A 226050-nucleotide genomic window follows, 5' to 3' on the forward strand; every position below is an offset into this window, starting at 1 on the left:
CCCCGTGCGGCGGCCTCCGTCTCGGCGCTGGCCCCGTGCGGCGGCCTCCGTCTCGGCGCTGGCCCCGTGCGGCGGCCACCGTCTCGGCGCTGGCCCCGTGCGGCGGCGGCTGTCTCGGCGCCGGGCCCGCGGGCCGGCCGCTGTCTCGGCGCCGGGCCGCGGCGCGGTGACCACCGTCTCGGCGCCGGGCCCGTGGGGCGGCCGCTGGTCGGGCGGCGGTGAACGCGTCGTGCGGCTCGAGTCAGGAGCGGACGAGGCGCGCGATGGCGTCGGTGGCCTCCTTGAGCTTCTGCTCGGCGACCGGGCCGCCCTCGGCGACGGCCTCGACGACGCAGTGGTTCAGGTGGTCGTTCAGGAGGCCGAGGGCGACCGACTCGAGCGCGCTCGTCATCGCGGAGATCTGGGTGAGGATGTCGATGCAGTACTTCTCGTCGTCGACCATGTTCTGCAGACCGCGCGCCTGGCCCTCGATGCGCTTGAGGCGCTTGAGGTAGGCGGTCTTGTCGGCGATGTAGCCGTGGTGCTCGTGGATCAGGTCGACCGGGCCGGGGCCCGGGCGGCGGCCGGGCGTGGCAGGCGTCGTGGTCGGCGGTTCAGTCGGTGCGAGGGCGGCCCCGGTCGTGGTCTCGATCTCGGTGGAGTGCGGGGATGCGGGCGACGTGCTCATGCGTCGATTCTCGTCGATGGGGCGCCGGTGGTGTCGGCCGCGGGCGCGCCGGTGGGGCCGGTCGTCGATGCATTCGCCGCCGGGAGCGGCGCGGGGCGGAGGTCGAGGCGGCGGAGGAGCTGCGCGTTGAGGGCCACGATGATCGTCGAGAGCGACATCAGGATCGCGCCCACCGACATCGGCAGGATGAAGCCGATCGGGGCCAGCACCCCGGCCGCGAGCGGCACCGACAGCAGGTTGTAGCCCGCGGCCCACCAGAGGTTCTGGGTCATCTTGCGGTAGCCCGCCTTCGAGAGGCGGATGACCGACAGCACCGAGCGCGGGTCGTCGCTCGCCAGGATGACGCCCGCGGACGCGATGGCGACGTCGGTTCCGGCACCGATCGCGATGCCGACGTCGGCGCGGGCCAGCGCCGGGGCGTCGTTCACGCCGTCGCCGACCATGGCGACCGTGCGGCCCTCGGACTGGAGCTCGGCGACCTTGGCCGCCTTGTCCTCGGGGCGCACGCCGGCGAACACGCGGGTGATGCCGAGCTCGGCGGCGACCGCCTGGGCCACCGGCTCGGCGTCGCCGGTGATCATGACGACCTCGACGCCCTGACGGTGCAGACCGTCGACCGCGGTGCGCGACTCGGGACGGATCTCGTCGGCGAGGGTGATCCGCCCGATCACCTCGTGGTCGCGCAGCACGTGAAGCACGGTGTCGCTCGTGGCCGTCGCGACCGCGGTGGCGTCGTGAGCGGTGGTGCCGTGAGCGGTGGCGTTGTGAGCGGTGGCGTCGTGGGCGGTGGCGCCGTGAGCAGTGGTGTCGTGAGCGGTGGCGTTGTGAGCGGTGGCGTCGCGGGCGGTCGCCTCGCGCGCAGGTGCGGCGAGCGGATGCGCGGCGTGCTGCTCGAGCAGGCGGGGGCCGCCCACGTGCACGGTCGCGGTGCGGCCCCTGGCGTCGGCGATGCGGGCCGAGACGCCGACCGCGGGGGATGAGGTGAAGGCGGTGGCGGCCGGGAGGGTGAGGCCGCGCATCCGGGCGGCCTCGACGATCGCTCGGGCGAGCGGGTGCTCGCTGTCGGATTCGGCGGCGGCCGCCAGGGCGAGCAGTTCGGACTCGTCGATGCCGGCGGCCGGGGTGATCGAGGTGACGACCGGGGCGCCCTTGGTGAGGGTGCCGGTCTTGTCGAAGAGCGCGGTGTCGACGGTGCGCATGGTCTCGAGGGCGAGGCGGTCTTTGACCAGGATGCCCGCCTTCGCGGCGCGTTCGGTGGCGATCGAGACGACCAGCGGGATGGCGAGGCCGAGGGCGTGCGGGCAGGCGATGACGAGCACGGTGATGGTACGGATGACGGCGTCGTCGGGGCTGCCGACGAGCGTCCACACGACGGCCGTGATGATCGCGGAGCCGAGGGCGAACCAGAACAGCCAGCCGGCGGCGACGTCGGCGATGCGCTGGGCGCGGGAGCTCGAGTTCTGCGCCTCGGTGACCAGGCGCTGGATGCCCGCGAGGGCGGTGTCGTCGCCGACGGCGGTGATGCGGATGCGCAGGGCGGTGTCGGTGGCGACGGTTCCGGCGACGACGTGGGCGCCGGGGCCGCGGGTGACGGGCTTGGACTCTCCGGTGATCATGGACTCGTCGAGGTCGGCGGTGCCCTCGGCGATCTCGCCGTCGGCAGGGACGCGGCCGCCGGGGCGCACGATCACGAGGTCGCCGACGACGAGGTCGGCGGGGGCGACGGTGGTGGTGCCGGTGCCGTCGGCGTCGATGCGCTCGGACTCGTCGGGGAGGAGGGCCGCGAGGGAGTCGAGGGCGGAGGTGGTCTGGGCGAGGGAGCGCATCTCGATCCAGTGGCCGAGGAGCATGATCACGATCAGGAGTGCGAGCTCCCACCAGAAGTCGAGCTGGTGGTCGAGGAGGCCGAGCGTGGCGCCCCAGCTGGCGACGAAGGCGACCGTGATCGCGAGTGCGATCAGGAGCATCATGCCGGGCTGCTTGGCGCGAAGCTCGTCGACGCCGCCGGTGAGGAAGGGGCGGCCGCCGATGACGAACATGACGGTGCCGAGGATGGGGGAGATGAAGGTCGTGGGGCCGTCGGCGGGCAGCTCGTAGCCGAGGATCTCGGCGAACATGCTGCTGAACGCGACCACCGGCACGGCGACCACGAGCATCACCCAGAACAGGCGCCGGAACATGGCGACGTGGCCGGAGTGGTCGTGCCCGTCGTGCCCCCCGTGGCCACCGTGACCCGCATGGGCGGAGTGGTCGTGCGCGTCGTGCCCGCCGTGATCGTGCCCGGCGTGCGCGTCGTGCCCGCCGTGACCGTCCTCGTGTTCGGAGTGGGCGTCGGCGTGCTCGTGCGCGTCGTGCTGGGGTGCAGGGGAGTGCTGGTGCTCGGGCATGGCGTCCACGCTATACCCCTGGGGGGTACCGCGCAACGTCCGCGCGGAGCGGGCGGCCGCGATGCTACCGTGAGCGCGTGACTGAGGCTCGAGCATCCGGAACCCCCGTGGGCGACCGCCGCGACCACGGCGACGGCAAGGCCGCGCGCATCGCCGGGGTGATCGTCGTGGGCATGTGCGCCGCCGTCTGGTGGCCCGCCTTCACGCTCGGTGCCTGGGGCGACTTCTTCTTCGACCAGCTGCTCACGATCTGGGCGGCGGCGACCGGCGCGTTCTTCGTGGTGGTGCTGTTCGGCCGCAGCCGACGGCGCTGGTGGCGCGCCGCGGCGCTGCTCGCCCCGAGCCTCTACCTGGCCGCGAACTTCGTGGTGCAGCCCGACGCCGAGGACGCCGCGACCCTCGCCGTCGCCGTGCTGGGCGCCCTGGTGGCGGTGCTCGCGGTGCCGACGACCGTGTGGGTGCTCGCCCGCATCATCTGGCCCGAGTTCGGGGAGGAGGTGTCGCGGCGGCGACGCTTCGTGGTGATCGGCGTCGTCGCCTTCGTCGCGGTGACGTCGTTCCTGCTCGGCGCGAACCAGGCGCGGTTCATGACCTGCGGCGAGTTCACCCTCAGCGGCAACTCCGAGCCACCCGGATGCACGCCCGACTCGGTCTACGAGGAGTGAACTGCGAGCGCCGACCTGAGCGCCGCCGCGAACCCGTCGACGTCGGCCTCGGTGGTGTCGAAGGCGCACATCCAGCGCACCTCGCCGGCCGCGGCGTTCCAGTCGTAGAACCGATAGGACGAGCGCACCGCGTCGGCCACCCCGGGCGGCACGATCGCGAACACGGCGTTCGCCTGCGTCTCCTGCGTGAGGGTGACGCCGGGCAGGTCGACGACGGCGGCCCGCAGCCGCGCCGCCATCGCGTTGGCGTGCGAGGCCGAGCGCAGCCAGAGGTCGGAGCCGTACAGCGCGATCAGCTGCGCCGACACGAAGCGCATCTTCGAGGTGAGCTGCATGTCGAGCTTGCGGAGGAAGGGGATGCCGGCCACCGCATCCGGATTCAGCACCACGACCGCCTCGCCGTACAGCAGCCCGTTCTTGGTGCCGCCGAGCGACAGCACGTCGACCCCGGCATCGGTCGTGAACTCGCGGAGCGGCACGCCGAGCGACGCGGCCGCGTTCGAGATGCGCGAGCCGTCGAGGTGCACGGTCATGCCCAGCGAATGAGCGTGCGAACTGATCGCGGCGATCTCGTCGGGCGTGTAGGCCGTGCCGAGCTCGGTGGTCTGCGTGATCGACACGGTCAGCGGCTGCGCGCGGTGCTCGTCGCCCCAGCCCCAGGCCTCGACGTCGATCAGCTCGGGCGTGAGCTTGCCGTCGGGCGTCGGCACGGTGAGCAGCTTCAGGCCGGCGACGCGCTCGGGGGCGGCGTTCTCGTCGGTGTGGATGTGCGCGGTCGTCGAGCACACCACCGCACCCCAGCGGGGCAGCATCGACTGCAGGCCCACGACGTTCGCGCCGGTGCCGTTGAACACGGGGAAGGCCTCGGCCCGGTCGCCGAAGTGGCCCTTGATGACCTTCTGCAGCTCGGCGGTGTAGACGTCCTCGCCGTAGGCCACCTGGTGCCCGCCGTTCGCCCGGCCGATCGCCTCGAGCACCTCGGGGTGCGCCCCGGCGTAGTTGTCGGATGCGAAGCCGCGGTAGTCCAGGTCGTGCAGTGTCTCGGTCACCCATCGATTCTGCCATCCGCCGACGGGCGGTCGACGCAGAGACGGGCGGTCGACGCAGGAACGGGCGGTCGACGCAGGAACGGGCGGTCGACGCAGGAGGGTGAGCGCAAGGGGGTGTGCGCCGGGCGGCGCAGGCGTAGGTTCGCGACCATGATGATGACCGAGACGGAGCCGGACCCGTACTTCTGGCTCGAGATGTTCTACATCGGCCTGCTGGGCCTCGCCACGCTCGCGATCGTGTGGGTCTCGGTGATCGTGCTGCTGCGCCTGTACCGCGGGCAGCGCTAGCGCTTCCCCACCGACAGCGCCGGCCGAGGAATCAGCGGGCGGCGGTGGGCACGGCCGAGATCATGCCGAGACCGACGCTGATGCGGTCGGCCGTCTCGATCAGCTGCTCGGCCAGTTCGTCGTGGTCGAGTTCGCGCACCACCGACAGCCGGCCCGAGACCGAGATGCCCGCGACGACCCGCCCGTCGGCGTCTCGCACCGGGGCCGCGACCGACAGGCGCCCCAGGGCCAGTTCCTGATTCTCGGTGCAGTAGCCGCGTTCGGCCGATTCGGCCAGAGCGGCGGTCAAGGCGGCGTGGTCGGTCAGAGTGTGCACGGTGTACCGCTCGAGGTCGTCGCCGAGCAGGGCCCGTCGTCCGGCCTCGTCGAGATCGAGCAGCAGGCACTTCCCGAGCCCCGAGGCGTGCAGCGGCTGGCGCATGCCCACCATGGTGTGCGACTTGGGCGCGAGGGCTCCCTCGAAGTGGCACAGGTAGACCAGGCTCGTCCCGTCGAGAACCCCGACGTTCACACCGAGGCCCGTGCGCTGGGCGAGCGCTTCGGCCGCCGCTCTCGACTCACGGTGCACCGGGTTGTGGTTCAGAGCCTGCGACCCCAGCGACAGGATGGCCGTGCCGATCGCATAGAGCTGGGAATCCCGTTCGCGCCTCACGTAGCCGAGCTCCTCGAGCGAGGCCAGCAGCCGTGCTGTGGTCGACGCCCCGAGGCCGATCGCGCGAGCGATGTCGCTCGCCCGCAGCGCGCCCGACTTCGCGTCGCCGAGGGCGGTCAGCACGGCGGCGGCCCGTCCGATCCCCTGCTGCACCTCTCCGGCCATGTCGGGAACTCTATCGCTCCCTGCCGACGGCGACCGGGTAGGCCTTGACCGCGCTCACGGAGGCGTACGGCGCTCCGCCCGTCGCGAGGCAGACGAGGCGCAGCGCATCCGTCAGAACGGGGCCGACATGGTGCACCCGGTGACGCTGCCGATTGCCCGCCACCTCGGCGATCGCCTGCCAGGCGCCGTCGATGAAGGCTTCGAGCCGGTAGTCGGTGACCAGCTCGGGGACCACGTCGTAGTCGGTGCGGTGGTGGTGCAGGTTGATCAGGTCCTCGTCGACGTCGTCGTTGAACACGAGCCGTACCGAGGCGATGGTCACCGGATGCGCCCACGAGAGCTGCACGTGCTCCGGCGACGCCAGTCCGGGCGCCGTCGACGGCGTCGCCCAGAGGTGGGGCCCGCCGTACGGGCGCTGCAGGCCGTCCGTGATCCGCTCCGGCCGGTACGCCCGAGTGGCCGGAGTCGCCGAGAACGCGAAGGCGCGGCGGCGGAGCCCGCGGGCGACCCAGTCGAGCACCGGATCGCCCGCGGCCTCGGGGATGTGCTCGTCGAAGGGTCGGTCGCCGTCGATCCGGCGCTCGAGGGCGAGCACGCCGTAGGGGCGCTCGCCGACCAGGCGGGCCGAGACTCCGGGTGCGGCACGGAGCACGACCACCGCGTTCTGCGCTGTCGCGGGGTGCCAGTCGAATCGGGCGGTGGCCGTGCCCGGCCCTGCGACGACCGGCACCGTACGGGTGAGCACGTGGTCGAGGGGGACGTAGTTCTGCGGGCGCCCGGTGCCCCAGAGCTCCACGGTCACCTCGGTGTCGTGCTCGCTGTCCAGCTCGAAGGTCACCGAGTCGAGGGCGGGGTCGACGGGCAGCAGCAGTCCGACGTCGCGCGTGAGCGGGTAGGGCTCGAAGCCGGAGTCGGACGTGACGGCGAGGGTGGTCAGAGCGCTCGAGGCCGTGACCGCCGCCGACGGTGCCAGATCGTCGGGATCGTCGGCCCGGAGTCCGACGACCGGGGCGTCCTCGCGGGCCAGGGTCTGCCGCAGGCGCTCGAGGTGATGCGTGCCGAGCTCGCGGGGTGTCACGCCGAGGGACACCGCGAGTGCCGCCGCGGTGCCGGCCGCCTGGCCGAGCGTGGAGCAGGTCGCCATCACCCGGGTCGACCCGAAGGCGATGTGCGAGGCCGAGATGTCGCGGCCGGCGAACAGGAGGTTCGGCACGGTGGCGGAGTAGAGCGAGCGGTACGGGATGCCGTAGGTGCCGGCGGGGTGGCGCTGCTCGGCACCTGCCGTCTCGGAGTACACGCCCTGCACCGGGTGCAGGTCGATCGACCAGCCGCCGAACGCGACCGCGTCGTCGAACTCCCGCTGCTCGACGATGTCGTTCTGGGTGAGGGTGTAGTCACCCACGAACCGTCGGTACTCGCGCTTCCCGGGCACCGAGCCCACCCATTCCAGGCTCAACGTGTCGGCATCGAAGTCGCCCGAGTTCTTCACGTGGTCCCAGATGCCGAAGACCACCGACCACAGCTCGTCGCGGATCCGTTCGTTGTCGGTGACCGTGTCGAGCTCACCGCCCCACTCGATCCACCAGTAGTCGCAGCCGTTGTCACCCGTGCGGATGACCCTGTTGCGCAGGATCGGTGTGGCCGCGATGTCCTTCGCGATGCTGGGCGCCACGTACTTCGACGGCCGCCCGGTGTCCTTCGTGTAGAAGAAGATCGAGTTGCCGAGAAGCTCCCCGTCGGCCTGCTCGGGCGCCCAGCTCTCGCCGTGTTCGCTCCGAGCCTCACGGCCGATGCGGTACGGGGCTCCGGCGAGGTGTCCCACGAGCCCGTCGCCCGTGCAGTCGAGGAACATCGGGGCCGTGAAGGTGGTCTCGATCTCGCTGCCCATCGTCCAGCCGGTGACGGAGGCGATGGCGGCGGCCTCGCCGGTGCGGGCGGTCTCGTGCATCCGGAGCTGACGCACGTCGGTGTTCAGGTGCAGGGTGAGGTTCGGTTCGGCGCGCACGAGATCGAGCACCACCTGATCCCAGTAGTAGGGATTGCCTTCGGCGTTGCGGTACTGGTTCTCGAGGAACAGCTCGCCCATGATGCCGGTCTCCCGCGCGAAGCGCTGGTGTCCGTGAGCGGTGGCGCCCACCACCCACACGCGCACCTCGCTCGAGGAGTTGCCGCCGAGGACGGGCCTGTTGGTGATCAGTGAGACGGATGCGCCCAGCCGCGCCGCGGCGACGGCGGCCGATACCCCGGCCAGTCCTCCGCCCACGACCACGATGTCGCTCGCAATGGTTCGCTTCTGCATGATGCGTCCGACTGTATCACCCAGTGGTGCTTAAGTACCGCTCAGTGGTAACGTGCTCGCAACCAGTGGTGAACAGCCGCTCCAACCCCGACAATGACGTGGGAGACACGCATGACAGATTCCTCAAGCCCGGTCGCGGTCGCCGAAGCGGCACCGCTCGACGACGCCTCACGGGCGCGGCGTGTCCGGAAGGTCATCCTGGCCGCCGGCACCGGCCACTTCGTCGAGTGGTTCGACTTCGGCCTGTACGGCACGCTCGCGACGGTGATCAGCCTCAACTTCTTCCAGCAGGGCGATCCGCAGGCGGCGCTCCTCTCCGCCTTCGCCGTGTTCGGCGCCGGCTTCGTGATGCGGCCGCTGGGAGGGCTGTTCTGGGGCTCGCTGGGCGACCGTGTCGGACGGAAGTCCACGCTGGCGACGGTCATCCTCGTCACCTCGGGAGCGACCGTGGTGATGGGCATCCTGCCGACCTACGGCATGATCGGCATCTGGGCGCCGCTCCTGCTGGTGCTCGTGCGCCTCGTGCAGGGCTTCGCCGCCGGCGGCGAGAGCTCGGGCGCCACCACCCTGCTGGCCGAGTACGCCCCATCGAACCGGCGCGGCTTCGTGACGAGCTTCGTCGACGTGTTCGGCTTCGCCGCGTTCGTGGTCGGGGCGGGGCTCGTGCTGCTCTTCACCGCCACGCTCGGATCCGACGCGCTGAACGATTGGGGCTGGCGTGTCCTGTTCCTGCTCGCCCTGCCGCTCGGCCTGGTGGGGGTCTACCTGCGGCTGAAGCTCGAGGACACCCCGGAGTTCCAGGCCGTGAAGCAGAAGGGCGAGGTGGCCAAGGCGCCGCTGCGCACATCGTTGCGGACGTCGTGGCGCGCGCTGCTGTTCTGCGTGGGCTTCGTCGTGATCAAGGCGGTGGGCCACTGGATCCTCCAGACGTTCATGCCGTCGTACCTGCAGACCACGCTCGGATTCTCCCAGCCGCTCAGCTACGCGGCGACCGTGATCGGGCTGCTCGTGATCGCCGTGCTCGTGCCCTTCATGGGCCTGCTCAGCGACCGCATCGGACGGAAGCCCGTGATGATCGCGGGCTGCGCGGGCTTCATCCTGCTCACCTATCCGGCGCTCATGCTGATGAGCGGGGGCAACTTCCTCGGCGCGACGGTCGCGATGATCCTCCTCGGCATCTTCATGGCCGCTTACGACGGGGCGTCGAGCGCGGCCATGGCCGAGCTGTTCCCCACGAACATCCGCTACGGCTCGATGGCGATCGCCTACAACCTCTCGGTGGCGGTGTTCGGCGGCATCACGCCGCTGCTGGCCACCTTCCTGATCGGGGCCACGGGCAACTCGTTCGCACCGGCGTTCTACGTGATGGCCGCTGCGGCCATCAGCCTCGTGGTGGTGCTGCGCGCCCGTGAGACCGCCAAGCTGCCGCTGCGATCGGAGGCGTGATGAGCAGGATCGCCGTGACCGGCGCCTCGGGTCGGGTCGGACGGGCGGTGGCAGCGCTGCTCGTCGAACGCGGGCATCACGTGCTCGGCCTCGACCTCGTGGCACCCGCGGCCCCCGTGCCCGGGGTCGACTACCTCGTCGGCGACCTCGCCGAGCTGCCGCCCCAGGACCCACGTCTGGCCGACGTCGAGGCGGTCGCCCATCTGGGGGCGTTCATGTCATGGCGACCGGAGGACGCGTCGCGCGTGTACGACGCGAACGCCACCGCCACGCAGCGTCTCGTGCGGGCGCTGGACGGGTCGGCGCTCCGGCGATTCGTGCTGGCGAGTACGGGGGAGGTGTATCCCGAGAACGCGCCGGTGTACCAGCCGCTGGACGAGCAGCATCCGCGGCTCCCCGTCACCTGGTACGGCTTGAGCAAGGTGCTGGCCGAGGAGATCACGGCGTTCGCCGGCCGGGCGAACGGCTGGGCGACCGTGGTGCTGCGCTTCTCGCACACGCAGGATCCGGCGGAGCTGCTCGACCCCGACTCCTTCTTCTCGGGCCCGCGGTTCTTCGCCGGTCGGCGCCTCCCGCGCGAGCGGGCCGCCGGACACGACGAGGTCGCCGACGTGCTCGAGCCGTACGCCGACGACGACTCGACACTGCTGGTCGCATCGCGGGCCGACGGCGAACCGGTGCAGATGGGCATCCTCGCCACGGCCGACCTCGCACGGGGAGTGGTCCTGGCGCTCGAGGCGTCGACGACCGGTCACGAGGTGATCGGCTTGGGACCGGACGAGCCGACCGACCTCGGCGCGTTCGCGCGGCGCCTGGCGGCGGCAGCGGGACTCGGGACCGTCGACGTGATGCTCCCCGTCAGTGCGCCGAGCTACCGCACCTCGAACGCCCGGGCGCGCGAGCTGCTCGGCTTCGTCCCGCTCCTCGGCGAGGAGGACCTGGTGCGGGCGGCCGTCGCGGCGAGGGAGGCCCGCCTGGCGTGACCCCTTTCGGGCTGGGCGTCAGCCCTTGAGGGCGTCGGCCAGCTTCACGCGGGGGCCCGTGCGGAGCAGCGAGTTCGCGTAGATGCGCGAGCCGATCACCACGACGACCGCGGTGGTCGCGAGCAGGATGACGAGCGAGACGAGCGGCTCCCACCACTCGGCGTCGCCGAGGAACAGTCGCAGCGGCATGCCGATCGGCGCCGAGAACGGGATGTAGGACATCACGGCCATCACCGTCTCATTCGAGTTGAAGAAGATCACCAGGAAGTAGGGCAGCATCACGAGGGTGGTGACCGGCGAGGTGACCGAGCCGACGTCCTCCTGACGCGAGACCAGGGCGGCGCTCGCCGAGTACAGTGCGGCGATCAGCACGAAGCCGAAGACGAAGAACACCACGAACCAGGCGATGGCCGGGCCGAGGAGGCCGAGCAGGCCGGACTGTCCGGTGGTGGCGAGGCCGAGCACCGCCGCCAGGCCGATCAGGGCCGTCTGCCCGAAGGCGAGCACGCTGTTGCCGAGCACCTTGCCCGCCAGCAGTTCACGGGCGTTGATCGTCGACAGCAGGATCTCGACGACCCGCGTCTGCTTCTCCTCCACCACGCTCTGCGCGATCGTGGAGCCGAAGGTGACGGCGGCCATGAAGAACACGATGCCGAAGGCGATGCCGACGATGTAGGCGAGGAACCCGTCGGAGTCGCCCGGCTCGAGCAGCTGCACGGGCGGGGCGAGGCTGAGCAGCGAGACCACGGTGGTGGGGGTGTCGCTCAGGGCGAGCACCTCGTAGGCGGCCTCGGGGCCTCCGGGTGTGCCGGTGGTGCCGGTGGTGCCGGTGGTCCCGGTGCTGCCGGTTCCGGCCGCCGGGGTCGCGCCCTCGACCGTGCCGGGCAGCACGATGGCCGCCTCGACGTCGCCGTCGCGCACGAGCTGCTCGGCATCCGCGACCGTGGCGGCCTGGGTGATATCGAGGCGGTCGCCGAGGCCGGTGACGAGCGGCGCCGTCTGCGGCACCACGGCGACCTTCGGCGCCCCCGCGTTCGCCGCGAAGATGCCGCTGGCGACGATCGAGCCGAGCACGACGACGAGCAGGATGCCCGTGGAGATCAGGAAGGCCTTGCTGCGCAGTCGCATCGAGATCTCGCGGGACGCCACGAGGCGGGTGCCCTGCACCGCCGAGAGGGCGGCGGGGCGGGCGGGGCGCGTGGTGCGGGTGTCGGCGCTCATCGCACGACCTCCTTGAAGATCTGGGACAGGGTGGGCAGGACGGGGGCGAAGCGGCGCACGGGGCCGGTCTCGAGGGCGCGGCGCAGCACGGCCTGGGCGGCATCCTGGCCCTGCTGGCTCGACTGGCCCTGCTGGCTCGACTGGCCCGGCTGGCTCGACTCGCCCGGCGCGCCTCGGTCGACCTCGAACACGGCGTAGTCGCCGTCGAGCTCGACCACGCGCACCCCGGGCATCTCGCGCACCCACCCGGCGTCGTGCGCCAGGTCGATCTCGTAGCGGGCCTCGGAGTGCTGCTCCCGCAGCTCCTCGCGCGAGCCCTGCGCGCGGATCGTGCCGCCCGCGATCACCACGAGGTCGTCGCAGATGCGCTCCACGATGTCGAGCTGGTGCGACGAGAACAGCACGGGCACCCCGGTCGCCGCGTGCTCGGTGAGCACGGTCTGCACGGTCTCGACGGCCATCGGGTCGAGGCCCGAGAAGGGCTCGTCGAGCACCAGCACGCTCGGGTCGTGCACGAGGGCCGCGGCGATCTGGGCACGCTGCTGGTTGCCGAGCGAGAGGCTCTCGACGGTGGCGTTCGCGCGCTCGCCGAGGCCGAGGCGCTCGAGCAGGTCGTCGGTGCTCGCCTTCGCGGCGGAGGCCGACATGCCGTGCAGGCGCCCGAGGTAGACGATCTGCTCGGCGACCTTCATCTTCGGGTACAGCCCGCGCTCCTCGGGCATGTAGCCGAAGAGGGCACGATCGGCGGGCGTCAGCCGCGTGCCGTCGAGGGTCACGGTGCCCGTGTCGCTCGCGAGCACCCCGAGGATGATCCGCATCGTCGTGGTCTTGCCGGCCCCGTTGCCGCCGACGAACCCGGTCATCCGCCCGTCGCCGACCGTAAAGCTCACGCCGTCGAGCACCCGGTTCTTGCCGAACGACCGGCTCACGTTCTCGATCTCGAGCATGCTGCCCTCCGCTCCCGCGCCGCGAGGTGCCGCGCTGCCTTCACGCTAACGAGCGGATGCGCGGCGGCGGATCAGCCGCGAGACGGGTCTCGGCGCGAAAGGGTCCGCCGCGCGGCGGAGGGCGGGGCGGGCATCCTGAACCCACCCCGCCCTCAGCCGTGAGGACTACTTGCGTGCCGCGCGCTCGCGGGTGGTGCGCTCGCCCTCGACCTTCACCTTGCCGGGGTTGACGGCGGAGAGCGGACTCGTGATCGCCTCGAGCGGTTTGCGTTCGGCGTTGACCCCGAAGATGAAGGCCACGATCCCACCGATCAGCATCACGATGCCGGCGCCGATGTAGCCGATCGAGATCGGGCCGCGGTCGGAGCCGTCGCCGATCAGGGTGCCGAACAGCACGGGGGCGATGGCGCCGACGATCTGGCCGATCGAGAAGAAGTACGAGATGACCTGCGAGCGCATCTCGAGCGGGAACAGCTCGCTCACGGTCAGGTAGGCCGACGAGGCCCCGGCGCTGGCGAAGAAGAACGACACGCACCAGAAGATCGTCTGCGTGGTCGCGTTCAGCACGTCGGCCTGGAACAGGAAGCCCGAGATCGTCAGGATGATGCCGGCCAGCCCGTAGGTGAGCAGGATCATCTTGCGCCGGCCCCAGGTGTCGAACAGGTGCCCGAGTACGAGCGGCCCGAGCAGGTTGCCGATGGCGAACGGGAAGAAGAAGTACTGCACCGCGTCGTTCTCGACACCGTAGAAGTTCTGCAGCGCCAGCGCGTAGGTGAAGAAGATCGCGTTGTAGAGGAACGACTGCGTGATCATCATCGTCAGGCCCACGACCGTGCGGTTGGGGTAGTCGCGGATGAGCACGCTGGCGATCTTCTTGAACGGGATGCGGTCGAGCGGCGTGACCTCGATCGACTGGTCGTCGGGCACCGGATCGAGCTTCTTGCCCGTCGACTTCTCGACCTGGGCCTCGATGTCGTCTACGGTCTTCTCGGCGATCTCCTCCTTGCCGTGCGTCATCAGCCAGCGCGGGCTCTCGGGGATGTGCCGGCGCATGTAGATCATGATCAGACCGACCACCGGGCCGATGAAGAACGCCAGCCGCCAGCCGATGTTCTCGGCGAAGTTGTCGGGGTTCAGGAAGAACAGGTTCGCCACCGAGCCGAGGGCGGCGCCGCCCCAGTAGGTGCCGTTGATCGCGATGTCGACGCGGCCGCGGTAGTGGCTCGGGATGAGCTCGTCGATCGCCGAGTTGATCGCGGCGTACTCGCCGCCGATGCCGAGACCGGCGACGAAGCGCATCGCGAACAGGAACTCCATGTTCGGGCTGAGGCCGGCGAGGGCGGATCCGACCAGGTAGATCGCGAGGGTGATGATGAAGAGCTTCTTGCGGCCCCACTTGTCACTCAGGCGCCCGAAGACGAGGGCTCCGACCACCTGACCGACGAGGTAGATGGTTCCGGCGAGGCCCACCTGGGACGAGTCCATGCCGAGCGACTCCTGGAAGCCGTTCGAGGCGATGATCTGGATCTCGAGGCCGTCGAGGATCCAGGAGACCCCCAGTCCGAACACGACCATCCAGTGGAACCTCGTCCACGGCAGCCTGTCCATCCTGGCCGGGACCAGGCTCCGGACGGCCTTGGACGCGGGCGATCCCCCCGCAGCATCTGTCTTCGCAGCCACAGCGCACCTCCGTCTCGCCGGACGGTCAGCGGGCGGTTGCGGATGCGGATGCTAGCGACGCCGGCGGCGAGACAGAACGTACGCCGAAGTTGCAGTTTGCGCACTGTTTTCGATTCCGGGCGATTATCCTCAGGGGCGGCCGGGCACGGCGACCCCCGTCTCGTAGGCGAAGACGACGGCCTGGATGCGGTCGCGGAGGCCGAGTTTCTGCAGGATCTTGGAGACGTGGGTCTTCACGGTGGCCTCGCCCAGGTAGAGCTCGCGGGCGATCTCGGCGTTGGAGCGGCCGGCGGCCAGGAGCTCGAGCACCTCGCGCTCGCGATCGGTGAGGGCGTCGAGCTCGGGGGCGGGAGTGAGGGTCGGGGTGGGCTCTCCGGCGGGCGCCTTGACTCCGGCGGGTGCCTTGATTCCGGCGGGAGCGGTCGCGGGCGCTGCCGGGCGGCGGGCGAAGCTCTCGATCACGCGCCGGGTGACGTCGGGCGAGAGCAGCGCGTCACCACGGGCCACCACCTGCACCGCGTCGACGAGGCTCTCGGGCGAGGAGTTCTTCAGCACGAAGCCGCTCGCGCCGGCCTCGAGGGCGGCGAACAGGTAGTCGTCACGATCGAAGGTCGTGAGGATCAGGATGCCCGCGGCCGTGCCCTCTCGCAGCAGCTGCCGCGTGGCCTCGAGCCCGTCGAGCTCGGGCATCTGCACGTCCATGCAGATGACATCGGGGGCGAGCTCGCGGCCGAGCGTCACGGCCTCGCGGCCGTTGCGGGCCTCGCCGACAACCTCGATGCCGTCCTCGGACTCGAGGATGATGCGGAGGCCGACCCGCACCAGGTCTTGGTCGTCGGCCAGCAGCACACGGATCGGGGTGCTCATGCGGTCTCCTTCGGAGCGAGGGGGAGCCGGGCTCGCACCCTGTAGCCCCCACGGGGCTTGGGGCCGAGTTCGAGCTCTCCGCCGGCGGCGGCCACGCGCTCGCGCATGCCGATCTGGCCGAGGTGCGCGCCGCCGGCGCCGCCCCCACCCCCGCCACCGCCTCCGGCAGGCCCGCCGGGCGACGCCGCTCCCGCACCGGCGCCCGTATCGCTCACCTCGAGCTCGACCGCGTCGGCGAGGAAGCGCAGCCGCACGTCGGCCGTCGCGCGCGGGCCGGCGTGCTTCCGCACGTTGGTGAGCGACTCCTGAGCCAGGCGGTACACGGTGAGACCGACGGCGGTGGGCACGGGGCGCTCGGCTCCGACGGTGGAGAAGCTCACGGGCAGGCCCGACGCGCGGGCCTCGTCGACGAGTTCGTCGAGCTGCGCGACGCCTCGGGTCGAGGTGGTGGTCGAGGGGTCGTCGTTTCGCTCGCGGAGGGCCCCGAGCATCCGCTGCAGTTCGTCGACCGCCTCGCGGCCGTTCTCCTCGATCACCGACAGCGCCTGCACCGCCCGCGGGTCGACGCCGGACCCCGCCTGGCCGCGCTCGAGCACGCGCCGTGCGGCACCCGCCTGCAGCCCCATCACCGAGACGTGGTGCGCCACGACGTCGTGCAGCTCGCGGGCGATGCGCGAGCGCTCGAGCTCGACGGCCTGGCGGCTGCTCACCTCGCGCTCCCGCTCGAGCTCGAGGGTGCGCTGCTCGAGCGCCTCGCGCTGCCGGGCCGAGGCCCAGGCGGCGTTGCCGAAGACGTAGGAACCGCCGAAGTAGAGCAGGTTCGTGATGATCTGGATCAGCCCGATCGCGGCGAACTGCGACAGCGGCCCGTCGCGCGAGACGTCGGGGGTGGTGTCGGGGTTGAGCGCCTGGAAGATCAGCACGCCGGCCAGCCAGAGCAGCATGCCGACACTGATCAGGATGCGCAGCGCCGTCGCCAGCGTTCGGTTGCGGCCCCACGCGCCCACCGTGTAGAGCGCGATGAACAGGCAGATGTTGTTGAACAGCTGCTCCCAGATGCCCGAGTACTGCGCCACCACGAAGGTGACGGCGACCACGAGCGCCACGATCTCGGGCCACCGCCGCCGGAACGCCAGCGACCCCGCGACCAGCACCGAGAAGACGGCCGCGCCCCACCAGGGCGCGTGGGTCTGACCGGTCATGGCGCTCGAGAACAGCAGCCAGCTGAGGAACGTCGCGACGGCGAGCCCGGCGGCCGCGACGGCGTCGCGCCGGTAGCCGGCGGCGCCGGGGCGGGGCCGCTGCCAGTCGTCGGGGGCTGTGCTCATGCCTCCACGCTAGCGACCGGCCGCCCCGCGCCCATCCCTCGCTCGGCGGATGTGGAGAGCCGGGCGCGACCGGCGGGCGGTGCAGGAGCGGCCACGCGCACCGGCGTGCGTCAGTGGGGCGCGAGCGGGAACCAGGAGGGGACGAGCCGCCGGTAGCTCCGAAGGAAGGCCTCCGGGTCGCGCGGCTCGGGCTGCTCGAGCCAGGCCGCGATCGCCCCGACGCTGCCGTTCGCGACGAAGGGCCCGACCATGGCGGCGAGGAGGGGGTCGGCCGCCTCGTCCTCGTCGCTCGGGAAGAGCGCGTGCTGGGCGAGCAGCTGCCGGCTCGACTCCTCGAAGTGCGCCGCGAGCATCGGGCGCAGGCTGGTCTCTCCGCGATGACCGCCGTCGGCGCGCCCGTCGGCGCGTCCATCGGCGAGCAGCCCGCGCTCGTAGATCGCGGCGTGCGACTCGATGTTCGACAGCACCGCCAGCGTCACGGCGGTCACCGCCTCCGCCGCTCCGGCCCGTGGAACGGAGGCGAGGTGCCGGTCCCGCAGGGTATCGAGCTCCTCGCGCAGCACGCTCTCCAGGAGTGCCAGCGGCGAGGCGGCATGGGCGTAGAACGTCGACCGGTTCACCCCGGCCGCCGCCGCGATCTCGGACGCCGTGACCTCGTCGATCGGGCGCTCCGAGGCCAGGCGCAGCACCGCCTCCGCGAGCTTGGCGCGGCTGCGCCTGTGACGTGCATCCATGGATCCTCCGCAGGAAGCCTAAGGGGAATACAATTATCCGACAAACGTTGGATATATCGACACCACAGAACACCACTGACAAGAGAGAGAAGAGAATCATGGCTGCATACGACGTCGCCGGACGATCCGCGATCGTGACGGGAGCCGGCTCGGGCATCGGGCGCGCCGTCGCGCTCGAACTGGCCGCGAACGGGGCCGCCGTGCTCGTCAGCGACGTGCGCGAGGAGCCGGCCCAGGCGGTCGTCGACGAGATCCGCGCCGCCGGCGGCACCGCCGAGGTGCTCGTGGGTGACGTGAGCGACCCCGAGTTCGCCGAGGCGAGCGTCGTGGCCGCCGAGAAGCTCGCCCCGCTCGGCATCGCGGTGAACAACGCCGGCATCGGCGGAGAGGCCGCCACGATCGGCGACTACTCGCTCGACGGCTGGCGCAAGGTCATCGAGATCAACCTCAACGCGGTGTTCTACGGCCTCAAGGCGCAGCTGCCCGCGATGGCGAAGAACGGCGGCGGCGCGATCGTCAACATGGCGTCGGTGCTCGGCTCGGTGGGCATCCCGATGTCGTCGGCCTACGTCACCGCGAAGCACGGCCTGGTCGGCCTGACCAAGAACGCCGCCCTCGAGTACGGCGCCCAGAACGTGCGCGTCAACGCGGTGGGCCCCGGCTTCATCCACACCCCGCTCGTCGACGCGAACCTCTCCGCCGAGGCGCAGCAGGCGCTCGCCGCGAAGCACGCGCTCGGCCGCCTCGGCACCGCGGAGGAGGTCGCTGCCCTCGTCGCCTTCCTCTCCAGCGACGCCGCGTCGTTCATCTCGGGCAGCTACCACCTCGTCGACGGCGGCTACGCGGCCCAGTAGCGCGAGAGCCCGGCCCCGGTCCGGCCCGTCCCGTCCCGTCCCGGCCACCCTGGCAATCCGCCTGGGCGGCCGGCGGGCGCGCTCGCAGGCCATACCCTTCGGGTACCGAGCCGTCCGTGGCCCGCGATGGAGGTAACGATCATGGCCGAGAAGACCCAGCGCAAGGCGGTGGCCAAGCCGGCCGCCCGATCGCTCAAAGAGAAGCGCGCCGACAAGAAGGCCAAGAGCGACAAGGCCGACCACTCGGCCGACGCCGTGACGAACGTCAAGAAGAAGTAGCCCCACCCGAAGAACCTGCCGAGCGGATGCGCGGCTGCTGCTACTCCAGCACCAGCCGCCGTCCGTTCAGCTCGCCCGCGGGGGCGTTCCAGAGCCCGACGACCGCCTCGGCGAGGGTGCCGACGTCGGTGGCCCCGGCGAAGGTCTTCTCGGGCGCCGCAGCGCGCATCCGCTCGTCGACCAGCGATCGCACGGCGAAGATCACGGCTGCCGCATCGGGGGCGCTCTTCGCGAAGCCCTGGGCGACCGAGCGCAGCCATGACTCGGAGGCGGCCTTCGCCGCGGTGTAGTCGGCCCCCGACGCGGTGGGCGCGTCGACCGAGACCGACGACACGAAGGCGGCGCGGCCGGCCGGCGACGTCACGAGCGCCGGGTAGAACGAGCGCAGGGCGTTGCGCAGCGTGCGGAACGACCGCTCCATCGCCGCCCAGCCCTCGTCGCTCTGCCCCGGGATGCCCGCACCGCCGACCCAGCCGCCCACGAGGTGGATCAGCCCGTCGACCTCCGTTCCTGCGGCCAGCAGGCGGAGGGCGAGCGCGTCGACGGCGGCACTGTCGCTGAGGTCGCAGACCTCGGTGGCCACGCCCGGCACGCGCGCCGCGACCGCCGCCACCCGCTCGGCGTTCGAGCCCACGGCCACCACGTGGGCGCCGGCGGCGACGAGCGCGGCGCAGACCGCGACGCCCGACTCGCTCGTCGCACCCGTCACGAGCACGTGCCGCCCGGCCACCCCGGGCCCGCCCGCCGCAGTCATCAGCCGCGGCCCGTGATGCCGGCCGTCGAGGAGATGACGTCGCGCATCTTCTTCTCGAGGGCCTCGTAGAACATCGAGAGGGGGAACTCGTCGTCGAGCACGGCGTCGGTGAGGCCGCGCGGCGGACCGTCGAGGGGCAGCGCCTTCGGCCCCTCGGCCCAGACCGAGGCCGGGTTCGGGGTGACGGTCGCGGTGATCAGCTCGTAGGCGGCCAGCCAGTGGGCCGTCTTCGGCCGGTCGATCGAACGCCAGTAGAGCTCGTCGATCGCGTCGCCGAGCGCGGTCACGGCGTCGGCCACCTCGGGCCAGTCGATGGTGAGGCGGGTGTCGGTCCAGTGCAGCACACCGCGCTGGTGCAGCCAGGCGAACAGCAGCTGCCCGCCGAGCCCGTCGTAGTTGCGCACCCGCGAACCGGTGATGGCGAAGCGGAAGATGCGGTCGAACAGCACCGCGTACTGCACGAGCTTCGCGTGCTCGAGCAGCGTCGCGTCCTCGTCGGACAGTGCGGCGGTCGAGGCGGCCAGCCTCCGCTCGATCTTCACGGCCTCGCGGAACGCGGTGAGGTCGCACCGCAGCTCCTCCAGGGAGTACAGGAAGAAGGGCATCCGCTGCTTGATCATGAACGGGTCGAAGGGCAGGTCGCCGCGCATGTGGGTGCGGTCGTGGATGAGGTCCCACATCACGAAGGTGCGCTCGGTGAGCTCCTGGTCGTCGAGCAGGCGCGCCGCGTCGGCCGGCAGCTCGAGCCGGGTGACCTCGGCCGCCGCCCGCACCACGCGGCGGAAACGCGCGGCCTCCCGGTCGGCGAAGATGCCGCCCCAGGTGTACGCCGGGATGCTCGACGTCGCCACCGACTCGGGGAAGAGCACGGCCGAGTTGGTGTCGTAGCCCGCCGTGAAGTCGAGGAAGCGGATGGGCAGGAACAGCGCGTTCGAGTAGTCGCCGGCCTCGAGCTCGGCGATGAACGACGGCCAGAGCACCTCGATCAGCACCGCCTCGACGTGCCGGTCGGTGCTGCCGTTCTGCGTGTACATCGGGAAGACCACGAGGTGGCGCACCCCGTCGGCACGGTGCGAGGCGGGCGCGAAGGCGACCAGCGAGGCCAGGAAGTCGGGCACCGTGAAGCCCGAGGAGACCCAGCGCGCGAAGTCCTCGCGCACGGCCTCGAGGTAGGCGGCGTCGTGCGGGAAGTGGGGGGCGAGCTCGGCGACGGCGTCGACGATGGTCTCGACATGGGCGCGCGCGGCGGGGTGGTCGACGGGATCGGGCACCGAGCCGTCCTTCACCTGCAGCGGCTGCAGGGCGGCGACGGCGGCCTTGAGGCTCAGCCAGGCCGGCAGCTGGGCGAGGTCCTCCACGACCTCGGGTTCTCCGATGATGGACTCGGCGCTGACGGCGGAGACGGGGCGTGCGGACATGGTGGAACCTCCAATCGGTCGTTCTCCCGAGCCTAGGCGCAGGGCATCCGCTCTTCTTTGACAGCGGCGGCGATTAGCTGCGCCAGAGCCACGGATGAGCGCAAGGAACCACCGAACGCACGAAACGACGCCGTCTCGCCCCACCCGCGGCGCGCTCAGGAACGCCACCGGCCCCCGGGTACCATGAGACCCGATGGAGAAGCACACGGCCGCGCCCCCGGCGAGACACCGCGCCGCGGCCGAGCGACCCGACCACTTCCTCCCGCACATCCAGGGCCTGCGCGCCATCGCCGTGCTGCTCGTGGTGGTCTATCACTTCTGGCCCGGCCGCCTCACCGGCGGGTACATCGGCGTCGACGTCTTCTTCGTGATCTCGGGCTTCCTCATCACGCAGCAGCTCGCCCGCCAGCTCGAGCGCACCGATCGCATCGCCCTGCCGTCGTTCTACGCCAAGCGGGCCCGTCGCCTCCTTCCGGCCGCCGTCACGGTGCTCGTCTTCGCGAGCCTCGCGACGCTGTTCATCATGCCGCTGTCGAGTCTGACCGAGAACGTGCGCGAGATCCTCGCCTCGACGTTCTATGTGGAGAACTGGGTCCTAGCCCTCAACTCTGTGGATTACTTGGCGGCGGCCAACGAGGCGAGCCTCGTGCAGCACTACTGGTCGCTCTCGCTGGAGGAGCAGTTCTACCTGTTCTGGCCCGTGGTGATGCTGGCCGCCTCGGTGTTCGCGGTGAAGGTGCTGAAGCGCCGCAAGTGGGTCGGCCTGATGGCCGTGCTCGCGATCGTCGGGATCGGCAGCTTCGCGCTGTCCGTGTTCGTCACCGCGACCGACCCGGCGGCCGCCTACTTCGTCACCTACACCCGGGTGTGGGAGTTCGCGGTGGGCGGCGCCCTCGCCCTGCTGCCGAGGCTGCGGCCGACGCGGGCGTGGCAGTCGAACATCCTGGGCTGGGGCGGCATCGCCGTGGTGCTCGGCTGCGGCTACTTCTTCACGGCCGCGACGCCCTTCCCGGGCTACATGGCGGCGCTGCCCGTGCTCGGCACCGCGGCGATCATCGTGGCGCACCACCGGGAGAAGCCGTGGGACGCGGGCCGCGTGCTGAGCTGGCGCCCCGTCAGCTTCATCGGCGACATCTCGTACTCGCTCTACCTCTGGCACTGGCCGCTGATCGTGATCGCCCCGTACATCCCGGGCTGGGGCCTCAGCATCTACAACCGCATCGCGCTGTTCCTGTTCTGCTTCGTGCTGGCCTGGCTCACCAAGCGCTTCATCGAGGATCCGGCCCGCGGCTGGCGCTTCTTCACCACCCGGCGCCCGCGCACGACGCTGATCGGCGTGCTGGCCGCGATGGCCGTGTCGACGCTCTTCGTCACCGGCGCCTGGGCCGTGCAGCAGCCGAAGTACGACGCCGAGGCGACACAGCTCGCGCAGACCCTCGCGGATCCGCCGGAGTGCTTCGGCGCCGCCTCCGGCCCCACCGACGGTCTCGCGCCGATCGACCCGGCCTGCACGAACCCCGAGCTCGACGGCCTGATCATCCCGAGCCCCGGCTTCGGCAACGCCGACCGCCCCGAGCACCCCGACTGCCTCTCCACCCTCAACGACGCCACCGTGCGCGACTGCCAGTTCGGCAGCGACGATGCCGACGCGCCCCAGATCGCCCTGATCGGCGACAGCCATGCCTACGCCCTGATGGACCCGTTCATCCAGATGGCCGAGACCAACGGCTGGCACCTCACGACGTACCTGAAGGGCGGATGCCCGTGGACCACGACCCCGCTGGCCGCGCGTGACGCCTTCGCCGCCTCGTGCGACTCGTGGCGCTCATCGCTCACCTCGGCCCTGACGTCGCACGAGCCCTTCGACGCGGTGTTCACGGCCGCGCTGACCGACCGCAACGTGCCGGGCACCTCCGACGACGAGACCGTCGCGGCCGCCGGCTACGGCGAGGCCTGGACCACCGTGCTCGACGCCGGCACCCCGATCGTGACCGTCGTCGACAACCCGGCCTGGGACGACGACCCGAACAAGTGCCTGCGCACCGAGGACGCCTCGCTCTGCACCACCCCCCGGGAGGACGGTCTCGCGACCTTCGACCCGATCGCGATGGCCGCCTCGGCCGCCGTCGCCGAAGGCCGGGACGTCACGCTGCTCGACTTCAGCGACACCTACTGCACCGCCGACGAGTGCCCCGCCGTCGTGGGCGGCGCCAACGTCTACCGCGACGTCGACCACCTCACCCGCACCTTCGCGTTCACGCTCGAGCCGTTCCTCGGCCGCGCGATGGCCGACGCGATCGGGCGCTGAGGCCGGTCGGCATGCTGGGGGTCCTGACCGGGTTCGGCATCATCGGGTTCGTCATCGCGGTGGGCTACGGGGTGCAGCGGCTGGGCATCCTGCCCCCGGATGCCCGGCTCGTGCTCAACCGGATCGCCTTCTTCGTCGCGACCCCCGCCCTGCTGTTCACCGTGCTGTCGCGCTCGCATCCGGCCACCGTGTTCTCGGCGCCGCTGCTCGTGACGCTGATCAGCGTGGTCGTGTCGGCCTCGGTGTACCTGCTGGCCTCGCGGATCTGGTTCCGCCAGCCGGTCGCCGAGACCGCCGTGGGGATGGCCTCGTCGGGGTACGTCAACGCGAACAACATCGGGCTGCCGGTCGCCATCTACGTGCTCGGCAGCGCCCAGCTCGTGGCGCCGCTGCTGCTGCTGCAGCTGATCGTGCTGGCGCCCGTGACGCTGACGGTGCTCGACATCGCGACGCGCGGGAAAGCGTCGGTGGGGGCGATCCTGTCGCAGCCGGTGCGGAACCCGATGATCATCGCCTCGCTGATCGGACTGCTGCTCGCGCTGCTCGGGGTGGAGCTGCCCGCACCGGTGCTGGCGCCCTTCGAGCTGATCGGCGGGGCGGCGGTGCCGCTGGTGCTGATCGCCTTCGGCATGTCGCTCGTGGGGCAGAAACCGCTCGCGCCGGGCTCGGGTCGGGCGGCGATCATCGTCGCCAGCGCGGTGAAACTCGTGGTCATGCCGCTGACGGCATATCTCCTGGCGCAGTTCGCGTTCCACCTGCCGGCGCACCAGGTGTTCGAGGTCGTGGTGCTGGCGTCGCTGCCGACGGCGCAGAACATCTACAACTTCGCGGCGCGGTACCAGCGCGGGGTCACACTGGCGCGGGACACCGTGCTCGTCACGACGATCGGGTCGGTGCCGCTGCTCGTGGCGGTGGCGGCGCTGCTGGCCTGATCCGGCCTGAACCGGCCTGAACCGGCCTGATCCGCTAGTCGTCGAGTCGGTCGAGCCGCGTGCGGGCGCGGGCGGCGAGACGCTCGGCCGCTTCGGCGGAGCGCACGGAGGCGGCTCGCTCCTTGCGCAGGCGGGCGGCCGTGACGTTCGTGTCGGTGAGCTCGCCCTGCAGTTCGTCGAGGCGTTCGCGCAGTTCCTGCTGCTCGTCGGCCAGCTGTTCGTGCCGCGCGCGGTTCTCGCGGATGCGCAGGTCGAGCGTCGCCAGCTCGGCCTGGGCGTCCTCTGCGTCCTGGCGCGCCTCCTCCGCCTCGCGCTTGGCGACGGCCAGCGCTCGCTCGGCGCGTTCGTCGGAGGCGCGCTCGCGGGCTTCCTCGCGCGACTCCCCCGTGGCGTTCGGGGTCGTCGCCGTCTTCCCTGGTGCCTTCGTCCCCGCGGCGCGGGGACGGGAGCCGGGTGATGACGTGGCGACCGGCTCCACGGCGCCGGCCCCGGCCAGCGCCACCGCGCCGTCGAGGTCGACCGGGTCGACCCCGGTGCTCGAGAACGTCCGCACGAGCAGCCCGGTGCGCACCGCGGCCGCGGCGGCGCGGTCGACCACCGCCGCCTGCAGCGTCTGCTGCACCTCGACGGCTGCCGCGTGCGAGACCGGTACGCCGAGCTCGGCGCCGAGCGCGCGCGCCGCGGACGCGGCCGTCGCGAGCAGCTGCTGCCGTTCGCGGCCGAGCTGCCGCACGGCGTCGCGGTCGCCGGAGTCGGTGGCGTCGCGCATCCGCTCGCCCAGGTCGAGCAGGGGCTGCACGTCGCCGTGCCGGTGCCGCACCAGCGCGTTCACGGCCCAGGCCGCGACCGAGGGCTTCGCCAGAGAACGGATGCCCGCCGCCAACTCGCGCTCACCCGCCGCCTTGGCCTCGGCGGCTCGGGCGTTGCGCGCCGCGATGAACCCGGAGGGGGCCTCCCCGTAGAGCTGCCCCGCCGCCTGCTCGAGCGGATCCACCCGACCTCCCGCCGTCGAACCTGCCCCGAGCCTACGGGGAGCGCCCGGACGGGGCCACGATGGAGGCATGCCCACGCGACTGCTGCTGCTCGCCGACACCCATCTGCCCAAGCGGGCCAAGGTGCTGCCGGACGAGGTGTGGCGGGCGGTCGACTCCGCCGACGTCGTGTTCCACGCGGGGGACTGGGTCGACGAGGCGACGCTCGACGCGCTCTCGGAGCGGGCTGCGCGGCTCGTCGGGGTGTGGGGCAACAACGACGGCGCGGGGCTGAGGGCGCGGCTGCCCGAGATCGCGCGGGTGGAGCTCGAGGGGCTGCGGTTCGCGATGATCCACGAGACCGGGGCGCGCGAGCGGCGGGAGCTGCGGATGGAGCAGGCGTTCCCCGAGACCGACGTGCTGGTGTTCGGGCACAGCCACATCCCGTGGGACAGCACCGCACCCGGCGGGCTGCGCCTGCTCAACCCTGGGTCGCCGACCGACCGGCGCCGTCAGCCCGTCTGCACGATGATGACGGCGGTCGCCGACGACGGGGTGCTGCGCGACGTCTCACTCGTGCCACTGCCGCCACGGGCATGACGGCGCGGGCGGGCCGTGGTAGATACATTCCATGAGTGATGTCGACGCCAGCCCGGGCGACGGGCGCGACGAGAGCGAGAACGAGCGCCTCGACCGCAACTGGAACGAGATGCTGCAGGAGCTGCGGGTCATCCAGACGGGCACGCAGATCCTCACGGGCTTCCTGCTCGCGGCCGCCTTCCAGTCGCGCTTCGAGGACCTCGACGACTACCAGCGGGCGGTCTACCTGTGCCTCGTGGTCGCCTCGATCCTCACGACGGTCTTCGGGCTCGCCCCGGTGAGTCTGCACCGGGCCCTGTTCCGGATGCGCGCGAAGGATCGCATCGTGCACCTGACCGACCGCATCCTGCAGTTCACGATGATCGGGGTGGCGATCACGCTCGCGGGCACGGCGCTGCTGATCTTCGACTTCGTGCTCGGGCGCGTGGCGGGGATCGTCGTGGGGGCGGTGGTGCTCGTGATCGTGCTGGCGCTGTGGGTCGTGCTGCCGCGGGTCTCGCGTCGCAGCCTGCCTCTCGAATCGCCCTAGCCACTCTCCGACCCAGCCATACCCATCTCGGGCAAGCGCGTCAGCGCGCGGCAGCCGGGTGTGCTGCCGCGCGCTTCGCGCTTGCCCTCGGGATGCGGTGGTCGGCTAAGCGGCGGGTCGGTGGATGGTGCGTCGGCGGGTGGTCGGGATCGGCTTCTGTTCCGTGTCCACCCATCTCGGCGGAATCAGGTGGGGCACCCCGCCTTGCATGGTCAGTCTCCATGGTGATTTGTGCAGGTGGGAATGGTGGAAGTGGCAGAGAAGCACGCCGTTGTCGATGTCGGTTCTGCCGGGCGGATGATCGTCCGAGACCCACTCGTTCGCGTGATGTGTCTCGCAGAACGAGGGTGGCCGGTCGCAACTGGGCCACACGCACCCGCCGTCGCGGGCGGCGAGGGCCCGGTTTTGCGCTGCGGTGAAGAGCCGCTTGGCCTTGCCGTGGTAGAGGATCTCGCCCTTGTCGCCGAACAGTGTCGCCGCGACCGGTGACGAGCACCGCAACTGCGCCACGGTCGAGGCGGGAACGGGCTGGTCGATGCCATCGATCCACCCGACGCCCCGGCCCTTCTCGAGATCGTCGAGCGTCATGTGCACATTCACGGTGGTAGCGCCGTTGATGCGAGGCATGTCATCCGCGGCAGCGGCGCGGGCGATGAGTTCGGTCACCGTGTCGGCGTTCTTCTGCGCCTGAGTGCGGCCATCGGCAGTCACGTACTCGTCCCCATCGACGAACCGCGGCCTCGTCACTCGTGGGCTCTGCATCGCCCGGATGCTCGAGAACCACACTCCGCCCTGCTCGGGGGTGAGCGCGAACTTCCCCCGATACATCCCATCCGCCGATTGCGTGATCGTGAGTGATCGCTGCATCTGCAGCACTTCGTCGCGCGGTTCGGCGCCGTCGGGGTCGAGCACCTCGCGCAGGTGGATGGCGAGCTTGGCGGTCTCGTCGGCCGACAGCCGGCACGCGATGGTCTCGTCGACGAGGGTCTGCTCGGCCGTCGCCACGACATCGGCCGAGCAGCCGAGATCGGCCAGTTCGGTGCACCGCCCGACGATGCTCGCCGCGGCTTCGACGCCGAGCACGCCCTCATCCAACCCGCGGGCGACCACCGGGAACGGCGCCGGGCCCTCGCCCCCACCCAGCAGCACCGACCCGCGAAGCTTCCGCCCCAGCTCGAGCCGCGCCTTGCACGCCCGCGCCGACGCACCGGTGACCTTCGCAACGAGCGCGACCGGGGTGGTGAAGTTCTGCGACCGGCTCAACCCTTCGTCGCCGAGCTCGGTGCGCGACCGCACCCCGACCTCACCCGCACACCGCACCTGCTGCGCCGACACCGCCCGGCCGATGGCCTCGTAGGCGGCCATCGTTTCGAGCAGCTCATCGTCGCCCAGACCAGCCAGACCCGCGCCGGAACGGCCGCAGACCTCGGCGGCGATCTCCAGGAGGCGGGCGACTGAACTCATGCTGAGATTCTATCAGAAACAGCTGATGAATGCTCGTTTATCTACGTCAGGGTGAGACCCGAGATGATCTCGGCGACGACCGTCTCCGGCCCCGCCGAGACGACGACGGCGAGGCCCGCCTCGTCGGCGCCGAGCGGCTCGAGCGTCGCCAGCTGCGAGCCGAGCAGCGTCGCGGGCATGAAGTGATGCTGCCGGGCGCGCAGTCGGTCGCCGATCAGCTCGGCCGATCCGACGAGCTGCACGAACACTGCCCCCGGATCGGCCTCGCGCAGCACGTCGCGGTAGACGCGGCGCAGGGCCGAGCACGCGACGACGACGCCGGCGGGCTCGCCGGAGGTGCCTGCGGTGCCGGCCGCATCCGCCTGCTCGACACCCGAGGCGGCGGCCGCCCCGACCGCGCGCAGCCACGGCCAGCGGTCGTCGTCGGTCAGCGGGATGCCCGCCGCCATCTTCTCGACGTTCGCCTCCGGGTGCAGGTCGTCGGCGTCGACGAAGGCCCAGCCGAGCCGGTCGGCGAGCAGAACGCCGATCGTCGACTTGCCCGATCCCGAGACCCCGGTGGTGAACACGACCCGATTGCGCATGCGTCAAGTCCACCATGCCCGCGCGGCGTCGACTACGTCAGCTGCTCGCGCAGGAAGCGCACCACGCGCTCCCGGGCCACGAGCGCCGGGTGCCCGGACACGTCGCGCACCTCGCTCGTCAGCACCGAGTGGGCCGTCTTCGAGAAGCCGCCGGCGTTGCCGGGCGAGGAGTCGAGCTCGATCACCTCGAAGCGGTCGCCGAGTGCCGCGGCGAGGGTGTCGAAGCGGGCGCGAGGAGCGTTGCGGTCCTCGGAGAAGCGCAGGCCGATCGCGCAGAACGGGGTCTCGCGCGAGCGCTCGGCCACGCGGGCCAGCTCGTTTCGCGACATCGAGGGGTCGGCCTGCCGCGCCCGCCCGAGCGGGAACGGCGCAGCCGGCTGGCTGACCACCGAGGCGAGCACGCTGTCGTCGACCGCCGTGGCAAGGGCGAAGCCGCCGGTGAAGCACATGCCGATCACGCCGACTCCGGATGCGGGGGTGCGGCCGGCGAGGTCCGCCGCGACCGCGCGCAGCCAGGCCGTGATCGGGCGTTTCGCGTCGACCGCGAAGGCCCGGAGCTCTGCGCTGACGCACAGCCGCGCCACGGTGCCGAGCACGTAGCCGGGCGAGGATGCCCGTTCCGGCACCCCGAACGGAGACGGCACCACCACGGTGAAACCCTCGTCGACGAGGTGCTGGGCGAGTCCGAGCACTTCGGGCGTCATGCCGGGGAGCTCCAGGATGAGCACGACGCCCGGGCCCGCGCCCTTCTCGTAGCAGTCGTGGGTGATTCCGACCGCGCTGAAGGGGCTGCGCGCCCAGCCGGCGAGGGTGGCGGTGGGGGCGGAAGAGGCCATGGGCCCAGTCTGCACCCGGGCGCTCGGTGCTCGTGCCGCCGCTCAGGCCAGGCGGCGCACGATGTGCTCCCACGAGTCCGCGATCCGCGGGAGCATGAGCGTCAGGTCCTCGTCGGGCAGCCAGACCACCGCGTCGAGGATCGCGAGCAGGTCGAACGACAGCGCCGGCAGGTCGCCCTCGACCGCGGCCTGCGTGAGCAGCCCGCGGATGTGCGTCGCCGCCAGGCGGCGGGCCGGCACGGCGTAGCGCTCGGCCGCCGGGCGCTCGGCGGCGCGCAGCAGCGGCACCTGGCCCGCGGCGGTGGCGAGCCGTTCCCGCCCGAACGCCACGAGGCGCTCGATCGGCGGTGCGCCGGGGCCGAGGGGCGGCGGTCCGCTCAGGAAGCCCGCCTGGAAGGTGCGCTCCGACTCGTCGACCAGTGCCTGGAACAGTCCGGCCCGGGAGCCGAAGCGGCGGAAGATCGTGCCCTTGCCGACGCCGCAGGCCGCGGCGAGACCGTCCATCGTGAGCGAGCCGACGCCCTCGGCGTCGATCAGGCGCCGGGCCGTCGAGAGCAGCAGCTCGCGGTTGCGCGCCGCGTCCGACCGCTCGGGGGCGAGGGGCCCGATCGTGGGGGTCAGCGCGCCGGGTGGGGCGCCGATCGGATCCATGCCCGGACTGTAGCACGGGGCATCCGGGAATAAACGGACCAGAGTCCGGTTGTACCCCGTGACCGCGGGCATCAGCCTGCCCTATCCACTCCAGGAGACATCATGACCCAGAAGTCCGTCCTCGTCCTCGTCGGCAGCCTTCGTGCCGCCTCCACCAACCGTCAGCTGGCCGAGGCCGCCGTCGATCTCGCCCCCGAGGGCATCGAGCTCGCCATCTCCGACCAGCACCGCGAGCTGCCCCTCTACAACGAGGACATCGACGTCGAGGGCACCCTGCCCGCCTCCGTCGTCGCCTTCCGCGAGGCCGTGGCCGCCGCCGACGCCGTGCTCGTCGTCACCCCCGAGCACAACGGCACCATGCCCGCCAACCTCAAGAACGCCATCGACTGGTCGTCGCGCCCCTTCGGCACCGGCGCCATCGTCGGCAAGCCCGTCGCCGTGATCGGCACCGCGTTCGGCCAGTACGGCGGCGTCTGGGCCCAGGACGAGGCCCGCAAGGCCCTCGGCATCGCGGGCGCGAAGGTCATCGAGCCCACCCTCTCGGTGCCCAACTCGGTCGTGCGCTTCGCCGAGACCCACCCGAAGGACGACGCCGAGATCGTCGCCCAGCTCGAGGAGTTCATCAACGCCTTCGCCGCCTCGCTCGACGCCGTCGAGGCCGAGCAGCAGGCCGCGTAGAGCCGGCACCGATAACACGAAGGGCCCCCACCGCGAGGTAGGGGCCCTTCGTCGTTCCAGCGGTGCGGCTACTCGCCGACCGGCTGCTCGCCGGCCTGCTGCTTAGCCACGGCCTCGGCGTAGTCCTTCTTCACGGCCTCCATGTCGAGCGCGCGCACCTGGGCGATCACGTCGTCGAGCACCTGGCCGGGCAGGGCTCCGGGCTGCGCGAAGATCGGGATGCCGTCGCGGTAGCCGACCAGCGTCGGGATCGAGGTGATGCCGTAGCTCGCGGCCAGCTGCTGCTGGTCTTCCGTGTCGACCTTCGCGAAGGTGATGTCGCTGTTCGCCTCGGACGCCTTCTCGAAGACGGGCGCGAACTGCTTGCACGGGCCGCACCAGTCGGCCCAGAAGTCGATCAGGACGATGCCGTCGGCGACCGTCTCGTCGTGGTTGTCAATGGTCAGAGTCTTCGTGGACATGCTCCATTCAACACCCGGCGTGCCTTAAAGCTTCCGGATGCGCGAGCCGCCCCCCGAGCATCCGGAACCCCCACCCGGCCTCAGCTGACATGCACCTCGGGCCGATGGCGCCGGTCGTGCTCGGCCCGGCGCAGCACCTCACGGGTCACCGGAGCGACCTCGCCCGTGCCCGTGACGAGGTACTTGAACATGTTGGAGATGGGGCTGCCCTCGGTCCACTCGAAGTAGATGCCGGGCACGACGCCCGTCAGGTCGCGGATCTCGAGCAGCACCGTGGCGATCGTGTTCGGGATGTTGCCGCTGGTCACACGCAGCACCCGGTAGCCGTGCACGGCCTCGCCGCGCACCAGCAGGTCCTCCTCGAAGTCGGAGGAGTCGGAGGGGTAGACCTCGAGGAAGATCACGGGCGAGCGCATCGGGATGCCGCTGTCGCGCCGCTCCTCGCTGATCTTCTGGCGGTACTCCTCGGCCGAGCCGTCGTCGGGCTCGTTCGCGATGATGCGGATGGAGTCGTACTCGTCGGCGTCGCTCAGCACGAAGTCGAGCGCCATGGCGTCGAGGGTCACCGAGGTGGCCCGCAGCTGGAACGAGCGATGCACGCGCGACACGATCGAGACCACGATGATGCCGAGGATGAACAGCCCCGCGATGCGCACACCGTCGGGCCGTTCGATGATGTTCGCGACGGTCGTGTAGAGGAAGACGACCGCGATGGCGCCGAAGCCGATGGCCGCCGCCCGCTGCTTCTTGCGCGCGGCCGAGAGCGTGACGGCCACCGAGGCCGAGGTGATCAGCACCAGCACGCCCGTGGCGTAGGCGCCGGCCTGGGCGTCGACGTCGGCCTGGAAGACGAGGGTGATGACCACGGCGATCGCCGCGAACACGAGCACCAGGGGGCGAACGGCCGCGGCCCAGTGCGGGGCCATGCCGTAGCGCGGCAGGTAGCGCGGCACCAGGTTCAGCAGCCCGGCCAGGGCCGAGGCGCCGGCGAACCAGAGGATCGCGATCGTGGCGATGTCGTACGCCGTGCCGAAGCCGTCGCCGAGGAACTGGTGCGCCAGGTACGCCAGCGCCCGCCCGTTGGCCGGCCCGCCCGACTCGAAGTCCTTCTGCGGGATCAGCAGGGTCGTCACGATCGACGAGGTGATGAGGAACGCCGACATGGTGATGGCCGCCGTCGTGAGCAGCCGCTTCGCCCCGCGGATGCGCGCCACGGGCTTCTGGGGCGTGTCACCCGGGGCGCCGTCGATCTGCGGCATCACGGCCACACCGGTCTCGAAGCCCGAGAGCCCGAGCGCGAGCTTCGGGAAGGCGATCAGCGCGATGCCCACCATGACGAGCGGGTTGCCGTGCTGGGCGGTCAGCGCCGTCCACCAGTTGCCGATCACGACCGTGTTCTCGGCGACGTGCACGAGCGAGACGACGATCACCACGGCGTTCAGCAGCAGGAAGACCGCGACCAGCACGACGGCGATGTTGATGGCCTCCTTGAAGCCGCGGAGGAACACCACGGCCAGGGCGAGCACCAGCACGAGCGTGAGCAGCACCTCGTTGCCCTCGAACCACGAGGGGGCGAACGGATTCTCGATGGCGTGCGCCGAGGCGTCGGCCGCCGAGAGGGTGATGGTGATCATGAAGTCGGTGGCGGCGAAGCCGAGCAGCACCAGAACCACGAGCTTGCCGCCCCACCAGGGCAGCAGCCGCTCGAGCATGGCGATCGAACCCTCGCCCTTGAAGCTCTCGCGGGCCACCCGCCGGTAGACCGGCAGGGCGCCGAGCAGGGTGACCAGCACCAGCACGATCGTCGCGATCGGGCTGAGCAGCCCGGCGGCGAGCGCGGCGATCGCGGGCTGGTAGCCGAGGGTCGAGAAGTAGTCGACGCCGGTCAGGCACATCACGCGCCACCACGAGTGGGTCTTCTCGGGCTTGGACGCCCCGGGCCCCGGATGCCGGCCCGCGGTGTCCTGCAGCCCGTCGGTCAGCCACCGCCGCAGGCGGCTCGGGGGCGGTGGCGCATCGGGCCACGGCTGCCCGGGCACCAGCGGCGAACCGGCGCCGACCGTGGGTGAACTCATGCGCTCACTCTATGTCTCCGGATCGGCCGGGGATCGCGGCTCTCAGCCGAAGATCATGGGGCGGTCGTCGTCGTCGATCGCGAGCTCCGACGAGAGGTCGAGATCGAGGTCGACCACGACCGGCACGTGGTCGGAGGGGGCATCGCCCTTCCGCTCGTTGCGGTCGATCCGCGCATCCGTCACCAGGTCGGCGAAGGGCTGCGAGCCCATCACGAAGTCGATGCGCATGCCCTCGTTGCGCGGGAAGCGCAGCTGCTTGTAGTCCCAGTAGGTGTAGCCGGTGGGCACGAGGGGGCGCACGACGTCGGCCAGGCCGATGCGCTCGAACTCGGCGAAGGCCGCGCGCTCGGGGGCCGAGACGTGGGTCGACTCGGCGAAGACGCCGATGTCCCAGACGTCGCTGTCGAGCGGCGCGATGTTCCAGTCACCCATCAGGGCGAGCGGCTGCGTCGGGTGCGCCGACATCCAGGAGGCCGTCTGCGTGGCCAGCTCGCGGAGCCAGGTCAGCTTGTACTCGTAGTGCGGGTCGCCGAGGGCGCGGCCGTTGGGCACGTAGAGACTCCACAGGCGCACGCCGTCGACCGTCACCCCGAGGGCGCGGGCCTCCAGCGGCAGCGAGCCGTCGTCGAGGGCCTTGCCGAAGCCGGGCATGCCCGTGAAGGTGTTCGCCACGTCCTCCATCGGCAGCCGGCTCGCGAAGGCGACGCCGTTCCACTGGTTCAGGCCGTGCAGCACCACGTCGTAGCCCGCCTCCTGGAAGGCCTCGAACGGGAACTGCGACTCCTTGCACTTGATCTCCTGCATGGCGAGCACGTCGACGTCCTCCCGCACCAGCCAGTCGACGACACGGCCCACTCGGGCTCGGATCGAGTTCACGTTCCAGGTCGCAACACGCATGCCTCCACGCTACCGCCCGGCGATGCCGAGCCCGGCGGCGCGTAGGCTGACGGCATGGCGGGCCGGGACGACGACGAGACCCTGCGTGCCCGTCTCGAGCAGCGCTTCGAGCTGCCCCTCGAGCGCGTGACGAACGTCACCCAGCAGACCCTCGCCCTCTTCCCCACCCGCGTCTGGCGCCGCTTCCTCGCGGGCAACGGCTTCCTGCTCTCCTCTGGCATGAGCTACCAGGCCCTGTTCGCGGTGTTCGCCGCGGTCTACCTCGTCTTCGCGGGGGCGGGCATCTGGCTGGTGCAGTCACCCGAGACGATGGATGCGCTGGTCGTCCTGATCAACACCTACGTGCCCCGGCTGATCGGCGAGAAGGGCATCATCTCGCCCGCCGACCTCTCGATGATCGCCACGTCGAGCACCTCGCTCCTCACCATCACCGGCGTCGTCGCCCTCCCCGTGCTGATCTGGACCGCCATCGGCTGGATCACCTACTCCCGCATCGCCGTGCGCACCATCTTCGGCATGCCCCGCGACTCCCGCTCCTACCTCCTGCTGAAGGCGCGCGACCTCGTGGTCTCGCTCGTGATCGGGCTGGTGCTGTTCGCGGCGGCGTTCCTCAGCGTGGCGAGCACCTCGGCGGTGGACTGGTTCACCTCCTTCCTCGGCGGCGGCTTCCGCGACTGGTCGCGCCCGCTGGTCACCGCGGTCAGCCTGCTGGTCGTCTACCTCATCGACGCGGCGGCCCTCGGCGTGCTGTTCCGCTTCCTGGCCGACGCCCGACTGACACTGCGACGGATGCTCGGCGGCACCCTCCTCGGCGGGGCCGCCCTGCTCGGCCTGCAGCTGCTCGGCAGCACCCTGCTCGGCGGGGCGAGCCGCAACCCGCTGCTGTCGACCTTCGTGGTCTTCATCGCCCTGCTGCTCTGGTTCCGGCTGACCAGCGTCGTCACCCTCGTGGCCGCCGCCTGGATCGCGGTCGCCACCGAGGACCACGGCGGCAGCCTCTACGAGCCGAGCGCCGCGGAGAAGGCGGCGCTCGAGCACGAGGCGCTGCTGATCGCGGCCGAGGTGCGGCTGCGTGACGCGCAGCGCGAGCTCGACGCGGCGGGCTGGTGGCGCCGGGCGGCCGCGCGCTGGCGGCGGGACGCCGCGCTCGAGGAGCTGCGCTCGCTCGAGTCGGCGCGCCCGACGGCCGCGCTGCCGGCCTCCCGGGCGTCGGGGGCGGAGGATTAGCGCATGACCTCTCCCACTCCCGTCGCCGTCACGGGCGCGACCGGCGCCGTCGGCGGCCGCGTCGCGCAGCAGCTGCACGCGGCCGGCATCCCGCTGCGCCTCGTGGTGCGCGACGCATCCCGGGCACCGGACTTCGCGGGCGTGGCCCCGGTGGAGGTCGCCGAGGCGTCCTACGGCGACACGGGCGCGGTGCGGCGTGCGCTCGAGGGGGTCGAGCTGGTCTTCATGGTCTCGGCGGCGGAGAGTGCGGACCGGGTCGCGGAGCACGCCGCGTTCATCGAGGCGGCACGGGCATCCGGAGTTCGTCATCTCGTCTACACCTCGTTCTTCGGGGCGGCGCCCGACGCGGTCTTCACACTGGGGCGAGACCACTTCGCGACGGAGGAGCTGCTGCGCGCATCGGGCCTGGGCTTCACCGCGCTGCGGGACAACTTCTACGCCGACTTCCTGCCGCTGCTGGCGGGGGAGGACGGCGTCATCCGCGGGCCGGCGCGGGACGGGCGGGTCGCCGCAGTGGCGCGGGCCGACGTGGCCGACTCGGCGGTGGCGGTGCTGCGCGAGCTGCACGCGGGCGGGGCGGGCGCGACCTCGCCGCACGCGGGGGCGGTCTACGAGCTGACGGGGCCCGAGGCGCTGACGCTCGCAGAGGTCGCCGGCCTGGTCTCGGAGCTCGGCGGCCGCGGGCCCGTCGTCTTCCACGACGAGACGATCGACGAGGCCTACGCCTCCCGCGCCTCCTACGGGGCGCCGCCGTGGCAGCTCGACGCCTGGGTCAGCACCTACACGGCGATCGCGACCGGAGAGCTCGCGCGCACCACCGCCGACGTCGAACGCCTCACCGGGCACCCGCCGCTGTCCCTCCGCACCTTGCTCGAGGCCGCCCGCGCACCCCAGCCGGCCGCCGACCCCGTCTAGCGGTCGGCACCTACCCCGCGTGCGCGAAGCCTCGGCGGCACGCGCACGGGCCGGCCGACGGGCGCGTGGCCGGCGGCCCGGTCGGTAGGCTGGGCGGGTGACCGACGCGCGCAGCAGACTCATCGAGTACATCAAGGCCGATGCCGTGTTCCACGGCGACTTCACCCTCACCAGCGGCAAGAAGGCGAGCTACTACGTCGACCTGCGCAAGGTGTCGCTCGACCACCGGGTCGCGCCGCTGATCGGGCAGGTCATGCTCGACCTGATCGCGCCGATCCACGACGTGGCCGCGGTCGGCGGGCTCACCATGGGCGCCGACCCGATCGCCTCGGCCGTGCTGCACCAGGGCGCCGCCCGCGGGCTCGAGTACGACGCCTTCGTGGTGCGCAAGGAGCCGAAGGACCACGGCCGCGGCCGCCAGGTCGAGGGACCCGACGTCGCCGGCAAGCGCGTGATCGTGCTCGAGGACACCTCCACCACCGGCGGATCTCCCCTCGCCGCCATCGCCGCCCTCGAGAAGGCCGGCGCGATCATCGCGGGTGTCGCCGTGGTCGTCGACCGCAACACCGGTGCCGGTGAGCGCATCGAGGAGGCCGGCTACCCCTACCACTACGCGATCGGCCTGAGCGACCTCGGGCTGGAGTAGCCGATGGCGCCGACGAGCCGCCGCCGCACCCGCCTGATGGTGGGGGGCGGGGTGCTGCTCGCGGCGGTGCTGGTCGTGGGGCTGTTCGTGCTCGGGCTGCGGGTCGGGCAGGGTGGGCCGGGCGGCGGGGCGGGCGACGGGGGCGCAGACACGACGAGCGGCGCCGGCGTGGGAGCGGGCGAAGCCGCGACGGCCGTGCCGAGCGAGACGGCGGTCGCGAGCGAGACGGCTGCGCCGGGTGCGAGCGGTGCGCCGGATGCTCAGCCCGACCCGGGCGTCGGTGCGCTGCCGCCCGCGCCCACCGCTCCGGCGGCGGCCGGCGAGCATCCGTTCACCGAGCTGTTCGGCGGCGAGTGCCTCGGCGCCTTCGCCTCGCCCTGGGCCGAGACGTTCACCGTGGTCGACTGCGCCGCCGAGCATCCGGCGCAGCTCACTCAGCGGGGGCTCTTCCCCGAGGCCGCCGGAACGGCGTACCCCGGTGAGGCGGCCCTGGCGTCGCGCCTGAACCTGCTCTGCACCGCCCCGACCGCGCTGAACACGGCAGCCGTGCCCGACGTGGCCGACCTGCGCTGGCAGGCATCCTTCCCCGCGACGGCGGAGGCCTGGGACGCCGGCGACCGCGTCTTCCAGTGCTTCTTCAGCACGGCCTCGGGCGCGCCGCTGACCGGCTCGCTGGTGCCCTGATCGGCTCCACCCCCGCAGAACCCACCCGCTGAGGATTGCTCGCCGCGGGTAGGCTGGGCGCATGCGCACGCTCGCCCGGTTCCGGATGCTCGCCGCCCTCCTGCTCGTCGCCGCCCCCGCCCTGGCGGCCACCGAGGCGGCCGCCGCCGCCCCCGCTTTTGCCGCCGAGGCGCCCGCGCTCGCAGCGGCCCCCGTCGCCGTGCCGGCCGCGCCCGCCGCCGAGGCACTCGCCGCCGTGCCCCGCGACGTCAACGACTTCAGCTTCGACTCGTTCGACGCCCGCTACGACCTCGGCATCGATGACGACGGCCACTCGACGCTGCGCACCACCGAGACCTTCGTGGCGCGGTTCCCCGAGAGCGATCAGAACCGCGGCATCCAGCGGGCGATCCCCCGGGTCTACCAGGGGCATCCGACCGATCTCGAGCTGGTCTCGGTGACCGATGGCGACGGAACCCCGCGCGACTACGAGACCGAGACCGACGACGAGAACCTCGTCGTCACGATCGCGGCCGACGACTACGTGCACGGCGAGCAGACGTACGTGCTCACCTACACCCAGCGCGACGTCACGGCCTACTTCGCGAACACCGACGACGACGAGTTCTACTGGGACACCAACGGCACCCTCTGGAAGCAGCCCTTCACCGAGCACCGCACCACGACCGTCGTCGCCCCCGAGCTCGTCGACGCGCTGACCGGTGACACCGGCTGCTTCGTGGGCGAGGAGGGCTCGACCGCCCAATGCGAGATCGTCGAGGCGCAGGGTGACCCGACCGCCGAGTTCGGCACCGACACGGGCAGCGGCGCCGGCAGCGGCAGCGCGAACGACGGCACCGTCGAGATCGACGAGGCCATCGCCGACGGCGCGGCCGTCTTCACCACCGACAACCAGAACCTGGCCGCCGGCGAGAACGTCACGATCGGCATCGCCTTCGCCCCCGGCACCTTCACCGAGCGCGAGACCGGCTACCTCTCGGCGCCGTCGGGCTGGATCCAGCTCGTCGCGGTGGTGCTCGCGATCGCCACGGCGATCGCCGCCCTGGTCCACCGGCTCACGCGTCTCCGCGACGCGAAGGGCCGGCCGGTGATCGTGCCGGAGTACACGCCGCCGCGCGGCGAGGACCTGCTGATCGCCTCCGTGGTCACCAAGCGCACCAACCGGGCCGCGGCCGCGTCGTTCGTCGACTACGCCGTGCGCCGGGTGCTGCAGATCGTCGAGCAGACCGAGCCCGGCCTGTTCGGCCCCTCCACCCAGTACTGGCTGCAGCTGAAGTCGGCCGACACGCTGAACCCGAACGAACGCGAACTGGCGGCGGCCCTGTTCGGTCCGGGTCTCGCTCCCGGCAGCTGGCGCGAGCTGAAGAAGAAGGACGCGCAGCTCGCCAAGGAGATCTACGCCCTGCTGCAGAAGACCCGCAAGCGGGCCCGCACCGAGGGCTACCTCGGTCGCAGCGTCACCGGCATCGGTTCACTGCTGCTGATCGCGGCCATCGTGCTCGCGGCCGTGGGATTCGTGACCGGCATCGTCACGGGCGAGGCGGGGCTCGGCGGTGGCCTTCCGGTCCTCATGGTCGTGCTGCTGTTCGTGCTGATGGTGTTCACCGGCATCGTCGCGTTCCGCACGCCGCTCACGCAGAAGGGCGCCGAGCTGCGCGACTACATCGCCGGCATCGAGATGTACGTGAAGTGGGCCGAGGAGGAGCGCTTCCGGGTGCTGCAGAGCCCCGAGGGGGCACTCCGCACGGGCGTCGACGCACCCGACTGGGGCCAGGTGGTGAAGCTCTACGAGAAGCTGCTGCCCTACGCGGTGCTGCTGAACCTCGAGACCGAGTGGGCGAAGGTGCTCGGCACCTACTACGAGAGCCTCGGCAGCCAGCCCGACTGGTACGGCGGCAGCGGCGCCTTTAACGCGGCACTGTTCGCGTCGAGCATGTCGTCGCTCAGCTCCACGTCGGCCTCGGCCTACTCGGGCAGCTCGTCGAGCAGCTCGAGCGGATTCTCGGGCGGCGGCGGTTCGTCGGGTGGCGGCGGAGGAGGAGGTGGGGGCGGAGGAGTCTGACCCGACTCAGCTCCCCCGCCCCGGTCGAAAGGGGCGCGGGCTCGGCCCGCGCCTGACGGCCTAGTAGCCGTAGCCGGCGCCGGCGGCCGCACCGATCACGGCGAGGCCGGCGACCGCGACCCAGAAGAACGCCACGATGAGCCAGCCGGCCAGCGTCACGTAGCCCAGGATGAGGCCGGCGAGCGTGAGCCCGCGCCCGTCCTCGCCGGTGCGCTTGATCTGGTTCAGCGCGATGTGGCCGGTGATCACGGGCACGAGGCCGAAGCCGAGCACGCCGAGCACGAGGGTGATGATGCCCAGCACGTTGGTGCGGGGCTGGGCGGGCAGAACGGATGCCGGCTGCGCCGCGACGGGCTGGCCGGGGAAGGCGGGCGCGCCGCTCCCGGTGGCCGGCCCGGCGCCGGCGTAGCCGCCGGTGCCCGAGGTGCCGGGGCCCGAGGTAGGCGCACCGGCGCCGCCGGTGGTCTCCGCCTCGTCGAGGGGGATGACCGCGGTGGTCTGGGTGGAGGTGGTCTGGTCGGGGGTGGGGGTCGAAGTCGTCATGCTTCGACGCTACGCAGGGCCGGGCATCCGCTCATCGGACCACGGGCTCATCGCGGTGGTACCCGGGTCTGAGATCGACGGTGCCGCGTATCGCACCCGGGCACCACCACCCGGCCGGACGCCGCCGGCCTCAGTTGTCGTTCGGGTTCGCGCAGGTCTGCTGCGCGGCCGTCTGACCCTTCAGCCCCTCGATGACCTCGGGCGCCGCCTCGGTGGCCGGTGTGGCGGGCGCGGCGGTCGCGTCGGGAGCCGGAGTGGCGTCGGGCGCCGGCTCGACGGGAGCCGCCGGGTCCTCCACCACGGTCGAGCCCGTCGTGGTCGCGTCGGCCCCGAGCGTGAACGGCTGGTCGGCGACGATCTTCGCGAACATGGCGTCGGCCAGGTACTGGGCCGGCACCACCTTGTTCACGTCGTCCGGGTCCTCCTCGGAGGGGTACTGCACGAACACGATGTTGTTGAGGTCGACGTCCTTCAGGGTGAGCGCCAGCGACACCATGGCGTCGGGGCTCGCGAGCGACTGCGACGGCTTGATGTTCGACGCGGCCGCCCGGGCGAGGCCGTAGAGCTTGCCGAGGTCGCTCAGCGTGTCGGCGCTCTTCATGGTGCGCATGAGCGACGAGAGGTACTGCTGCTGCGAGCCGATGCGGGAGAGGTCGCTGCCGTCGCCGACGCCGTGCCGGTTGCGCAGGAACGCGAGCGCCATCTGGCCCTCGATCACGCTGGTGCCGGCGGGCAGGTCGAGGCCGGAGTCCGAGTCGAAGATGGGGGCCGTCAGGCAGACCGGCACGCCGCCGACGGCGTTGGTCATCTCGATCACGCCGTCGAAGGAGGTGGCGGCCGCGTACTGGATCGAGAGCCCGGTGAGGTTCGAGACCGTGTTCGCGACGCAGGCGATGCCGCCGCGCGCGTAGGCGTCGTTCAGCGGCTGGGCGCTCATGGCGTCGAAGGTCTCGCCCGTCTCCGGGTCCTGGCAGTCGGGGTGCGAGATCACCAGGTCGCGCGGGAAGCTGACGACCACGGCGTTCTTGTGGTCGGCCGAGACGTGCAGCAGGATGTTGACGTCGTTCAGCGTGGCGTCGCGCTCGCCGAAGCTGTCGCCCTGGTTCGGGTCGTTGTCGGTGCCGATGACGAGCATGTTGAAGCCGCCCTCGAACGCCGAGAGCAGGGGCGGCGGGGCCGGGGCCGCCTCGCCGTTGCTGATGTCGACGGCGTTCGCGGTGAACTGCGTGGTGACGCTGCTGACCGCGTAGGCGGTGATGGTGCCGACGCTCACGAGGGCGACGGCGGCGACCACCGCCAGGCCCTTCAGGGCCGTCGCGACAGGGGAGGAGCTGCGCAGCCGGCCGTGCCGCACGGGGCCTGAACTCGGGCGCCGGGGGCGTCGGTCGGTCTCGTTCACGCAGCTGTCCTTCGGTGTGGTGCGGGGGTCAGCGGTCGATCATATCCGAGCCTCCTATCACGTCATCGGGGATTCTCCCAGCCTCCCCGAGCCGTGTCGGGCGGCAGGATTCACCCGGTGACCCTCTTGCGGGGGTCACTAAACCGGTATAGTTTTGACCTAAACCGGTTCAACCGCGCTCGACGTGGAACCGGTCGAGGCGACCACGAGGAGGTGGACGATGAAGCGCAAGGCCACGATCACCGACGTCGCCCGGGCGGCGGGCGTCAGCAAGGGCCTCGTCTCGTTCGCCCTGAACGACCGCCCCGGCGTCTCGCCCGACACCCGCGACCGCATCCTCGACGTCGCCCGCGAGCTCGACTACCGGCCGAGCCTCAGCGCCCGGTCGCTCTCGACCCGAACCTCCTACGCGCTCGGGCTCGTCATCGCCCGCGACCCCGAGATCCTCGGGGCCGACCCCTTCTTCCCCTCCTTCATCGCGGGCGTCGAGCGCGTGCTCTCGACCGAGGGCCGCGCCCTGGTGCTGAGCGTGGTCGGTGACGACGCGCACGAGGAGACCGTGTACCGCACGTTCACCTCCGACTCCCGCGTCGACGGCATGTTCCTCACCGACCTGCGGCATGACGATCCCCGCATCCCGCTGCTGCAGTCGCTCGGCATGCCGGCCGTGACGCTGGGTGATCCGGATGCGCGGGCGGACGCCCCGGCGTCGGCCGACGGGTCGGGGCGCCCCGCGCATCCGTTCCCCTCCGTCGTGCTCGACGACACCCCGGGCGTGGTCGAGCTCGCCCGCCACCTCGCGGAGCTCGGCCACCGCCGCATCGCCCACGTCATCGGCCCGCGCCGCATGATGCACGCGACCCGCCGCGACGCCGCCTTCGCCGGCACGCTCGCCCAGGCCGGCTGCCCGGCTCCGATCGTCGTCGAGACCGATTTCACCGCGGCCGAGGGCGCCGCCGCCACCGAGCGGCTGCTCGACCTCGCCGACCCGCCGACCGCGATCGTGTTCGGCAATGACCCGATGGCCATCGCCGGCATCGGCATCGCCCACGAGCGCGGGCTGCGGGTGCCGCGCGACCTCTCGGTCGCCGGCTTCGACGACTCCGAGCTCGCCCGCTACGTCTTCCCCTCCGTCACCTCGGTGCGCTCCGACCCGCTCGTCTGGGGCGAGCAGGCGGCGCGCACGCTGCTGCAGCTCGTCGCCACCGGCTCGGCCGACGACGTCGCCCTGCCGCCGGCGCGGCTCGTCGTGCGCGCCTCCACCGGCCCTGTGCCAACGTCCACTGGCCCCGTGCCGACCCCCTCCGGCCCCGTGCCGTCCCCCTCCGGCCGCCCCGGCGGCGCCCACTGAACCGCCCTCCGGGGCCCACCGAATCGCGGCGACGACGCCGCCACCGAAAGGAGCACATCGTGAAGAACCCCTCAGTGCCGAGGAGGCTCACCCCTCGCCGCACCATCGCCCTCGCCGCCACCGTGGCGGCCGGCCTCGCCCTCACCGCCTGCTCGGGCGGCGGAGGCGGCGCGGCCTCCGACGACCTGACCGCGACCGGCCCGATCACCATCTGGTACTCCAACAACGAGGCCGAGGTCGGCTGGGGCAAGCAGATGGTCGAGGCCTGGAACGCCGAGCATCCCGACGAGGAGGTCACCGCTCAGGAGATCCCCGCCGGAAAGTCGAGCGAAGAGGTCATCGGCGCCGCGATTACCGCCGGCAACGCCCCCTGCCTGGTGCTCAACACCGCGCCGAGCGCGGTCGGCCAGTTCGAGAAGCAGGGCGGGCTGGTGAACCTCTCCGACTTCCCCGACGGCGCCTCCTACATCGAGGAGCGCTCCGGCGACCTCGCGAAGCAGTACCAGAACGCCGACGGCGACTACTTCCAGTTCCCCTGGAAGTCGAACCCCGTGGTCATCTTCTACAACAAGGACCTGTTCGCGAAGGCCGGCATCGACGCCGAGAACCCGCCGCTGTCGACCTACGACGACTTCCTGGCGACCTCGAAGAAGCTGGTGGATGCGGGGGTCGCCCCGTACGCGATCCAGCCGGCTCCCACGAGCGAGTTCTTCCAGATGCAGTTCGACTTCTACCCGCTCTACGCGGCGGCGACCGGCGGCACCCAGCTCGTCGAGGACGGCAAGGCCACCTTCGCCGACGACGCGGGCTACGAGGTGGCCCAGTTCTGGCGCGACCTCTACGACCAGGGCCTCTCGGGCCAGGAGCAGTACCAGGGCGACTCCTTCGCCGACGCGCAGGCCGCGATGGCCATCGTCGGACCGTGGGCGATCTCGGTCTACGAGGGCGTGAACTTCGGTTCCGTTCCGGTGCCGACCCCCGAGGGCACCCCGGCGGATGAGACCTGGACCTTCAGCGACGCGAAGAACATCGGCCTGTTCTCGGCCTGCGAGAACAAGGGCACCGCCTGGGAGGTGCTGAAGTTCGCGACCAGCCAGGAGCAGGACGGCCAGTTCCTCGAGGCCACCGGCCAGATGCCGCTCCGCCAGGACCTGCCGACCGTCTACGCCGACTACTTCGCCGCCAACCCGGCCTACGTGGCCTTCGGCGACCAGGCCAGCCGCACCGTCGAGGTGCCGGCCGGACCGAACACGGTGCAGATGATGCAGACCTTCCGCGACGCGTGGAGCAAGTCGGTCATCTTCGGCGAGGGCGACGTGAAGACCGCCCTCGACGACGCGGCCTCCAGCATCGATACTCTCGCCACCCAGCCGTAGGAGGCGCTGATGAAGCGCATCCTCGGCCGGCAGCCGCTCGGACTGCTGTTCAGCTCGCCGTACCTGGCGTTCGTGATGGTCGTGTTCGCCTTCCCCATCGTCTACGCGGTGTGGATCTCGTTCCACGACTTCTTCTTCGCCGCCCCCGGCGCGGAACCTGCCCGGCCCTTCGTGGGGCTGGACAACTACGTCGCCGCCTTCTCGAACCCCGCGGTCATCCGCTCGTTCGGCAACGTCGGCGTCTTCCTGATCATCAACGTGCCGCTCACCGTGGTACTGGCGCTGCTGCTCGCGACGGCGCTGAACAAGGTGGTGCACGCCCGTACCTTCCTGCGGGTGAGCTACTACGTGCCCTACGTCACGGCGAGCGTCGCGGTGGTGGCGGTGTGGCTGTTCCTGTTCAACGGCAACGGGCTGGTGAACAGCATGCTCGGGCCGCTGGCGCCCGACCCGTCGTGGCTGATCAACGACAAGCTGGCGATGCCGATCATCGCCCTGTACGTGACGTGGAAGCAGCTGGGGTTCTACATCCTGCTGTACCTCGCCGCGCTGCAGAACGTGCCGAAGGAGCTCTACGAGTCGGCGGAGATGGACGGCGGCGGCAAGGTGCGGCAGTTCTTCTCGGTCACCGTGCCGGGCGTGCGGCCGGCGACCCTGCTGGTGCTGCTGATCTCCACGGTCACCGGCGCCAACCTGTTCACCGAGCCGTACCTGCTCACGGCGGGCGGCGGACCGAACGGCGCCTCGGCGTCGCCGGTGCTGATGATGTACCAGCTGGGCATCCAGCAGGGGCAGCCCGACGTGGCCTCGGCCATCGGCATCGTGCTGGTGCTCGGGGTGCTCGTGATCGCGTTCATCCAGAACCGCTTCGTCGGGGAGAGGGAGTCATGACGACCGTCCAGAAAGCGCCCGCCACCCGTCGGGCGAGGGTCGGCGGCATGAGCCGCTTCCAGACGGTGCTGCGCGGGGTCGTGCTCGCGCTCGGCGCCGTGGTGTTCCTGTTCCCCTTCTACTACATGGTGGTCGGGGCGCTGCAGACGAAGCCCGACCCGACGCTCGCCGGAGCGTTCCCGAACCCGTCGAACCTCTCGTTCGACAACTTCGTGAACGTCAACGAGCGCATCGACCTCGTCAGCGGGCTGGTCAACTCGGGCATCTTCACCGGCGGGGTGCTGCTGTGCACCGTCGTGTTCGGAGTGCTCGTGGGCTACGCCCTCGCGATGCTGGAGTGGCGGGGCCGCAAGGCCACGTTCGCGCTGGTGCTGCTGGTGCAGGTCATCCCGTTCCAGCTGCTGCAGATCCCGCTGTACGTGCTGATCGCCCGGGACTACGGTCTCGCCGACACGCACCTCGGCATGATCCTGCCGTTCGCCATCAACTCCACCGCGGTGATCATCTTCCGGCAGTACTTCCTGCAGCTTCCGAAGGAGCTCTTCGAGGCGGCCCGGATCGACGGGGCGGGCGAGCTGCGCCTGCTCTGGAGCGTGGCGCTGCCACTCGTGCGGCCGGCGCTCGTCACCGCCGTGCTGCTCACCTTCATCGGCCCCTGGAACGAGTTCCTCTGGCCGTTCCTGATCACCAAGGACGCGTCGCTGCAGCCGCTCGCCGTGTCGCTCGCCAACTACATCTCCACGGTCGCAGCGTCGACCGACAACCCCTTCGGCGCGATCCTCGCCGGCGCGGTGGTGCTCGCGGCCCCGGTGGTCGTGCTGTTCATCGTGTTCCAGCGCTACTTCGTGTCGAACGAACTCGGATCCGGAGTGAAAGGATGACCATGCCCACCACCACCTCGACGAACGTCCCCTACCGCCTCGAGCGCGCCGGCATCGTGATGGAGCCGGAGCCCGGCAACGAGCTGGAGGCCGAGGGGGTGCTGAACCCCGGCTCCGGCCACGACGCCTCGGGTGCGCTGTACCTGCTGCCCCGGCTCGTCGCCACCGGCAACGTCTCCCGGGTCGGCCTCGCCCGCGTCCTCGTCTCCGACGAGGGCGTGCCGGTCGGCGTCGAGCGCGAGGGGGTCGTGCTGGCCCCCGACCGCGGCTTCGAGCGCGGCGCGAACAACGCCGGTGTCGAGGACCCGCGCGTGACGTTCATCCCGGCCCTCGGCCTGCACGTCATGACCTACGTCGCGTACGGGCCGCTCGGCCCGCGCACCGCGATCGCCGTCTCGGACGACCTGCGGGAGTGGCGCCGCCTCGGCCCCGTCACCTTCACCTACGACGACGCCCTCGACATCGACCTCGGCCTGTTCCACAACAAGGACACGGTGTTCTTCCCCGAGCCCGTCACCGCCCCCGACGGAACCCCGTCGTACGCGGTGCTGCACCGCCCCATGTGGGACCTCGGCGAGACGCGCCCCGGCGAGGGCGTTCGCCTCCCGGCGGGGGTGACGGATGCCCGGCAGAGCATCTGGATCAGCTACGTGCCCGTGGAGGCCGTCGAGCGCGACCTCGCCGAGCTCACGCGCTGGACGCGGCACCGCTTCCTCGCGGGCCCCGAGTTCGACTTCGAGGAGGTGAAGATCGGCGGCGGGCCGGCACCCCTCCGGGTGCCCGAGGGCTGGCTGCTCATCCACCACGGCGTCACCGGCGTGATCGACAACGCCTTCGCGCAGCAGCAGAGGGTGAACTACGCGGCCGGCGCCATCCTGCTCGACGGCGACGACCCCTCGAAGGTCATCGCCCGCACGGCCGTGCCGCTGCTGGCGCCCGAGACCGAGGAGGAGCGCAGCGGCATCGTGCCGAACGTCGTCTTCCCCACCGCGATCGAGGAGATCGACGGGCAGCACTTCGTCTTCTACGGCATGGCCGACTCGAAGATCGGCGTCGCCCGGCTGCTGCACACCTAGACCGACCCACCCCCCTCACTGGAAGGCGCATTCGATGACGAGCACGCTGAGAACGAGACGAACGACGGCCGCCCTGGCGGCCCTGGCGCTGGTGGCGGGGGGTGCGGCCGTCGCGGCCCCGGCGTCGGCGGCTCCCGGCACCCCGGCCGCCGGGAGCCCACCGGGTGCGCTGACCAATACGGCGCACCTCGACTTCCTGCTCGACGAGGTGAGCCCGGCCGCGGTCGAGGGTCACTCGAGCTACCGGCTCGACGCCGACCCGTCGCTCACGCTGCCCTGGACCTATGCCGACGCCCGCGACGCCGGCACCTTCGAGCGCGTCGGCGGTGGGCCCCTCGACCCCGCCACGGGCGACTACGGCCAGGGTGCCTTCAACAGCGACGACGTCTCCCGTGCCGCCGTGGTCTACCTGCGGCACTGGCAGCAGACGGGCGACGAGGCCAGCCGCGAGAAGGCCTACGAGGTGCTGCGCGCGCTCGCCTACTTCCAGACGACGACCGGAGCCGACACCGGCAACGTGGTGCTCTGGATGCAGCCCGACGGCGAGCTGAACCCGAGCGCCGAGCCGGTCGAGCTGCCCGACCCGAGCGACTCCGAGGAGAGCTACTGGCTGGCCCGCTCGCTCTGGGCCCTCGGCGAGGGCTACGCGGCGTTCCGCGACAGCGACCCCGCGTTCGCGGCGTTCCTGCAGCAGCGCCTGCAGCTCGGCGTCGCCGCGGTCGACCGCGAGGTGCTCGACCGCTACGGCGAGTACGAGCAGGCCGACGGCGTCGAGGTGCCGGCCTGGCTGATCGTGAACGGGGCGGATGCCACGGCCGAGGCCGTGCTCGGCCTTTCCGCCTACGTCGAGGCCGCACCCGGCGACGAGGCCGTGCGCGACAGCACGGCGAAGCTCGCCGAGGGCGTCGCGGCGTACGCCGGCATCACCGCAGGTGCCTCGGGGGAGGCGGCACGCGGCTCCGGCGGGGCGGGTTCGAGCGGGGACGCCGCCCAGTCGTGGCCCTACGGTGCGGCACTGCCCTGGGCGGAGTCGCGGTCGATGTGGCACGCCTGGTCGTCGCAGATGGCGGGAGCCCTGGCGCGCGCATCCGTCGCCCTGGACGATGAGAGCCTTCGGGCGCCCGCGATCGTCGAGAGCGCCCAGTTCGCGCCGACCCTGCTCACCGCGGGCGGGCCCGACAACGGCTGGTACCCCTCGCCGACCGAGCGGGTGCAGATCGCCTACGGCGCCGACTCGCGCGTGCAGAACCTGCTCGCCACGGCCGACGCCGCCGGCCTGCCGGGTCTCGCCGACCTCGCGGGCGTGCAGGCGGCCTGGTTCTTCGGGCTCAACCCGGCGGCCGAGCCCATGTACGACCCGGCCACAGGGGTGACCTACGACGGCATCCAGCCCGACGGGTCGATCAACCGCAACTCGGGCGCCGAGTCGACGATCCACGGGCTGCTGTCGATGCTGGCGCTGGATGCCCATCCCGACGTCGCGGCGCTGGCGACGTCGCTCACCACGCTCGAGGCCCGCGACGGGCTCACCGTCGTCGAGGCCGAGACCGCCGGATCGGGCGGCACGGTCGGGACCCCGGAGTCGAGCTGGACGGGCGAGTCGTCGTGGAGCGGCTCGTACCTCGCGGTGGCGAAGGGGCAGACGGCGAGCCTCGCGCTGCCCGCGCCGGCCTCGGGGCAGGCGGCGGACCGCATCGTCGAGCCGGTGCTGTGGCAGGTGGAGAAGGGCGGCACGACCCCGACGCCCAAGTCGCAGTGGAAGGCGGGGAACAAGCCGCTCGGCACGGTGAAGGCCGAGGTGGGGCCGCAGGGCATCACCGCGGTTCCGGGCGCGCTGCTGCCGGTGGCGCTCGACCGGCTCGTGCCGGCGGGTACCTCGGCGCTGACCGTGCGCGGCATCGGCGGCGAGACGAAGATCGACGCACTGCTCGTGCGGCCGACGGTGTCGAGCCTCCGCGCATCGGGCGCGAACGGCGGCTCGGCGGCGCTGGTGCAGAACTCGCTCGCCTCGGCCCAGGACGCGGTGGTCGGCTCGGCCGGCAGCGCGCAGACCCTCAGTGTCTACGACGGCAGCGGGGCGCTGGTCGCCACGCAGTCGATCGACGGGCCCACCACGGTGCGGCTGCCGGCGGCCGGGTTCGCGCTGGCGCTGGCGACCGACTGAGTGTTTGGCAGTAAATGAGCGGACTGGGGCAGTCCTGCCACTCGTGGCGGGATTGCCCCTTCCGTAGCGTTGCTGCCATGACCTTCTTCTTCGTGCTCCTCGTCCTGGCGGCCGTCGCGGTCGTCGCCTCGGTGGTCGTCGTGCTGCGTGACGGCTACCGCCGCGTGCCGGTCCGTGCCGGCTGCGCCACGGCACCCGCCCTCGGCCCCGACGAGAAGTGGACGGCCGGGTGACGTCGACCCGGGCGTAGACTTCTCAGCGTGCATCCGCTCGTCTCGCGCCCCTCAGGGGCACCCCTCACGGCCTCGGGCCGGCAGGAGGTCGTCGGCCGCTCGGCCGGCGGCAGGTAGAGCCGTTCCCTCTCGCGCACCTTCGGCACCCCGGTGCCGCCTGGCGCGGCCTGTCGCCGCGCCCTGAACGAGACCAGCCCGCGGCCGCGTGCCCGGGCGACCGGAACAGGATGACCATGACCCCCTTCACCGACGCGCAGCTGCGTGCCTCCTTCGTCAACACCTCCCAGCGCGAGCGGGCCGGCATCGTGCTGCCCGGCGCGGCCGGCGGCCCCGGTGCCCTCGCCGAGCTCCGCTGGGACGATCTCGACTACCTCGGCTGGCGCGACCGCCGCCAGCCCCAGCTCGGCTACGTCGTGGCCGATGTCGACGGCGAGCCCGTCGGCGTGCTGCTGCGCCAGGCCGAGGCCTCGACCCGCAGCCGGCCGCAGTGCTCGTGGTGCGACGACGTCACGCTGCCGAACGACGTCGTGTTCTTCGGCGCCAAGCGCGGCGGGCGGGCCGGGCGCAACGGCGACACGGTCGGGGCACTCGTCTGCGACGAGTTCCAGTGCTCGGCGAACGTGCGGAAGCTTCCGCCGCTCGCCTATCCGGGCTTCGATCGCGACGCGGCGCGGCTGCAGCGCATCGAGGGGCTCCGGATGCACGTGCGGGCGTTCGCGCTCGGCATCCGCGACAGCGCCTGACGCCGCTCAGCGCACCGAGCGGCGCTCGTACAGGATGCGCGACCACACGTACCCGCCCACCGCGAGCACGAGGCACCAGCCGACCGCGAGCACCGGGCTCCAGCCGAGCGGCGTGCCGAGCAGCAGCCCGCGCAGGGTCTCGATGATCGGCGTGAACGGCTGGTAGGCGGCGAAGCCCTGCAGCCAGCCGGGCATCGAGTCGGCGGGCACGAAGCCGCTGCCGAGGAAGGGCAGGAAGGTCAGCACGAGGGGGAGATTGCTCGCCGTCTCGACCGACTTCGCCTGCATGCCCATGGCGACGCCGAGCCAGGTGATCGCGAAGGCGGTCAGGGCGAGCACCCCCGCGACGGCGACCCACTCCAGCGGCCCGGCGGTCGGGCGGAAGCCGATCGCGAGGCCGACGCCGAGCACGAGCGCCACGGCGATCAGCGCCTGCAGCGTGTTGCCGAGCACGTGCCCCGCGAGCACCGCCGACCGGGCGACCGCCATGGTGCGGAAGCGGGCGGTGATGCCCTGGGTCATGTCCATCGAGACGGTGGTGGCGGTGCCGCCGGCCGTGCCCGCGATGGTGATGGCCAGGATGCCCGGCAGCACGTAGGCGAGATAGGCCTCCCGCCCGCCCGCCGGGTCGACCCCCGGCAGACCTGCGCCGAGGGTGCCGCCGAGCACGAACACGAACAGCAGCAGGATGACGACCGGGCCGATGATCGTGAAGATCGACAGGCCGGGGTAGCGCACCATGTGCAGCATCGTGCGGTCGAGCATGGTGACCGCGTCGGCGATCACGTGGGACGGCCGCTGCGGAGTGATCGTCGTCATGATGCCGATCCCTTCGTCGTGCCGGCCCCGGTCAGCGCGAAGAACACGTCGTCGAGGTCGGGGGTGCGTATGCTCAGGTCCTCGATCGCGACGCCGGCCGCGTCGAGGCGGTCGAGCACGGTGCGGAGGGTGCCCGTGCCGCCGTCGCTCGGGACGGTCAGCACGAGGGAGGAGTCGTCGCGGGCGGCGCCGGGGAACAGGGTGGCGGCGGAGTCGTAGGCGGGAGCATCCGCGAATCTCAGGCGCAGGTGGCCACCGGGCACGAGCCGTTTCAGCTCCTCGGGGGTGCCCTCGGCGACGATGCGGCCGCCGTCGAGCACCGCGATGCGGTCGGCCAGGGCGTCGGCCTCGTCGAGGTACTGCGTGGTGAGCAGCACGGTCGTGCCCTCGGCGACGAGCTCGCGCACGATGCCCCAGAGGGTGCGGCGGCTGCGCGGGTCGAGGCCGGTGGTGGGCTCGTCGAGGAAGATCACGGCGGGCCGCTCGACGAGGGTCATCGCGAGGTCGAGGCGGCGCTGCATGCCGCCCGAGTAGGTGGCGAGCGGCTTGCGAGCGGCCTCGACGAGGTCGAACTGCTCGAGCAGCTCGGTCGCGCGGGCCTTCGCGGCGCGGCGGCCGAGGTGGCGCAGGCGGCCCATCAGCAGCAGGTTCTCCTCGCCCGTGAGCAGGGTGTCGACGGCCGAGAACTGTCCGGTCAGGCCGATGGATGCGCGCACCGCGGCCGTGGCCCGCACGACGTCGTGGCCCGCGACCGTGACGGAACCGGCATCCGGTCGCACGAGGGTCGAGAGGATGTGCACCGCGGTCGTCTTGCCGGCGCCGTTCGGGCCGAGCAGGGCGGTGACCGTGCCGGGTGCCACCGTGAGGTCGACGTCGTCGAGCACGACCTTGTCGCCGTAGGACTTGCGGAGGCCGCGCACCTCGATGGCGGGGGTGATGGCGGTGCCCCCTGCCGTGGCTGCACCTCGCGCGGCGGCTGCGGAGGCGGCCGGGCGGGTCATCGGGCCCTCCGGATGGTGATGTCGCCGAACTGGGTGCGGGCGCGCACCGCGACGGTCTGCTCGCCGGCGGCCGGGGCGTGGTCGCCCTCGAGTCCGTTGCGCACGTGGCCCTCCTTCGACGCGAGGTCGAGCCAGGCCGGGATGCCCGCCCGCACCCCGATCGTGAGCTGGCCGTAGCCGCTGTCGACCTGGATCGAGCCGCTCGACACCTCGTGCAGCTGCACGCTGCCGTAGGCGGTGCGGCCGGTCACCGAGGCGAGCGCCCGGGTGATCTCGAGGTCGCCGTAGGAGAGCTTCGCATCGACGTCGCCGCCGGACTCGCCGATCGTGACCGTGCCGTGAGAGGCCTTGAGCAGGGTGTCGCCGCTCACCGCCCCGAGCCGGATCTGGCCGTGGTCGGCGGTGATCTCGGCCGAGCCCTGCGCGGCGGCGACCGTGACGTTGCCGTGGCCGGCCCGCACCCAGAGGTCGCCGGTGGAGTCGAGCTCGACCCAGCCGGTGGAGCTCTTGACCCGGGTGGCGCCGAGTGGGCCCGAGCTGCGCACGCCGCCGACGGCGATCTCGGCCGTCAGCCGCGACCCCGCCGGGAGCTCGACGCGGAGGTCGACGGATTCGGTGGGGCCGATCCAGCTGAGGCGCGGCTTCGGGCCGGTGACCGTGAGGCGGGTGCCGTCGAAGTCGACCCGCGTCTCGTCGGCGCCGCGCCGGTCGACGGCCTTGGCGGGATTGGTGGGGGTGACCGTCACGACGGTGTCGGCGCGGTCGGAGGCGACGACGTCGATCGCGCCGACGGGCAGGTCGATCGCGAGGTCGATGGGGGAGGGGGTGTCGAAGACAGGCATGCTGAAGCGACCCTTTCTGGGCGTGGAGGAGTGGAGGAGGGCGCGACCGATCGACCCCGCGGCGGGCGGGGCTCGGCGATGTGGTGGGGCGGTTGTGGGGTGGGTGCGGTGAGCTATCGCGCCCAGCCGGCGAAGTTGTCGCCGGTGCGGAGGCTGCGCTGCGCCGAGCGGCGCTGCTTGGGCTGGAGGGCCGAGGCGACCGCGCGCACCAGCCAGGTGTTGACCGACAGGCCGTCGGCCGCGGCGGCGTCGTCGACCTGGGACTTCAAGGCGTCGGGCAGGCGGAGCGTGGTGCGGGAGGTGCTCGCGTCGTTCAGGTCGACGGTCGCACCGGGCTGCTCGTCGGGCTCGGCCTCGGCACCGGGTGCCGTGACCACGAACTCGACCTCGCGGCCGCGCAGGCGGAGGTCGACCGATCCGGGGGCGAGGTCGCGCGTGATCTCGCCGGCGGCGGCCGACAGGGCGTCGAGCAGCACGATCCGCGTCGCCGCGTCGAGCCCGGCCGCGATCCGCTCCGCGACGGCCCGGGTCTCGCCCGTGCCGTTCTCGGCGGTGTCGGTGAGCTGACGCTGCAGCTCGGTGACGTACTGTCCGATGTCCATGTCACCACTATGACACCACAGTGGTGTCACGTCAACACCGTTGTGGTGTCAGGTGGTGTCAGGCCGGCGTCGACTCCACGATCGCGATGCCGCGGCCGCGCATCCGTCGCCGCTCGTCGGTGAGGTGCGCGAGGATGCGGTCGCGCGTGCCGCGGCCGTGCGCCACCACCAGGTCGCGGGCGCGCTCGCCGTCGCGGGCGGCCAGCGCCTGGACGATCGCGAGGTGCTCCCGGCGGGCGGAGGCGCGCGACTCGGCGGTGCGCACGTCGAGCCAGCGGGTGCGGCTGAGCCGCGTGAGCACGTCGCGCATCGCCTGCACGAGGAACGGGTTGCCGCCGAGCCCGGCGAGCGCGAGGTGGAAGGCGTCGCCGGCCCGCACCCCCGCCTCCTCGTCGTCGCCGCCCGGTGCTTCCGCGCGGGCGAGCTCGGCCAGGGCCTCGAGCTCGTCGTCGGTGGCGCGGGTCGCGGCGAGCAGCGCGATGGCGCCCTCCACGGCCTCGCGGTACTCGGCGACCGCCCGCACCTCGGTGAGGTCGATCGGCGTCACCTGCCAGCCCCGGCCCTCCCGCCGCACGAGCCCCTCGGCCTCCAGCCGCATCAGCGCCGCCCGGATCGGCGTGCGCGACGCCCCGAGCAGCCCCTCGAGCCCGCGTTCGCTCAGACGCTCCCCGGGCACCTGGTCGAGGTTCAGGATGCCCGCCCGCAGCACCGCGTAAGGGCTCCGCCCCGCCTCCGCCATCATCATCCCCGTTTCCCGTCAACTGGTATACCATCACGGTACCCCATCAGAACGGAGCCGTCCATGTCCGCGCCCCACTCACTCCGAACCTCCCGAACCACGGTTCCCGCCGGTGCCTGGCGGATGCTCGGGCTCGGGGTCGCCGGGCAGTCGGCGGGCACCTTCCTCGTCAGCACCCCGGCCTTCCTGATCCCGTACCTGCACGTCGAGCAGGGCGTCGCCCTGACCACCGCCGGCTGGCTCGCGGCGGCGCCGACGATCGGCATGGTGCTCACGCTGGTGGCCTGGGGTGCGCTCGCCGACCGACTCGGGGAGCGCGGGGTGATCGCCGGCGGGCTGGCCCTCACGGCCGTCTTCGCCGGGCTGGCGGCATGGGCGGCGTCCGCGCCGGGAGCCCTGGCCGCACCGGGGCTGCTCGTGCTCTTCCTCGTGCTGGGTGGAGCGGCGTCGGCCAGCACGAACTCGGCCAGCGGCCGGGTGGTCGTCGGCTGGTTCCCGCGCGAGCGGCGCGGGCTGGCGATGGGCATCCGGCAGATGGCGCAGCCGCTCGGCACCGCCGTCGCCGCCCTCGTGGTGCCGCCGCTCGCCGCGAGCGCCGGCTTCGGGGCGCCGCTCGCCGTGGCGGCGGTCGCCGCGGCGCTCCTGGCGGTGGGGTGCGCCCTGGGCATCCGCAACCCGCCCCGCCCGGCCACCGCCGCCGCGCCCGCCCCTGCCAGCGGCACTGCCGCCGCGTCGGCCGCGGGCCCGGAGCGGTCGGCGAACCCCTACCGGCGCGATCGGTTCCTGGTGCGCATCCACGCGGTGTCGGTGCTGCTCGTGCTGCCGCAGTTCACGCTTTCGACGTTCGGGCTGCTCTGGCTGGTGGCCGGGCTCGGGGTCGAGCCGCTCGTCGCCGGGCTCGTGGTGTCGGTCTCGCAGTTCGTGGGCGCCGGCGGGCGCATCGCGATCGGCGCGCTGAGCGACCGGGTCGGCAGCCGGGTGCGAGTGCTCCGCGCCGTGTGCGTCGCCGGCATCGCGCTGCTGGCCGCGATGGCGGTGCTCGGCGGGTTGCAGCTCACGGTCGCCGCGGCCATCGTCTTCGTGCTGGCCACCACCGTCAGCGTGGCCGACAACGGACTGGCCTTCACCTCGGTCGCCGAGGCCGCCGGCCCCGCGTGGGCCGGCCGGGCGCTCGGCGTGCAGAACACCGGCCAGTTCCTCGCGGCCTCGGCCGTCGGCCCGGGAGTCGGCGCTCTCATCGCGCTCGTCGGCTACCCGTTCGCGTTCGCGCTGGTCGCGCTCGCGCCCCTCGCGGCGCTGCCCCTCGTGCCCCGCCGAGACGCCGACCGCACGGCGGCCTGACCGCGGCTGCCCGTCGCCCGGCCAGCCACACCGCCGCCCACACCGCCGCCCGCACCGCCGCCCGCACCGCCGCCCGCGAGAGCGAGCAGCATCACCCCACCTGCGACGACGCCGCCCACAGGTCGATGTCCCGGTCGCCCGCGAACTCGTCGATCGCCGCCAGCTCCTCCGCCGAGAACGCCAGGTTCTGCACGGCTGCCAGGTTGTCGTCGAGCTGCCGAACCGACGACGCCCCGATCAGCACGCTCGTCACCCGCTCGTCCCGCAGCGCCCACGACAGCGCCAGCTGCGCCAGTGTCTGCCCGCGCCCCGACGCGATCTCGTTCAGCCCGCGCACGCGGGCCAGGGTGTCGTCGCTGAGCATCCGCGTCGACATCGAGCCCTCGCGGGCCGCCCGCGAGTCGTCGGGCACGCCGTTCAGGTAGCGGTCGGTGAGCAGCCCCTGTGCGAGCGGCGAGAAGGCGATGCAGCCCACGCCGAGCTCGCCGAGGGTGTCGATCAGCCCGTCCTCGATCCAGCGGTTGAACATCGAGTACGAGGGCTGGTGGATCAGCAGCGGCGTGCCGAGATCGCTCAGGATGCGCGCCGCCTCCCGCGTGCGCTCGGGCGAGTAGCTCGAGATGCCCGCGTACAGCGCGCGGCCCGACTGCACCGCCGTGTGCAGCGCGCCCATCGTCTCCTCGAGCGGGGTCTCGGGGTCGGCGCGGTGGGAGTAGAAGACGTCCACGTAGTCCACGCCCATCCGCACGAGCGACTGGTCGAGCGAGGCGAGCAGGTACTTGCGCGAGCCCCAGTTGCCGTACGGCCCCGGCCACATGTCGTAGCCGGCCTTCGTCGAGAGCACGATCTCGTCGCGGTGCGCGGCGAAGTCCTCGGCGAAGATGCGCCCGAAGTTCGTCTCGGCGCTGCCGTAGGGCGGGCCGTAGTTGTTCGCGAGGTCGAAGTGCGTCACCCCGGTGTCGAACGCCCGCCGCAGGATCGCCCGCTGCGTCTCGATCGGCTTGTCGTCGCCGAAGTTCTGCCACAGCCCCAGCGACACCGCGGGCAGCTTCAGCCCGCTCCGCCCCACGCGGCGATAGGGGAAAGACTCGTACCGGTCAGGGTCGGCGACATAGCTCATCCCCCCATCCTGCCCCGACGCGCCGTCAGGCGGGGGCGCCTCCGACGTAGGTGGCGGTGACGCGGGCCTCGCCGAGCGCGTCGGAGGGCAGCTCGAAGAGGTCGCGGTCGACGACCGCGAGGTCGGCGAGGTAGCCCGGCGCCAGGCGGCCCGTCGTGCTGCCGCGGCCGTTCGCGTGCGCGCTGCCGGCCGTGAAGCCCGCGAGCGCGGTCGCCAGGTCGAGGGCGTCGACCATTCCACCGAGCGGTTCGGGCGCCGCGTCGAAGCCGGTGCGGTTCACCGCCACGTGGACGGCCGCCAGCGGGTCGGCCGTCGACACCGGCCAGTCGCTGCCGAACGCGAGCGCCGCTCCCGCCCGCGCCAGCCGCCCGAACGGATAGGTGCGCGACAGCGCGTGCGCCGGCAGGAACGGCAGGCACAGCTCGAGCAGTTGCTCGTCGGTGCGCGCCCAGAACGCCTGCAGGTTCGCGATCGCCCCGACGGCGGCGAAGCGCGGGATGTCGGCCGGGTCGACGAGCTGCAGGTGCGCCAGCTGGTGACGGCGAGCGGATGCGCGGCCGCCGCCCGCCCTCAGCCCCTGCAGCGCATCCAGAGCCTGCGTCACCGCACGGTCGCCGAGCGCATGGAAGTGCACCGACAGCCCCCGCGCGTCGAGCGCCGCGACGTACCCGCCGAGCGCCGCCGGATCGATGAAGTCGATGCCCGACGACGGCGGGTGCACCCCGTAGTGCCCGTGGATCGAGGCGGTCCGGTTCTCGACGATGCCGTCGAGCATCATCTTCACCGTGTCGGCGAGGAACAGGGCGGGCTGCCCGAGCGCCTCCGCCTCGTCGCGCCGCGCGACCAGGCGGTCGATCTGCGACGCGCCCTCCGACCGCTCCCACCAGAGCGCGGCGGTGACCCGGGCGCGCAGCTCGCCCGACTCGACGGCCGAGCGGTAGACGGGGAAGGCGTCGACGAAGCCCAGCCCCGAGCCCACCAGCGCGTCCTGCCAGCCGGTGATGCCGAGCGAGAGGAGGTGCTCCTGAGCGGCGAGCAGCCCGGCCCGCGCGAGCGCCGCATCCGGAACCGGCTTCACGCCGTCGAGCAGGGTCATCGCGCCCTCGTGCAGGGTGCCCGACGGGGTTCCGTCGGCGGAGCGCTCGAGCAGCCCGTCGGCCGGGTCGGGCGTCGAGGCGGTGATGCCGGCCAGGGCGAGCGCGGTCGAGTTCGCCCAGGCGCTGTGGTGGTCGCGGCTGAGCAGCACGGCGGGCCGGCCGCCGGTCACGGCGTCGAGCGCCTCCCGGGTCGGTGCGCCGCCGGCGAAGTGGTCCATCGTCCAGCCGCCGCCGAGGATCCAGCTACCGGGCCCGTCCGTCGCCGGGTGCGCCGCCGCGTAGGCTCCGACGAGCTCCAGCGCGTGCGCCGCCGACACCGCTTCCGACAGGTCGCACTGCAGCATCTCGATCCCCGCGGGCAGCGGATGCACGTGCGCGTCCTGGAACCCCGGCAGCACGAGTCCCCCGCCCACGTCGACCCGCGTCACGGCCCGGCCGCCCTCGCCGGCCCGCGACCGCAGCTCCCCGGCCTCGCCGACCGCCACGATCACCCCGTCGCGCACGAGCACCGAAGCGGCCCGACTGCGCTGCATCCCCGCGGTGAAGACCGACCCGTTCTCGAACAGGAGCTCCATCATCTGCCTTTCACCCCCGTCGGCTATCGTTTTCCACGGTCGGGTGCCACCATGGTTACTGATTCGTCATTCTGACACCACAAACACTGCGGAAAGAGTCGTGATGCTCCACCTGAACCGAGACGTCGTCGTCGTGGGGGCGGGCGCCACCGGCCTGACCGCTGCCACCGAGCTCAAGGCGGCGGGCCTCGACGTCATCGTGCTCGAGGCCCGCGACCGTGTCGGCGGGCGCCTGCACACCGACGAGATCGACGGCCAGATGTACGAGCTCGGCGGCCAGTGGGTCTCGCCCGACCAGACCGCCCTGATCGACACGCTCGAGACCCTGGGCCTGCCCACCTACGAGCGCTTCCGCGACGGCGAGAGCGTCTACGTCGGCCCCGGCGGGGTCGCCGCGCGCTTCACCGGCGACATCTTCCCCGCCTCCGACGCCACCCAGGCCGAGCTCGAGCGCCTGATCGCGCTGCTCGACGAGCTCGTCGCCCAGACCGACCCGGCCGCCCCCTGGGAGCACCCCCGCGCCGCCGAGTTCGACCGCATCACCTTCCGGGCCTGGCTCGAGGCCGAGAGCGACGACTCCGAGGCCGTCGAGAACATCGCCCTGTTCATCGCCGACGCGATGCTCACCAAGCCCGCGCACTCGTTCTCCCTGCTCCAGGCGCTCCTGATGGCGGCCTCCGCGGGCAGCTTCAGCCACCTGGTCGACGCCGACTTCATCCTCGACAAGCGGGTCGTCGGCGGGCTGCAGCAGGTGCCGCTGCGCCTCGCGGAGGGCCTCGGCGACGACGTGCGGCTCGGGCATCCGGTGCGCACCATCGAGTGGGCCGACGGCGGTGTCACCGTGTCGACGGATGCGCTGACCGTCGCCGCCCGCCACGTGATCGTCGCCGTTCCGCCGAACCTCTACGACCGCATCACCTACGTGCCGCCGCTGCCGCGCCTGCGTCAGCAGCTGCAGCAGCACCAGTCGCTCGGCCTCGTGATCAAGGTGCACGCCACCTACGAGACGCCCTTCTGGCGCGAGGACGGGCTCTCGGGCACCGCCTTCAGCCCCTACCAGCTGGTGCACGAGGCCTACGACAACTCCAACCACGGCGAGACACGAGGCACCCTGGTGGGCTTCGTCAGCGACCAGAAGGCGGATGCGCTGCTGCAGCTCTCGGCCGTCGACCGCCGCCGCGCCATCCTCGACTCCCTCGCCGCGTACTACGGCCCGAAGGCCCTCGAGCCGGTCGTCTACTACGAGAGCGACTGGGCCGCCGAGGAGTGGACGCAGGGCGCCTACGCCGCGAGCTTCGACCTCGGCGGGCTGACCCGCTACGGGGCGCTGCAGCTCGAGCCGGTGGGCCCGATCCGGTTCGGGTCGAGCGACCTCGCCGCCGAGGGGTACCAGCACGTCGACGGCGCCATCCGGGTGGGCCGCCGGCTCGCCCGCGAGATCCTCGAAGAAGCATCCGTCCAGACCGAAGGAGCATCAGCATGAGCCAGTACGCCGTCGTCAACCCCGCCACCGGGGAGACCCTGAGCGAGTACCCGACCATCACCGATGCCGAGCTGACCGAGGCGATCGGCGCCGCGTCGTCGGCGTTCGAGGACTGGTCGCGCCGCGCATCCGTCGCCGACCGGGCCGCCCTGATCGCCCGGGTCGCCGCGCTGCACGAGGAGCGCAAGGACGCGCTCGCCGAGATCATCGTGCGCGAGATGGGCAAGCCGCTCGACCAGGCCGTGGGCGAGGTGGAGTTCGCCGCGGCGATCTACCAGTACTACGCCGACCACGCCGAGGAGTTCCTGGCCGACGAGAGGATCGAGCTGAGCGACGGCACGGGGCAGGCCTTCATCCGCCGCGCGGGCCTCGGGGTGCTGCTCGGCATCATGCCGTGGAACTTCCCGTACTACCAGGTGGCGCGCTTCGCCGGCCCGAACATCGTGGCGGGCAACACCATCCTGCTCAAGCACGCGCCGCAGTGCCCCGAGTCGGCCGCGGCGATCGCGCAGATCTTCGACGACGCCGAGGCCGAGCTGGGCGCGCACGACAGCGTCTACGTGAACATCTACGCCACGAACGAGCAGATCGCGACCGTGATCGCCGATCCGCGGGTGCAGGGTGTCTCGGTCACCGGCTCCGAGCGGGCGGGCGCCGCGGTGGCGCAGCTGGCCGGGCAGAACCTGAAGAAGGTCGTGCTCGAGCTCGGTGGCTCCGACCCGTTCATCCTGCTCTCGACCGCCGACCTCGACGCCGCCGTGCAGGACGCGGTGAACGCGCGCCTCGACAACAACGGCCAGTCCTGCAACGCCGCCAAGCGCTTCATCGTCATCGACGACCTCTACGAGGAGTTCGCGGCGAAGTTCACCTCGGTGTTCACGGATGCCCAGCCCGCCGATCCCTTCGCCGAGGGCACCCTGCTCGGCCCGCTCTCCTCGGCGGCCGCCGCCGACCGTCTCGAGGAGCAGCTCGACCGCGCGATCTCGCAGGGAGCCACCGTGCTGGCGAAGGGCGAGCGCATAGGCAACTACTTCCCGCCCGCCGTGCTCGCCGACGTCAGCCCCACCATGGACGCGTACCGCGAGGAGTTCTTCGGCCCCGTCGCCGCGCTCTACCGCGTCTCGTCGGAGGACGAGGCGATCGCGATCGCGAACGACACCCCGTTCGGCCTCGGCTCCTACGTCTACACGACCGACGAGGAGCAGGCGCTGCGGGTCGCCGACCGCATCGACGCCGGCATGGTCTGGGTGAACCTGGTGCTGGGCGACGCGGCCGAGCTGCCGTTCGGCGGCGTCAAGCGCTCGGGCTCGGGCCGTGAGATGGGGCGCTTCGCGGTCGAGGAGTTCGTCAACAAGAAGCTCATCCGCATCGCCTAGCGGCGGCATGCACACTCGACGCCCGTAGGACAGTCCCTGCGGGATCGGCTTTGCGGGCGCAGGGTAGGGGTATGGACAGAATTCACTACGTGGGCGATTCCGTCCTGACGGGCAGCGCGATCGCCGAGGCGCTGCTCGATCTCGCCCGGGCCCTGGCCCAGGCGCAGACGGCGGAGACCGTCGAGATCCCGACCCGGCTCGACGACGGAGCGGTGGGCCGGTCGACGCTGCTGCTCGGGCCGGCGAGCCAGATGGTCGCCGACACCGAGGAGAGCCCGTACGACGAGATCGTCGACGACGCGCTGGTGCAGCGGCTGCACGAGCAGGCCGACGAGCTCGTCGCGGGCAGCCGGGTCGTGGTGGCCGCGCCGATCCCGGCGGGCGACGAGCAGACCGTCGACATCGACGGGCTGTCGCTGCGCTGACGGGCCGACGCGCGGCTGAATCGGCTCGGGCTCGGGCTCGGGCGCCCGGCCGCGCCTACGGCAGGGCGATGACGAGGCCGCGGCGCTCGGCCGCGATCTCGGAGGCGCCGACCGTGACCGCCTGCGCCACCCGGGCGGCGAGGTCGGGCGCGACGGGCTGGGCGTCGGAGCCCGGCCAGACGACCGCCGTGATGTTCGGCGCCGGGGCGAGCGGCTGGGCGCCCACCACGAGGAACTGCCGCTCGGGGGCGGACGCGGCCACCTGCTGCAGTGCATCGAGCCCGGTCGGACCCACCGTGACGACCACGTCGGGGTCGGAGTCGAGCGCCCGCTCGTAGATCGTGCCCGCGTTCGAGGACACCGCGAGGTCGAGCAGGGTGACGGAGGCCGCGTTGGCGGTCGCCAGCCCGGTGACCTCCTGGCGCACGGCGTCGGCCTGCTCGGCGCCGGCCGATCCGAGCCCCGGCAGCACGACGACGAGCGCCAGCCCGGAGGGGACCGCCGGCGACTCCGGGGCGGCCACCGTCGGCGCCGGCTCGGGCGGTGTGGTCGCGGCTGCCGCGCTCGGGGTCGGGCTGGGGGTCTTGGTGAAGACGATGTCGCCGCCGGGCGCGCATCCGCTCATCGACGCCAGCAGCGCCCCGGCCACGAGCGCCGCGCCCAGGAGCTGGGCGGATCGGTTCGCCACCGCCTAGAGCTCGGTCTCGAAGGGCTCGGTCACGAGCAGGTCGGCGACCGAGTCGAGCACCTCGTCGGGGCGGAACGGGTACTTCGCGATCTCGCTCTCGTCGCTGATGCCCGTCATCACGAGGATGGTGTGCAGGCCGGCCTCGATGCCGGCGACCACGTCGGTGTCCATGCGGTCGCCGATCATGCCCGTGTTCTCGGAGTGCGCGCCGATGCGGTTCATGGCCGAGCGGAACATCATCGGGTTCGGCTTGCCCACGATGTAGGGCTCCTTGCCGGTGGCCTTGGTGATCAGGGCGGCGATCGCACCCGTCGCCGGCAGCGGGCCCTCGGTGCTCGGGCCGGTGGCGTCGGGGTTCGTGACGATGAAGCGCGAGCCGTTGCCGATCAGGCGGATGGCCTTGGTGATCGCCTCGAAGGAGTAGTTGCGGGTCTCGCCGACCACCACGTAGTCGGGGGCGGTCTCGGTCATGATGAAGCCGGCCTCGTGCAGGGCGGTGGTGATGCCGGCCTCGCCGATGACGAAGGCGCTGCCGCCCGGCATCTGGTCGGCGAGGAAGGTGGCGGTCGCCAGGGCGCTCGTCCAGATGAACTCCTCGGGCACCTCGAGGCCGCTCGAACGCAGGCGGGCGCTCAGGTCGCGGGGCGTGAAGATGGAGTTGTTCGTGAGCACCAGGTAGGGCTTGCCCTGGTCGCGCCACTGCTGCAGCAGCTCGGCGGCCCCCGGGATGGGATGGTTTTCGTGCACGAGCACGCCGTCCATGTCGGTGAGCCAGCATTCGATCTCGTCGCGGCGGGGCATGCTCGTCCTTCCTTCGTCGTCACGCCCAGGCTAGCGGCCCCGCCTGAGCATCGGGGCCGGTCGGGCCTACCATGAGCTGTGCCTCGCCTCCCTTCCGCCGTCGCGGTCGCCCTGCTGTCGGTCGCGCTGCTCGGTGGGGTGAGCGGATGCGCGCCCGCCGCTCCCGTCGCCGCCCCGGTCTCCTCCCCGTCGTCCTCCCCCTCCCCGCGGCCCATCGAGCAGGTGGTGCCCCTCGACCCCGAGGCGCCGCAGCTCGTGCAGGCGGCCCGCGACCTCGTGGCCGGCACGGACGGCTTCGCCCCCGGAGACGCGCGCACCGCCCTGCTCGCGGCCGCCGATCGGCTCGACGCCGACATCCAGGTCGTTCAGCTGTCGATGGCCGGCGGCCCGGCCGCCTCGCAGGCCACCCCTCCGGTCGACGAGGCGCTGCTCGCGACCCACACGGCCGAACTGCTCGCGGCGGTCGGCGCGGTGCGCGACGGTGTCGTCACCACTGCCGGCCAGGTCGTGAACGTCGACGCGGCCCAGGCCGAGCAGCCGCTCCGCGACGCGGTCTTCGCGGCGATCCAACCCGTGCAGACGGCGGCCCCCACCGCCGACACCCCGCGGCTCCTGCTCGAGCTCGTGCAGCAGGCCCGCGCGGCGCAGACCTCTCAGGCCGCCTACCTCGAGGAGCAGGCGCGCCTCGCGGCCGAGGCGGCTGCCGCTGCCGAATCCTCCGGCTCGTCGGACTACACGGGCTCGCTCGATCCCTCCGCGCCCCTCGCCCCGCCAACCCCGCCCGCGTGGTTCTACGACCCTCCGGTCATCCACCTCCCCTGTCCGTTCGGCATCTGTCCCGAACCGACGCCCTGAGGGGAGACCATCTGGCAGGGTGGGGGGATGGATGACCGCCGGGCCGCCGAGGTGTACGACGTCGTGATGGTCGATCGGGAGGGCGGGCCGCTCAGGCGGGCCGCGCGGTGGGGCGGCACACTCGTGGCCGGGCTGCTCGACGGCGGCACGATGGCGCCGGCCGTGTCCGAGCTGGTCATCCGGCGTGAGGGCGTCGAGCTCCGACGGATCACCCCGTCGGACGTGGGGGAGCTGAGCAACCTGCACGAGCGCATCCTGCTGGAGCTCGAGACGAGCTCGCCCGAGGAGTTCGCAGCGTCGTGGGACCTCGCGGGGCGCTGACGCGCCGGCGCGCGGCAGACGGGGCCGCTCAGGCCTCCGCGATCTCCATGTCGAACATCTCGGGCCGCTCCACGTCGGGGTCGGGCCCGCTGCGGCGGCCGGTGTCGAGAGCATCGATCCGGGCCAGCTCCTCCGCACTCAACTCGAAGTCGAACACGTCGAAGTTCGACGCGATCCGGGCGGGGTTCGTCGACTTCGGGATCGCTGATCGCCCCTCCTGCACGTGCCACCGCAGCATCACCTGCGCCGGGCTCTTCCCGTGGTCGGCAGCGATCGCGGCGATCGTCTCGTCCTCCATCACGCTGACGCGCTTCTCGCCCCAGCCGGGGTAGAAGGTGATGCCGCCGATCGGGGACCAGGCCTGCGTCAGGATGCCCAGCCGCGCATCCGCCTCTTGAAGCGCGGGCTGGGCGAAGTACGGGTGCAGCTCGACCTGGTTCACCGCGGGCACCACCGCGGTCTCGGCGAGCAGCCGCTCGAGGTGCGCCGGCGTGAAGTTGCTGACGCCGATCGAGCGCACGCGCCCGTCGCCGAGCAACGTCTCGAGAGCCTTGTAGGCCCCGACCGTGCGAGCGAACCGACCCGGCGCGGGCTGGTGCAGGATGAGCAGGTCGAGCGTGTCGAAGCCCAGCTTGCCGGTCGCCTTCTCGAACGCGTGCAGGGTCTCGTCGTAGCCGAAGTCGCTCACCCAGACCTTCGTCTCGATGAAGACCTCGTCGCGATCGACCTCTGAACGACGGATGCCCTCGCCCACCTCGCGCTCGTTGCGGTACGCCGCCGCGGTGTCGATGTGCCGGTACCCGGTGCGCAGCGCGGTCTCGACGGCCGCGGCGGTCTCCTCGGGGGCGCTCTGGTAGACGCCGAGCCCGATCGCGGGGATCTCGACGCCGTTGTTCAGGGTGAAGTTCGGAATGCTCATGCCGCCGACGCTACGCCGCCCCCGCCCGCCGAGGGAGGCCCTGCGACCACCCCTCAGACGCCCCGGCGAGACCCCGGTTTGGGTTGCGGTGACCTTAAGGGTTATAGTCGGGGCTACCTTTAGGGCGGCCGGTGGTGGTCGCAGGGCGGAGAGTCGAGATGGGCGAGCAACCGGGAGCCATCGCGCTGGCCGTGTCGACCGTGATCTTCGCGCTCAGGCCCGACCGGCCCGACGCGCCCCCGGGGCTGTGGCTGCCGCTGGTGCGGCGCATCCGCCTACCGTACGAGGGCGACTGGGCCCTGCCCGGCGGCCCGCTGACGATCGACGAGGACCTCGAGGACGCCGCGGCCCGCACCCTCGGCGACACCACCGCGCTCGAGCCCGGCTACCTCGAGCAGCTCTACGCCTTCGGCACCCTCGACCGCTCGCCCGAGGGCGCCGAGGACCGCGTGGTCTCGATCGTCTACTGGGCCCTGGTGAGCTCCGACGAGGTGGCGACGAGCGTCGGCGCCAACCCCGAGAACGTCAGCTGGTTCTCGGTCGACGACCTGCCCGACCTGGCCTTCGACCACGACGTGATCATTGAGTACGCGCTCTGGCGCCTGCGCAACAAGGTCGAGTACAGCCGCATCGCCCACGCCTTCCTCGGCGACACCTTCACCCTCGCCGAGCTGCGCGAGGTGCACGAGGCGGTGCTCGGGCGCTCGCTCGACCCGGCGAACTTCCGCCGCCAGATCGAGTCGTCGAACTCCGTCGTGCCCACCGGCAAGCGCGTGCTCGGCACGAGCTACCGGCCGCCGCGCCTCTACCGCTACAACACCTCGATCGCGCCCGTCGACCGCGGGCCGCTCGACCGCCTCCCGAGAAAGCCGCGACCATGACCGCACGCCTCCTGTCCGTCGACGAAGAGATCCAGCTGATCGCAGCGAACACGGCCGCTGCGCCGGGCTCGACCGGGAGCACGTGCGCCCCCGAGCTCGCCGAGGGCCCCTGGGTCTTCGACCTGCAAACGCCCTCCTACGGCCCCGGCGCCTCGATGGCCGACCCGCTCCCCGCCGAGGCGCGCCGGCAGGGTGTGCTCCCGGAGGAGTACACGACGGCCTCGAAGAGCGAGCTCGACACGCGCATCCGTCGTGCCAAGGAGACGCTCGGCGACAGCGTCGTGGTGCTCGGCCACTTCTACCAGCGCGACGAGGTGGTGCAGTACGCCGACTTCGTGGGCGACTCGTTCCAGCTGGCGAACGCTGCGAAGACTAGGCCGGATGCCCGCGCCATCGTCTTCTGCGGCGTGCACTTCATGGCCGAGACCGCCGACATCCTGGCGCAGCCGTCGCAGGCGGTGATCCTGCCGAACCTCGCCGCGGGCTGCTCGATGGCCGACATGGCCGACATCGACTCGGTCGAGGAGGCCTGGGAGCAGCTGACGTCCGTGTACGGATCCGAGCCCGACGCCGAGGGGCGGGTGCCGGTCATCCCGGTCACCTACATGAACTCCTCCGCCGAGCTGAAGGGCTTCTGCGGCCGGAACGGCGGCATCGTCTGCACCTCGTCGAACGCGGCGACGGTGCTCGAGTGGGCCTTCGAGCGCGGGCAGCGCGTGCTGTTCTTCCCCGACCAGCACCTCGGGCGCAACACCGCCAAGGCGATGGGCGTGCCCGTCGAGCGGATGCCGCTGTGGAACCCGCGGAAGACCCTCGGCGGCTCGACCGCGTCCGAGCTGACGGACGCACGGGTCATCCTCTGGAACGGGTTCTGCTCGGTGCACAAGCGCTTCACGGTCGCGCAGATCGAGCGGGCCCGGGCCGCACACCCCGACGTTCGGGTGATCGTGCACCCCGAGTGCCCGATGCCGGTGGTCGACGCGGCCGACGGCGCCGGCTCGACCGACTACATCGTCAAGGCCATCGCCGCCGCCCCCGCCGGCTCGACCTTCGCGATCGGCACCGAGATCAACCTCGTGCAGCGCCTCGCGAACGAGTACCCGCAGCACACGATCTTCTGCCTCGACGACGTGATCTGCCCGTGCTCGACGATGTACCGCATCCACCCGGGCTACCTCGCCTGGGTGCTCGAGTCGCTCGTCGACGGGGTGGTGCTGAACCAGATCTCGGTGCCGGCGTCGGTGGCCGAGCCGGCGCGGGTCGCCCTCGAGCGGATGCTCGCGGCCCGGCCATGACGACGGCCTCCCCTTCGGCGCAGCGCTCCCGGCGGCCGCGGGTGATCGTGGTGGGCAGCGGCATCGCCGGCCTGGTCGCCGCACTCGGGCTCGTGGACGAGGCCGACGTCGTCGTCGTCACGAAGGCCGCCGTCGACGACGGCAGCACGCGGTACGCCCAGGGCGGCATCGCGGCGGCCGTGATGCCGGGCGACTCCGTCGCCGCGCACGTCGCCGACACGCTCGCGGCCGGCGCGGGGCTCGGCGACCCCGAGGCCGTGCGGGTGCTCTGCTCGGAGGGGCCGGCGCGCATCCGGGAGCTCATCGAGCGGGGTGTCGCCTTCGACCGCGCCGAGGGCGACCCGGGCGGCGGTTTCGACGCGGGGCTCGAGGGGGCGCACTCGCGGCGGCGCATCCTGCACGCGGGCGGCGACGCGACGGGGCTGGCGGTAGAGACGGCGCTGGTGCGGGCGGTACGGGCTTCCGCGGTGCGGGTGCTCGAGCACACCATGCTCGTCGATCTGCTGACCGACGGTGCTCCGGGCGCGGGCGCGGGCGCGGGCTCGGGCGCCGACGGGCGGGGCCGGGTGGTCGGCGTGCGGGTGCTGCGCGCGGGACGGATCGAGGACCTCACGGCCGACGCCGTCGTGCTCGCCACCGGCGGCGCCGGCCAGCTGTACCCGTTCACCACGAACCCCTCCGTCGCGACTGGCGACGGGGCGGCCGCCGCGCTGCGGGCCGGGGCGCGCCTCGCCGATCTGGAGTTCGTGCAGTTCCACCCGACGGCGCTCGCCGTGCCGGGTTCCCCGCTGGTATCCGAGGCCGTGCGCGGCGACGGGGCGGTGCTGAGGAACTCGGCCGGGACGCGATTCATGGTCGACGTGCATCCGCTCGCCGAGCTCGCCCCGCGGGACGTCGTCGCGCGGGCCATCGCCACCGAGATGCTCGCGACCGGCGCCCCGGTGCTGCTCGACGCCACCGCGGTCGACGACCTCGAGGCCCGGTTCCCGACGGTCACGGCGGCCTGCCGGGCGGCCGGGTACGACTGGGCGCGGGAACCCGTGCCGGTCGCGCCCGCCGCCCACTACTGGATGGGCGGCGTCGCCACCGACCTCGACGGCCGCACCTCGGTGCCCGGCCTCGTGGCCGTCGGCGAGGTCGCCTGCACCGGGGTGCACGGGGCCAACCGCCTGGCCTCGAACTCCCTGCTCGAGGGTCTCGTCTTCGCCCACCGGGCGGCTGCCGCCCTCTGCGCCGAGTTGCATTCCCCGAGCGGCATGATCGCCCCGAGCCAGCCGTCGGCATCGGATGCGCGGCCCACCGCACCCTCCCACGAACCCACCCGGGCCGAGCTCCAGGCCCTGATGTGGCAGCACGCCGGTCTCCTCCGAACGGCGCACGGCCTGCTCGAGGCGCAGCGCACGCTCGACTCGTGGAGCGTCGACACGTCCCGCAGCACCGACGTCGAGCGGCTCGAGACCGCCAATCTGCTGCAGCTCGCGCGGGCGCTGGTGAGCGCCGCACTCGCACGCGAGGAGTCGCGCGGGGCGCACGCACGAGCCGACTTCCCGCTGCCCTCGCCCGACTTCGCGACCCGACCCCGCCGAACCAGAGAAGAGGTCAGCGTCTGATGCTCACCACCCACATCATCGACGACGTCGTCGCCAGGGCTCTCGCCGAGGACGCGCCCTGGGGCGACCTGACCTCCGAGCTGCTCATTCCCGAAGAGGCATGGGCGTCGGCGCGCCTCGAGGCCCGGGAGCCCGGGGTGTTCAGCGGGGGCGCCGTGTGGGAGGCGACGATGCGACGGGTCGACCCGCGCATCCGCTCGGCTCTGCTCGTCGACGACGGGGAGCGCTTCGAGGCGGGCGCCGTGCTGGCGACGGTCGAGGGGCCGGCCCGCGGCATCCTGCGGGCCGAGCGGGTCGCGCTCAATCTCGTGCAGCGGATGAGCGCCATCGCGACCGAGACCGCCCGCTACGTCGCCGCGGTCGCGGGCACCGGTGCGCGCATCGTCGACACGCGCAAGACCACGCCAGGCCTGCGGGCCCTGGAGCGCGCGGCGGTACGGGCGGGCGGTGGGCACAACCACCGCTTCTCGCTGTCGGACGCCGTGCTCGCCAAGGACAACCACCTTGCCGTGCTCGCGCAGCAGCACGGGGGCGACGTGACCGAGGCCATCCGCGCGGTGCGGGCGCAGCTCTCGCACACCACCCACCTCGAGGTCGAGGTCGACCGCCTCGACCAGATCGAGCCGGTGCTCGCGGGCGGCGTCGACACGATCCTGCTCGACAACTTCACCCTCGACGAGCTGCGCGCGGGCGTCGCTCTCGTCGCCGGCCGCGCCCTCGTCGACGCGAGCGGCGGCGTGACCCTCGACAGCGTCGGCGCGATCGCCCGCACCGGCGTCGACCTCATCTCGGTCGGCGCGCTCACGCACTCGGTGCGCGCCCTCGACCTCGGTCTCGACATCGGGCTCCCGGAGGCGCGTCCGGCCGCCCCGCCGGCGCGACCGTGATCCACCTCGACGCGGCCGCCACCACGCCCGTGCGGCGTGAGGTGCTCGAGGCGATGTGGCCGTTCCTCACCGGGGAGTTCGGCAACCCGTCGAGCCACCACGCGCTCGGCGACGCCGCCTCCCGCGCGTTGGCGGGGGCGCGGCGCACGGTGGCCGAGTGGCTGGGCTGCCGTCCGGCGGAGCTCGTCTTCACCTCGGGCGGCACCGAGGGCGCCAACCTCGCGGTGAAGGGGCTGGCGCTCGGCAGCCCGCGGGGGCGGCACGTCGTGCTGAGCGCGGTCGAGCATCCGGCGGTCGTCGAGTCGGTCGACCACCTGCGGAGGCTGCACGGCTTCGACGTCACCGTCGTGCCCGTCGACGGCACGGGCCTCGTCGACCCGTCCGCGTTCGCCGATGCCCTGCGCGACGACACCACGCTCGCCAGCGTGATGCTCGCGAACAACGAGATCGGCACGGTGCAGCCCGTGACCGAGCTCGCGGCGATCGCCCACGCCCGGGGCGTGCCGGTGCACACGGATGCCGTGCAGGCCGCCGGCTGGCTCGACCTGCGCCTCGACACGCTCGGCGTCGACGCGGTGAGCATCTCGGGTCACAAGCTCGGCGCGCCCAAGGGCATCGGCGCGGTGGCGGTGCGCGGCCGCCATCCGCTCGAGCCGGTGCTGCACGGCGGCGGCCAGGAGCGGGGCCGCCGCTCCGGCACCGAGAACGTGGCCTTCGCGGTGGGCCTCGCCCGCGCGGTCGAGCTCGCGGAGCCGGGCCGGGCCGCCGCCGTCACGCGCACGACCGCCCTGCGCGACGGCTTCGTCGCTGAGGTGCTGCGCCGGGTCGACGGGGCCGTGCCGACCGGGCATCCGGATGCCCGCCTGCCCTCGATCGCCTCGTTCTGCTTCCCGGGCACGAGCGGCGAGGCGGTGCTGCTCGGCCTCGAGGAGCGCGGGGTGATCGTCTCGAGCGGATCGGCCTGCGCCGCCGGCAGCGACGAGCCCTCGCCGGTGCTGCTCGCGATCGGACTCGACCCCGCCGTCGCCCGGACCGCCGTGCGCTTCACCTTCACCGCGGCGACGACGGCCGACGATCTCGCGGCCGCCGCGGCCTCGCTCGAGGCGACGATCGCATCGCTGGCGACCCTGCGCTGACCGGGCCCCGTGCTCGCCCGCTCAGCCGACGCGCGAGATCAGCACGCTCACGAACAGCGCCACGATCACCGTGTTGAACGCGAACGAGATGACGCTGTTGCCGATGACGACGCGGCGCATGGCCGAGGTCGTGATGGTCACGTCCGACGACGAGAACGTGGTGCCGAGCTGCACCGCGAGGTAGACGTACTCGGTGAACGTCGGCCGCGCTCCGCCGGGGAAGTCGGCGCCGCCCTGCGCGACGTTCTCGCGCGCGAACCGCACGGCGTAGGCCGTGCTGGTGACGGCCCACGACGCGGCGATCGCCGCGACCGCGCTCCACGACACGAACGGCGACGACGCGATCGCCGGGTTCAGCGCCAGGTAGACGACCGCGATCACCGCGATGATCGACCCCGTCAGCGCCCACGACACCGCCCCGCCGCCGAACCAGGCCCACAGCGCGCGTCGCGCCCGCCCCTCGGGCGGGGCGGTCGCCCGGATGCGCCGCTCGAGCTCCTCGGCCGGCACTCGACCGAAGGCGTGCCAGGTGAGCACCATCGCGCTCACCCCGTAGAGCGCCCAGAACAGCAGGATCGACGTCGCCCACAGCTCGGCCTGGGTGATCTCGGTCGTGAAGATCACGACGACCTCGGCGACCATCGTGAGAACGAAGGCGGGCACCATCGCGAGGGTGCCCCGCACCACGTCGCTCGCCGACCGCGGAACCCGCGCCCCGTCGGCCCCGGTCGTCCTCGCGCGTCGGCCCATCCTCCGACCCTATAAGGCGGGCCGCCTCGGCGCCGTGTCCGGAGCCGCCCGGGTGCTGCCTGCTCGCCGGGAAAGGTGACGGGAGGTGCGCGGAGGGCGGAGGATGGAGGGGTGAAGATCCTCTCGATTCAGTCGGCCGTGGCCTACGGGCACGTCGGCAACTCCGCGGCCGTGTTCCCCCTGCAGCGCATCGGGGTGGAGGTGCTGCCCGTCTACACGGTGAACTTCTCCAACCACACCGGGTACGGCGCGTGGCGCGGTCCGCTGATCTCGCCCGAGGACGTGCACGACGTCATCCTCGGCATCGAGGAGCGCGGTGTGCTGCCGGAGATCGACGTGGTGCTCTCGGGCTACCAGGGCGGCGTCGGCATCGGCGACGTGATCGTCGACGCGGTGCAGCGCGTGAAGGCCGCCAACCCGTCGGCGGTCTACGCCTGCGACCCCGTGATGGGCAACGCGAAGTCGGGCTGCTTCGTGGCCCCCGAGATCCCCGAGCTGCTGCGCGACCGGGTCGTGCCCGTGGCCGACATCATCACCCCGAACCAGTTCGAGCTGGGCTACCTCACCGGCACCGAGCCGGGTTCGCTCGAGTCGACCCTGGCCTCGGCCGATCTCGCTCGCGCGATGGGCCCGTCGACCGTGCTCGTCACCAGTGTCGAGCGCCCCGACCGCGCCCCCGACACCATCGAGATGCTCGTGGTCGACGACGCCGGTGCCTGGATCGTGCAGACCCCCCTCCTGCCGTTCAAGGCGAACGGGTCGGGCGATGTCACGGCGGCGCTCTTCACGGCGCACTACCGCTCGACCGGCTCGGCCGCGACGGCCCTCGAGCGCACCGTGTCGAGCGTCTTCGACCTGATCGAGGCGACGCACCGTTCGGGTCGGCGCGAGCTGCAGCTGGTCGAGGCGCAGGAGGCGTACGCGCATCCGCAGCTGCAGTTCACGGCGGTGCAGGTGCGCTGACGGGCGGGGCAGGTGCGCTGACGGGCGGTGCCGGTGCGCTGACGGGCGGGGCCGGAAGGTGTCCCTGGTGGGGATCTGCTCCGGCGCCGCCCGCTGAGGTACCGTGAGCGGATCCCCTCTCCGATCGGAGTGATCCCGACATGAATGCCCGATCCTCGGTTCTCGCGGAGTACCTGCGTGCCCGCCGGTCGCAGCTGGATCCGGCGTCGTTCGGGCTCGTCGACGACGGCCGGCGCGTGCCGGGGCTGCGGCGGGAGGAGCTGGCCACTCTGGCCGGGATCAGCCGCGACTACTACATCCGCCTCGAGCAGGGCCAGAACCATCAGATCTCGCACCAGGTGCTGAACAGCCTGGCGGAGGCCCTCTGCCTCGATCCCCTCGAGCGGAGCTACTTCTACCGGATCGCCCGGCCGGGCTTCTCGCCGTCGGCTCCGCGCGAGGAGCCGACGCCCGTGAGCGACGCGGTGCTGTCGCTGCTCGACACCTGGTCGGACGTGCCGGCGTTCGTCGAGGACAGCAATCTCGACGTCGTCGCCATCAACGAGATGGCCGACGTCCTGATCCCGAGCGTCGAGCTGTTCGACGGCAATCTCGCCCTGGCGGCGTTCGCCAAGGTCGACGAGGAGCGCATCCACGACATCGCCCGCCGCGCGGTGGCGGCGCTGAGGTACCACGGCGACCCCGACAACAAGCGGTTCCAGGAGATCGTGGGCGAGCTGTCGATCACCAGCGCGGTGTTCCGGCGGCTGTGGGCCCGGCACGACGCCCGGCCGATGTCCCAGGGGACGATCCTCCTCGTGGTCGGCGACGACGAGCTGGTCGAGTTCCCGTGGCAGGTGCTGGAGGTGCCCGGCGGGTTCTTCATGACCGTCTGGCCGGTGGCGCAGGGCACGCGTGCCTTCGAGGTGCTCTCGTGCATCCGGGAGAACGCGCTCACCGGGCGGCCGGTGCGAGGGCCGCTCCGGGGCTGGCCGGCGCGCTAGCGCGTGCGCTCGAGCCGCTCCAGCGCCTGACGGGAGTCCTCGTCGGCGGGGGCCCACACGATGAGCGAGTCGTCGGTGTTCTCGGGAACCCGCAGCACCTGGTAGTACAGCCGGACGGGCCCGACCGGCGTCTTGTCGAAGACGATCAGGTCGCGGCTCTTCGCGGCGAGCGTGTCGTCGGCCCACGCCACCGAGAAGCCCAGGCTCTTCGCCGAGAGCTCGCCCACGATCTCGCGGAACTCCCGGTCGCCCTTGTGCTGGTCGAGCGACTCCCGCAGCAGGGTCACCACCTGGTCGGCGGCGACGCCGTACATGGCGTGCTCCCGGTCGACGGCCGGTTCGAGGAACGTGAACCGGGCGAGGTTCATGCCCACGGCGAAGCCCGGCGAGAGGGCCCGGGCCATCGCGTTCGACTCGAGCACCGTGAAGTGACGGTCGCAGAGCAGGGCGGGGACGCCGTGCCAGCTCGACAGCATCGCCCGGATCACCGTGCGGGACTCGGCCAGCGTCTGCTCCAGATTCATGGGCACACCTTAACCGCTCGATCGCGACGTCAGCTAGTGCCTGGTGCAGGAATCGCAGTGGCCGGAGGGAGGAGGGCGGCGGCCATGCTCGCGAAGACCGCGGCCGTGAGGCTCTGGGGCGGTGCGGAGAGCACCGTGAGCAGGTAGCCCGGCATGCTGCGCACGGCGAAGTTCTGCACGTCGATCTCGAGCGTTCCGACGCCCTCGATGAGCATGTGGAAGTGGGCCTCCTCGGGGCCCGAGACGTCGTAGCGCGACCACAGCCGCACGAAGTCCTCGTCGACCGAGAGCTGTTCGACGAGCTCCTTCAGGCGGGGGGAGAACGGGTCGGCGTCGCGCCGCAGGCCCGCCACGGTGGACGGCACCATCTGCTCCCACTCGACGAGGGTGCGCTTCATCCGCTCGTTGAACAGGTCGACCACGACGTTCGACCCGGTCGCGAGGCCTCCGTGGCCGAGGTTCGTCGCCAGGATGTTCGAGGCGACGATGTCGCGGTTGCTGTCGGAGACGTAGGCCGGGGTGTGGGTCCACTGGCTCAGCACGCGGGCGACGCGGTCGGCCGAGTCCGCCGCGGGAGGCTCGGGGTGACGGTGCTCGCCGCTGGCCACGCGGAACAGGTACTGGCGGGAGTCGGCGTCCAGCACCAGTGCCCGGGCGAGCGTGTTGAGCACCTGGTCGGAGGGCCGGGTGTTGCGGCCCTGCTCCAGCCGCAGGTAGTACTGCTCGCTGATGCCCGCGAGCCGCGCGACCTCGTCGCGCCGCAGCCCCGGAACCCGCCGTCTCGGCGCCCGCTCGAGCCCCACGTCCTCGGGCTGGGTGACGTTGCGCCGTGCACGGAGGAACTCGCCCAAGGCGAGAAGCTCCGCTGACACTCGCGCGACTCCCTCGTTCGGACGGACCACCCCGTCTTCTGGAGCCGGGTCTCCAGATAAGGATGCTCGGTGCCGCGCCGCTCGTCAATCAGCTCTCCGCGGCACCCGACCCGGCCACGCGGTGCCCGGCCCCGGTCATCCGTTCGATCACGTAGATCGCGGCGTCGGCGCGCGAGCGCTGTGTCAGTCGTTGCCGTTCGCCGGCGGCGGCCCGAGCGCCTCGACCGCCGCGAAGAACCCGTCGGGCACGGGCGAGGCCAGAAGGCGGGGCAGGTCGGCGAGCCGCTCGGGCGTCGGCACGCCCACGACGGTCGTCGTGACCAGCGGGCTGCGCAGCGAGAACTGCAGGGCGGCGGCCGCGAGGTCGACCTCCGCGTCGTCCGCCAGCGCCCGCACCGCGGCCAGGTGCGCCGCGAACTCCGGGGGCATCGGCCGGTAGCCGTAGTCCGCCGAGGACCCGTTGGCGAGCGCGCCCCCGCCGAAGGGCGCCGCGTTGAAGACCGTCATCCCGAGCTCCCGGGCGAGGCGGAAGGTGGGCTCGGCCGAGCGGTCCACCAGGGTCAAGCGGTTGTGCGAGAGCACGGCGTCGAACACGCCGGTCGCCACGTACTCGTGCACCTGGCCGATCGTGCCCGCGGCGATGCCGACGGCGCCGATCACGCCCTCGTCGCGCAGGGCGAGCAGGGCATCCACCGGCCCACCGGGCGCCATCGCCTCGGCGAAGGTGATCGTGTCGGGGTCGTGCAGGTGGTAGAGCGGCAGGCTCGAGACGCCCAGCCGGCTCAGCGATTCCTCGAGCGAGCGGCGCACCCGGTCGCCGTCGAAGACGCCCGTCGCGACGTCGCGGTCGGCCTTGGAGTAGATGAGCTTCTCCGGCGGCAGCCCGCCGGCCCTCGCCAGCGCCCGGCCGAGCAGCGCCTCGCTGCGACCCTCGGCGTACATGTTGCTCGTGTCGACGTGGCCGAGCGGCGAGGCGATCAAGGCGTCGGCCAGGTCCTCGGCGTCGGGCCGCTCGCCGAGCCGCGAGGCTCCGAGGGTGATCGGGGTGGTGGTGACGGGGTTCATGCTCGCTCCTCGATGGTGGTGACGGATGCTCGGGACGACGGCTCCGGCCCGAGCCGGATGCCCCACCGGGCGCTCCAGGCCTCTCCGGGCCCGATCCAGTGCAGCCCGCGGCCGGTGCGCAGCGCGTTCGGCGGCGCCGACATGGGTTCGACGGCGAGGGCGCTCCTGGTGCCGCGGTCGGTCGCGAACTGCGGAGCCCGGTAGACCTGCACCCAGCCGAACACGGCATCGGCCCACAGCTCCACCGCGGTGCCGTCGGGGGCCTCCAGCCGGTGCACCACCTGTCCGCCCCGACGGCGCAGCGCCGTGTAGCCCGAGTGCGGGTCGATCTCCGTCAGCCGACGACCGCCCCGCAGGTCCCACCGGGTGCCCTCGACCGGCCGCTCGCCCCGCGGGATCCATCCTTCGTCGAGCACCAGCGCGCGGTCGGCCTCGATGGTGAGCGTCAGCTCGTCTCCCGGGCGGTCGCCGATGCAGAGGTACGGATGCGCGCCCAGCGCGAACGGCGCCGCCTCCGCCGAGCGGTTGACCACGTCGTGCTGCACGGAGACGCCGGCACCGGTGCCGCCGGGGTTCGCGGCGTCGCCTGCGTTCCCGGTGCTCCCGGGGTCCAGGGCGTAGCGGGTCGTCAGCTCCAGCCGGAAGGGATACCCCGGGCTCGGCTCGAGCACCGTGCGCAGCGTCAGGGCGTCGTCGTCGTGCCCGGCGACGTCCCAGTCGCGGTCGAGCAGGAGCCCGTGGTTGGCGTGCCCGTTCTCGGGATCGCCGACCGGGAGCCGCCGCTCGACGCCGTCGAGCGTCCAGCGGGCGCCTTCCACCCGGTTGGGCCACGGGGCGAGCACGGCGCCGGCCGCCCCGGGGGCGGGCTCCGTCGACGCGGTCGGCTCCACGAGGTGCAGTCCGTCCACCGTGAGCAGCCGCAGCGCCGCGGCCCGGCGCGAGACGACGGCCTCGATCAGCCGCCCGTCGCGCATCCCGCGCAGGTGCAGACGAGCGCCTGTGCTCGGGGTCATCCCGGTGATCATCGCGGTCGTCCACCTCGTCGCAGTCGCACCTCGACGGGTGGTGCTCCAGCCTCACCCGGGAGGCTGCCCGCCTCCATGGGCGATCCGGCGGAACCCCTGGACGTTCCGCTGATCGCGCCGGGGCGTCGAATCATCCAGGCGGTCCCGCGCAGGAGGCATTCCGTCGGCGGCGCCGGCACGGAAGGATCGGGAGGTGGCCCAGCTCAGCACGTCCGGAGCGCCGCGGCGCATCCGGCTCACCTCCGCCCCCGCCGATCCCTCGGTCTCCGCCCTGCGACTCGGCGACTCCGTCCCGGGCGACGCCGTCGTCGTGCGCCGCACCCACCTCGAACGGGGCGGGAGGCCGTGGTTCCCGGTCGCCGGCGAGTACCACTATTCGCGCACCGACCCGGCGCGCTGGCGCGAGGACCTCGCCGCCCTTCGGAGCAACGGCGTCACCCTGGTCTCGACCTATGCGATCTGGATCCTGCACCAGCCGACCCCGGGGGCCATCGACTGGTCGGGCGCCCTCGACCTGCGCCGCTTCGTCGAGACCGCCCGGGAGGTCGGGCTGGAGGTCGTGCTCCGGATCGGCCCGTGGGTGCACGGTGAGACCCGCAACGGCGGCTTCCCCGACTGGGTGCAGTCGGCCGACGTCGAGCTGCGCACCGACGATCCCGCCTACCTCGAGCTCGTCACCCCGTGGATTGGGGCGATGGCCGACGAGCTGCGCGGACTGTTCCGGAGCGCCGAGACCCCCGACGCCCCGATCATCGCCATCCAGGTCGAGAACGAGCTCTACGACCAGCCCGGGCATCTGAGCACGCTCCGGCGCGTGGCCGAGGAGGCCGGGATGAGCGCCCCGCTCTGGACCGCGACCGGCTGGGGCGGCGCGGAGCTTCCGCCCGACGAGTTCCTGCCGGTCTACGCCGGGTACGTCGACGGCTTCTGGGAGGACAGCGACGCGGGCTGGCCCGCGAACTACGCGATGCACTTCCGCTTCAGCGACGAGCGCGACGACCTCGGGGTGGGGGCCGACGTGCGGGCCGCGAGCGCCGCCGGCGCGGCCGGCGAGACCGACGCCGACGCCGACGCCGACGCGAACGCAGTCGCAGACCCCGGCACCGGCATCGACCCCGGCACCGGCGCCGTCCCCTACGCGACCTGCGAGCTCGGCGGCGGCATGCCCGTCGCCTACCACCGCCGCCCCCACGTCGACCCCGAGGACGTCGCGGCGGTCGCGCTCGCGAAGCTCGCCAGCGGCTCCGTGTTCCAGGGTTACTACATGTACCACGGAGGGGTGCAGGTGCCGGGCACGCAGGAGTCGCAGGCGACCGGCTACCCGAACGACCTCCCCCTCCGCGACTACGACTTTGCCGCGCCCCTCGGCTCGTTCGGCCAGCGCCGGCGCCACGCCGACCTGCTCCGGCTGCAGCACCTGTTCGCGCAGACGGCGGCCGACGTCCTGGCGCCGGCCGTGCCGTCGTTCGCCGAGGGCGAGCCGCGGGCGTCCCTCCGCGCCGACGAGGAGCAGGGCTTCCTGTTCTTCTCGACCTACCAGCCCGCCGTCGCCCCGCTCCCCGCGGAGACCGTGCAGTTCGAGCTCACCCTCGGTGAGCACACGGTCGTCGTGCCGTCGGAGGCGGCCGAGGTGCCCTCGGGCGCCTCCTTCGTCTGGCCGGTGCGCCGCCTGCTCCCCGACGGCAGCCGCTTCTCGGCGACCGCGCAGCTCGTGACCGAGCTCGAGCTCGACGGCGTGCCCACGGTCGTGCTCGTCCAGACGGCTGGGCTGCCGGTGGAGGTCGTCCACGAGACGGTCGCCGGCCGCACCGACCACCACCCCGTGCATCCGGTGGCCGTGCCGACCGTCGGGAACGGCCTCGAGCTCGGGGGCGCGCGGATGATCGTGCTCGACGCCGCCACCGCCGAGACGCTCTGGCGCGGCGAGGTCGACGGTGTCGAGCACCTGGTGTTCAGCGCGGCCGACGTCGGCTTCGACGGCGGCCTGTCGATCCGCGTCGCGGACGGCCCCCAGACCCTCACGACGATCCCGGCCCTCTCCCGCCTCGGCGCCGGGGTGCAGCAGCTCGAGGGCCCCGACGGCCTCGGCGGCGTGTACCGGGTCGGACTCGACGGCGCCGACGGCACGGCCGACGAGGTGGTGGTCGAGCTGGTGAGCGAGGCGCGCGGCACGGCACCGGTGCGGCACGGCGGCAGCGGCGGCCGGCTCTCGGCGCCCCTCGACGAGGACTTCGCACTCGCCGCGCGCTACCGCCTGCGGTTGCCCGAGGCCCCGGAAACGGCCGAGACGCCCGAGACGCCCGAGGCGGCCGAGGGCGCCGGGCCGCGCGACCGCGTCATCCTCGACCTCGACTGGGTCGGCGACGTCGGTCGCGCCCACCACGACGGGCTGCTCGTGTCCGACCAGTTCTGGAGCGGCCGCTCGTGGGAGATCGACGTCACGGGCCTGTCGGGCGAGCTCGAGCTGGCGCTGCTCCCGTGGAGCCCCGACAGCGCCGTGCACCTCGACGCCCGGGTGCGCCCGCTCGCCGACCGCGAGCGCCTCGCCGTGCACGGAGCGCGGCTTCACCGCTCCCGGCTCGTGCGCGTCACCGCCTGAGCGACGACGACGAAGACGACGCGCACGAAAGAACGGCCCGGCTCTCGCGAGCCGGGCCGTTCTTGCGTGCGAGATGCCGGGTGCTACTTGCCCGTCACCGTGAAGCCCTGCTCGTTGCCGTAGCTGACGAGCGACTCCTGCCACTTCATGAGGCCGGGGTTCAGATCGGAGTTGCTCGCGTACGCCTGTCCGACCGAGTCGGCGAAGATCGTCTGCGCGTAGGTCTGGAAGGGCAGGTACTGCCATCCCTCCGGCACCGTGTCCGCGGCAGCCAGGAGCACCTTGTTGACCTGCTGGCCGCCGAAGTAGTCCGAGGTGGCCTCGGCGAACTCCGGGGCGGTCAGCGCGGCCACCGTCGACGGGAAGCTGCCCGAGTCCTGCAGGATCTGCACACCCTCGGGGGTGTCGTTGATCCACTGCACGAAGGCTGCGGCGAGGGCCGGGTTCTTCGTCTGCGAGATGACGCCCTGCGCGCTGCCGCCGAAGTTCGCGGACGCGGCGGTGCCGTCGTACGTCGGCATCGGGGCGGCCTGCCAGTCACCGGAGCCCTCGGGCGCCGCGGACTCGAGCAGGCTCGGCATCCAGGCGCCGCTGATCAGCGCCGCGATCTGGCCGTTGCCCAGCTGCTTGTACCAGTCGTCGGTGTAGCTCGGCGTCGGCGAGAGCAGCTTCTTCTCGACGAGGTCGTTCCAGACGCCCGTCCACTTGGCGGTCCCCTCGTCCTGGAGGTCGATGGTCACGTCGGTGCCGTCGACCTGGAACGGGTGGCCGCCCGCCTGCCAGATCATGCTGCTGGCGAAGTAGCCGTCGCCGCCGTCTGAGGTGAGGTACTGGTTCGGGTCGGCCGCATGCAGCTTCTCGGCGGCGGCGCTGAACTCGTCCCAGGTGGTCGGCACGCTGATGCCGTACTGGTCGAAGACGCGCTTGTTGTAGAACATCGCCATGGGGCCCGAGTCCTCCGGCAGCCCGAAGACCTTGTCGCCCGACGCGACGGCGCTCCACGAGCCGGGGATGTAGTCGTCCTCGAGGTCGCCGAAGCCGTAGCCCGAGAGGTCGACGAGGTTGTCGGCGAGGTAGAACTGGGGCATCGCCGTGTACTCGATCTGGGCGACGTCGGGAGCGCCGGTGCCGGCCTTGATCGCGTTGGTGATCTTGGTGTACTCGTCGACGCCGCTGCCGGCGTTGACGTAGTTCACGGTGACGTTGGGGTACTTCTCCTCGAAGGCCTTGGCCTTCGCCTCGGAGGCGGGGGCCCACGCCCAGTAGGTGATCTCGCCGCCCTTCTCGAGGGCTGCCTCGAGGTCGGCGGGCGAGCCGGAGCCGGCTGCGGCTCCGCCTCCGGCGCCTCCTCCGGGCGAGCACGCGGCGAGGCCGGTGCCGATGAGCGCTGCGGTCAGCACTGCTGCTGCGATCCTGGTGCGTTTCACGGGTGTCACTTCCTTGTGTAGGGGTTCTCGGGTGGTGCGAGGTGAAGAGTGCGGGTGCGGGTGCGAGTGCGGAGCCGGTGCGGTTGCGCGGTCAGGCCTTGACGCTCCCGGCGGCCAGTCCCGACTGCCAGTAGCGCTGGAGGAGCAGGAACACGACCACCAGCGGGATGATCGCGAGCAGCGACCCGGTGATGATGAGGTTCTGGATCGGGTCGGCGTTCGTTCCGGTGGACTGCGCGTTCCACTGGGCGAGGCCGAGCGTCAGCGGGTACCACTTCGGATCGCTCAGCATGATCAGCGGCAGGAAGTAGTTGTTCCACGTGGTCACGATCGAGAACAGCAGCACCGTCACGAGGCCGGGCGCCAGCAGGCGGATCGACACGGTGAAGAAGGTGCGGAACTCCCCGGCCCCGTCGATGCGCGCCGCCTCGAGGATCTCGCTCGGCACCGCCTCGCTGGCGTAGGTCCACATCAGGTAGAGGCCGAACGGGCTCACGAGCGACGGGATGATGATCGCCCAGGGCGTGTTCACCAGGCCGATCGAGCTGAACAGCAGGAAGGTCGGCAGCGCCAGGGCGGTGCCGGGGATGGCGACTGCTCCGAGCACCACGGCGAAGACGGCGCTGCGACCGCGGAAGCGGAACTTCGCGATGCCGTACCCGCCGAGTGCCGCGAGGATCGTGGCGCCGCCCGCCGACACGACGACGTAGAGCACCGTGTTGAGGAACCAGCGGGAGTAGATGCCGTCGTTGTAGCTGAAGACCTCGCCGATGTTCTGGAAGAGGTTGAAGCTGGAGCCGAACGCCAGCCCGAACGAGGTGAAGAAGTCGTCCTGCGACTTGGTCGAGTTGATCAGCAGGTAGGCCAGCGGCACCAGCGTGTAGAGCACCAGCACGACCATGACGATCGTCAGGGCGATGGAGGAGCGGGGGGCCAGCCGGGAGCGCCGGCGCTCGATCGGGGCGGCGTTCATCGGAGTTCCTTCCGGGTGCCCCGGAGCTGCACGACGTAGGCGATGACGGCGGTGATGAGTCCCATCACGATCGCGATCGTCGCCGAGTAGTTGTACTGCTGACCGGTGAAGGCGAGGTTGTAGGCGTAGAGGTTGGGGGTGAACGTGCTGGTGATCGCGTTGGGGGCGATCGGCTTCAGCAGGTTCGGCTCGTTGAAGAGCTGGAAGCTGCCGATGATGGAGAAGATCGTGGTGATCACGAGGGCGCCGCGCAGCGCGGGCAGCTTGATCGACAGGATCGTGCGGAACGCCCCCGCGCCGTCGAGCGACGCCGCCTCGTAGAGCTCGTTCGGCACGGTGCGGAGCGCGGCGTAGAAGATCACCATGTTGTACCCGGCGAACTCCCACACGGCGATGTTCGCGATCGAGCCGAGCACCCACTCGGGGGTGAGGGGCGTGAAGATCTGGGCGCCGAGGAACGAGTTGATCGAGCCCACCAGCCCGAATCGCGGGCCGTAGATGAAGCCCCAGATGAGCACCGCGACGACGCCCGGCACCGCGTAGGGCAGGAAGAGCAGGATGCGGTAGAAGCCCGGCGCCCGCAGCCGGCCGCTGTCGATCGCGAGGGCCGCGATCAGCGAGAACACCAGCATGATCGGCACCTGGATGATCATGAAGCCGAAGACCCGGCCGACACCGAACCAGAAGTCGGGGTCGGTGAGCGCCTGGGCGTAGTTGGCGAGGCCCACGAAGCTCGAGCCGCCGACCAGCTGGTCGCGGAACAGGCTCAGGTAGATCGCGTAGACGACGGGCGCGAGGATGGCGATCGCGAAGAAGATCAGGAACGGGATCACGAAGGCCCATCCGCTGGAGATCACCGGCCGGCGACGGGGTCGCGCCGGGGCCTTGGATCCGCTGGCGACGGTGACAGCCATGAGATGAACACTCCCTCGGGTCGGATAGCCCGCGGGCTACAACGAGCGATCCTACGGAGCGGCGACGGCGCGTCACGATAGACAGAACGGATGATCGGCCTGGACATATCGACGAACGGGCGATCGACTCCCGGGCGCTCAGGCGCAATCACACGGCGACCGCGGTGCGATCGCCTGGACGGATCACCTCAGGGCTGCGGGTGCGCGCGGTCGCGGGCCGCGAGGCGGTAGCTGCTGGGGCTGGTGCCGTTGATCGCGCGGAACTGGCGCGAGAAGTAGAACGGGTCGTCGTAGCCGACCGCGCGGGCGATGTCGGCCACGGTGGCCTCGGTGGTGATCAGCAGCTCGCGGGCCCGGGCGCTGCGGAGGCGCTTGTGGTACTCCACCACGCCCATCCCGGAGGCCAGGCGGAACCGGGCCGAGAAGTGCGAGATGCTGAGCCCCGCGATGGTCGCGAGCTCCGCCACGCTCGTGGTGGTCTCGAGATGCTCCCGCAGGTAGTCCTGCGCGGCGAGGATCGGATCGCCCGTCTCCTTCGCGCCCCGCGCCCGGTCGGCGGCGAGCTGGGCGAGCAGCCCCCAGGCGGCGCCCGCGGCGGCGAACAGGCTCGCGACCGTCTCGTCCCGCTCGAGGGAGACGAGGGCGTGCTCGAGGGCCGCCTTCGCCGCGTAGGGGTCGTGCACCTGCATCACGGGGATGAAGTCACCCGCGGCCTGCGTGATGGCGGTCGCGAGGTCGTCGGCGTCGGCGCCGGTCACGTGCATCCACCAGATCGTCCATGGGTCGCGCGGGTCGGCGCGGTAGCGGTGGGGTTCGCCCCGCGGGATGACGGCGACCTCGCCGGGTGACATCGGATGCTCCTCCCCGCGCACCTCGAGGTGACCGGCCCCTCCGGTGCAGAGGATGACCACCACCTCCTCCGCGCCCCGAGGCCGATCACGGCCGTGCGCCGCGGCGTGGGGGAAGTGGCCGGCGTCGGTCACGAGCATCCGCCCCGTGATGGGCGACGACAGCGCCTCGGCGACCCGCGGCCTCGGAAGCACCCGCAGGCGCTGCCCGGGGAATCCGTCTCGAATCAGCACGGGCGACAGTCTAGACAACCTCATCAGCGATTTGTCCAGGTTCATCGGGAAGGCCACTATGGCGCGCACCGGCCCGCGCTCCCTAACCTCGACGCTGTGACGAAAGCCGACGACGCCCTCAGTCTGATCGACCTGCCCGCTGCGCCGCCCGAGCAGCAGGCCCTCATCGACCAGGGCGGGGTCGCCTGCTGGACGAGCGAGATCGAGATCGACAGCTACGAGCCGGGCGAGCCCGACCGCTATCCGCTCTTCCTCGACCGGCGGGTCTACCAGGGGTCCAGCGGCAAGGTCTACCCGATCCCGTTCGTCGACAGCGTCGCCGCGCAGAAGACGCCCCGTCGGTGGCGGGCGATCCACCTCGAGAACCGCTGGGTGCGGCTGATGCTCCTGCCCGAGATCGGCGGGCGCATCCACATCGGCTACGACAAGACCCGCGGCTACGACTTCTTCTACCGCAACAACGTCATCAAGCCCGCTCTCGTGGGCCTCGCGGGCCCGTGGATCTCGGGCGGCGTCGAGTTCAACTGGCCGCAGCACCACCGCCCGGCCACCTTCCTCCCGGTCGAGACGAGCATCGAGCGCGCCTGCCCCGGCGACGTGACGGTGTGGCACAGCGACCTCGATCCCCTGCAGCGGATGCGCGGCGACCACGGTGTGCGGCTGCGGGGCGACAGCGCCGCCATCGAGGTCGCGGCACGACTGCACAACCGCACCGACGAGCCCCAGACCTTCCTCTGGTGGGCCAACGTCGCGGCCCGCTCGCACGACGACTACCAGTCGTTCTTCCCGACCGACGTGCGCTTTGTGGCCGACCACGCCCGGCGCGCCATCACGGCGTTCCCGCGGGCCGATCGGCCCTACTACGGGGTCGACTACCCCGCGCTGGCGGACGCCGAGCAGCCTGATGCCGACCGGATCGACTTCTACGGCAACATCCCGGTGCCGACCTCGTACATGGTCACCGACACCGAGCAGGGCTTCTTCGGCGGCTACGACCACCGCGAGCGCGCCGGCTTCGTGCACTGGGCCGACCGCTCGATCTCGCCGGGCAAGAAGCAGTGGACCTGGGGCGACGGGCCGATCGGTCACGCATGGGACGCCCAGCTGACCGACTCCGACGGGCCGTACGTCGAGCTGATGGCCGGGGTGTTCACCGACAACCAGCCCGACTTCAGCTACCTCGCGCCCGGGGAGACCCGCACGTTCAGCCAGTACTGGTTCCCGATCCAGGAGATCGGCCCGGCGCACCAGGCGACGAAGGAGCTCGCCGTGCGGCTCGACGTCGACGGCCCCGAGGTGCGGGTGGGCGTGGCGAGCGCGGTGCGGCTCGTCGACGCGCGGCTGGTGCTCGAGCGCGCGGCGGAGGGCGCCGAGGGAAGCGCGCCCGCGGTCGTCGCCGAGTGGACGATCACGGTGGGGCCGGGGGAGCCCTTCCTCGCCGTGCACCCGGTCGCAGCCCAGGGAGGGGCCCTGACCCTGCGCGTGCTGCGCGGCGACGAGGAGCTGATCGCGTTCGCGTCCGGTGCGGCCGACGCCGAGGGTGCCGACGACGACCGGCCCGAGCCGTGGGCGGCCACCGAGCCGCCGCAGCCCGGCGAGATCGAGAGCGTCGACGAGCTCTACCTCACCGGCGTGCACCTTCAGCAGAACCGCCACCCGACCCGCTCGGCGGTGCCGTACTTCGAGGAGGTGCTGCGGCGTGATCCCGGCGACTCCCGGGCGTCCGTCGCCCTCGGCGCCGTCGCCTACCGTCGCGGCGAGTACGACGCCGCGCGATCGCACCTCGAGCGCGCCCTCGAGCGCCTCACCCGCCGCAACCTCAACCCCGCGAGCGGCGAGGCGAGCTACCGGCTGGGGCTCGTGCTCGAGCGTCAGGGCGAGCTCGGGGCCGCCGCCGTGCACGTCGGCAAGGCCGGATGGGATGCGGCGTGGGCGCTGCCCTCCGAGCTCGCGCTGTCCCGCATCGCGCTCCGCGAGGGGCGGGGTGAGGATGCTCTGCGGCACGCCCGCGCGGCAGAGGCGCACGACGCCTCGAACCCCGACGCGGCGCACCTGGCGATCCTGGCCCTGCGCGCGCTCGGCCGTGACACCGAAGCCGCCTCCGCGCTCGCCGCCCGCCGGGAGTCGGATCCTCTGGACGCGGTCGCCGCGGTGCTCGCCGGCCTGGAGCAGGGCGAGGTCGCCGGGTTCGCCGACCCGAAGACCGTCCTGACGGTCGCCGTCGACCTGGCCCGCCGCGGGCAGTGGCGCGCGGCGCTCGCCGCGACCGAGGCGCTCGCCGCATCAGCCGGGGGCGCGGGAGGTTCTCGCGGCCACGCCTTCGGCAACCCCGTCCCCGTCGCGCACTACCTCCGGGCGACCTGGTGGGAGGCCCTCGGGGAGCCGGAGCGCGCCGCCGCCGAGCGCCGTGCCGCGCGCGCCGCCGACTCCGCCCTCGCGTTCCCCTTCGGTCTCGACGAGCACGACGCCCTCCGCGCGGCGATCGCCGCCGACGCGACCGACCCCGTCGCCCCGGCCCTGCTCGGGTCGTGGCTGCTCGACGCCGGACGCACCGAGGACGCCCTCGCAGCCCTGCGCGACGCCCTCGCGCTCGGCAGCACCGATCCGGTGGCCTGGCGGAACGCGGCGATCGCGACCGTGAACACCGGCGGCTCCGGCGACGCGGCCGACGAGCTGCTCGCGCGGGCCCTCGAGCTGAGCCCCGCCGACCCGCGCCTGGTCTTCGAACGGGACGTGCTGGCGCGCATCCGGGGCATCGGGCCCGCGGAACGACTGCAGGAACTCGACCGGCACGGCCTCCCGGTCGTGCTGCGCCGCGACGACCTCACGGTCAACCACCTCGAACTGCTCGTCGCCACCGGCAGCCCCGACGACGCGCTCGTCGTGCTCGCCACGCGCACCTTCCGGCCGTTCGAGGGCGGCGAGGGCCGGGTGATCGCCGTGTACGACGCCGCCACGATGGAGGTGGCGAGGCGGATGCTCGAGCAGCAGCCGCGCGAGGCGGCCGAGCTCCTGCGCTCCGGCGTCGCCGTCCCCGCCAACCTGGGGGAGGGACGCCACCCGGCCGACAGTCTGGCCGAGCGCTTCGTGCTCCTCGGCGACGCCCTGGAGCGGGCCGGGGAGACCGAGCCGGCCCTTGCCGCCTGGCGCCGGGCCCGGGACGGCGCCGGCGCCCTCGCGGTCGCACCGCGCCCGGCGGAGCCCGCCGACTACTGGGTCGGCGTCGCCCACCTGCGCCTCGGCGAGCCCGACGCCGCGGAGCGCGTCTGGACGGCCCTCGAGGAGCGCGCCGCCGCGGTCGAACGCGAGAAGGACGCCGTCGACTACTTCGCGACGTCGCTGCCCGAGCTGCTGCTGTTCGACGTCGACACCGAGGCCTCCCGCCTCGCCCTCGCCGCCCGGCTGCGCGAGCTTGCGCAGCGCGGCCGGACGGCGGCCTCCGTGCCGACCCGGGCCTGAGCCCGAGCGGGGTGGGGGGCACCGGCGCCGACCGGCGCAGCCCTGCCCCGGGGCGGTCGCGCCCCCGTGATCCCGGGCCGCGCCGCCGGCCCAGGGTGGCGAAGCGCGGCCAACACACGGCCGCAACGCGGGTGAAACAGGGGCGTCCTACTCTTCGAGCGTGACCTTCTCACCCGCCTCCCGCGCCTCCGTGGTGATCTTCTCGGGGCCCCGCGCCACCATCCAGAACAGTGCAGCGCTGCGCACGAGCCAGTCGGTGCGCCAGGCGCGCGGGCTCGCCGGCGCCGATGCGAGCCTGCCCGAGTCGCTGCGCGCCCAGCAGCTGGCCGCGCCGGTGACCGCGTACGTCAAGGCCTTCTCCGCGCATCCGCTCGAGAAAGACGCTCAGGAGCTGTACGGCCCGGTCGACGGCTGGCTCGACCCGGCGTCGGGCGAGTTCAGCGCCGACGCGCGCGACGGCTGGACCCCCGTCTACGAGGTCACCCTGGACCCCGCGAAGGGCCCGTTCCCGCTGCCCTACGCGGCGACCCAGGCGAACGGCGAGCCGTGGGACGGCCCGTTCGACGACAACGGCACCGCCCGGCAGCTGTTCTACCCCGACGCCTCGCGCATCGTGGCCGAGATCGACCGTTTCGGCCTCGACGGCTACGGCGGCAACAACCTGATGAGCGGCGTGGCCGACTTCGACTTCGTGCGGGCGGCGCCCTCGGGCGGCTACACGAAGGGGCAGCCGGCGGCCGAGCGCACCGACTCCGCGCTCCTCGGAAGCGAGCACGGCGACCTGCCGCCCGAGGTGCTCGGCGAGGACTTCTTCCCCTACATGCCGATGCGCCAGGAGCCCGCGCTGCCGACGCTCGCCGCCCTGACGAACATCGTCTACGACACCCTGACGAACGGTGACTACGACGGCGCCATCTGGCTCGAGGGCAGCCCCACCACCGAGGAGACGGTCTACTGGTTGAACCTCGTCATCCCCACCCGCCGCCCGCTGATCGGCAACTGCTCGCAGTACGGCCACGGCGTCTTCGGCAACGACGGCGACCACAACCTCGTGCAGTCGGTCAACTACATCGCCTCGGGCGTCTGGGCCGACGAGCAGGGCGACGACCGGGTCGGCGCCGTGATGATCCAGAACGGCCAGGTCTTCACCAGCCGCGAGGTGCAGAAGGCGGATGCCCGTCCCGGCGGCTACATCGCCTACGGCGGCCACGGCGGCATCGTGGGCAACACGGTCGAGGACCCGGTGCTCTCCTTCGTGCCGGTCGCCCGCCACACGTCCACCTCGGCGCTCCGCCTCGACCGGCTTCCGGATGCCGTGACCGGCCTCCACGGCGACGCCGTCGTGACCCGTGACGACGCCGGGCACCTCCGGCCCGAGGCGATGCCCAAGGTGACCATCGCCCGCTACGTCAACTACGGGCAGGACGACTTCAGCGACAGCGCCGACAGCGAGGTCGAGATCCTCGCCCGGATCGAGAAGAACCTGCGCGACCATCCGCTCTCCGGTCTCGTGGCCGAGGGCTCGGCGCCCTACGGCGGCGTCTACGAGTCGATGCGGGCGTCGCTGCTGAAGGGCGTCTTCCGAGGGATGCCCGTGGTGGCGGTCGGCCGCGGCGGAGGCGGCTACGCGTTCGGGCAGTCGACGATCGGCGGACTGTTCATCCGGGGCAGCAACCTCTCGGCGCCGAAGGCCCGCATCCTGCTGATGGCGTGCCTGCTGAAGTTCGGGGCGCTGCCGCTGCCGGCCGACCCGGAGGCGCCGACGCCGGCCGAGCTCGACGCCATCCGCTCCGCGGTGGCCGAGTACCAGACCATCTTCGACACCCACTAGCCGTGCCGGCGGCCGAGCCGCCCAGCCCATCGTCAGCACCCAGAACAGGAGCACCACCATGGTCAGCTACGGCGTCTTCCTCCCCGTCGGCAACAACGGCTGGATCCTCTCCACCACCTCGCCCCAGTACGAGCCGACCTTCGCCCTGCAGCGCAGCATCGTCGAGAAGGCCGAGCACTACGGCCTCGACTTCGCCCTCGCCATGCTGAAGTACCGCGGCTACGGCGGTGAGACCCAGCACTGGAACCACACGATCGACCCGATGACCCTGATGGCCGCGCTCGCCCCGATCACCAGCAGGATCAAGCTCTACGCCACCGTCTCCCCCCTCAGCTACAACCCGATCGTGGTGGCGAAGATGGCCCAGCTGATCGACGAGGTCTCCGGCGGCCGCTTCGGCATCAACCTCGTGGCCGGCTGGAACCGCAGCGAGTATGCCCAGATGGGCGCCTGGCGCGGCGACGACTACTACGGCTACCGGTACGACTACCTCAGCGAGTTCACCCAGATCCTGCTCACCGCGTGGGAGACCGGCCGCGTCACCTTCCACGGCGAGTACTTCGACATCGAGGACTGCGAGGTGCTGCCCACTCCCGTCGGGCACATCGACCTCATCTCGGCCGGCTCCTCGCCGCGCGGCCGCCGCTTCGTGGCCGAGTACGCCGACTACCACTTCGGCTCGGGCCAGAGCGCCGAGGAGGTGGCCGCCTCGAACGCCCACCTCGCGGCCGAGAGCGAGAGCCTCGGCCGCACGCCCGGCTCCTTCGCCACGACCCTCGTCGTGATGGGCGACACGGATGCCGATGCGGCCCGCAGGGTCGAGCTCTACCAGCGCGGGGTCGACCGGGGTGCGGTGGAGGGCATGGTGCGCGAGTACTCCAACGACACCAGCACCGACGGCTCGAGCGCGGCGGTCGCCGCGAGCCACCGCGCCGACGTCTCGCCGTTCTACGGCGGGCGCGCCCTCGTCGGCTCGCCGCAGACGGTGGCCGACCACCTCAACGCCATCGCGGCGGTGCCCGGGACTGCGGGCACAATGCTCACCTTCGACGACTTCGAGGAGGGCCTCGACCGCTTCGGCACCGAGGTCATGCCGCTGCTCGACCACCTGCCGACGAAAGGCTGACCCGCCCGTGCCCTACCAGATGAGCCTCGCCCTCGACCTCTCGTTCTCGCACCACCAGGGCCGCTGGCGGCTGCCCGGCTCGTGGGAGGGCCGCACCTTCCCCGACCTGCGGATGTACACCGAGCTGCTGCTCGCCGCCGAGCGCGGCTGCCTCGACATGGTGTTCTTCGGCGACGGCTCCGGCATCCCCTCCACCTATGGCGACTCGATCGACGCGGCCGTTGAGTGGGGCATCGGCTACCCGCGCCAGGACATGAGCCCGTTCATCGCGGCCCTCGCGCAGCAGACGCAGCACATCGGCTTCGGGCTGACCTACTCGTCGACCTTCATGCATCCGTTCTACGTCGCCCGGCTGCTGAACTCGCTCGACCTCGTCACCCAGGGCCGGATGGCGTTCAACGTGGTGGCCTCCAGCCGGGGAGCGGATGCGGCCAACTACGGCTTCGACGCCCTGATGGACCACGACGCCCGCTACCGCCGGATGGAGGAGTTCGTCACCGTCTGCCAGGAGCTCTGGCGGAGCGTCGACCGCGACGCCTTCGTCTGGGACAAGGAGACGGGGATGGTCGCCGAGCCCGGCCGCATCCGGCCGATCGATCACGCGGGGGAGTTCTTCCAGGTGAAGGGGCCGCTGAACTCGGTGCCGAGCCCGCAGCAGGCGCCCGTGCTGATCCAGGCGGGCGGGTCGCCGCGGGGCATCCGGGCCTCGTCGGGCTTCGCCGACGTGGTGTTCGGCGGCGCCTTCGACAACGGCGACCGCGCGAGGCATCGCGCCGCGCTCGACGAGGCGCTGCTCGAGCAGGGGCGCGACCCGTCGCGGGTCGGCATCCTCTGGGACCTGCAGCTGATCGTCGGCGAGACCACCGACGACGCGCTCCGCCGCAAGCGGCAGCTCGCCGACCTCCTGCCGCCCGAGGCCGCCGCGGCGCAGTTCGCCAACAACACCGGCTACGACTTCGCCAAGCTGCCGGCCCGGTTCACGCTGACCGAGCTGACGGCCGAGGTGATCGCGAAGCAGGCCAGCCCGATGGGCTTCCGCGACCTCGTGAACGAGCACGGCGCCGACACCGAGCTGAGCCGGGAGGAGTTCTTCGACTCGCTCTGGAAGGTCGCCACCGGCTACGAGCACACGGTCGCCGGGAGCGCGGCCGAGGTGGCCGACTACCTCGAGGAGTCGTACGAGGCCACCGGCAGCCGGGGCGGCTTCATGGTCGCGCATCCGCAGGTCACGCCCCGCGACCTGATCGACGTGGTGGGGCTGCTCGTGCCCGAGCTGCAGCGGCGCGGACGGTTCCGCACCCGCTACGACGGCACGACCCTCCGCGACACCCTCGGGGTGCCCGCCTTCGCGTGAGAGTCTGAGACCGTGAGCCCCGAGAACCCGACCGGCCGCCCCGCCGGACCGCCGCGGCGGCGCAGCTTCACCGAGGACAAGATCCTCGACCTCGGCCAGCACCGCCGGCAGGACGAGGCGCGGCGCCTGCGCGACCTCGTCTCGGCCTTCGTGCTCTCGGGCGCGACCGACGGGGAGCGGCTGCCGAGCGACGAGGAGATCGCCCGCGAGTTCTCGTGCACCCGCAACACGGCCCGCATCGCGATGCAGATGCTCGTGCAGGAGAACACCATCGGCCGCACCGCCGGCCAGGGCACCTACGCGAACCCGCGCCCGCTGACCTGGCGCACCGACCGGCTGCTCGATCAGCTGAAAATCGATCCGGCGCCGCTCGACCACGACTACGTGCTGATCGGCTGGCGCGAGACCACCGCGGTGCCGACTCCGATGGCTGCCCTGTTCGACGAGACGGTCGACCGGATGGCCGTGTTCGAGCGGGTCATCCTCTACAAGGGGCGGGCCGGTTCGCTGCGCACCTACTACCTGCCGCTGCGTCCCGGCGACGAGTTCGGGCGGGCCGACGCGAACGACGACGTGTTCGAGATCATCGAGAGCCGGTTCGGGCATGAGCGGCTGACGGCCGACCGCCAGATCAGCGCCATCTCGGCCGACCTCTCGGCCGCCGAGCTGCTCGCGACCGAGGTGGGCACGCCGCTGCTGTTCATCGAGACGACCGTGCGGGAGCCGGGCGGTACCGTGGTGATGATCTACCACGGGCGGCAGCGCTCCGATCAGGTGCGGATCGCGCTGGAGCCGTCGCGCGGCGACCTGTAGGGCCGGTCACGGCGTGCCGGGGCGGCGGGCCACCGCGGGCGCGAGCAGCACGAGCGCCGCGACGAGCACCGCCGCGATGACCGAGACCGCCGCGAGGGCGCCCGCCGCGTCGGCGAGCGCGAACACCGCGAGCGGACCCACCGCCGCGCCGACGTCGCCGGCGGTGCGCGTGAGCCCCACCACCGCGCCCGCCGCCGCCGGCTCGAAGCGCTCGCCGGTGACGACGTTCGGCACCACCCCGGCGACGCTGGTCGAGACGTAGTAGACGACGATCACGGCGCCGAAGGCGAGCGGCGCGTTCACGATCGGGAAGAGCATCAGGGCCCCCGCCCCCACGAGCGCCGAGGGCAGCAGCACGCTCAAGCGTGCGCCCCGGTCGACGACCCGGCCCACCACGGGCAGGGCGGCGATGCTGATGAGCGTGCCGGCGGCCATCGCGACGCCGAGGGTCAGCGGCGTGAGTCCGCCGGTGTCGTACGCGAGCACCGGGATCAGTCCCTGCTCGCCGGCGAAGCGGGCCAGGAAGGTGGCGAACGAGACCGCCACGAGCCCCACGACGAGGGCGCCGGCGCCGGTGGGGAGACGGCGGCGCGGACGGGAGGCGGCGGCGCGAGCATCCGTCGTCTCGTCGCCCGCATCGGGGGCGGAGGGCTTCGGCGCGAAGGCCGCCCAGTAGTGCGTCGCCGGCCGCGCGAGGTCGACGACGAGGCAGGCGACGAGCGGCAGCACCGCCACCGCGAAGGCCCCGGCCACCCCCAGCACCGTGACCGCGGCGCCGCCGAGCAAGGCGCCGACGGCGGATCCGCTCATCATCACCACGGTCGCCGTCGACATGGTGCGGCCCCGGCGCTCGGGCGGGGCACCCGCGACGAGCACCGAGAAGCCGATCGTCACGGCCGCCCCGCCGAGCACGCCCGCCACCAGCCGGGCGACCAGCAGTAGCGGCTCGCTCGGCAGCAGCCCGGTCACCGCGGTGACCAGCGCGAGCAGCACCGAGACGAGCTGCAGGAAGCGCCGCGGCGGCACCCGCCGGAGCGCCAGCCCGGCCGGCACGTTCGCGATCACGCGGCCGATCGCGAACGCCGCGATCAGCAGCCCGATGCTGCCCGTGCCGATGCCGAAGCGCTCGACCAGCAGCGGCAGGGCCGGCACGATGACGCCCCAGGTCATCTGCGCCGACGCGATGAACGCGCAGACGAGGATCGCCTGCGCGTTCATGCCCAGCGGGCGCCCCGCGAGGGGGCCGGGGGTGCGGTCGGTCAGTCGGTCATCCCGATCGTCGTGTCGAGGAACTCGTTCGTCACGAGGTCGGCCGGGGTGAGACCGTCGGCGGGGGTGACTCCCTGCGTCGTGTAGACCGGGATCACCTTGTCCATCAGGTCCTGCACGCGGGCCTCGTCGAAGTCGCCGAGGGTGTCGTTGTCGCCGTTGCCCGAGATGCCGTCCTCGATCATCGTCTTCACCGCGTAGTCGGCGACGCCCTGCGAGTAGACCCAGCCGGTGTCGTACTGCTCCGCCAGGTCGAGGATCAGCGCGTTGGCCTCAGCGGGATCGGCGAAGTAGTCGACCTCCGCCTGCTGCAGCACCGGCACGATGGCCTTCAGGCACTCGGACTGCTCGGTGACGTCGGCCGAGCGCACGACCACCGGGTCCTGGTAGGGCCGGAAGCCGAGGTCGTCGATGAGCTGGTAGGCCACGGGCTTCATCCAGTTCTCCACCTCGTTCTCGTAGATGTAGGGCTCGGCCGAAGCGTAGCCCTGCTGCGCGTCCTTGCCATCGGCGGCCACGAAGTTGGCCGGGGTGCCGTCGTACGAGGCGTCGGTCTGCTCAGCGGGGATGACGCCCGCCGAGGTCAGGTACTGCATGTAGGCGGTGTCGGCGAAGTAGCGGATGATCGCCCCCGACTCCACCAGCTCGGGCACGGTCGTGACGTCGGGGTAGGTCTCCGGGTCCCACATGATCATCAGCGGGCTGATGTCGTGCGAGGCGAACACGGCCGTCGTGGGCATCTCGGCCGACTGCGCGATCGACTCGTCGGTCGAGACGTAGCCGAGCAGGATGTCGGGGTCGGTGTACATCAGGCTCGACACGGGCTGGAACCCCGTCGCCGGGCCGCCCGCCCGGATCTCGACGTCGACGCCGGTGTACTCGCCCGCCGAGTAGAGGGGGCCCGAGACCGACTTGGCGGTCGTGTCGATCACCGGGTCGGGGCCGAGCAGCTCGTAGAGGTGGCCGTGCTCGGCCTCCGGGTTCCAGCCCGTCTGGATGACGACGGTCGCCGGGCAGACGCCCGACAGGTCGACGTCGCCGACGGCGGCCGCCGGCGTGGAGCCGCCGGACTCCTCGGCCGAGCTGCCGGAGCTGCAGGCGCTGAGAGCCAGAGCCGTCACGGCGACGAGGCCGACGGCTGAGGCGAGGCGGGGAACGGATCGGGGCATGGCGTCTCCATCTGTCGAAGGGCGCTCCGGTGGGGCGGAGGCGCGGGAATGGTGCAGGTGGTGCGAGCGGAGCCAGTCTGTCCTGCCGTCGTTGCACCGGTGTTTCGGCACCGCGAAGGATCGATTGCGCCACTTCCTCCGCGCCAGAACGCGCGGCGGGCGAGCGGCTGCGCCACCGTCGGCGCCGGCCCGGCGAGCGGATGCGCATCCGCTCTCTGACGGATTGTTACTGGCGAAATACGCCCGAAACCTCGGGTGCCGATACTGGAAGGGCAACGTAAGCCGTTGCGGGCCCACCGAGCCACAAGACCTCGGTGGAGTGTTGAGCGAAGTGGATGTCTCGCGCTGCGGCTCGCGTCACCGCTTCCTCATTTCCTGTCAATCGGTATGAAGTGAGAAGCAATGGCACTGAAGGTCACCATCGTCGTCGGCAACCCGAAGCCGCGCTCGCGCACGCTCAAGGTCGCCGAGACCCTGGTCGAGAAGCTGCTCGTGCCGGGATCGTACGAGCTCGAGATCATCGACCTCGCCGATCACACGGGCGAGATCTTCGCGTGGCCCTCCGAGACGATGGCCGCCCTGAACGAGCGGGTCGCCGCGAGCGACCTGGCCGTGTTCGCGTCGCCGACCTACAAGGCGACGTACACGGGGCTCCTCAAGGCGTTCCTCGACCGCTATCCCGCGAACGGCCTCGCGGGGGTGACGGCGATCCCGGTGCACACCGGGGGCGACCTCACCCACGCCATGGGCCCGACCGTGAACCTCGCACCGCTGCTCGTCGAGCTCGGTGCGGTGGTTCCGGGGCGCGGGTTCTACTTCGTCGCCGGCCAGATGGACCATCTCGACGAGATCGTGTCCCAGGCCGCGGCGGAGTATGCGCGGAACCTCGCGCGGCTGGCCGTGGTGGCCGGCGCCGCCGCTTCTTCCTCTGCACCGGTTGCGTGACCGCAAGGAGACGGACATGACCATCGCACCAGACCGCGCGCTCTCGGGCGCCGCACCGGACATCGCCTCGGGCGGCGCCCCGGGCCTCGCCCCGGCGGCCATCGACCCGCGGGTGTTCCGCGACACGCTCGGGCACTACGCCTCGGGCATCACCATCATCGGCGGCATCGAGGACGGCGCCCCCGTCGGCTTCACCTGCCAGTCGTTCTACTCGGTCTCGACCGAGCCCCCGCTGGTGTCGTTCAGCGTGATGACGACGTCGACGACCTACCCGCGCATCCGCTCGACCGGCCGCTTCTCGGTGAACGTGCTCTCGCACCACCAGCACACCGTGTCGAACCAGTTCGCGCGCTCGGGCACCGACAAGTGGGCGGGCATCGACTGGTCGCCCGCCGCCTCGGGCAACCCCGTGATCGCCGACACCCTGATGTGGCTCGACTGCGACATCTGGGCCGAGCACGAGGCGGGCGACCACCTGATCGTGATCGGGCGGGTGAACGAGATGAGCCCGGCGTCGTGGCACAGGCACGACCCGCTGCTGTACTTCAAGGGGAAGTACCGGCACCTTCGGGAGGTGGAGGGGTAGAGGTTCGCGCGTCTACGCCGTCAGCCAGATGGCGTCGAGGGCGTCGGCCGGGACTTCGGTTCGGGCCGACGCCGTCGTCGTCGCGTCCAACTGCTGCAGCGTGACGGCCGGCTCGGTCGCCACCCGCACCGCGGTGCCCGGCCCGATGCCCTCGGCCGCGAGCGAGCGCAGCAGCGCCGGGTCGCGGTCGCTGATGCGCACGACCCGCCCCTCGTGGCCCGCGGGCGCGTCGGCCAGCAGCAGCGCGTCGAAGCTCGGCACGGTGCCCCTCGCCGTGGGGATCGGGTCGCCGTGCGGATCCTGCAGCGGATGCCCGAGCCGCTCGTCGATCGCTTCCAGCAGCCGCTCGCTGATCGCGTGCTCGAGCACCTCGGCCTCGTCGTGCACCTCGTCCCAGCCGAAGCCCATCTCGCGCACCAGCCAGGTCTCGATCAGCCGGTGCCGGCGCACCACGCCCATCGCGCGCAGCCGGCCCTCGGCCGTGAGGGTGAGCGGTCCGTAGGGCACGTGGGTGAGCATCCCGCCCGCCGCCAGCTTCTTCACCATCTCGGTCACCGAAGACGGCGCGACCCCGAGCCGGCCCGCCAGCACCGAGGGGCTGATCGGCACGGGCTGCCACTCGGTGTGGGCGTAGATGGCCTTGAGGTAGTTCTCGGTGGCCGTGTCCTGGCTCATGATGCGTCAAGCCTAGCGAGCGGATGCCCGGGGATACGCTCGGGGGATGAGCGCTGCATCTCCCTCACCTTCGTCGTCCTCGTCGTCTCTGGAGGAGCTGCTGCAGGCCGCGGCCACCGACCGGGGTGCCGCGCCGGCGTTCGTGGAGGCGCTGCGGGAGAGCACGGTGATCGTGCCGGGACGGGCATCCGATGATCGCACCGTCACACTGGCCGATCTGCGGGGCCCCGACGGGCGCTCGGTGCAGCCGTTCTACACCTCGGAGGAGCGGCTGCGCGAGACGCTCGAGGCCGTGCCGGGGTTCGAGCGGGCGTTCCTCGGGATGCCGTGCCGGGCGCTCTGGGAGATGACGCGCGGGGCGACTCTCGTGCTGAACCCGCACTCGCCGTACGGCAAGGAGTTCCTGCCGGGGGAGATCGGGCAGCTGCTCGACGGGGCCGCGGCGCTGACACCGCGAGAGGTTCCGGCCGGCACGCGGGTGCTCGTGGGGGAGCCGGCGCAGGTGCCGCCGGGCATGACGGACGCGCTCGCCGCGGTGTTCGCGGGGCATCCGGACGTCTCGGAGGCGGTGCTCGGGTGGACGGTCACGCCGCCCTCGGACTCGAGCTACCTGCTCGTCGTCGTGGGGCCGCCGTCGCTGCGCTCCTCGCTGGCGGCCGACCTCGGCCGGGCGCTCGCGACGTTCTCGACGGCGGCGCCGGTCGACGTACTCTACGCGTCGCCGGGGGCGCGGCACCTGCTGCACGGGGTGGCGCCCTTCTACCGCGCCGCCGCCCGCCCCGCCCCCGGCCCCCGCCCCCGCCGCGGCCTCTTCGGGCGCCGCTGACCGTGGCCGCGTGTGGCACCTGGGTACCGCGGCTGCAGTAGCCGACCCGGTCCCTCAGGACGATCCGCCGCTCGCTCGCACGCGGAAGTCTGGACCCATGCCTCCGAAAGGACTCCCCATGGCCGCCTCGCTCGCCACCGCCACCGCCACCACCGCCCCCACCGCCACCGCGCCGCCCGTAGCCACCGCGCCGACCCTCGTCTGGACGTCGCCCGAAACGAAGCTCTGGGTTGCGACCCTGTCCGGAGAGTTCGCCGGCTACGTCGAGTTCACCGCCGGCCACTACGAGGTCACCGACGCCACCGGCCACCCCCGCCCGCCCCACCCCACCCTCCGCGCGGCCCAGTCCTCCCTCACCCCACCCCCCACCGCTTCCGACGTGCCCCCCACCACCAATGCGACGATGCTCGCCACCGCCGACGCTGTCACTGCGACCAGCGATGTCGCCACCGACGCCGACGCAGCAGCCACCGCCTTCGCGGTCGCCACCCGCATGCCCGGCGCATCCGGCCACCTATCCGGCCACGTATCCGGCCTTGGCCCGGCGCTCACGCCAGCGCTCGCGGCGACCGCTATCGCCCTCGCGGGCGCGGCCCTCGGTACCCTCGCGCTGGCCCTCAACGTGCTCGCCCTCTGACGGAGCCACCCGCAGACCCACCGCACCACGCCGAGCCCTCGCCGAGTTATCCACAGATCCCACCGCGCCTCCCCACGCGCCCGGCCGCCCTGCCACCATCGCCGGATGCCCCACCCGGTCCTCCACGCCTGGATCGACGAGAGCATGCGAACTGTCGGCGTCCCCCGCCCCTCCTACCTCCTGGGCGGCCTCCTGACCGACCCCACCCTCTGCGACCCCTACCGCGCCGAGCTCACCCGGCTCCGCACCACCGGCGTCAAACTCCATTGGCGCGACCTCGACTCTCGTCACCGGCGTCGCGCCGTAGAGGTGTTGGCGGGCTTCCGAGCGGAGTTCATGGTCGTCGTCGCAGCGCCGATGGACCTTCGTAAGCAGGAGCGGGCGAGGGCGATCTGTCTCGAGCGACTGGCATGGGAGCTGCAGCAGCGCGGTGTCGCCAGGGCGTTCCTCGAGGCCAGGTCGACCAGGCTCATGCGCAAGGACGACCAGACGATCGAGTACCTCCGCGGTCGGCGTTCCATCGAGCCGGGCATCCGTATCGAGCATCGGCTGCCGAGCGCCGAGCCGATGCTCTGGGCCGCCGACATCGCCCTGGGGGTCGTCGGGGAGCAGCTGGCCGGTGATCGCCGGATGGTCGACTCCCTGGACGGTCTCTCCGACCGGGTCTCGATCGTGCAGATCGATCTCTAGAAAGCGCGAAAGCCGGGTCCCGTCAAAGGGCGGGGATGCCGGCTTTTACTTCTCGACCTCCCAGCAGGAGCGAGCGGGTTCACTGTACCCGAAACGGACGCGAAAGAGAAGAGGAATGCTCAGGCTCCCGTGTAGCGGCCCGGGCGGTGGTTGAGGGCCAGCACGAGGTTGAGGAGGATCGCGCCCGCCGCCGAGAGGAGGACGGTGAGCGGCGGCACGACCGCGAAGGCGCAGACGACGACCGCGACGTCGAGCGCCATCTGCACGTACCCCGCGCGCCACCCGAGCTTGTCCTGCGCGATCAGCGCGAGGATGTTGAACCCGCCGAGGCTCGAGCGGTGCCGGAACAGCACGAGGAGCCCGATGCCCGCGAGCAGGTTCCCGGCCAGCACCGCGTACACCGGGTCGAGCCGGTCGACGACGAGGGCGAGCGGGTTCAGCAGCGAGAACGCCGAGAGCAGGGCGACGCTCGCGATCGAGCGGAGGGTGAAGGAGAGCCCCTTCATCCACAGCGCGAGCCCGAAGAACGGCACGTTCAGCAGGAAGAACACGACCCCGAACGGCAGTGGCACGACGTAGCTCAGCAGCAGCGCCAGCCCCGCGGTGCCGCCGGTCACCGCCCCGCTCGACTTCAGCAGGAAGAGACCGAGCGAGGCCGTGAACGTCCCGGTCAGCACCCCGAGCACGTCCTCCGCGAACGAGTGGCGCAACGGGTTGCGCGTGGCCGCCGCCGGGCCGGCAGAGGCAGAGGCGGCGGGGTCGGCGCCGTGAGGGGCGGGCGAGGGCGCGGCCGAGGGGTCGGATGCTCGCCCCGCACGATCGAGCGAGGTCACGCGAAGACCTCCGACGTGGGCAGCGCGGCACCCGGAGCCACCCCGGCCAGCACCGCCACCACCCGATCGGTGGCCGACGCGTCGGCGATCGAGATGCGCACCCCGTCGCCGGGATACCCCCGCACGAGGATGTGGTTCGCCGCCAGCAGGTCGACGAGGGCCTCGCGGTCGGCATCGGGCATCCGGAGCCAGACGAAGTTGGCGCTGCTGTCGGGTACGACCCAGCCCTGCGCGCGAAGGGCCGCCGTCAGACGCGAGCGCTCGGCCACGACCTCGGCGACCCGCAGGCGCATCTCGGCCGCCGCCGCCGGCTCGAGCGACGCGAGGGCGGCGCGCTGCGCGAGGGCGCTGACGGCGAAGGGCAGCCCGGTGCGGCGCAGTCCGTCGGCCACGACGGGTGCGGCGATCGCGTAGCCGACCCGCAGCCCGGCCAGCCCGTAGGCCTTCGAGAACGTGCGCAGGATGCAGATGTTCGGATGCCGCCGGAAGAGCGCCACCGAGTCGACCGCTCCGGAGCCCGAGTACTCGATGTACGCCTCGTCGATCACCACGAGCACGTCGCTCGGCACCCGCGCGAGGAACGCGTCGAGCTCGGCGGCATCGAGCGGCACGCCCGTGGGGTTGTTCGGCGTGCAGAGCAGCACGACCCGCGTGCGCGGCGTGACGGCGGCCGCCATCGCCTCGAGATCGTGCGCCTCGTCGGCCCGCAGCGGCACCGCGACCGGCACCGCGCCCGCGAGCCGCGCCAGGATCGGATACGCCTCGAACGACCGCCACGCGAACACCACCTCGTCGCCCGGGTCGCACAGCGACGCGAGGATCTGCTGCAGCACCCCCGTGCTCCCCGCCCCCACCACGGTCTCCTCGACGCTCACGCCGAACAGCTCGGCCAGCCGCTCGCGCAGTGCGGTCGCGGCCGTGTCGGGGTAGCGGTTCACCGCCGCGCTCGAGTGCGCCAGCACCTCGAGCACCGCCGACAGCGGCGGGTGGTGGCTCTCGTTCGAGGCGAGGGCGGCGGTGAGCTCGTGCTCGGCGCGGCGTCCGGCAACGTAGGCGGGCAGCGCGAGCACGGCGTCGCGGGGGCGCGGGGCGCGGGCGGGGGTTTCGGGCATGAGCCCAGTCTGAGAACGGATGCGCAGCGGCGCAATCGCCTCGGCCTCCGTTGAGCATCCTGTGCATTCTGCGCGTTCTGGGTGACAGAATGACCAGCGTGAACCTCCTCGACGACCTCGACGCCCGCATCCTGCTCGCCCTCGACGAGAACCCGGATGCGACCGTGATGCACCTCGCCCAGACCCTCGGCGTCGCGCGCAACACCGTGCACGCGCGCCTGCGCCGCATGACGGAGGGCGGCGCGCTCGGCTCGTTCAGCAAGCGGATCGCGCCGGCGGCACTCGGCTATCCGCTCGTGGCCTTCGTCTGGATCGCGATCAGCCAGGCCTCGGACAGCGCGGCGATGGCGAGCCTCGCGGAGATCCCCGAGATCGTCGAGATGCACGCCACCACCGGCGACGCCGACCTGCTCGCGAAGGTCGTCGCGCGCGACCCGCAGCACCTGCACAGCCTGACCAGCCGGATGCTGCGCATCGACGGCGTCATGCGCACGAGCACGGCGCTGTCGCTCGTGGAGGCGATGCCGCACCGCGTCCGCGGCCTCCTCGAGGGCGTCGCGCGGGAGTAGGCGGGGCGGCGTGGGCGCGGCCGGCCGGTTGGGCGCGGGCGCCCGGGATCGCAGGCCGAGCGGCCGGGCCAGCGGATCACCGCGCGCCGCGGCGGGAGCGGGGGCTAGGGGCGGGGACGGGCCGCGTGGGGGCGGCGGGCGGCGGCGGCTGCCGCGAGGGCGCCTGCGGCGAGCACCGCGAGGGCGGCGAGCACCAGCGGCAGGGGGTCGCGGCCCGTCGCCGCGAGGGCGGGATGCAGGGCGTCGGCGCCCGGATCCGCGCCCGAAGGCGCCCCGACCGAGGGGCCGGCGGACGACGTCGGCGCCGGAGCAGCCGACGAGGGCGCCGCGGGTGACGGCGACGGCGCGGGCGACGGCGCGGGCGACGGCGCGGGCGACGGCGCGGTCGGCCCGACCGCCTCCGCGACCGCCGCCCCCACCTCCGTCGCCAGGAACCCCACCCCGGCTGCATTCGGATGCAGCGCCCCCAGCGCCACCGACAGCCCGTCGACGCCCGACGGCGTTCCGGCGCCGACGGTGAGCGTCACCCCGTCGATGTACGGATCGGTCGTCGAGCACGCCGAGTGGCTCTCCGTCGCGGCGAGGGTCGAGACGTAGGTGGCGCCGGCCCCCTCGGCCGCCGCCCGGATCGCCGCGTCCAGCCGCACCTCCGTCTCGTGCAGGTACCCGGTGTCGACGTCGGTGAACGGGAACGCGTTGGCGGGGAAGGTGCTCCCGCCGGTGACGAGAGGCGTGAAGCATCCGCCCGCCGGCACGTTCGCCACGTCGGGCGCGATCGACGGATACCCGACCACCACCACCCGCGCGTTCGGCGCCTTCGCGGCGATCAGCGCGAAGGTCTGCGCGAGCGCCGGCGCCACCGTGCCGTCGAGCTTCGCCTTCAGCGTGTCGACCTCGAACTCGCCCGAGCCCTCCACGTAGAGCGCGCGGCAGTTCGGCAGGTCGAGGGCGAGCAGCGGCCCCTCCGCCGACTGGGCGAGGCACGCGGTGGCGACGGTCGAGAAGCCGAGGTCGTTGCCGCCGATCGTCACGGTCACCACGTCGGTGTCGGCGCTGAGCGCCTCCGACTGCACGGGCGCCGTGCCGGCCCCGGTGATCGTCGTCTGCGGCGTGTCCCGGATGTTCGCCGTCACCGCCCCGCTGCACGTCCGGTCGGTCAGCGCGAGGCCGAGCGCATCCGCCACCAGGTGCGGGTAGTTCGCGACCGCCTGGTAGCAGCCCGCCGCCGGCTCGTCGCTGAACGGCACGAGCCCGAAACCGGCCGAGTACGAGTCGCCGAGGGCCACGTACTGCACGGGGTCGGCGACGGATGCGCGGCCCGCCCCGTGCGCCGAAGCCGCCTGGGCGCCGAGCGCCAGGGATCCGACGACGAGGGGCAGGGCGGCGGCGGCCGCGACGATGCGGCGGAGACGGGGCGAGGGCACGCCATCACGGTAGCCGCCCTCGTTCGCCGGCGGAAGGAGCTCGTCGGCCGCATGGGTGCGGCGAGCATCCGCGTGACTAGTCGGCCAGCAGGCCCGACTGCATCACGCGCTCGACGTCGATCGCGATGACCACGCGCTGCGGGTTCTCGCGCGGCTGGCGGTAGCGGCCGGCGTAGCGCTCGACGGCGTCGGCCACGGCGTCGGGCTCCTCGAGGATGCGCGCGGTGCCGGCGAGCGTGATCCAGCGGGCGCCGTCGACCTGGCAGACGCTCGCGCGCCCGTCGCGGCGCACGTTCAGCACCTTCTGCGACGGCCCGTTCGTGATGATGCGCACGGTGCCGATGGAGCCCCCCGGCCCCGCCTCGGCGCCGGCCTCGGCCCGCGGCTCGAACGTGAAGCCCACGGGCACCACGTGCGGGAACCCGTCGGGCAGCAGCGTCGTCAGCGTCGCGAGATGGCGCACGGTCACGAACTCGAGGGCGGCGGCGTTCAGCGGTGCGGTCACCCGATCAGCCTAGTTCGGCCCGCCGACCACCCGCCCGCCGAGCGGATGCCCGCCCCTGCGACCTCGTCAGGCCAGCGTGACGGCCGTGCCGTACGCCACGACCTCCTGCGCGTTCTGCCCGACCTCGCTCGCGTCGAAGCGCATGGCGATAACGGCGTCGGCGCCGAGGGCTGTGGCGGCCTCGATCAGCCGCTGCTTCGCCTCCTCGCGGCTCTGCATGAGCTGCTTCGTCAGCCCGGCGAGCTCGCCGCCCACGAGCGCCTTCAGCCCGGCGCCGAACTGCACCCCCGCGTTCCGCGACCGCACCGTCAGCCCCGTCACTTCCCCCAGCACCCCGGTGATCTGGCGGCCGGGCACATCGTTCATCGTCGAGATCAGCATGGCGCGATCATGGCAGACATCGCCCCGGCCGCGCGTCCCCCGTGCGCCACCCCCGTCCCGAAACCGAACCGGGCCGTGCTGGGCCGGGCACCGGGCGGCCGCTCAGGGTGTCGGCCCGGGCACCGGGCGGCCGCTCAGGGTGTCGGCCCGTCGAGGGTCAGCCGCGCATCCAGCCCCAGGCGGTCGAGGAACAGCTCGTCGTGGCTCACGACGACGAGGCCGCCCCGCCACGCGCGGAGCACGTCGACGAGATGGTCGGTCGTCGCCAGGTCGAGGTCGTTGGTCGGCTCGTCGAGCACGAGCAGCTGCGGCACGGGGCGGGCGAGCACGAGGCCGGCGAGCGCGACCCGGAACCGCTCGCCGCCCGACAGCGTGCGCGTCGGCCGGGTCACCACCTCGCCGCGCACCAGCAGGCGGGCGAGCGCGTCCCGAAGCTCGCGGGCGGTGGCGGTCGGGGCTTCGCGGGCGATGTGCTCGAGCACGGTGCGATCGTCGCCGAGTCGGCCGTCGCGGTGCTGGGGCAGCCAGCCGATGCGGTCGGTGAACGCCGTCGCGCCGGTGTCGGGGAGGGGATGCGCCCGCCGGCCGTCCGCGCCGACGAGCTGTTCGAGCAGGGTGGTCTTGCCCGTGCCGTTCGCGCCGACGACCGCGAGGCGTTCGGGCCACTGGAGCACGGTCGGTCGGCCCCGCACGGTGAACTCCGCGAGCCGTCGCGCGGCGGGCACCCCCGGGTCGGGGAGGTCGATCTTCACGTCGTCGTCGTGCCGCACCCGTCCGGAGGCCGCGTCGACCAGCTCCCGGGCCCGCGCCTCGGCGTCGGCGTGGCCCGACCTCAGCTTTCCGGCCGTCGTCTCGGCGCGGTTGCGCCGGCCGTTGGCGAGGATCTTCGGCATCGATCCGGCGGATCTCTCGCCCGCCTTCGCGCGCCGGGCGATCGTGGTCTCGGCCTCCACCCTTCGTCGGCGCTCGGAGCGGAGCACCTGCTCGGCGGCGCGGAGGTCGCGCTCCGCGGCCGCGTGCTCGACGTCGAGACGGCTCTCGAAGGCCGACCAGGTGCCGCCGAAGGTGCGCAGCGACCCGTCCCGCAGCTCGGCGATCTCGTCGACGTGCTCGAGCAGCTCCCGGTCGTGGCTCACGACGACGAGCACGCCCGGCCACCGGTCGACGAGATCGAGCAGCCTCTCCCGGGAGCGCCGGTCGAGGTTGTTCGTGGGCTCGTCGAGCACCGCGACCGGGTGACCGCGCAGCTTCACGCCGGTGACGGCCGCGAGCACCGCCTGCCCGCCGGAGAGGGTCGCGACCGGTCGCCGCAGCTCGTCGACGGTGAGGTCGAGGCCGGCCTCGCCGAGCGCGGCGACGGCCCGGGTGTCGACGTCCCAGTCGTCCTCGAGGGCGTCGAGGTGCCGCGGATCGGTGTCGCCCGCGAGCACGGCCTGCAGGGCGTCGAGGCGCTCCCGCACGCCGAGCAGGTCGGCGACGGTGTCGTCGGGGCCCCGCGCGAAGCGCTGCGGCAACAGGTCGACGGTGCCGGTCGTCGAGACGCTGCCCCCGGTGGGCCGGAGCTCGTCGGTGACGAGCCGCACCAGCGTTGATTTGCCGGCGCCGTTCGCGCCGACGAGGCCGGTGCGGCGGCGCCCGAAGGCCGCGGTGACGTGATCGAGCACGACCGACCCGTCGGGCCAGGCGAACGAGCAGTCGGTGAGGACGATGGACGGTGTGCTGAGGGTGCTGGAGGGGTTGGGCATTGCGCTCCCGGTGGTCGCGTCGGCGCACGACGACGACCGGGCTCCGGCAGGAGGGGCGGGAGCGCGGGCCCCGCCCGGTCAGCGGGCGGCGGCGGACGGCGTCAGTGCGAGGGCAGCTGCTGCGTCGTGGACGCAGTACCGGTGACGTTGCGCAAGAGCCGATCTTCCGTGCGGGGAGCCCCCGTGTCCGCGAGCCGTCCGGTCGGCCGGTGTGGTGGCCGCACCGACGTCGCGGCCCGCGACGAGGTAGACCTCGATGCTAGGCGCGGGCGGGTTCCGCCGCAAGCACGGTGGGCGAGCCGAGGGGGAGGCGGGCGACGATTTGCGTGGGCAGGCCGTCGGGGGAGAGGGCGTGGGTGGTGAGCTCGTCGGAGTCCTGGTGGGCGACGTGCAGGCGGTCGCCGTCGATGAGGTGGTGGCGGGGGGTGCGTCCGCCGCTCGGTACCTGGGCGACCGGGCGCAGCGCGGGGCCGTCGAGCTCGAGCGTGGCGAGGAGGTCGCTGCCGCGTACGCCGACGTAGACGTGCCGGGCGTCGGGGGAGAGGGCGATCTCGGCGGCGCTGTCGCCGGGCGTGGGGCCGTCGGCGAGCACGGGCACCATCCCCGCCAGACGGTAGGGGGCGCCGGGCGCGGTCGTCGGCTCGAGCACCGCCACCTCCACCGAGTACTCGGTCACCACGAGCAGGCGCCCGTCGGGGGTGCGGACGAGGTGGCGGGGCCCGGATCCGAGCGGGAGCACCACCTCGCCGAGCGGCGAGAGCGACCCCGGGCCGGCGGCATCCGGGGCGGCCGGGCCTGCGGTCGGTGCGGCGGCAGCGCCCGGGGCATCGGCATCCGAGGCCGAAGCCGTGCCCGCCGCGACCGCGGGCGGCGACCACGCCCAGAAGCGCACGAGGTCGTAGCCGAGGTCGGTGGTGGCGAGCATCCGGGAGCCGTCGGCCAGCGGATCGAGCACGAGCGTCATGTGCGCCTGACTGCGCGGTGCGGCCCCGGTGTGCCCGTCGACGGCCGGGCGCGAGGCGGCGTACGGGTCGGACGCGGCCGCAGCGAGCACCGGCGAGCCGAGCCGCCCCGCCCCGTCCAGCGGATAGATCAGCACCCGCCCGTCCCCCCAGCACGTCGCCGCCACGAACCCGCCGTCGGGGTCGACCGCAACGTGGCACACGGCGGGCCCGGCCGGCTGCGATCCGAGCGACGTCAGCGCGGCGCCCGAGACGGCGAACGCCGAGACCGTCGAGCGGCTCTCGTCCGCGGTGTACAGCACCGCGAGCGACGGATGCGCGACCGCGAAGCTCGGCGACGCCGTCGTGTGGGCGGTCCCGGCCACCGCGTGCCCGCCCGAGTCGTCGCGCGTGAGCGGCGTCAAGCCGAGGCCGCGCCCCGGGAACTCGGCGGTGTACGACCCCGCCCAGAGCAGGGACGGGGCGGCGTGGTCGTCGGTCATCTCCTCATTCTGTCGTGACGCGACCCCTGGGCGCCGGGGGCTTGACGTGCTAATTTTTCGGCATGCCTAAAAATGTGGACGAGGCCGAGCGGGCAGCGACGCCCGAGGGCCCGCCCCGTGCATCCGCCCCCCGCCCCCGCTGGTGGCACCCGCTGGCGATGCTCGGGCCGGCGTTCGTCGCCTCGATCGCCTACGTCGACCCCGGCAACGTCGCCGCGAACCTCACCTCGGGCGCGCAGTACGGCTACCTGCTCGTGTGGGTGCTGGTGCTGGCGAACCTGATGGCGATGCTGATCCAGTACCAGTCGGCGAAGCTCGGCATCGTCACGGGGCGCACGCTGCCCGAGCACGTGGGGGCGCGCATCCGTCGCTGGCCCCGGCGCGCGTACTGGCTGCAGGCCGAGCTGGTGGCCGCCGCGACCGACATCGCCGAGGTGATCGGCGGGGCGATCGCGCTGAACCTGCTGTTCGGGCTGCCGCTCGTGCTCGGCGGGCTGATCGTCGGCGTGGTGTCGATGGGGCTGCTGCTCGTGCAGTCGTCGCGGCGGCAGCGCACCTTCGAGTTCGTGATCATCGGGATGCTCGCCGTCATCGTCGTCGGCTTCCTCGCCGGCACGGTCGTCTCCCCGGTCAGCTGGCCCGACGCCGCCGCCGGCCTGGTGCCGCGCTTCGAGGGCACCGGAACCGTGCTGCTCGCCGCCAGCATGCTCGGTGCCACGGTGATGCCGCACGCGATCTACCTGCACTCGGCCCTCGCCCGCGACCGCCACCACGCCGAGTGGGCGCGGGTGGCCGAACGCACCGACTTCACTGCTCAAGATGCCCGTCCCGCGTCGCCGGCCGCCCCCACCCCCGCCGCCCCGTCCGACGAGGCAGCCGACCCCCGCCGCGCTGCCGACCCCCGTCGCGCTGCCGACCCCCGTCGCGCTGCCGACCCCCGTCGCGCTGCCGACCCCCGCCGCGCGACCGACTGTGTCGCCGCCGATCCCCGCCCGCACGGCGCCGACGTCTCGCGGCTGCGCACCCTCCTCCGCGCCACGCGCACCGACGTGCTGATCGCGCTGCTGCTCGCCGGCGTCGTCAACATCGCGATGCTGCTGCTGGCCGCCGCGAGCCTCCGCGGAGTCGCCGGCACCGACACCATCCCCGGGGCGTACGACGCCATCCGCGCGGCACTCGGCCCCGTGATCGCGACCATCTTCGCGATCGGCCTGCTCGCGTCGGGCCTCGCGTCCACCAGCGTCGGAGCGTATGCGGGCTCGGTGATCATGAAGGGGCTGCTGACGATCCGGGTGCCGATCCTGCTGCGCCGCGCGGTGACGTTGATCCCGGCGCTCGCGGTGCTGGCGGCCGGCATCGACCCGACCTGGGCGCTGGTGCTCAGTCAGGTGCTGCTGTCGGTGGGCATCCCCTTCGCGTTGATCCCGCTCATCCGTCTCACCGGGGATCGCCGCGTGATGGGCGGCTTCGTCGACCGGATGCCCGTGCGCATCGCCGCGTGGACCGTCGCCGCCCTCATCGTCGCCCTCAACGTGGTGCTCATCGTGCTCACCCTCACGGGCGCGGGCTGAGCGCAGCCGGGGTAGCGCAAAGGGCCCTCCCCGCGGCCACGAAGGGCCGTTTGCGCGACCGCGCGAAGGCGCGGGTCAGGTGCGCGCGACCTCGAGGCGCAGCTGCTGGAAGCGGAAGACGTGGTCGGAGCCCGCGACCTCGGCGTAGGCAGCCGTCACCTCGCGCACGAAGGCGGGCCGCGCGTCGGCCGGGAGGTGCTCGGTCCAGGCCGTGAAGCCCACAGTGCACCAGGCCTCGAACGCCGGCGCGGTGCCGAAGTCCCACGCGAGGTCGCTCACCTCCGCGCCCGAGACGGCGAGCCCGGCGCCGGCCGCGAGCGCGCGCCATTCCGACGCCGTGCGGTGCACGTGCGGCGCGTCGACGCCGGCGAAGTGCGACCCCCACGCCGGACCGGTCGCCACCCTCTGGGCCACGTCCTCGAGCGAGGGCCGCGCGCCCTCCGAGACGAACTGCGCCACGAGCCGCCCGCCGGGTCGCAGCGCGTCGCGCAGGTGCGCCAGCGCGGCGGCCGAGTCGCGCACCCAGTGCAGCGCGTTCAGCGAGACCGCGAGGTCGAACGGATCCTCGGCGACGAACGTCGTGACGTCTCCCGCCTGGAACACGACGCCGGGAGCACCCGACGACGAGGCCCCCTCGACCGCCACACCCGACGACGACGACGAGGCCTTCGACACCATCAGCGGCGACGGGTCGAACCCCAGCACGTCACCGACCCACGGCAGCGCGGCGATCATCCGCGTCACGACCCCGTCGCCGCACCCCGCGTCGACCACCCGGGCCGCCCGACCGCCCGTGCCCGCGACCGGCCGCAGCGCCTCGGCGAACCGCCGCCCGAGCTCGTGCTGCAGGGTGGCGACCTCGGCGTAGCGCTCGCCGTCCCATCCGGGCATCGGCACCTCCTGGGTCTCGCGGGTCGGGCTACCGACACCCTCGCACGCACCCCCGACACGGGCAACCGCGGGCGGCGACGGATGCGCGGGCCGGCCCATCGCGGTCGGCGACCCCGCCCCCGCGGGCCGGGCGAGCGGATGCGCGGGGTGGGCGTCCGAGGCGGGCGCCGCCGCGCATCCGCCCGGTCACCATGCGTTCATCTGCCCGACGTACGCTCGCCCCCATGCCCCTGATCGACAACGCGGTGTACGTCGCCGGCCGCCGCGCCCGCACCCCCCAGAGCCTCGACGACACCTACGCGCTGATGCGGCAGGACGGCGGCATGGCCTGGATCGGCCTCTACCGCCCCGACGAGGCCGAGGTGCACTCGCTCGAGACCGAGTTCGACCTGCACCACCTCGCCGTCGAGGACGCCCTCACCGGACACCAGCGCGCCAAGCTCGAGCGCTACGGCGAGACCCTGTTCGTGGTGCTGCGGCCGGCCCGCTACGTCGACTCGAGCGAGGAGGTAGAGTTCGGCGAGGTGCACGTGTTCATCGGGCCCGGCTTCGTGGTGACCGTGCGGCACGCCGAGTCGCCGAACCTCGCGGCGGTGCGGCACCGGCTCGAGGGCAACCCCGAGCTGCTGGCGCTCGGGCCCGAGGCGGTGCTCTACGCCATCCTCGACGAGGTGGTCGACGAGTACTCGCCCGTGGTGCGCGGGCTGCAGAACGACATCGACGAGATCGAGAAGCAGCTGTTCGGCGGCGACACCGACGTGTCGCGGCGCATCTACGACCTCCTGGGTGAGGTGATGGATTTCCAGCGGGCCGTGCATCCGCTGATCACCATGCTCGAGGCGCTGCTGCGCGGGGCCGACAAGTACGCGGTGGACCTCGAGGTGCAGCGGGGGCTGCGCGACGTGCTCGACCACGTGCTGGCGGTGGCGGGGCACGCCGACGCTTTCCGGGCGACGCTGCAGAACGCGCTCACCGTTCACTCGACGCTCACCACGCAGCGTCAGAACGACGAGATGCGGCGCATCTCCGAGGCGAGTCTCGCGCTCGCGGATGACACACGGAAGCTGTCGGAGACGAGCATCCAGCAGGGCGACGAGGTGAAGAAGATCTCGGCGTGGGCGGCCATCCTGTTCGCGCCGAGCCTGATCGGCACCGTCTACGGCATGAACTTCGACCACATGCCCGAGCTGCACTGGACGTTCGGGTACCCGCTGGCGCTCGTCGCGATGGTGGGGATGGGCGTGGGGCTGTACCTCGTCTTCAAGCGCAACCGCTGGCTGTAGCCGCCCGCTTTCGGCCGTTCCGGTCGACTTCGGCCGGCTCTAGCTGCCCTCGGCCGGCATCGGGGCGGATGCTCGGCCGCCCCCGGGCTCGAGGCCGTCGTGCCGCGGCAGCACGGCCCGTCGGCGGAAGTGCCCGAGGGTCATGAGCAGCACGCCCAGCGCGATCCACGCGGCCAGCACCAGCCACGCCGCCCACGTCGGCGCGGCCGGGAAGTAGGACAGGTCGCGCAGCAGCGTCGCCCCCGCCCCCGGAGGCAGGAACTGACCCACCGCACCCCACGGCGCGGGCAGGAACTGCACCGGCTGCGCCGCCCCCGAGATCGGGTTGCCGACGAGCATCGCGAGCACCGCACCCACTGCGATGCCGGGCGGGCCGATCAGCGAGGTCATGCCCACGATGAAGGCGCTGACCGAGACCACCGCGGCCCCCACGGCGAGCCCGTTCAGCACGGGGTTCCCCTGCAGGATGCCGAACCACCCCTGCCCGATCACCACCACCACGGCGCCGACCACCACCCCGTAGGCGAGCACCCCGACGAGCCGTCGCCAGACCCCCGCGACCAGCAGCGAGACCGCGATGCCGCCGATCATGCCGCCGATCACCAGGGGGAAGGCGAGGGCCGTGAGACCGGATCCCCGCGCATCCGTCGCCGCCAGCGGAACCACGTCGGTGACCTCGATCGTGGGCACGGCATCGGCCGCGACGCCCTGCGCCTCGAGCTGCTGCGCGAAGACGCCCTGCAGCTGCGCGGCGAGCTGCGTGAAGACCTGGCTCGCCGCGACCCCGTTCGCCGAGGCGGTCAGCACCTCGGGCACCGACTCGTCGGCGATGACCGCGCCGAGCACCGCGCGGCTCTCGATCAGGGCGACGGCGTCCTCCCTCGAGGATGCCCGGCTCACGTCGAACGTCGCCGACGCCACGGTGTCGAGCTGCTGCGCGAGCGCCTCGGCCGCCGCGCCCTCGCCGGTGACGACCACGGGAACCGCGTGCACGGTCGATGTGACCGACGGCCAGGTGAAGGCGAGCACGAACACGCCGACCACGGCGGCGGCGAGCACGCTCACCACGGCGACGCGGCTCCAGCGGGTGACGGGGCGGTTCATCGGTCTCCTGGGGTTCGGGCGCGGGCGCGGGGTGCGGCTTCCGCGTGCGGGGGCACCCTCCATCATCGCCGGTAGCCTGGGCGGGTGACGGATGCGCGCGCGAACGACGAGGGACGAGCATCCGCCGACCACCCCACGCCGCCCGAGCCCGGCCCCGGCCCGAGCCACGAGCTGAGCGCCGGCGGCGTCGGCCCCTGGATCGGCGAGCGGCCCACCGACCCCTGGTACGACCCCGAGCTGCTCGAGCGCGGGGACACGCGGAACGTGGTCGACCGCTTCCGCTACTGGCGGATGGACGCGATCGTCGCCGAGCTCGACCGCACCCGGCACCCCTTCCACGTGGCGATCGAGAACTGGCAGCACGACCTCAACATCGGCTCGATCGTGCGCAGCGCCAATGCCTTCGCGGCCGAGACGGTGCACATCGTGGGCCGCCGCCGCTGGAACAAACGCGGCGCCATGGTGACCGACCGCTACCAGCACGTGCAGAACCACCCCGACGTGGCGGCACTCGTCGCGTACTGCGCCGCCGAGTCGCTGCCGATCATCGCGATCGACAACGTGCCGGGCAGCGTCATCATCGAGACGTTCGACTTCCCGTCGCGGTGCCTGCTGCTCTTCGGCCAGGAGGGCCCGGGCCTCTCGCCCGAGGCGCTGGCGGCGGCGGATGCGGTGGTCGAGATCTCCCAGTTCGGCTCCACCCGCTCGATCAACGCCTCGGCAGCCGCGGCGGTGGCGATGCACGCCTGGATCCTCCAGCACCACCCCTTCTGACCGTCGGCACGGGAGGAGAATCGCGCCGATGGGCCCGTATACGGGCTATCGCCCGGATTCTCCTCCCGTGCCGACGGCGGCGGGGCGCTCGCCGAGGGGCGGCTCGGCGGCGGCGGCGCGCTCGCCGACGGGCGGCCCGGCGGGCGCGGGACGGGGCGGGCGGCGGCCGCGCCACGGGACCGTCGCGATGAGCACCCCCGCGATCACGATCGCGCCGCCCACCAGGTCGCCGACGTTCGGCACCTCCCCGAGGATCAGCCACGCACTCGTGAACCCCGCCACCGGCACCAGCATCGAGAACGGCGCGACGCGGCTCGACGGGTTGCGCTTCATCAGCGTCACCCAGATGCCCGAGCCGACGACCGTGCCGAGCAGCACCGTGTAGGCGAGCCCGATCAGAGCGGGCAGCGCGTCGAGCGTGAACGCGGTGGCGAGCGACTCGCCGATGCGCTCCGGCCCCTCGACGAGCAGCGACAGGATGAGCAGGGGCACGGGCGGCACGACCGACATCCACATCGTGAGCCCGAGCGGGCTGACCGGCTTCGCCTGGCGGCTGCAGATGTTGCCGAACGCCCAGCCGAGCGCGCCGAACAGCGTCAGCACCACCGGCAGCAGCGCTGAGACGCCCGCCCGTTCGGCCGCGATCACGCCGAGCCCGGCGACGGCGATCAGGATGCCCACCCCCTGCACCACGGTCAGCCGCTCCCGAAGCCACAGCGCGGCCAGCACCACCGTGAACGGCGCCGAGGCCTGCAGCACGAGCGAGGCCAGCCCGGGCGGCATGCCGGCCGACATCCCCGCGTAGAGGAACGCGAACTGCAGGATGCCGAACCCCAGCCCGTACCCGAGCAGCCACCGCACCTTCACGCCGGGCCACTTCACGAACAGCACCGTCGGGATCGCCAGCACCAGGAACCGCAGCGCCACCAGGAAGAACGGCGGGAAGTGCTCCAGCGAGAAGTGGATCGCCACGAAGTTGACCCCCCACAGCACGGCGACGAGGGCGGCGAGGAGGCGATCGCGGAGGGGCACGGTGTCAGCCTCGCGGTGGGCGTCCGGCTGCACAAGCGATCATCGCTTCACCGACGATGTGGCGCAGGTTCACAGTGGGGCGGATGCGCGGCGGGGCCGCGGCGCGGGTGCCGTGCGCGCATCCGCTCGTCACCCGCGCCCGCGAGCCGCCGCGCGAGGGTCAGCGGCCGTGCTCGGCGAGGATCGTGTCGAGGTCGATGCGTTTCAGGAGGCCGGCCCAGTCGAAGGAGCGGGCGGCGTCAATCGCGTCGTCCTCGGCGACGACCTTGCCGTTGCGGTGCACGGTGACGCCGGCCGGCGCCTCGGCGTTGACGATGCGCAGGATCTCGTCGTTCACCGCCTCGGTGTCGAAGTCGGCGCCGTAGCGGGCGTAGACGTCGGCGTTCACGGTGTAGTTCAGCACGGTGATGTCGGTGTGGGTCATCGCCTCAGTCTGACGCAGAGGCGGCGGGCGCGCATCCGTCGGATGTCTGAGGCGGATGGCTGAGGCGGGTGTGCGAGGCGGGTGTGCGAGGCGGCCTGTCCTGTTGCGGACATGTCCGGAAGCGGCGGTTGTCCTGGGCCCGGGCCGCCGTGAGACTCGGCTGTGATGACCATCGACTCCCTCGCCCCCGTGCCCTCCGGTGTCGGCCGGCGCACCCTGCTGGGCGCGGCCTGGTCGGCCCCCGTGATCCTCGCGGCCGTCGGCGCTCCCCTCGCCGCCGCCAGCGACGGCGGGCTCACCGCCACGCTGACCTGGGTCGACCCGCCCGGCGTGCAGAAGGAGTCGTCGCTGCTGCTGCTCACGCTGAAGCCCGGCGTGGGCGGCGCACCGGTGGTGCGCGGAACCGGCACGCTGACCCTGACGGTGGTCGAGGGCTACGCCGAGCCGGCGAAGGACGTCGTCGCGCCGTCGGGCTGGACGGTCTCGAAGAACGGGCGCTCGATCACCATCGTCGCCCCGCCCGGCGTGACGGCGGGGGCCAAGGGGTTCAACGTCGAGTTCGGCGAGCTGTCGGGCAACTGGACGACGCTCGCGACCTGGACCGAGAGCGGCGCCACCGGGTCGGTGACCTCGAGCATCGAGGTCGGTCCGCGCGGGTTCCCGACGATGGCCTGGACCACGAACCCCGCGGTGCACGGAGGCACGTCGACCCTGCGGCTGACGGTTCCGTCGAACAGCTATGCGCTCGGCTACCAGGGGGTGCTCATCATCACCCCGCTGTCGGAGGACTCGGTCGTCACCCTGCCGAGCGGCTGGACGTTCGAGGAGCCGTACCTGGGCGGCCAGCTCTTCTCCGGGCCGCTCACGACCGCCGGAACGTTCGACTTCCCGGTCGCGTTCGCCGCGGGCACCGAACCGGTGACGGTCAATGCGCAGTGGATCGCGCCGAGCGCGCCGGGCGCGACTCCGGCCACCGCGAAGCCGGTGCTGCAGCTCGCGCCGGCCTGAGTCCATTCGGCCTGAGTCGCGCCTGCGTCGTGCCGAGTCGCGGGCCTGAGTCGGGCCTGACCCGTCCCGGCGTCCGGCCGCTGAAGGGCTTCGTGGCGCCGAGCCCCTTGCGGGTCGGGATGACCGGCATAGCGTGAGGGCATGGACAACTCAGACATCCGCTGGAACGACGAAGCGCGCGCCAAGATCCTCGACGACGCCGACAACGTGCTGCGCGAGGCCGTCTCGGCCGTCGCGGCCTCCCACTCCGACGCCACCTCCGACGAGGCGTACGCCGAGCTGAACCGGCTCCTCAAGGACCGGTTCATCGACTACGAGCCGGGGCCGGACGTGCGGAAGTACGCGGACGCAATCGTCGCGGGCGAGGTCTCGGCGGGCTGACCCGGGCGTCAGCCCTCGGCCGATGAACCCGGGGCGTCAGCCCTCGGCCGACAGGGCGGCGTAGCCCGCGCGGAGTGCCGAGCGCAGGGACGCGTCCGGCCACAGCCCGAGCAGCTCGGCCGGGAGTTCGGCGCCCGCGACCGTCGCACCGGAGTCGTGGGCCCGCCGCACGAATGACGCCACCTGCTCAAGCCGGTCGGCCTGGCGCTCGCCGAACGCCCGGTCGACCACCGCGCCGTGCCCCGGCACGATGACGTCACCGTCCCCGATCCGCCCGAGGACCGAGCGCAGCGCCGCCGGCCACCCCAGCGGGAACGAGCCCGAGCCGAACATCGGCGCGCCCGACTCCTCGATCACGTCGCCGAGGAACCAGACCCCCGCGTCGGGCACGTGCACGGCTAGGTCGGTGTCGGTGTGTCCCGGGTCGATCGGCAGCAGCTCGATCATCCGCTCGCCCGGGTCGATCGTGAGGGGTGCGTCGACGAGCACTGTCGGCGGGGTCAGGTGCACGCCCGCCCAGTTCTTGTCGGGCTCGCGGGTCGGGTCGGCCTGCACGGCGGCGAGCCGCGGGGCCTCGTGCTGCTCGAAGTGCCGCGGAACGAGCACATGCCCGTAGATGCCGACCCCGTGCGCGGCGAAGCGCTCGTTGCCGAAGGTGTGGTCGTAGTGGGCGTGCGTGTTGATCGCGGCGACGACCGGGCGCCGGAACTCGGCGACCACGTCGCGCAGGATCTCGTCGCCCTCCTCGGGGCTGTTCCGCGTGTCGACGATGGTCACGCCGGTCGGCCCCACGATCGCCCCCACCGACACGTCGACCGGCTCGTACCGCCGCACGAAGACCCCGTCGCCGACCTCGGCCCATCCGCTCACGTCGCTCGTCATGCGGGTCACGGTATCCGGATGCGCGCCGCGCCGCCCGGGCCCCGCCCCCCTCGTGGCGCCGCGCGCCCGCCGCTGCTGCTGCCCGTCCCACTCGTGGTGCCCCGCCCCTCCCATCCGCCGCTGGGGCGGCGGCGCCTAGGATCGAGCGGTGACCTCCTCCGCCGCCCCGACCGCTCGCCGCGCATCCGCTCGGGCCGTCGTGATCGCGGCCGTCGTCGACCTCGTGCTGGTGCTGCTGTTCGTGGCGATCGGGCGACGCAGCCACGACGAGGGCGACGCGCTCGCCGGATTCGCCGTCACCGCGTGGCCCTTCGTCGCGGGCGCGGCGGTCGGCTGGCTGGCCTCTCTCGGCTGGCGCCGCCCCCTCGCCGTGTGGCCCACCGGCGTCGTGGTGTGGCTGGCGGCGGTCGTGCTCGGCATGCTGCTGCGCGTCGCGAGCGGCCAGGGCGTGCAGCTGAGCTTCGTCATCGTGACGACGATCGTGCTGGGCGTCTTCCTCGTGGGCTGGCGCGCGATCGCGGCCCTCGTGCGCCGCCTCCGCGCCCGCCGCCGCTGACCGCGTGCCCTGACTCGCCGCCGCTGAACGGCCGCACCTCCCGGGCCACCACCGCGCCGGCCGCGCCACGCCCACGCCCACGCCCGCGCCACCACCGCGCACGGCGCACCCCCAGGCCCGGGTACGAAGATGAGGCATGCGCTGGAAACTCTGGGCCGCCGCCGCGGGCCTCGCCTCGGCCGCCGCCGTGCTCGCGATCGCCGAGGTCATCGCGGTGTTCGCGGGCGCGTCGACGAGCCCGCTCTTCGCGGTCGGATCCCTCGTCATCGACCTCGCCCCACCCGGCGTGAAAGACCTGGTCATCCAGCTCTTCGGCACCGGTGACAAGGCCGCGCTGCTGACGCTGCTCGGCGTGGTCGTGGCGGTGCTCGCCGCCCTCGCCGGCCTGCTCGAACGGCGTCGCACCCCGTTCGGCGTAGCCCTCCTCGTGCTCGTCTCGGGCATCGCGGTGCTCGCGGTCACCACCCGCTCCGGCGCCGGCCCCCTCTCGGGCCTGCCGACGGTCGTGGGCATGATCGCCGGTGCCCTCCTGCTCCGGATGCTCGCCCAGCGCCTCCGCGCCTGGCAGGCCTCCACCACCCGCCCCCTCGCCGCCCCCGCCCGCGTGCCCGTCGCCGCCCGGGCGGCCGCTGCTCCAGGCGCCTCCCGCACCTCCACCTCCGCGGACGCGACCCAGGCCCCCACCGTCCCCGCCACCTCCCGCGCCTCCACCACTGCGGATGCGACCCGGGCCCCCACCGTCCCCGGAGGCCCGGCCGCCGACAGCGCGTCCCCCTCTTCCGCCGGCCCCGCCACCCAGACCGCGACTCCGGCCGCCGCGCCCGGCGCAGCCCGCGTCGATCGGCGGCGGTTCCTCGTCGCGACCGGCGTGACCGCCGTCGGCGCCGTGTTCGCCGGCGTCATCGCCCGCAGCATGAACGCCGCGGCGTCGGCGGTCACCGCCGCCCGCGAGGCCATCACCCTCCCCGCCGCCGCCACCCCCGCGCCCGCCGCCCCAGCCGGAGCCGAGCTCGGCCTCGACGGCCTCGCCTCCTACATCACCCCGAACGCCGAGTTCTACCGCATCGACACCGCCCTCCAGGTGCCGAGCGTCGACGCGAGCACGTGGTCGCTGAAGATCACCGGCATGGTCGAGGAGGAGATCGAGCTGTCGTGGAACGATCTCGTCGCGCTGCCGCTGGAAGAGCATCCGGTCACCCTCGCCTGCGTCTCGAACGAGGTCGGCGGAGACCTGATCGGCAACGCGCTCTGGCTCGGCTACCCCATTCGCGAGCTGCTCGCCCGTGCGAAGCCGCTGCCGGGCGCCGACATGGTGCTCAGCCGCAGCATCGACGGCTTCACCGCCGGAACCCCGCTCGAGGTGCTGCAGGACCCGGATCGCGTCGGCATCCTCGCCGTCGGCATGAACGGCGAACCGCTGCCCGTCGAGCACGGATTCCCCGTGCGCGTCGTCGTCGCCGGCCTCTACGGCTACGTCTCGGCGACGAAGTGGGTGACCGAGCTGCAGCTCACGACCTTCGCCGAATCCGAGGGCTACTGGACGCCCCGCGGCTGGTCGGCCCTCGGCCCGGTCAAGACCGAGTCGCGCATCGACGTGCCGCGCGCCGGCACCTCGATCTCGGCCGGCACGGTGCCGATCGCGGGCGTCGCCTGGGCCCAGCACACCGGCATCGAGAAGGTCGAGGTGCGCGTCGACGACGGCCCCTGGGCGGATGCGCGGCTCGCCGACACCGCCGGCATCGACACCTGGGTGCAGTGGGTCTACGAGTGGGACGCCACCTCCGGCGACCACACCGTCTCGGTGCGGGCGACCGACCGCTCGGGCTACACCCAGACCTCCGACGAGGCGCCCCCGGCCCCCGACGGCGCCTCGGGCTGGCACACCCGCACCCTCACGGTCTCCTAGCCCTGGGCCCCGCCCCCGCCCGCCCGCACCCCGGAACCTTCGCGAGTGGTCACTTTTGGCGGTGACACGCTGCGACTTCGCGCCGAAAGTGACCACTCGCGAAGGGGAAGGGGGCGAGGGGGAGGGGGAGGGGTGGCGGGCGCGGGCGCGGGGTGTGGCGGGCGCGGGCGCCGGCCCGCGTCAGCCGATGAGCGAGGGGCGGAGGTCGCGCAGCGTGCGGTGCCGCGTCATGCGCCGCGCCCCGAGGTACGACACGAGCAGCGCCCCGAGCAGCCAGAACACGAGCGCCCCGGCGTCGGCCCCCGCGAGCGACACGTCGCCTCCGTACATCAGCTGCCGGATGCCGTCGACCGCATGACTCATCGGCAGCACCTGGTGCAGCACCTGCAGCGGCCCGGGCAGCGTCTGCCACGGGAACGTCCCGCCCGCCGTCACCAGCTGCAGCACCATCAGCACCAGCCCGAGGAACTGCCCGACGCTGCCGAGCAGGATGTTCAGGGCCAGGATGATCGTCGCGAACGTCGCCGAGGTGAGCACCATGAAGCCGAGCATCCCCCACGGGTGCTCGACCTGGTAGCCGAGCGCGAGCGTGATGATGCCGAACACCGCGAGCATCTGCACCGCACCGAGGAGCGCAGGCGCGGCCCAGCCGGCGGTGGTCGCCGTGAAGGGCTTCTTCATCGCGGTCAGCGCGCGGCGCGACAGCGGCTTCACGATCAGGAACAGCGCGTAGATGCCGATCCAGGCCGCGAGGCTGATGAAGAACGGCGCCATGCCGGCCCCGTAGTTGCTCGCCTTGGTGACGGCGTCGTTGTCGACCGCGACCGGGTCGGAGATGGTCTGGGCCGCGGTCTCGCGCTGGTCGGCGGTCTGGTTCGGCACGTCGTCGAGTCCGGATGCGAGGCCGTCACGCAGCTCGTCCGCCCCGCTGTCGAGGGTGCCGAGTCCGCCCGCGAGGTCGAGCGAGCCCTGGGCGAGCTGCGTCACTCCGCCCGCCAGCTGGGACGCACCGGACGCCGCGGAGGCGATGCCGTTCGTCAGCGTGGGGGCGGCGTCGGCGAGCTGCTGGGTTCCGGCGGCGAGCTGCGAGGCTCCGGAGGCGGCGGTCGCGATGCCGCCCGAGAGCTGCGGAGCCGCGTCGGCCAGCTGCTGCGTTCCGGCGGCGACGGCTGCGCTTCCGGCGGCGAGCTGGCCGATCTGGGTGTTGGCGGCCTGCACCTTGGTGTTGCCGTCGTCCACGGCGGTGGCGATCTGCGCGATGTCGGCGAGGAGCGCCTGCTTCTCGGCGTCGGTCAGGCCGGGGGCGGCGGCGATGGCCGCCTCGGCGTCGGTGCGCACGGCCGCAGCCTGGTCCACCGCATCCTGAACCTGGGTCGCGAGACCCGAGGCCGTTGTCGCGAGCTGGGCGTTGCCCGCCGCGACCTGCTGCGCGCCGTCGTTCAGGCGCGCGGTGTCGTCGGGCAGGGAGGCCGAGCCGGCCTGCAGCTGCTGCAGCCCGCCCGAGAGCTGCTGGGCGCCGTCGTTCAGCTGATTGGCCTGGTCGGGCAGCGCGGCCGAGCCGGCTTGGAGCTGCTGCAGCCCGTCGGCGAGCTGGAGCGCGCCGATGTTCGCGGTGCCCGCCCCCGAGGCGAGCTGCTGGCCGCCGTCGCTCGCGGTCGCAGTGCCGTCGGCGAGCTGGTCGGCGCCGTCGACGGCGGTCGTGAGGTTCTGGCGCACGGTGGCGAAGCCGTCGAGGAGCTTCAGCGCCGCCTCCTTGCCGACCTGCTCGGTGATGCTGGCGCGCACCTTCTCGGCGACCTGGCCGGCGATCGTGGTGGCGAGGAAGCTGTTGGTGTCGTTCGTGGTGAGCTCGACGACGGCCTGGGTAGGGGCGTCGCCCTCGGCGCTCGTGAGCGCGGTCGAGAAGTCGGGGCCGAGCGTGAGGATGAAGTCGTAGGTGCCGTCGCGCACGCCCTGTTCGGCGGTGTCGGCGTCGGTGACGATCCAGCCGACGGACTCGTCCTCGAGAAGCTGGTTCTCGACCTGCGTGCCGTAGTCGACCGGTTCGCCGTCGACGGTGGCGCCGGTGTCCTCGACGACGAGCGCGACGGGCACGTCCTTGAGGTTGCCGTAGGGGTCGTTGTTGGCCCAGAGGTAGAGCCCGGCGTAGAGCACGGGCACGAGCATCAGGGCGACGAGGGCGAGCTTCGCCATGCCGGTCGCGGTGAGCCGCTTCAGCTCGGTGGCGACGAGGTGGTAGATCTTCACGCGTGTGACTCCGGTTCGGTGTCGGTGAGTTCAGTGGTGGGCGCCGGCGCGGGTGGCGCGGCGAGGTGGGCGGCAGGATGCGCGGGAGGGGCGCTCGCGGCGGCCGTGGGCTCAGCGGCCGCGGCTTCGGCGGCGGCGCGGGCGGCCGCCTCGCGGGCCGCGGCCTCGCGGGCGTCGAGGAGGGGGCGCACGAGCTGCGCCGAGGGGGCGCCGCAGACCACGAGCACCGCGAAGTCGCGGGCCGCGAGGTCGTCGGCGATGTCGAGCCACTCGTGCGGGTCGCCGCCGTGCCGGTCGGGCGAGGCGAGCACGAGCGCCCGCACCCCGCGCCGGAACGCGGCCAGCTCCACCATCAGCCGGATGCGCAGCGCCGCCGGCACGTCCCCCACCCGCACCGTCGCGTAGTCGCCGGCACCGGCGTCGGCCAGCATCTGGGCGACGGCCGCGCGGGAAGCGGCGCGATCCGAGAACATCAGCTCCTCGCGCACGACGTCGCGCAGCTGCAGGTCGGCGGCGGGCTCGCTCACGTCGGGGGCGTCGACGAGGGCGACGAGTTCCCGGATGCGCGCCGAGTCGTCCACGCCGTCGAGCGTGACCGAGCCGCTGTCGGGCGTCATCCGCCCGCTCAGGATGAGCGAGAGCACGGTCGGCTGGTCGCCGACCTCGGCCTCGGCGACGGTGACCCGCCCGGTCTCGAACTCCACGTCGCGCTGCGGCAGCGGGATGCCCGCGTGCCCCTTGCTCACGCCCTGCGCCACGATCCTCATGCCCGGCCCCCTTCGTCAGAAGCGTCAGAGGAGTCGGTGTCCCCGGCACTCCACGGCGCGAGCACCGCCGCCGGGATCGACTCCACCAGCGCATCCGCCTCCCGCCACGACAGCCCCGCGACCGACAGCCCGACGGTCATCACGAGCCGCCGCCCCTCGGCCTCGTCGAGGTCGGTGCGCACGGCGACGTCGAGCACGCCGATCGCCGCATCCTCGATCAGTTGCGCGAGCGACTCGACGGGCACGCTCTCGCGAAAATAACCCTGAGAGACGCCCGCGCGGGTGGCCCGGCGAACGGATGCGCGCACCGGCGACAGGGCCGACGCCACCGTCTGCTCGAGCGGCCCGTGCACCGCGAGCTGGGCGAGCACGCGCACCTGCTGCACCTCGGCCCAGATGGCGGCGCCGATCAGGGCGAGGTGGATGCGCGGGTCGTCGTGGTGCACGTCGGCCAGCGCCTCGGAGATGCGGGTGCCGCCGCGGGTGAGCAGCTCGGCGAGCAGCTCGTCGCGGGAGGAGAAGTGGCCGTAGAGGGCGCGGCGCGAGAGACCGGCCTCGGCGGCGACGGCGTCGAGCGACGCCTCGGGGTCGCGGCGGAAGACGACCGAGGCGGCGAGCACGATGGCCTCGCGGTTCTCGAGGGCGTCACGCCGCGGGGCGCGGGGGGAGAGAGTGGTGGACACGCCCCCGATTCTACTAACTTGCACACTACTGTGCAAGTTATCCCGTGGTGGACGCCCGCCACGAAGCCGCCGAGGCCTCGAGGGCCGCCCGCAGCGCGCTGATCGCCGACGATCCGCTCGCCGAGGCCCGGTGCGCCGTGAAGATCGTGCGCCGCGGGGCGCCGGGCGGCGTGACCAGCCGGCAGGTGGTGGGCCGCCCGGCCCAGACCAGCTCGGGCATGAACGCCACGGCGTTGCCCGTCTCGATCAGCCGGATCTGCGTCTGCAGATCCGCCGTCTCGTAGCGCACGTCGGGTTCGAAGCCCGCGACGCGGCAGAGCTGCTCGGCGAAGTGGCGACTCGCGGTGCCCTGAGGTTCCATCACCCAGGGCATGGTGCGGGCATCCTGCATCGTGGCCAGCGGATGCGGGCTGGCCGCCTCGCCCGGCAGCGCCAGCTCGACCGCGTCGCTGGTGAGGTCGTGCCGCTCGAGACCGCTGAGCCAGGGGGCCGAGTGCGCCGGGTACTCCTCGCCGACCACGAGGTCGAACTCCCGCGCCCAGGTGTCGTGCAGCGCCTGGCCGGGTTCGCGCTGCGCCATCTCGATGCGCACGTTCGGATGCTCGTCGGTCATCGATCGCAGGGCCGGGGGCATCAGGGTGAGCGCCGCCGACTGGAACACCGCGACCCGCAGGGTGCCGCTGACCGTGTCGAGCGAGGACTGCAGCGCCACGTCGGCGCGCTCGAGCGTGTCGAGCAGCTCGGCGGCGGAGGCCACCAGCACCTCGGCCTGGGGAGTGAGCTGCAGGCGTCGTCCGGTGCGGCGGAACAGGGGCACGCCCGCCTCGCGCTCGAGGGCGCTCAGCTGCTGCGACACGGCCGACGGGCTGAAGCTGAGCGCTTCGGCGACGGCCGCGATGGTGCCGCGGATCGCCAGTTCGCGCAGCAGCACGAGTTTGCGCACGTCGAGCATCCGGACCCTTCTCTGTTCACGTCAGCTTACGCATATGCATCAGCAACCATCGCTTTTGCTGAGGCTTGCCGTGACGGAGCATTGCTGCATGACCGATCTGACGGATGCGCCCCGCGCCACGACCGATGCCGCTGTGACCGGAGCCGCCACGACCGATGCCGCCGCTGCCCGCCGCGAGCAAAGCACCGACACCGCCGCCCTCGCCGACGAAGTCGTCGCGCTGGTGCGCCGCTGGCTGACCGAGGCCGCGAGCCACGAGTCCGACGCCTCGGCCACGCGCCTGGCCGGCGTGCTCGCCGACCCCAAGGGCCTCGATTTCACGGTCGGGTTCGTCGACGGCGTGGTGCGCCCGGAGGACCTGAAGGTCGCCGCCGCCACGCTCGCCCGCATCGCCCCCGACGTGCCCGCGTTCCTGCCGCTGCCGCTCCGCGCCGCGGTGCGCCTCGGCGGCGTGATGGCGCCGGTGCTGCCCGGCGTCGTGGTGCCGATCGCGCGCCGTGTGCTGCGGCAGATGGTCGGCCACCTCGTGATCGACGCCACGGACACCAAGCTCGGGCCGGCGATCGCGAAGATCCGCAAGCCGGGCACGCGCCTGAATGTGAACCTCCTCGGCGAGGCCGTGCTGGGCGAGCAGGAGGCCGGGCGACGGCTCGGCGGCACGATCCGGCTGCTCGGCCGCGACGACGTCGACTACGTCTCGATCAAGGTCTCGTCGACGGTCGCCCCGCACGCGCCCTGGGCCTTCGAGGACTCGGTCGCCGACGTGGTGGCGAAGCTCATCCCCCTCTTCGCCGAGGCCGCGAAGCCGCTGAAGAACGGCCGGCCTGCGAAGTTCATCAACCTCGACATGGAGGAGTACAAGGATCTCGACCTCACCCTCGAGGTCTTCATGCGCCTGCTCGACCGGCCCGAGTTCCGGCAGCTCGAGGCCGGCATCGTGCTGCAGGCCTACCTGCCCGACGCGCTCGCCGCGATGATGCGCCTGCAGGAGTGGGCGGCGAAGCGCCGAGCCCACGGCGGCGCCGGCGTCAAGGTGCGCCTGGTGAAGGGCGCGAACCTGCCGATGGAGCAGGTCGAGGCCTCGCTGCACGGCTGGCCGCTCGCCACCTGGGGCACGAAGCAGGACTCCGACACCAACTACAAGCGCGTCCTCGACTACGCCCTGCACCCCGACCGCATCGGCAACGTGCGGCTCGGCGTCGCGGGCCACAACCTCTTCGACCTCGCCTACGCCTGGATCGTCGCCGGCCGCCGCGGCGTGCGCGACGGCCTCGAGTTCGAGATGCTGCTCGGCATGGCGCAGGGCCAGGCCGAGGCGGTCAAGCGCGAGGTCGGCTCGCTGCTGCTCTACACGCCGGTGGTGTCGCCGAAGGAGTTCGACGTGGCGATCGCGTACCTGATCCGGCGCCTGGAGGAGGGCGCGTCGCAGGAGAACTTCATGTCGGCCGTCTTCGAGCTGAACGACCGGCCCGAGCTGTTCGAGCGCGAGCGCAGCCGCTTCACGGCGTCGCTCGAGGCCCTCGACACCGCGGTGCCGCCGGCCCGCCGGGTGGCCGACCGCTTCGCGGAGGTGGGCCGATCGGCGCCCGGCCGCTTCGTCAGCACGCCCGACACCGACCCGTCGGTGGCCGTCCACCGCGAGTGGGCCGACGGGATCCTGGCAAAGATCGAGGGCAGCACCCTCGGCATCGACACCGTCGCAGCGGCACGCGTCGAGACCGAGGCCGAGCTCGAGCGCATCGTCGCCGCAACCGTTCAAGCCGGTCGCGCGTGGGCGGAGCTGGGGGCCGCCGAGCGCGGCGCCATCCTGCACCGCGCCGGCGACGTGCTCGAGGAGCGCCGGGCCGAGCTGATCGAGGTGATGGCCGCCGAGGCCGGCAAGACCATCGACCAGGCCGACCCCGAGGTCTCGGAGGCCGTCGACTTCGCCCACTACTACGCCGAGCGCGGCCTCGAGCTCGAGGCCGTCGAGGGCGCGACGTTCGTGCCCGCCCGCCTGACGCTCGTCACCCCGCCGTGGAACTTCCCCGTCGCCATCCCGGCCGGCTCGGCGCTGGCGGCGCTCGCCGCGGGCTCACCCGTGCTGTTCAAGCCGGCGGGCCTGTCCGCCCGCTCGGGCGCGCTCGTCGCCGAGGCGCTCTGGGCCGCCGGCGTGCCCGCCGACGTGCTGCGGCTCGTCGACGTCGACGAGGAGACGCTCGGCCGCCAGCTGGTCTCGCACCCCGCCGTCGACCGGGTCATCCTGACCGGCGCGTTCGAGACGGCCGAGCTGTTCCGCTCGTTCCGCCCGTCGTTGCCCCTCCTGGCCGAGACGAGCGGCAAGAACGCGATCATCGTCACCCCCTCGGCCGACCTCGACCTCGCCGTCAAGGACGTCGTCGCCTCCGCCTTCGGCCACGCCGGCCAGAAGTGCTCGGCCGCGTCGCTCGTGGTGCTGGTCGGCTCGGTGGCGTCCTCGCCCCGCTTCCGCTCGCAGCTGATGGACGCGATCTCCTCGCTGCCGGTCGGCCTGCCCCACGTCGCGTCGACCCGCATGGGCCCGCTGATCGAGGCGCCCGGCCCGAAGCTCCGGGAGGGGCTGACGACCCTCGGCGCGGGGGAGTCCTGGCTGATCCGCCCGCGCGCCCTGAGCGACGACGACGCCCGGCTCTGGAGCCCCGGCCTCCGCGACGGCGTCGCCCGCGGCTCGGCGTTCCACCGCACCGAGTACTTCGGCCCGATCCTCGGCATCATGACCGCGGCCACGCTGGAGGAGGCCATCGACATCGTCAACGAGGTCGACTACGGCCTCACCTCGGGCCTGCATTCGCTCGACCGCGGCGAGATCTCGACCTGGCTCGACCGTATCGAGGCCGGCAACCTCTACGTCAACCGCGGCATCACCGGCGCCATCGTCGAGCGCCAGCCCTTCGGCGGCTGGAAGAAGTCGTCGGTCGGCGCGGGCGCCAAGGCCGGCGGACCGAACTACCTCGTGAACCTCGGGTCGTGGGTGCCGGCGGCGCCCGCTGCCACCATCGGGTCGGTGCCGGCGACCGTCTCGGCGACAGCCACCGGCTCGGCGACAGCCACCGGCTCGGCGCCCTCCGCCGACGCGGTTCCGGATGCTCCCGCCCTCCTCCCCGCCGTCACCGCCGTCCTGGCCGCCGCCCGTCGATCGCCCCTCGTCGACGACGACGCCCTGGCGTTCCTCACCCGAGCCGCGCGGAGCGACGCCCGCGTCTGGAGCGACCGCTTCGGCGCCGCCGTCGACGTCTCGCAGGTCGCCGCCGAGCACAACGTGTTCCGCTATCGCGCGGCGGGCGGCACGGTGGTGCGGGCGGGCTCGGCGGCTCCGGCGGTCGAGGTGCTGCGCGTCGTCGCAGCGGCGCTCCGCAGCGGCGACGCGGCCACGGTCAGCATCGGCGCCCCCGAGCTCGCCGCGCTGCTCGAGGGCCTGCCGGGCGGGCTGCCACTGACGGTGCAGGTCGAGACGGATGCTCAGTGGGCGGCGTCCCTCGCCGGGCAGGCGCCGGCGCGCATCCGCCTGATCGGCACCCCCGCCGACGAGGTCGTGGCCGCCACCGCCGGACGCCCCGACGTCGCCCTCTGGGCCGGCCCGGTGACGGAGGCCGGTCGCCTCGAGCTGCTCCCGTTCCTGCGCGAGCAGGCGGTCTCGATCACGGCCCACCGCTTCGGCACCCCAGACCGCGCGCTGGCCGAGCTGGTCGAGGCGCTCTGAGACGAATCGCACGGGCCGCGGCCCCGCCGGGACGGTTTCGTCCAGATCGTCGCGAACGTGGCCTGAAGGATTCGACGAAATGCCCGATGCATCAGGACGACACCCGTCGTCGGGCATACTCCTTGACGTGAACGAAGCCCCCACCGCCCCCAGTCTCGACGGCCGCGAGTTCGTGATGGAGTCCTCGACCAACAGCGCGGTCGACCCCGCGTCGCCGTCGCGGTTCCACTATTTCGAGCGCGACGGCGTGATCTGGGGCGACTACGACGGCGACACCGTGACCTTCGGGCGCTTCGTCGGCACGCGCACCGGGGACGCCCTGCAGGTCTCGTTCGCGCACCAGATGCTCGACGGCGTCACCGTCGTCAGCGGCACCGGCGGAAGCCGGGTCGAGCTCGACGCCGAGGGCCGCGTGCGGCTCGTCGAGGACTTCGAGATCGACGGCGTCGACCACGTCAGCATCTGCGTCGAGGTCTGACCGGAGCCATCGGCAGGGGCCTGCCCGGTGCCGGCGTGCGAGCGCCCACCCGCCTCAGCTGCGCGCCGCGTCCCGCCCGTTCCCCGCGGTCGTGAACCGCGTCATCCCCAGCCGATTCGTCGATCCCGAGCGGTCGGGGATGTCCGAGGGCAGCAGATAGGCCTTCCGCACCACCTCGTCGAGCACCACCACCGACACCACCGACTTCACCTCGGGCCGCGCCGCCACGACGCCGGTGACGAAGTCGTGCACGCCCCCGATGTCGAGCGAGCGCACCAGCAGCATCGCGTCGTGCTCACCCGTCGTGATGCAGCAGTACTCGACGTCGGGCATCTGCAGGATGCCCTCCCGGAACCGGTGCCACGACTGCGGATGCACCGTCACGAACACCAGCGCGCAGACGTCGAGCCCCACCTTGCCCGGGTCGACCTGGGCCGAGAACCCGGTGATGACCCCGGAGGCCGTGAGCTGCTCGACCCGGTTGTAGACGCTCGCCCGCGAGACGTTGACACGCTCGGCGAGGGCCGACATCGAGATGCGCCCGTTCTCCCGGAGGATGGCGAGGATGCGCAGATTGACCTCGTCGAGGCCGCCCCCGCTTTGTCCAGCGGCCGGGGTCACGGCCTGATCGGTGATCGACATATCCGACTCCTCACCCGCCGACGGCGGCATTTCGTCCACGATAGTGCCTCTGGGAAAAAGGACTGCGTCGATTTGTGCCACAGTTTCCCAACACGTCCAGCCGACCCATTCCCAGGAGGCCTCCATGGTTTTCCGCACCACACGCACAACGCGCTCCACCCCGACGAGGGTCGCCATCGCCGCGGCAGCGGTCTCGCTCACCCTCCTCGTCGCGGGCTGCTCCTCCGGCCGCACCGACACCGCCGACGGCAGCAGCAAGACGCTCACCATCAACAAGGCGTTCGACCTCAAGACGGCCGATCCGGGCCGCATGTACGAGCCCACCGGCCAGCTGGTCGACAAGGCGCTCTACGAGACCCTGCTCACCTTCGAGGGCGGCGACGTCTCCAAGGTCGTCGACGGGCTCGCGAGCCTCGAGCAGTCCGACGACGCCAAGACGTTCACGCTGACCCTGACCGGCGAGCACACCTTCTCCGACGGCACCGCGATGACCGCCGACGACGTGGTCTTCTCGCTGCAGCGCGTGATCGGCCTGAAGGGCAACCCCTCCTTCCTCCTCGACGGCGTCACCGTCACGAAGCAGGACGACAAGACCGTCGTGCTCACCACCGAGACCCCGACGCCCGCCCTCCCGGCGATCCTGGCGAACCCGGCCCTCGGCATCCTGAACTCGAAGGTCGTGAAGGAGAACGGCGGCACCACCGACGAGACCGACACCGCCGAGAAGTTCCTCAACACCACCTCCGCCGGCTCGGGTCCGTACGTGCTCGACACCCTCGACCTCGCCTCGCAGGTTGTGCTGACCGCGAACGAGAACTACGACGGCGACGCCCCCGGCTACGGCCGCGTGGTCATCCAGAACGTCGAGGGCGCGACCCAGACGATCAACGTCGAGGGCGGCAGCGCCGACGTGGCGCTCGACCTCTCGGGCACCCAGGCCGAGGCGCTCGGCGACTCGGTCGAGGTCACGAGCGACCCCTCGGCGAACGTGATCTTCCTGCTGCTCAACCAGAACCCGAGCGTCTCGGCGATCACCTCGAACCCCGACTTCGTGAAGGCCGTCAAGGAGGCGATCGACTACGACGACCTCGTCTCGATCGCCGGCACCGGCACCGCGCAGGCCTCCGGCGTCGTGCCGAGCATGCTGCTCGGTGCCCTCCCCGAGAGCGGAGCGCTGACGCAGGACCTCGACGCCGCCAAGGCCGACCTCGCCAAGAGCGGCTACGCCGGCGAGTCGGTGACGCTCAACTTCCCGAGCGACATCAGCCTGAACGGCATCGACTTCCCGACGATCGCCCAGCGCATCCAGTCGCAGCTGAAGGACGCCGGCATCACGGTCGAGCTCGCCCCGGCCCCCGTCGCCACCGAGCTCGACGCCTACCGCAACGGCACCGAGACCATGGGCCTCTGGTACTGGGGCCCCGACTACCCCGACCCGAGCGACTACCTCGTGTTCACCCCGGGCAACGTCGTCGGCCTCCGCTCCGGCTGGGCCGAGGGCGCGAACCCCGCGATCTCCACGCTGGCCGACGCCGCGGCCGCCGGCGGCTCCGACGAGGAGCGCCAGTCGCGCTTCGAGGAGCTGCAGACCGCGCTGAACGCCGACGGCCCCTTCATCCCGCTGCTCCAGCCCGGCAACAACATCGCCGCCGCGAAGGACGTGACGGGCGTCGTCTACAACGCCGTGTGGACCATCGACATCGCGGCCCTCGCCGCGAAGTAGCTCGTGTCCACCAGCACGAAGGCCGTCCGGTCACCGCGTTCGCGCGGTGGCCGGGCGGCCCACCCGTTCCTCCGCTACGCGCTGCGCCGCGTGCTCACCTCGCTGCTGCTCGTGGTGGGCGTGACCCTCGTCACCTTCGTGCTGACGAATCTGGTGCCGGGTGACCCGGTAGCGGCGGCCCTCGGCCAGCGCGCCGCGGAGGACCCGGCGATCGTCTCGCAGTTCCGCGCCACCTACGGCCTCGACCAGCCGCTCGTGGTGCAGTACTTCACCTACCTCGGCAATCTGCTGCAGGGCGACCTCGGCGTCTCGACCACCACGCACAACCCCGTGGTCGACGACCTGGCGAAGGCCCTCCCGGCCACCCTCGAGATCGCGCTCGGCGCCATCGTGCTCAGCGTGGTCATCGGCGTGGTGCTCGGCACCATCGCCGCCTACCGCCGCGGCAAGGCCTCCGACCACGTGCTCCGCGTGGTGTCGCTGGCCGGCCTCAGCGTGCCGACCTTCTGGCTCGCGCTGGTGCTCTACTACGTCTTCTACTTCCAGCTGCACATCGCCCCGGGCTCGGGCCGGTTGAGCAGCGACTTCACGACGCCGCCCACGGTGACGGGCCTCTACACGGTGGATGCCCTGCTGGCCGGTCAGCTCGACACCTTCCTCGACGCGGCCTCGCACCTGTTCCTCCCGGTGCTCGTGCTGACGCTCTACACGGTGGGCCTGCTGACCCGGTTCGTGCGCACGGCGGTGCTGGAGATCCTCGACCAGGACTACGTTCGCGCCGCCCGCGCCAAGGGTCTGCCGACCCGCACGGTGGTCTTCTCGTACGTGCTGCGGGGGGCGAGCATCCCGATTCTCACCGTCGTGGGTCTCGCCTTCGGCAGCTTGCTCAGCGGCACCGTGCTGGTCGAGGCGATCTTCGCCTGGCCGGGCATCGGCTCGTACGCCTACCAGGCCGCCTCACACCTCGACCTGCCCGGCATCATGGGCGTCGGCCTCCTGATCGGCGTGATGTACCTGCTGGTGAACCTGATCGTCGACCTGCTCTACGGCGTGCTCGACCCGAGAGTGAGGCTGGCCTCGTGACGGATGCGCGAACCACCCGGCCCGATCCGCGCGACGGCGCCCCGGCCGGCCCCCGCGACGGTGTCGGCGCCGGGATGCTCGACCCGGTCTCCGCCGCCGGCCCGCGCTGGCGCCGTCCCCGCCTCCGGCTCGGCCGCTGGTCGGCGCCGCTGGGCCTCCTGGGCGCCGCCGTCGGCATCCTCTGGATCCTCGTCGCCCTGCTCGCCCCCGTGATCGCCCCGCACGACCCGCTCGCGCAGGACCTGCCGATCCTCCAGGCGCCCGGCGAGGGCACCCTGATGGGCACCGACGCGCTCGGCCGCGACGTGTTCTCCCGGGTGATCTGGGGCGCCCGCGTCACGATCCCGCTCGCGCTGCTGCTCGTCGTGATGTCGGTGCTGATCGGTGCGATCGTCGGGGCCGTCGCCGGGTTCTTCGGCCGCGCGGTCGACGAGGTGGCCATGCGGGTCACCGACCTGGTGATGGCGTTCCCCACGGTCATCCTGGCCATGGTCATCGCGGCGGCCCTCGGCGCCTCGCTGCTGAACGCGGTGCTCGCGGCGCTGATCGTCTCGTGGCCGGCCTACGCCCGGCTCACCCGCGGGCTCGTGCTGGGCCTCCGCTCCTCGAACTACGTCGTGTCGGGGCAGCTGCTCGGCTTCTCACCGCTGCGCTCGCTCGGCCGCGACATCGCGCCGAACATCGTCGGGCCCGTGCTGGTGCTCGCGAGCCTCGACATCGGCACGGCCATCCTGCTGCTGTCGGGCCTGTCGTTCCTCGGGCTCGGGGCGAAGCCGCCGACCGCCGAGTGGGGGTCGATGGTGTCGGATGCGATCCAGAACTTCGACGCGTGGTGGATCGGGGTATTCCCGGGCCTCGCCATCCTCACCGTCGTGATCGCGTTCAACTTTGTCGGCGACGCCCTGCGCGACGCCCTCGACCCGAAGTCGCAGACCATCCGCGGGGGAGGCACCACGCTGTGACCGATGCACTCACCATCAGCGGGCTACGCATCCGCACCCGCACGCACGCGATCGTCGACGGGATCGACCTGGCGCTCACGCGCGGCGGCATCCACGGGCTGGCCGGGGAGTCGGGGTCGGGCAAGACCATGACGGCGCTGGCCGTGCTCGGGCTGCTGCCCGGGTCGATGACGGCGAGCGGGAGCATCCGGCTGGCCTCCGATTCTCCCGCCGACGGCCCGGGCATCGAGCTCGTGGGCGCCTCGCGGCAGGTGCTCGGGGCGGTGCGCGGGCGCCGGGTCGCGATGGTCTTCCAGGACCCGTCGACGAGCCTGCACCCCCAGCTCACCGTCGGCCGTCAGCTCACCGACCACCTGCGCCACCACCTCGGTCTCTCCAAGGCCGCCGCGCGGTCGAAGGCCGAGGCCCTGCTCGAGCGGGTGCGGGTTCCGGATGCCCGTGCCGCCCTCTCCCGCTACCCCCACCAGTTCTCGGGCGGTCAGCGTCAGCGCATCGCGATCGCGGTGGCGCTCGCCTGCGACCCCACCGTGCTGCTGGCCGACGAGCCGACCACGGCGCTCGACGTGACCGTGCAGGCCGGAGTGCTGCAGCTGCTGCGCGAGCTCGTCGATGACGGGGGGCTGAGCATCCTGCTCGTCACCCATGATCTGGGCGTGATGAGCGCCGTCGCCGACGAGGTGACGGTGATGCGGCAGGGGCTCGTCGTGGAGTCGGCGCCGCGGGAGCAGCTGTTCACCGCGCCGCAGAACGCGTACACGCGGTCGCTGCTCGCGGCGCTGCCGGGGTCGAGCTTCGAGGAGAGCCCGGAGGAGCTCGTGGAGGAGCTGGTCGAGGGTGCGGACGACGTCGAAGGGGGTGCGCGATGAGCGCGGACACGGTTCTCGAGGCCGAGGGCGTCGTCGTGGAGTACGGCCGCCGGCCGCCGCTCCGGGCGGTCGACGGGGTCGGCTTCCGAGTCGCCGCCGGGGAGGTCGTGGCGCTCGTGGGCGAGAGCGGCTGCGGCAAGTCGAGCCTCGCGCGGGCCGTCGTCGGCATCGAGAAGCGCCGCGCCGGCGCCGTGCGCCTGAACGGCTTCGACGTGCCGCCGCTGGGCCTCCGCCGTCGCAGTCCCGCGATGACGGGCATGCAGATGGTGTTCCAGGATCCGAACTCCTCCCTCAACCCCCGCCGCCGCATCGGCGAGCAGCTCGCCGACGGCGTGCGCGCGGCCCTCGCCCGGGGCGACGAGGGCTCCGACCCGGCCGACTGGCTGCGCCGGGTGGGGCTCGATCCGGCGATGATCACCCGTTACCCGCACGAGTTCTCGGGCGGGCAGAAGCAGCGCATCGCCATCGCGCGGGCCCTCGCGGCCCGGCCGCGGATGCTCGTGGCCGACGAGCCCATCTCCGCCCTCGACGCCTCCACCCAGACGAGCGTCGCCGCGCTGATGCGCTCGCTGAGCGTCGAGGCCGGCGCCGGGCTGCTGTTCATCTCGCACGACCTCTCGGTGGTGCGGCGCATCGCCGACCGCGTGCTCGTGATGTACCGCGGCCGGGTCGTGGAGTCGGGCGACACCGAGACCGTCTGGCAGAACCCGCTGCACCCGTACACGCGGGCGCTGCTGGCGGCGATCCCGCTTCCCGACGGTCTGGGCCGGCTGCCCCTCGCCCCGGCCGAGGCCGACCGGGCGAGCTGGCTCGAGGACCTGCCCGCCGCCCTGGAGCGGACCGCCGCGTGACCCCCTTGGAGGAGGGCGTGCCGGCGGCATCCGCTCTGTGGACCATGCCCCGGGCCGTGAACCGCAGCCCGCTGCCGGGTGACGGCGCGTTCATGACCGCGGGCTGGGACGACCCCGAGCCGGTGACCGACCCCGACGACCCGGTGATCGCCTACACGGCCGAGCGGCGGTCGCGGCTCGCACAGGCGCTGCCGGCCGAGCTGCTGATCATCCCGGCGGGCCTGCCGCGGGTGCGCTCGAACGACAGCGAGCACCGCTTCCGCCCGGGCACCGACCACGTCTGGCTGACCGGCAACGACGTCGCCGAGAGCGTGCTCGTGGTCGACACCACGGGCGGCGAGGCGGGGTCGATCCTCTACCTGCGGGCGCCCTCGGGCCGCGACGGCGACGAGTTCTGGCAGAACGACGCGCTCGGCGACCTCTGGGTGGGGCCGCGTCCGACGCTGGCCGAGACGCAGGCGGCGCTCGGCATCGAGACCCGGTCGCTGACCGACTTCGCCCGCGATTTCGAACGGGCGGCCAGGCGGGCCCGGCGCATCCGGGTGCTGCCCACGCTCGACGAGGGGGTCGACGAGCTCGTGCGGCAGACCTGCGGCACCGCGTTCGGGCCGCACCTCGCGCTGAAGGCCGCGCTCGACGAGCTGCGCCTGATCAAGAACGACTGGGAGATCGGCCAGCTGCAGCTCGCCGTCGACGGCACCGCCCGGGGCTTCGACGACTGCCTCGAGGCCTGGCAGGATGCGCGTGCCGAGCCCCGAGGCGAGCGCTACCTCGAGGGCACCTTCGCGCGCCGCGCCCTCGTCGAGGGGGAGGGGCCGGCGTACGGCTCGATCGTCGGCGCCGGATCCCACGCCACGACCCTGCACTACACCCGCAACGCCGGCCCGCTCGTCGACGGCGAGCTCGTGCTGATGGACCTGGGGGTCGAGCTGCCGTCGCTCTACGCCGCCGACATCACGCGCACCCTGCCCGTCAGCGGAACCTTCACGCCGCTGCAGCGCGACGTCTACTCGATCGTGCTGCGCGCGCAGCAGGCGGGCATCGACGCGCTGCGGGCCGGCGTGCGCTTCCAGGACTACCAGGACGCCTGCGGGCGCTCGCTGACGGAGGGGCTGATCGAGCTGGGGCTGATCCGCTGCTCGGTCGACGAGGCGATGGCGCCCTCGGCGTCGTACCACCGGCGCTGGAGCATCTCGCGGGCCGGGCACATGCTCGGCATGGACGTGCACGACTGCAACCACGCGCCCCACGAGAGCTACCTCGGCGGGGTTCTCGCGGCGGGCCACGCGCTCACGGTCGAGCCGGGGCTGTACTTCCAGCCGGGCGATCTGACGGTGCCGGCCGAGCTGCGGGGGATGGGCATCCGGATCGAGGACGACCTCGTGGTCACGGAGACGTCGTCGATCCTGCTGTCGGCGGGGCTGCCGCGGACGCCTTCCGCGGTGGAGGAGTGGATGGGGGCGCTGGCGCGCTGAGCGGCCGGCGCGTTGGCCCGCTGGCTCGCGGGCCCGCTGGCCTGCTGGCTCGCTGGCCTGCCGGCTGCGCTGTCGGTCGGCGCGGTCGTGGGCTCGGCGTCCGGGCGTGTCGGGGGTGCCGTCCGTAGGATGGGACGACCATGTCCCACCCCGGCAGCACCCCCGCTCCACTCCCCGGCCCCGGCTCCGGCTCAGGCTCCGGCGCCGCGCCGGAGGCCGACGAGCTCACGCGCCTCATCGCCGACAACGAGACCGACGTCCCCGACCGCCCCGGCGTGCGCGCGGCCCAGGCGGGCATCTCGCTCGGCGTGCTGCTCGCGGTCATCGTCCCGGTCGTGGCGCTCCTGATCGCGGCGGTCGTCACGGCCATCGTCTCGACGGCCCCCATCTGGCTCTCGGGCTTCTTCTGGGGCACCTTCACGGCCCCGTGACCGCCGCCCCGCCGCCCGCGCCCCAGCCCGGTGCCGCCGTCGACCCTCCTGCCGCCGTCGTGCCGCTGGCCGCGGCCGAGCCCGGTGCCGCCGTCGATCCTCATGCCGCCGTCGTGCCGGTGGCCGCGGCCGCGCCACTCGCCGCGGTGGTGCCGCCGGGTGCGGTGACGGTGCGAGCGGATGCTCCCGCCACCGCCGACCTCGTCCGCGCCGGCTGGACCGCCGTCGCGTCCTCGTGGGCCGCCGAACTCCGGGTGTCCGCTGCCGACGAGGCGGCCGTCGTCGCCCGCCTCGAGCGTCTCGTGGCGCGGGTGTCGCCGCTCGCGCGCATCCGAGAACTCACCCCCGCCGACGCGGACGCCGCCCTCGCCCTCGACCGCGCCACCCTCCCCGACTACCCCGGAGGCCCGGCCACCCAGCATGACCCCCTCACCCCGACGACCGCCCGCCCCGCCCCCGCCCGCCGAGCCTGGGGCGCCTTCGCCCGTGCCCTCGCCCCCGGCGCCGCCCCCTCGCTGCTCGCCATGACCTTCACCGCCGAGCCCGCTGCCGCCCGAGCATCCGCCGACCCCGCCGACCCCGCCGACCCCGCCGACCCGACGGCGGTCGAGGCGGTCGAGACCGACTTCACGGTGGTGGCGCGCGACTGGCGCGGCCGCGGCCTCGGCTCGGCGGTCAAGGCGGCCTCCGTGCTGGCCCTGCTCGCCGACGGCCACCGCCGCTTCCGCACCGGCGGCGCCACCGAGAACGCGGCGAGCCTCGCCGCCTCCCACGCCCTGGGCTACATCGTCGACGAACGCTGGCTCACCCTCGCACCGCCGGTCTGACGGCGGCAGCCTCCTGCGCCTCGAACCGCGTGGCGACCCGACGGGTGATCAGCAGGAGCGCGATGCCGACCGCGAACAGCAGCAGCACCACCGGCACCGCCCGACGGCCGGAGAGGACAAGCAGCGACGCCTCCCAGCCGAGGTGCAGCACGAGTAGCGCGGCGAGTCCGGCGATCACGACGTCCCAGCGACGACCGCGCGAGACCAGTACGTAGGCGGCGGTCGCCCCGAGGACGGCACCGGGCACCGCCTGGGTCGCGAGCCCCGAGAGCACCTGCCAGAGCACGACCACCCCGACCGATGCCGCCTCGGGTGGCTCGGCAGCGGAGAGGACGACCTGCATCACGGCGAGCCCGGTGCCGACGCCGAAACCGATGACGAGTCCGTCCAGTGGCCCGTGCAGCCGGTTGCGCGCGACCAGCAGCGCCGAGACCGCCCCGATCAGCAGCACGATCTCCTCGGCGAAGGGCCCCGTCAGCTGCTCGTTCATCCGAGGACCCGAGGCGAGCCGATCCAGCGTCAACGCGCTGCCGGCACAGAACGACGCGCCCATCACGAGCGCCGGGAGCACCGTCGCGACGCGGAGGCGTGACCGTGGCAGCAGCACGAGACCGGCCGCACCCAGCGCAAGCGTGGTGAGCCCGAGGCTGATGCGGGTCGTCAACTCGGGATCCGGCAGTGCCAGGAGCGACGGCGTCACCACCACGAGCCCGGCCACCACGAGCAGGAGATACAGCCCGATCGACGCGCCCGCCCGCCGTCCGGTGCGTGGCCCGGTGGTGCCTGTCAGCGTCTGAGTCACGTCCCCACCCGAGTCCGAGGCAGCGGCGGCTGCCGTCCCCACTGTGGCAGCGGCACACGCACGGAGGCAAGGGACCGCGCTGGCAGTCACGCTCACGGGGCCGTGGGTCCGCGGTGGCGGTCACGCGCTCGGGGGCCGAGGGTCGACCGCGGCCGCAGGTGGCCCGGGTGCGGCCGCGTGACGAACCAGCACGACGGATGTGGCGGAAATGTTTGCGTGACCACAATGGGGGGTGCCATGATGTTCACGCAAACAGGCACTCCAACGAAGGACTTCCATGACATCGTCGTCACGCGCCCGCACGGCCGCCGTGGCGGGGTCGATCGCTCTGCTGCTCGGCGCCTCGGCGCTCGGCGGCGGCGCCGCGGCCTCCGCCTCCGCCTCGCCCTCGAGTGGAGGAGCCCCCGCAGCCGCAGCCCCACAGGCCGCAGCCCCAACCCCCCTCACCATCACCCCCAACCCCGCCTACCAGAACCAGGCCTTCGAGGGCTGGGGCACCAGCCTCGTCTGGTTCGCCAACGCCACCGGCGACTACCCCGCCGAGGTTCGCCAGGACCTCTTCGACAAGGTCTTCGGCGAGGACGGCCTGAACCTCAACATCGCCCGCTACAACATCGGCGGCGGCAACGCCTCCGACGTGCCGCCCTACCTCCGCCAGGGCGCGGCGGTCGACGGCTGGTGGAACCCCGACCTCGACGCGAGCGACGCCGACGGCCCCATCACCTCCGACTACGCCGACCGCGACCGCTACGCCGCCGCCTGGAACCCCGACGACCCGGCGTCCTACGACTTCTCCGCCGACGAGACCCAGCGCTGGTGGGTCGAGCAGCTGAAGAGCCGCATCACCAAATGGGAGGCCTTCAACAACTCCCCGCCCTACTTCATGACCGAGAGCGGCTTCGTCTCCGGCGGCTTCGACTCGAGCGCCGAGCAGCTGAAGCCCGAGGCGATCGGTGACTACGTGGCCTACCTGAAGACGGTGGTGCAGTCCGTGGAGGAGCAGGAGGGCATCCGCTTCGACACCGTCGACCCGTTCAACGAGCCCAACACGAACTACTGGGGCACGAACCTTGACGAGTCGACCGGATGGCCCAAGCAAGGCGGTCAGGAGGGCGCCCACATCGGCCCCGAGGTGCAGGACGAGGTCATCAAGGCCCTCGCCGCCGAGCTCGCCGAGGACACCACGACCACCGACGCCGTGATCTCGGCCATGGACGAGACGAACCCCGGCCTGTTCGCCACCAACTGGAACACCTGGAGCGACGAGGCCAAGGCCGAGGTCGACCAGCTGAACGTGCACACCTACGGCACCGGCGGCCGCCCCTACGCCCGCGACATCGCCAAGGCGGCCGACAAGCCGCTCTGGATGAGCGAGATCGAGGGCGACTGGGACGGCTCCGGCGTCAACAACCAGACCAACATCGCCAACGGCCTGGGCGTCGCGGCCCGCATCACCGACGACCTGCGCGAGCTCGAGCCGAGCGCCTGGGTGCTCTGGCAGCCGGTCGAGGACGCCTACAACATGGAGAAGGTCGAGAAGCTCAACTGGGGCAGCGTGCAGATCGACTTCGACTGCAACGCCGACGGCGACAGCGTGCGGCGCCTCGCCGACGGCGACGCCGACCCGAGCTGCAAGGTCGAGACGAACGCGAAGTACAACACGATCCGCAACTTCACGCACTACATCCGTCCCGGTGACCACATCATCCCCTCGACGGATGCGCAGACCACCACTGCCCTGAAGGCCGACGGCAGCGGCGTCACCCTGGTGCACGCGAACCCGTCGACCAGCGACCGCGCGGTCACGGTCGACCTGTCGGAGTTCGGCACCATCGCTCCCGGAGCCACCCTCACCCCGATCGTCACCACCGAGTCGCCCGCCGACGACGTGACGGCGAACGCCCTCGTCGAGGGTGCGGCGGTGCCGGTCGACGCGACGTCGAAGACGGTCACCGTCACGGTTCCCGCCCGCTCGGTGTCGACCTTCGTGGTGTCGGGCGTCAGCGGCGTGGCCGACACGGCGATCCCGCTCGAGGACGGTTCGGCCTACCAGATCGTCGGCACGCAGAGCGGCAAGGCTCTGACGCCGAACGGCGCCATCGCCACCGGTGAGGCGCCCGGCGCGGTCATCACCGCCACCACCGCTGAGAACGCGGCCGGCCAGCTCTGGACGGTCGACAAGCTCACCGACGGCCTCAGCAACTCCGAGCGCTACGTGCTCCGGGGTGCGAACGGGCAGGTGCTCGCCGCCACGTCCGACGGTGTCGTGCTGCGCGACCAGACGCCCGAGCAGGCGGCGGCCGACCGGTCGAGCCAGTGGATCCTGACGACCTCGACCGGCGCGAGCTGGTCGCTGGTCAACGCCCAGACCGCGACCGCCCTGGAGGTGCCCGGACAGTCGACCGACGAGGGCGCCCCGGTGAACGTCTACCAGTCGAACAACGGCGCCAACCAGGCGTGGGGCTTCCGCGACACGGCGCTGCAGGGCTTCCAGCCCGTCACGGTGAACACGGTCGCCGGGGTCGCTCCGGTGCTGCCCGCGACGGTCACCCCGATCTACGGCTCGGGCGCCGGCATCGCGGTGCCGGTCACCTGGAACACCGAGGGCCTGGACTGGAGCACCCCCGGCACCGTCACGGTGACCGGTTCGGGAACGGACGCGTTCGGCACGGCGTTCGACAGCGCATCCGCCACCGTGGAGGTCGGCGGCTTCACGTCGACCGACCCGGTCTCGCTGACCACCTACGAGGGGGCCGAGCTGCAGAGCGTGATCGACGCGGCGCCGGCCACTGTGCCCGCCCGCATCGGCGCGAGCCCGACGAGCTACGACGCAGCCGTGACCTGGGACTTCTCGGGTGTCACCTCTGCCGATCTGATGTCGGCCGGCGTGGTGACGGTGCCGGGTGAGGCGGTCTCGAACGACCCCGCTGCTCCGGCTCTTTCGGCGACGCTCTCGCTGATCGTCACCGTGCCGGGCTCGTCGAACGTGGCTCCGGATGCGGCGACGACCGCCTCGGCCACCTTCACCGAGCCGGGTTACAGCGTCGACGCCACCCGCAACCGGGTGCTCGACGACAAGGGCTGGTCGAACTGGGTGAGCAGCTCGAAGCGCGAGTCCGACACGCTGAGCTACGACCTCGGCTCGGTCAAGACGGTCGACAGCGTCACGCTGCGCTTCTGGAAGGACGGGTCCTCCGAGACCTGGCCGACCTCGCTGACCGTCGAGTACCGCACGCCGGCGGGTGACTGGGTGGCGGCTCCGGATGCTCCGACCGCCGTCGTCTCGCCCGACGGAACCGCTCCCGTGGTCGACGTCGCCCTCGGCGGCGTGCAGGCCTCGGCGGTGCGGGCGACGCTCACGGCGAAACCGGACACGCACATGATCGTGTCGGAGGTGGAGATCTACGCCACCGCGGCCGGCGTCTCGACGGTGTCGCAGCTCGCGCGGCTCGCGGTCGACGGCGTGGCGATCGAGGGCTTCGACCCGGCGACCACCGTGTACACGGTGCCGTCGTCGGGGTCGCGCATCCCGGTGCTGCAGGCCTTCGCGGTCGACACCGACGCGACGGTGGCCATCGATCCGGCGACGGATGCGAACGGCGCGGTCGCGACCGTGACCGTCACGGCGCCCGACGGCGTCGGCGTCACGAGCTACACGGTGCGCTTCGACCGGGCGGTCGCGGTGTCGGCGGTGGTGTCGGGCACGCAGGTCGACGGGGCGTACCGCGTCGGCTCGCCGCTCTCGGTCGTCGTGACGACCGACCCGGCTGCGGCTTCTGCTTCGGTGCAGTGGATGCGCGACGGGGCCCCCATCGACGGGGCCACCGGTCTCGGGTACACGCCGGTCGCGGCGGATGCGGACCACACCGTCTCGGCGCGGGTCACCGCGGGCGCGGACGGGTACCGCGCGGCGACGGCGGATTCGGCAGCCGTCGCCATCGCGGCGGCGGTCGTGCCGCCGGTCGACCCGGGCACGCCCGGCGACCCCGGCACCCCGGGCACCCCGGGTTCGCCCGGAACGCCCGGGACGCCCGGGACGCCCGGGACTCCCGGCGCGCCCGGTGGTCCCGGCGACGGCTCGGGCTCGGGCGGCACCGGCTCGGGTGGCTCCGGCTCCGGCTCCGGCGGCTCGGGCTCCGGCGGCCTCGCCTCGACCGGCGCGGCCCCGCTGCCCCTCGTGGCCGGCGGCCTCCTGGCGCTGCTCCTCGGCGGCCTGGCCCTCGGCCTCCGCCGCCACCGCCGCGCCTGACCCCACCCACCAGGCCTGAACCAGGCCCACCCACACGGATGCGGCGCACCACCCCGGTGCGCCGCATCCGCGTCTCGGGCGAGGGCTCGGACACGCGTGGCCGGCACCGCGCCCCCTGGAGCGGCGGCGCCGCCCAGGCGTGCGCGGAGCACCCTGGTATGCCGCATCCCACCATTTCGGGCCGGGCCGGGCCCTTCTCCCACCGAGCCGTCGCGAACCGCCCTCTCAGCGCATCGAGAGGGCGGTTTGCGACGGGTCGATGGCCGCGCGGGGTCAGGCGGGCGGGAGGCGGAGCTCGAGGCGGGCCCCGCCGAGGGGCGACGCCGCGGCGGTGGCCGTGCCTCCGTGTGCCGCCGCGATCGAGGCGACGATCGGCAGGCCGAGCCCCGATCCGCCGCTGTCGCGCGCACGCGAGTCGTCGAGCCGCACGAAGCGCTCGAAGACGCGGGAGCGCTCGGCGGGCGGGATGCCCGGTCCGTCGTCGTCCACGGTGAGCACGGCGGCGCCGTCGAGGACGGTGCACGCGATCGCGATGCGCCCGCGGGCGTGCCGCGCCGCGTTGTCGCCGAGGTTGCGGAGGGCTCGCTCGAGCATCCGGGAGTCGCCGTGCGTGCGCGCCGCCGAGACGCCGGTCGCGTCGATCGTCAGCTGGGGAGCGAGCGCGCGGAGCCGCCGCGCCTCGGCGAGGGCGAGGTCGTCGAGGTCGACGTCACGGGCATCCGGAACCAGGCCCCGCTCGTCGGCGCGCGCGAGCAGCAGCAGGCCGTCGACGAGCTCGGCCATCCGGGCGGACTCCTCGGCGACGGTGCGCCCGAGGCGCTCGACCGGCAGGCGGTCGGGGTAGGCGAGGGCGACCTCGGCGTTCTGGCGCAGGGCGCTGATGGGGGAGCGCAGCTCGTGCGAGGCGTCGGACACGAAGCGGCGCTGCCGGCGCTGACTCTCGTCGAGGCGCTCGAGCATGCGGTTCATGGTCTGGGCGAGGCGGTCGATCTCGTCGCCCGATCCGGGGGTGGCGATGCGGCGGCCGAGGTCGGCGGCGGTCACCTGCTCGGTGTCGTGACGGATGCGCTCGACCGGCCGCAGGGCCCTCCCCACGGCGAGCCAGGTCACGAGGGCCATGGCGGCGACGAGCAGCGGCACGGCCACGAGCAGCAGCACGACGGTGGTGCCGACGGCCTCGGCGCGCGGCCCGTCGTCGACGCCGGCGACGAGCAGCCCGTCGTCGACCTCCTTGGCCGCGACGACGAGCCGATCGTCGTCGCCCGGCACGGAGACCACCCGGCCCGTGAGGTCGCCGGCATCGCCGTCGCCGTCGTCGTCGCCGGCCGTGACGAGCGGCGGCGCATCCTCGAGCTCGTCGGAGGCCCCCAGCACCACCCCGTCGCGCACCACCTGCGCGTACCCGTCGAGCTCGGCGAGCGCACCCGGTCCACCCGCGTCGACCGCGGCCTCGAACCGGTCGAGCTCGAGCTCGGCGGCGGTGGTCGCCTGGTCGAGCAGACTCTGCGACAGCACGAACGCGAACCCCGCCCCGCCGAGCCCCGCCGACACCGCCACCACGAGCGTCGTGATCACCGTGATGCGCGCCCGCACCGAGCGGAAGCGGCGGCGCTCACCCATCGTCGACCACCCGGTACCCCGACCCCCGCATCGTCTCGATCGACGCCCGCCCGAACGGCCGGTCGACCTTGTTGCGCAGGTGCCGCACGTACACCTCGACGATGTTCGGATCGCCCTCGAAGTCGAAGTCCCACACCGCCCCGAGCACCTCGCGCTTCGACACCACCTGACCCGCCCGCGAGACGAGGAACTCCAGCACGCTGAACTCGCGCGTCGTCAGCTCGATCGGCACGTCGCCACGCGTGACCCGCTTGGTCGCCGGGTCGAGCGCGAGGTCGCCGACGGTGAGCACGGTCGGTCGTTCGGCACCCCCACGTCGGATCAGCGCCCGCAGCCGCGCCACCAGCACCCGGAACGAGAACGGCTTGGTGAGGTAGTCGTCGGCCCCGGTGTCGAGCGCCTCGACCTGGTCGAGGTCGCCGTCCTTCGCGGTGAGCATGATCACGGGCGTCCAGTCGCCAGCCCGCCGAAGCTCGGAGCAGATGCGGAACCCGCTCATGCCCGGCAGCATGAGGTCGAGCACGATGGCGGCGTAGTCGTTCTCGCGGGCGAGCCACAGCCCGTCGGTGCCGTTCGTGGCGGTATCGACGGCGAAGCCCTCGGCCTCGAGCCCGGTCTCGACGGCGCGCAGCAGGTTCAGCTCGTCGTCGATCACGAGGATGCGCATCCGGTCTCCCTCCGCTCCGTCAACGCTACAAGGGCGGGCCGACATCGCCGGCCCGCCCCGGGTCTCGCCCCTACTTCTCGGTGCGCACGACCCCGAACGAGGCGTCGAGGTCGATGTCGACCTCGGTGCCGTCATCCAGTCGCACCTCGACGTCGTAGGCGTGGTCGGCGTCGCCGCTCGTCTCGGCGTCGGTCACGGTGCCGCCGCCGGCCTCGGCGATCGCGGCGGCCGAGGCCTTCTCGAGCTCCTCGCCCTGCAGGTCGTCGGGGTAGACGGATGCGCTGCCCGCACCCGCGGCGGCACCGACGTCATCGGTGCCGCCGGTGTCACCCACCCGGTCGTCCGCGCTGCTCGACACGACCCCGAACGACCCGTCCAGCTCGACCTCGTAGTACCGCCCGTCGTCGCCCTTCAGCTCGAGCTCGTACCCGTCGTCGTCGCGCTCGGCCGAGGTCACCGACCCGCCGCCGATCTCCTCGGAGGCCACGGTCGCCGCGCGGTCGAGGTCACCCCCCGTCAGCGCGTCGGACCCCTCGAACCCGTCGGTCGCGGCATACGCGATCCCGGTGCCGCCGAGCACGAGCACGGCCGCCAGGGCCGCTCCGCCGATGATCTTCGTCTTCTTCTGCATGGGGTTCTCCTTCGTGAAGCGAGTGGACACGCACTGCGTGCGAACACCCCCACACTGCCGACCCGCCGCTGAAGCCAGCCTGAAGCGTCCGACAGAAGGTGCAAGTCCGCGTGCGGGTCTCCCTCCCCGCGCCGCGGACGCCTAGGCTCGGCCTCGATGACTGACGACGACGCGCGAGCGCGACCCCAGCCGGCCGAGCCCGGCGAGCTGCCGACCGCCGACGAGGCGATCGCGGCGCTGTCCGACCGGGCCGGCGCCTTCTACAGCGCGCTGATGAACGAGCACTTCGTGCTGGAGTCCGCGCGGGGCATCACCGTGAGCGAGGCCAGCAGCCGCGCCGCCCTGTACCTCACGACGCTCTCCAGCAGCCTCGTCGCCTTCGGCTTCCTCGCGCAGACCGACTACGCGCTGGGGTTCCTCATGGTCGTGATCCCGGTGATCTTCCTCCTCGGCATCTTCTCGTACGAGCGCCTCGTCGAGATCTCCCTCGAGGACGTCGCCGCCCTCGAGGCGATCCAGCGCATCCGCGCGGTCTACGCGACGACGCTGCCGGGCGCGGCGAAGTACTTCCCGCGCCCGACCGGCCCGCACGGCCCGAACGAGATGCTGCCCATCGGCCGCCGGCAGTCCTGGATCGGCGTCTTCTTCACGACCGCCACCGTGATCGCCGTCGTGAACTCGATGGTCGCGGGGGCGGGCGTCGCCATCATCGTCGTGCAGACGACGTCCCTGCCCACCGCGTCCATCCTGATCGGCCTCGGCACCGCTGCGCTCCTGGCCGTGCTGCACGGCCTCTACCAGGAGTACCGCTACGCGGCCCTGCGCCGCTTCGTGCAGAGCACCCGCCGACACGACGAATCGGCTCGCTGACCGTCTGGCCGCTGACCGTGTCGATAGGTGCGGATGCTCGCGCCCGCGCCGCGCGTCAGCCGGAACGCCCCGCCCCCGCCGATCCCTCCGCCTGCTGCTCCTGCCGTTGAAGGTCGGCCAGGTCGATGCTCGCGGCGCGGTAGTCGGCCGTGTCGGGCAGCACGAGCCGCAGCTCCGAGATGGGGGCGATCGAGACCCGGCCCCCGGTGAGGGTGAGGTCGAGCACGTGCCCGCCGTGGCTGCGGCTGTCGTCGACGTAGTGCAGGTGGTAGCCGGCCACCGAGATCGCGGCCTCGAACGACGGGGTGCGGAAGCCGGCCACGGTGCCCCGTGTCTCGTCGAGGGTGCTGATCGCCTCGTGCGCGGCGGCCTCGGTCAGCGGCGGGTACGGCTTCTGCTGCTCGCCGACCGTGCGGGTGCGCAGCGGCGCGAAGGTGCCGTCGACCCGCACCGCCACGGGCAGGTTCACGCCGTCGGTGACGTGGTCGATCCGCGTCGTGAGGTCGGCCAACGAGGTCGGCACCGTGACGTCGAAGCTCTGGGTGCTGCGGAAGTGCATCACCGCGGCGAACGGCGTCTTGTCCGTGGGCGACGCGATGTGCACGCTGCCGTCATCGCGGAGGTGGTAGCAGATCCCGCCGAGCACGACCATCTCACCGTCGAGGTGGTTGAAGGTGCCGAGCCCGAAGTCACCGTGCGTGAGGAGCTGCTCGATGGTGACGTCGCCGTCGTAGAGCCCCGACAGCAGGGCCGCCATGGTCGAGGTCTGGTAGACGGCGTAGTCGTCCTGGGTGTCGACGGAGGAGCTCATTCGAAGGACTCCTCGTCGAGCTCGGCGGCGATGTCGGCATTGCGGCTGTAGTCGACCGCGATGTCGATGATCGACACCCCGTCCTCCGCGAGCGATTCCCGCAGGGCGGCCTCGAACTCCTCGTAGCCCGTGACCCGGCGTCCTTTCGCGCCGAACGCCTCGGCGAAGGCGACCGTGTCGTAGTCGCCGAGCTGGATGCCCGAGGTGCGGCCGTACTTCAGCTGCTCCTGGAACGCCACCATGTTGTAGGTGTTGTCGCGCATGATGATGTGCGTGAACGAGACGCCGAGCCGCTTGGCGGTCTCCAGCTCCTGCGCCGAGAACAGGAAGCCGCCGTCGCCGGAGACGGACACGACCTGCGTGCCGGGCCGCACCAGCGCCGACGCGATGCCCCAGGGCAGCGAGACGCCGAGGGTCTGCTGGCCGTTGGAGAACAGCAGGTGCCGGGGCTCGTAGACGCGGAAGTGGCGGGCCATGAAGATGTAGTTCGAGCCGATGTCGCACGCGACCGTGGCGTCGTCGTCGAGGATCTCGCGCAGCTGCAGCACCAGTCGTGCCGGGTCGACGAGGCCCTCGCCCGCGTCGGCCTCGCGCGCCGCGTCGTCGATGGCGGCGAGGTCCTGGCGGCGCTTCGCCGCGCTCTCGGCCGCGGCCGCGGAGAGCTTCAGCCCTGCGATGGCGGGCCGCAGCGCGTCGACGGTGGCGGCGACGTCGCCCCGGAGCTCCAGGCTCGGCCGGTAGTGGTTGTCGTACGCGGCCGGGACGGAGTCGATGTGGATGACCCGGCGCTCGACCTCGGAGTTCCAGATCACGGGGTCGTACTCCACCGCGTCGTAGCCGACGGCGATCACGAGGTCGGACTCGTTCAGCGTGATGTCGGCGGGCTGGTTCTTGAACAGGCCCACCCGCCCGAGGTAGTGGTCCTCGAGCTCCCGCGAGACGAGGCCGGCGGCCTGGAAGGTCTCGATCACCGGCAGTTCGGTCTCGGTGAGCAGGGCGCGCAGGGCGCGGGTGCTCTCCACGTCGGCGCCGCGGAGGCCGACCAGCAGCACCGGGCGCTCGGCGGCGCGGATCAACCCCGCCGCGAGGTCGATGTCGGCCTGGGCGGCAGGTCCGAGCTTCGGCACGGCGAGCATCCGGCCCCCCTCGGACACGGCGGTGGTCGCCCCGGCCATGACACTGGCCGAGAGCACGACGGCCGTCGCGCCCTTGGGCTCGGTCATCGCGGAGCGGAAGGCGTTGACGACCGCTTCGGACACGTCGTCGGGGTCGGTCGACTCGACGGTGGACTTGGTGACCGTGCCGAGGAAGGCGGCTGCATCCATCGACTGGTGGGTGCGCTTCAGGCGGTCGGAGAGCTGCACGGCACCGGCGAGGGCCACGACCGGGTCCTGCTCGGTGTTGGCGGTGAGGAGGCCGGTGGCGAGGTTCGTGGTGCCGGGGCCCGAGGTCACCAGCACGACTCCGGGCACCCCCGTGAGGCGGCCGACGGCGGCCGCCATGAAGGCGGCGTTCTGCTCGTGGCGGCAGACGATCAGCTCCGGCCCCTCGTCGTTCGTCGCGTCGAAGACGGCGTCGACCTTCGCTCCGGGGATGCCGAAGATCCACTTCACTCCGGCTGAGGACACGATGTCCAGGACGTGGTTCGCGCTGCGGGACGGTTCGATCTCGAGCATCCGTTCTCTCCTTCGTCACAGAGGGGCCGGCAGTGCCCCTGGTGTCGAAAACCTACGGATGCCCGCTCCCGCCGTCACTGGACCGTGCGCGCAACACCGTGCGCGCATTGTCGAGAACCCGGTCGACTCGCTTGCCAAACCGGGCGGCTTCTCCAAGTGTTGGAGATGTTCCACTCACGCAGGGAGAAGGGCCACCATGTCGACCGTCGCCGAGACCATCGTCGCCACGCTTCGCGAGAACGGCATCCGCCGGATCTACGGTCTGCCGGGCGATTCGCTGAACGGGTTCACGGATGCGCTGCGGAAGGACGGCCGCATCGACTGGGTGCACGTCCGGCACGAGGAGGCGGCCGCCTTCGCCGCGGCCTCCTCGGCCGAGCTCACGGGAGAGCTGGCCGTCTGCGCCGGGAGCTGCGGCCCGGGCAACCTGCATCTGATCAACGGTCTCTACGACGCGAACCGGTCGCGCGTGCCCGTGCTCGCCATCGCCGCCCACATCCCCACCGCCGAGATCGGCTCCGGCTACTTCCAGGAGACCCATCCGCAGGAGCTCTTCCGGGAGTGCTCGGTCTACGTCGAGTACGTGGCCGACACCTCGCAGATGCCGCGCCTGCTCGAGATCGCGATGCGGGCCGCGGTGGAGAAGCGCGGGGTCGCGGTGCTCGTCATCCCCGGCGACGTGCTGCTCGCCCACTCCGAGCACCACCGCGCGGTGCGCGTGGAGCAGGCCAAGCCGCGCATCCTGCCCTCGGAGGCGGAGCTGGGGCGCAGCGCCGAGATGCTCAACCACGCGAGCCGGGTCACGATCCTGGCGGGTGCGGGCGTTCAGGGGGCCCACGACGAGGTCATCGCCCTCGCCGAGCGCCTGCAGGCGCCGATCGTGCACGCCCTCCGCGGCAAGGAGCACATCGAGTGGGACAACCCGTACGACGTCGGCATGACCGGGCTGCTCGGCTTCGCCTCCGGCTATCGGGCCATGGAGGACGCGGACGTGGTGCTCATGCTCGGCACCGACTTCCCCTACCAGCAGTTCTACCCCTCGCGGGCGAAGTACATCCAGGTCGACATCCGCGGTGAGCAGCTCGGCGGGCGGCACCCGATCGACATCGGGCTCGTCGGCACCGTCAAGGACACGGCCGAGGCCCTCCTCCCCCTGCTGACCGGCTCGCGTCACAGCCACCACCTCGACGAGGCCCGCGCGCACTACCGCCGCACGCGGGAGAAGCTCGACGACCTCGCCGTCCCCTCCGGGCACGGGAAGCCGCTGCACCCGCAGTACGTCGCCCGGGTGCTCGACCGCCTCGCCGACGACGACACCGTGTTCATCCCCGACGTCGGATCGCCGGTGATCTGGGCGGCGCGATATCTCACCATGAACGGGAAGCGCCGGGTGATCGGCTCGTTCGTGCACGGCTCGATGGCGAACGCGGTCTCGCACGCCATCGGCGCCCAGTCGACCTTCCCCGACCGGCAGATCGTCGCCATGGCGGGCGACGGAGGGCTGACGATGCTGCTCGGGGAACTCATCACGATCGTGCAGAACGATCTGCCGGTGAAGATCGTGGTCTTCGACAACTCGTCACTGAACTTCGTCGAGCTGGAGATGAAGGCGGCGGGGTTCCCGAGCTTCGGCACGGAGCTGAAGAACCCCGATTTCGCCGCCGTCGCCGAGGCGATCGGAATCGCCGGCTTCCGGGTGGACGAATCCGACCAGCTCGAGGACGCGATGGCGAAGGCCCTCGCCCACGACGGCCCGGCCCTGATCTCGGTGCGCACCGACCGTCAGGAGCTCTCGATGCCGCCCAACGTGACCCTCGAGCAGGCGAAGGGCTTCACGCTCTACGCCATCCGCACCGTGCTGAGCGGGCGCGGGGACGAGCTGCTCGACCTGGCGTCGACCAACTTCCGCCAGTTCATCTGACCAGCCGGTTCATCTGAACGACCGATTCATCTGACGACAGGGGCGACCGATGAGTACAGTTCGCGAACAGTTCTGGAGCCTCGCGGCCGAGCTCGGCATGACGACCGTGTTCGGCAACCCGGGGTCGACCGAGATGACGTACCTGGCCGACTTCCCCGATCACCTGCGCTACGTCCTGGGCCTGCAGGAAGGCGCCGTGACCTCGATGGCCGACGGGTTCGCCCAGGTCACCGGCGGCCCGGTGCTGGTGAACCTGCACACCGCCCCGGGCATCGGAAACGCGATGGGGGCCCTCCTGACCGCGCGCGACAGTCGCGCACCGCTCGTCATGACGGCCGGCAACCAGGTGCGCTCGATGCAGACCTCGCGCCAGTGGCTGACGAACGACGAACCGACGCTGCTGCCCAAGCCGGCGGTCAAGTTCGCCTTCGAGCCGCCGCGACCGCAGGACGTGCCGGCCGCCCTCGCCCGGGCCGTGCACCTGGCGATGTCCCCGCCCCGGGGTCCGGTCTTCCTCTCGCTGCCGATGGACGACTACGACCAGACCGCCGACGACGATCAGACCGCCGACCTGGCCGCGCGGGCGATGGCGCTGCGCGCCGCCCCCGACCCGGCGGCGCTGCGCGAGGTGGCTGAGGCGCTCGCCGCGGCCCGCAACCCGGTGCTCGTGCTCGGCCTCTCGGCAGACGCCCTCGGCGGCCGCGACGACGCCATCGCCCTCGCGGAGCGCCAGAACCTGCCCGTCTGGGCGGCGCCGAGCAGCGGGCGGAGCGTCTTCCCCAGCGACTCCCCGCTCTTCGCGGGCTACCTGCCGTTCGGCTACCAGCTCATCAACGACGCGCTGGCCGGCCACGACCTCGTGCTGGTCGTCGGGGCGGCGGTGTTCACCACCTACCCCGACGTGCCCGGCCGGGTCGTGGCGACGGGGACCCGGCTCATCCAGATCAGCGAGGACCCCGACGAACTCGCCCGTGCCCCGCTCGGCGACGCCCTGCTCGGTGACCCGGCGCTCGCGCTGGCGGCGCTCCGTCGGGCGGCCGACAGCGCCCCGGCCACCGACCGGCCCACGCCGCCACGGCGCGCCCCGGCCCCGACTCCGCAGGGCGCATCCGCCGGTCAGCCGGTGACGCCGGCCGAGCTGTTCGCCACCCTCGGGCCGGCCCTGCCCGCCCGGCTGCGCCTGACCAACGAGTCGCCGTCGAACCTCGCCGACTTCCACGCCCACATGCCGGTGACCTTCGCGCCGGCCGGCTACCTCAACTCCCCGAACGGCGGCCTCGGCTACGGCTTGCCCGCCGCCGTGGGCGCCGCCATCGCCGATCCGCGCACCCCCGTGCTCGCCACCATCGGCGACGGCTCGCTGCAGTACACCGGGCAGGCGCTCTGGACCGCCGCCCAGCAGGGCGCCGACGTCGTCACCATCGTCATGCGCAACGACGCCTACGACATCCTCAAGGCGTACTCCGTCTTCGAGAAGGTCGACCGGGTGCCGGGCCTCGACCTCCCCGGCCTCGATCCCGTGGCCTACGCCGGTGCCTACGGGGTGCCGGGCCATCGGGTCGACGGTGGCGCGGACGCCGTTCGCGACGCCGTGCTCGAGGCGCTGGAAGCCGGCGGCCCGCACCTCATCGAGGTGCCCATCGACCCCACCGTGCCGCCGCTGATCTGACGGCCCGCCGCCTCGGCGCCGGCTACGGGCGCGCCGTGCGGTCGGCTTCGCGGTCGGGGTCGCGGTCGCGTGTGCGGTCGGTGACGAGGAACACGGCCAGCAGGGCGACGGCGATGTAGGCGATGCTGAAGAGGCCGGCGATGCTGAGCAGGCCCGTCGAGCCGCCGGCCGCGGGGGAGTGGGTGTCGATGCCTCCCGCCGCGAGGATCGTGGTGGGGTCGGTGGCGGCGTGCAGCAGGATCACCCAGACGAGACGGCCCGTGGCACGGAGCGCGAGGTACATCATCGCGCCGAACCCGAAGGCGTAGACGACGGTGAGGGCGACGGTGGCCACGTCCTGTCCGCTGATGATGTTGCCGGCGTGCAGCAGGGCGAAGAACAGCGAGGAGAGCACGAAGACCAGACGCTCGTGGTAGCCGCCGCCGCGCAGCATCCGCACGATGATGCCGCGCGTGGCGAGCTCCTCGGTCAGCCCGATGCAGAGGCCGAGGAACAGGATCGCGAGCACCTGCGCGACCGACCACGCCGACCACCGGGTCGCCACGAGGCGCACCACGATCGGGATGAGCACGAGCACGACGGCGACCCACATCCAGGCCCGTCCCCGAACGGGCTGCCGCGCGAAGAGCGGGCGCAGCCAGCCCAGGGACTGCGCGAACAGCAGCAGCAGCACCCCGGCGAGCAGGATCGGCACCGCGACGCCGAGGAGCACGCTCAGCGGCGTGCTCAGGATGTCGTCGCGCTCGACGAGCCCGGCGGCCAGGGTCGTCACGCCGAGTGCGAGAAGCTGGTAGACCCCCCAGTACGCGACCAGGAAGAGCAGCGCCTTCCACCACGTGCCCGCGTCCCAGAACCGCACCCAGCGGGAGGCGCGATCGTGTTCGGCCTGCTGCGTGTGCTCGAACCCCGTCATGCGTCCCCCGTGCTCTCCGCCCACCACGGGCATCCGGGAACCACTCTGCCTCAGTACTCGTGATCTGCCGCCGGAGTGGTCATGTCCCGTTCACCTGCGGTGCCTACTGTGCGACGGTGGCTGAACGACACTGGAGCACTGCGGCTCTCCTTCTCCGCATGGACATCGCCCTCGTGCTCGACGGGAATCGCGGTGCGGTGTCCGCGGAACGCGCGCGGCTCCGACTGGAACTCGTGGACATCGTCAGAGACGTGGACTTCGGGGTCCTCAAGACGGATGCGGCCGTGCCGCGACTCGAAGCGCTCCTGGACGCCGCGAAGTCCGCCGCGTAGAAGACGCGGCCACCAAGGACCGGAGCGCTCACCGGTCGTGGTGGTGCTCGTGGTCGTGGTGGTCGTGTTCGTCCGCGTCGTTCTCGAGCAGCATGCCGACCGACGTCGCGCAGGCGTCGCCACGCCACGCCTCGACGCCCTCGCGGATGGCGAAGGCGGCGATGACCAGGCCGGCCACCGCATCCGCCCACCACCACCCGAAGAGGCTGTTCGCGACGAGGCCGACCAGCACCGCGGCCGAGAGCCAGGTGCAGACGAGCGTCTGCTTGGAGTCGGCGACCGCGGTGGCCGAACCGAGCTCGCGGCCGGCGCGGCGCTCGGCGAACGAGAGGAACGGCATGACGACGACGCTGAGCGCCGTGATGGCGATGCCGAGCGGGGAGTGCCGAACCGGCTCCTGCCCGGCCAGCGCGAGCACCGACGAGACGGTCACGTAGGCGGCGAGGGCGAAGAACGCGACCGCGATGACGCGGAGCGTGCCCTTCTCCCACCGCTCGGGGTCGCGACGGGTGAACTGCCACGCCACCGCGGCCGCCGAGAGCACTTCGATCACGGAGTCGAGCCCGAACCCGATCAGCGCCGCCGACGACGCGATCGACCCGGCCGTGACGGCCACCACGGCCTCCACCAGGTTGTAGGCGATGGTCACGCCGACGATGAGACGGATGCGCCGCTGCAGCACCCCGCGACGCCCCTCGGCGAGAGCCGGCGTGGTCGTCATGCGCAGGTGCACCCGTCGCCGTCGCAGCAGTCGGGTTCGACGCGGAGCACCACGCGGAGCAGCTCGTCGAGCGCCGAGGTCAGGTGCGTGTCGGTGAGGCGGTACCAGGCCCGCCGGCCGTCGGGCATCGACTCGACGAGGCCGCAGCCGCGCAGGCACGCGAGCTGGTTCGACATGACCTGCCGCGAGACGCCGAGCGCGTCGGCGAGAGCCGAGGGGGAGGCCGGCGCCTCCCGCAACGCGAGCAGGATGCCCGCGCGGGTCGGGTCGGCGAGAGCGTGACCGAGCCGCGAGAGTGCGGCCGTGTGGGTGAGCGTCGCGGTGGTCATGTCCTGACGATACAGCAGTTGCTGTATTCAGGCCGTGCTGAACTGCGGGAGGCGCCGTCAGGGCGGGCAGACCTCCGGCTGGCAGCCGGGCAGGTTCACGGCTTGAATGAGAGCGACGAGGGGACGTTCCAGGTGAGCAATTCGGAGGTGCGCCCGTGGTGGCTCGTCGTGGCGCGGCCGCTGGGCTTCGTCCTCGCCCTGCTCGGCGCCCTCGGGTTCTTCGCGACGGTGAGCCAGCTGGGCGCGTCACCGGGTGCGGCGACGTTCCTCGGGCTCGTGGGCGGGCCGCTGATCGTGCTGGCCGGCTACCACGTGGGCACCAGCGGCGCGACGGGCCGCCCGCGCCCGCGGCTGCGCGCGCGAGTGCTCGCGTTCGCGGTGCTGCCCGTGGCGCTCGCGGGCGCGCTGGTGCTCCTGCTGACGGGCCGATAGACGGCCCGTGCGGATGGGCGCCGCATCGTGCTCGTCACGATCAGCGTCCGTGGAAGGATGCGCGCGCCGCCTACCGCCCCGAGACCCCCCGCGCCGCCCCCGTCGACTCCCGCACCACGAGCTCCGTCGGCACCGTCGTCACCCCGCCGAGACCCGACGGCCCGGACAGCGCCGCGCCCCCCGCCGCGATCTGCTCGAACAGCCGCTCCATCGCCAGCCGCCCCACCGAGTGGAAGTCCTGCCGCACCGTCGTCAGCGGCGGCCAGAACGAGTGCGCCTCCTCCATGTCGTCGTAGCCCACGACGCTCACGTCGCCCGGGATGTCGCGTCCGAGCTGGTGCAGCGCCCGCATCGCGCCGAGCGCCATCTGGTCGTTGGCGGCGAAGATCGCGGTGACGGTGGGGTCGGCGGCCAGCGCGAGCGTGATCTGGTACCCCGACTCGGTCGACCAGTCGCCGTGGTGCACCGACGGCGGTGTGATTCCGGATGCACGCAGCGTCGAGCGCCACGAGTCCTCCCGGTGCATCGCCGAGAACGAGGTGGTCGGCCCGGCGATGTGGTGCACCTGGCGGTGGCCGAGGTCGAGGAGGTGCTGGGTCGCGAGCCGCGCGCCCTCGATCTGGTCGTTGTCGACCACCGCGTATCCGGAGCCCGCGTTGGAGTCGATGACCACCACCGGCAGGCCCGGCGGCAGCGCGATCTCGCCGCGGTCGATGAGGTGGGCCTCGAAGACGATGACGACGCCGTCGACCGCCTGGTCGTTCAGGCGGCGGTAGGCGCCGGAGACCGCACCGAGGGTCTGGTCGGCGAGCGGGATGAGCGTGACCGAGTAGTCGGCCTTGGCGGCCTCGGTGGCGATGGCGTCGAGCGTGCGCATGTTGCCGAAGGTGGCGAGGGTGAACATGATCACGCCGATGCTGTTGAAGCGGCCGCGCTTGAGGGCGCGGGCGGCGCCGTTCGGGCGGTAGCCGAGCGCCTGCATCGAGGCGAGCACCCGGTCGCGCGTCGACTCGTCGACGTTGGTGAGGCCGTTCGAGACGCGGGAGACGGTCTGCGACGAGACGCCGGCGTGCTGGGCGACGTCGGCCATCGACGGCGGCCGGCGCTGGCCGGACTTCAGCGTGTCGGTCACGGATTCCCCTCGAGAGTGGTGCGAGACGCATCGACCCCCGTCGACGCTTGCATGGTTACGTCAACATGTTATGCTCGTGCCGTTCATGTTGACGCAAACATACGGTCAACCCGAGCAGAACGAGCGAAACTCCCCCATCGAAGGAAGTGGACGATGACGTCGGCGACAGCAGCCACACCCCGCCCCATGCGGCGGGCCCGACGCGATTGGCGGGGCTGGGGCTTCGTCGGCCCGTTCATGATCGTGTTCCTCGCGGTGCTGGTCGCGCCGGTGGTCTACGCGATCGTGCTGTCGCTGTTCCGCCAGCAGCTCGTCGGCGGCTCCGGCTTCGTCGGCCTCGGCAACTACGTGCAGCTGTTCCAGGACGCGAAGTTCTGGGAGTCCCTGTTCCGCGTGACGCTGTTCCTCGTCATCCAGGTGCCGATCATGCTGGCGCTGTCGCTGTTCGTGGCGCTCGCCGTCGACAGCGCGCGGCTGCACGGCTCGAGCTTCTTCCGCATCGCGATCTTCCTGCCCTACGCCGTTCCCGGTGTCGTCGCCGCCCTGATCTGGGGCTTCATGTACGGCAACCAGTTCGGCCTCTCCGGCTCGATCAACGACCTCGTCGGCTTCGAGCTGCTGCAGCCGTTCAGCTCGCAGTGGGTGCTGGCCTCGATCGGCAACATCGTCACGTGGGAGTTCATGGGCTACAACATGCTCATCTTCTACGCGGCGCTGAAGGTCGTCCCCACCGAGCTCTACGAGGCGGCCGAGCTCGACGGTGCCGGGCAGTTCCGCATCATCTCGGGCATCAAACTGCCCGCGCTCCGCGGCTCCATCGTCATCGCCACCGTGTTCTCGATCATCGGCAGCTTCCAGCTGTTCAACGAGCCGAACCTGCTGCAGAACCTCGCGCCGAACGTCATCTCGAGCTACTTCACGCCCAACATGTACGCCTACAACCTCTCGTTCGCCGGTCAGCAGTTCAACTACTCCGCCACCGTCGCGATCGTGATGGGCATCATCACCGCCGTCATCGCCTACATCGTGCAGCTGCGCGGTTCCCGTCAGGAGGTGCGCTGAGTTGAGCGCCGTCACCGAAACCGTCAAGAGATCCCGTCGCCCGAACTACGTGCGGCCGAGCAAGGCACCGCGCCAGCGCAAGTCGATCGTGCTGACGATCGTCATGGCGATCGTCGTCATCTACTCGATCGTGCCGCTGCTCTGGCTCGTCATGAACGCCACGAAGGACCAGGGCGACCTGTTCTCGAGCTTCGGCCTCTGGTTCGGCAGCGACTTCAACCTCTGGCAGAACATCGTCGAGACCGTCACCTACCGCGACGGCATCTTCGTGCAGTGGTTCGGCAACACGCTCCTCTACGTCGTCGTCGGCGCCGGTGGCGCGACCTTCCTCGCGACGGTGGCCGGCTACGGCCTGGCCAAGTACAACTTCCCCGGCCGGCGCGCGGTGTTCGCCGTGGTGCTGGGTGCGGTCGCCATCCCCGGCACGGCGCTGGCGGTGCCCACGTTTCTGATGTTCAGCCAGCTCGGCATCACCAACACGCCGTGGGCGGTCATCCTGCCCTCGCTGATCAGCCCGTTCGGCCTCTACCTGATCTGGAACTTCGCGGTCGACGCGGTGCCCACCGAGATCCTCGAGGCGGCGCGGATGGACGGGGCGAGCGAGATCCGCACCTTCTTCACCATCTCGCTTCGGCTGCTCTCGCCCGGCATCGTGACGGTGCTGCTGTTCGCCATCGTGGCGACCTGGAACAACTACTTCCTCCCGCTGATCATGCTCTCCGAGCCCACCTGGTACCCGCTCACCGTGGGCCTCAGCCAGTGGAGCGCGCAGGCCAGCGGCGTCGCGGCCCAGCCGATCTACAACCTGGTGATCACCGGTGCGCTCCTCACCATCGTGCCGATCGTGATCGCCTTCCTGTTCCTCCAGCGCTTCTGGCAGTCGGGCCTGAGCGCCGGAAGCGTCAAGCAATGACGCACGATCACCCCCAGCACCCCTCCACAACGAAGAAGTTCGAAAGGAACCCCCGATGAAGATCACGTCCCGGAGGTCGACACTGCGCCGTGTCGCCCTCGCCACAGCAACCACCTTCGCCCTCGGGCTCTCGCTCGCGGCCTGCGCCTCGGGCGGCAGCTCGTCGAGCGGCTCCGGCTCGGCCGACGACATCGAGGCCGCGCTCGAGAAGGGCGGCACGCTGACCTACTGGAGCTGGACCCCCTCGGGCGAGGCCCAGGTCGCCGCCTTCGAGAAGGCCTACCCGAACGTCGACGTCAAGCTCGTCAACGCCGGCACCAACACCGACGAGTACACCAAGCTGCAGAACGCGATCACCGCCGGCTCCGGTGCCCCCGACGTGGCCCAGGTCGAGTACTACGCCATCCCGCAGTTCGCGCTCTCCGACTCCCTGGTCGACCTGAGCTCCTACGGCTTCGGCGACCTCGAAGACCAGTACAGCGGCGGCCCGTGGAGCTCCGTCTCCTTCGACGGCAAGATCTACGGCCTGCCCCAGGACTCCGGCCCCATGGCCATGTTCTACAACAAGACGGTCTTCGACCAGTACGGCATCGCCGTGCCCACCACCTACGACGAGTACGTCGCCGCGGCCGAGAAGCTGCACACGGCCGACCCGTCGAAGTACATCACCTCCGACACGGGAGACCCCGGCTTCGCCACCAGCATGATCTGGCAGGCGGGCGGCAAGCCGTTCACCGCCGAGGGCACCGACGTCTCGATCGACCTGCAGGACGACGGCTCCAAGAAGTGGGCCGACACCTGGAACAAGCTCAACGAGGGCGGCCTGCTCTCCAGCACCCCGAGCTGGGGCGACGAGTGGTACAAGGGCCTCGGCGACGGCAGCATCGCGACGCTGCTGACCGGTGCGTGGATGCCCGGCGTGCTCGAGTCCTCGGTGGCCGACGCCTCCGGTGACTGGCGCGTGGCCCCCATGCCCACCTACGACGGCACCCCGGTGACCGCCGAGAACGGCGGCGGCGGACAGGTCGTGCTGAAGCAGTCGAAGAACCAGGCCCTCGCGGCCGGCTTCCTGAAGTGGCTGAACTCCGACCCCGAGTCGATCAAGGTGTTCCTCGCCTCGGGCGGCTTCCCCGCCACCACGGCCGACCTCGAGTCGCCCGAGTTCCTCGCCCAGACCCCCGAGTACTTCGGCGGTCAGGCCATCAACGAGGTGCTCGTCGACGCGTCGAAGAACGTGCCCACCGGCTGGCACTACCTGCCCTACCAGGTCTACGCCAACAGCATCTTCGGTGACACCGTCGGCCAGGCCTACGAGAACAAGGGCGACCTGAACGAGGGTCTCACCACCTGGCAGGACCAGCTGGCCGACTACGGCAGCCAGCAGGGCTTCACCGTCAAGTAGTCCCTCGGAGCGCGGCGGTCGGCGACCCCGGCCGCCGCGCTTCGTCCGTTCTCCGGGAAAGCGCTCCATCAGCGCGCGCGACCCCGAACACGCACCTCCAGAAAGGCTCCGGATGCTCTCCGCCCGACTCTCGATCGACCCCGGCACGTCGATCGGCGTCGTCCCCCGGCGGCTCTTCGGCACCTTCGTCGAGCACATGGGCCGAAGCGTCTACGAGGGCATCTACGAGCCCACCCACCCGGATGCGCGGCCGGACGGCTTCCGCGCCGACGTGCTCGCCCTCGTGCAGGAGCTCGGCGCCACCACCGTGCGCTACCCCGGCGGCAACTTCGTCTCGGGCTACCGCTGGGAGGACGGGGTCGGCCCGCGCGAGAGCCGCCCGGTGCGGCTCGACGCCGCCTGGCACAGCGTCGAGACCAACCAGGTCGGCCTGCACGAGTTCGCCGACTGGGCCCGCGAGGCCCGGCTCGAGCTGATGTACGCCGTCAACCTCGGCACCCGCGGTATCGCAGAGGCCGCCGACGTGCTCGAGTACGCCAACCACCCGGCCGGCACCGCACTCGCCGAGCGCCGGCGCGCGAACGGGGCCGAGGAGCCCTTCGGCATCCGCCTCTGGTGTCTCGGCAACGAGGTCGACGGCCCCTGGCAGATCGGCCACAAGACGGCCGACGAGTACGGTCGGCTCGCTGCCGAGACCGCCCGCCTGATGAAGTTCGTCGACCCCGGGGTCGAGCTCGTCGCCGCCGGATCCTCCAACGCCGAGATGCCGACGTTCGGCGAGTGGGAGCGCACCGTGCTGCGCCACACGATCGGCCTCGTCGACCACATCTCGCTGCACGCCTACTACGAGGAGTCCGACGGCGACGCCGCCAGCTTCCTCGCCTCGGGCACCGCCCTCGACCGGTACATCGAGCAGGTGGCCGCGATCATCGACGAGGCGGGCGCGGGGCCGGAGTCCGAGCATCCGGTCGGCATCAGCGTCGACGAGTGGAACGTCTGGTACCAGCGGCGCTGGAACGAGATCGACAAGCCGGTGGTGATGAACGGCGCCTGGCCCGAGCATCCGCGCCTGATCGAGGACGCGTACTCGGTGACGGACGCCGTGGTCGTCGGCTCGCTGCTCGTGTCGCTCCTGCGCCACGGCGACCGCGTGACCATGGCGAACCTGGCGCAGCTGGTGAACGTGATCGCACCCATCCGCTCGGAGCCGGGCGGGCCGGCGTGGCGGCAGAGCACCTTCTTCCCGTTCCAGCGCGCCGCGGCGCTCGCGCACGGGCGGGTCGTCACGCCCGTGGTCGAGGTGCCTAGCATCCGCACCGCCGTGCACGGGGAGGCGCCGCTCGTCGACGCCGTCGCGACCGTGCGGGACGACGGCGGGATCGTGCTGTTCGTCACGAACCGTTCGCTCGATCAGGAGGTCGCTCTCGAGGTGGCCCTGGGCGACGTCGTGGGCGGCGCCGGGTCGGCGGGCCGCGCATCCGCTCTGCAGCTGGTGAGCGCCGAGACGCTCTGCACCCCGCCCGGCGGTGATCGCCACACCGTCAACGACGCCGGCGCCCAGCCTGTCGGGATGACCGACCTTCGCGGGGTGAGCCTCGACGGCGCCCTGCTCACCGCCACCCTGCCGGCCCTGTCGTGGTCGGTCGTGGTGCTCGCGCCCTCGGGCGCCCTGAACTCTGAGGAGCAGCTCGATGTCTGAGTCCACCCCCGCCGCCGGCCCCGCCTCGCGGTTCTCGATCGGCCCCGAGCAGTTCGAGCTCGACGGAGAGCCCGTGCGCATTCTCTCGGGGGCGCTGCACTACTTCCGGGTGCACCCCGATCTGTGGCGCGACCGCATCCGCAAGGCGCGCGAGATGGGCCTGAACACGATCGAGACCTACGTCGCCTGGAACGCGCACGCTCCCCGCGAGGGCGAGTTCGACCTGAGCGGCGGCCTCGACCTCGGGCGGTTCCTCGACGACGTGGCGGCCGAGGGCATGCACGCCATCGTGCGCCCCGGCCCCTACATCTGCGCCGAGTGGGACAACGGCGGCCTGCCCTCGTGGCTCTTCACCAGCGGCACCGTCGGGGTGCGTCGCGACGAGCCCCAGTACCTGGCCGCCGTGCAGAACTACCTCGAGCAGCTCGCTCCCGTGCTCGTGCCCCGGCAGATCGACAACGGTGGGCCGATCATCCTGGTGCAGATCGAGAACGAGTACGGCGCGTACGGTTCCGACCCGGTGTACCTCGAGAAGCTCGTCGCCATGAACCGCGGCATCGGCCTGACCGTGCCCTTCACCACGGTCGACCAGCCCACCGACGAGATGCTCGCGAACGGCAGCCTGCCGAGCCTGCACAAGACGGGCTCGTTCGGATCGCGCTCGGCCGAGCGCCTCGCCACCCTGCGCGAGCACCAGCCCACCGGGCCGCTGATGTGCTCGGAGTTCTGGGACGGCTGGTTCGACTTCTGGGGCGCCCACCACCACACGACCTCCACCGCGCAGTCGGCCGCCGACCTCGACGAGCTGCTCGCGCTCGGGGCGTCGGTCAACATCTACATGTTCCACGGCGGCACCAACTTCGGCTTCACCAACGGCGCCAACGACAAGGGCGTCTACCAGCCGATCGTCACGAGCTACGACTACGACGCCCCGCTCGACGAGGCCGGGTTCCCGACGGCCAAGTACTGGGCGTTCCGAGAGGTGCTGGCGAGGTACAACCCGTCTCTTCCGGATGCTCGGCCCTCCGTGGCGCCGTCGGCCCCCGCGTTCCGGGTGCCGCTCACCGCGGCGCTGCCGCTCGATGCGGCGACGAACCTGCTCGGGGAGTGGGTGGCGTCGGATGCGCTGCCGACGATGGACGCGCTCGGCCTGTTCCGCGGGTTCGCGCTGTATCGGACGGAGATCGACACGACTTCCTCGTCCTCGTTCTCCGCCTCTGCTCCCGTGCTCGAGCTCGGGGAGGTGCGGGACCGGGCGCTCGTGCGTCTGAACGGCGTCACGCTGGGGGTGCTCGCCCGCGACCACCACGACAGCCGCATCGCGCTGCCGGCCGGGGTGCGCGGAACCCTCGACATCCTCGTGGAGGACCAGGGCCGCGTCGACTACGGCCCCCGCATCGGCGAGCCCAAGGGCCTGATCGGGCCGGCCTGCCTGAACGGCGAGCAGCTGCGGCGCTGGACGGTGCTGCCCCTGCCGCTCGATGACCTCGAGGCGGTGACGGGCGCGCTCGAGGCGACCGCCGCATCCGTCACCGGGCCTCTCGCCGGTGCGCTCGCCGGCCCGGCCTTCGGCTACGCGACGTTCGACGTCGACCCGGGTGCCGACCTCTACCTCGACACCCGCGACTGGGGCAAGGGCGCGGTCTGGGTGAACGGCTTCAACCTCGGCCGCTACTGGTCGCGCGGCCCGCAGCACACCCTCATCGTCCCGGCGCCGCTGCTCCGCCCGACGGGCAACACCCTCGTGCTGCTCGAGCTGCACGCGGCGGCCGCCACGGCGACCTTCGTCGCGTCACCCGACCTGGGCCACACCGACTTCTGACCCGCCGCGCCCGCGCCCCTCGCCCCGCCCCGCCCTCGGACACGCGGACTTTGATGGGTCCCACGCGGTACTCGTCGTTAGCGGAGGAATAGTCAGGTACAGTCGACTTCCACGAGGACGACACGAGAGACGAGTGGCCCATGCGCACGAGAACTCGGATCGTCGGGGTCGTCCTCTGGGCTGTCGCGCTGACCTGCGGTGTGATGGGTTCCGATCCGCCGTCTCATACGTACGGCGATCCGGCTGTTCGACGTGGTGACGACCCGACGAACGACTTCATTGCCGAAGTCGGCCAGGAGTTCATCGACAACCAGCGCATCCTGGGTGAGTTGAAGGGGTGGATCCTGGAGCAACCAGGGGTCGAGCAGAGCGGCTACATCGATCAGGTCAATGACGCTGCCCACCCCGCCACCCGGCTGCTCTGGTTCGGAGACGATCCGCTGAAGGCGGCCGTGCTCGATCAGGCACGTGCTCGCGGCATCACGGCGTCGGTGGAACAGCGCCCCCAGCCCTTGTCCGTCATCAATTCGATCGCCGCTCGGATCTCCGACCGGCTCGAGAACGACAGTGCCACTCTGCGGCTCTCGAGGGTTCTCGACTGACTTCCCGCCTTGACGGGTGAGGTTTCCCGAGCGCGAGTCGCAGGGGCCGGGGCAGTGAGCGGAGGCTGACCCGGTGCCGCAGCCGACCGACGCCCGGCCCGACCGGCGTCGCGGCAGGTCGGGCCGACGCGAGGGTAGCGGCCCGGCATCAGCGCGGTCTGCGCGCCGCGACCTCGGACTCAGTCGAGGGCATCGGTTACCGCGACCGCGGGGTCGGCGGGCGGGCCCGAGACCGTGCAGACCTTGATGCCCTCCGGGTCGCGGTCGGTGTGGGCGCGCTGCACCGGGATCACGACGGTCCAGGTTCCGGGCACGTACTCCGTCACCCGACTGTCGGCGAAGGTCGCGGTCGAGGTCGTCGGGGCCGCCGGGATGAGGGTGCCGTCGGGGGTCGTCCGGTCGGTGTCCCACGGGTCGGGAGCCGCCACGCAGAGGTCGAAGGCGGTCTGGGCGGTCAGGGTTGACTCAGTCCCGGTGTCGGTGCCGGTGCCGGTGCCGGTTCCATCGCTGCCGGCGCCCTCTTCGTCGGACGGGGTCGTCGGCGTGGATGGCGGCGGTGTGGGGGATGGGCTCGCGGTGGGGCTGGGCGCGACGGTCACCGGGCCGGGCCCCGCCGGCGCTCCGCCGCCCGGGAGCAGCGGCACCCCCGTCACCACGACCACCACGGCGATCGCCGCGACGCCCGCCACCCCCGCGAACCCGCCCGCGGCCGCCGCGAGCCGACGGCGGCCCGCCCGGGCCGGGGCGCGGCGCAGGTCCTCGCGGGCGTGCTCCACGAGGAGGGAGCGCAGGAGGCGCCGCTGCGCGGGTTGGAGCTCGTCGGATTCGGACGGGCTCGTCGAGTCATCGGGGATCGGGCTGCCGGGCATCCGGTTCATTGCGCACCTCCGGCGCTCGAGGTGGTCAGGTCGGTCAGCACGTCGGCGCTCAGTCGCCGGCGCGCGCGGGAGAGGCGCGACTTCACGGTGCCGGGTGCGACCCCGAGCAGCTCGGCGGCGTCGGCCGTCGAGACGCCCTGGATGACGCAGAGCGCGATCACGTCGCGGTCTCGGGCGGGCAGTCGTCGCAGCGCCGTCAGGGTGCGGGATGCCAGAGCCGAGCGGTCGAGGCGCTCGTCGACCCGGTGGGCGTGGTCCTCCGCGAGGGCGGACGACCCGTCGGCCGTGTGCAGCCGTCTGATCAGGGCGTCGGCGCGGCGGCGCGAGCGGCGGGCGTTCCGCGCGAGGTTGTTCGTGGTCACGGCCAGCCAGGCGATGATCGATCCGTCGACCATTCGCACCGACTCCCGGCGGCGCCACGCCTCGAGGAAGACGAGGGCGGTGAGGTCCTCGGCGTCGTGCACGGATTCGCTGAGGCGCCGCGCCTGACGGAAGACCCGCGCGTGGTGCAGGTCGAACACCTCCCCGAAGGCGTCGGGGTCTCCCGCGCGGGCGCGCTCCCAGAGGGCGGGTTCGTCGATGCTTCGGCTGGTCACACTTAGGAGTGTCCGGCATCGGGTGCCCGGTTCCCGATCGGCGAGCGGCGACACGTGAGCGCAGCGGCCTGCAGTGCGCCGGGTCGACACCGGGTGGGCGGCCCGGCGCCACCGCCAGCGAGGTCAGCCCGCCCAGGCCATCTCGACGTCGAACACCCACGTGACCCCGAACGGGTCGGTCGCCATGCCGTAGAGCGGCGCCCAGGCCGCCGGCGCCAGCGGCACGAGCACCGTCGAGGCCGCGGCGAAGGCGCCCCAGTACCGCTCGATCTCCGCGGCGTCGCTGCTGCGGATCGACACGAACAGCGGGATCACGCCCGGCGCGTACTCCGTGTGCGACGGCACGTCGTACGCCATCACCCGGAAGCCGTCCGGCGACTCGACCTGGCCCCACAGGAGCTGCGAGGCCTCCGCCGGCTCGGTCACGGCGTGCGCGTCGGCGTAGCTGACGGCGGCGAGCTGGCCGCCGAACACCGACTGGTAGAACTCCAGCGCCGCCCGGGCGTCGCCGCGGAAGTTCAGGTGGGGGGTGGTGGCGATCGCCATGGTGTCTCCTTCGATGAGCGGATGCCCGGCGAGCGCTCCCGCCGGGCCACGCCGCGACGACCTGCCGCGACGGCTCCACTCTCTCGGCAGAAGCGGTCAGTTCCAGTCCGCTTCTCGAAATACAGTGGACCCATGAGCTCGACCTCGCGGATGCTGACGCTCCTCTCCCTGCTGCAGACCCGCCGCGACTGGCCGGGCGGCGTGCTGGCCGAGCGCCTTGAGGTCAGCCCCCGCACCGTGCGCCGCGACGTCGACCGGCTGCGCGAGCTCGGCTACCGCATCGGCGCGGTCAAGGGCCCCGACGGCGGCTACCGACTCGACGCCGGATCCGAGCTGCCCCCGCTGCTCTTCGACGACGACCAGGCGATCGCGCTCGCCGTCGCCCTCCAGCACGCCACGGCCGCCGGCGCCGGGGTCGAGGAGGCCGCCGTCCGCGCTCTCACCACGGTGCGCCAGGTGCTGCCCGCGCGCCTGCGTCACCGGCTCGACGCCCTGCGCTTCACCACCCTCAAACCGCGGGTTCCGGATGCTCCGCCCACCGATCCCGAGCTGCTGATCGCCCTCTCCACCGCCGTCCGCGCCCGCCAGGTGCTGCGGGTCGACCACGTGAAGCCGGGGGCCGACGCCGACCAGGATCCGCCGCCGCCCCGACGCGTCGAACCGCACCACCTCGTCGCCTCGGCCGGGCGCTGGTACCTCGTGGCGTGGGATCTCGATCGCGACGACTGGCGCATCTTCCGCGCCGACCGACTCGCGCTGCGCACCCCCGCGGGCGCCCGGTTCGCACCGAGAGCGGTGCCCGGGGGAGACGTGCGGGCCTTCGTCGCGGCACGGTTCAAGGGCTCGACCGCGGGCGACGAGTGGCCGTGCCGGGGTTCAGTGGTGCTCGACCGCCCTGTCGAGGAGGTGCAGTCGTTCGTCGGCGACGACGCGGTCACCCCGCTCGACGACGGAAGGGTGCGCGTCGAGGCGGGCGCCTGGTCGTGGCCGGCGCTCGCCGCCTCGTTCGCCCGCTTCGACGCCGCTATCAGCGAGGTGCAGCCGGCGGAGCTCAGAGCGGCGTTCGGCGAGCTGGCCGAACGGGCAGCGGTCGCTTCGAAGTCGCGTTCGAAATGACAGCGGTGTAACTGCTTCTAACGCTCCGGGCGGTGTTCACAGGCTGGGGAGGGGGAGTTTCCACACCCTGGATCGGCGGAGATTCGCGCTTCTGACAAGTTGTCCCCGTCTTGTGCACGCGTTCTCCACAGATCCATCCACAGCCTGTGAACAACCGGTGTTCGAAGCTCGCGCTCAGATGCGCGGCGTGTCGCCGGGAGGGGCCGCGTGGCGCGCGGAGGAGTCGTCGTCGACGGGCACTTCTTCGCGACGCACGACGAGGCGCTCCTCGCGGAGCACCTGCCCCTCCTCGATGTCGGGCACCGGCGGCACGTCGCCCGCCGCATGCTCGGGCGTGTGGTCGCGGTCGCCGTCCCGGCGGTCGTGGACGCGATCCGCGTCACGGTCGGCAGCCTCGCGGGCGGCGGGTTCCCCGACGGCGGCCGCCGGAGCGGCGTCGGCACGCGCATCCTGAGCCTCGCCCACGTAGTGACGCCGGAGCTCGTCTTCCTGCTCGGGGCTGATGCCGCCGGCGGCCTCGTGGCGGGGCGCGTCCTTCACGAGGGCCGCCGGGTACGAGACGTAGACGTCGTCGCGCTCCCAGCGGGCGTCGTCGAGGGGCACCAGCCGGGTGGCGTGGCCGAGGAAGCCCGTGTGCACCTCGGCGAAGGTCGGATGCCCGTCGGCCGCATCGACCAGCACCGTCGTGATGCGGCCGATCTTGGTGTCGTCGGCGCCGAACAGAGTGGCCCCGATGATGCTCTGGATGTTGGAGGAGGGCAGCATCGTCAGCGCCCCAATCCGGCGCGGTCGACCTTGCGGTGGAAGCGCATCCCGGCCACCCCGCCGAGGAGGGCGCCGACGAGGCTCGTGACGGCCGCGACCACGGCGGTGATGATGCCGGTCGTGGTGAGTGCGCCCTCGTTGACCGGGATGCGCGGGAAGCTGTTCAGGTTGCCGAGCACGTCGACCTGGCTGCCGCCGATCGCCGCCACGATGGCGACGACGACCGCGATGACGATGGCCCAGATCCACACGGCGAGGCCCTGCTTGAGGCCGTCGAAGCGGGCCATCCGGCCAGCGACGTAGCCGCCGCAGAAGTAGGCGATCAGGATGATCACGACCAGCGCGATGGCGCCGACGATGCCGACCGTGGTGGCCTGCTCGTCGCTGACCTGCACGCTGCCGTCATCGCGGATGCCGAGGCCGATCGCGACCCCGGTCGCCGCGACCAGCGCGGTCAGGATGACGGCGGTGCCCGTGGCGGTCAGCCAGCCGAAGAAGGCCGAGCCGAACTTGAAGCCGCCGAACTCGCGGCGCTCGCGCTCGACGACGTCCTGGCGGAGGGTGCTGCGCTCCTCGAGCGGCACCGAGCCGCCGGCCGTGGTGCCTGCTGCCGTCGATCCGGCGACCGTCGAGCCGGTGGCCGCCGATCCTGCGGGAACCGACCCTGCGGGCGCCGATCCGGCCGGCACCGATCCGGTGGTCGAGTCCGCCGGCACCGAGCCGGCCCTGCGATCGGGGTCTGACATGGTCATGCTGAGTCCTTCCGTCGACGGCGGGCTCACGCCACCGTGCTCCTGACTCCAGTCAGCACCCGTTGACCGATTCCCGCCCGCCCTGGACAGTGGTCGCGCCCCGCGCTATAACCCGGCTGAAGCCGAGTGTGAGCTGCACCAGGCGGTAGCCGACCTGACGACTACCGCGCGAATCTACCCATGCGTGAAGTGCACTCGGTCGGCTAGATGGGGCCCAACTCGGCGTAGCGCTCGGCTACCTCCCGTCGCGTGTTGAGGCCCCACTTCGCATAGATGTGTCGGATGTAGGTGACGACGGTGTGCGGAGAGACCAGCAGTTCATCGGCGATTTGCTGCGTCGTGAGGCCGGAACTGATGAACGCTGCGACCTGACGTTCCCGGGGGGACAGCCCTGTTGCATCCCTGGCATCTGTGGGGCTGATGGGTCGCTGATGAACACCCTTGCTTCTCAGCATCTGGAGCACGCGGGTGGCGTCGCGGGTGGCACCGCAGCGCGTATAGAAATGCAACGCGTCGGTCAGGGCAGTTGTGGCTTGTTTCGGGGTCGCTGAGTAGATGCCGACGGCCTCGAACAGGGTTCCCGTGACGAGAGGGCGGCATTCGTCCCGAAGTTGTTCGGCAGCGGCCAGGAGGTCGTTAGCGGAGCGGTCCCGGATACCGCGCGCGGCCCGAGCGACGGCGGCGACGAAGACGTTCGTTGAATTCTTGTCGGCACGGTCCTGTGCAACCTCGACGACGACGTCAACGGCATCAAGGTCGCCGGCGACCTGACAGATGAAGGCGAGCACGAAATCGTCAGCGAAATCAGCGGGGGTGGTCATCGAGGGAGTCGCGTCCCGCAGCGTCGCGATGGCAAGGCGGGAGTATTCGTACGCTTCGTCTGGCTTCATCCGCTCTTGTGCCTCCATGGCGAGACTCCATCTGCCGGTGCGTGTGAGACCCACGCTGTCGGCAAGACTCTGGATGAGTGGGCGGACCCTCTCTCGCAGCGGTACGTCTCCGGTGCGGAGGGAGATGCGATGTAGAACGACTCCTGCGGTGGCGTTCATGAAGTCGCCAAGCCCCAGCTGCTCTCCAAGCTCGAGGACAGTTTCGGCCTGTGCCCGGGCATCGTCCAACCGGCCGAGGCTGTACAGAACCCGCGATCGGACCATCATCCAATAGGCCTCGGCGAGGACGTTCTTTGCGGCGCGGACTTCTGCCAGACCGTCGTCGGTGAGCCGAAGAGCTTCGTCGCAGTGGCCTGTGCTGTTCCGCATGAAAGCCAACCAGAGGCCTTCCGGGAGCCAGAGTCCGGTCGGGATACCGAGGTGGGTTACACGGTCCAGCGCTTGCCGCTGTAGCCGTTCGGCCGTGTCGAAGTCGCCTTGGTAGAAGACCAGCACGGATTCTGTCGCGTCGAGCGTGGCCAAAGCGAGCCCATCGCGGCCGTCGTCTGACGCCTCCCGAGCGAGAGCCAGACTGGTGCGCAGCCCTTGTTCATCAGCCTTGTTGGCGAAGTTGAGGGCGCGGACGGAGAGCAGCCCGACGCGTGACTCGTCCGAGATGCCCGGTATGGCAAGACCCGCCGCAGACTCGCGGAGTGCGCCGTCGAAGTCCGACTCGGTGAGTTGGCGTGCCAGAGCGAGACTGACCCGCGCGCGAGCGTCAGGGCTGAGAAGCGGCCTCAGCGTGCGGCTCATTTCCATGGCCTCTTCGATTCGTCCTCCAGCGAGGACGAGGGGAAGCATGGCCGCGACTCGGTCGGCATGAGCCGCGTTACCGGAGGTGAGTTGAGCGCCGGTGATGACGAGTTCAGCGGCTCCTTGCACGTCCGTGGAGGAAAGCTGCTGAGCGGCGAGGAAGAGAAGCTCGATCGACTCATCGTCGCCGGCCTCAGCGACCGACACGATCGCCGACGCGAGAGTGGCAACCCCTTCCCCGGCGCGGAGGCGACGGTGGATCACCTCACGGGTCATGGCCCGGCGAAGCGAGGGCGACAAGCTCTCGCTCGCCGCCGCCTGAACGGTGTCGTGACGGAAGGCGAAGGACGTGCTCGTGTCGACCACGAAACCCAGGTCGAGAAGCTCTTGAAGCGCGGGTGCGGCCGCAGCAGCGGTCTGGCCCAGGATGTCGAGTACTCCGCTGAGGGGGAAGTCCCTGCCGTAGAGACTCCCGATCTGCGCGATCCGTAGCGCATCGCGACTCAGATGACTCAGCCGGTCCCTGGCAGATGTTCCGAAACGAGCGGGGAGGGTGTCGTCATCAAGATCGATGACCCCGCGGGCAGATTGGAGCAGACCCTCCTCCTCCAGGCCGCGGAGGAGCTCGAGGACGAGCAGGGGATACCCGGCGGCGCGAGTGAGAGCTTGCTCGACTCGTGGCCCAGGCTGACTGCCGAACGCGTCTCGAACCATGTCATCAACCGCAATCTTGTCCAGCGGCGGGAGGTCGATGGTGGGAGTGAGTTCGCCGATCCGTGCGAGGAATCGTTGATGTGCTGCACTGTAGACCCCGGTGCGGCTGGCCAGAAGCCAGTACACCGGGACGCCTTGCAGGTCGTGGATGAGTGCGGTGATGGCGCCGAGAGATCCTGCGTCCAACCACTGCAGGTCATCGACTATGACCAGCGCACCGGACTTGCTGGCTTGGCTCTCCAGCGACTCGGCGATCATGCGGGTCAGCCAGTATTTCGGTGCCGGCGAGAGCATGAGCGGGCCCAGGTCATCGTTGGTCACCAGGGGCGGATCGGTTCGTGTTGCCGCGCCGATCAGCGCGCCCAGCGGCGAGAGAGCCGAGTCGATGTCGGGCGCGACGACCATGGTTGTCCAGTTGCGATCTGCCGCAATGTGCAATGCGTGCTGCAACAGTCGCGTCTTCCCGATACCCGGGTCGCCGGAGATGAACGTGACGGCCTGATCGCCGGCAGCGGCGACGTCGAAGCCGTGCTCGATCTGACGGGTTTCGGCTTCACGGCCGCGAATGGCCGCGTGGTAGCGGCCGGCACCCATTCCAGAGAGCGCGTCGAGGCCGAGTCGGCGCGCCTGACGGCCATCAGCAAGCACCCCTCCACGGTATCGAGCCGATTGGGGCTGGACCTGGCCCCCTCACAACCACCCTCAGCACCATGCGATATCCGCGACAGAACCGGGGGATGTGGGGATCCCGGGGCCGAATCTACGGTTCCACATGCGGGTTTCAGACCCGATGAAGTGGCCCCCGGTCACGCATCCCCGCCGGGAACCCGGCACAACCGGAAGGAAAATCCAATGAGCGTTATGGTTCGCGACGACCTCGTGCTTTCGCACGCCGTTGTCACCGCCGACGTGACCGCACCGTTCGAGTACGTCGACATCGAGCAGTGGCTGAAGACCCTGCCGACGCACGAGTATGAGCGCTGTGCGCCTGGCGACCACAAGGCCGCCGGTTACACCGTGGATGACGACGGCACCCCGATGTCGATCAACGTCGAGATGATCGGCACCGGCCTGGTCATCCAGCAGTACCGCTACGAGGTCGCCAGCCCCACCTACTGCAAGATGGTCTCGATCTCCGACGTCTACTCGGCCGCCGGCTGGACCACCACCCAGGTCATCTGGGAGCTCGGCATCGAGCAGCTCGAGGGCGACCAGCTCCGCTACGTCAACACCGTCACCTCGCACCCCACCGAGGACTTCTTGAAGTTCATCATCGACAGCGGCCAGACGTTCGAGGAGGCCGCCGCCGCCCGCCAGCACGCCTCCGGCGCCCACTGCGAGGTCGAGACCCCGCACTACGCCCGCAGCATCGCTGCGTTCGCGAAGGCCCGCGCAGCCGAGGCCGAAGCGGCCAAGGCCTGAGCCGCGCCCGAGGATCAGAAATGACCACGGACGACGTGCATGACGAGCACCACACCACTGAGGTGCACGAACACGGCGAAGGATGCGGACATGAAGCGGTCGCCCACGGCGACCACGTCGACTACATCCACGACTCGCACCGTCACGCCCTGCACGGGGACCACTACGACGAGCACTGAGTAGCCAGCTGATCGAAGGGGGCTACGAGCCCCCTTCGATCACGGCCGCGCCCAGAAGGGAAACCAACCTCGATGTCCTTTGCGATCCGTTTCACTCACCCGGGTCCCCCTGACGTCCTGCACCTTGTGCGGGTCGAACCGCCGGAACCAGGACCGCACGACGTGCGCATCGAGGTCGCCGCGGCCGGGGTGAACAACGCCGATCTGCTCGAACGGCGCGGGCACTACCCCGTGCCACCGAACGCCCCACCCGGCCTCGGACTCGAGGTCGCCGGCACCATTACCGCGCTCGGCAGCGCGGTCACCACCTGGAAGCTCGGCGACCGGGTCTGCGCCCTCGTCGCCGGAGGTGGCTACGCCGAGGCAGCGATCGCGCCCGCAGCCCAGGTGATGCCTGTTCCGGCCGGCCTCAGCATGATCGAAGCGGCCGCGCTACCCGAGGTTGCCTGCACCGTGTACTCCAACCTCGCCATGATCGCCGGTCTGAAGGCCGGGCAGGCTGTGCTCATCCACGGCGCCGGAGGGGGCATCGGTTCGTTCGCGATTCAGTGGGCGACCGCGATCGGCGCACAGGTCATCACCACCGCCGGCAGTGAGGCGAAGACCCAAGCGGCGCTCGACCTCGGAGCGGTCGAAGCGGTCAACTACCGCGCCGCGGACTTCGTCAGCGCGACCCTGGACGCCACCGACGGCCGGGGCGTTGACGCGATCCTGGACATCGTCGGCACCACCTACCTCCGCCGCAACATGGAGTGCCTCGCCGACGACGGGCACCTGGTCATCATCGGAGGAGCGGTAGGACCGGTCACTTTTGACCTGTGGGAGCTGCTCTCCCGCCGCGCGAGCATCTCCGCCACCCTCCTACGAGGCCGCCCCGCACACCAGAAAGCAGCAATCGTCGCCGGCGTCACCCGCGACGTGCTGCCCCTGCTCGAGGCGGGCGAGATCCGTGCTGTGGTCGACACTGTGTTCCCGCTTGCCGAAGCATCCCTCGCCCACGAGCTGCTCGAGTCGGGCCGAACAGTCGGGAAAGTCGTCCTCGAAACCAGTCGTCACCGGCCCCGCTAAGAGACCATAATCATGACTGACACCGCCGCCGACACCGCCACCGGTCCGGTTCGAGTGCTCGCGCCGTTCACGGTGCCGATCTTCCGCGCACTGTGGATCGCCGCCCTGGTCAGCAACATCGGCAGCTGGATGCAGACCGTTGGCGCGCAATGGTTCATGGTCGAGCAGAACAGCCCACCGCTGCTCATCGCACTCGTTCAGACAGCTTCCGCCGCACCCGTGCTTCTGCTCGGAATCCCCGCCGGAGTTCTCGGTGAGCTCCTCAACCGACGGGGCCTGCTGATCTGGGTGCAGGCCGCGCAAGTGCTCATCAGCGCCGGCCTCGTCGCCCTCACCGCGGCGGGAGAGATGACCCCCTACCTGCTGCTCGTGCTGACACTGCTGCTGGGCGCCGCATCCGCGGTGCAGCTGCCCGCCTACGAAGCGATCTCCGCCGAGATCGTGCCGACACGCATGATCCCGAATGCGGCCTCTCTTAGCGCGATCTCCGTGAACCTCGCCCGAGCGATCGGTCCGGCCATCGCGGGCCTGCTGCTGTCCAGCCTCGGCGTTGCGTTCGTCTTCGCGTTGAACCTCGCCTCCTTCGCGGTGTTCTTGATCGTGCTGATCGGGTGGCGAAGCTACCGCCCCGACCTGCACCAGCCCGAACGATTCATCGATGCGACCCGGGCTGGCGTCCGCTACGTCACCCACTCCGGCGTCGTTCGCCGCCTCTATGTCCGGCTGGGCCTGTTCGTCGTGCCGGGCAGCGTCCTCTACGCGCTGCTGCCGGTACTGGCGACCGACCAGTTGGGCCTGGACTCCGCCGGTTACGGGGTCCTCCTCGCCGGTCTCGGCGTCGGAAGCGTTGCGGCAGCATTCTTCGCCCCGATCGTGCGGGACCGGTTCGGACCCAACCACACCGTGCTGATCTCCTCAGCACTGTTCGGCGCAGGAACAGTGGTCGTGGCCCTCTCCCCGTCTCTAGCGCTGACTCTGCCGGTGCTCGCCGTCGTCGGCGCCGCCTGGATCGGAGTCGTCGCCACCCTCAACGGGGTCGTCGAGTCCTTCCTCCCCGTCTGGGTTCGAGCTCGAGGGCTGTCCATCTACCAGATGGTGCTGTTCGGTTCCCTCGCCGTCGGAGCCGCAGGGAGCGGCGGAGTCGCCGGCTGGGCCGGCACCGCCATCACAACGGCGGCCGCCGGCATCATCGTGATCGTCGTCACCGCCTCACAGCTGCTGTGGCCCCTTCTCCCGACCGCCGAGAAGAAGCGCCCCACCGCACCGTTCCCGCTCGCACCCGACCAAGGCGCCGACATCGATCCCCAAGGGCTGACCCTCGTGCTCGTCCGCTACGACGTGCCCGAGGAGAACCGGGCGGCGTTCGTGGAGCAGATGCGACTCGTGGAACACAGCCGCCGGCGCACCGGAGCCCGGACGTGGACGCTCTACCAGGACCGTGAGAGCCCGGGCGAGCTCGTTGAAGTCTTCGGGGTGGGGAGCTGGCAGGAGCACCTGCAGCAACACAGCACCCGCCCCACCCAGTACGACGACGAGACCATCCACACCGCCAGCGCCCTCGCCTCAACCATCGACGTGCACCACCTCATCCAAGTCGGCCGCACCCGCATCGCCTTCCCCGTCACCTCAACTCAGATCGCCCGACGTCACCACATGAAGCAGGAGAACCAGCCATGACCACCACCATCGACGACCTCGTCGGAGCCTGGAGATTCGTCAGCTCCGAGGAAGTCTTCGCCGACGGCGAATGCCGACCCCAGTTCGGCCCGAAAGCCGACGGGTACCTCAGCTACAGCCCCAACGGCATCGTCACTGCGGTCCTGGGCAGCATGACCCGCCCGGCCAGCAGCGCCCCCACCCCCGAGACCGCCACCGACGCGGAGATCGTCGCCATGGCACGCGACTTCATCGCCTACGGCGGCCCGTTCACCCTCGACTCCGACACGGACACCGTCACCCACCACATCGACATCGCCCTGTTCCCCGGATGGCAGGGCGGAACCCAGGTCCGCACCTTCACCGTCCACGGGAACCTGCTCTACGGCAAGACACTCCCCGCGATCACGCCCGACGGCCGAAGCTTCCACGTCGAGTTGACGTGGGGCCGGGTGCACTCATAACCCCGCATCCCGCAACTGAGTCGGCTGCTCCAGCACGGCGACTTCGGGCTGGGGGCCGGAGACCGCCTCGACGGTGAAAGCCGCGCTCGAGGTGCTCACCGAACGCATCAACGCCGCGACCGGTGGCCAGATTCCATCCATCCTCAACACATTCGCGCCCACCACCGGAACTGCGGCAGGGTTCCGCACACCCGCATTCGAGGCCGGGCTATCCGTTCCCGGCTACCACCTCCACTAAATCGACCATCCCCGATCACCTCTCACTCAAAAGGAACGTCATGAGCACCCCCTCCCGCCACGTCGCGTCCCTCGTCGACGCCGCACCCACCTTCGAAAGCGACCTCGGCTCGGTCGCCCAACTGAGCACCGGCAACTTCCCGATCCTGGACGGCATGACCCTCAAGAGGATCGTGCTCGAGCCCGGTGCGATCCGGGAACCGCAGTGGAACGTCAACTCGAACCAGATCGCCTACGTCACCCGCGGGACCGTGCTGGTATCGATGCTCGCCACCGGCGACGAGTTCGCAACGTTCCTGGTCAAGACCGGGCAGATGTATCACGTCGCCTCCGGCGCGATCTACCACATCGAGAACGTGGGGGAGGGGCAGGCGGAGATCATCGCCGCCCTCCGCACCGGCGACCCGCAGCACTTCTCTTTCCAGAACAGCGTCAACGTGATGAGCAACGCCGTGCTCGGCAACACCTACGACCAGCCGGACTCCGCATTCGAGGGGTTCCCGCGCGGTGACGCCCCGCAGATCATCCGCAGAACTGGTACCGCCAGCATCCCCGACAACGTCGGTCTGCCCAACGCCCACCTGTTCGACGCCGAAGGGCAGATCGCCCCGCTGGCCTACCCGTACGGACACGCGAAGCTGGCCCGCAAACAGTTCTGGGCAGCCCTGGAAGACCTGTCGATGTACTCCCTGAACATCACCGGCGGCGGCATGCGCGAACCGCACTGGCACCCGATCACCGCCGAGCTCGGGTACGTCAAGAGCGGCCACGCCCGCATGACCGTCCTGGACCCGGACGGCACCGTCGACACCTACGAGCTGAACCCCGGCCAGGCGTACTTCGTACCGCGTGCATACCCGCACCACATCGAAGCGCTCAGCGAGGAGGGGATCGAATTCCTGATCTTCTTCGACCAGTTCGTCCCCGGTGACGTCGGCTACCGCGCCACCGCGACCGCCTTCTCCCGGGAGGTGCTCGCCGCCACGTTCCAAGTCCCCGAACGAGAGCTGCCGGAGTTCCCGTTCACCCCCATCGACCCGCTCATCGTGCCGCGGAACAATCCCCGCGACCCGATTGCCACGCCGAAGGGGCCGGCCACCCGGTCATTCAGAGCTTCGAGCCGGGCGAGGACTGGTTCTGGGACGACCGCACCAGCCTGACACCGCCCGAGAGCCACCCCCACCCACAAACAGTTCCAAGACCGGCAGATCGTCTCCCCGGAACTGGAGAGCGCTCCTGGAAGAGCGCGAAGGACTTGTTCGACCCACCACCACACCCACCAGGAGGTTCCAACCATGAGCACCACCATCGATCAGAACGCCCCCGCCACTCCCGTCTACACCGACGTCCCGGTCGGGATCGACGCGACGGGGCAGCGCACCGAGTTCGACAGCATGGGCACCGTCGACGTCCCTGCAGACCGCTACTGGGGTGCGCAGACCCAGCGGTCGCTGCAGCACTTCTCGATCGGCAACGACCACATGCCCATCGAGGTGTACCGCGCCTACGGCATCGTGAAGAAAGCGGCCGCCCTGGTCAACCAGGAAGCAGGCCGACTCCCGGACTGGAAGGCGAAGGTTATCGTGCAGGCCGCTGACGAGACCATCGCCGGCAAGCTCGATCAGGAGTTCCCGCTGTACGTGTGGCAGACCGGGTCGGGCACGCAGAGCAACATGAACATCAACGAGGTGCTCTCCAACCGGGCCATCCAGCTGCTCGGCGGCACGCTGGGTTCTCAGGTGCCGGTGGGCCCGAACGACGACGTGAACATGGCGCAGTCGAGCAACGACTCGTTCCCGACCGCGATGCACATCGCTGCGATCACCGAGATCGACGAGCGCCTCCTCCCGAAGCTGCGCGAACTGCACGCCGAGATCGACGCGAAGGCGAAGAAGTGGATGGGCGTCGTGAAGATCGGCCGCACCCACCTCGAGGACGCCGTGCCGCTCACGGTGGGCCAGGAGTGGTCGGGCTATGCGGCGATGCTCGAGGGCGTCATCCGTGAGGTCGAGCACTCCCGCGAGGGGTTGCTGCAGCTCGCGCTCGGTGGAACCGCGGTCGGCACGGGCCTGAATGCGCCCGCGGGGTTCTCGGAGAAGGTCGCGGCGAAGATCGCGGAGCTGACGGGCAAGAAATATGTCACCGCCGCGAACAAGTTCGAGGCGCAGGGCTCCCTCGATGCCATCGTGCGCGCCCACGCGGCCCTCCGCGGGGTCGCGGTGTCGTTGATGAAGATCGCCAACGACATGCGGTGGCTCGCCTCGGGCCCCCGCACCGGGTTCGCCGAACTCGTGCTGCCCTCCAACGAGCCGGGGTCGTCAATCATGCCGGGCAAGGTGAACCCGACCCAGTGCGAGGCGATCGTGATGATCTCCATCCAGGTGCTGGGCGATGACTCGGCGGTGGCGTTCGCGGGCTCGCAGGGCAACTTCGAGCTCAACGCGATGCGGCCGATCATCATCAACAACTTCCTGCACTCGGCCCGCATCCTGGGCGACGGGGTCGAGAAGTTCCTCACCTACTCGGTGAAGGGCACCGAGCTGAACGAGAAGAAGATCGCCTCCTACGTGGGCGAGAGCCTGATGCTCGTCACCGCCCTCAGCCCCGTGATCGGCTACCAGAACGCCGCCCACATCGCCGAGAGCGCCCTCGCCAACGACCAGACCCTCCGCGAAGCGGCGCTGGCCTCGGGCAAAGTCACCGCGGAGCAGTTCGACAAGATCGTCGTCCCCGCGTCCCTCGTCGGGAACGGCGTCGGCGGCGCCTGATGATCAAGAAGACCGTTCGGGCTGCGGCCCCGGCGACGAGCGAATCCGATCAGGATCTCGTCGCCGGGGCGGCAGCCCTGCTGCAGGCCTCCGGAGAATCCACCTCGGTGACTCTCGCCGCCGTGGAACGGATGAACCGAGGCCTCGGGACCGACTTCGCCTTGGTCCCTGGATGGACGTCGGTGACCGTCACCGACCAGTCCGCACAGAACGCGCTGCCGGCCAGGATCGTGCCGGCAGCGCCGACCGGCATCTCGATGCGGGCCGTCGCCGTGCTGATGCGCACCATCGACCAGCTCGGCGACAAAGCGGCCGGCCGGGCCGACCTGGTCACAACGCTCGGCCGCGCCCACGCAGTGCGGCCCGCGAACCTCTGGATCTTCCTGATCGCCTGCGCAACCGGGGCCGGCTCCCTGGCGATCATCTTCGGCGCTCAGGATGCCACGGCGGTACTGCTGGCCGCCGGCAGCGCCGCGCTCGGCGGTGCGATCAGGCGTCTGCTCGGCCGGGCGCACATCGGACCGATCGGCCAGGTGTTCGCCGCCGCGTTCCTCGCCGGCATCATCGGCGGGCTCGCGGTGCAGGCCGATCTCAGTTCGTCGCTGCGGCTGATCGCGGTGTGTCCGGCGATGATCCTGGTGCCCGGCCCGCACATCCTGAACGGTGCCCTCGACCTGCTGGCCCTGCGCATCCCGCTCGGCTTCGCCCGACTCGGGTACGCCGCACTCCTGCTGCTCTCAATCGGCACCGGCCTGGCGATCGCGCTGGCGCTCTTCGGCACCAACCTGCCCACCGACCCGGCCGGTCGCACCGTACCGTTTTGGCTCGACGTCGTCGCCGCCGCGATCGCCGCAGCGTCGTACCCGGTGTACTTCTCGATGCCCTACCGGCTCATCGTCTGGCCGGTGATCATCGGGGCGGTGGCGCACGGGTTGCGGTGGTGGGCGATGAGCGTCTGGGACATGAACATCGTGGTGGGCGCGTTCCTCGCCTGCCTGCTCGTCGGGATCGTGCTCGCCCCGGTCGCGCACCGGCTGCACATCCCCTTCGCCGGCATCGGCTTCGCGGCCGTGGTGTCGCTCGTGCCGGGGGTGTTCGTGTTCCGGGCGATCGACGCCCTCGACAGCCTGCCGTTCGGGGGAGCTGACCCGCAGCTGCTCGGCGGGATCTCCGATGGCACCACTGCGGTGCTCATCATCATGGCGATGGCAGTCGGTCTGGCCGTGCCGATGCACCTCTACGGGCAGTTGCAGCAGCAACGATCACGACGCGGGGCACGCGCATGAACAGGGCGATCTTCATCCCGACCGCGCTCAGCCTGATCGCCGGCGTGACCGACGTCACCAGCTGGCTGCTGCTCGGCGGGTTCTTCTCCGCCCACGTCACCGGCAACCTGGTCGTGATCGCCGCCGATATCGTCACCGGCACCCGGCCCGACATCGTCGCTCTGCTGGCGATCCCCGTGTTCATCCTCACCACGGCGATCGCGACTGTCGTCGCCCGGCGGATCGGCTCGAACGCTCCCCGGGTGACTACGGTGCTGTTCGGTGCGCAGGCCGCGTTCCTGGTGTCCGCCGGCGTGCTCTCGTTCACGACTGTCGCGTCGGCGCATCCGAAGGACGGGATGGCCATCGTGATCGGGATCTGCGCGGTGTGTGCGATGGCGTTCCAGAACGCCTACCTGCATATCGTCCCGCCGAGGGCGCTGTCCACCGCGGTGATGACCGGCAACCTCGTTGCCGCGACCGTTGCCGCCACCGACATTCTTCGCACCCGCGGCGAAGCGCCTGACGCCAGGGCGAAGTGGACTGCGAGCTGGCCACTCCTGGCTGGGTTCATCGGCGGCTGCCTGATTGGTGCCGGGGGAGCTACCCTCTTCAGTGACCACGCCGCCATCATCCCTGCGGTGCTCGCGGTCGCTCTCCTGATCGTCGTGCTCGCACCCCGCACCCGAACCCGAACGAGAGCGGCAACCTGATTTCGGGCAACCACTGAGGGGTGGAGTGAGGGGGCCAGTCAGGCGACTCGAACGACTCGTAGCTTTGAAGCATGAGTGATCAAAATCACCTGCGCGGTGACGCGGCACCGTGGGAGCAACTGCTGGACCCCTGGCGGCCCCTTCCCGCAGTTGTGATCGACCGCCGACTGAATGTGCTCGCAGCGACTGACGTCGCTCAGAGTCTTTCGGGGGCCTTTCAGATCGGGGCGAACATGGCCCGGTTCACATTCCTATCAGCGGATAGCCAGCCCGCGCACCCGAGCTGGCGGGAGGCGGCATCCGCAACTGCTGGCCTTCTCCGCTCTTTCGTCGACGAGCATGACGGCGACCGCGCCTCCCAGCGCATCCTGGGGGAGCTGGCGGCCGAATCGCGCGACTTCTCGGAAATGTGGGCGGACCCCAACACGCGGATGCCCACAACAGGCCCAATCGTGTTCGAAGGAACCCCCGCCGGAACAGTTACCTGCACATACAGTGTGCTGGGTGTGTCAGGTCAGGACGACTGCGCAGTCCTCGTGTTCGTCCCCTCTGACGCTGCCGGACGGGAGGCGGTTGAACGCTTGGCGGCGAGCTCGTCGGTTTCGAACTGACCCGGCCGGTCACGTAGCTCGGCACCATGATTGGTTGCCTTGCCGCGTGCGGCGAGATAGGCGAGGGCGTCGGCTCCTCGTGAGCCCGCTGCAGCGAAGTGCAGGGTGACGGAGAGGTTGGCCGGTCCGGGAACGTTGAGCGTCTGCCAGCTGAGTTCCACCCAGCCGAAGGTCTCCACCTCGAACATGCTCGTGCCGCTGAGCTGCGGTTTTGCCTCGTGCAGCGCCCAGATTCGTCGGAACGCGGGGTGGCGCTCGGAGAGGAGGCCAAGGACCTCGCGGAATTTCGGGTCGGCGGGGTCGCCGTTGAATCGGAGAGCGGCCGTCAGATTGCGAAGCGCGCCTTCCCAGCCGGCCTCTTCGACAGTGCGCCGGTCATAGTCCGAGGGTTGGGCGCAGAAGGCTGCATAGTCGTCGTAGGCGGCGACCAGGTGGTTAATCCCTGGCACCAGAATGCTGGACGCGAGCGCAGTGGCCAGCGGATTCACGGCTAGGACGTTCTGGTTGGCGTCGCAGACATAGGCCGGCATGTGCGACCACTGGGTGAGCAGCTCCGCCACAGCGTCGTTGATCTGCTCTTCGGGGGCAGCACGAATGAAGGGTTGCGGCTGGGCGAGTTTCATCAGGTACTGCCGGCCCTCCCCGTCGAGCAGAAGCGCACGAGCGAGACCGACGACGACCTGGTCCGAGGGGCGGCTGTCTTTGCCCTGTTCAAGGCGCAGGTAGTAGTCCAGGCTGACACCGGCGAGGTCGGCGACTTCTTCTCGTCGAAGTCCTGGGACTCGACGGCCCGGGAGTCGCAGGATGCCGACATCTTCGGGCTGCACCGTCTCACGACGAGCGCGTAGGAAGGCGCCCAGCGTGTTCTCGGGCCCGATCGAGCGCATGCGACGTCCTCCAGAAATGGGTGTGACTATAGGATTTATTCTTCCCTACAAGACATATCTGGCGGGGGCGAAAACGGCTGTCTGTGGCCTGGTTCGGGACAACCGGCGGCTGTGAAGGTGACCCCGGTTTTACTACCTTGGGCACGGGCGGAGTGAATAGCGTTGGGGCATGCGCGACGAGGGTTCACCGGGCGTCGTTCCCGCTGAAGCGTTGCAGATGATCAACGCGTGGACCGCGGTCCCGGCTTTCATCAGGGACCGTTACCTCAACGTCATCGCGTCCAACGACCTCGCCAAAGAGATTTCGCCGATCTTCAACGAGGGCGTGAACCTCGTCCGGGTCGTTTTCTGCGCGGGGCAGCTGCCAGCCGGAGTGCAGACTGTTCCTCAGCAGCTCGCTGACAAGCTGAAAGAGGCTCTGGCCCTGTACGAGTGGGACGCGGAGTTCGAAGAGCTTGTGGAGGAGCTATCCGCCGCCAGCCCTGAATTCGTGCAAGCGTGGGCTGGAGCCTCCGACACAGTTGAACCTCTGCCGTTCTCCGTGCATCACTCACAGGTCGGGCCGCTCTCCCTCACCTATCAAGCGATGACAATGCCAGGTCAATTCGATCTATCTCTCGCCGTGCTGCGCGGCACCGACGACGACTCCCGAGCCGCTCTGCAGCGTCTTGCCGAGCTCACCGGTCCGGACCAGTCCTAGCCGAATCGAACCGACCAGGTGAGGTCGGCGGCCAAACCGGGGGATGTGAGCTCGGCAACGCTGCTTCTACTGTCGCTCTGACCAGCGCAGACCCTCCGGGTCCAGACGTTGCCGCCCGAGCAAAGGACAATGCCGCATGCCCCACCTCACCGGCCCCGGCGAGGACCCCATCGCACCATCAGCGCAGCGCAGCGCGACCACCACCCGGCACGCGCCGCAGCGGCGACGAGGTCGCCACTCCGACACTTACGGGCTGACAGCGATGACCAGCGTCCTCTTCCTGTTCTTCGCCGCGGCAGCAGCACCGTCCCCCCTGCTTCCCCTCCTATTGAAGGAGTGGGGATTTCAGCCGTGGCTTCTCACCTTCGCGTTCGCGGTCTACGCCCTCGCCATTCTGGTGGCGTTACTGGTGGTCGGGCGGCTTTCCGACCACATCGGCCGCCGCCCCGTGATCCTGGCCGCCACAACCCTCGAGCTCGCATCCATGATCATCTTCTTGGTTTCCGAGAACATCTGGGTCTTCGTCATCGCTCGCACCCTGCAGGGACTCGCAACAGGAGCAGCGACCGGTGCGATCTCCGCCGCCATCGCCGACTTCGCGGGCGAACACCGCGCTCGTCTAACCGCCACCCTCGGAAGCGTCGGACCGCTCGCAGGCCTTGCCGCAGGAGCTGTCTTCGCCGGAACTATCGCCGAGTTCCAGCCCGACCCCAAACCAGTCATCTTCGCCGTCCTGGCAGTCCTTTTCGCGATCGGCCTGGCCGGGATCGCAGCGGTACGGGAATCGTCATCCAAGCGGCCAGGCGCAGCCCGCAGCCTCACCCCGCGAGTCGCCGTTCCCCGCGCAGCCAGACGGGCGTTCTGGAAGGCAATCCCCATCGCGGTCGCCGTATGGATGGCCGGCGGGTTCTACCTCTCCGTCGTCGGCGAGACAGCTCGAGACCTGCTCGCCATCACCGATGAACTCGACACCAGCCTCCTCATCGCTGGCCTCTCCGCCACAGGTGCGGTCACGGTCATCATCAGCCAGCGACTCCGCGCCCGTACCGGCGCGACCATCGGAGTGCTCTTGATCGCCCTGGGCATGCTCAGCGGCATTCTCGCGATCCAGAACGGCTCGGTCGTGCTCCTGATCATCGGAACCGTCGTGAGTGGCGCCGGTTTCGGCATGGCATTCGCCGGCGCCGTCGGGCTCGTCATCCCGCATGCCCGAGCTCACGAACGCGGAGAGCTGTTCTCCGCGATCTACGTCGTCAACTACCTCGCCTTCGGAATCCCCGCGATCGGCGCGGGTCTTTTCATCACGCCCCTTGGACTTTCAGCTGCCGTCCTGCTCTACGCGGCCGCGGTCGTCGCTGTCGCCGTCATCGGCGTCGCCGTGCAGGCACTCCCGAACAGGGATGCCCGCCGCACTCAGCGGCACGAACCACCAAGCCCCGTCATCAGCCCTGAAAAGAGACCCGCACCATGACCGACACCACCCCCGCCACGGCCGTGCTCGGCCTCGGCCTGTTCTACGGCGGCATCGCCCAGCTGATCGCTGGCATCTGGGAGTTCGTGCAGGCCAACACCTTCGGCGCCCTCGCGTTCGTCTCCTATGGGGCGTTCTGGCTTGCCTGCTGGTGGACCATCACCAACCCCGAGATCCTCAAGGAAGCCGGGGAGCGGGGATGGGCACATTCCTCATGCTCTGGGCTGTGTTCACGACCTTTATGATCGTGCCCTGCATCACCCGGATCGCCGGCTACACCGGCCTCATCGTCGGCGTGCTCGGCCTCTACGGATGCTTCGCCTCCGTGGTGAACGCCACCTGGCGCCGGTCGATCATCCCCCTCGGCAGCCGCGACGCCTGATCCCCGCCCCCTGACCCCCGACCGATGACCCCGAAACGAGAGGCACTGCCATGACCAACGATCCCAACTGGAAGCTCCCGAGCGTTCCGGCCTTCAGCCTCACCAGCCCCGACTTCACCAACGGCGGCGAACTGCCGCTCTGGGTGCGCGGCGCAGCTGCCGGCGGCGAGGACCGCTCCCCGGAGCTCCACTGGGAAGGCGCCCCCGCCGGTACCAAGAGCTACGTGCTCACCGTCTTCGACCCCGACGCCCCGAGCGGCTCCGGCTTCTGGCACTGGACCCTCATTGACATCCCAGGCGACGTCACTTCGCTGCCCGCCGGCGCTGGCACCGATGATTCCCTCCTGCCCGCCGGCGCGGCTCGCCGCCGCAACGAGTACGGCACCGACGTGTTCATCGGCGCCGCGCCGCCCGCCGGTACCGGTCCCCACCGCTACACCTACACGCTCAGTGCCCTGGATGTGCCCACCCTCGAGGTCGCATCGGACGTGACCCCGGCGATCGTCGGCCTCCGCCTGCGCCCGCACATCATCGGCCGTGCCCAACTGATCGGTCTCACCCAGACAGCAACGGACGGCACGCCCGAGCCGCTGACAACAGGCTCATGACGAGGCGGCGGGCCTGTTCGGATGGCTTGCGTTTCTGGGCAGATGACCGCGGCGCAGACCCTGCGAGGAGCGCCGATGGTTGTCGTGGAGTGCTCAAACACCGAGCGCTTCACGGCCACTCGGGTCAGGCCGCGCGGCGGCGGCCATACAGCGAGATCACCACGAGGATGATCGCCCCGTAGATGAGCTGCTGGATGTTCGAGCCGAGGTTCAGCACCGTGACGAGCGTCGCCACCTGCGCCAGCACGAGCGCTCCGCCGACGGTGCCGACGACCGAGCCGCGGCCGCCGAAGATGGAGGCGCCGCCCACCACGACCGCCGCCACCGACGAGAGCAGGTAGCTCGCGCCCATGGTGGCCGAGGCCTGCTGGTAGTAGCCCACGATCACGATGCCGGCGAAGGCCGCGAGGGCGCCGCTCAGCATGTAGCCGGTGATGCGGATGCGGTCGACCGGCAGCCCTGCCAGTCGCGCGGTCTCGGCCGCGGCTCCCACCACGAACAGCGAGCGGCCCCAGCCGGTGAACGAGAGCACCAGCTGCAGCACCACCATCAGGGCGAGGCCGAGCGGGAGCACCGCCGGCATCGAGATGCCGAGGACGGAGAGCTTGGCCGAGGTGATCGCGATCACGAAGTCGGGCGTGACGGTGAGCTCCGAGAAGTTGAACGCCAGCAGGATGACTCCGAACAAGAGCCCGTTCATCGCGATCGTCGTGACGATGGGCGTGAGGCCGAGCTTGGCGATCACGGCGCCGTTGAAGAAGCCGATCACCGCACCCGCTGCCAGGGCGGCCACGAAGGCGCCGAGCGGGCCGAGCGGCCCGACCAGAGCCAGGAAGGCCAGCGCCGACAGGCCGATCGTGTTCGGCACCGACAGGTCGATGCCCGCCTGGATGACCGCGATCGTCTGCCCGAACGAGGCGATGGCCAGGATGATCGCGAAGGTCGCCGTGCCGATCAGCGACTCCACGGTCACCAGGTTGGGCCGGATCAGCCCGCCGATCGCGAACAGCACCAGGAACGCCACCAGCGGCCAGACGGCGCGGGGGACCCGGCCCAGGATCGAACCGAACGACGGTCGGCCGACGGCGCCCGTGGTCGACGTGCCCGCATCCGGAGACGGCGACGAAGAGGACGACGGAGAAGGAGATGAGGGAGGAGCGACGGTGGTCATGAACGGATTCCCTTCACGCGGAACGCGACTCTGCGCCACACGACGGGCAGTCCCACGACCGCCACGATGATCAGTGCGCTGATGACGTACTGCCAGTACGAGTTGACCCCGGCGAAGAACAGCAGGTTGCCGATGAGACCCAGGGTGCAGGCCGCCAGGATGGTGCCGATGATGCTGCCGCGCCCGCCGGTGAAGGCGGCGCCCGCGAGGGCCACGGCGGCGATCGACGACAGGAGGTACGGGTCGCCCGAGCGCGGGTCGCCCGTGACGGTCGAGGAGGCGAGCATCATGGCGCCGAACGAGGTCAGCACGCCGGCCAGTCCGAAGGCGAGCAGCTTGGTGAGCCGGGCGTTGATGCCGGCGGCACGCACGCTCTCCATGTTCGAGCCGACGCCGTAGATGTGCCGGCCGAGTGCCGTGCGCTGCAGCAGCAGCCACAGCCCCACGGCGATCACCGCGAGCCACACCAGCGCCACCGGTACGAAGGGCAGCAGCTCGCCGCTGGTGGCGAGGTAGATCTCCTTCGTGACGCCGCCGCCCGGCCGGTCGAGCACCTCGCGGGCCAGCGAGCCGAAGATGAACGCGCTCGCCAGGGTGACCGCGATGGCCGGCAACCCGGCGTACGCGACGAGGAAGCCGTTGAACAGGCCGCATCCGAGCCCCACCAGCACCGCGAGCAGGATCGCCACGGGCACCGGCAGGGTGAGCAGCTGCGTGGCGAACACCACGTTGCAGAGGCTCATGACGGCGCCGATCGAGATGTCGATGCCGCCGACGAGCACCACCACGAGCTGCCCGAGCGCCACCAGGGCGAGCGGCACCACGAGGTTCGAGGCCGTCTGCAGCTGGAACCGCGTGAGCAGCTCGGGGTTGATGATGACGTAGACCACGAAGAACACCGCGAACGCGGCGATCGGCGCGATGGCGCCCTCGCGGCGCAGGCGGGTGAGGCCGGTGCTGTTCCAGCCGCGACGGCGCGGCGGCGGCGGCGGAGGAGGCGGCGTGGATGGTGCGCGAGGCGGGGAGATGGCGGTCATCGGAGATCCTCCTCGTCGGTGGTGAGACTGATGGAGCCCGTGGAGCCGACCGCGGCGCCGACGATCGCATCCGCCGTCAGCCGCCCACCGGTGAGCTCGTCGGCGACCTTGCCCTGGTAGAGCACGACCACCCGGTGGCAGACGTGCACGAGCTCCTCCACCTCGGTCGAGAACCACAGGATGCCCACACCCTGCTTCGCGAGGTCGACGATCGCCCCGTAGAGCTCCTGCTTGGCGCGCACGTCGATGCCGCGGGTGGGGTCGTGCAGCAGGATGACCGTCCGCGAGCGATCCATCCAGCGACCGAACACGAGCTTCTGCTGGTTGCCGCCCGAGAGCGATCCGGCCAGCTCGTTCGAGCCGCGCGTGCGCACCGACAGAGCGCTCAGGATGCCGTCGATCCAGCCTCGCTCCATCGCCAGGCGGGGTCGCCCACCGAGCTGGTAGGCCTTCAGCCAGGGGGCGAGGAGGTTCTCGCCGACGCTCATCTCGAGGGCGAGGCCCTCGCGTTTGCGGTCTTCGGGCACGTAGCCGAGGCCGTGGCGCACGGAGCGCACCGGGGTGGTGCCCTTGATGCGGCGGCCGGCGATCGTCCACTCGTCGGCGACCGCGGGGGCGGCGCCGAAGAGGGCGCGCAGCAGCTCGGCCTGGCCGTGGCCCTGCAGGCCGCCGATGCCGAGGATCTCGCCCGCGCCGAGCGACAGGCTGACCCCGTCGAGGCCCTCGGAACGGAGCTCGGTGACCGACAGGGCCACCGCATCCGTCGTTCGCTCGGGCGGATCGGGGAAGAAGCGCTCGGCCTCCCGGCCGGCCATCAGCGAGATGAGCTCGTCGTCGGTCCAGCCGCCGCGCACGAACTCGCCGGCCACCTGGCCGTCGCGCAGCACGGTGCCGCGGTCGGCGATCTCGGCGATCTCACCCAGGCGGTGCGAGACGTAGATCACGCTGCCGCCGGCGGCGGTGAGCTCCCGGATGCGCGTGAACAGCCACTGCACGCCGGGCGGCGTGAGGGCCGAGGAGGCTTCGTCGAGGATGAGCAGGCGGGGCTTCCCGGCGAGCGCGCGGGCGATCTCCACCAGCTGCCGGTCGGCGAGCGAGAGGGTGCCGACGGCGGCGCGCGGGTCGATGTGGGGGAGGTCGAAAGCACTCAGCAGAGCGGATGCTGCCGCCACCGACTTCTTCTGCGAGAAGCCGCGCAGGGGAGCGCCGTCGGGGAGGGAGAGGTTCTCGGCCACGGTCCAGTCGGGCACGAGGGCCAGCTCCTGGAAGGCGCAGCGCACGCCGGAGAGGCGGGACTGCTTGACGCTGCCCGACGCGAGCGGCTCACCGCCGACGATGATGGTGCCGCTGGTGGGGGTGACCGCGCCGGCGAGCATCTTGGCCACGGTGCTCTTGCCCGCGCCGTTCTCGCCGACCAGGGCCAGCACCTCGCCGGGGTTGCAGTGGAAGGTGACGCCCTGCACGGCCTTGACGGGGCCGTAGCTCTTCACCAGGTCGGTGGCGACGAGGAGGGCGTCGGCGGGAGGGGCGGCGGGACGGGCATCCGGCGGGGCGGTCTGCGGCGCGCTCGCCGACGCCGTCGAAGCGCCGGTCGCGATGGGGGGTGCGGGTGTCGGTGTCGACACGGAAGCCTCCAGAATTCGGTGGGAGTCGAGGAGAGGAGGGCGGATGCCGCGGCCTGAGCCGCGACATCCGCCGAGAGGTCGGCGCCCGGGCTCAGGAGCCCGAGTAGTACTCCATGACCTGGTCGAGCGTGAGGTCGAGGCCGGGGAAGTCGTAGCCGAGCTGGAAGTTGTTCGGCATGTCGGCAAGGCAGTAGTCGGCGGCGTTCTCCTCGGTGATCTCCAGCGGCGGGAAGTACTGCTCCTTCTCGATCTCCTCGCCCTCGAGCAGCGCGACGGCCTGCTCGAGGCCCTTCGCGTAGATGGCGGGCTGGCCGAAGACCATGTTGCCCGTGAGGCCGTCGGGGGCGTACTCGGCCAGGGTGCAGGCCTCGCCGTTGTAGCCGGAGCCACCGACGACCGGCACGAACGGCAGCCCGGCCGCCTTGAAGGCCTCCGGCACGCCCTGGCCGCCGGTGAGGAAGGAGTACACGCCGCCGACGTCGGGGTTCGAGCGCAGGATGGTCGACATCGCCTCCTGGGCGGTGGCCTCGTTCCAGCCGTTGGTGTCCTGCGCCACGACGGTCGCGCCGCCGCCCTCGAGCGTCTCGATCACGCCGGGCATGGTGCCCTCGTTCAGCGGCACTCCGGCCAGGCCCTCGAGCACCGCGATGTTCTTGTCGTCGCCGAGGTTCTCGAGCAGCCAGTCGGCGCCGATCGTGCCGGCGTTCGCCCAGTCGGTCGAGACCACGTAGACGTCGTCGCTGTCGTAGGGGCCGCCGTTGGCGATGACCGGGATGCCCTGCGCCGTCGCCTGGGTGATGGCGGCGTCGGCGCCGGAGGACGAGGCCGGGTCGAACAGGATCAGGTCGACGCCGTCGGCGATCAGGTTCTGCATCGCCGCGTTCTGCTGGGCCGCGTCGTTGTCGTTGGTGCGGACGATCTTGACCTCGACCTTGTCCTTGTACTCGGGCGAGTTGGCGAGGGCCTGCAGCGAGGCGAGGCCCATCTCGCGCCAGGCCTGGCCGCCGAGCGGCTGCTCGAAGCCGATGACGAACTTGCCGTCGCCGCCGGCGGCGTCGGAACCTCCGCCTCCTTCGGCCGGGGCGCTGGTGCAGCCGGCGAGGAGGGCGAGCGAGGAGGCGGCCGCGAGGACGGCGGCTCCCCTCGCGAAGTGACGGGCGTGCTGGGGTCGCTGCATGATTTCTCCTTTGAAATCGCCGATGGTGCAGGGCGTGGTCGGCACACTAGCCGATTAATGGCAGCGCTGCCAGTAGCGCTAGCATTTCCCATTGTGATCCACTAGGTTCGCAGCAGACGAGTCGCAACGACGCGATAGGAGACACCGTGACCTCGACGACGACACCGGCCGTGAGCTTCGAGCCCGACGTGCCGATCCGCACCCGCAGCCACCGCATCGGCTGCGTCGGGGCCGGCGCGATCATGGCCGACCAGCACCTCGAGGCCTACCGGCAGGCGGGCTTCCCCGTGGTCGCCATCGCCTCCCGCACCCCGGCGAACGCCCGGGCCGTGGCCGAGCGCTACGGCATCCCCACCGTGCACGACACCGTCGACGCGCTGCTCGCCGACACCGACGTGGAGATCCTCGACATCGCGTTCCCGCCCGATCAGCAGCCGGCGATCATCCGCGCCGCCCTGGCGCAGCCGCACATCAAGGCGGTGCTCGCGCAGAAGCCGCTGGCGCTCGACCTCGACGAGGCGATCGCCCTGCGCGACGAGGCCGCCGCGGCCGGCACCATCCTGAGCGTCAACCAAAACATGCGCTACGACCAGTCGATCCGGGTGCTGAAGCAGCTGCTCGACGCGGGCGTGCTCGGCGACCCCGTGTTCGCCCAGATCGACATGCACGCGGTGCCGCACTGGCAGGGCTTCCTCGAGGGCTACGACCGGCTGACGCTGGCGAACATGAGCGTGCACCACCTCGACGCGCTGCGCTTCCTGTTCGGCGACCCCTCCGAGATCTCCACCGTGACCCGCCGCGATCCGCGCACGACGTTCGAGCACGAGGACGGCATCGTCGTGTCCACGCTGCGCTTCCCCGGGGACGTGCTGGCGCTCAGCGTCGAGGACGTCTGGGGCGGCCCCCGCGAGGAGGGCTTCGACGACGACTTCTACATCCGCTGGCGGGTGGAGGGCACCGCGGGCATCGCGCAGGGCACCATCGGCTGGCCGCACGGGGTGCCGTCGAGCATCCGCTATGCCTCGACCCACGCCACCGGAGGCAAATGGGTGGAGCCGAGCTGGGACACGCACTGGTTCCCGCACGCCTTCATCGGCGTGATGGAGCAGGTGCAGCACGCCGTCGAGACCGGCACGGCCCCCGAGCTCAGCGTCGCCGACAACGTGCGCACCATGGCGCTGATCGAGGCCGGCTACCGCTCGATCGCCGAGAAGCGCCCGGTGCGCCTCGACGAGTTCCCTGTCTGACCCCGCACGACGTACGACCCCGACCGAACGACGCAGCACCGAACCCCACTCGAATCGACCAAGGAGCAACGACGCCATGATTCAGCTCGGCATCTTCACCGCCTACTACCCCTACGACCTCAAAACGACCGCGGAGAAGATCCGCGCCCACGGCTTCAACACCGTGCAGCTCGACCTGCACTTCAAGGATCTCGACCTCGGCGCCGGCCAGATCACCAAGGAGAAGGCGAAGCTCGTCAGCGACACCTTCCGCGACCACGACCTGCCGATCTCGGCCATCTCGGGCTACACGAACATCGTGCATCCCGACCCCGAGCACCGGAAGGCGAACGTCGAGTACCTCAAGGAGATCATCCGCAACGCCCGCAACTTCGGCTCGAAGTACGTCATCTCCGAGTCGGGCACCTTCAACGCTGAGAGCGAGTGGGACCACGACCCGCACAACCGCTCCGAGGACGCCTACGAGCAGGTGCGCACCGTGCTCGCCGAGCTGGCGCAGACGGCCTACGACCACGGCGCGACCTTCCTGCTCGAGACCTACGTGAACAACGTGATCGGCTCGGTGCGCGAGACCGCCCGCGTCTTCAACGACATCCGCACCCCGGGCCTCGAGCTGCTGATGGACCCGACGAACTACTTCGACGCCACCAACATCGACGACCAGGCCGGCGTGCTGAACGAGGTCTTCGACGTGCTGGGCGACCGGGTGCGCGTGGCGCACGCCAAGGACGTCAAGCGCGCGGGCGACGACAAGAGCGAGAAGCACGCCGACATCGGCGACGACGACGCACTGGCCTCGCACACCTTCCGCGGGGTCGGCGAGATCGAGCTGCCGGCCGCCGGCCTCGGCTCGCTCGACTACGACCTCTACCTGCAGCGTCTCAGCGAGCAGAACCCGAACGCGCCGCTGATCATCGAGCACCTCGACGAGAGCGACATCCCGCGGGCCAAGCAGTTCGTCGTCGATACGCTCAAGAAGTACAACATCTAGGCGGGTCGGCGGGGCAGACGGCGAGACGGGTGACACGAGAGGGATGCACGTGCAGGACAAGGTAGCGATCATCACGGGTGCGGGCGGCGCGCTCGGCCGGGCCACGGCACTCCGGCTGGGGGCCGACGGCTTCGCCATCGGTGCGCTCGGTCGGGCGAGCGCGGATCTGGCCGAGACCGCCGCGCAGCTGGAGGCCGAGGGCTTCCCGGTGCGGATGCTCGAGGTCGACCTGCGCGACTCCGACGCCATCGAGGCGGCCGTCGCGGGCACCGAACGGGACTTCGGCCCGGTCGAGGCGCTGATCAACAACGCGGCCATCTATCCCAGCACCCCCTTCCTCGAGATCCCGCTCGCCGAGTACGACGACGTCGTCACGGTGAATCAGCGCGGCTACTTCTACGCCGCCCAGGTGGCGGCGCGCGGCATGGTCGCGCGCCGCTCCGGTGCCATCGTGAACGTCGGCAGCATCACCTGGCACGGCGGCTGGTCGAACCTCGCGAGCTACGTCTCGACGAAGGGCGCCGCCGTCGCGCTGACGAGGGCGCTCGCCCGGGAGCTCGGCGAGCACGGCATCCGGGTGAACGCGGTCTCGCCCGGAGCCTTCCCGACGAAGGCCGAGGAGATCCAGGGCGACGCGGCCGAGTACTCGGCCCACGTCATCGAGCACCAGGCGCTCAAGCGCCGGGGGAGCGACGCCGAGCTCGCGGCCGTCATATCGTTCCTGGTGGGCCCTGATTCGTCGTTCGTGACGGGCCAGACCATCAACGTCGACGGCGGCTGGATCATGGAATGAGGAATGCAGTGGAGATCTTCGGGCAACAGCTGAGCCGGCGTGAGCTCGCCGAACGCACGGGTGACCTGTCGGCGGTGGCGGGCATCCGCTCGGTGGTTCTCGACGACGGCGTGGAGCGGGGTGTGCGCGCCCTCGAGCTGCGCACCGCGGCCGGCCTCGAGCTCGAGGTGCTCGTCGACCGGGCCTTCGACTTCGGCTCGGCGCGGCTTCGCGGCGTGCCGTTCGGCTGGCGCTCGGGCAACGGCTTCCGGCACCCCGGGCTGCACGAGCACAGCGACGAGGGCGGCCTGTCGTGGCTGCGGGCCCTCGACGGCCTGCTCGTCACCGGCGGGCTCGACCACACCCTCTTCGGCGGCGAGGTGGATGCGCAGCAGTACGGCTACCCGCCCAAGCAGAGCGTCACCCACGGCCTGCACGGCCGGCTCACCGCCATTCCGGCGAAGCTGTTGGAGGCGCGCGAGATCGTCGACCCCGACACCGGCGACTCGGTGCTGCGGGTCGTCGGCGAGGTGGTGCAGGCGACCTCGTTCGGCGAGCACTTGAAGCTTACCCGCACGGTCGAGCTCGACTTCACCGGTCGCGAGATCCGCTGGAACGACACGGTCGAGAACCTCGGCTTCGAGCGGACGCCGCACATGTTCCTCTACCACCTCAATATCGGCTGGCCCTTCGTCGACGAGGGCACCCGGCTCGTCGCGCCGATCGCTAAGACCCTCTGGTCCTCCGACTCGGCCGCCGAGCAGGGCGTGTCGTACCGCACGCTGCCGGCCCCGCAGCCGGGCTTCGTCGAGCAGGTCTTCGAGCACGAGCTCGTGGCCGGGGCCGACGGCCGGCACCGCGTGGCGCTCGTCGCCGCCGACGACTCCCGCGGGGTCGAGGTCAGCTGGAGCGCCGAGGGCATGCCGCACTTCTTCGAGTGGCAGAACCTGCGCAGCGGCCAGTACGCCGTGGGCCTCGAGCCCTCGACCCACCACGTCGACGGCGACGCCGCGGCCCGCGAGAACGGGTCGATGATCTGGCTCGAGCACGGCGAGCGACGCGAGTACTCCACCACGGTGCGGGTGCTCGACGGCTCGGCCGAGACGCGGGCCTCGACCGAGGCGATCCGCGCCATTCACGGACAGCCCGAGTAGGCGCCACCGTGCCTGTTCCCGCCTCCGGCGATAGTCTTATGTTAGCGCTGCCAGTCCGCGACGAGCGGATGCGCGGCCCCCGTGAACCGAGGAGTCACCGATGACCGACACCACCACCCCCGCCTCCCCGTCGGGCGACCCCTCGGCGGCCCCCGAGGTGCTCTCGGGCATCCGGGTGCTCGACTGCTCGATCGCGATGGCGGGCCCCTTCGCGGCACAGCGCCTCGGCGACCTCGGCGCCGACGTGATCAAGGTCGAGCCCACCCGCGGCGAGTGGCAGCGGCACGCGGCGGCGGGCGGGGCGACCGGCAACCGGATCAACGTCTCGTTCCTGTCTCTGAACCGCAACAAGCGCTCCATCGGGGTCGACCTGAAGGCCGACGAGGGCCGCGAGATCCTCTATGAGCTGGTGAAGACTGCCGACGTGTTCCTGCAGAACTACCGGCCCGGCGTCGCCGCCCGGCTCGGCGTCGACTACGAGACGCTCCGGGCCATCAACCCGTCGATCGTCTACGTGTCGATCTCGGGCTACGGCGAGGACGGGCCCTACCGCAACCGCCCGGGCCAGGACCTGCTGCTGCAGGCGATGAGCGGGGCCATGCTCTCCTCGGGGAGTGCCGGGCATCCGCCGACCCCCGCCGGGCAGTACCTCGTCGACGCGGTCACCGCCTCGACGGCGTTCGAGGGCGTGCTGGCCGCGCTGTTCCACCGTGAGCGCACCGGGCAGGGGCAGCTCGTCTCGGTGAACATGCTCGACGCCATCACGACGCTGCAGATGCAGGAGCTCTCGGTCTTCACCGTGGGCGGCGTGGGCCAGCACCGCAGCGAGCAGCCGCACGCGCACGTCTACATCCGGGCGCCCTACGGCACCTTCTCGACCACCGACGGCTACCTCGCCCTCGCCATGCCCGACCTGCACACGCTCGGCGAGGTGCTCGAGGAGGAGTGGTTCCTCGGCATGGACACCGAGGTCGACAGCTGGACCCACCGCGACGAGATCTACGCCAAGACCGCCGAGCGGCTCGCGACGCGCTCGACGGCCGAGTGGCTCGAGGCGCTCGGCGCCGCCGGCATCTGGGCGGGGCCCGTCTACGGCTACCAGGACCTCGTCGACGACGAGCAGATCAAGCACAACGGCACCTTCATCGAGTACGAGCACCCGACCGAGGGGCTCGTCAAGACGCCCGGGTTCCCGTACAAGCTGTCGGAGACGCCGGCGCGCATCGACCGGGGGGCGCCGCTCACGGGGGAGCACACGCGCGAGATCCTGGGCGAGCTGGGCCTGCCCGCCGACCGGGTCGACGCCCTGCTCGACGCGGGCGTGGTGGCGGCCGAGCCGGGCGTGGCCGAGGTCGCGGAACCCGCATGACCGGCACGGCGCCCTCCTACCGGGGCATCACCTGGGACCACCCGCGCGGGCGCGACGCTCTGCGGGCCGCCGCGGCAGCCGATGCCTCGCTCGAGCTCGACTGGCAGGCGCACTCCCTCGAGCACTTCGAGTCGCATCCGATCGACGAGCTCGCCCGCGACTTCGACCTGATCGTGCTCGACCACCCGCACCTCGGCGAGGCGCTCGAGCTCGGCTCGCTGCAGCCGATGGAGGACGTCGTCGGCCCCGAGCTCCTCGAGCGCTGGGCCGGCGCCTCGGTGGGCCCGTCGTTCGAGTCGTACCGGATGCTCGGCCGGCAGTGGGCCCTGCCGCTGGACGCGGCCACTCAGGTCGCCGCCCTCCGCACCGACCTGCTGCCGGGCGTCGCCGCCCCCGCGACCTGGGCCGAGGTCGAGCAGCTCGCCGCCGAGGCGCCCGTCGCGCTCTCCCTCGCGGGGCCCCACGCGTTCCTCAGCTTCGCGTCGATCTGCGCCGCCCTCGGCGAACCCGTCGCCGACCACCCCGATCTGCCCTTCGTCTCCACCATCACGGGCTCGCTCGCCCTCGACATCCTGCGCTCGATCGGTGGGCGCGCCCCCGCCGGCAGCGCCACCCAGAACCCGATCGCCCTGCTCGAGCGCATGACGTCCACCGACGAGATCGCGTACCTCCCCCTCGTCTACGGCTACGTCACCTACTCCACGCCCGTGCTGCGATTCGCGGATGCTCCCGCCGCCCTCCCCGGCGGCCGACGCGGCTCGACCATCGGCGGCACCGGCATCGCGGTCAGCCGCCGCGCGGAGGTCACCCCCCAGCTCGTCGCGCACATCACGCGGCTGCTCTCGGAGGAGACGCAGCGCGACTTCATCCCCCGGCACGCCGGCCAGCCCTCGGCCCGCTCGGCCTGGACCGATCCCGAGGTCGACCGCGCCGCGAGCGGCTTCTACGCTTCGACGCTCGCGACGATCGAGTCGTCCTGGGTGCGGCCGCGCTACTCGGGCTACATCCCGTTCCAGTCGGCGGCCTCGGCGCTCGTGCGCGAGGTCGTGGCCGGCGCCCTGCCCGTCGCCGAGGGGCTCGAGCGGCTGCGCTCCGCCTTCCGCGTGTCGGTTCGCGCACGGTCGGCGGCCACCGAGCCCGTGCGCGCGCCGGTGCCGGCGTCGCGTGCGCGAACCCACCCCCGAGGAGTCCTGTCATGACCGCACCCGTGCCCGCCACCGACGAGATCCTCGTCGAGCTCGTCGACCAGGTGGCCGTCGTCACCCTGAACCGTCCGCAGAAGCTCAACTCCGTCACCCAGGAGATGTCGGATGCGCTGGTCGAGCTCGCGGGCTGGGCGAACGACAGCGACGAGGTGCGCGTGCTGGTGCTGACCGGGGCGGGGGAGCGGGCCTTCTGCGCCGGCTCGGACATCCGCTCGCTCGACAAGTACGCCACCCCGTGGGACTTCCGCAACCGCGAGGACTACTGCGACGCCCTGCGGCTGCTGCGGAAGCCGGTGATCGCGGCCGTGAACGGCTACGCCTTCGGCGGCGGGCTCGAGACGGCGATGACCTGCGACATCCGCCTCGCGTCGACCACGGCGTCGTTCGCGGCGCCCGAGATCAAGCTCGGCTGGATCGGCGGCGGCGGCATGAGCACCTTCCTCGCCCACTCGATCGGCGCGTCGAACGCGGCGCTGATGCTGATGACGGGCGACCCGATCGACGCCGAGCGGGCACTGGCCTGGGGCCTCGTCTCGGAGCTGGTGGCGCCCGACGCGCTGCTCGAGCGGGCCGTCGAGCTCGGCCGCACCATCGCCTCCCGCCCGCCGATCGCGGCCGAGACGGCGAAGGCCAACCTGCGGGCCGCCTACAACCTGCCCCAGGATGCGGCGATCGCCTACGAGCGCGACCTGCAGACCGTCACCTTCGCCACCGACGACGCCGCCGAGGGCCGCGCGGCCTTCGCCGAGAAGCGGCCCGGCGTCTTCCGTCGGCGCTGAGCCCGACCCGACGCCCCGCCGACCCCCTCGCCCCCGACCGACGCCACGCCGAGCCCCCGCCCGCCCCTCTCGCAACGGAGAACCCATGAGCCTCACCGACACCACCCCCCTCGCCCCCCGCGCCGACTGGGCGGGCGACGCCGCGGCGGCACTGCCGGCCGACGGCACCGCCGGCACGCTCGTCGGCCGGGTCTGGAACCCGGCGGTGAACGGCCCCTCGCCCGTGCTCGTCACCGCGGAGGGCGTGCTCGACCTCAGCGCGAGCTTCCCGACGCTGAGCGCGCTCGCCGACGATGCCGAGCCGGCCGCGGCGGCGCGGGCGGCGGCCGGTGCCCGCCTCGGTTCATTCGAGGACGTCTACGCGAACACCGCTCCGGCCGGCCGCGACCGGGATCGTCCGTGGCTCCTCGCCCCCGTCGACCTGCAGACCCTCAAGGCCGCCGGGGTCACCTTCGCCGTGTCGATGATCGAGCGGGTGATCGAGGAACGGGTGCGGGGCGACGTCGAGGCGGCCGCGAGGATGCGGGCGGGCATCCTGGAGCAGATCGGCGCCGACCTGCACGAGATCGTGCCCGGCTCGGCGGCTGCCGTGGCGCTGAAGGAGTACCTCGTGGGCGAGGGCCTCTGGAGCCAGTACCTCGAGGTCGGCATCGGGCCCGACGCCGAGATCTTCACCAAGGGGCCGACCCTCTCGGCGGTCGGCACCGCCGACCAGGTGGGCGTGCTCTCGACCTCGCTCTGGAACAACCCCGAGCCGGAGGTCGCCCTGATCGTCGACCGCGCCGGCCGCATCGTCGGCGCCACCCTCGGCAACGACGTGAACCTCCGCGACGTCGAGGGGCGCTCGGCGCTGCTGCTGCCCAAAGCGAAGGACAACAACGCCTCGTGCGCTCTCGGTCCCCTCGTGCGGCTCTTCGACGACGGCTTCGACCTTGACGCGGTGCGGCGGATGAGCGTCACGCTCGAGATCGACGGGGAGGACGGCTTCCACCTCGACGGCACCTCGGAGATGAGCCAGATCAGCCGCGACCCCCTCGACCTGGTCGCCCAGCTGGAGGGCCCCCAGCACCGCTACCCCGACGGCGCCGTGCTGATGCTCGGCACCATGTTCGCGCCGATCGTCGACCGCGACGACGTCGACCGCGGGTTCACCCACAAGAGGGGCGACATCGTGCGGATCTCCTCGGACGAACTGGGTAGTCTGGTCAACCAGGTCGAGGCGAGCGAGAGGTGCGAACCGTGGGAGTTCGGGATCGGCTCGCTGATGAGGAACCTCGCGAGCCGGGCGCTGCTGTGAGCGACGGGGCCGTCGCCGCACTGGTCACGCGCCCCTCGCGCCGCTCGACGCACTCGGTCACCCTCGAAGACGTCGCGCGGCACGCGCAGGTGTCGCCGCAGACCGTCTCCCGCTCCATCCGCAGCCCCCAGCTCGTCTCGGAGTTCACGCTCGAGCGGGTGCGCAACTCCATCAGCGAGACGGGCTACGTGCCGAACCTCGCGGCCTCTAACCTCGCCTCCAACCGCAGCATGACGGTCGCGGCGATCATCCCCGCGGTCTCCGCCTCGGTGTTCGCGGATGCCCTGCAGGGCCTCGAGGAGGTGCTCGCCCCCGAGGGGTACCAGCTCTTCATCGGTTCGACGTCCTACCGTCCGGGCCACGAGGAGGAGCTCGTCCGGGCCTTCCTCGGCCGCCGCCCCGACGGCATCTTCATCGTCGGAACCGACCACTCGCCGAACACCGGGCACCTGCTGCGCGAGTCGAAGGTGCCCGTGGTCGAGGCCTGGGACCTCACCGACACCCCGATCGACAGCGTGGTCGGCTTTTCGAACAGTGCGGCCATCCGGGCACTCGTGGAGTTCGCGCGCGATCGCGGCTATCGGCATCCGACGTTCGCCGGGTCGTTCCAGACGGGCGACTTCCGGGCGCTCGCGCGGCGCGCGAGCTTCGAGGAGTCGGTGCGGGAGCTGTTCCCGGGCGAGCCCGTGCGGGTCGTCGACTCGGGCACCGCGACGGTCGACTACGACACCGGGCGGCGGCTGCTCAGCGAGACGCGGGCCGCGCATCCGGAGACCGACGTGCTGATGTTCGCCAGCGACGTGTTCGCCGCCGGCGCCGTGCTCGAGTGCGCCCGCGCCGGCATCTCGGTGCCGGGCGACATCGCCGTGACCGGCTTCGGCGACTTCGAGATCGGGCGGCACCTCGTGCCGACCCTCACCACGGTCGCCGTGCCCAACCGCCAGATCGGCACCGCGGCGGGCGAGCTGCTGCTCGCACGGATGACCGGCGGCACCCGTGAGACCGCCGAGATCGACCTCGGCTTCTCGGTCGTGGCGCGCGAGAGCGCCTGACCTTTCCCGCACCCCACCCCTGAAGGAGTATCGATGCTCACCACCACAGATCCGCGAACCGGTGTTAGCGCTGCCACCTCGCTGGCGCCCACCTCGCCCGAGGCCGTGCACGAGATCGCGCTGCGCGCCGAGTCGGCCGCCCAGGAGCTGCAGTCGCGCGGTCGGGAGTTCCGCGCGCAGCTGCTCGACGCCATGGCCGCTGGGGTGCTCGCCGCCCGCGACGAGCTCGTGGCCACCGCCGACGCCGAGACCGGGCTCGGCACCGCCCGGCTGACGGGAGAGGCCGGCCGCAGCGCCTTCCAGTTCTCGCTCTTCGCCGAAGCGGTGCGCGAGGGCTCGTTCGTCGAGGCGGCCATCGACCACGCGGGCGACACCCCGCTCGGCGCAGCTCCTGACGTGCGACGGATGCTCGTCTCCATCGGCCCCGTCGCGGTGTTCGGCTCGAGCAACTTCCCCTTCGCCTTCTCGGTGCTCGGGGGTGACGTGGCGTCGGCGATCGCCGCCGGATCGCCGGTGGTCGTCAAGGCGCACGGCTCGCATCCGCTCACCTCGAAGCTGTCGTACGAGGTGCTGCAGCGCGCCGCCGAGTCGGTGGGCGCCCCACGCGGCACCTTCGGCATCGTCTACGGTCAGCAGGCCGGCGTGACGCTCGTGCAGGAGCCGGCCATCAAGGCGGCCGGCTTCACCGGGTCGCTCGGCGCGGCCGAGGCGCTGCAGCGCGCCATCGACCAGCGGCCCGATCCCATCCCGTTCTTCGGCGAGCTGTCGAGCATCAACCCGCTCGTCGTGTCGCCGGGCGCCGCGGCCTCGCGCGGCGGCGCGATCGCCGAGGGCCTGTTCGCCTCGTACACCGGCTCGGCCGGGCAGCTCTGCACCAAGCCCGGCATCGCCTTCGTGCCCTCGGGGCCCGAGGGGCAGGCGGTCGTCGACGCCCTCGAGACGCTCACCGCGGCGGCCGGGCCGCAGGTGCTGCTGAACGACCGCATCCAGACCTCGTTCGGCGAGATCGCCGACCGGCTCGTGGCCGCCGGAGCGGTGGTCGGGGCCTCGGGGGGCTCGCCGGAGGAGGGGTCGGGGTTCGCCGTGTCGCCGCGACTGCTCGAGACCACCGCGGAGACGCTCGGGGCCGAGCTGGCAGAGGAGGCGTTCGGCCCGCTCGTGGTGGTCGCGCGGTACGACTCGCTCGACGAGGTGCGCGAGGCGTTCGGCCGCATCCCCCGGTCGCTGACCGCCACGCTGCACGTCGAGGACGACGAGCCCGACGTGGTCTCCTCGCTCGCCTCGACGCTCGAGGCGAGCTCGGGCCGGGTCGTCTTCAACGGCTACCCGACCGGGGTGCGCGTCGCCTGGGCCCAGCAGCACGGCGGGCCGTGGCCCTCGACGAACTCGCAGCACACCTCGGTGGGCGTCACGGCGGTGCGCCGCTTCCTGCGCCCGCTCGCGTGGCAGAACGCGCCCGAGGCGGCGCTGCCGGAGGAGCTGCGGGACGGCTTCACGGGCATCCCGCGCCGGGTCGACGGGGTGCTGACGCTGCCGGCCTGACGGGGCCTGACGGGTCTCACGCTCCCCGGCTGACCCGGGGACGACGAAAGGGGGCGGGCCTCACGGCCCGCCCCCTTCGTGTGTGTCCTGCCTAGCTGCGCGAGGCGCGGCGGCGCATCACCAGCACCACGGCGATCCCGCCGGCCAGCACGACCAGCGCGATCATGCCGATGCCGAGACCGGCGAAGCCGGTGTTGGCGAGGCCCGAGGAGCCGCTGCCGCCCCCACCGGGCGCCGGGGCGCTGGTCGCTCCGGGGTCACCCGGGGCGGGAGCGCCGGTCGGCGCCGGGGTGGGCGTCGCGGTCTCCGTGGGCGTCGGCGTCGGCAGGGCCTGGGTGGTGGTCACCGAGACCAGCGTCGACAGGCCGGTGTCACCGTAGGCGACCGAGCCGAGGAAGCGGGCCGGGCCGTCGAGGCCCGTCCAGCTCACGTCGTAGCTGGTGGCCTGACCCGAGGTCAGGTCGAGCGAGGCCGGTGCGGTCAGGCCGCCCGGGGTCTCGCCGGTGCCCAGCAGATACTCGACCAGGTCGAACACCGACGCGTCCGAGCCATCGGTCACCGAGTAGATGTCCACCGTCACCCGGTAGGTGCCGGCCTCGGGGTTCTCGATGTCCACGCGCTCGTCGGCCGATCCCGTCGCCGAGGTGTACGAGGTGACAGGCTTGCCGTCCTCCCCGATCCGGTCGACGACGAGGTCCAGGTCGTCGGTGTCGGCGAGGGCGTCGAGATCGAACCGCGCGAACGTCGTCCCCTCCGCGACCTCGACCGTCGACACGAAGGCTGCGCCCTTGGGCAGCGAGCCCGAGTGTCCGTCGGAGGCACTGGCGTCCTCGACGAGGGTTCCCTCGGCGAGACCGGTGACGGCGAGGGGCAGGTTGCCGTCGATGCCGGGCGTGACCGGAACCGAGACCGATCCCGAGTTACCCTCGCCGGCGACCTCGTAGGGCACCGCCAGCGCCACGGGGCGCACGGCCACGGGGCTGCGCACCTCGCCGGTGTCACCCGACCAGACGAGGTAGCCGGTGGCGAACTCGTCGAGCGGGGCGTCGGCGACGTCGAAGGTGACCGTGTAGCTGGCGGTCTCGCCGGGGCCGTCGAACGACAGCGTCGAGGGCGTGACCGTGGTCTCGACCCCGGGGATGTCGAGCGACGCGGTGTAGCTGCCCGCGGCGGTCGAGGTGACCGTGCGGGTGACCGTCTGCAGCCCGGCGAGCGAGCCGATGGCGATCGAGGGCTGGTTCAGGTCGGACGGGTCGATCGGCTCGACGCCGGTCGGCTCGGCGAAGACGTAGCCCTCACCCTGCAGGAAGGCGATCCAGTCGGGCACACCGCTGTCGTAGACGAGTCCCGGGTCGAGCATGCGGCTCGGGTCGACGTGACCCGCACCCTGCGCGAACACGTCGCTCGAGGGCGACCCGTCCTGCTCGACCGAGTCGTACGCCGAGGTCATCATCGACGACTTGATGGTCGAGACCGAGGCGTTCGGGAACTTGGTCAGGTACAGCGCCGCGAGTCCGGCCACGTGCGGGGCGGACATCGAGGTGCCCGACTCGAACTGGAAGGCCGGGTCGTCGCCCTGCTGGTTCGCGCCGTCGGCGAGGATCGACACACCGGGGGCGGTGATGTCGGGCTTCAGCACGTCGGCGCCGTCGGCCTCGGCCGGGCCGCGCGACGAGAAGCCGGCGACCTGGGGCACGGGGCGCTCCTCACCCGAGGTGTTGCCCTCCACGAGCGTCGCGGTGGCGCCGGCGGTGGCCGCGTAGGCGTAGATCGCGTCGTAGTGGTCGGAGTCGATCTGGATCGACGGCACCGAGTGGTCGTCGGCGTGGTTCGCGTTCGGGAACGGGTTCACGAGCAGCATGCCCACACCGCCGGCCCGGGCGACCTCGGCGGACTTCGAGACACGGGCGGTGACGCCGGCCTCGCAGACCACGATCTTGCCCGCCGTGAGCGCGGGCGAGAGGCTGCCCGGCTCGCAGACGGTGGGGTCGAGGTCGGCGTCGTCTCCGGCCACGTCGTCGCTCAGCGCGAGCGGAGCCGTGACGGGCTCGTGCACGGTGATGGAGGCGCCGGCGAACTTCTCGCCGTTGCCGAGCTCCGCGGTCGCCGTGTAGGTCGGGATCGAGGAGGCGGCCACCGTGGTGTACCAGGGGGAGGCGTGGTCGAGCGTGCTCGCACCGGGGCCGGAGTTGCCGGCCGAGGCCGAGACGAAGACACCCGCCGCCGCGGCACCGAAGAACGCCTGGTCCTCCAGCGCGAACGTGGAGGTGGCCGCGCCGCCGCCGATCGAGTAGTTGATCACGTCGACACCGTCGGCGACCGCCTGCTCGATGGCGGCGAGGATCGACTCGGTGTAGCAGCCGTCGTCGGTCTCGACGCCGTTGCCGTTCCAGCAGACCTTGTACTCCGCGACCTTGGCGGCCGGGGCGACGCCCGAGATGTCACCGAAGTCGTAGTCGCCGATGGTGGCGTCGACGTCGGCGTTGCCCGCCGCGGTCGAGGTGGTGTGCGAGCCGTGGCCGTCGCCGTCACGCGGCGAGAGGAACTCGGGGCGATCGGGGGTGCCCACCAGGTCGTAGAGCGACTTGGGAAGGAACCAGCTGGCGCCGATGAGCTTCGTGTTGCACTCCTCGCCGGTCCACTGCTGGTCACCGTCGACGCCGGGCTGGCAGATGCCGGAGTAGGTCTGGCCGTCGGACTTCTCGAACACGATGCGGTCGCCGTCGAGGTAGGGCTCGGCGCCTTCCGCCGTGCCCAGCGTGTCGCCCGCGAAGGACGGGTTCTCGGGCGCGATGCCGCTGTCGATGTCACCGACGACGATGCCCGCACCGGCCTGGGCCTGACCGCCGAGCTCCGACCAGAGGCCGTCGTCGCCGCTGAGGCCGAGGAAGTCGGTGGAGGACTGCTGTCCGGTCTGGGGGAACGGCGTCAGGGCCGCGGCCTCCACCGGTGCCGCGGGGGCGGCGACGGGAGCGCGGTCGAGGTGCTTGACCTCGGACTTGGTGACGGCCGCGACGTCGCGACGGTTCGCGAGCTCGGCGGCCTGGTCGGCGGTGAGGTTCGCCGAGAATCCGTTCAGGGTCAGCGTGTAGCTGTAGCCGACCGAGGCGCCGACCGACGAGGCCACGGCGTCCTGCTGGTTCGCCAGGTGCGCGGAGTACGCCTCGACGGCCGGGGCCGCGGCCTCGAGCTGCCGGCCGCCTTCGGGGGCGGTCTGGGCGAAGCGCTGGTCGGTTCCGGTGTAGGTCGCGGCGGGGTCGTCGACCAGGGTGACGATGTAGCTGCCGTCCTCGTAGCTCGTCGGCACGGAGGGGCCGACGGGCGGCTTCACGGCCGAACCGACCGGCGCCGCCGACGCGCTCGAGAAGGCGAACGCGCCGGCGGCGACGACACCGGCGACCGCGACGAGCGCGGCAGCCTGCCGGGTACGGCGGCCTCGTGGCCTCCCGCCCGGATCGGATCGGAACAGGGGACTCGCGGAGGCAGGGGGCACGTAGGGCTGCTTTCTCGAAGGGGTAAACGACGAACATCACAGATCGGTGTGAGTATCCGTTGATTATGCGGAGAATCTCAGCCGAAGTGAAGTCTGTTGATTTCGTTCACATTCGAGTACAGTCCACCCCCCTTAGGGGGTCGCGCCCGGAAGGGCGGTCAGATCAGGCCTCGACGTCGCCGCGCCAGGCGCCCGTCTCGGAGCCCTGCGACTCGATGAACTCCTTGAACTTCTCGAGGTCCTTCTTCACGGCGTGCGTCGGGACGCCGACGGCCGAGCCGATCTTCTCGACGATGCCCTCGGGCTCCCAGTCGATCTGCACGGTGACGCGCGACGTGGTGTCGCTGAGCTTGTGGAAGGTGACGACGCCCGCGTGGTCGACCTCGCCGCCGGTGCTCGTCCAGGCGACCCGCTCGTCGGGGTGCTGCTCGGAGATCACGGTGTCGAACTCGCGCTCCTGGCCGGCGATGTTCACCTTCCAGTGCGTGTGGGTGTCGTCCTGCTGGTCGATCGTCTCGATGAAGTCGAGGAACTTGGGGAACGACTCGAACTGGGTCCACTGGTTGTACGCGGTGCGCACGGGGACCTCGACGTCGACGGTCTCGATGATCTGGGCCATGGCGGTACTCCTTCTTCGTGTTCGTCTCTGGGTGTACTCCCTACCCAACGACGCCCGGGGCCGACTGCCAACCCCCGCACACCCCGCACTCAGGAACCGGTCAGTCGTGGCCTCTGAACTCGTCGGTCACCAGGATGTCCGTGCGGAAGTGCCCGGTGCGGTAGGCCGCCCGGCCCACCATGTGCGCCGAGACCGGGGCGGTGAGGCTCTGGAAGAAGACGATCGCGACCGCGAGGGTGATCGTGGCGAGCGAGGGGTTGGACACCGCCACGTCGGCCACGATCGCGATCACGCCGAGGATCTGCGGCTTCGTGGCCGCGTGCAGCCGGGAGAGCACGTCGGGGAAGCGCAGCAGGCCGACCCCGGCGGCGAAGCACATCAGCGCCGAGACGAGCACCAGCACCCCGGTCACCACGTCGCGCACGCCGATGCCGTCGAAGCCCCACTCCAGCGCGCTCATGTGTCGTCCCTCGCCGCGAGGAACCGGGCGACCGAGATCGAGCCGACGATGCCGAAGAGCGCGAGCCCGAGCAGCACCGGCAGGGTGTCGGTGTGCCGGTTGATGGCCATCTCGGCCCCGATCGCGCAGATGGCGGTGGCCACCAGCACGTCGGAGGCGATGATGCGGTCGAGTGCGGAGGGCCCGCGGATGATGCGCACGAGCGCGCCGATGGCGCCCGCGCCCATCAGCAGCCCGGCGACGATGACGACGACGATCACGAGGCGCCCTCCTCTTCGGCTGCGGCGACGCGGCCCTCCGACAGCCGCGCCAGGTCGTCGGCCGAGCCCGCCGCGCGGATCAGCCGTCGCTCGGTGTCGAGCACCTTCTGCTTCAGCGCCGGAATCTCCTCGACCGACTTCACGTTCAGCGCGTGCAGGTACAGCGTCGAGGCCTCGCGGTCGATGTCGAGCACGATCGAGCCGGGCACGAGCGACACCGCCTCGGCGGTGAACGTCATGATCAGGTCGGAGCGGGTGCGCAGCGGCACGGCGATCACGGCGTTGGAGGGCTTGTAGCCCGGCCCGATCGCGATCCAGGCGATCTGCAGCGAGGCGAGCACGATGTCGCCGAGCAGCCGCAGCACGAACAGCAGCCCGAACCACAGGTTGATGCGCCCGCTCAGGCGCACGGCCGGCAGGTAGAAGGTGGCCGAGACGAGCAGGGCGAGCGCCACCCCGGTGACCAGGGCGAGCCAGGTGACCTGACCCCAGATCAGCACCCAGATCAGCACGAGGCCGAGGAAGGGCACGAGTCCGCTGACGATGCGGGCGATCATCCGTCACCCCCCTCGTTCACCGAGATGGGCACCAGCGAACCCTCGGGGAAGACCGAGTCGACATAGGGCTCGGGGGTCGAGACGTTGCCGGCCGCGCGCTGGGCGAGGTCGAACAGCGGCCCGGCGAAGACCGTGAGGCAGAGGGTCAGCGCCATCAGGCCGGTGGCGGCGCCGATCATCAGCGGCGAGGTGCGGGTCTGGGTGTCGGTGGCGGTCGCCGTGCCCGTCATGGTGCCGACGGAGCCGGTCGGGCCCTCTTGCAGCGACTCGATCAGCGGCGACTCGTAGCCCTCGACGTCCTTCTTGGGCCGCCAGAAGGCCATGTTCCACACCCGCATCAGGGCGTAGAGGGTGAGCAGCGAGGTGACGATGCCGGCGCCGATCATCACGTAGACGAGCGGGTTCGGGCTCGCCGCGCCCGCCTCGAACAGGCCGACCTTGCCGAGGAAGCCCGAGAACGGCGGGATGCCGCCGAGGTTGAGCGCCCCGATGAAGAACAGGATGGCCACGAACGGCGCCGCCTTGAGCAGGCCGCCGAGCTCGGTGATCGACGTCGAGCCGCCCTTGCGCTCGATCAGCCCCACCACGAGGAACAGGGCGGTCTGCACCAGGATGTGGTGCACGATGTAGTAGATCGTGGCGCCCGAGGCGAGTTCGGTGCCGATCGCGACGCCGAAGATCATGTAGCCGATGTGGCTGACGAGCGTGAACGACAGCAGCCGCTTCACATCGGCCTGGGCGAGGGCGCCGAGGATGCCGATGAGCATCGTCAGCCCGCCCACGATCAGCAGCGGCACCTGCAGCGGCACGTCGAAGAAGAGCAGCTTGTCGGTGCGGATGATCGCGTAGACGCCCACCTTGGTGAGCAGCCCGGCGAACACCGCCGTGACCGGTGCCGGCGCCGTGGGGTAGGAATCGGGCAGCCAGAACGACAGCGGGAACACCGCCGCCTTCACCGCGAAGCCGATCAGCAGGGCCGCGCAGAGGATCATCTGCACATCCAGCGGCAGTTCCCGGATGCGGTCGCTGAGCAGCGCCATGGTGACGGTGCCCGTGGCGCCGTAGATCAGCGCGATCGCGCCGAGGAAGAGCAGCGACGAGACCAAGCTCACCACGACGTAGGTCACCCCGGCCCGGATGCGCGACCCGGTGCCGCCGAGGGTCAGCAGCACGTAACTGGCCGCGAGCAGCATCTCGAAGCCGACGTACATGTTGAACAGGTCGCCCGCGATGAAGGCGTCGAACAGCCCGGCCGCGAGGATCAGGTAGGTCGGGTGGAAGATCGACACCGGGGTGTCGCGGTCGCGGTCGGCGTAGCCCTGGCCCACCGCGAACACGAGCACGCCGAGCAGCACCAGCGCCGAGACGACGACCATGATCGCCGAGAGCCGGTCGACCACCAGCACGATGCCGAACGGCGGCTCCCAGCCTCCGACCTCCACCACCGCGGGCGTGCCGGTGCTGTCGACGATCGCGAGCAGCACCGCGGCCGCGGCGGTCACCGCGGTGAGGGCGAGCACGCTGATCAGGATCTGCAGCCGCGGGTGGCGGCCGAGGATCAGGGTGACCGCCGCCCCGACGAGGGGGATGATCACCAGCAGGGGCACGAGGGTGTTCGTCATCGCATCACGTCCCGGTCGCCCTCGCTGGGTTCCTCGCCCGCCGAGGCGAAGGCGGTGTCGTCGTCGCCGAGGTCGCTGCCCTCGTCGAGGATCGTGCGCACCGCCGCGTCGTCGTCCTCGAGCGAGGCGTGGAACACGCCGGCCTGGTCGATCTCCATCGCCTCGTCCTCGTCTTCGTCGGCCGCCACGTCGTCGCCCTCGTCGCCGAGGTTCGACAGCCACCACGAGCGGTAGATCAGCGCCAGGATGAACGCGGTCACGCCGAAGTTGATCACGATCGCGGTGAGCATCAGCACCTGCGGGATCGGGTCGACCGTGTCGGCGCTGCTGCCGTCGACGATCGGCGAGTCGCCGGCCCGCCCCGACATGATGAAGATCAGCAGGTTGGTGGCGTTGCCCACCAGCAGGAAGCCGATCAGGATGCGCGTGAGGCTCTTCTCGAGCATCACGTAGACCCCGGCACCGTACATCACGGCCATCAGCACCACGAGGGTGATCGACGCGCTCATCGTGCCTCCTCCGCCGTGACCGAGTGCTCGTCGGCGTGGTCGCCGCCGCCCTCGGCCTCGGCCTGCTGCCGGTCGACCTCGCCGCCGAGCGCGCGCAGCACGTCGAGCACGACGCCGATCACCACGAGGTAGACGCCGATGTCGAAGATGGTGCTGGTGCCGAAGGAGACGTGACCGAGGAGCGGCAGGTCGGTCTCGAAGTAGGCCGAGGTGAGCACGTCGGTGCCGAGGAACAGGCTGCCGACGGCGGTGCCGGTGGCGAGCAGCATGCCGGTGCCGAGCAGGGCGCCCGGCCCGACCGGCAGGGTCTCGCCGATCTCGTAGCGGCCACCGGCGAGGTAGCGCGCGATCAGCGCGAGCCCCGCCACGAGGCCGCCGGCGAAGCCGCCGCCCGGGGCGTTGTGCCCGGCGAAGAGCAGATACACCGAGACGACGATCGCCGGGTGGAAGATCAGCCGCACGAGCACCTCGAGGATGAGCGAGCGGTTCTCGGGGGCGAGCGTGCGGCCGCCGAGCAGCCACGAGTGCTGCCGGTCGTCCGGGGCCTCGGACGAGGTGTGCGGGTCGTTCACGAGCTTCACGCGCTGCGTGGTCTGCCGCCGCTTCCGCGACTCGCGGAGCCGCGGCATGCTGACGTTCCGGCCCGTGACGAAGAGCAGGCTCGCGACACCGGTGGCGACCACGATGAGCACCGAGAGCTCGTTCATGGTGTCCCAGGCGCGGATGTCGACGAGCATCACGTTCACGATGTTCTTGCCGTGGCCCTCCTCGACCGAGAGCCGCGCCAGCTCGTCGGTGAGGGTGCCGGCCTGGCGGGCGCCCAGGGCGACCAGCCCGGCCACGCCCATGGTGACGCCCACCAACGCGCCGATGGCGATGCGGCGGCCGCGCTTCATCGGCTTGTTGTGCTGCGCGATGCGCGGCGGGAGGCGGCGGAGAACCAGCACGAAGACCACGATCGTCACCGTCTCGACGAGCGCCTGCGTGAGCGCCAGGTCGGGTGCGCCGTGGAAGGAGAACAGCACCACGAGCCCGAAGCCGGTGGCGCCCACCAGCAGCACGGCGGCGAGGCGGTGCGTGGCCCGCGCGGCCATGATGGCGGCGGCGCCCATCGCGGCGGCCACGAACACCTGGGCCGGGTAGTCGAAGAGCACGAACTCGGAGGGCCAGGTGCGGTTCATCGCCGTCGTGGCGCCGAGGCACAGCACGAACACCAGCAGGATCGTGCTGAGGTACTGCGGCAGGCCGCCCTTCTGGGCGAACAGCGTGACTCGTGCGGCGGCCGCGTCGACGGCCCGCACGATGGCCCAGTAGCTGCGGGAGGCGTCGACGACGACCGGCACCTTCTTCTGCAGCCGGCTGAAGCGGGTGCGCACGGCGAACAGCGCGAGGCCGGCCGCGATCACCAGCACCGAGATGCCGAGCGCCGGCTCGAAGCCGTGCCAGAGCGCGAGGTGGTAGTCGCCCTCGCCCGGGACGGTGTCGGCGTAGCCCTCCAGGGCGTGGCCGATCGGGGCGGCGAGGAAGCCTCCGGCGACGGTGGCGACCGTGAGCACGACGGGGGCGATCAGGATGAGCGGGTCGGGCGCGTGGTGGTCGTGCGGGGCTGCGGCGGCCCGCGCATCCGTCGCCTTCGTGGTGCCGAAGGCGCCCCAGACGAAGCGGGCGCTGTACGCGACCGTGAGGATCGAGCCGAGGGTCACGCCGACGAGCGCCACCCAGCCCCAGGGCTCACCGTGCTCGCCGGCCTCGAGGAAGGCGGTCAGCACGGCCTCTTTCGAGACGAAGCCGAGGAGCGGCGGGATGCCCGCCATCGACGCCGCCGCGACGATCGCCACCGCGGCCAGCACCGGGCGCCGCCGGCCGAGGCCGGAGATCTCGCGCAGGTCGCGGGTGCCCTCGTCGTGGTCGACGATGCCGACGACGAGGAAGAGGGTGCACTTGAACAGGGCGTGCGCGAGCAGCAGGGCCGCGCCCGCCAGAGCGGCGTCGCGCGAGCCGAAGCCCACCACGACCGTGAGGAAGCCGAGCTGGCTGACCGTGCCGTAGGCCAGCAGCAGCTTGAGGTCGTACTGGCGGAGGGAGCGCCAGGCGCCGAGCAGCATGGTCCAGACGCCGATGACGACCAGCACCTCGGTCCAGCCCGGGGTGTCGGCGTAGCCGGGGGCGAGGCGGGCGATCAGGTAGATGCCCGCCTTCACCATCGCGGCGGCGTGCAGATAGGCGCTGACCGGGGTGGGCGCGGCCATGGCGGCCGGCAGCCAGAAGTGGAAGGGCACGAGTGCCGACTTCGACAGGGCGCCGGCGAGGATGAGCATGATCGAGGTGGTGACGAGGGCGCTCGCCGCGGGTGGGTCGGCGACGATGGCGGCGATCGAGGTGGTGCCGGCCGCCGTGCTCAGCAGGATGACACCGACGAGCATGGCGAGGCCGCCGAAGGTCGTGACGAGGAGGGCCTGCAGGGCGGCGCCGCGGCTCTCCTTGCGCTCGGTGTAGTGGCCGATCAGGAGGTAGGAGAGCACGCTCGTGATCTCCCAGAACATGAACATGATGTAGATGTCGTCGGCGGTGACGAGGCCGTACATCGTGCCCGCGAAGGCGAGCAGCAGCGCGGCGAAGCGGCCGAGCGACGGCTCGTCGGGTGAGAAGTAGCGCGCGCAGTAGATCAGCACGAGGGCGCCGACGCCGGTGACGACGAGGGCGAGCAACCAGCCGAGGGTGTCGACGCGGAAGCTCAGCGCGATGCCGAGCTGCGGGATCCACGGCACCGACTGGGTGACCTGCTCACCCGCCAGCACCCGGCCGCTCTGGCTCAGGGTGTAGACGAAGGCGGCCGCCGGCAGCAGGGCGACGAGGTAGAAGACCCGGGTCGACAGGATGCGCGTGAGAAGCGGAGTGAGCGCTGAGAGTCCCGCGAACAGCAGCAGGACCAGGATCACGCGGACTCCTCATGTCGGGGAGAGGGCAGGGCCCCCAGTCTACCCGGCGCTGGGTAGGCTCGGCCCATGAGCTCCCTGGCCGTGCATCCGATCGACCCTGCCGACGGCGGCCCGTACTCGGTCGCCGTGACCTCCGACGGGGCGGTGTGGTGCTCTCTCGTCCATGCCGGAGCCGTGCTGCGGCGGGACCGCGACGGATCGGTCGTGGTGCTGCCCCTCGGCGACTCCTCGCAGCCGGCCCAGGTGGCCGCCGCGGGCTCCGACTCGGTCTGGGTCGCCGACATGGCCGCGAACGCCGTGCTGCTCGTCGGACCCTCGGGCGTGCTGCGGCGCACCGACGCCCCGTCGCCCGGCGCGCAGCCCTACGGCGTCGCCGCGCTGCACGACGGCACCGCCTGGTTCACCGAGATGGGCAACGACTCGCTCGGCCGCATCGGCATCCTCGGCGGGGTCGCCGAGTTCGCCGCCGGAACCGTCGACGGCGTGGTCTCGATGATCGCGGCCTCGGGCGACTCGCTCTGGTTCACCGCGAACCAGGCCAACGTCGTGGGGTATGTGCGAGGGGCGGATGCTGTGCCGGCGCTGTTCCCGCTGCCCACGTCCGAGGCGGGGCCGGTGGGCATCGTGGTCGGTGACGACGGGGCGGCGTGGTTCACCGAGATCCTGGCCGGGCAGATCGGGCGGGTCGATCGCGGGGGGCGGGTCATCGAGCATCCGCTGCCCGACCGGCACTCGAAGCCGCACGCGATCGTGCGGGACGCGACGCCCGACGGGGGCTGCTGGTTCACGCTCTGGGGGTCGAACGAGCTCGGGCACGTGACGCTCGACGGGACGTTCTCGTTCGTGTCGCTGGCGGAGACGGGGCACGAGGAGCCGCACGGGCTCGCCGTCGGGGCGGACGGGACGGTGTGGGTCGCGATGGAGACCGGGGCGCTCGTGGCGGTGTCGGCGTGAGCGGGGGCGGGGAGGCCGAGGCTCGTCGGCTGGCGTCCGTCGAGGCCACCGGGCTGCTCGGAACGGGGCCCGAGGAGCGCTTCGACCGCATCACGCGGCTCGCGCAGGAGCTGCTCGACGCGCCGATGTCGTACCTGAACCTGGTCGACGACGTCTCGCTCGTGGTGAAGTCGCCGCAGGTCGTGGGCGAGCCCGCGCCGAGGTACCCGTACGGCACGGCGTTCTGCGAGTACACGGTTCATGGCACCGGGCTGTTCGAGGTTCCGGATGCGCGGGCCGACCCGCGCTTCGCGCAGACCCCGGCGGTGACGCAGTTCGGGGTGCGCTCGTACGCCGGCGTGCCGCTGCGGGCGGGCGACGGGGAGGCGGTCGGGACGCTGTGCGTGATGCATCCGGAGGCGCGGTCGCTCAGTGCGGCCGAGCGGGTGCGGCTGGGGGAGCTGGGGCGGTGGGCCGAGGGGGAGTTGCGGGGCGGGTCGGGTTCGTGGGGACGTTCTGGGTCTGGTTCGGCTTCGGTCTCGGTCTCGGTTTCGTCGGACGGTTCGGTCTCGGCTCTTTCGCTGCCGTTCGGGGAGGTCAGCGGGGACCTGCACGCGTGGGAGCGCAGCGGGTCGGCGGTGACCGTCACGGTGGGGGACGTGATGGGGAAGGGGGCTGTGGCCGGGGCGCTCGCCGAGGAGCTGCGGGCGGGGCTGGCTTCGTCGTCATCCGCCTCCGGGCCCGCCGTCGCCCTCGCCCGGGCGGCTGCGTCGCTCGAGCCGCGGCTCGCCTCGCTGGGAGCGTTCGTGACGCTGTTCCACGCGCGCATCGACGACTCGGGGCGCGTCGAGTACGTCGACGCCGGGCACGGCCTGACCCTGATCGTCCCGGCGTCGGACGCCGACCCCGTCGAGCGCCTCGCCTCCCGCGACCTGCCGCTCGGGGTTCAGGACGCCGCCTCGGGCTGGACGCCGCGCACGGTGCAGCTGCAGCCCGGCGACACCCTGATCTCGGTGACCGACGGCGTGCTGGAGCTCGACGACTCGACCCTCGACTCGCTGCTGCGCCTCGCCGGCGAACTGCGCTCCCGGCCCGACGTCGGCGGCTTCCTCGACGGCGTCGCGGCGCGCGTGGAGGTCGCGGCGGTGGACGACGACGTGACGGTGCTGGTGGTCGCCTTCGGCGCGCGCTAGCGTTCGGCCATGACCATGCGCCTGGAACTCGTGCCCATCGCCGTGAGCGACGTCGACGCCGCCATCGCCTTCTACCGCGACGTGGTCGGCTTCACGCTCGACCACGACGTCTCACCCGGCAACGGGATGCGCGTCGTGCAGCTCACCCCGCCGGGCTCGGCCTGCTCGATCGCGTTCGGGGTCGGCATGGGCAGCGGCGGCCCCGTCTCGAACCTGCACCTCGTGGTCGACGACGTGGCGGCGGAGCGCGCCGCCCTCGTCGGTCGTGGCCTCGCCGTCAGCGAGGTGCAGGACATGGGCGGCGTGCTCTACGCCTTCTTCGCCGATCCCGACGGCAACACCTGGGCGCTGCAGGAGATCAGGGTCACGTCACTGCCGCGGTAGCTCGGCTGACGCCGCGGGGAGCGCTGAGGCGATGGCGGCGAGCAGCTGGGGCGTCGTCGGGACGCCGGCGGCGCGCATCCGCTCTTCGCCGTCGGGGCCCGCGATGATCACGGTGGGCGTCGCCAGGATGCCCGCCCGCTCGCTCTCGTCGGGGGCGGTGGCGACGTTGACCTCGTGCCAGGCGATGCGGTCGCCGAGGAGCTCGCCGACCTGTTCGAGGGACTGACGGGTGCTCGCGCAGGCGCCGCAGAAGCTCGACGAGTAGAGCGTGAGGCTCAGTTCGGGCATGGTTCCTCCTCTCCTGCACAACGCTCGACGGGTCGTCGTTCTTCCCCAGGCGGCCGCTCCAGCCGGGCCTCGGGCGCGCCGACGATAGGATCGATTGTCAACTGGAGGGAATCCACATGCCAGCGATCGTCTTGATCGGCGCCCAGTGGGGCGACGAGGGCAAGGGCAAGGCCACCGACCTGCTCGGCAGCCGTGTCGACTACGTCGTGAAGTTCAACGGCGGCAACAACGCCGGCCACACCGTGGTCGTCGGCGACAAGAAGTACGCGCTGCACCTGCTGCCGTCGGGCATCCTGACGCCGGGTGTCACGCCGGTCATCGCCAACGGCGTCGTCGTCGACGTCGAGGTGCTCTTCCACGAACTCGAGGCGCTGGGCTCGCGCGGGGTCGACGTGTCGAAGCTGCTCGTCAGCGCCAACGCGCACGTCATCACGCACTACCACCGCACCATCGACAAGGTCACCGAGCGCTTCCTCGGAAAGCGGCAGATCGGCACCACCGGCCGCGGCATCGGGCCGGCGTACGCCGACAAGATCAACCGCGTCGGCATCCGCGTGCAAGACCTGTTCGACGAGGGCATCCTGCGGCAGAAGGTCGAGGGCGCGCTCGACCTGAAGAACCACATCCTGGTGAAGGTCTACAACCGGCGCGCGATCGCGGCCGAGGAGGTCGTCGACGACCTGCTCTCCTACCGCGAGCGGCTGCGGCCGATGGTGGCCGACACGGCCCTCGTGCTCGACCGCGCGCTGACGGCCGGCAAGACCGTGCTGTTCGAGGGCGGTCAGGCGACCATGCTCGACGTCGACCACGGCACCTACCCGTTCGTCACCTCCTCGAACGCCACGGCCGGCGGCGCCTCCACCGGCTCGGGCGTCGCCCCGAACCGCATCGACCGGGTCATCGCGGTGATCAAGGCCTACACGACGCGCGTCGGCGCCGGGCCGTTCCCGACCGAGCTGCACGACGAGTCGGGCGAGTTCCTGCGCTCGCGCGGCTTCGAGTTCGGCACCACCACGGGGCGGCCGCGCCGCACCGGCTGGTACGACGCTCCCATCGCGCGCTACACCTCGCGCATCAACGGCGTCACCGACTTCGTGCTCACGAAGCTCGACGTGCTCACCGGGCTGTCCACCATCCCGGTCTGCGTCGCCTACGACGTCGACGGCGTGCGGGTCGACGAGGTGCCGGTGTCGCAGAGCGACTTCCACCACGCGAAGCCGGTCTACGAGGAGTTCGAGGGCTGGTCGGAGGACATCACGGGCGCCCGCACCTTCGATGACCTCCCCGCCGCGGCGCAGCGCTACGTGCTGGCCCTCGAGGAGATGAGCGGCTCGCGCATCTCGGCCATCGGCGTGGGCCCCGACCGCGACGCGATCATCACCCGCCACGACCTCCTGACCTGACCCGCGGGCCGCCCCGCGGCCCCGCGCCCCCGCCCCCTGGGGCCGCGTGCGTCCCCGCGCCCCCTGCCCACGCTGCACGGGGTCGCGCAAACGGCCCTTCCTGGGGCAGCGAGCGGCCCTTTGCGCGACCGCGCCGGGCCTGCGTGGCGCGCGTGAACTTGCGCTCGCGGGTGGCCACCCTCGGGTGTCCCCGCACCCCCTGCCCACGCCTTGCGGGGTCGCGCAAACGGCCCTTCCTTGGGCCGGGAGCGGCCCTTTGCGCTACCGCGGCGGGGGCGCTAGGTGGCGGTGGGGGAGGTGCGGAGCGGGTGGCGGCGCTAGGTGGGCGGAGGTGAGGCTGATGGCGAGGGCGACGGCGGCGCCGAGGAGGGTTTCGAGGGTGCGGTCGCGCAGCATGCCGAACTCGTCGACCGGATGCGCGAGCTGCGCCATGATCAGCGCCAACGGTGTCACGAACACCACGGTCACCGCGTAGTTGCGCCCGATGAACAGCTCGGCTCCGACCTGCAGCAGCACCACGACCACCACGAGCACCAGCGTCGACGCCGGGCCGAGGAGGGCGGGTGACGTGACGGCGAGCAGCGCGGCGGCGAGCCCGACGCCGACGAGCGTGCCGAGCATCCGCTGACCGGCGCGCACGAGGTGCCCCGCCGTGTCGGCCGCGCCCAGGGCGGCCACCGCCGCGACCATCGCCCAGTACGGATGTCCGAGCCCCGTCGCCGTCGGGATCGCCCCCGCGACCAGCACGGCGAGCCCGACCGAGGCGATCTTGCGCGCCTGGCCGGGCTTCGCGGCCACCGCCCGGAACGACACGGCCATCGTGGTGGCCGGGCGCATCCGGGCCGACGGTCGCACCACGCCCATGGTGGAGACGAGCATCGCGAACAGCGCGCTCGCGGTCGCCAGCCCGAGCGCGACCAGCACCGTGCCGGGCTCGGCGGGCACAGATGCGCACGCCGCCAGCGCGAAGACGAAGAAGAGCGCGCCGGGCGGGTGCCAGTCGAGGGCGTCCGCCACGAAGGCGAGCCCCGCGGCGACGACGGCGACCACCGGCACCACGAGCCACTCGCGTGCGGGCGAGACGCCGATGGCGGTGCCGAGCACGACCACGCCGATCAGGGCGACCGCGGCGGCCGCCTGCATCCGGAGCCGGGTGCCGTGCGTGTGGCTGCGGCCGTAGAGCGCGGTGAAGGCGCCGAAGACGGCGTAGAGCGAGAGGTCGATGCGGCCCACGGCGTAGAGCGTGAGGAGCGGCACGGCCATCGCGATGCCGGCGCGGAGGGCCACCCGGTGGGCGCCGGCGTGCGGGCCGAACTCGACGAGGCGGCGGGGGTGGGGCAGCAGACCGGTGGCGATGAGGGACCTCTCGGGTGACGGAGCGAGCAGCAGGGGCGGGTCTCCGTCGACCGAATGTAATTCACTCGTGAACTATCTTAGACTGCTCGCATGGATGCTGCACCGGAGTCGGGGGCTCGTGACGTGGTCGACGAGATCCGCGAGGGGTGGGCGGGGCTGCGGCCGGAGCTCGACACGAGTGCGGTCGACGTGGTCGGGCGGGTGCTGCGCGCCGCCGCCGTGATCACGCGCCGGGGCGACGAGGTGCTGGGTGGGTGGGGGCTCGGGCGGGGGGAGTTCGACATCCTCGCGGCGCTGCGCCGGGCGGGGGCACCGAGGTCGCCCGGGGCGCTCCGCACCGTCTCGCTCGCGACCGGCCCCGCCACCACGAAGCGGCTGCAAGCGCTCGAGGCGCGGGGCCTCGTGGTGCGCACGCCGAACCCGCACGACGGACGCGGCGCCCTGATCGCCCTCACCTCCGCCGGCGAGCACCTCATCGACGAGGTCTTCCCGCAGCTGCTCGCGGTGGAGTCGGAGCTCGTGGCGGGTATCCCGCCCGCCGAGCTCGCCGCCGTCGTGGCGGCACTGCGCCTCACGGTCGCGAGCGTCGAGGGCGCCTGACGGCGGCGCCGCCCCCGCCACTGGCGCACCGCAAACCCCGCCCCGCCCCGCGCCGTGCGGCGACGGAAGGGGTCAGACGACGGTGTAGCCGGCGGGGAGGGTGCCGCGGCCGGTGAGCGCGAGCAGCAGCTCCTCGGCGTCGCCGCGGGTGGCCGCGACCCCGGCGGCCAGCGCGAGCGTCGCCGCGACGCAGGCCGCCGGCTGGCCGTGCGGGATGCCCGTGGCCCGCGTGATGTCGAGGGAGTGCACCACGAGCTCGAAGATGCGGGTGCGCAGGTACTCGGGCAGGGCGATGCCGAGCCCGCCGATCGAGACGATGCGTTCGGCCGGCGCGGCGTCGACGAGGGCCATGGCGCGGCCGAGAGCATCCGCCACCGCCTGTGCCGGATCGTCGCCCAGCCAGATGCCCGCCTCGACGCCCCGCGCCGCCACGGACGCCGGGTCGGTGAGGTCGCGGTAGACGCGGGAGTAGTAGTGCTCGGCGTCGGGCACGTTCTCGAAACCGGGGTCGTCGAGTCGCAGATAGCTCTCGACGGTGAGGATCGCCCGGGTCGTGTGCCCGACGAGCGAGCGCAGCGACCACTCCCCGAGCGCTTCGGTCTCCCAGGCGTCGTCGGGGATACGCGCGACGAGCGCGTGGAACGCGGTGGCGGACTGGTGGAACGCGGCGGCACTGCCCATCTGCATATCGTGGCATGCCTCGGGCCCTCCCGAGGCCGTTCCGGGGAGGATGCGCCCGAGCTCGCGATCCGCGCGCCCCATCGGGCCCGGCGACTGGTGCGGCCGGGTGCAGTGTGATAGAGAGACAGGCATGACCGCAGGGGGTGGATCCGGGCAGGCCGTCGCGCGGCCGGCGGGGCTCGTCGGACGGGCTGCCGAGTTCGAGCGCGCCGCCGCCGCCCTCCGGCGCGGGCAAGGTGTCGTGGTCGTCGGCGAACCGGGTTCCGGGCGCAGTCATCTCGTGCGCGCACTGGTCGCGTCCCTCGCGGCTGAGCCGGCCTCGCGGGCCTGGGTGGGCCGGGAGATCGACCGGTTCGACGATGCTCAGTCCGACCGCCTGGCGAGTGCGGTGCGGGCCGGTGAGCTCCTGCTCGTCGCGGAGGCCTCGTCACGACGGCGCCTGCCGGAGGCCCTGGACGCGCTGCGGCGCGAGGGTCTCGTCGAGGTCGTCGAACTGACGGTCCTGACTCCGCGGGAGCTGCTCCTCATCGCCGAGACGGAGCTCGGCGGCCGGCTCGACCACGATGCGGTGCCGCAGCTCGTCTCGGCTCGCGGCGGCGGGCACCTCGCAGCGTTCGAGGAGTGGATCGCCTGGTGCCGCTCGAGCGGCGCCCTGGTCGAGGCCGGGGGCGTCTGGTCGCTCCGGGCGCCGATCCCGAGGAGCGACCGCCTGCGGGCCCTCGTGCTCGACCGCTCTGCCGTCGAGCCGCGCGACGGGGCGAGCGGCGATGCGGCCGGCACCGAGGTGGCCGAGGCCGCGCTCGAGCTCCTGGCCCTCGCGCCCGGTCTCGCACTGGACACCGTCATCGCCGTGCTCGCCCGCCTCGGCACCCCGGCCGCCGAGGCGGAGGCCGCGCTCGAGCGGCTCGAGGACCGGTCGATGCTCGCCATCGTGCCGTCGTCGCCGCACGAGGCGCTCTACGTGCGGGACGGCATCGACGAGGAGATCCTCGCGGCCGGTGTCGGTGTGCTGCGCCGGCGCCGGATCGCGGCTGCGGTGGTCGAGGTGCTCTCGCAGAGCGACCCCGCGCAGCTCGGGCCCGCCGCCCTCGTCTCGCTCGCACGATACGGGCTCGACCTCGGAGTCCCCCCGGCCCCGGAGGTGCTGGTGGCGGCCGCGAAGTCGGCGCTCCGCTCCCCCGACGCCGGCTCGGCGCTCCGCATCGCCTCGGCCGCCGTCGAGGCGGGTGGCGGGTTCGACGCCGAGCTGACCCTGGCGGCGGCCGAGGCCCAGGCGGGCTTCGCGGGCCGTGCGTCCGACCGGCTCGAGCGACTCGTCGACACGGCCTCCGACGACATCCAGAGAACGGATGCGCTGCACGCGATGATCCGCCACGTCCGCGAGAGCGCCGTGCGAGCCGCGCCGGTCATCGACGACTCCTCGTGGGACCGACTCGTGCCCGCCGACGCTCGGCGCGACGCGCTCAAGGGGTTCATGCTGTTCAGCCTCGATGAGCCGGCCGCCGCCCTGGCGCTGATCGAGCCGGCGCTGCCGGCGCTCTCCGGGCTCGAGGAGGCGGAGGCCTGGTTCCACGTGGCCGCCATCCGGCTGTCGCTCGGCCGGCTGACCTCGGCGGAGCAGGCGCTCGACGAGGCCGAGCGGGCCTACGCGGCCTGCTCGGCCGACGCCTCGCACCTGCAAATGCTCCGGATGCAGATCGGCGTGCTGCGGGGCCGGGTGCGTGAATCGCTCCGCACCGTGCGTTCGTTGCGGGATGCGGCGGGCGTCTTCGGGCAGCCCCTGGCCGAGGGGATGCTCGGCTGGGCCATCGGCAACCTCCTCGCCTCGGCCGGCTCGATCGACGCGGCGATCCAGGAGTTCCGCACGGCGATCCGGATCGTGGAGGAGGCCGGCTTCGGCCGCACCCGCGCCCTCGTCGCGATGGACCTGGCCCTCGCCCACGCCCTGGCCGGTGAGGAGCAGCTGGCGCTCGACGCCCTGCCGTGGACGGACAGCGACGGTGACGCAACCGACCCCGATCGAGCCGCCGACGCGAGCGCCGACCCCGCGGGCCCCGCCGCGCACGGCGCCGGCCCCGCCGCCACCGGCAAGCTCCTCAAGGTGCAGGGCTGGATCCACGCCGGCGCCGGCCGCTGGGAGCAGGCCCGCTCCGCCTTCCTCCGCTCCGCCGCGATCTTCGAGGGTGGCGGCTTCCGCCTGCCGAGCATGGCGGTGCTCACCGACGCGGCCCGCGCGGGCAACGCCGTCGAGGTGCTCGACCGCGTGGAGGAGCTCGGGCGCGACATGGACGGCGAGTGCCTCGAGATCGGCATCGACCTCGTGCGGGTGCTCGCGAAGCGCGAGCGCCTCGACCCCGACGACGCCCTCGGTGCCGGCCGCCTGGCGCCGGAGCTCGAGGCGGTCGGCGCGGCCGCCGAGGGCGTCGAGCAGTTCATCGTGGCGGCCGAGCTCTTCGATCACGCGGCGCGCCTGCACCGCCGCGCCGGCGCCGAGCGGGCGGGCGCCGCCTGCGGGCGCCTCCGTGACCGCAACCTCGCGGAGTGCGGCCTCGCCCGGCTCCCGCTGATCCCCGCCGAGCATCCGGTCTCACTGTCGCAGCGCGAACGCGAGATCGCCGGCCTCGCGGTCGACGGATGCTCGAACCGCGAGATCGCCGACCGGCTGGTGCTGAGCGTGCGCACCGTCGAGACCCACCTGCTGCGCGTCTACCGCAAGCTGGGTGTGCGCGGCCGCACCGAGCTGGCCGGCGCGCTGACCCAGACGGCGACTCTGCCCTGACCGCCTGCCCCGCCCGGCGCTAGAGTCGTCGCATGAATGCGGTGCGACCCGATCCCGACGAGGCCCTCGAGGGGCGATACGTGCGGCTCGAGGGGCTGACCCACGAGGTGCTGCCTGAGCTGTACGAGGCCATCGGGCATCCTGAGGTCTTCGCCGGAGGCTACGGCGGCGGCCCCCAGGGCTACCGCGACAGCGTCGAGGGCTTCGTCGAGTTCGCCGAGGGCTACTACCAATGGGGAGTCGGCAACCCCTACGTGATCCGCCTGGTGGGCGGTCCCGACGCGGGCCGGGTCGTCGGCACCACGACGCTCGGCGACATCGAGCCGGCGTACGAGGCGGCCCACATCGGCTGGACGGCGTACGACCCGCGGGTCTGGGGCACGGTCGTGAATCCTGAGGCAAAGCTCCTCCTCCTGGGTGCGGCGTTCGAGCACGGGTTCGGTCGGGTGAAGATTCAGGCGGATGTTCTGAACACCCGCTCGCGGGCGGCGATCGCGAAGCTCGGTGCCACCTTCGAGGGCATCGTGCGGCGCGACCGGCCGCGGGCCGACGGGTCGTGGCGCGACTCCGCCGTCTTCTCGGTCATCATCGACGACTGGCCTGACGTCGAGGCGCGTCTGCGCGAACGTGTGGACAACCAGGGCGCCGGCCGAGCTGTGCAGCTGTAGTCCTGCTGTGCACCTGTCGTACAGAGAGCGAACGGATGCTGGGAAACGGCGAGCCGTGACCGAGTGCTCCGGAGAAGTGGTGAACTAGAGCCATGGAAGCTATCTACACTGCAATCGCCCACGCCTCCGGTGGCGGCCGCGACGGCCACGTCCGCAGCGAGGACGACCGTCTCGACTTCGACACCCGCCCGCCCAAGGAGATGGGTGGCTCGGGTGAGGGCACGAACCCCGAGCAGCTCTTCGCCGCCGGCTACTCCGCCTGTTTCCTCGGCGCCGTGCACGCCGCCGGCCGCGAGCTGAAGCTCGACACGAAGGACGCGGCGGTCTCGTCCAGCGTCTCGATCGGCTCCAACGGTGAGGGCGGCTTCGGCCTCGCCGTCGAGCTCGACGTCTACGTGCCGAACGTGTCGCCCGACCAGGCCCGTCAGGTCGCCGACAAGGCCCACACCATCTGCCCCTACTCCAACGCCACCCGCGGCAACATCGAGGTCACGGTCAACGTCGTCGAGTAGTCGATGACGGATGCCCGGGCCCACGCCCGGGCGACGCCTCACCGAGGCGATCCTGCCTAAGACGGGGTGCACGACTGCCAAAGCGTGCACCCCGTCGTCGTACCCGGCGCCGATGTCGGAGCCGGGCGCTACTGTCGCAGAGTGAGCTCGAACCGCCTGTCCACCGCCCTGCAGTTCTCGGCGCTCGGGCTGCTCTGGGGGGCGAGCTTCCTGTTCATGAAGGTGGCGCTCGGCGGGGTCTCGTTCGGGCAGGTCGCGTGGACGCGACTCGTGCTCGGCGCCCTCACCCTCGGCCTCGTCATGCTCGTGCTGCGCACGAGGCTGCCGCGCGAGCCGATCGTCTACCTGCACTTCGTGGTCATCGGCGCCTTCGGCTGCGCCATCCCGTACCTGCTGTTCGCATGGGCCGAGCAGTACGTCACGTCCGGCCTCGCGAGCATCTACAACGCGGTCACGCCCATCACCACGGCGCTCATGGTGACCCTGGTGTTCCGGGTCGAGAAGCTCGACCGCTCGCGGGTGCTCGGGGTCGTGGCGGGCATCCTGGGTGTCATCGTCATCATCGGGCCGTGGAGCTTCGTCGCGAGCGAGGCCGCGCACGGCGATCTGCTGCTCGAGCTCGCGGGTCAGCTCGCCTGCATCGGCTCGGCGATCTGCTACGGGTTCACCTTCGGGTACATCCGCCGGTTCATCAGCAACCGGCACCCGGTGTCGGGGCTGACGGCCGCCTTCTTGCAGGTGGGCATGGGGGCGGCGATCCTGCTGGTGCTGACGCCGTTCGTGGCGCTCGGGCCGATCGCGCTCGACGTGCCGATCGTCGTCAGCCTCGTGCTGCTCGGGGTGCTCGGCACCGGCCTCGCGTACTACTGGTACATGAACATCCTGAACGCGTGGGGGCCGACGGCGACGTCGACGGTCACCTACCTCACGCCGGTGGTGGGGGTGGCGCTCGGCATCCTGCTGCTCGGCGAGACGCTCAGCTGGAACGCGCCGGTCGGAGCGGTGATCGTGTTCGCGGGCATCCTGCTCGCGCAGGGGAGGCTGCGGCTGCCGCACCGGCGTGGGCCCGGGCGTGTCGCCCGCGATGCCGAGAAGACGGCCGCCGAAGCTGGCTAGAGTCGTTCCCATGGTGAACGAGCACGAGATCGGCGAGGCGGACGTCTACGGGCAGCTGGAGGGCATCCGCCAGTCGATCGACAACATCGACGCGGCCCTCATCCACATGCTGGCCGAGCGGTTCAAGTTCACGCAGACGGTGGGGCGGCTGAAGGCCGACCACGGGCTGCCGCCGGCCGACCTCGAGCGCGAGCAGCGGCAGATCACCCGCCTGCGCGGGCTCGCCGAGGAGTCGCACCTCGACCCGGCGTTCGCCGAGAAGTTCCTCAACTTCATCGTCGCCGAGGTCATCCACCACCACGAGCGCATCGCGGCCAAGGACTCCTAGCCGGCCGCCGGCCCGGCGGCCCGCCGCGCGAGGCGGCGGCCGCGGCGGGCGGCGGCGCTAGCCGCCGACGACCGGCCCGAAGTGCTGCGGCAGCGTCGCGCGGTGCGCGCCCGAGAGCTCGGCGAGCGGCACGGTGAACAGGCCCTGCACCTCGAGCGAGCCGGCCAGCGCATCCGTCACCCCGATGCGGAGCGCGGGGATGCCCCGCCCGTCGCAGAGGCCGCGGAACTTCACGTCGTCCTCCCGCGGCACCGACACGAGCACGCGGCCGGTCGACTCGCTGAACAGCGCGTCGGACTCCGAGACACCGTCGCGGGAGACGATCTCGTCGAGCCAGATGCGGGCGCCGATGCCGAAGCGCAGCACCGACTCGGCGACGGTCTGCGCGAGGCCGCCGTCGGAGAGGTCGTGCGCCGCGTCGATCAGCCCTTCGACCGCGCCGGCGCGCAGCAGCTCGGCCAGGGCGACCTCGCCGGGCAGCGACACCTGGGGCGGCAGTCCGCCGAGGTGGTCGTGGATGACCCCGGCCCAGGCCGAGCCGTCGAGCTCCGCACGGGTGGTGCCGAGCAGGTAGAGGTTCGAGCCCTCGTCCTGCCAGCCCGAGGGGATGCGCCGGGCGACGTCGTCGATCACGCCGAGCACGGCGACGACCGGGGTCGGGTGGATCGGCTGCGAGCCCGTCTGGTTGTAGAACGAGACGTTGCCGCCGGTGACGGGGATCTCGAGCTCGAGGCAGCCGTCGGCCAGCCCCTCGACGGCGCGCGAGAACTGCCACATCACCTCGGGGTTCTCGGGCGAGCCGAAGTTCAGGCAGTCGGAGACGGCCACGGGGGTCGCGCCGGTGACGGCGACGTTGCGGAACGCCTCGGCCAGGGCGAGCTGCGCCCCGCGGTACGGGTCGAGCTGGCAGTACCGGCCGTTGGCGTCGGAGGCCAGCGCGAAGCCGAGCCCCGACTCCTCGTCGACGCGGATCATGCCGCCGTCGTCGGGGAAGGACAGCGCCGTGTTGCCGAGCACGTAGCGGTCGTACTGGTTGGTGATCCACTCCTTCGACGCCATGTTCGGCGAGGCGACGACGCGCAGGAACTCGGCGCGCAGCTCGTCACCGGAGGTGGCGCGGGGCAGGCGCGAGGCGGAGTCGGCCTGAAGCGCATCCTGCCAGGAGGGGTAGGCGACGGGGCGCTCGTAGACCGGGCCGTCGACCGCGACGGTGCGCGGCTCGACGTCGACGATGCGCTCGCCGTGCCAGTCGATCTGCAGGCGCCCGGTGTCGGTGACCTCGCCGAGCACGCTGGTCTCGACGTCCCATTTGGAGGTGACGGCGAGGAAGCCCTCGAGCTTCGAGGGCTGCACGACCGCCATCATGCGCTCCTGGCTCTCGCTCATCAGGATCTCTTCGGCGGTGAGCGACGGGTCGCGCAGAAGCACCTTCTCGAGCTCGATGAACATGCCGCCGTCGCCGTTGGAGGCGAGCTCCGAGGTGGCGCACGAGATGCCGGCGGCCCCGAGGTCTTGGATGCCCTCGACGAGGTCGCCCGCGAACAGCTCGAGGCAGCACTCGATGAGCACCTTCTCGGCGAACGGGTCGCCGACCTGCACCGCGGGGCGCTTGGTCGGGCCGCCGGCCGAGAACGTGTCGGAGGCGAGGATGGACGCCCCGCCGATGCCGTCGCCTCCGGTGCGCGCCCCGAAGAGCACGACCTTGTTGCCGACGCCGCGGGCGTTGGCGAGGTGCAGGTCCTCGTGCCGCAGCACGCCCACCGACAGCGCGTTGACGAGCGGGTTGCCCTGGTACACCGGGTCGAAGTAGGTCTCGCCGCCGATGTTCGGCAGGCCGAGGCAGTTGCCGTAGAACGAGATGCCGCTGGTGACGCCGTGCACGACCCGGGCGGTGTCGGGGTCGTCGATCTTGCCGAAACGCAGCTGGTCCATCACGGCGACCGGGCGGGCGCCCATCGAGATGATGTCGCGCACGATGCCGCCGACACCGGTGGCCGCACCCTGGAAGGGCTCGATGTAGGAGGGGTGGTTGTGGCTCTCGACCTTGAAGGTGACGGCCCAGCCCTCGCCCACGTCGACCACGCCGGCGTTCTCGCCCATGCCGACCATGAGGTTCTTCTTCATCGCCGGTGAGACCTTCTGGCCGAACTGGCGCAGGTAGATCTTCGACGACTTGTACGAGCAGTGCTCGCTCCACATCACGGAGTACATCGCGAGCTCGCCCGAGGTGGGGCGACGGCCCAGGATCTCGCGGATCTTCGCGTACTCGTCGGCCTTCAGGCCGAGAGCCTCGTAGGGCTGCTCCCGCTCCGGGGTCGCGATGGCGTTCTCGACGGTATCGGCATTGCTCACGCGGCCAGGACTCCTTGAGTTGCAGGGGTGGGATGCGCGTCGATTCTACCGGGGCGAGTACCCCG

Annotated in this window: 211 protein-coding genes (1 of these 211 only partly in view); 115 read left to right on the top strand and 96 right to left on the bottom strand. The window is 71.9% G+C overall.

The window, feature by feature from the left end:
* Window positions 1-241: 241 nt before the first annotated feature.
* Together ITJ64_RS07355 and ITJ64_RS07360 are read right to left on the bottom strand one after the other, a co-directional pair.
* The gene (locus tag ITJ64_RS07355; protein WP_370545149.1) at window positions 242-532 is read right to left on the bottom strand and encodes a metal-sensitive transcriptional regulator; all 291 of its coding nucleotides are present in this window, start codon (window positions 530-532) and stop codon (window positions 242-244) included.
* A 131-nt stretch (window positions 533-663) separates the two neighbouring features.
* Window positions 664-3054 carry a heavy metal translocating P-type ATPase gene (locus tag ITJ64_RS07360; RefSeq protein WP_194680024.1) on the bottom strand — a complete coding sequence of 797 codons (2391 nt, stop codon included), beginning with the start codon at window positions 3052-3054 and terminating at the stop codon, window positions 664-666.
* Between the two features lie 77 nt (window positions 3055-3131).
* Here ITJ64_RS07360 and ITJ64_RS07365 point away from each other — a divergent pair, with 77 nt between their 5' ends.
* Window positions 3132-3719 (top strand): hypothetical protein, encoded by a 588-nt coding sequence (locus ITJ64_RS07365; RefSeq protein ID WP_370545080.1) that lies wholly within the window; start codon window positions 3132-3134, stop codon window positions 3717-3719.
* Here the strand turns inward: ITJ64_RS07365 and ITJ64_RS07370 are convergent.
* Window positions 3707-4768 carry a low specificity L-threonine aldolase gene (locus tag ITJ64_RS07370; RefSeq protein ID WP_194680025.1) on the bottom strand — a complete coding sequence of 354 codons (1062 nt, stop codon included), beginning with the start codon at window positions 4766-4768 and terminating at the stop codon, window positions 3707-3709. The two genes, ITJ64_RS07365 and ITJ64_RS07370, sit on opposite strands and share 13 nt — an antisense overlap.
* 150 nt (window positions 4769-4918) lie before the next feature.
* Here ITJ64_RS07370 and ITJ64_RS07375 point away from each other — a divergent pair, with 150 nt between their 5' ends.
* Window positions 4919-5056: a hypothetical protein gene (locus ITJ64_RS07375; protein ID WP_173181766.1), complete on the top strand. Its 138-nt coding sequence runs from the start codon at window positions 4919-4921 to the stop codon at window positions 5054-5056.
* 31 nt (window positions 5057-5087) lie between these two features.
* Here ITJ64_RS07375 and ITJ64_RS07380 read toward each other — a convergent pair whose 3' ends face one another.
* Window positions 5088-5873, bottom strand: coding sequence for an IclR family transcriptional regulator (locus tag ITJ64_RS07380; protein WP_194680026.1), 786 nt, complete (start codon window positions 5871-5873; stop codon window positions 5088-5090).
* Window positions 5874-5883: 10 nt separating this feature from the next.
* Window positions 5884-8172 carry an FAD-dependent oxidoreductase gene (locus ITJ64_RS07385; RefSeq protein ID WP_194680027.1) on the bottom strand — a complete coding sequence of 763 codons (2289 nt, stop codon included), beginning with the start codon at window positions 8170-8172 and terminating at the stop codon, window positions 5884-5886.
* A gap of 111 nt (window positions 8173-8283) precedes the next feature.
* Between ITJ64_RS07385 and ITJ64_RS07390 the strand changes: the two genes are divergently transcribed.
* Together ITJ64_RS07390 and ITJ64_RS07395 are read left to right on the top strand one after the other, a co-directional pair.
* Window positions 8284-9618: an MFS transporter gene (locus tag ITJ64_RS07390; protein ID WP_194680028.1), complete on the top strand. Its 1335-nt coding sequence runs from the start codon at window positions 8284-8286 to the stop codon at window positions 9616-9618.
* Window positions 9618-10601: an NAD(P)-dependent oxidoreductase gene (locus tag ITJ64_RS07395; RefSeq protein ID WP_194680029.1), complete on the top strand. Its 984-nt coding sequence runs from the start codon at window positions 9618-9620 to the stop codon at window positions 10599-10601. Before ITJ64_RS07390 ends, ITJ64_RS07395 begins: the two co-directional genes overlap by 1 nt.
* 18 nt (window positions 10602-10619) lie before the next feature.
* On the opposite strand, the gene ITJ64_RS07400 is transcribed toward ITJ64_RS07395, so the two are convergent.
* The 6 genes from ITJ64_RS07400 to ITJ64_RS07425 all read right to left on the bottom strand — a co-directional run bounded on the left by ITJ64_RS07400 (window position 10620) and on the right by ITJ64_RS07425 (window position 17378).
* Window positions 10620-11822, bottom strand: coding sequence for an ABC transporter permease (locus tag ITJ64_RS07400; protein ID WP_194680030.1), 1203 nt, complete (start codon window positions 11820-11822; stop codon window positions 10620-10622).
* Window positions 11819-12769, bottom strand: a complete 951-nt coding sequence (locus tag ITJ64_RS07405) for an ABC transporter ATP-binding protein (RefSeq protein WP_194680031.1) — start codon at window positions 12767-12769, stop codon at window positions 11819-11821. Before ITJ64_RS07405 ends, ITJ64_RS07400 begins: the two co-directional genes overlap by 4 nt.
* A gap of 165 nt (window positions 12770-12934) precedes the next feature.
* Window positions 12935-14344 carry an MFS transporter gene (locus ITJ64_RS07410; RefSeq protein ID WP_228507732.1) on the bottom strand — a complete coding sequence of 470 codons (1410 nt, stop codon included), beginning with the start codon at window positions 14342-14344 and terminating at the stop codon, window positions 12935-12937.
* Between the two features lie 234 nt (window positions 14345-14578).
* Window positions 14579-15316, bottom strand: a complete 738-nt coding sequence (locus ITJ64_RS07415; protein WP_194680033.1) for a response regulator transcription factor — start codon at window positions 15314-15316, stop codon at window positions 14579-14581.
* Window positions 15313-16644, bottom strand: a complete 1332-nt coding sequence (locus ITJ64_RS07420; RefSeq protein WP_194680034.1) for a sensor histidine kinase — start codon at window positions 16642-16644, stop codon at window positions 15313-15315. Before ITJ64_RS07420 ends, ITJ64_RS07415 begins: the two co-directional genes overlap by 4 nt.
* 110 nt (window positions 16645-16754) lie before the next feature.
* Window positions 16755-17378, bottom strand: coding sequence for a TetR/AcrR family transcriptional regulator (locus ITJ64_RS07425; protein WP_194680035.1), 624 nt, complete (start codon window positions 17376-17378; stop codon window positions 16755-16757).
* A gap of 98 nt (window positions 17379-17476) precedes the next feature.
* On the opposite strand from ITJ64_RS07425, the gene ITJ64_RS07430 reads away from it, so the two are divergent.
* Window positions 17477-18232, top strand: a complete 756-nt coding sequence (locus ITJ64_RS07430) for an SDR family NAD(P)-dependent oxidoreductase (protein WP_194680036.1) — start codon at window positions 17477-17479, stop codon at window positions 18230-18232.
* Window positions 18233-18373: 141 nt separating this feature from the next.
* The gene (locus ITJ64_RS07435; protein WP_173182186.1) at window positions 18374-18511 is read left to right on the top strand and encodes a hypothetical protein; all 138 of its coding nucleotides are present in this window, start codon (window positions 18374-18376) and stop codon (window positions 18509-18511) included.
* Between the two features lie 40 nt (window positions 18512-18551).
* Here ITJ64_RS07435 and ITJ64_RS07440 read toward each other — a convergent pair whose 3' ends face one another.
* Window positions 18552-19265 carry an SDR family NAD(P)-dependent oxidoreductase gene (locus ITJ64_RS07440; protein WP_194680037.1) on the bottom strand — a complete coding sequence of 238 codons (714 nt, stop codon included), beginning with the start codon at window positions 19263-19265 and terminating at the stop codon, window positions 18552-18554.
* Window positions 19265-20683 carry a DUF6421 family protein gene (locus ITJ64_RS07445; RefSeq protein ID WP_228507734.1) on the bottom strand — a complete coding sequence of 473 codons (1419 nt, stop codon included), beginning with the start codon at window positions 20681-20683 and terminating at the stop codon, window positions 19265-19267. The genes ITJ64_RS07440 and ITJ64_RS07445 overlap by 1 nt, the downstream gene beginning before the upstream one ends.
* Window positions 20684-20876: 193 nt before the next feature.
* Between ITJ64_RS07445 and ITJ64_RS07450 the strand changes: the two genes are divergently transcribed.
* On the top strand, window positions 20877-22991 hold the full coding sequence (locus tag ITJ64_RS07450; RefSeq protein WP_194680038.1) for an acyltransferase family protein: 2115 nt from the start codon (window positions 20877-20879) through the stop codon (window positions 22989-22991).
* Between the two features lie 11 nt (window positions 22992-23002).
* Window positions 23003-23923 carry an AEC family transporter gene (locus ITJ64_RS07455; RefSeq protein WP_194680039.1) on the top strand — a complete coding sequence of 307 codons (921 nt, stop codon included), beginning with the start codon at window positions 23003-23005 and terminating at the stop codon, window positions 23921-23923.
* Between the two features lie 34 nt (window positions 23924-23957).
* On the opposite strand, the gene ITJ64_RS07460 is transcribed toward ITJ64_RS07455, so the two are convergent.
* Window positions 23958-24917: a hypothetical protein gene (locus tag ITJ64_RS07460; protein WP_194680040.1), complete on the bottom strand. Its 960-nt coding sequence runs from the start codon at window positions 24915-24917 to the stop codon at window positions 23958-23960.
* Between the two features lie 67 nt (window positions 24918-24984).
* Between ITJ64_RS07460 and ITJ64_RS07465 the strand changes: the two genes are divergently transcribed.
* Entirely contained in the window at window positions 24985-25494 is a 510-nt protein-coding gene (locus ITJ64_RS07465) for a metallophosphoesterase (RefSeq protein WP_194680041.1), read from the top strand.
* Between the two features lie 31 nt (window positions 25495-25525).
* The gene (locus tag ITJ64_RS07470) at window positions 25526-26023 is read left to right on the top strand and encodes a DUF6328 family protein (RefSeq protein ID WP_194680042.1); all 498 of its coding nucleotides are present in this window, start codon (window positions 25526-25528) and stop codon (window positions 26021-26023) included.
* Window positions 26024-26128: 105 nt separating this feature from the next.
* On the opposite strand, the gene ITJ64_RS07475 is transcribed toward ITJ64_RS07470, so the two are convergent.
* The 4 genes from ITJ64_RS07475 to ITJ64_RS07490 are packed head-to-tail and all read right to left on the bottom strand — an operon-like array spanning window position 26129 to window position 29558.
* Window positions 26129-27487, bottom strand: a complete 1359-nt coding sequence (locus ITJ64_RS07475) for an HNH endonuclease signature motif containing protein (protein WP_194680043.1) — start codon at window positions 27485-27487, stop codon at window positions 26129-26131.
* Window positions 27488-27528: 41 nt separating this feature from the next.
* Entirely contained in the window at window positions 27529-28071 is a 543-nt protein-coding gene (locus ITJ64_RS07480; RefSeq protein ID WP_194680044.1) for a gluconokinase, read from the bottom strand.
* A gap of 32 nt (window positions 28072-28103) precedes the next feature.
* Complete coding sequence (locus ITJ64_RS07485; RefSeq protein WP_194680045.1) at window positions 28104-28907, bottom strand: dienelactone hydrolase family protein; 804 nt, start codon at window positions 28905-28907, stop codon at window positions 28104-28106.
* A gap of 42 nt (window positions 28908-28949) precedes the next feature.
* Window positions 28950-29558 (bottom strand): TetR/AcrR family transcriptional regulator, encoded by a 609-nt coding sequence (locus ITJ64_RS07490; protein ID WP_194680046.1) that lies wholly within the window; start codon window positions 29556-29558, stop codon window positions 28950-28952.
* Between the two features lie 102 nt (window positions 29559-29660).
* Between ITJ64_RS07490 and ITJ64_RS07495 the strand changes: the two genes are divergently transcribed.
* A complete protein-coding gene (locus ITJ64_RS07495; RefSeq protein WP_194680047.1) occupies window positions 29661-30236 on the top strand; it encodes an NADPH-dependent FMN reductase in 576 nt (191 codons plus the stop codon).
* A gap of 68 nt (window positions 30237-30304) precedes the next feature.
* Here the strand turns inward: ITJ64_RS07495 and trxA are convergent, their stop codons facing one another.
* From trxA to ITJ64_RS07510, 3 genes are all read right to left on the bottom strand, one after another.
* Window positions 30305-30697: a thioredoxin gene (trxA, locus tag ITJ64_RS07500; protein WP_173182203.1), complete on the bottom strand. Its 393-nt coding sequence runs from the start codon at window positions 30695-30697 to the stop codon at window positions 30305-30307.
* Window positions 30698-30777: 80 nt separating this feature from the next.
* The gene (locus ITJ64_RS07505) at window positions 30778-32772 is read right to left on the bottom strand and encodes an amino acid transporter (protein WP_370545081.1); all 1995 of its coding nucleotides are present in this window, start codon (window positions 32770-32772) and stop codon (window positions 30778-30780) included.
* Window positions 32773-32814: 42 nt separating this feature from the next.
* Entirely contained in the window at window positions 32815-33669 is an 855-nt protein-coding gene (locus ITJ64_RS07510; RefSeq protein WP_194680048.1) for an exodeoxyribonuclease III, read from the bottom strand.
* Between the two features lie 54 nt (window positions 33670-33723).
* Between ITJ64_RS07510 and ITJ64_RS07515 the strand changes: the two genes are divergently transcribed.
* From ITJ64_RS07515 to ITJ64_RS07535, 5 genes are all read left to right on the top strand, one after another.
* Window positions 33724-34896: a YihY/virulence factor BrkB family protein gene (locus ITJ64_RS07515; RefSeq protein WP_194680049.1), complete on the top strand. Its 1173-nt coding sequence runs from the start codon at window positions 33724-33726 to the stop codon at window positions 34894-34896.
* A 3-nt stretch (window positions 34897-34899) separates the two neighbouring features.
* Complete coding sequence (locus ITJ64_RS07520; RefSeq protein WP_194680050.1) at window positions 34900-35811, top strand: SDR family oxidoreductase; 912 nt, start codon at window positions 34900-34902, stop codon at window positions 35809-35811.
* Window positions 35812-35908: 97 nt separating this feature from the next.
* Entirely contained in the window at window positions 35909-36457 is a 549-nt protein-coding gene (pyrE, locus tag ITJ64_RS07525) for an orotate phosphoribosyltransferase (protein ID WP_194680051.1), read from the top strand.
* Window positions 36458-36460: 3 nt separating this feature from the next.
* Window positions 36461-37141, top strand: a complete 681-nt coding sequence (locus tag ITJ64_RS07530; RefSeq protein WP_194680052.1) for a septum formation family protein — start codon at window positions 36461-36463, stop codon at window positions 37139-37141.
* Window positions 37142-37202: 61 nt separating this feature from the next.
* Complete coding sequence (locus ITJ64_RS07535) at window positions 37203-39203, top strand: DUF2207 domain-containing protein (RefSeq protein WP_194680053.1); 2001 nt, start codon at window positions 37203-37205, stop codon at window positions 39201-39203.
* 60 nt (window positions 39204-39263) lie between these two features.
* Here ITJ64_RS07535 and ITJ64_RS18870 read toward each other — a convergent pair whose 3' ends face one another.
* Together ITJ64_RS18870 and ITJ64_RS07545 are read right to left on the bottom strand one after the other, a co-directional pair.
* Window positions 39264-39746, bottom strand: a complete 483-nt coding sequence (locus tag ITJ64_RS18870; RefSeq protein WP_228507736.1) for a DUF4190 domain-containing protein — start codon at window positions 39744-39746, stop codon at window positions 39264-39266.
* Between the two features lie 130 nt (window positions 39747-39876).
* Window positions 39877-41145 carry an LCP family protein gene (locus ITJ64_RS07545; protein ID WP_194680054.1) on the bottom strand — a complete coding sequence of 423 codons (1269 nt, stop codon included), beginning with the start codon at window positions 41143-41145 and terminating at the stop codon, window positions 39877-39879.
* 220 nt (window positions 41146-41365) lie between these two features.
* Here ITJ64_RS07545 and ITJ64_RS07550 point away from each other — a divergent pair, with 220 nt between their 5' ends.
* The 8 genes from ITJ64_RS07550 to ITJ64_RS07585 all read left to right on the top strand — a co-directional run bounded on the left by ITJ64_RS07550 (window position 41366) and on the right by ITJ64_RS07585 (window position 49860).
* On the top strand, window positions 41366-42496 hold the full coding sequence (locus ITJ64_RS07550) for a LacI family DNA-binding transcriptional regulator (protein ID WP_194680055.1): 1131 nt from the start codon (window positions 41366-41368) through the stop codon (window positions 42494-42496).
* A 59-nt stretch (window positions 42497-42555) separates the two neighbouring features.
* On the top strand, window positions 42556-43872 hold the full coding sequence (locus tag ITJ64_RS07555; RefSeq protein WP_370545082.1) for an extracellular solute-binding protein: 1317 nt from the start codon (window positions 42556-42558) through the stop codon (window positions 43870-43872).
* 9 nt (window positions 43873-43881) lie between these two features.
* Complete coding sequence (locus tag ITJ64_RS07560; RefSeq protein WP_194680056.1) at window positions 43882-44763, top strand: carbohydrate ABC transporter permease; 882 nt, start codon at window positions 43882-43884, stop codon at window positions 44761-44763.
* A gap of 47 nt (window positions 44764-44810) precedes the next feature.
* On the top strand, window positions 44811-45644 hold the full coding sequence (locus tag ITJ64_RS07565) for a carbohydrate ABC transporter permease (protein ID WP_173182891.1): 834 nt from the start codon (window positions 44811-44813) through the stop codon (window positions 45642-45644).
* Window positions 45641-46720 carry a glycosidase gene (locus ITJ64_RS07570; RefSeq protein ID WP_194680057.1) on the top strand — a complete coding sequence of 360 codons (1080 nt, stop codon included), beginning with the start codon at window positions 45641-45643 and terminating at the stop codon, window positions 46718-46720. The genes ITJ64_RS07565 and ITJ64_RS07570 overlap by 4 nt, the downstream gene beginning before the upstream one ends.
* A gap of 34 nt (window positions 46721-46754) precedes the next feature.
* Window positions 46755-48884 carry a hypothetical protein gene (locus ITJ64_RS07575; RefSeq protein ID WP_194680058.1) on the top strand — a complete coding sequence of 710 codons (2130 nt, stop codon included), beginning with the start codon at window positions 46755-46757 and terminating at the stop codon, window positions 48882-48884.
* A 77-nt stretch (window positions 48885-48961) separates the two neighbouring features.
* On the top strand, window positions 48962-49117 hold the full coding sequence (locus ITJ64_RS07580; protein ID WP_194680059.1) for a hypothetical protein: 156 nt from the start codon (window positions 48962-48964) through the stop codon (window positions 49115-49117).
* 233 nt (window positions 49118-49350) lie between these two features.
* Window positions 49351-49860 carry an FBP domain-containing protein gene (locus ITJ64_RS07585; protein WP_194680060.1) on the top strand — a complete coding sequence of 170 codons (510 nt, stop codon included), beginning with the start codon at window positions 49351-49353 and terminating at the stop codon, window positions 49858-49860.
* Between the two features lie 6 nt (window positions 49861-49866).
* Here the strand turns inward: ITJ64_RS07585 and ITJ64_RS07590 are convergent, their stop codons facing one another.
* The 5 genes from ITJ64_RS07590 to ITJ64_RS07610 form a co-directional block, all read right to left on the bottom strand.
* Window positions 49867-50679 carry an ABC transporter permease gene (locus ITJ64_RS07590; protein WP_194680061.1) on the bottom strand — a complete coding sequence of 271 codons (813 nt, stop codon included), beginning with the start codon at window positions 50677-50679 and terminating at the stop codon, window positions 49867-49869.
* Window positions 50676-51680, bottom strand: a complete 1005-nt coding sequence (locus ITJ64_RS07595; protein WP_194680062.1) for an ATP-binding cassette domain-containing protein — start codon at window positions 51678-51680, stop codon at window positions 50676-50678. Before ITJ64_RS07595 ends, ITJ64_RS07590 begins: the two co-directional genes overlap by 4 nt.
* Entirely contained in the window at window positions 51677-52522 is an 846-nt protein-coding gene (locus ITJ64_RS07600) for a DUF4097 family beta strand repeat-containing protein (RefSeq protein ID WP_194680063.1), read from the bottom strand. Before ITJ64_RS07600 ends, ITJ64_RS07595 begins: the two co-directional genes overlap by 4 nt.
* 113 nt (window positions 52523-52635) lie before the next feature.
* The gene (locus tag ITJ64_RS07605) at window positions 52636-53124 is read right to left on the bottom strand and encodes a histidine kinase (RefSeq protein WP_194680064.1); all 489 of its coding nucleotides are present in this window, start codon (window positions 53122-53124) and stop codon (window positions 52636-52638) included.
* A 58-nt stretch (window positions 53125-53182) separates the two neighbouring features.
* On the bottom strand, window positions 53183-53869 hold the full coding sequence (locus ITJ64_RS07610) for a GntR family transcriptional regulator (protein ID WP_194680065.1): 687 nt from the start codon (window positions 53867-53869) through the stop codon (window positions 53183-53185).
* 57 nt (window positions 53870-53926) lie between these two features.
* On the opposite strand from ITJ64_RS07610, the gene ITJ64_RS07615 reads away from it, so the two are divergent.
* The gene (locus tag ITJ64_RS07615) at window positions 53927-55204 is read left to right on the top strand and encodes an MFS transporter (protein WP_194680066.1); all 1278 of its coding nucleotides are present in this window, start codon (window positions 53927-53929) and stop codon (window positions 55202-55204) included.
* A gap of 91 nt (window positions 55205-55295) precedes the next feature.
* Here the strand turns inward: ITJ64_RS07615 and mgrA are convergent, their stop codons facing one another.
* Both mgrA and ITJ64_RS07625 read right to left on the bottom strand, forming a co-directional pair.
* The gene (gene mgrA, locus ITJ64_RS07620) at window positions 55296-56324 is read right to left on the bottom strand and encodes an L-glyceraldehyde 3-phosphate reductase (RefSeq protein WP_194680067.1); all 1029 of its coding nucleotides are present in this window, start codon (window positions 56322-56324) and stop codon (window positions 55296-55298) included.
* 25 nt (window positions 56325-56349) lie between these two features.
* On the bottom strand, window positions 56350-57999 hold the full coding sequence (locus ITJ64_RS07625; protein ID WP_194680068.1) for an amidohydrolase: 1650 nt from the start codon (window positions 57997-57999) through the stop codon (window positions 56350-56352).
* A 58-nt stretch (window positions 58000-58057) separates the two neighbouring features.
* Here ITJ64_RS07625 and ITJ64_RS07630 point away from each other — a divergent pair, with 58 nt between their 5' ends.
* The 3 genes from ITJ64_RS07630 to ITJ64_RS07640 all read left to right on the top strand — a co-directional run bounded on the left by ITJ64_RS07630 (window position 58058) and on the right by ITJ64_RS07640 (window position 61280).
* Window positions 58058-59479, top strand: a complete 1422-nt coding sequence (locus ITJ64_RS07630) for a flavin monoamine oxidase family protein (protein WP_370545150.1) — start codon at window positions 58058-58060, stop codon at window positions 59477-59479.
* Window positions 59476-60855, top strand: coding sequence for an NAD-dependent succinate-semialdehyde dehydrogenase (locus ITJ64_RS07635; RefSeq protein ID WP_194680070.1), 1380 nt, complete (start codon window positions 59476-59478; stop codon window positions 60853-60855). The genes ITJ64_RS07630 and ITJ64_RS07635 overlap by 4 nt, the downstream gene beginning before the upstream one ends.
* Window positions 60856-60944: 89 nt before the next feature.
* Window positions 60945-61280, top strand: a complete 336-nt coding sequence (locus ITJ64_RS07640) for a hypothetical protein (RefSeq protein ID WP_194680071.1) — start codon at window positions 60945-60947, stop codon at window positions 61278-61280.
* 55 nt (window positions 61281-61335) lie between these two features.
* Here the strand turns inward: ITJ64_RS07640 and ITJ64_RS07645 are convergent, their stop codons facing one another.
* Both ITJ64_RS07645 and ITJ64_RS07650 read right to left on the bottom strand, forming a co-directional pair.
* Window positions 61336-61968, bottom strand: coding sequence for a hypothetical protein (locus tag ITJ64_RS07645; protein WP_194680072.1), 633 nt, complete (start codon window positions 61966-61968; stop codon window positions 61336-61338).
* Window positions 61969-61971: 3 nt separating this feature from the next.
* Window positions 61972-62769, bottom strand: coding sequence for an HAD-IIA family hydrolase (locus tag ITJ64_RS07650; protein ID WP_194680073.1), 798 nt, complete (start codon window positions 62767-62769; stop codon window positions 61972-61974).
* A gap of 78 nt (window positions 62770-62847) precedes the next feature.
* On the opposite strand from ITJ64_RS07650, the gene ITJ64_RS07655 reads away from it, so the two are divergent.
* The gene (locus ITJ64_RS07655; protein ID WP_194680074.1) at window positions 62848-63624 is read left to right on the top strand and encodes a hypothetical protein; all 777 of its coding nucleotides are present in this window, start codon (window positions 62848-62850) and stop codon (window positions 63622-63624) included.
* Window positions 63625-63651: 27 nt separating this feature from the next.
* Window positions 63652-63945: a hypothetical protein gene (locus ITJ64_RS07660; RefSeq protein WP_194680075.1), complete on the top strand. Its 294-nt coding sequence runs from the start codon at window positions 63652-63654 to the stop codon at window positions 63943-63945.
* 28 nt (window positions 63946-63973) lie between these two features.
* On the opposite strand, the gene ITJ64_RS07665 is transcribed toward ITJ64_RS07660, so the two are convergent.
* Complete coding sequence (locus ITJ64_RS07665; protein ID WP_194680076.1) at window positions 63974-64864, bottom strand: aldo/keto reductase; 891 nt, start codon at window positions 64862-64864, stop codon at window positions 63974-63976.
* 158 nt (window positions 64865-65022) lie between these two features.
* On the opposite strand from ITJ64_RS07665, the gene ITJ64_RS07670 reads away from it, so the two are divergent.
* From ITJ64_RS07670 to ITJ64_RS07690, 5 genes are read left to right on the top strand one after another with little or no spacing between them, the layout of a single operon-like run.
* Window positions 65023-65745, top strand: coding sequence for an NUDIX domain-containing protein (locus ITJ64_RS07670; protein WP_194680077.1), 723 nt, complete (start codon window positions 65023-65025; stop codon window positions 65743-65745).
* On the top strand, window positions 65742-67040 hold the full coding sequence (nadA, locus tag ITJ64_RS07675) for a quinolinate synthase NadA (protein ID WP_194680078.1): 1299 nt from the start codon (window positions 65742-65744) through the stop codon (window positions 67038-67040). The genes ITJ64_RS07670 and nadA overlap by 4 nt, the downstream gene beginning before the upstream one ends.
* Window positions 67037-68650 (top strand): L-aspartate oxidase, encoded by a 1614-nt coding sequence (nadB, locus tag ITJ64_RS07680; protein ID WP_194680079.1) that lies wholly within the window; start codon window positions 67037-67039, stop codon window positions 68648-68650. Before nadA ends, nadB begins: the two co-directional genes overlap by 4 nt.
* Window positions 68650-69537, top strand: a complete 888-nt coding sequence (gene nadC, locus ITJ64_RS07685; RefSeq protein ID WP_194680080.1) for a carboxylating nicotinate-nucleotide diphosphorylase — start codon at window positions 68650-68652, stop codon at window positions 69535-69537. Before nadB ends, nadC begins: the two co-directional genes overlap by 1 nt.
* Window positions 69534-70673 (top strand): cysteine desulfurase family protein, encoded by a 1140-nt coding sequence (locus tag ITJ64_RS07690; RefSeq protein WP_194680081.1) that lies wholly within the window; start codon window positions 69534-69536, stop codon window positions 70671-70673. Before nadC ends, ITJ64_RS07690 begins: the two co-directional genes overlap by 4 nt.
* Before the next feature lie 21 nt (window positions 70674-70694).
* On the opposite strand, the gene ITJ64_RS07695 is transcribed toward ITJ64_RS07690, so the two are convergent.
* Window positions 70695-71423 (bottom strand): DUF1345 domain-containing protein, encoded by a 729-nt coding sequence (locus ITJ64_RS07695; protein ID WP_194680082.1) that lies wholly within the window; start codon window positions 71421-71423, stop codon window positions 70695-70697.
* 111 nt (window positions 71424-71534) lie between these two features.
* On the opposite strand from ITJ64_RS07695, the gene pdxY reads away from it, so the two are divergent.
* Both pdxY and ITJ64_RS07705 read left to right on the top strand, forming a co-directional pair.
* A complete protein-coding gene (gene pdxY, locus ITJ64_RS07700) occupies window positions 71535-72386 on the top strand; it encodes a pyridoxal kinase PdxY (protein WP_194680083.1) in 852 nt (283 codons plus the stop codon).
* A gap of 140 nt (window positions 72387-72526) precedes the next feature.
* A complete protein-coding gene (locus ITJ64_RS07705) occupies window positions 72527-73369 on the top strand; it encodes a helix-turn-helix domain-containing protein (protein ID WP_194680084.1) in 843 nt (280 codons plus the stop codon).
* Here ITJ64_RS07705 and ITJ64_RS07710 read toward each other — a convergent pair.
* The 4 genes from ITJ64_RS07710 to ITJ64_RS07725 all read right to left on the bottom strand — a co-directional run bounded on the left by ITJ64_RS07710 (window position 73366) and on the right by ITJ64_RS07725 (window position 76843).
* Window positions 73366-73893 (bottom strand): hypothetical protein, encoded by a 528-nt coding sequence (locus ITJ64_RS07710; protein WP_194680085.1) that lies wholly within the window; start codon window positions 73891-73893, stop codon window positions 73366-73368. The two genes, ITJ64_RS07705 and ITJ64_RS07710, sit on opposite strands and share 4 nt — an antisense overlap.
* Window positions 73894-73922: 29 nt before the next feature.
* On the bottom strand, window positions 73923-74765 hold the full coding sequence (locus ITJ64_RS07715; protein ID WP_194680086.1) for a helix-turn-helix transcriptional regulator: 843 nt from the start codon (window positions 74763-74765) through the stop codon (window positions 73923-73925).
* A 183-nt stretch (window positions 74766-74948) separates the two neighbouring features.
* On the bottom strand, window positions 74949-75830 hold the full coding sequence (locus tag ITJ64_RS07720; protein ID WP_194680087.1) for an aldo/keto reductase: 882 nt from the start codon (window positions 75828-75830) through the stop codon (window positions 74949-74951).
* Window positions 75827-76843, bottom strand: a complete 1017-nt coding sequence (locus ITJ64_RS07725) for an aldose 1-epimerase family protein (RefSeq protein WP_194680088.1) — start codon at window positions 76841-76843, stop codon at window positions 75827-75829. Before ITJ64_RS07725 ends, ITJ64_RS07720 begins: the two co-directional genes overlap by 4 nt.
* Before the next feature lie 205 nt (window positions 76844-77048).
* Here ITJ64_RS07725 and ITJ64_RS07730 point away from each other — a divergent pair, with 205 nt between their 5' ends.
* A complete protein-coding gene (locus ITJ64_RS07730; RefSeq protein ID WP_194680089.1) occupies window positions 77049-79454 on the top strand; it encodes a beta-galactosidase in 2406 nt (801 codons plus the stop codon).
* Window positions 79455-79537: 83 nt separating this feature from the next.
* On the opposite strand, the gene ITJ64_RS07735 is transcribed toward ITJ64_RS07730, so the two are convergent.
* From ITJ64_RS07735 to ITJ64_RS07750, 4 genes are all read right to left on the bottom strand, one after another.
* Window positions 79538-80881, bottom strand: coding sequence for a sugar ABC transporter substrate-binding protein (locus ITJ64_RS07735; RefSeq protein ID WP_194680090.1), 1344 nt, complete (start codon window positions 80879-80881; stop codon window positions 79538-79540).
* Window positions 80882-80972: 91 nt separating this feature from the next.
* The gene (locus ITJ64_RS07740; RefSeq protein WP_194680091.1) at window positions 80973-81854 is read right to left on the bottom strand and encodes a carbohydrate ABC transporter permease; all 882 of its coding nucleotides are present in this window, start codon (window positions 81852-81854) and stop codon (window positions 80973-80975) included.
* On the bottom strand, window positions 81851-82768 hold the full coding sequence (locus ITJ64_RS07745) for a carbohydrate ABC transporter permease (RefSeq protein WP_194680092.1): 918 nt from the start codon (window positions 82766-82768) through the stop codon (window positions 81851-81853). Before ITJ64_RS07745 ends, ITJ64_RS07740 begins: the two co-directional genes overlap by 4 nt.
* Before the next feature lie 188 nt (window positions 82769-82956).
* A complete protein-coding gene (locus ITJ64_RS07750) occupies window positions 82957-83850 on the bottom strand; it encodes a helix-turn-helix domain-containing protein (protein WP_370545083.1) in 894 nt (297 codons plus the stop codon).
* A gap of 96 nt (window positions 83851-83946) precedes the next feature.
* On the opposite strand from ITJ64_RS07750, the gene ITJ64_RS07755 reads away from it, so the two are divergent.
* From ITJ64_RS07755 to ITJ64_RS07775, 5 genes are all read left to right on the top strand, one after another.
* Window positions 83947-87309, top strand: coding sequence for a DUF5107 domain-containing protein (locus tag ITJ64_RS07755; protein WP_194680093.1), 3363 nt, complete (start codon window positions 83947-83949; stop codon window positions 87307-87309).
* A 160-nt stretch (window positions 87310-87469) separates the two neighbouring features.
* Complete coding sequence (locus ITJ64_RS19305) at window positions 87470-89140, top strand: asparaginase domain-containing protein (RefSeq protein WP_370545084.1); 1671 nt, start codon at window positions 87470-87472, stop codon at window positions 89138-89140.
* 58 nt (window positions 89141-89198) lie between these two features.
* Window positions 89199-90266 carry an LLM class flavin-dependent oxidoreductase gene (locus tag ITJ64_RS07765; protein ID WP_194680094.1) on the top strand — a complete coding sequence of 356 codons (1068 nt, stop codon included), beginning with the start codon at window positions 89199-89201 and terminating at the stop codon, window positions 90264-90266.
* Between the two features lie 7 nt (window positions 90267-90273).
* On the top strand, window positions 90274-91620 hold the full coding sequence (locus tag ITJ64_RS07770) for an NtaA/DmoA family FMN-dependent monooxygenase (protein WP_370545085.1): 1347 nt from the start codon (window positions 90274-90276) through the stop codon (window positions 91618-91620).
* 12 nt (window positions 91621-91632) lie between these two features.
* The gene (locus ITJ64_RS07775) at window positions 91633-92433 is read left to right on the top strand and encodes a GntR family transcriptional regulator (protein WP_194680095.1); all 801 of its coding nucleotides are present in this window, start codon (window positions 91633-91635) and stop codon (window positions 92431-92433) included.
* Window positions 92434-92439: 6 nt separating this feature from the next.
* Here the strand turns inward: ITJ64_RS07775 and ITJ64_RS07780 are convergent, their stop codons facing one another.
* Together ITJ64_RS07780 and ITJ64_RS07785 are read right to left on the bottom strand one after the other, a co-directional pair.
* Window positions 92440-93651, bottom strand: a complete 1212-nt coding sequence (locus tag ITJ64_RS07780) for an MFS transporter (protein WP_194680096.1) — start codon at window positions 93649-93651, stop codon at window positions 92440-92442.
* Between the two features lie 41 nt (window positions 93652-93692).
* Entirely contained in the window at window positions 93693-94871 is a 1179-nt protein-coding gene (locus tag ITJ64_RS07785; RefSeq protein ID WP_194680097.1) for an ABC transporter substrate-binding protein, read from the bottom strand.
* Between the two features lie 402 nt (window positions 94872-95273).
* On the opposite strand from ITJ64_RS07785, the gene ITJ64_RS07790 reads away from it, so the two are divergent.
* Both ITJ64_RS07790 and ITJ64_RS07795 read left to right on the top strand, forming a co-directional pair.
* Entirely contained in the window at window positions 95274-95816 is a 543-nt protein-coding gene (locus ITJ64_RS07790; protein ID WP_194680098.1) for an NADPH-dependent FMN reductase, read from the top strand.
* Between the two features lie 16 nt (window positions 95817-95832).
* Entirely contained in the window at window positions 95833-96402 is a 570-nt protein-coding gene (locus ITJ64_RS07795; RefSeq protein WP_194680099.1) for a flavin reductase family protein, read from the top strand.
* Between the two features lie 12 nt (window positions 96403-96414).
* Here the strand turns inward: ITJ64_RS07795 and ITJ64_RS07800 are convergent, their stop codons facing one another.
* Window positions 96415-97077: a metal-dependent transcriptional regulator gene (locus ITJ64_RS07800; protein WP_194680100.1), complete on the bottom strand. Its 663-nt coding sequence runs from the start codon at window positions 97075-97077 to the stop codon at window positions 96415-96417.
* A gap of 46 nt (window positions 97078-97123) precedes the next feature.
* Between ITJ64_RS07800 and ITJ64_RS07805 the strand changes: the two genes are divergently transcribed.
* The 3 genes from ITJ64_RS07805 to ITJ64_RS07815 all read left to right on the top strand — a co-directional run bounded on the left by ITJ64_RS07805 (window position 97124) and on the right by ITJ64_RS07815 (window position 99230).
* A complete protein-coding gene (locus ITJ64_RS07805; RefSeq protein ID WP_194680101.1) occupies window positions 97124-97903 on the top strand; it encodes an enhanced serine sensitivity protein SseB C-terminal domain-containing protein in 780 nt (259 codons plus the stop codon).
* A 118-nt stretch (window positions 97904-98021) separates the two neighbouring features.
* A complete protein-coding gene (locus ITJ64_RS07810) occupies window positions 98022-98540 on the top strand; it encodes a hypothetical protein (RefSeq protein ID WP_194680102.1) in 519 nt (172 codons plus the stop codon).
* A gap of 105 nt (window positions 98541-98645) precedes the next feature.
* Window positions 98646-99230 (top strand): hypothetical protein, encoded by a 585-nt coding sequence (locus ITJ64_RS07815; protein ID WP_194680103.1) that lies wholly within the window; start codon window positions 98646-98648, stop codon window positions 99228-99230.
* 119 nt (window positions 99231-99349) lie between these two features.
* Here ITJ64_RS07815 and ITJ64_RS07820 read toward each other — a convergent pair whose 3' ends face one another.
* Both ITJ64_RS07820 and hisC read right to left on the bottom strand, forming a co-directional pair.
* On the bottom strand, window positions 99350-100063 hold the full coding sequence (locus ITJ64_RS07820) for a YitT family protein (protein WP_370545086.1): 714 nt from the start codon (window positions 100061-100063) through the stop codon (window positions 99350-99352).
* On the bottom strand, window positions 100060-101175 hold the full coding sequence (gene hisC / locus ITJ64_RS07825) for a histidinol-phosphate transaminase (RefSeq protein WP_194680104.1): 1116 nt from the start codon (window positions 101173-101175) through the stop codon (window positions 100060-100062). The genes ITJ64_RS07820 and hisC overlap by 4 nt, the downstream gene beginning before the upstream one ends.
* Window positions 101176-101264: 89 nt before the next feature.
* Here hisC and ITJ64_RS07830 point away from each other — a divergent pair, with 89 nt between their 5' ends.
* Window positions 101265-101744 (top strand): Lrp/AsnC family transcriptional regulator, encoded by a 480-nt coding sequence (locus ITJ64_RS07830; RefSeq protein WP_194680105.1) that lies wholly within the window; start codon window positions 101265-101267, stop codon window positions 101742-101744.
* Between the two features lie 104 nt (window positions 101745-101848).
* On the opposite strand, the gene ITJ64_RS07835 is transcribed toward ITJ64_RS07830, so the two are convergent.
* From ITJ64_RS07835 to ITJ64_RS07855, 5 genes are all read right to left on the bottom strand, one after another.
* Window positions 101849-103168 carry an SGNH/GDSL hydrolase family protein gene (locus tag ITJ64_RS07835; protein ID WP_194680106.1) on the bottom strand — a complete coding sequence of 440 codons (1320 nt, stop codon included), beginning with the start codon at window positions 103166-103168 and terminating at the stop codon, window positions 101849-101851.
* A gap of 76 nt (window positions 103169-103244) precedes the next feature.
* On the bottom strand, window positions 103245-103673 hold the full coding sequence (locus tag ITJ64_RS07840) for a PPOX class F420-dependent oxidoreductase (protein ID WP_194680107.1): 429 nt from the start codon (window positions 103671-103673) through the stop codon (window positions 103245-103247).
* A gap of 66 nt (window positions 103674-103739) precedes the next feature.
* Window positions 103740-104054 carry a YbjQ family protein gene (locus ITJ64_RS07845; RefSeq protein WP_173182257.1) on the bottom strand — a complete coding sequence of 105 codons (315 nt, stop codon included), beginning with the start codon at window positions 104052-104054 and terminating at the stop codon, window positions 103740-103742.
* 134 nt (window positions 104055-104188) lie between these two features.
* Entirely contained in the window at window positions 104189-105799 is a 1611-nt protein-coding gene (locus tag ITJ64_RS07850; RefSeq protein WP_194680108.1) for an ATP-binding cassette domain-containing protein, read from the bottom strand.
* 259 nt (window positions 105800-106058) lie between these two features.
* A complete protein-coding gene (locus ITJ64_RS07855) occupies window positions 106059-107243 on the bottom strand; it encodes a beta-propeller fold lactonase family protein (RefSeq protein ID WP_194680109.1) in 1185 nt (394 codons plus the stop codon).
* 62 nt (window positions 107244-107305) lie between these two features.
* Between ITJ64_RS07855 and ITJ64_RS07860 the strand changes: the two genes are divergently transcribed.
* Entirely contained in the window at window positions 107306-108814 is a 1509-nt protein-coding gene (locus tag ITJ64_RS07860; protein WP_370545088.1) for an Nramp family divalent metal transporter, read from the top strand.
* Window positions 108815-108889: 75 nt separating this feature from the next.
* Here ITJ64_RS07860 and ITJ64_RS07865 read toward each other — a convergent pair whose 3' ends face one another.
* Window positions 108890-109705, bottom strand: a complete 816-nt coding sequence (locus ITJ64_RS07865) for a trans-aconitate 2-methyltransferase (RefSeq protein WP_194680110.1) — start codon at window positions 109703-109705, stop codon at window positions 108890-108892.
* 224 nt (window positions 109706-109929) lie between these two features.
* On the opposite strand from ITJ64_RS07865, the gene ITJ64_RS07870 reads away from it, so the two are divergent.
* The gene (locus ITJ64_RS07870; RefSeq protein ID WP_194680111.1) at window positions 109930-110988 is read left to right on the top strand and encodes a magnesium and cobalt transport protein CorA; all 1059 of its coding nucleotides are present in this window, start codon (window positions 109930-109932) and stop codon (window positions 110986-110988) included.
* A gap of 39 nt (window positions 110989-111027) precedes the next feature.
* Here the strand turns inward: ITJ64_RS07870 and ITJ64_RS07875 are convergent, their stop codons facing one another.
* Window positions 111028-112092, bottom strand: a complete 1065-nt coding sequence (locus ITJ64_RS07875) for a hypothetical protein (protein ID WP_194680112.1) — start codon at window positions 112090-112092, stop codon at window positions 111028-111030.
* A gap of 171 nt (window positions 112093-112263) precedes the next feature.
* Here ITJ64_RS07875 and ITJ64_RS07880 point away from each other — a divergent pair, with 171 nt between their 5' ends.
* Window positions 112264-112866 (top strand): TrmH family RNA methyltransferase, encoded by a 603-nt coding sequence (locus tag ITJ64_RS07880; RefSeq protein WP_228508423.1) that lies wholly within the window; start codon window positions 112264-112266, stop codon window positions 112864-112866.
* 45 nt (window positions 112867-112911) lie between these two features.
* Here ITJ64_RS07880 and ITJ64_RS07885 read toward each other — a convergent pair whose 3' ends face one another.
* Both ITJ64_RS07885 and ITJ64_RS07890 read right to left on the bottom strand, forming a co-directional pair.
* Window positions 112912-113898: an EamA family transporter gene (locus ITJ64_RS07885; protein WP_194680114.1), complete on the bottom strand. Its 987-nt coding sequence runs from the start codon at window positions 113896-113898 to the stop codon at window positions 112912-112914.
* Window positions 113899-114058: 160 nt separating this feature from the next.
* Window positions 114059-114322, bottom strand: a complete 264-nt coding sequence (locus ITJ64_RS07890) for a hypothetical protein (protein WP_173182273.1) — start codon at window positions 114320-114322, stop codon at window positions 114059-114061.
* A 165-nt stretch (window positions 114323-114487) separates the two neighbouring features.
* On the opposite strand from ITJ64_RS07890, the gene ITJ64_RS07895 reads away from it, so the two are divergent.
* Window positions 114488-115330 (top strand): hypothetical protein, encoded by an 843-nt coding sequence (locus ITJ64_RS07895; RefSeq protein ID WP_194680115.1) that lies wholly within the window; start codon window positions 114488-114490, stop codon window positions 115328-115330.
* A 141-nt stretch (window positions 115331-115471) separates the two neighbouring features.
* Complete coding sequence (locus ITJ64_RS07900; protein WP_194680116.1) at window positions 115472-115711, top strand: hypothetical protein; 240 nt, start codon at window positions 115472-115474, stop codon at window positions 115709-115711.
* Window positions 115712-115747: 36 nt separating this feature from the next.
* On the opposite strand, the gene ITJ64_RS07905 is transcribed toward ITJ64_RS07900, so the two are convergent.
* A complete protein-coding gene (locus ITJ64_RS07905) occupies window positions 115748-116593 on the bottom strand; it encodes an MBL fold metallo-hydrolase (RefSeq protein ID WP_194680117.1) in 846 nt (281 codons plus the stop codon).
* A gap of 148 nt (window positions 116594-116741) precedes the next feature.
* Between ITJ64_RS07905 and ITJ64_RS07910 the strand changes: the two genes are divergently transcribed.
* The gene (locus ITJ64_RS07910) at window positions 116742-117149 is read left to right on the top strand and encodes a DUF3054 domain-containing protein (RefSeq protein ID WP_194680118.1); all 408 of its coding nucleotides are present in this window, start codon (window positions 116742-116744) and stop codon (window positions 117147-117149) included.
* A gap of 136 nt (window positions 117150-117285) precedes the next feature.
* Complete coding sequence (locus ITJ64_RS07915; RefSeq protein ID WP_194680119.1) at window positions 117286-119055, top strand: molybdopterin-dependent oxidoreductase; 1770 nt, start codon at window positions 117286-117288, stop codon at window positions 119053-119055.
* Window positions 119056-119235: 180 nt separating this feature from the next.
* Here the strand turns inward: ITJ64_RS07915 and ITJ64_RS07920 are convergent, their stop codons facing one another.
* The 4 genes from ITJ64_RS07920 to ITJ64_RS07935 are packed head-to-tail and all read right to left on the bottom strand — an operon-like array spanning window position 119236 to window position 123704.
* A complete protein-coding gene (locus tag ITJ64_RS07920) occupies window positions 119236-121302 on the bottom strand; it encodes a YhgE/Pip domain-containing protein (RefSeq protein WP_194680120.1) in 2067 nt (688 codons plus the stop codon).
* Window positions 121299-122069, bottom strand: coding sequence for a hypothetical protein (locus tag ITJ64_RS07925; protein ID WP_194680121.1), 771 nt, complete (start codon window positions 122067-122069; stop codon window positions 121299-121301). The genes ITJ64_RS07920 and ITJ64_RS07925 overlap by 4 nt, the downstream gene beginning before the upstream one ends.
* Window positions 122066-122752 carry a TetR/AcrR family transcriptional regulator gene (locus tag ITJ64_RS07930; RefSeq protein WP_194680122.1) on the bottom strand — a complete coding sequence of 229 codons (687 nt, stop codon included), beginning with the start codon at window positions 122750-122752 and terminating at the stop codon, window positions 122066-122068. Before ITJ64_RS07930 ends, ITJ64_RS07925 begins: the two co-directional genes overlap by 4 nt.
* Before the next feature lie 37 nt (window positions 122753-122789).
* On the bottom strand, window positions 122790-123704 hold the full coding sequence (locus ITJ64_RS07935) for a LysR family transcriptional regulator (protein ID WP_194680123.1): 915 nt from the start codon (window positions 123702-123704) through the stop codon (window positions 122790-122792).
* A gap of 88 nt (window positions 123705-123792) precedes the next feature.
* Here ITJ64_RS07935 and ITJ64_RS07940 point away from each other — a divergent pair, with 88 nt between their 5' ends.
* Entirely contained in the window at window positions 123793-127422 is a 3630-nt protein-coding gene (locus ITJ64_RS07940; protein WP_194680124.1) for a bifunctional proline dehydrogenase/L-glutamate gamma-semialdehyde dehydrogenase, read from the top strand.
* A gap of 127 nt (window positions 127423-127549) precedes the next feature.
* Window positions 127550-127900 carry a hypothetical protein gene (locus ITJ64_RS07945; RefSeq protein ID WP_370545090.1) on the top strand — a complete coding sequence of 117 codons (351 nt, stop codon included), beginning with the start codon at window positions 127550-127552 and terminating at the stop codon, window positions 127898-127900.
* Window positions 127901-127954: 54 nt separating this feature from the next.
* On the opposite strand, the gene ITJ64_RS07950 is transcribed toward ITJ64_RS07945, so the two are convergent.
* Window positions 127955-128542: an Lrp/AsnC family transcriptional regulator gene (locus ITJ64_RS07950; protein WP_194680125.1), complete on the bottom strand. Its 588-nt coding sequence runs from the start codon at window positions 128540-128542 to the stop codon at window positions 127955-127957.
* A gap of 124 nt (window positions 128543-128666) precedes the next feature.
* Between ITJ64_RS07950 and ITJ64_RS07955 the strand changes: the two genes are divergently transcribed.
* The 8 genes from ITJ64_RS07955 (at window position 128667) to ITJ64_RS07990 (ending at window position 136760) form a co-directional block, all read left to right on the top strand.
* Complete coding sequence (locus ITJ64_RS07955) at window positions 128667-130265, top strand: ABC transporter substrate-binding protein (RefSeq protein WP_194680126.1); 1599 nt, start codon at window positions 128667-128669, stop codon at window positions 130263-130265.
* Between the two features lie 3 nt (window positions 130266-130268).
* Window positions 130269-131348 carry an ABC transporter permease gene (locus tag ITJ64_RS07960; RefSeq protein WP_194680127.1) on the top strand — a complete coding sequence of 360 codons (1080 nt, stop codon included), beginning with the start codon at window positions 130269-130271 and terminating at the stop codon, window positions 131346-131348.
* Complete coding sequence (locus ITJ64_RS07965) at window positions 131345-132310, top strand: ABC transporter permease (RefSeq protein ID WP_370545091.1); 966 nt, start codon at window positions 131345-131347, stop codon at window positions 132308-132310. The genes ITJ64_RS07960 and ITJ64_RS07965 overlap by 4 nt, the downstream gene beginning before the upstream one ends.
* Window positions 132307-133176: an ABC transporter ATP-binding protein gene (locus tag ITJ64_RS07970; RefSeq protein WP_194680128.1), complete on the top strand. Its 870-nt coding sequence runs from the start codon at window positions 132307-132309 to the stop codon at window positions 133174-133176. Before ITJ64_RS07965 ends, ITJ64_RS07970 begins: the two co-directional genes overlap by 4 nt.
* Window positions 133173-134027 carry an ATP-binding cassette domain-containing protein gene (locus ITJ64_RS07975; protein ID WP_194680129.1) on the top strand — a complete coding sequence of 285 codons (855 nt, stop codon included), beginning with the start codon at window positions 133173-133175 and terminating at the stop codon, window positions 134025-134027. The genes ITJ64_RS07970 and ITJ64_RS07975 overlap by 4 nt, the downstream gene beginning before the upstream one ends.
* On the top strand, window positions 134024-135502 hold the full coding sequence (locus ITJ64_RS07980; RefSeq protein WP_370545092.1) for an aminopeptidase P family protein: 1479 nt from the start codon (window positions 134024-134026) through the stop codon (window positions 135500-135502). The genes ITJ64_RS07975 and ITJ64_RS07980 overlap by 4 nt, the downstream gene beginning before the upstream one ends.
* A 140-nt stretch (window positions 135503-135642) precedes the next feature.
* On the top strand, window positions 135643-135933 hold the full coding sequence (locus ITJ64_RS07985) for a hypothetical protein (protein WP_194680130.1): 291 nt from the start codon (window positions 135643-135645) through the stop codon (window positions 135931-135933).
* On the top strand, window positions 135930-136760 hold the full coding sequence (locus ITJ64_RS07990; RefSeq protein WP_228508618.1) for a hypothetical protein: 831 nt from the start codon (window positions 135930-135932) through the stop codon (window positions 136758-136760). Before ITJ64_RS07985 ends, ITJ64_RS07990 begins: the two co-directional genes overlap by 4 nt.
* On the opposite strand, the gene ITJ64_RS19310 is transcribed toward ITJ64_RS07990, so the two are convergent.
* On the bottom strand, window positions 136738-137562 hold the full coding sequence (locus ITJ64_RS19310) for a PrsW family glutamic-type intramembrane protease (protein ID WP_194680131.1): 825 nt from the start codon (window positions 137560-137562) through the stop codon (window positions 136738-136740). The genes ITJ64_RS07990 and ITJ64_RS19310 overlap by 23 nt on opposite strands.
* Before the next feature lie 277 nt (window positions 137563-137839).
* Here ITJ64_RS19310 and ITJ64_RS08000 point away from each other — a divergent pair, with 277 nt between their 5' ends.
* Complete coding sequence (locus tag ITJ64_RS08000) at window positions 137840-141811, top strand: glycoside hydrolase (RefSeq protein WP_194680132.1); 3972 nt, start codon at window positions 137840-137842, stop codon at window positions 141809-141811.
* Between the two features lie 273 nt (window positions 141812-142084).
* Here the strand turns inward: ITJ64_RS08000 and ITJ64_RS08005 are convergent, their stop codons facing one another.
* From ITJ64_RS08005 to ITJ64_RS08015, 3 genes are all read right to left on the bottom strand, one after another.
* Window positions 142085-143431, bottom strand: coding sequence for an ATP-binding protein (locus ITJ64_RS08005; RefSeq protein ID WP_194680133.1), 1347 nt, complete (start codon window positions 143429-143431; stop codon window positions 142085-142087).
* Window positions 143424-144098 (bottom strand): response regulator transcription factor, encoded by a 675-nt coding sequence (locus ITJ64_RS08010; RefSeq protein WP_194680134.1) that lies wholly within the window; start codon window positions 144096-144098, stop codon window positions 143424-143426. Before ITJ64_RS08010 ends, ITJ64_RS08005 begins: the two co-directional genes overlap by 8 nt.
* A gap of 70 nt (window positions 144099-144168) precedes the next feature.
* Window positions 144169-144729, bottom strand: coding sequence for a PepSY domain-containing protein (locus ITJ64_RS08015; RefSeq protein ID WP_194680135.1), 561 nt, complete (start codon window positions 144727-144729; stop codon window positions 144169-144171).
* A gap of 156 nt (window positions 144730-144885) precedes the next feature.
* On the opposite strand from ITJ64_RS08015, the gene ITJ64_RS08020 reads away from it, so the two are divergent.
* Window positions 144886-145599: a hypothetical protein gene (locus tag ITJ64_RS08020; protein WP_194680136.1), complete on the top strand. Its 714-nt coding sequence runs from the start codon at window positions 144886-144888 to the stop codon at window positions 145597-145599.
* A gap of 55 nt (window positions 145600-145654) precedes the next feature.
* On the opposite strand, the gene budA is transcribed toward ITJ64_RS08020, so the two are convergent.
* Both budA and alsS read right to left on the bottom strand, forming a co-directional pair.
* Window positions 145655-146410, bottom strand: coding sequence for an acetolactate decarboxylase (budA, locus tag ITJ64_RS08025; protein ID WP_194680137.1), 756 nt, complete (start codon window positions 146408-146410; stop codon window positions 145655-145657).
* A complete protein-coding gene (gene alsS, locus ITJ64_RS08030; protein ID WP_194680138.1) occupies window positions 146407-148086 on the bottom strand; it encodes an acetolactate synthase AlsS in 1680 nt (559 codons plus the stop codon). The genes budA and alsS overlap by 4 nt, the downstream gene beginning before the upstream one ends.
* A gap of 196 nt (window positions 148087-148282) precedes the next feature.
* On the opposite strand from alsS, the gene poxB reads away from it, so the two are divergent.
* Together poxB and mdlC are read left to right on the top strand one after the other, a co-directional pair.
* A complete protein-coding gene (poxB, locus tag ITJ64_RS08035; RefSeq protein WP_194680139.1) occupies window positions 148283-150007 on the top strand; it encodes a ubiquinone-dependent pyruvate dehydrogenase in 1725 nt (574 codons plus the stop codon).
* Between the two features lie 49 nt (window positions 150008-150056).
* The gene (gene mdlC / locus ITJ64_RS08040; RefSeq protein WP_194680140.1) at window positions 150057-151676 is read left to right on the top strand and encodes a benzoylformate decarboxylase; all 1620 of its coding nucleotides are present in this window, start codon (window positions 150057-150059) and stop codon (window positions 151674-151676) included.
* 22 nt (window positions 151677-151698) lie between these two features.
* Here mdlC and ITJ64_RS08045 read toward each other — a convergent pair whose 3' ends face one another.
* Window positions 151699-152589 (bottom strand): CPBP family intramembrane glutamic endopeptidase, encoded by an 891-nt coding sequence (locus tag ITJ64_RS08045; RefSeq protein ID WP_194680141.1) that lies wholly within the window; start codon window positions 152587-152589, stop codon window positions 151699-151701.
* A gap of 158 nt (window positions 152590-152747) precedes the next feature.
* On the opposite strand from ITJ64_RS08045, the gene ITJ64_RS08050 reads away from it, so the two are divergent.
* Complete coding sequence (locus ITJ64_RS08050; protein WP_194680142.1) at window positions 152748-152921, top strand: hypothetical protein; 174 nt, start codon at window positions 152748-152750, stop codon at window positions 152919-152921.
* Between the two features lie 28 nt (window positions 152922-152949).
* Here the strand turns inward: ITJ64_RS08050 and ITJ64_RS08055 are convergent, their stop codons facing one another.
* Both ITJ64_RS08055 and ITJ64_RS08060 read right to left on the bottom strand, forming a co-directional pair.
* The gene (locus ITJ64_RS08055) at window positions 152950-153642 is read right to left on the bottom strand and encodes a cation diffusion facilitator family transporter (protein ID WP_194680143.1); all 693 of its coding nucleotides are present in this window, start codon (window positions 153640-153642) and stop codon (window positions 152950-152952) included.
* Window positions 153639-153971: a helix-turn-helix transcriptional regulator gene (locus ITJ64_RS08060; protein ID WP_194680144.1), complete on the bottom strand. Its 333-nt coding sequence runs from the start codon at window positions 153969-153971 to the stop codon at window positions 153639-153641. The genes ITJ64_RS08055 and ITJ64_RS08060 overlap by 4 nt, the downstream gene beginning before the upstream one ends.
* 132 nt (window positions 153972-154103) lie before the next feature.
* Between ITJ64_RS08060 and ITJ64_RS08065 the strand changes: the two genes are divergently transcribed.
* A complete protein-coding gene (locus ITJ64_RS08065) occupies window positions 154104-154403 on the top strand; it encodes a hypothetical protein (RefSeq protein WP_194680145.1) in 300 nt (99 codons plus the stop codon).
* A gap of 70 nt (window positions 154404-154473) precedes the next feature.
* On the opposite strand, the gene ITJ64_RS08070 is transcribed toward ITJ64_RS08065, so the two are convergent.
* The gene (locus tag ITJ64_RS08070; RefSeq protein WP_194680803.1) at window positions 154474-155493 is read right to left on the bottom strand and encodes a LacI family DNA-binding transcriptional regulator; all 1020 of its coding nucleotides are present in this window, start codon (window positions 155491-155493) and stop codon (window positions 154474-154476) included.
* A 195-nt stretch (window positions 155494-155688) separates the two neighbouring features.
* Here ITJ64_RS08070 and ITJ64_RS08075 point away from each other — a divergent pair, with 195 nt between their 5' ends.
* The 6 genes from ITJ64_RS08075 (at window position 155689) to ITJ64_RS08100 (ending at window position 163035) form a co-directional block, all read left to right on the top strand.
* Window positions 155689-156597 (top strand): carbohydrate ABC transporter permease, encoded by a 909-nt coding sequence (locus ITJ64_RS08075; RefSeq protein WP_194680146.1) that lies wholly within the window; start codon window positions 155689-155691, stop codon window positions 156595-156597.
* Window positions 156598-156700: 103 nt separating this feature from the next.
* Window positions 156701-157510, top strand: coding sequence for a carbohydrate ABC transporter permease (locus ITJ64_RS08080; protein ID WP_194680804.1), 810 nt, complete (start codon window positions 156701-156703; stop codon window positions 157508-157510).
* 55 nt (window positions 157511-157565) lie between these two features.
* A complete protein-coding gene (locus ITJ64_RS08085) occupies window positions 157566-158912 on the top strand; it encodes a sugar ABC transporter substrate-binding protein (protein WP_194680147.1) in 1347 nt (448 codons plus the stop codon).
* Between the two features lie 112 nt (window positions 158913-159024).
* Window positions 159025-160611 (top strand): alpha-N-arabinofuranosidase, encoded by a 1587-nt coding sequence (locus tag ITJ64_RS08090; protein ID WP_194680148.1) that lies wholly within the window; start codon window positions 159025-159027, stop codon window positions 160609-160611.
* On the top strand, window positions 160604-162433 hold the full coding sequence (locus tag ITJ64_RS08095) for a beta-galactosidase (RefSeq protein WP_194680149.1): 1830 nt from the start codon (window positions 160604-160606) through the stop codon (window positions 162431-162433). The genes ITJ64_RS08090 and ITJ64_RS08095 overlap by 8 nt, the downstream gene beginning before the upstream one ends.
* 140 nt (window positions 162434-162573) lie before the next feature.
* A complete protein-coding gene (locus tag ITJ64_RS08100) occupies window positions 162574-163035 on the top strand; it encodes a hypothetical protein (protein ID WP_194680150.1) in 462 nt (153 codons plus the stop codon).
* A 179-nt stretch (window positions 163036-163214) separates the two neighbouring features.
* Here the strand turns inward: ITJ64_RS08100 and ITJ64_RS08105 are convergent, their stop codons facing one another.
* From ITJ64_RS08105 to ITJ64_RS08115, 3 genes are all read right to left on the bottom strand, one after another.
* Window positions 163215-163913, bottom strand: coding sequence for a hypothetical protein (locus tag ITJ64_RS08105; RefSeq protein ID WP_194680151.1), 699 nt, complete (start codon window positions 163911-163913; stop codon window positions 163215-163217).
* The gene (locus ITJ64_RS08110; protein ID WP_194680152.1) at window positions 163910-164509 is read right to left on the bottom strand and encodes an RNA polymerase sigma factor; all 600 of its coding nucleotides are present in this window, start codon (window positions 164507-164509) and stop codon (window positions 163910-163912) included. Before ITJ64_RS08110 ends, ITJ64_RS08105 begins: the two co-directional genes overlap by 4 nt.
* Before the next feature lie 123 nt (window positions 164510-164632).
* On the bottom strand, window positions 164633-165055 hold the full coding sequence (locus ITJ64_RS08115) for a VOC family protein (protein ID WP_194680153.1): 423 nt from the start codon (window positions 165053-165055) through the stop codon (window positions 164633-164635).
* Between the two features lie 132 nt (window positions 165056-165187).
* Between ITJ64_RS08115 and ITJ64_RS08120 the strand changes: the two genes are divergently transcribed.
* A complete protein-coding gene (locus ITJ64_RS08120; RefSeq protein ID WP_194680154.1) occupies window positions 165188-166171 on the top strand; it encodes a YafY family protein in 984 nt (327 codons plus the stop codon).
* Window positions 166172-166345: 174 nt separating this feature from the next.
* On the opposite strand, the gene ITJ64_RS08125 is transcribed toward ITJ64_RS08120, so the two are convergent.
* The 3 genes from ITJ64_RS08125 to ITJ64_RS08135 all read right to left on the bottom strand — a co-directional run bounded on the left by ITJ64_RS08125 (window position 166346) and on the right by ITJ64_RS08135 (window position 170732).
* Window positions 166346-166936, bottom strand: a complete 591-nt coding sequence (locus ITJ64_RS08125; RefSeq protein WP_194680155.1) for a PRC-barrel domain-containing protein — start codon at window positions 166934-166936, stop codon at window positions 166346-166348.
* Between the two features lie 2 nt (window positions 166937-166938).
* Complete coding sequence (locus ITJ64_RS08130) at window positions 166939-167688, bottom strand: hypothetical protein (RefSeq protein ID WP_228507742.1); 750 nt, start codon at window positions 167686-167688, stop codon at window positions 166939-166941.
* 203 nt (window positions 167689-167891) lie between these two features.
* Window positions 167892-170732 (bottom strand): LuxR family transcriptional regulator, encoded by a 2841-nt coding sequence (locus ITJ64_RS08135; RefSeq protein ID WP_194680156.1) that lies wholly within the window; start codon window positions 170730-170732, stop codon window positions 167892-167894.
* A gap of 204 nt (window positions 170733-170936) precedes the next feature.
* On the opposite strand from ITJ64_RS08135, the gene ITJ64_RS08140 reads away from it, so the two are divergent.
* From ITJ64_RS08140 to ITJ64_RS19320, 11 genes are all read left to right on the top strand, one after another.
* Window positions 170937-171506, top strand: coding sequence for a hypothetical protein (locus ITJ64_RS08140; protein WP_173181797.1), 570 nt, complete (start codon window positions 170937-170939; stop codon window positions 171504-171506).
* Window positions 171507-171526: 20 nt separating this feature from the next.
* A complete protein-coding gene (locus ITJ64_RS08145) occupies window positions 171527-171685 on the top strand; it encodes a zinc transporter permease (protein ID WP_194680157.1) in 159 nt (52 codons plus the stop codon).
* Between the two features lie 72 nt (window positions 171686-171757).
* Window positions 171758-172753 carry an NAD(P)H-quinone oxidoreductase gene (locus ITJ64_RS08150; RefSeq protein WP_194680158.1) on the top strand — a complete coding sequence of 332 codons (996 nt, stop codon included), beginning with the start codon at window positions 171758-171760 and terminating at the stop codon, window positions 172751-172753.
* 54 nt (window positions 172754-172807) lie between these two features.
* Window positions 172808-174430 carry an MFS transporter gene (locus ITJ64_RS08155; protein WP_194680159.1) on the top strand — a complete coding sequence of 541 codons (1623 nt, stop codon included), beginning with the start codon at window positions 172808-172810 and terminating at the stop codon, window positions 174428-174430.
* Window positions 174427-174873, top strand: a complete 447-nt coding sequence (locus ITJ64_RS08160) for a lipocalin-like domain-containing protein (protein ID WP_194680160.1) — start codon at window positions 174427-174429, stop codon at window positions 174871-174873. Before ITJ64_RS08155 ends, ITJ64_RS08160 begins: the two co-directional genes overlap by 4 nt.
* Before the next feature lie 91 nt (window positions 174874-174964).
* Window positions 174965-175111 (top strand): acetolactate decarboxylase, encoded by a 147-nt coding sequence (locus ITJ64_RS19315; RefSeq protein WP_370545151.1) that lies wholly within the window; start codon window positions 174965-174967, stop codon window positions 175109-175111.
* Between the two features lie 40 nt (window positions 175112-175151).
* The gene (locus tag ITJ64_RS08170) at window positions 175152-176270 is read left to right on the top strand and encodes a cupin domain-containing protein (RefSeq protein WP_194680162.1); all 1119 of its coding nucleotides are present in this window, start codon (window positions 175152-175154) and stop codon (window positions 176268-176270) included.
* Window positions 176271-176405: 135 nt separating this feature from the next.
* Complete coding sequence (gene fumC / locus ITJ64_RS08175) at window positions 176406-177878, top strand: class II fumarate hydratase (RefSeq protein WP_194680163.1); 1473 nt, start codon at window positions 176406-176408, stop codon at window positions 177876-177878.
* On the top strand, window positions 177878-179164 hold the full coding sequence (locus tag ITJ64_RS08180; RefSeq protein ID WP_194680164.1) for a threonine/serine exporter ThrE family protein: 1287 nt from the start codon (window positions 177878-177880) through the stop codon (window positions 179162-179164). The genes fumC and ITJ64_RS08180 overlap by 1 nt, the downstream gene beginning before the upstream one ends.
* Window positions 179161-179856, top strand: a complete 696-nt coding sequence (locus ITJ64_RS08185) for a YoaK family protein (protein ID WP_194680165.1) — start codon at window positions 179161-179163, stop codon at window positions 179854-179856. The genes ITJ64_RS08180 and ITJ64_RS08185 overlap by 4 nt, the downstream gene beginning before the upstream one ends.
* Before the next feature lie 71 nt (window positions 179857-179927).
* The gene (locus ITJ64_RS19320; protein ID WP_194680166.1) at window positions 179928-180467 is read left to right on the top strand and encodes a hypothetical protein; all 540 of its coding nucleotides are present in this window, start codon (window positions 179928-179930) and stop codon (window positions 180465-180467) included.
* Here the strand turns inward: ITJ64_RS19320 and ITJ64_RS08195 are convergent.
* Window positions 180371-181354 (bottom strand): helix-turn-helix transcriptional regulator, encoded by a 984-nt coding sequence (locus tag ITJ64_RS08195; protein WP_194680167.1) that lies wholly within the window; start codon window positions 181352-181354, stop codon window positions 180371-180373. The genes ITJ64_RS19320 and ITJ64_RS08195 overlap by 97 nt on opposite strands.
* A gap of 169 nt (window positions 181355-181523) precedes the next feature.
* Here ITJ64_RS08195 and ITJ64_RS08200 point away from each other — a divergent pair, with 169 nt between their 5' ends.
* The 5 genes from ITJ64_RS08200 (at window position 181524) to ITJ64_RS08215 (ending at window position 184515) form a co-directional block, all read left to right on the top strand.
* Window positions 181524-182054: a hypothetical protein gene (locus tag ITJ64_RS08200; protein ID WP_194680168.1), complete on the top strand. Its 531-nt coding sequence runs from the start codon at window positions 181524-181526 to the stop codon at window positions 182052-182054.
* 136 nt (window positions 182055-182190) lie between these two features.
* Entirely contained in the window at window positions 182191-183525 is a 1335-nt protein-coding gene (locus ITJ64_RS08205; RefSeq protein ID WP_194680169.1) for an MFS transporter, read from the top strand.
* Window positions 183522-183770, top strand: coding sequence for an acetate uptake transporter (locus ITJ64_RS08210; RefSeq protein ID WP_194680170.1), 249 nt, complete (start codon window positions 183522-183524; stop codon window positions 183768-183770). Before ITJ64_RS08205 ends, ITJ64_RS08210 begins: the two co-directional genes overlap by 4 nt.
* Before the next feature lie 2 nt (window positions 183771-183772).
* Window positions 183773-183907 (top strand): hypothetical protein, encoded by a 135-nt coding sequence (locus tag ITJ64_RS19115; protein WP_255524901.1) that lies wholly within the window; start codon window positions 183773-183775, stop codon window positions 183905-183907.
* Window positions 183908-183957: 50 nt separating this feature from the next.
* Window positions 183958-184515 carry a YbhB/YbcL family Raf kinase inhibitor-like protein gene (locus ITJ64_RS08215; protein ID WP_194680171.1) on the top strand — a complete coding sequence of 186 codons (558 nt, stop codon included), beginning with the start codon at window positions 183958-183960 and terminating at the stop codon, window positions 184513-184515.
* Between the two features lie 124 nt (window positions 184516-184639).
* Here the strand turns inward: ITJ64_RS08215 and ITJ64_RS08220 are convergent, their stop codons facing one another.
* The 4 genes from ITJ64_RS08220 to ITJ64_RS08235 all read right to left on the bottom strand — a co-directional run bounded on the left by ITJ64_RS08220 (window position 184640) and on the right by ITJ64_RS08235 (window position 189525).
* Window positions 184640-185686 (bottom strand): ABC transporter permease, encoded by a 1047-nt coding sequence (locus tag ITJ64_RS08220; protein ID WP_194680172.1) that lies wholly within the window; start codon window positions 185684-185686, stop codon window positions 184640-184642.
* The gene (locus ITJ64_RS08225; RefSeq protein WP_194680173.1) at window positions 185683-186723 is read right to left on the bottom strand and encodes an ABC transporter permease; all 1041 of its coding nucleotides are present in this window, start codon (window positions 186721-186723) and stop codon (window positions 185683-185685) included. Before ITJ64_RS08225 ends, ITJ64_RS08220 begins: the two co-directional genes overlap by 4 nt.
* Window positions 186720-188348, bottom strand: coding sequence for a sugar ABC transporter ATP-binding protein (locus ITJ64_RS08230; protein WP_194680174.1), 1629 nt, complete (start codon window positions 188346-188348; stop codon window positions 186720-186722). The genes ITJ64_RS08225 and ITJ64_RS08230 overlap by 4 nt, the downstream gene beginning before the upstream one ends.
* Before the next feature lie 91 nt (window positions 188349-188439).
* Complete coding sequence (locus ITJ64_RS08235) at window positions 188440-189525, bottom strand: substrate-binding domain-containing protein (RefSeq protein ID WP_194680175.1); 1086 nt, start codon at window positions 189523-189525, stop codon at window positions 188440-188442.
* A 146-nt stretch (window positions 189526-189671) separates the two neighbouring features.
* Between ITJ64_RS08235 and ITJ64_RS19325 the strand changes: the two genes are divergently transcribed.
* The 10 genes from ITJ64_RS19325 to ITJ64_RS08285 all read left to right on the top strand — a co-directional run bounded on the left by ITJ64_RS19325 (window position 189672) and on the right by ITJ64_RS08285 (window position 200933).
* Window positions 189672-190772, top strand: coding sequence for a Gfo/Idh/MocA family protein (locus tag ITJ64_RS19325; protein ID WP_370545093.1), 1101 nt, complete (start codon window positions 189672-189674; stop codon window positions 190770-190772).
* A 76-nt stretch (window positions 190773-190848) separates the two neighbouring features.
* Window positions 190849-191763 (top strand): sugar phosphate isomerase/epimerase, encoded by a 915-nt coding sequence (locus ITJ64_RS08245; protein ID WP_173182316.1) that lies wholly within the window; start codon window positions 190849-190851, stop codon window positions 191761-191763.
* Window positions 191764-191812: 49 nt separating this feature from the next.
* Window positions 191813-192556, top strand: coding sequence for an SDR family NAD(P)-dependent oxidoreductase (locus ITJ64_RS08250; protein WP_216851607.1), 744 nt, complete (start codon window positions 191813-191815; stop codon window positions 192554-192556).
* Window positions 192553-193689: an aldose 1-epimerase family protein gene (locus ITJ64_RS08255; protein WP_228507749.1), complete on the top strand. Its 1137-nt coding sequence runs from the start codon at window positions 192553-192555 to the stop codon at window positions 193687-193689. The genes ITJ64_RS08250 and ITJ64_RS08255 overlap by 4 nt, the downstream gene beginning before the upstream one ends.
* 100 nt (window positions 193690-193789) lie before the next feature.
* Window positions 193790-195058: a CaiB/BaiF CoA-transferase family protein gene (locus ITJ64_RS08260; RefSeq protein WP_194680176.1), complete on the top strand. Its 1269-nt coding sequence runs from the start codon at window positions 193790-193792 to the stop codon at window positions 195056-195058.
* The gene (locus ITJ64_RS08265; protein WP_194680177.1) at window positions 195055-196257 is read left to right on the top strand and encodes a carbohydrate ABC transporter substrate-binding protein; all 1203 of its coding nucleotides are present in this window, start codon (window positions 195055-195057) and stop codon (window positions 196255-196257) included. The genes ITJ64_RS08260 and ITJ64_RS08265 overlap by 4 nt, the downstream gene beginning before the upstream one ends.
* The gene (locus ITJ64_RS08270; RefSeq protein ID WP_194680178.1) at window positions 196254-197042 is read left to right on the top strand and encodes an enoyl-CoA hydratase/isomerase family protein; all 789 of its coding nucleotides are present in this window, start codon (window positions 196254-196256) and stop codon (window positions 197040-197042) included. The genes ITJ64_RS08265 and ITJ64_RS08270 overlap by 4 nt, the downstream gene beginning before the upstream one ends.
* A gap of 85 nt (window positions 197043-197127) precedes the next feature.
* Complete coding sequence (locus ITJ64_RS08275) at window positions 197128-198339, top strand: fumarylacetoacetate hydrolase family protein (RefSeq protein WP_194680179.1); 1212 nt, start codon at window positions 197128-197130, stop codon at window positions 198337-198339.
* Window positions 198336-199391 carry a LacI family DNA-binding transcriptional regulator gene (locus ITJ64_RS08280; protein WP_370545094.1) on the top strand — a complete coding sequence of 352 codons (1056 nt, stop codon included), beginning with the start codon at window positions 198336-198338 and terminating at the stop codon, window positions 199389-199391. The genes ITJ64_RS08275 and ITJ64_RS08280 overlap by 4 nt, the downstream gene beginning before the upstream one ends.
* A 33-nt stretch (window positions 199392-199424) precedes the next feature.
* Window positions 199425-200933, top strand: a complete 1509-nt coding sequence (locus ITJ64_RS08285) for an aldehyde dehydrogenase (NADP(+)) (protein WP_194680180.1) — start codon at window positions 199425-199427, stop codon at window positions 200931-200933.
* Window positions 200934-201024: 91 nt separating this feature from the next.
* Here the strand turns inward: ITJ64_RS08285 and ITJ64_RS08290 are convergent, their stop codons facing one another.
* The 8 genes from ITJ64_RS08290 to ITJ64_RS08325 all read right to left on the bottom strand — a co-directional run bounded on the left by ITJ64_RS08290 (window position 201025) and on the right by ITJ64_RS08325 (window position 211392).
* Complete coding sequence (locus ITJ64_RS08290; protein WP_194680181.1) at window positions 201025-204426, bottom strand: S8 family serine peptidase; 3402 nt, start codon at window positions 204424-204426, stop codon at window positions 201025-201027.
* Window positions 204427-204589: 163 nt separating this feature from the next.
* Window positions 204590-205045, bottom strand: coding sequence for an SRPBCC family protein (locus tag ITJ64_RS08295; protein ID WP_173182324.1), 456 nt, complete (start codon window positions 205043-205045; stop codon window positions 204590-204592).
* 100 nt (window positions 205046-205145) lie between these two features.
* Window positions 205146-205505: a monovalent cation/H(+) antiporter subunit G gene (mnhG, locus tag ITJ64_RS08300; protein ID WP_194680182.1), complete on the bottom strand. Its 360-nt coding sequence runs from the start codon at window positions 205503-205505 to the stop codon at window positions 205146-205148.
* On the bottom strand, window positions 205502-205765 hold the full coding sequence (locus ITJ64_RS08305; protein WP_370545096.1) for a monovalent cation/H+ antiporter complex subunit F: 264 nt from the start codon (window positions 205763-205765) through the stop codon (window positions 205502-205504). Before ITJ64_RS08305 ends, mnhG begins: the two co-directional genes overlap by 4 nt.
* Window positions 205762-206322 (bottom strand): Na+/H+ antiporter subunit E, encoded by a 561-nt coding sequence (locus tag ITJ64_RS08310; protein ID WP_194680183.1) that lies wholly within the window; start codon window positions 206320-206322, stop codon window positions 205762-205764. Before ITJ64_RS08310 ends, ITJ64_RS08305 begins: the two co-directional genes overlap by 4 nt.
* The gene (locus ITJ64_RS08315) at window positions 206319-207944 is read right to left on the bottom strand and encodes a Na+/H+ antiporter subunit D (RefSeq protein WP_194680184.1); all 1626 of its coding nucleotides are present in this window, start codon (window positions 207942-207944) and stop codon (window positions 206319-206321) included. The genes ITJ64_RS08310 and ITJ64_RS08315 overlap by 4 nt, the downstream gene beginning before the upstream one ends.
* Window positions 207941-208453 carry an NADH-quinone oxidoreductase subunit K gene (locus tag ITJ64_RS08320; protein WP_194680185.1) on the bottom strand — a complete coding sequence of 171 codons (513 nt, stop codon included), beginning with the start codon at window positions 208451-208453 and terminating at the stop codon, window positions 207941-207943. The genes ITJ64_RS08315 and ITJ64_RS08320 overlap by 4 nt, the downstream gene beginning before the upstream one ends.
* Window positions 208450-211392 (bottom strand): Na+/H+ antiporter subunit A, encoded by a 2943-nt coding sequence (locus tag ITJ64_RS08325; protein WP_194680186.1) that lies wholly within the window; start codon window positions 211390-211392, stop codon window positions 208450-208452. Before ITJ64_RS08325 ends, ITJ64_RS08320 begins: the two co-directional genes overlap by 4 nt.
* 66 nt (window positions 211393-211458) lie before the next feature.
* Here ITJ64_RS08325 and ITJ64_RS08330 point away from each other — a divergent pair, with 66 nt between their 5' ends.
* From ITJ64_RS08330 to ITJ64_RS08340, 3 genes are read left to right on the top strand one after another with little or no spacing between them, the layout of a single operon-like run.
* Window positions 211459-212346 (top strand): virginiamycin B lyase, encoded by an 888-nt coding sequence (locus ITJ64_RS08330; RefSeq protein WP_194680187.1) that lies wholly within the window; start codon window positions 211459-211461, stop codon window positions 212344-212346.
* Window positions 212343-213518, top strand: coding sequence for a GAF domain-containing SpoIIE family protein phosphatase (locus ITJ64_RS08335; RefSeq protein ID WP_194680188.1), 1176 nt, complete (start codon window positions 212343-212345; stop codon window positions 213516-213518). The genes ITJ64_RS08330 and ITJ64_RS08335 overlap by 4 nt, the downstream gene beginning before the upstream one ends.
* A gap of 9 nt (window positions 213519-213527) precedes the next feature.
* Entirely contained in the window at window positions 213528-213902 is a 375-nt protein-coding gene (locus tag ITJ64_RS08340) for a VOC family protein (protein WP_194680189.1), read from the top strand.
* Here ITJ64_RS08340 and ITJ64_RS08345 read toward each other — a convergent pair.
* Entirely contained in the window at window positions 213888-214190 is a 303-nt protein-coding gene (locus ITJ64_RS08345) for a thioredoxin domain-containing protein (protein ID WP_228507751.1), read from the bottom strand. The two genes, ITJ64_RS08340 and ITJ64_RS08345, sit on opposite strands and share 15 nt — an antisense overlap.
* A gap of 116 nt (window positions 214191-214306) precedes the next feature.
* Here ITJ64_RS08345 and ITJ64_RS08350 point away from each other — a divergent pair, with 116 nt between their 5' ends.
* Window positions 214307-215593 carry an adenylosuccinate synthase gene (locus ITJ64_RS08350; protein ID WP_194680190.1) on the top strand — a complete coding sequence of 429 codons (1287 nt, stop codon included), beginning with the start codon at window positions 214307-214309 and terminating at the stop codon, window positions 215591-215593.
* Window positions 215594-215854: 261 nt separating this feature from the next.
* Here ITJ64_RS08350 and ITJ64_RS19330 read toward each other — a convergent pair whose 3' ends face one another.
* Complete coding sequence (locus tag ITJ64_RS19330) at window positions 215855-216880, bottom strand: FUSC family protein (protein ID WP_194680191.1); 1026 nt, start codon at window positions 216878-216880, stop codon at window positions 215855-215857.
* A 159-nt stretch (window positions 216881-217039) separates the two neighbouring features.
* On the opposite strand from ITJ64_RS19330, the gene ITJ64_RS08360 reads away from it, so the two are divergent.
* On the top strand, window positions 217040-217549 hold the full coding sequence (locus ITJ64_RS08360) for a MarR family winged helix-turn-helix transcriptional regulator (protein WP_194680192.1): 510 nt from the start codon (window positions 217040-217042) through the stop codon (window positions 217547-217549).
* A 72-nt stretch (window positions 217550-217621) separates the two neighbouring features.
* On the opposite strand, the gene ITJ64_RS08365 is transcribed toward ITJ64_RS08360, so the two are convergent.
* On the bottom strand, window positions 217622-218230 hold the full coding sequence (locus ITJ64_RS08365; RefSeq protein WP_228507752.1) for a maleylpyruvate isomerase N-terminal domain-containing protein: 609 nt from the start codon (window positions 218228-218230) through the stop codon (window positions 217622-217624).
* A 130-nt stretch (window positions 218231-218360) separates the two neighbouring features.
* On the opposite strand from ITJ64_RS08365, the gene ITJ64_RS08370 reads away from it, so the two are divergent.
* The 5 genes from ITJ64_RS08370 (at window position 218361) to ITJ64_RS08390 (ending at window position 223633) form a co-directional block, all read left to right on the top strand.
* The gene (locus ITJ64_RS08370) at window positions 218361-221009 is read left to right on the top strand and encodes a LuxR family transcriptional regulator (protein WP_194680194.1); all 2649 of its coding nucleotides are present in this window, start codon (window positions 218361-218363) and stop codon (window positions 221007-221009) included.
* A 32-nt stretch (window positions 221010-221041) separates the two neighbouring features.
* Window positions 221042-221677, top strand: coding sequence for a GNAT family N-acetyltransferase (locus ITJ64_RS08375; protein WP_194680195.1), 636 nt, complete (start codon window positions 221042-221044; stop codon window positions 221675-221677).
* A gap of 92 nt (window positions 221678-221769) precedes the next feature.
* A complete protein-coding gene (locus ITJ64_RS08380) occupies window positions 221770-222189 on the top strand; it encodes an organic hydroperoxide resistance protein (protein WP_194680196.1) in 420 nt (139 codons plus the stop codon).
* Between the two features lie 141 nt (window positions 222190-222330).
* Window positions 222331-223305 (top strand): DMT family transporter, encoded by a 975-nt coding sequence (locus ITJ64_RS08385; RefSeq protein ID WP_370545098.1) that lies wholly within the window; start codon window positions 222331-222333, stop codon window positions 223303-223305.
* A gap of 10 nt (window positions 223306-223315) precedes the next feature.
* Window positions 223316-223633 (top strand): chorismate mutase, encoded by a 318-nt coding sequence (locus ITJ64_RS08390; RefSeq protein WP_194680197.1) that lies wholly within the window; start codon window positions 223316-223318, stop codon window positions 223631-223633.
* Window positions 223634-223690: 57 nt separating this feature from the next.
* Here ITJ64_RS08390 and purL read toward each other — a convergent pair whose 3' ends face one another.
* Both purL and ITJ64_RS08400 read right to left on the bottom strand, forming a co-directional pair.
* A complete protein-coding gene (gene purL, locus ITJ64_RS08395) occupies window positions 223691-225985 on the bottom strand; it encodes a phosphoribosylformylglycinamidine synthase subunit PurL (RefSeq protein WP_194680198.1) in 2295 nt (764 codons plus the stop codon).
* Window positions 225986-226030: 45 nt separating this feature from the next.
* Window positions 226031-226050, bottom strand: the end of a protein-coding gene (locus ITJ64_RS08400; RefSeq protein WP_194680199.1) for a DUF4190 domain-containing protein. It continues 907 nt past the right edge of the window; 20 of the gene's 927 nt are visible here — the last part of the coding sequence; its start codon lies beyond the right edge, outside the window; the stop codon is at window positions 226031-226033.

Source organism: Herbiconiux sp. VKM Ac-1786 (assembly GCF_015350805.1).
In the GTDB taxonomy this organism is placed as follows: domain Bacteria; phylum Actinomycetota; class Actinomycetes; order Actinomycetales; family Microbacteriaceae; genus Herbiconiux.

Excerpts from the sequence above, each read along its gene's own strand:
- ITJ64_RS07360 (WP_194680024.1), bottom strand. The coding sequence starts at position 3,054 with ATGCCCGAGCACCAGCACTCCCCTGCACCCCAGCACGACGCGCACGAG.
- ITJ64_RS07375 (WP_173181766.1), top strand. The coding sequence starts at position 4,919 with ATGATGATGACCGAGACGGAGCCGGACCCGTACTTCTGGCTCGAGATG.
- ITJ64_RS07380 (WP_194680026.1), bottom strand. The coding sequence starts at position 5,873 with ATGGCCGGAGAGGTGCAGCAGGGGATCGGACGGGCCGCCGCCGTGCTG.
- ITJ64_RS07385 (WP_194680027.1), bottom strand. The coding sequence starts at position 8,172 with ATGCAGAAGCGAACCATTGCGAGCGACATCGTGGTCGTGGGCGGAGGA.
- ITJ64_RS07390 (WP_194680028.1), top strand. The coding sequence starts at position 8,284 with ATGACAGATTCCTCAAGCCCGGTCGCGGTCGCCGAAGCGGCACCGCTC.
- ITJ64_RS07395 (WP_194680029.1), top strand. The coding sequence starts at position 9,618 with ATGAGCAGGATCGCCGTGACCGGCGCCTCGGGTCGGGTCGGACGGGCG.
- ITJ64_RS07400 (WP_194680030.1), bottom strand. The coding sequence starts at position 11,822 with ATGAGCGCCGACACCCGCACCACGCGCCCCGCCCGCCCCGCCGCCCTC.
- ITJ64_RS07405 (WP_194680031.1), bottom strand. The coding sequence starts at position 12,769 with ATGCTCGAGATCGAGAACGTGAGCCGGTCGTTCGGCAAGAACCGGGTG.
- ITJ64_RS07410 (WP_228507732.1), bottom strand. The coding sequence starts at position 14,344 with ATGGTCGTGTTCGGACTGGGGGTCTCCTGGATCCTCGACGGCCTCGAG.
- ITJ64_RS07415 (WP_194680033.1), bottom strand. The coding sequence starts at position 15,316 with ATGAGCACCCCGATCCGTGTGCTGCTGGCCGACGACCAAGACCTGGTG.
- ITJ64_RS07420 (WP_194680034.1), bottom strand. The coding sequence starts at position 16,644 with ATGAGCACAGCCCCCGACGACTGGCAGCGGCCCCGCCCCGGCGCCGCC.
- ITJ64_RS07425 (WP_194680035.1), bottom strand. The coding sequence starts at position 17,378 with ATGGATGCACGTCACAGGCGCAGCCGCGCCAAGCTCGCGGAGGCGGTG.
- ITJ64_RS07430 (WP_194680036.1), top strand. The coding sequence starts at position 17,477 with ATGGCTGCATACGACGTCGCCGGACGATCCGCGATCGTGACGGGAGCC.
- ITJ64_RS07435 (WP_173182186.1), top strand. The coding sequence starts at position 18,374 with ATGGCCGAGAAGACCCAGCGCAAGGCGGTGGCCAAGCCGGCCGCCCGA.
- ITJ64_RS07440 (WP_194680037.1), bottom strand. The coding sequence starts at position 19,265 with ATGACTGCGGCGGGCGGGCCCGGGGTGGCCGGGCGGCACGTGCTCGTG.
- ITJ64_RS07445 (WP_228507734.1), bottom strand. The coding sequence starts at position 20,683 with ATGTCCGCACGCCCCGTCTCCGCCGTCAGCGCCGAGTCCATCATCGGA.
- ITJ64_RS07450 (WP_194680038.1), top strand. The coding sequence starts at position 20,877 with ATGGAGAAGCACACGGCCGCGCCCCCGGCGAGACACCGCGCCGCGGCC.
- ITJ64_RS07455 (WP_194680039.1), top strand. The coding sequence starts at position 23,003 with ATGCTGGGGGTCCTGACCGGGTTCGGCATCATCGGGTTCGTCATCGCG.
- ITJ64_RS07465 (WP_194680041.1), top strand. The coding sequence starts at position 24,985 with ATGCCCACGCGACTGCTGCTGCTCGCCGACACCCATCTGCCCAAGCGG.
- ITJ64_RS07470 (WP_194680042.1), top strand. The coding sequence starts at position 25,526 with ATGAGTGATGTCGACGCCAGCCCGGGCGACGGGCGCGACGAGAGCGAG.
- ITJ64_RS07475 (WP_194680043.1), bottom strand. The coding sequence starts at position 27,487 with ATGAGTTCAGTCGCCCGCCTCCTGGAGATCGCCGCCGAGGTCTGCGGC.
- ITJ64_RS07480 (WP_194680044.1), bottom strand. The coding sequence starts at position 28,071 with ATGCGCAATCGGGTCGTGTTCACCACCGGGGTCTCGGGATCGGGCAAG.
- ITJ64_RS07485 (WP_194680045.1), bottom strand. The coding sequence starts at position 28,907 with ATGGCCTCTTCCGCCCCCACCGCCACCCTCGCCGGCTGGGCGCGCAGC.
- ITJ64_RS07490 (WP_194680046.1), bottom strand. The coding sequence starts at position 29,558 with ATGGATCCGATCGGCGCCCCACCCGGCGCGCTGACCCCCACGATCGGG.
- ITJ64_RS07495 (WP_194680047.1), top strand. The coding sequence starts at position 29,661 with ATGACCCAGAAGTCCGTCCTCGTCCTCGTCGGCAGCCTTCGTGCCGCC.
- trxA (WP_173182203.1), bottom strand. The coding sequence starts at position 30,697 with ATGTCCACGAAGACTCTGACCATTGACAACCACGACGAGACGGTCGCC.
- ITJ64_RS07505 (WP_370545081.1), bottom strand. The coding sequence starts at position 32,772 with ATGAGTTCACCCACGGTCGGCGCCGGTTCGCCGCTGGTGCCCGGGCAG.
- ITJ64_RS07510 (WP_194680048.1), bottom strand. The coding sequence starts at position 33,669 with ATGCGTGTTGCGACCTGGAACGTGAACTCGATCCGAGCCCGAGTGGGC.
- ITJ64_RS07515 (WP_194680049.1), top strand. The coding sequence starts at position 33,724 with ATGGCGGGCCGGGACGACGACGAGACCCTGCGTGCCCGTCTCGAGCAG.
- ITJ64_RS07520 (WP_194680050.1), top strand. The coding sequence starts at position 34,900 with ATGACCTCTCCCACTCCCGTCGCCGTCACGGGCGCGACCGGCGCCGTC.
- ITJ64_RS07530 (WP_194680052.1), top strand. The coding sequence starts at position 36,461 with ATGGCGCCGACGAGCCGCCGCCGCACCCGCCTGATGGTGGGGGGCGGG.
- ITJ64_RS07535 (WP_194680053.1), top strand. The coding sequence starts at position 37,203 with ATGCGCACGCTCGCCCGGTTCCGGATGCTCGCCGCCCTCCTGCTCGTC.
- ITJ64_RS18870 (WP_228507736.1), bottom strand. The coding sequence starts at position 39,746 with ATGACGACTTCGACCCCCACCCCCGACCAGACCACCTCCACCCAGACC.
- ITJ64_RS07550 (WP_194680055.1), top strand. The coding sequence starts at position 41,366 with ATGAAGCGCAAGGCCACGATCACCGACGTCGCCCGGGCGGCGGGCGTC.
- ITJ64_RS07560 (WP_194680056.1), top strand. The coding sequence starts at position 43,882 with ATGAAGCGCATCCTCGGCCGGCAGCCGCTCGGACTGCTGTTCAGCTCG.
- ITJ64_RS07565 (WP_173182891.1), top strand. The coding sequence starts at position 44,811 with ATGAGCCGCTTCCAGACGGTGCTGCGCGGGGTCGTGCTCGCGCTCGGC.
- ITJ64_RS07570 (WP_194680057.1), top strand. The coding sequence starts at position 45,641 with ATGACCATGCCCACCACCACCTCGACGAACGTCCCCTACCGCCTCGAG.
- ITJ64_RS07575 (WP_194680058.1), top strand. The coding sequence starts at position 46,755 with ATGACGAGCACGCTGAGAACGAGACGAACGACGGCCGCCCTGGCGGCC.
- ITJ64_RS07580 (WP_194680059.1), top strand. The coding sequence starts at position 48,962 with ATGACCTTCTTCTTCGTGCTCCTCGTCCTGGCGGCCGTCGCGGTCGTC.
- ITJ64_RS07585 (WP_194680060.1), top strand. The coding sequence starts at position 49,351 with ATGACCCCCTTCACCGACGCGCAGCTGCGTGCCTCCTTCGTCAACACC.
- ITJ64_RS07590 (WP_194680061.1), bottom strand. The coding sequence starts at position 50,679 with ATGACGACGATCACTCCGCAGCGGCCGTCCCACGTGATCGCCGACGCG.
- ITJ64_RS07595 (WP_194680062.1), bottom strand. The coding sequence starts at position 51,680 with ATGACCCGCCCGGCCGCCTCCGCAGCCGCCGCGCGAGGTGCAGCCACG.
- ITJ64_RS07600 (WP_194680063.1), bottom strand. The coding sequence starts at position 52,522 with ATGCCTGTCTTCGACACCCCCTCCCCCATCGACCTCGCGATCGACCTG.
- ITJ64_RS07605 (WP_194680064.1), bottom strand. The coding sequence starts at position 53,124 with ATGGACATCGGACAGTACGTCACCGAGCTGCAGCGTCAGCTCACCGAC.
- ITJ64_RS07610 (WP_194680065.1), bottom strand. The coding sequence starts at position 53,869 with ATGATGATGGCGGAGGCGGGGCGGAGCCCTTACGCGGTGCTGCGGGCG.
- ITJ64_RS07615 (WP_194680066.1), top strand. The coding sequence starts at position 53,927 with ATGTCCGCGCCCCACTCACTCCGAACCTCCCGAACCACGGTTCCCGCC.
- mgrA (WP_194680067.1), bottom strand. The coding sequence starts at position 56,324 with ATGAGCTATGTCGCCGACCCTGACCGGTACGAGTCTTTCCCCTATCGC.
- ITJ64_RS07625 (WP_194680068.1), bottom strand. The coding sequence starts at position 57,999 with ATGATGGAGCTCCTGTTCGAGAACGGGTCGGTCTTCACCGCGGGGATG.
- ITJ64_RS07635 (WP_194680070.1), top strand. The coding sequence starts at position 59,476 with ATGAGCCAGTACGCCGTCGTCAACCCCGCCACCGGGGAGACCCTGAGC.
- ITJ64_RS07650 (WP_194680073.1), bottom strand. The coding sequence starts at position 62,769 with ATGCCCCGCCGCGACGAGATCGAATGCTGGCTCACCGACATGGACGGC.
- ITJ64_RS07660 (WP_194680075.1), top strand. The coding sequence starts at position 63,652 with ATGGATGACCGCCGGGCCGCCGAGGTGTACGACGTCGTGATGGTCGAT.
- ITJ64_RS07665 (WP_194680076.1), bottom strand. The coding sequence starts at position 64,864 with ATGAGCATTCCGAACTTCACCCTGAACAACGGCGTCGAGATCCCCGCG.
- ITJ64_RS07670 (WP_194680077.1), top strand. The coding sequence starts at position 65,023 with ATGGGCGAGCAACCGGGAGCCATCGCGCTGGCCGTGTCGACCGTGATC.
- nadA (WP_194680078.1), top strand. The coding sequence starts at position 65,742 with ATGACCGCACGCCTCCTGTCCGTCGACGAAGAGATCCAGCTGATCGCA.
- nadB (WP_194680079.1), top strand. The coding sequence starts at position 67,037 with ATGACGACGGCCTCCCCTTCGGCGCAGCGCTCCCGGCGGCCGCGGGTG.
- nadC (WP_194680080.1), top strand. The coding sequence starts at position 68,650 with ATGCTCACCACCCACATCATCGACGACGTCGTCGCCAGGGCTCTCGCC.
- ITJ64_RS07695 (WP_194680082.1), bottom strand. The coding sequence starts at position 71,423 with ATGGGCCGACGCGCGAGGACGACCGGGGCCGACGGGGCGCGGGTTCCG.
- ITJ64_RS07705 (WP_194680084.1), top strand. The coding sequence starts at position 72,527 with ATGAATGCCCGATCCTCGGTTCTCGCGGAGTACCTGCGTGCCCGCCGG.
- ITJ64_RS07710 (WP_194680085.1), bottom strand. The coding sequence starts at position 73,893 with ATGAATCTGGAGCAGACGCTGGCCGAGTCCCGCACGGTGATCCGGGCG.
- ITJ64_RS07720 (WP_194680087.1), bottom strand. The coding sequence starts at position 75,830 with ATGAACCCCGTCACCACCACCCCGATCACCCTCGGAGCCTCGCGGCTC.
- ITJ64_RS07725 (WP_194680088.1), bottom strand. The coding sequence starts at position 76,843 with ATGACCCCGAGCACAGGCGCTCGTCTGCACCTGCGCGGGATGCGCGAC.
- ITJ64_RS07740 (WP_194680091.1), bottom strand. The coding sequence starts at position 81,854 with ATGAACGCCGCCCCGATCGAGCGCCGGCGCTCCCGGCTGGCCCCCCGC.
- ITJ64_RS07745 (WP_194680092.1), bottom strand. The coding sequence starts at position 82,768 with ATGGCTGTCACCGTCGCCAGCGGATCCAAGGCCCCGGCGCGACCCCGT.
- ITJ64_RS07765 (WP_194680094.1), top strand. The coding sequence starts at position 89,199 with ATGGTCAGCTACGGCGTCTTCCTCCCCGTCGGCAACAACGGCTGGATC.
- ITJ64_RS07780 (WP_194680096.1), bottom strand. The coding sequence starts at position 93,651 with ATGAACGCGCAGGCGATCCTCGTCTGCGCGTTCATCGCGTCGGCGCAG.
- ITJ64_RS07785 (WP_194680097.1), bottom strand. The coding sequence starts at position 94,871 with ATGCCCCGATCCGTTCCCCGCCTCGCCTCAGCCGTCGGCCTCGTCGCC.
- ITJ64_RS07790 (WP_194680098.1), top strand. The coding sequence starts at position 95,274 with ATGGCACTGAAGGTCACCATCGTCGTCGGCAACCCGAAGCCGCGCTCG.
- ITJ64_RS07795 (WP_194680099.1), top strand. The coding sequence starts at position 95,833 with ATGACCATCGCACCAGACCGCGCGCTCTCGGGCGCCGCACCGGACATC.
- ITJ64_RS07800 (WP_194680100.1), bottom strand. The coding sequence starts at position 97,077 with ATGAGCCAGGACACGGCCACCGAGAACTACCTCAAGGCCATCTACGCC.
- ITJ64_RS07805 (WP_194680101.1), top strand. The coding sequence starts at position 97,124 with ATGAGCGCTGCATCTCCCTCACCTTCGTCGTCCTCGTCGTCTCTGGAG.
- ITJ64_RS07810 (WP_194680102.1), top strand. The coding sequence starts at position 98,022 with ATGGCCGCCTCGCTCGCCACCGCCACCGCCACCACCGCCCCCACCGCC.
- ITJ64_RS07815 (WP_194680103.1), top strand. The coding sequence starts at position 98,646 with ATGCCCCACCCGGTCCTCCACGCCTGGATCGACGAGAGCATGCGAACT.
- hisC (WP_194680104.1), bottom strand. The coding sequence starts at position 101,175 with ATGCCCGAAACCCCCGCCCGCGCCCCGCGCCCCCGCGACGCCGTGCTC.
- ITJ64_RS07830 (WP_194680105.1), top strand. The coding sequence starts at position 101,265 with ATGACCAGCGTGAACCTCCTCGACGACCTCGACGCCCGCATCCTGCTC.
- ITJ64_RS07845 (WP_173182257.1), bottom strand. The coding sequence starts at position 104,054 with ATGCTGATCTCGACGATGAACGATGTGCCCGGCCGCCAGATCACCGGG.
- ITJ64_RS07850 (WP_194680108.1), bottom strand. The coding sequence starts at position 105,799 with ATGCCCAACCCCTCCAGCACCCTCAGCACACCGTCCATCGTCCTCACC.
- ITJ64_RS07855 (WP_194680109.1), bottom strand. The coding sequence starts at position 107,243 with ATGACCGACGACCACGCCGCCCCGTCCCTGCTCTGGGCGGGGTCGTAC.
- ITJ64_RS07860 (WP_370545088.1), top strand. The coding sequence starts at position 107,306 with ATGCCTAAAAATGTGGACGAGGCCGAGCGGGCAGCGACGCCCGAGGGC.
- ITJ64_RS07865 (WP_194680110.1), bottom strand. The coding sequence starts at position 109,705 with ATGCCCGGATGGGACGGCGAGCGCTACGCCGAGGTCGCCACCCTGCAG.
- ITJ64_RS07870 (WP_194680111.1), top strand. The coding sequence starts at position 109,930 with ATGCCCCTGATCGACAACGCGGTGTACGTCGCCGGCCGCCGCGCCCGC.
- ITJ64_RS07875 (WP_194680112.1), bottom strand. The coding sequence starts at position 112,092 with ATGAACCGCCCCGTCACCCGCTGGAGCCGCGTCGCCGTGGTGAGCGTG.
- ITJ64_RS07890 (WP_173182273.1), bottom strand. The coding sequence starts at position 114,322 with ATGACCCACACCGACATCACCGTGCTGAACTACACCGTGAACGCCGAC.
- ITJ64_RS07895 (WP_194680115.1), top strand. The coding sequence starts at position 114,488 with ATGACCATCGACTCCCTCGCCCCCGTGCCCTCCGGTGTCGGCCGGCGC.
- ITJ64_RS07900 (WP_194680116.1), top strand. The coding sequence starts at position 115,472 with ATGGACAACTCAGACATCCGCTGGAACGACGAAGCGCGCGCCAAGATC.
- ITJ64_RS07905 (WP_194680117.1), bottom strand. The coding sequence starts at position 116,593 with ATGACGAGCGACGTGAGCGGATGGGCCGAGGTCGGCGACGGGGTCTTC.
- ITJ64_RS07915 (WP_194680119.1), top strand. The coding sequence starts at position 117,286 with ATGCGCTGGAAACTCTGGGCCGCCGCCGCGGGCCTCGCCTCGGCCGCC.
- ITJ64_RS07925 (WP_194680121.1), bottom strand. The coding sequence starts at position 122,069 with ATGAGGATCGTGGCGCAGGGCGTGAGCAAGGGGCACGCGGGCATCCCG.
- ITJ64_RS07935 (WP_194680123.1), bottom strand. The coding sequence starts at position 123,704 with ATGCTCGACGTGCGCAAACTCGTGCTGCTGCGCGAACTGGCGATCCGC.
- ITJ64_RS07940 (WP_194680124.1), top strand. The coding sequence starts at position 123,793 with ATGACCGATCTGACGGATGCGCCCCGCGCCACGACCGATGCCGCTGTG.
- ITJ64_RS07950 (WP_194680125.1), bottom strand. The coding sequence starts at position 128,542 with ATGTCGATCACCGATCAGGCCGTGACCCCGGCCGCTGGACAAAGCGGG.
- ITJ64_RS07955 (WP_194680126.1), top strand. The coding sequence starts at position 128,667 with ATGGTTTTCCGCACCACACGCACAACGCGCTCCACCCCGACGAGGGTC.
- ITJ64_RS07975 (WP_194680129.1), top strand. The coding sequence starts at position 133,173 with ATGAGCGCGGACACGGTTCTCGAGGCCGAGGGCGTCGTCGTGGAGTAC.
- ITJ64_RS07985 (WP_194680130.1), top strand. The coding sequence starts at position 135,643 with ATGTCCCACCCCGGCAGCACCCCCGCTCCACTCCCCGGCCCCGGCTCC.
- ITJ64_RS08000 (WP_194680132.1), top strand. The coding sequence starts at position 137,840 with ATGACATCGTCGTCACGCGCCCGCACGGCCGCCGTGGCGGGGTCGATC.
- ITJ64_RS08005 (WP_194680133.1), bottom strand. The coding sequence starts at position 143,431 with ATGGGTGAGCGCCGCCGCTTCCGCTCGGTGCGGGCGCGCATCACGGTG.
- ITJ64_RS08010 (WP_194680134.1), bottom strand. The coding sequence starts at position 144,098 with ATGCGCATCCTCGTGATCGACGACGAGCTGAACCTGCTGCGCGCCGTC.
- ITJ64_RS08015 (WP_194680135.1), bottom strand. The coding sequence starts at position 144,729 with ATGCAGAAGAAGACGAAGATCATCGGCGGAGCGGCCCTGGCGGCCGTG.
- ITJ64_RS08020 (WP_194680136.1), top strand. The coding sequence starts at position 144,886 with ATGACTGACGACGACGCGCGAGCGCGACCCCAGCCGGCCGAGCCCGGC.
- budA (WP_194680137.1), bottom strand. The coding sequence starts at position 146,410 with ATGAGCTCCTCCGTCGACACCCAGGACGACTACGCCGTCTACCAGACC.
- alsS (WP_194680138.1), bottom strand. The coding sequence starts at position 148,086 with ATGCTCGAGATCGAACCGTCCCGCAGCGCGAACCACGTCCTGGACATC.
- poxB (WP_194680139.1), top strand. The coding sequence starts at position 148,283 with ATGTCGACCGTCGCCGAGACCATCGTCGCCACGCTTCGCGAGAACGGC.
- mdlC (WP_194680140.1), top strand. The coding sequence starts at position 150,057 with ATGAGTACAGTTCGCGAACAGTTCTGGAGCCTCGCGGCCGAGCTCGGC.
- ITJ64_RS08045 (WP_194680141.1), bottom strand. The coding sequence starts at position 152,589 with ATGACGGGGTTCGAGCACACGCAGCAGGCCGAACACGATCGCGCCTCC.
- ITJ64_RS08050 (WP_194680142.1), top strand. The coding sequence starts at position 152,748 with ATGGACATCGCCCTCGTGCTCGACGGGAATCGCGGTGCGGTGTCCGCG.
- ITJ64_RS08055 (WP_194680143.1), bottom strand. The coding sequence starts at position 153,642 with ATGACGACCACGCCGGCTCTCGCCGAGGGGCGTCGCGGGGTGCTGCAG.
- ITJ64_RS08060 (WP_194680144.1), bottom strand. The coding sequence starts at position 153,971 with ATGACCACCGCGACGCTCACCCACACGGCCGCACTCTCGCGGCTCGGT.
- ITJ64_RS08070 (WP_194680803.1), bottom strand. The coding sequence starts at position 155,493 with ATGGCCGACGTCGCCCAGCACGCCGGCGTCTCGTCGCAGACCGTCTCC.
- ITJ64_RS08075 (WP_194680146.1), top strand. The coding sequence starts at position 155,689 with ATGACGTCGGCGACAGCAGCCACACCCCGCCCCATGCGGCGGGCCCGA.
- ITJ64_RS08080 (WP_194680804.1), top strand. The coding sequence starts at position 156,701 with ATGGCGATCGTCGTCATCTACTCGATCGTGCCGCTGCTCTGGCTCGTC.
- ITJ64_RS08085 (WP_194680147.1), top strand. The coding sequence starts at position 157,566 with ATGAAGATCACGTCCCGGAGGTCGACACTGCGCCGTGTCGCCCTCGCC.
- ITJ64_RS08090 (WP_194680148.1), top strand. The coding sequence starts at position 159,025 with ATGCTCTCCGCCCGACTCTCGATCGACCCCGGCACGTCGATCGGCGTC.
- ITJ64_RS08095 (WP_194680149.1), top strand. The coding sequence starts at position 160,604 with ATGTCTGAGTCCACCCCCGCCGCCGGCCCCGCCTCGCGGTTCTCGATC.
- ITJ64_RS08100 (WP_194680150.1), top strand. The coding sequence starts at position 162,574 with ATGCGCACGAGAACTCGGATCGTCGGGGTCGTCCTCTGGGCTGTCGCG.
- ITJ64_RS08105 (WP_194680151.1), bottom strand. The coding sequence starts at position 163,913 with ATGAACCGGATGCCCGGCAGCCCGATCCCCGATGACTCGACGAGCCCG.
- ITJ64_RS08115 (WP_194680153.1), bottom strand. The coding sequence starts at position 165,055 with ATGGCGATCGCCACCACCCCCCACCTGAACTTCCGCGGCGACGCCCGG.
- ITJ64_RS08120 (WP_194680154.1), top strand. The coding sequence starts at position 165,188 with ATGAGCTCGACCTCGCGGATGCTGACGCTCCTCTCCCTGCTGCAGACC.
- ITJ64_RS08125 (WP_194680155.1), bottom strand. The coding sequence starts at position 166,936 with ATGCTGCCCTCCTCCAACATCCAGAGCATCATCGGGGCCACTCTGTTC.
- ITJ64_RS08130 (WP_228507742.1), bottom strand. The coding sequence starts at position 167,688 with ATGACCATGTCAGACCCCGATCGCAGGGCCGGCTCGGTGCCGGCGGAC.
- ITJ64_RS08140 (WP_173181797.1), top strand. The coding sequence starts at position 170,937 with ATGAGCGTTATGGTTCGCGACGACCTCGTGCTTTCGCACGCCGTTGTC.
- ITJ64_RS08145 (WP_194680157.1), top strand. The coding sequence starts at position 171,527 with ATGACCACGGACGACGTGCATGACGAGCACCACACCACTGAGGTGCAC.
- ITJ64_RS08150 (WP_194680158.1), top strand. The coding sequence starts at position 171,758 with ATGTCCTTTGCGATCCGTTTCACTCACCCGGGTCCCCCTGACGTCCTG.
- ITJ64_RS08160 (WP_194680160.1), top strand. The coding sequence starts at position 174,427 with ATGACCACCACCATCGACGACCTCGTCGGAGCCTGGAGATTCGTCAGC.
- ITJ64_RS08170 (WP_194680162.1), top strand. The coding sequence starts at position 175,152 with ATGAGCACCCCCTCCCGCCACGTCGCGTCCCTCGTCGACGCCGCACCC.
- fumC (WP_194680163.1), top strand. The coding sequence starts at position 176,406 with ATGAGCACCACCATCGATCAGAACGCCCCCGCCACTCCCGTCTACACC.
- ITJ64_RS08180 (WP_194680164.1), top strand. The coding sequence starts at position 177,878 with ATGATCAAGAAGACCGTTCGGGCTGCGGCCCCGGCGACGAGCGAATCC.
- ITJ64_RS08185 (WP_194680165.1), top strand. The coding sequence starts at position 179,161 with ATGAACAGGGCGATCTTCATCCCGACCGCGCTCAGCCTGATCGCCGGC.
- ITJ64_RS19320 (WP_194680166.1), top strand. The coding sequence starts at position 179,928 with ATGAGTGATCAAAATCACCTGCGCGGTGACGCGGCACCGTGGGAGCAA.
- ITJ64_RS08195 (WP_194680167.1), bottom strand. The coding sequence starts at position 181,354 with ATGCGCTCGATCGGGCCCGAGAACACGCTGGGCGCCTTCCTACGCGCT.
- ITJ64_RS08200 (WP_194680168.1), top strand. The coding sequence starts at position 181,524 with ATGCGCGACGAGGGTTCACCGGGCGTCGTTCCCGCTGAAGCGTTGCAG.
- ITJ64_RS08205 (WP_194680169.1), top strand. The coding sequence starts at position 182,191 with ATGCCCCACCTCACCGGCCCCGGCGAGGACCCCATCGCACCATCAGCG.
- ITJ64_RS08210 (WP_194680170.1), top strand. The coding sequence starts at position 183,522 with ATGACCGACACCACCCCCGCCACGGCCGTGCTCGGCCTCGGCCTGTTC.
- ITJ64_RS08215 (WP_194680171.1), top strand. The coding sequence starts at position 183,958 with ATGACCAACGATCCCAACTGGAAGCTCCCGAGCGTTCCGGCCTTCAGC.
- ITJ64_RS08220 (WP_194680172.1), bottom strand. The coding sequence starts at position 185,686 with ATGACCACCGTCGCTCCTCCCTCATCTCCTTCTCCGTCGTCCTCTTCG.
- ITJ64_RS08225 (WP_194680173.1), bottom strand. The coding sequence starts at position 186,723 with ATGACCGCCATCTCCCCGCCTCGCGCACCATCCACGCCGCCTCCTCCG.
- ITJ64_RS08235 (WP_194680175.1), bottom strand. The coding sequence starts at position 189,525 with ATGCAGCGACCCCAGCACGCCCGTCACTTCGCGAGGGGAGCCGCCGTC.
- ITJ64_RS08245 (WP_173182316.1), top strand. The coding sequence starts at position 190,849 with ATGATTCAGCTCGGCATCTTCACCGCCTACTACCCCTACGACCTCAAA.
- ITJ64_RS08255 (WP_228507749.1), top strand. The coding sequence starts at position 192,553 with ATGAGGAATGCAGTGGAGATCTTCGGGCAACAGCTGAGCCGGCGTGAG.
- ITJ64_RS08260 (WP_194680176.1), top strand. The coding sequence starts at position 193,790 with ATGACCGACACCACCACCCCCGCCTCCCCGTCGGGCGACCCCTCGGCG.
- ITJ64_RS08265 (WP_194680177.1), top strand. The coding sequence starts at position 195,055 with ATGACCGGCACGGCGCCCTCCTACCGGGGCATCACCTGGGACCACCCG.
- ITJ64_RS08270 (WP_194680178.1), top strand. The coding sequence starts at position 196,254 with ATGACCGCACCCGTGCCCGCCACCGACGAGATCCTCGTCGAGCTCGTC.
- ITJ64_RS08275 (WP_194680179.1), top strand. The coding sequence starts at position 197,128 with ATGAGCCTCACCGACACCACCCCCCTCGCCCCCCGCGCCGACTGGGCG.
- ITJ64_RS08285 (WP_194680180.1), top strand. The coding sequence starts at position 199,425 with ATGCTCACCACCACAGATCCGCGAACCGGTGTTAGCGCTGCCACCTCG.
- ITJ64_RS08295 (WP_173182324.1), bottom strand. The coding sequence starts at position 205,045 with ATGGCCCAGATCATCGAGACCGTCGACGTCGAGGTCCCCGTGCGCACC.
- mnhG (WP_194680182.1), bottom strand. The coding sequence starts at position 205,505 with ATGAGCGCGCTGGAGTGGGGCTTCGACGGCATCGGCGTGCGCGACGTG.
- ITJ64_RS08310 (WP_194680183.1), bottom strand. The coding sequence starts at position 206,322 with ATGATCGCCCGCATCGTCAGCGGACTCGTGCCCTTCCTCGGCCTCGTG.
- ITJ64_RS08315 (WP_194680184.1), bottom strand. The coding sequence starts at position 207,944 with ATGACGAACACCCTCGTGCCCCTGCTGGTGATCATCCCCCTCGTCGGG.
- ITJ64_RS08320 (WP_194680185.1), bottom strand. The coding sequence starts at position 208,453 with ATGAGCGCGTCGATCACCCTCGTGGTGCTGATGGCCGTGATGTACGGT.
- ITJ64_RS08330 (WP_194680187.1), top strand. The coding sequence starts at position 211,459 with ATGAGCTCCCTGGCCGTGCATCCGATCGACCCTGCCGACGGCGGCCCG.
- ITJ64_RS08340 (WP_194680189.1), top strand. The coding sequence starts at position 213,528 with ATGACCATGCGCCTGGAACTCGTGCCCATCGCCGTGAGCGACGTCGAC.
- ITJ64_RS08345 (WP_228507751.1), bottom strand. The coding sequence starts at position 214,190 with ATGCCCGAACTGAGCCTCACGCTCTACTCGTCGAGCTTCTGCGGCGCC.
- ITJ64_RS08350 (WP_194680190.1), top strand. The coding sequence starts at position 214,307 with ATGCCAGCGATCGTCTTGATCGGCGCCCAGTGGGGCGACGAGGGCAAG.
- ITJ64_RS08360 (WP_194680192.1), top strand. The coding sequence starts at position 217,040 with ATGGATGCTGCACCGGAGTCGGGGGCTCGTGACGTGGTCGACGAGATC.
- ITJ64_RS08365 (WP_228507752.1), bottom strand. The coding sequence starts at position 218,230 with ATGGGCAGTGCCGCCGCGTTCCACCAGTCCGCCACCGCGTTCCACGCG.
- ITJ64_RS08370 (WP_194680194.1), top strand. The coding sequence starts at position 218,361 with ATGACCGCAGGGGGTGGATCCGGGCAGGCCGTCGCGCGGCCGGCGGGG.
- ITJ64_RS08375 (WP_194680195.1), top strand. The coding sequence starts at position 221,042 with ATGAATGCGGTGCGACCCGATCCCGACGAGGCCCTCGAGGGGCGATAC.
- ITJ64_RS08380 (WP_194680196.1), top strand. The coding sequence starts at position 221,770 with ATGGAAGCTATCTACACTGCAATCGCCCACGCCTCCGGTGGCGGCCGC.
- ITJ64_RS08390 (WP_194680197.1), top strand. The coding sequence starts at position 223,316 with ATGGTGAACGAGCACGAGATCGGCGAGGCGGACGTCTACGGGCAGCTG.